At 46.5% G+C, this 230,686-nt stretch carries 184 protein-coding genes, 6 rRNA genes, 3 pseudogenes and 3 riboswitches (1 of these 196 only partly in view); of the genes and pseudogenes, 136 read left to right on the top strand and 57 right to left on the bottom strand.

Translation table 11 applies throughout. From position 1 onward, the window contains the following. The 5 genes from QF049_RS19880 to QF049_RS19860 all read right to left on the bottom strand — a co-directional run. Window positions 1-20: the start of a GerAB/ArcD/ProY family transporter gene (locus tag QF049_RS19880; RefSeq protein WP_307539988.1), read on the bottom strand. It extends 1,090 nt beyond the left edge of the window; only the first 20 of its 1,110 coding nucleotides appear in the window; it begins with the start codon at window positions 18-20; the stop codon falls past the left edge of the window. Between the two features lie 19 nt (window positions 21-39). Continuing rightward, entirely contained in the window at window positions 40-276 is a 237-nt protein-coding gene (locus QF049_RS19875) for a hypothetical protein (protein ID WP_307539986.1), read from the bottom strand. 7 nt (window positions 277-283) lie between these two features. Beyond that, a complete protein-coding gene (locus QF049_RS19870) occupies window positions 284-1,486 on the bottom strand; it encodes a Ger(x)C family spore germination protein (protein ID WP_307539984.1) in 1,203 nt (400 codons plus the stop codon). Between the two features lie 20 nt (window positions 1,487-1,506). Then, the gene (locus tag QF049_RS19865) at window positions 1,507-3,021 is read right to left on the bottom strand and encodes a spore germination protein (protein WP_307543345.1); all 1,515 of its coding nucleotides are present in this window, start codon (window positions 3,019-3,021) and stop codon (window positions 1,507-1,509) included. Window positions 3,022-3,192: 171 nt separating this feature from the next. After that, complete coding sequence (locus tag QF049_RS19860) at window positions 3,193-3,837, bottom strand: DedA family protein (protein WP_145326427.1); 645 nt, start codon at window positions 3,835-3,837, stop codon at window positions 3,193-3,195. Window positions 3,838-4,077: 240 nt separating this feature from the next. On the opposite strand from QF049_RS19860, the gene QF049_RS19855 reads away from it, so the two are divergent. The 12 genes and pseudogenes from QF049_RS19855 to QF049_RS19800 all read left to right on the top strand — a co-directional run bounded on the left by QF049_RS19855 (window position 4,078) and on the right by QF049_RS19800 (window position 23,563). Beyond that, entirely contained in the window at window positions 4,078-5,379 is a 1,302-nt protein-coding gene (locus QF049_RS19855; protein ID WP_307539981.1) for a polysaccharide deacetylase family protein, read from the top strand. 118 nt (window positions 5,380-5,497) lie between these two features. Beyond that, window positions 5,498-6,472, top strand: coding sequence for an AAA family ATPase (locus tag QF049_RS19850; protein WP_307539979.1), 975 nt, complete (start codon window positions 5,498-5,500; stop codon window positions 6,470-6,472). Further along, window positions 6,469-7,734, top strand: coding sequence for a DUF58 domain-containing protein (locus QF049_RS19845; RefSeq protein ID WP_307539977.1), 1,266 nt, complete (start codon window positions 6,469-6,471; stop codon window positions 7,732-7,734). Before QF049_RS19850 ends, QF049_RS19845 begins: the two co-directional genes overlap by 4 nt. Further along, window positions 7,721-10,084, top strand: a complete 2,364-nt coding sequence (locus QF049_RS19840) for a transglutaminase-like domain-containing protein (protein ID WP_307539975.1) — start codon at window positions 7,721-7,723, stop codon at window positions 10,082-10,084. Before QF049_RS19845 ends, QF049_RS19840 begins: the two co-directional genes overlap by 14 nt. A 383-nt stretch (window positions 10,085-10,467) precedes the next feature. Continuing rightward, a complete protein-coding gene (guaA, locus tag QF049_RS19835) occupies window positions 10,468-12,006 on the top strand; it encodes a glutamine-hydrolyzing GMP synthase (protein ID WP_307539973.1) in 1,539 nt (512 codons plus the stop codon). Between the two features lie 241 nt (window positions 12,007-12,247). Next, complete coding sequence (locus QF049_RS19830; protein WP_307539971.1) at window positions 12,248-12,499, top strand: hypothetical protein; 252 nt, start codon at window positions 12,248-12,250, stop codon at window positions 12,497-12,499. 398 nt (window positions 12,500-12,897) lie between these two features. Continuing rightward, window positions 12,898-12,997, top strand: a riboswitch (purine riboswitch). Window positions 12,998-13,168: 171 nt separating this feature from the next. After that, window positions 13,169-14,545, top strand: a complete 1,377-nt coding sequence (locus QF049_RS19825) for an NCS2 family permease (protein WP_307539969.1) — start codon at window positions 13,169-13,171, stop codon at window positions 14,543-14,545. A gap of 768 nt (window positions 14,546-15,313) precedes the next feature. After that, window positions 15,314-16,867, top strand: a 16S ribosomal RNA gene (locus QF049_RS19820). A gap of 312 nt (window positions 16,868-17,179) precedes the next feature. Then, a 23S ribosomal RNA gene (locus QF049_RS19815) occupies window positions 17,180-20,107 on the top strand. A gap of 76 nt (window positions 20,108-20,183) precedes the next feature. Then, window positions 20,184-20,300 (top strand): 5S ribosomal RNA (gene rrf / locus QF049_RS19810). Together the 16S, 23S and 5S rRNA genes form the textbook arrangement of a ribosomal RNA operon. A gap of 396 nt (window positions 20,301-20,696) precedes the next feature. Next, window positions 20,697-22,194, top strand: a pseudogene (locus QF049_RS19805) (alpha/beta hydrolase family protein). 361 nt (window positions 22,195-22,555) lie between these two features. Next, window positions 22,556-23,563 carry a ketoacyl-ACP synthase III gene (locus QF049_RS19800; protein WP_307539967.1) on the top strand — a complete coding sequence of 336 codons (1,008 nt, stop codon included), beginning with the start codon at window positions 22,556-22,558 and terminating at the stop codon, window positions 23,561-23,563. A 176-nt stretch (window positions 23,564-23,739) separates the two neighbouring features. Here QF049_RS19800 and QF049_RS19795 read toward each other — a convergent pair whose 3' ends face one another. Next, complete coding sequence (locus QF049_RS19795) at window positions 23,740-25,674, bottom strand: amidase family protein (RefSeq protein WP_307539965.1); 1,935 nt, start codon at window positions 25,672-25,674, stop codon at window positions 23,740-23,742. A 372-nt stretch (window positions 25,675-26,046) separates the two neighbouring features. On the opposite strand from QF049_RS19795, the gene QF049_RS19790 reads away from it, so the two are divergent. The 23 genes from QF049_RS19790 (at window position 26,047) to QF049_RS19680 (ending at window position 53,094) form a co-directional block, all read left to right on the top strand. After that, complete coding sequence (locus tag QF049_RS19790; RefSeq protein WP_307539962.1) at window positions 26,047-28,176, top strand: DNA topoisomerase III; 2,130 nt, start codon at window positions 26,047-26,049, stop codon at window positions 28,174-28,176. A 161-nt stretch (window positions 28,177-28,337) separates the two neighbouring features. Then, entirely contained in the window at window positions 28,338-28,475 is a 138-nt protein-coding gene (locus QF049_RS19785; protein WP_167483854.1) for a hypothetical protein, read from the top strand. A gap of 126 nt (window positions 28,476-28,601) precedes the next feature. Continuing rightward, complete coding sequence (locus tag QF049_RS19780) at window positions 28,602-28,865, top strand: DUF1294 domain-containing protein (protein ID WP_017690702.1); 264 nt, start codon at window positions 28,602-28,604, stop codon at window positions 28,863-28,865. Window positions 28,866-29,034: 169 nt separating this feature from the next. After that, on the top strand, window positions 29,035-29,469 hold the full coding sequence (locus QF049_RS19775) for a universal stress protein (protein ID WP_047840488.1): 435 nt from the start codon (window positions 29,035-29,037) through the stop codon (window positions 29,467-29,469). A gap of 270 nt (window positions 29,470-29,739) precedes the next feature. Further along, window positions 29,740-29,841, top strand: a riboswitch (purine riboswitch). Window positions 29,842-30,034: 193 nt separating this feature from the next. Further along, on the top strand, window positions 30,035-30,520 hold the full coding sequence (gene purE, locus QF049_RS19770; protein ID WP_105602018.1) for a 5-(carboxyamino)imidazole ribonucleotide mutase: 486 nt from the start codon (window positions 30,035-30,037) through the stop codon (window positions 30,518-30,520). Then, complete coding sequence (purK, locus tag QF049_RS19765; RefSeq protein ID WP_307539958.1) at window positions 30,517-31,719, top strand: 5-(carboxyamino)imidazole ribonucleotide synthase; 1,203 nt, start codon at window positions 30,517-30,519, stop codon at window positions 31,717-31,719. Before purE ends, purK begins: the two co-directional genes overlap by 4 nt. Next, the gene (gene purB / locus QF049_RS19760; protein ID WP_047840491.1) at window positions 31,716-33,014 is read left to right on the top strand and encodes an adenylosuccinate lyase; all 1,299 of its coding nucleotides are present in this window, start codon (window positions 31,716-31,718) and stop codon (window positions 33,012-33,014) included. Before purK ends, purB begins: the two co-directional genes overlap by 4 nt. Before the next feature lie 236 nt (window positions 33,015-33,250). Next, window positions 33,251-34,123, top strand: coding sequence for a phosphoribosylaminoimidazolesuccinocarboxamide synthase (locus tag QF049_RS19755; RefSeq protein WP_307539955.1), 873 nt, complete (start codon window positions 33,251-33,253; stop codon window positions 34,121-34,123). 570 nt (window positions 34,124-34,693) lie between these two features. Continuing rightward, a complete protein-coding gene (gene purS / locus QF049_RS19750; RefSeq protein ID WP_017690695.1) occupies window positions 34,694-34,939 on the top strand; it encodes a phosphoribosylformylglycinamidine synthase subunit PurS in 246 nt (81 codons plus the stop codon). Between the two features lie 4 nt (window positions 34,940-34,943). Then, window positions 34,944-35,633 (top strand): phosphoribosylformylglycinamidine synthase subunit PurQ, encoded by a 690-nt coding sequence (gene purQ / locus QF049_RS19745; protein WP_307539953.1) that lies wholly within the window; start codon window positions 34,944-34,946, stop codon window positions 35,631-35,633. After that, window positions 35,611-37,854, top strand: a complete 2,244-nt coding sequence (gene purL / locus QF049_RS19740; protein ID WP_036668395.1) for a phosphoribosylformylglycinamidine synthase subunit PurL — start codon at window positions 35,611-35,613, stop codon at window positions 37,852-37,854. The genes purQ and purL overlap by 23 nt, the downstream gene beginning before the upstream one ends. Then, window positions 37,839-39,317 (top strand): amidophosphoribosyltransferase, encoded by a 1,479-nt coding sequence (purF, locus tag QF049_RS19735; protein WP_307539949.1) that lies wholly within the window; start codon window positions 37,839-37,841, stop codon window positions 39,315-39,317. Before purL ends, purF begins: the two co-directional genes overlap by 16 nt. 340 nt (window positions 39,318-39,657) lie before the next feature. Then, complete coding sequence (gene purM / locus QF049_RS19730; protein ID WP_307539947.1) at window positions 39,658-40,698, top strand: phosphoribosylformylglycinamidine cyclo-ligase; 1,041 nt, start codon at window positions 39,658-39,660, stop codon at window positions 40,696-40,698. Then, window positions 40,698-41,315 (top strand): phosphoribosylglycinamide formyltransferase, encoded by a 618-nt coding sequence (purN, locus tag QF049_RS19725; RefSeq protein WP_307539945.1) that lies wholly within the window; start codon window positions 40,698-40,700, stop codon window positions 41,313-41,315. Before purM ends, purN begins: the two co-directional genes overlap by 1 nt. 294 nt (window positions 41,316-41,609) lie before the next feature. Continuing rightward, window positions 41,610-43,157 (top strand): bifunctional phosphoribosylaminoimidazolecarboxamide formyltransferase/IMP cyclohydrolase, encoded by a 1,548-nt coding sequence (gene purH, locus QF049_RS19720; protein WP_307539943.1) that lies wholly within the window; start codon window positions 41,610-41,612, stop codon window positions 43,155-43,157. 128 nt (window positions 43,158-43,285) lie between these two features. Further along, window positions 43,286-44,551, top strand: a complete 1,266-nt coding sequence (purD, locus tag QF049_RS19715; protein ID WP_307539941.1) for a phosphoribosylamine--glycine ligase — start codon at window positions 43,286-43,288, stop codon at window positions 44,549-44,551. 718 nt (window positions 44,552-45,269) lie between these two features. Continuing rightward, entirely contained in the window at window positions 45,270-46,607 is a 1,338-nt protein-coding gene (locus tag QF049_RS19710; protein WP_307539939.1) for a hemolysin family protein, read from the top strand. A 242-nt stretch (window positions 46,608-46,849) separates the two neighbouring features. Continuing rightward, entirely contained in the window at window positions 46,850-47,932 is a 1,083-nt protein-coding gene (locus QF049_RS19705; protein WP_124118555.1) for a hemolysin family protein, read from the top strand. 254 nt (window positions 47,933-48,186) lie between these two features. After that, window positions 48,187-49,137, top strand: coding sequence for a ring-cleaving dioxygenase (locus QF049_RS19700; RefSeq protein WP_260632545.1), 951 nt, complete (start codon window positions 48,187-48,189; stop codon window positions 49,135-49,137). Between the two features lie 14 nt (window positions 49,138-49,151). Continuing rightward, the gene (locus QF049_RS19695) at window positions 49,152-49,757 is read left to right on the top strand and encodes an alpha/beta hydrolase (protein ID WP_124118641.1); all 606 of its coding nucleotides are present in this window, start codon (window positions 49,152-49,154) and stop codon (window positions 49,755-49,757) included. 196 nt (window positions 49,758-49,953) lie between these two features. Next, window positions 49,954-50,946: an alpha/beta hydrolase gene (locus QF049_RS19690; protein ID WP_307539937.1), complete on the top strand. Its 993-nt coding sequence runs from the start codon at window positions 49,954-49,956 to the stop codon at window positions 50,944-50,946. A 253-nt stretch (window positions 50,947-51,199) separates the two neighbouring features. Next, on the top strand, window positions 51,200-52,492 hold the full coding sequence (gene ilvA / locus QF049_RS19685) for a threonine ammonia-lyase IlvA (protein WP_091019795.1): 1,293 nt from the start codon (window positions 51,200-51,202) through the stop codon (window positions 52,490-52,492). Then, the gene (locus QF049_RS19680) at window positions 52,492-53,094 is read left to right on the top strand and encodes a GNAT family N-acetyltransferase (protein ID WP_307539933.1); all 603 of its coding nucleotides are present in this window, start codon (window positions 52,492-52,494) and stop codon (window positions 53,092-53,094) included. The genes ilvA and QF049_RS19680 overlap by 1 nt, the downstream gene beginning before the upstream one ends. 149 nt (window positions 53,095-53,243) lie before the next feature. Here QF049_RS19680 and QF049_RS19675 read toward each other — a convergent pair whose 3' ends face one another. After that, window positions 53,244-54,212 carry a hypothetical protein gene (locus QF049_RS19675; RefSeq protein ID WP_307539931.1) on the bottom strand — a complete coding sequence of 323 codons (969 nt, stop codon included), beginning with the start codon at window positions 54,210-54,212 and terminating at the stop codon, window positions 53,244-53,246. A 316-nt stretch (window positions 54,213-54,528) separates the two neighbouring features. Here QF049_RS19675 and QF049_RS19670 point away from each other — a divergent pair, with 316 nt between their 5' ends. Continuing rightward, entirely contained in the window at window positions 54,529-57,690 is a 3,162-nt protein-coding gene (locus tag QF049_RS19670) for a copper amine oxidase N-terminal domain-containing protein (RefSeq protein ID WP_307539929.1), read from the top strand. A 287-nt stretch (window positions 57,691-57,977) separates the two neighbouring features. Further along, the gene (locus tag QF049_RS19665) at window positions 57,978-58,883 is read left to right on the top strand and encodes an AraC family transcriptional regulator (RefSeq protein ID WP_307539928.1); all 906 of its coding nucleotides are present in this window, start codon (window positions 57,978-57,980) and stop codon (window positions 58,881-58,883) included. A 26-nt stretch (window positions 58,884-58,909) separates the two neighbouring features. Here QF049_RS19665 and QF049_RS19660 read toward each other — a convergent pair whose 3' ends face one another. Continuing rightward, window positions 58,910-59,722 carry a DUF1129 family protein gene (locus tag QF049_RS19660; protein ID WP_307539926.1) on the bottom strand — a complete coding sequence of 271 codons (813 nt, stop codon included), beginning with the start codon at window positions 59,720-59,722 and terminating at the stop codon, window positions 58,910-58,912. Between the two features lie 412 nt (window positions 59,723-60,134). On the opposite strand from QF049_RS19660, the gene QF049_RS19655 reads away from it, so the two are divergent. The 3 genes and pseudogenes from QF049_RS19655 (at window position 60,135) to QF049_RS19645 (ending at window position 62,343) form a co-directional block, all read left to right on the top strand. After that, window positions 60,135-60,368 carry a hypothetical protein gene (locus QF049_RS19655; protein ID WP_047840502.1) on the top strand — a complete coding sequence of 78 codons (234 nt, stop codon included), beginning with the start codon at window positions 60,135-60,137 and terminating at the stop codon, window positions 60,366-60,368. A gap of 254 nt (window positions 60,369-60,622) precedes the next feature. Next, window positions 60,623-61,453, top strand: coding sequence for an alpha/beta hydrolase (locus tag QF049_RS19650; RefSeq protein ID WP_307539924.1), 831 nt, complete (start codon window positions 60,623-60,625; stop codon window positions 61,451-61,453). Window positions 61,454-61,556: 103 nt separating this feature from the next. After that, window positions 61,557-62,343, top strand: a pseudogene (locus QF049_RS19645) (DODA-type extradiol aromatic ring-opening family dioxygenase). A 167-nt stretch (window positions 62,344-62,510) separates the two neighbouring features. Here QF049_RS19645 and QF049_RS19640 read toward each other — a convergent pair. Next, entirely contained in the window at window positions 62,511-62,723 is a 213-nt protein-coding gene (locus QF049_RS19640; protein WP_017690673.1) for a hypothetical protein, read from the bottom strand. 155 nt (window positions 62,724-62,878) lie between these two features. After that, the gene (locus QF049_RS19635) at window positions 62,879-63,421 is read right to left on the bottom strand and encodes a DoxX family protein (RefSeq protein WP_036606056.1); all 543 of its coding nucleotides are present in this window, start codon (window positions 63,419-63,421) and stop codon (window positions 62,879-62,881) included. A 338-nt stretch (window positions 63,422-63,759) separates the two neighbouring features. Between QF049_RS19635 and QF049_RS19630 the strand changes: the two genes are divergently transcribed. The 4 genes from QF049_RS19630 to corA all read left to right on the top strand — a co-directional run bounded on the left by QF049_RS19630 (window position 63,760) and on the right by corA (window position 68,038). After that, on the top strand, window positions 63,760-64,833 hold the full coding sequence (locus QF049_RS19630; protein ID WP_307539921.1) for a DUF3048 domain-containing protein: 1,074 nt from the start codon (window positions 63,760-63,762) through the stop codon (window positions 64,831-64,833). A gap of 316 nt (window positions 64,834-65,149) precedes the next feature. Then, on the top strand, window positions 65,150-65,767 hold the full coding sequence (locus QF049_RS19625; RefSeq protein ID WP_076215091.1) for a DUF47 domain-containing protein: 618 nt from the start codon (window positions 65,150-65,152) through the stop codon (window positions 65,765-65,767). A gap of 14 nt (window positions 65,768-65,781) precedes the next feature. Further along, a complete protein-coding gene (locus tag QF049_RS19620; RefSeq protein WP_124118567.1) occupies window positions 65,782-66,771 on the top strand; it encodes an inorganic phosphate transporter in 990 nt (329 codons plus the stop codon). 307 nt (window positions 66,772-67,078) lie between these two features. Then, complete coding sequence (gene corA / locus QF049_RS19615; RefSeq protein ID WP_036668386.1) at window positions 67,079-68,038, top strand: magnesium/cobalt transporter CorA; 960 nt, start codon at window positions 67,079-67,081, stop codon at window positions 68,036-68,038. A 125-nt stretch (window positions 68,039-68,163) separates the two neighbouring features. Here the strand turns inward: corA and QF049_RS19610 are convergent, their stop codons facing one another. From QF049_RS19610 to QF049_RS19595, 4 genes are all read right to left on the bottom strand, one after another. Beyond that, window positions 68,164-68,634, bottom strand: coding sequence for a MerR family transcriptional regulator (locus tag QF049_RS19610; protein WP_307539919.1), 471 nt, complete (start codon window positions 68,632-68,634; stop codon window positions 68,164-68,166). Further along, window positions 68,606-69,334: an SDR family oxidoreductase gene (locus QF049_RS19605; protein ID WP_307539917.1), complete on the bottom strand. Its 729-nt coding sequence runs from the start codon at window positions 69,332-69,334 to the stop codon at window positions 68,606-68,608. The genes QF049_RS19610 and QF049_RS19605 overlap by 29 nt, the downstream gene beginning before the upstream one ends. 245 nt (window positions 69,335-69,579) lie before the next feature. After that, entirely contained in the window at window positions 69,580-70,668 is a 1,089-nt protein-coding gene (locus QF049_RS19600; RefSeq protein ID WP_307539915.1) for a DNA alkylation repair protein, read from the bottom strand. Between the two features lie 133 nt (window positions 70,669-70,801). Continuing rightward, entirely contained in the window at window positions 70,802-71,437 is a 636-nt protein-coding gene (locus QF049_RS19595) for a tyrosine protein kinase (protein WP_307539913.1), read from the bottom strand. Between the two features lie 452 nt (window positions 71,438-71,889). Here QF049_RS19595 and QF049_RS19590 point away from each other — a divergent pair, with 452 nt between their 5' ends. Further along, entirely contained in the window at window positions 71,890-72,180 is a 291-nt protein-coding gene (locus tag QF049_RS19590; RefSeq protein ID WP_017690665.1) for a YerC/YecD family TrpR-related protein, read from the top strand. A 1-nt stretch (window position 72,181) separates the two neighbouring features. Beyond that, window positions 72,182-72,967, top strand: a complete 786-nt coding sequence (locus QF049_RS19585; RefSeq protein WP_307539911.1) for a sirohydrochlorin chelatase — start codon at window positions 72,182-72,184, stop codon at window positions 72,965-72,967. A 143-nt stretch (window positions 72,968-73,110) separates the two neighbouring features. Here QF049_RS19585 and QF049_RS19580 read toward each other — a convergent pair whose 3' ends face one another. Then, the gene (locus QF049_RS19580) at window positions 73,111-73,680 is read right to left on the bottom strand and encodes a TetR/AcrR family transcriptional regulator (protein ID WP_307539909.1); all 570 of its coding nucleotides are present in this window, start codon (window positions 73,678-73,680) and stop codon (window positions 73,111-73,113) included. 168 nt (window positions 73,681-73,848) lie between these two features. Between QF049_RS19580 and QF049_RS19575 the strand changes: the two genes are divergently transcribed. Together QF049_RS19575 and QF049_RS19570 are read left to right on the top strand one after the other, a co-directional pair. Further along, window positions 73,849-74,775 (top strand): ketopantoate reductase family protein, encoded by a 927-nt coding sequence (locus tag QF049_RS19575; protein WP_307539907.1) that lies wholly within the window; start codon window positions 73,849-73,851, stop codon window positions 74,773-74,775. Window positions 74,776-74,846: 71 nt separating this feature from the next. After that, entirely contained in the window at window positions 74,847-75,263 is a 417-nt protein-coding gene (locus QF049_RS19570) for a DUF4395 domain-containing protein (RefSeq protein ID WP_307539905.1), read from the top strand. A gap of 93 nt (window positions 75,264-75,356) precedes the next feature. Here QF049_RS19570 and QF049_RS19565 read toward each other — a convergent pair whose 3' ends face one another. After that, window positions 75,357-76,073, bottom strand: coding sequence for an NPP1 family protein (locus tag QF049_RS19565; RefSeq protein WP_307539903.1), 717 nt, complete (start codon window positions 76,071-76,073; stop codon window positions 75,357-75,359). A gap of 524 nt (window positions 76,074-76,597) precedes the next feature. On the opposite strand from QF049_RS19565, the gene QF049_RS19560 reads away from it, so the two are divergent. Continuing rightward, window positions 76,598-77,479, top strand: coding sequence for a diacylglycerol kinase (locus tag QF049_RS19560; RefSeq protein ID WP_017690659.1), 882 nt, complete (start codon window positions 76,598-76,600; stop codon window positions 77,477-77,479). Window positions 77,480-77,508: 29 nt separating this feature from the next. Then, window positions 77,509-79,314 (top strand): 23S rRNA (uracil(1939)-C(5))-methyltransferase RlmD, encoded by a 1,806-nt coding sequence (gene rlmD, locus QF049_RS19555; RefSeq protein ID WP_307539900.1) that lies wholly within the window; start codon window positions 77,509-77,511, stop codon window positions 79,312-79,314. 115 nt (window positions 79,315-79,429) lie between these two features. Here rlmD and QF049_RS19550 read toward each other — a convergent pair whose 3' ends face one another. Beyond that, window positions 79,430-80,365: a ketopantoate reductase family protein gene (locus tag QF049_RS19550; RefSeq protein ID WP_307539898.1), complete on the bottom strand. Its 936-nt coding sequence runs from the start codon at window positions 80,363-80,365 to the stop codon at window positions 79,430-79,432. Window positions 80,366-80,513: 148 nt separating this feature from the next. On the opposite strand from QF049_RS19550, the gene QF049_RS19545 reads away from it, so the two are divergent. Next, window positions 80,514-81,095, top strand: a complete 582-nt coding sequence (locus tag QF049_RS19545) for a TetR/AcrR family transcriptional regulator (RefSeq protein ID WP_307539896.1) — start codon at window positions 80,514-80,516, stop codon at window positions 81,093-81,095. Window positions 81,096-81,231: 136 nt separating this feature from the next. Here the strand turns inward: QF049_RS19545 and QF049_RS19540 are convergent, their stop codons facing one another. Beyond that, entirely contained in the window at window positions 81,232-83,010 is a 1,779-nt protein-coding gene (locus tag QF049_RS19540) for a leucine-rich repeat domain-containing protein (protein WP_307539893.1), read from the bottom strand. A 403-nt stretch (window positions 83,011-83,413) separates the two neighbouring features. On the opposite strand from QF049_RS19540, the gene QF049_RS19535 reads away from it, so the two are divergent. Continuing rightward, complete coding sequence (locus QF049_RS19535; RefSeq protein WP_307539891.1) at window positions 83,414-85,378, top strand: ABC1 kinase family protein; 1,965 nt, start codon at window positions 83,414-83,416, stop codon at window positions 85,376-85,378. A 162-nt stretch (window positions 85,379-85,540) separates the two neighbouring features. Here QF049_RS19535 and QF049_RS19530 read toward each other — a convergent pair whose 3' ends face one another. Further along, on the bottom strand, window positions 85,541-85,747 hold the full coding sequence (locus QF049_RS19530) for a DUF2536 family protein (RefSeq protein ID WP_105602092.1): 207 nt from the start codon (window positions 85,745-85,747) through the stop codon (window positions 85,541-85,543). A 392-nt stretch (window positions 85,748-86,139) separates the two neighbouring features. Here QF049_RS19530 and QF049_RS19525 point away from each other — a divergent pair, with 392 nt between their 5' ends. Further along, window positions 86,140-87,114 carry a tRNA dihydrouridine synthase gene (locus QF049_RS19525; protein WP_307539887.1) on the top strand — a complete coding sequence of 325 codons (975 nt, stop codon included), beginning with the start codon at window positions 86,140-86,142 and terminating at the stop codon, window positions 87,112-87,114. A 94-nt stretch (window positions 87,115-87,208) separates the two neighbouring features. Here QF049_RS19525 and QF049_RS19520 read toward each other — a convergent pair whose 3' ends face one another. Beyond that, on the bottom strand, window positions 87,209-88,264 hold the full coding sequence (locus QF049_RS19520) for an ankyrin repeat domain-containing protein (protein WP_307539885.1): 1,056 nt from the start codon (window positions 88,262-88,264) through the stop codon (window positions 87,209-87,211). A 254-nt stretch (window positions 88,265-88,518) separates the two neighbouring features. On the opposite strand from QF049_RS19520, the gene QF049_RS19515 reads away from it, so the two are divergent. Together QF049_RS19515 and QF049_RS19510 are read left to right on the top strand one after the other, a co-directional pair. Further along, window positions 88,519-89,088: an SF0329 family protein gene (locus QF049_RS19515; RefSeq protein WP_307539883.1), complete on the top strand. Its 570-nt coding sequence runs from the start codon at window positions 88,519-88,521 to the stop codon at window positions 89,086-89,088. Window positions 89,089-89,258: 170 nt separating this feature from the next. Then, window positions 89,259-90,425 (top strand): cobalamin-independent methionine synthase II family protein, encoded by a 1,167-nt coding sequence (locus QF049_RS19510; protein ID WP_307539881.1) that lies wholly within the window; start codon window positions 89,259-89,261, stop codon window positions 90,423-90,425. A 196-nt stretch (window positions 90,426-90,621) separates the two neighbouring features. On the opposite strand, the gene QF049_RS19505 is transcribed toward QF049_RS19510, so the two are convergent. Together QF049_RS19505 and QF049_RS19500 are read right to left on the bottom strand one after the other, a co-directional pair. Beyond that, complete coding sequence (locus QF049_RS19505; RefSeq protein WP_307539879.1) at window positions 90,622-91,200, bottom strand: GNAT family N-acetyltransferase; 579 nt, start codon at window positions 91,198-91,200, stop codon at window positions 90,622-90,624. 41 nt (window positions 91,201-91,241) lie between these two features. Then, window positions 91,242-92,003, bottom strand: a complete 762-nt coding sequence (locus QF049_RS19500) for a TVP38/TMEM64 family protein (protein ID WP_124118590.1) — start codon at window positions 92,001-92,003, stop codon at window positions 91,242-91,244. A 159-nt stretch (window positions 92,004-92,162) separates the two neighbouring features. On the opposite strand from QF049_RS19500, the gene QF049_RS19495 reads away from it, so the two are divergent. Then, window positions 92,163-92,855: a response regulator transcription factor gene (locus QF049_RS19495; RefSeq protein WP_307539876.1), complete on the top strand. Its 693-nt coding sequence runs from the start codon at window positions 92,163-92,165 to the stop codon at window positions 92,853-92,855. Then, window positions 92,848-94,191 (top strand): HAMP domain-containing sensor histidine kinase, encoded by a 1,344-nt coding sequence (locus QF049_RS19490; RefSeq protein ID WP_124118592.1) that lies wholly within the window; start codon window positions 92,848-92,850, stop codon window positions 94,189-94,191. The genes QF049_RS19495 and QF049_RS19490 overlap by 8 nt, the downstream gene beginning before the upstream one ends. 201 nt (window positions 94,192-94,392) lie before the next feature. Here QF049_RS19490 and QF049_RS19485 read toward each other — a convergent pair whose 3' ends face one another. Then, window positions 94,393-95,928 carry a carboxylesterase/lipase family protein gene (locus tag QF049_RS19485; protein WP_307539873.1) on the bottom strand — a complete coding sequence of 512 codons (1,536 nt, stop codon included), beginning with the start codon at window positions 95,926-95,928 and terminating at the stop codon, window positions 94,393-94,395. 81 nt (window positions 95,929-96,009) lie between these two features. On the opposite strand from QF049_RS19485, the gene QF049_RS19480 reads away from it, so the two are divergent. After that, window positions 96,010-96,819, top strand: a complete 810-nt coding sequence (locus QF049_RS19480; protein ID WP_307539871.1) for a helix-turn-helix domain-containing protein — start codon at window positions 96,010-96,012, stop codon at window positions 96,817-96,819. Window positions 96,820-97,025: 206 nt separating this feature from the next. Here the strand turns inward: QF049_RS19480 and QF049_RS19475 are convergent, their stop codons facing one another. Next, window positions 97,026-98,189: a glycoside hydrolase family 27 protein gene (locus QF049_RS19475; protein WP_307539869.1), complete on the bottom strand. Its 1,164-nt coding sequence runs from the start codon at window positions 98,187-98,189 to the stop codon at window positions 97,026-97,028. A 270-nt stretch (window positions 98,190-98,459) separates the two neighbouring features. Between QF049_RS19475 and QF049_RS19470 the strand changes: the two genes are divergently transcribed. Further along, window positions 98,460-99,275, top strand: a complete 816-nt coding sequence (locus QF049_RS19470) for an AAA family ATPase (protein WP_307539868.1) — start codon at window positions 98,460-98,462, stop codon at window positions 99,273-99,275. Between the two features lie 32 nt (window positions 99,276-99,307). Beyond that, window positions 99,308-100,015: a DNA alkylation repair protein gene (locus QF049_RS19465; protein WP_307539866.1), complete on the top strand. Its 708-nt coding sequence runs from the start codon at window positions 99,308-99,310 to the stop codon at window positions 100,013-100,015. A gap of 232 nt (window positions 100,016-100,247) precedes the next feature. On the opposite strand, the gene QF049_RS19460 is transcribed toward QF049_RS19465, so the two are convergent. Both QF049_RS19460 and QF049_RS19455 read right to left on the bottom strand, forming a co-directional pair. Then, window positions 100,248-100,787 (bottom strand): hypothetical protein, encoded by a 540-nt coding sequence (locus tag QF049_RS19460; RefSeq protein ID WP_307539864.1) that lies wholly within the window; start codon window positions 100,785-100,787, stop codon window positions 100,248-100,250. Window positions 100,788-100,957: 170 nt separating this feature from the next. Next, the gene (locus tag QF049_RS19455) at window positions 100,958-101,350 is read right to left on the bottom strand and encodes a hypothetical protein (RefSeq protein WP_307539861.1); all 393 of its coding nucleotides are present in this window, start codon (window positions 101,348-101,350) and stop codon (window positions 100,958-100,960) included. 327 nt (window positions 101,351-101,677) lie between these two features. Between QF049_RS19455 and QF049_RS19450 the strand changes: the two genes are divergently transcribed. Next, window positions 101,678-102,850 carry a DUF4317 domain-containing protein gene (locus QF049_RS19450; protein ID WP_307539860.1) on the top strand — a complete coding sequence of 391 codons (1,173 nt, stop codon included), beginning with the start codon at window positions 101,678-101,680 and terminating at the stop codon, window positions 102,848-102,850. A gap of 222 nt (window positions 102,851-103,072) precedes the next feature. Here QF049_RS19450 and QF049_RS19445 read toward each other — a convergent pair whose 3' ends face one another. Continuing rightward, the gene (locus QF049_RS19445; protein ID WP_307539857.1) at window positions 103,073-104,020 is read right to left on the bottom strand and encodes an AraC family transcriptional regulator; all 948 of its coding nucleotides are present in this window, start codon (window positions 104,018-104,020) and stop codon (window positions 103,073-103,075) included. 171 nt (window positions 104,021-104,191) lie between these two features. On the opposite strand from QF049_RS19445, the gene QF049_RS19440 reads away from it, so the two are divergent. The 9 genes from QF049_RS19440 (at window position 104,192) to QF049_RS19400 (ending at window position 117,499) form a co-directional block, all read left to right on the top strand. Continuing rightward, window positions 104,192-105,211, top strand: a complete 1,020-nt coding sequence (locus QF049_RS19440) for a glycoside hydrolase family 88/105 protein (protein ID WP_307539854.1) — start codon at window positions 104,192-104,194, stop codon at window positions 105,209-105,211. Between the two features lie 13 nt (window positions 105,212-105,224). Beyond that, complete coding sequence (gene gnpA / locus QF049_RS19435; RefSeq protein WP_307539852.1) at window positions 105,225-107,405, top strand: 1,3-beta-galactosyl-N-acetylhexosamine phosphorylase; 2,181 nt, start codon at window positions 105,225-105,227, stop codon at window positions 107,403-107,405. A gap of 225 nt (window positions 107,406-107,630) precedes the next feature. Continuing rightward, window positions 107,631-108,464: a GNAT family N-acetyltransferase gene (locus tag QF049_RS19430; RefSeq protein WP_307539850.1), complete on the top strand. Its 834-nt coding sequence runs from the start codon at window positions 107,631-107,633 to the stop codon at window positions 108,462-108,464. Between the two features lie 199 nt (window positions 108,465-108,663). Next, window positions 108,664-110,466: a cache domain-containing sensor histidine kinase gene (locus QF049_RS19425; RefSeq protein ID WP_307539848.1), complete on the top strand. Its 1,803-nt coding sequence runs from the start codon at window positions 108,664-108,666 to the stop codon at window positions 110,464-110,466. A gap of 11 nt (window positions 110,467-110,477) precedes the next feature. Beyond that, window positions 110,478-112,052, top strand: coding sequence for a response regulator transcription factor (locus QF049_RS19420; protein ID WP_307539846.1), 1,575 nt, complete (start codon window positions 110,478-110,480; stop codon window positions 112,050-112,052). Window positions 112,053-112,227: 175 nt separating this feature from the next. Further along, window positions 112,228-113,901 (top strand): extracellular solute-binding protein, encoded by a 1,674-nt coding sequence (locus tag QF049_RS19415; RefSeq protein WP_307539844.1) that lies wholly within the window; start codon window positions 112,228-112,230, stop codon window positions 113,899-113,901. Between the two features lie 134 nt (window positions 113,902-114,035). Further along, complete coding sequence (locus QF049_RS19410) at window positions 114,036-115,010, top strand: ABC transporter permease (RefSeq protein WP_036606005.1); 975 nt, start codon at window positions 114,036-114,038, stop codon at window positions 115,008-115,010. A gap of 15 nt (window positions 115,011-115,025) precedes the next feature. Then, entirely contained in the window at window positions 115,026-115,925 is a 900-nt protein-coding gene (locus QF049_RS19405) for a carbohydrate ABC transporter permease (protein WP_017690606.1), read from the top strand. After that, a complete protein-coding gene (locus QF049_RS19400) occupies window positions 115,922-117,499 on the top strand; it encodes a glycoside hydrolase family 43 protein (RefSeq protein WP_307539842.1) in 1,578 nt (525 codons plus the stop codon). The genes QF049_RS19405 and QF049_RS19400 overlap by 4 nt, the downstream gene beginning before the upstream one ends. Before the next feature lie 110 nt (window positions 117,500-117,609). Here the strand turns inward: QF049_RS19400 and QF049_RS19395 are convergent, their stop codons facing one another. After that, window positions 117,610-118,554, bottom strand: a complete 945-nt coding sequence (locus tag QF049_RS19395) for an alpha/beta hydrolase (RefSeq protein ID WP_307539840.1) — start codon at window positions 118,552-118,554, stop codon at window positions 117,610-117,612. Window positions 118,555-118,748: 194 nt separating this feature from the next. Here QF049_RS19395 and QF049_RS19390 point away from each other — a divergent pair, with 194 nt between their 5' ends. The 3 genes from QF049_RS19390 (at window position 118,749) to QF049_RS19380 (ending at window position 122,176) form a co-directional block, all read left to right on the top strand. Further along, a complete protein-coding gene (locus QF049_RS19390) occupies window positions 118,749-119,078 on the top strand; it encodes an ArsR/SmtB family transcription factor (RefSeq protein ID WP_017690603.1) in 330 nt (109 codons plus the stop codon). 166 nt (window positions 119,079-119,244) lie between these two features. After that, a complete protein-coding gene (locus tag QF049_RS19385) occupies window positions 119,245-121,020 on the top strand; it encodes a SulP family inorganic anion transporter (RefSeq protein ID WP_307539838.1) in 1,776 nt (591 codons plus the stop codon). 166 nt (window positions 121,021-121,186) lie between these two features. Then, window positions 121,187-122,176 (top strand): phosphotransferase, encoded by a 990-nt coding sequence (locus tag QF049_RS19380; RefSeq protein WP_307539836.1) that lies wholly within the window; start codon window positions 121,187-121,189, stop codon window positions 122,174-122,176. Window positions 122,177-122,288: 112 nt separating this feature from the next. On the opposite strand, the gene QF049_RS19375 is transcribed toward QF049_RS19380, so the two are convergent. Then, window positions 122,289-123,281 (bottom strand): DUF4003 family protein, encoded by a 993-nt coding sequence (locus QF049_RS19375; RefSeq protein ID WP_307539834.1) that lies wholly within the window; start codon window positions 123,279-123,281, stop codon window positions 122,289-122,291. A gap of 72 nt (window positions 123,282-123,353) precedes the next feature. Then, window positions 123,354-123,719 carry a DUF6713 family protein gene (locus QF049_RS19370; RefSeq protein WP_150364476.1) on the bottom strand — a complete coding sequence of 122 codons (366 nt, stop codon included), beginning with the start codon at window positions 123,717-123,719 and terminating at the stop codon, window positions 123,354-123,356. Between the two features lie 343 nt (window positions 123,720-124,062). Between QF049_RS19370 and QF049_RS19365 the strand changes: the two genes are divergently transcribed. Then, a complete protein-coding gene (locus QF049_RS19365; RefSeq protein ID WP_307539830.1) occupies window positions 124,063-125,442 on the top strand; it encodes an amino acid permease in 1,380 nt (459 codons plus the stop codon). Window positions 125,443-125,721: 279 nt separating this feature from the next. Further along, window positions 125,722-126,624 (top strand): SDR family oxidoreductase, encoded by a 903-nt coding sequence (locus QF049_RS19360; RefSeq protein ID WP_307539828.1) that lies wholly within the window; start codon window positions 125,722-125,724, stop codon window positions 126,622-126,624. Between the two features lie 125 nt (window positions 126,625-126,749). Here the strand turns inward: QF049_RS19360 and QF049_RS19355 are convergent, their stop codons facing one another. Then, complete coding sequence (locus tag QF049_RS19355) at window positions 126,750-129,269, bottom strand: transglutaminase domain-containing protein (RefSeq protein ID WP_307539826.1); 2,520 nt, start codon at window positions 129,267-129,269, stop codon at window positions 126,750-126,752. A 304-nt stretch (window positions 129,270-129,573) separates the two neighbouring features. On the opposite strand from QF049_RS19355, the gene QF049_RS19350 reads away from it, so the two are divergent. Then, on the top strand, window positions 129,574-129,993 hold the full coding sequence (locus QF049_RS19350; protein ID WP_307539824.1) for an ester cyclase: 420 nt from the start codon (window positions 129,574-129,576) through the stop codon (window positions 129,991-129,993). Between the two features lie 129 nt (window positions 129,994-130,122). Beyond that, window positions 130,123-132,501, top strand: coding sequence for a GH36-type glycosyl hydrolase domain-containing protein (locus tag QF049_RS19345; protein WP_307539822.1), 2,379 nt, complete (start codon window positions 130,123-130,125; stop codon window positions 132,499-132,501). Between the two features lie 113 nt (window positions 132,502-132,614). Here QF049_RS19345 and QF049_RS19340 read toward each other — a convergent pair whose 3' ends face one another. Then, complete coding sequence (locus tag QF049_RS19340; protein WP_307539820.1) at window positions 132,615-133,382, bottom strand: GNAT family N-acetyltransferase; 768 nt, start codon at window positions 133,380-133,382, stop codon at window positions 132,615-132,617. A 149-nt stretch (window positions 133,383-133,531) separates the two neighbouring features. Here QF049_RS19340 and QF049_RS19335 point away from each other — a divergent pair, with 149 nt between their 5' ends. The 5 genes from QF049_RS19335 (at window position 133,532) to QF049_RS19315 (ending at window position 138,578) form a co-directional block, all read left to right on the top strand. After that, window positions 133,532-134,194: a M48 family metallopeptidase gene (locus QF049_RS19335; protein WP_307539818.1), complete on the top strand. Its 663-nt coding sequence runs from the start codon at window positions 133,532-133,534 to the stop codon at window positions 134,192-134,194. Between the two features lie 253 nt (window positions 134,195-134,447). Continuing rightward, the gene (locus tag QF049_RS19330; RefSeq protein WP_307539816.1) at window positions 134,448-134,849 is read left to right on the top strand and encodes an iron chaperone; all 402 of its coding nucleotides are present in this window, start codon (window positions 134,448-134,450) and stop codon (window positions 134,847-134,849) included. Between the two features lie 203 nt (window positions 134,850-135,052). After that, the gene (locus QF049_RS19325; RefSeq protein WP_307539814.1) at window positions 135,053-136,636 is read left to right on the top strand and encodes a glycosyltransferase family 39 protein; all 1,584 of its coding nucleotides are present in this window, start codon (window positions 135,053-135,055) and stop codon (window positions 136,634-136,636) included. Window positions 136,637-136,640: 4 nt separating this feature from the next. After that, window positions 136,641-137,189, top strand: a complete 549-nt coding sequence (locus QF049_RS19320) for a hypothetical protein (protein ID WP_307539813.1) — start codon at window positions 136,641-136,643, stop codon at window positions 137,187-137,189. A 402-nt stretch (window positions 137,190-137,591) separates the two neighbouring features. After that, on the top strand, window positions 137,592-138,578 hold the full coding sequence (locus QF049_RS19315; protein ID WP_307539812.1) for a phosphotransferase enzyme family protein: 987 nt from the start codon (window positions 137,592-137,594) through the stop codon (window positions 138,576-138,578). A gap of 130 nt (window positions 138,579-138,708) precedes the next feature. Here QF049_RS19315 and QF049_RS19310 read toward each other — a convergent pair whose 3' ends face one another. Together QF049_RS19310 and QF049_RS19305 are read right to left on the bottom strand one after the other, a co-directional pair. Then, window positions 138,709-140,949: an S-layer homology domain-containing protein gene (locus QF049_RS19310; RefSeq protein WP_307539810.1), complete on the bottom strand. Its 2,241-nt coding sequence runs from the start codon at window positions 140,947-140,949 to the stop codon at window positions 138,709-138,711. A gap of 239 nt (window positions 140,950-141,188) precedes the next feature. Beyond that, on the bottom strand, window positions 141,189-141,755 hold the full coding sequence (locus tag QF049_RS19305) for a hypothetical protein (RefSeq protein ID WP_307539808.1): 567 nt from the start codon (window positions 141,753-141,755) through the stop codon (window positions 141,189-141,191). Between the two features lie 274 nt (window positions 141,756-142,029). Here QF049_RS19305 and QF049_RS19300 point away from each other — a divergent pair, with 274 nt between their 5' ends. From QF049_RS19300 to QF049_RS19270, 7 genes are all read left to right on the top strand, one after another. Next, window positions 142,030-142,602, top strand: a complete 573-nt coding sequence (locus tag QF049_RS19300; protein WP_307539805.1) for an RNA polymerase sigma factor — start codon at window positions 142,030-142,032, stop codon at window positions 142,600-142,602. Beyond that, on the top strand, window positions 142,577-143,425 hold the full coding sequence (locus QF049_RS19295; protein WP_307539803.1) for an ABC transporter permease subunit: 849 nt from the start codon (window positions 142,577-142,579) through the stop codon (window positions 143,423-143,425). Before QF049_RS19300 ends, QF049_RS19295 begins: the two co-directional genes overlap by 26 nt. Then, entirely contained in the window at window positions 143,418-144,281 is an 864-nt protein-coding gene (locus tag QF049_RS19290; RefSeq protein WP_307539801.1) for an ABC transporter ATP-binding protein, read from the top strand. The genes QF049_RS19295 and QF049_RS19290 overlap by 8 nt, the downstream gene beginning before the upstream one ends. Further along, entirely contained in the window at window positions 144,278-145,345 is a 1,068-nt protein-coding gene (locus QF049_RS19285; protein WP_307539799.1) for a hypothetical protein, read from the top strand. Before QF049_RS19290 ends, QF049_RS19285 begins: the two co-directional genes overlap by 4 nt. Before the next feature lie 219 nt (window positions 145,346-145,564). Further along, window positions 145,565-146,041, top strand: coding sequence for a GyrI-like domain-containing protein (locus tag QF049_RS19280; RefSeq protein WP_307539797.1), 477 nt, complete (start codon window positions 145,565-145,567; stop codon window positions 146,039-146,041). A 25-nt stretch (window positions 146,042-146,066) separates the two neighbouring features. Further along, entirely contained in the window at window positions 146,067-146,516 is a 450-nt protein-coding gene (locus QF049_RS19275; RefSeq protein ID WP_307539795.1) for a hypothetical protein, read from the top strand. After that, a complete protein-coding gene (locus QF049_RS19270; RefSeq protein WP_307539793.1) occupies window positions 146,513-146,953 on the top strand; it encodes a hypothetical protein in 441 nt (146 codons plus the stop codon). The genes QF049_RS19275 and QF049_RS19270 overlap by 4 nt, the downstream gene beginning before the upstream one ends. Window positions 146,954-147,054: 101 nt before the next feature. On the opposite strand, the gene QF049_RS19265 is transcribed toward QF049_RS19270, so the two are convergent. Further along, complete coding sequence (locus QF049_RS19265; protein WP_074093601.1) at window positions 147,055-147,459, bottom strand: CBS domain-containing protein; 405 nt, start codon at window positions 147,457-147,459, stop codon at window positions 147,055-147,057. 177 nt (window positions 147,460-147,636) lie between these two features. On the opposite strand from QF049_RS19265, the gene pbp4 reads away from it, so the two are divergent. Next, window positions 147,637-149,745, top strand: coding sequence for a penicillin-binding protein PBP4(5) (gene pbp4 / locus QF049_RS19260; RefSeq protein WP_307539791.1), 2,109 nt, complete (start codon window positions 147,637-147,639; stop codon window positions 149,743-149,745). Window positions 149,746-149,839: 94 nt separating this feature from the next. On the opposite strand, the gene QF049_RS19255 is transcribed toward pbp4, so the two are convergent. After that, window positions 149,840-150,328 (bottom strand): SRPBCC family protein, encoded by a 489-nt coding sequence (locus tag QF049_RS19255; RefSeq protein ID WP_307539788.1) that lies wholly within the window; start codon window positions 150,326-150,328, stop codon window positions 149,840-149,842. A 37-nt stretch (window positions 150,329-150,365) separates the two neighbouring features. Then, window positions 150,366-151,136, bottom strand: coding sequence for a class I SAM-dependent methyltransferase (locus QF049_RS19250; RefSeq protein ID WP_307539786.1), 771 nt, complete (start codon window positions 151,134-151,136; stop codon window positions 150,366-150,368). 278 nt (window positions 151,137-151,414) lie between these two features. Between QF049_RS19250 and QF049_RS19245 the strand changes: the two genes are divergently transcribed. The 7 genes from QF049_RS19245 (at window position 151,415) to QF049_RS19215 (ending at window position 156,971) form a co-directional block, all read left to right on the top strand. Further along, window positions 151,415-151,831, top strand: coding sequence for a VOC family protein (locus QF049_RS19245; RefSeq protein ID WP_307543340.1), 417 nt, complete (start codon window positions 151,415-151,417; stop codon window positions 151,829-151,831). A 165-nt stretch (window positions 151,832-151,996) separates the two neighbouring features. After that, window positions 151,997-152,158, top strand: a complete 162-nt coding sequence (locus QF049_RS19240) for a hypothetical protein (protein WP_307539784.1) — start codon at window positions 151,997-151,999, stop codon at window positions 152,156-152,158. A 38-nt stretch (window positions 152,159-152,196) separates the two neighbouring features. Next, on the top strand, window positions 152,197-152,373 hold the full coding sequence (locus QF049_RS19235; protein ID WP_190945045.1) for a hypothetical protein: 177 nt from the start codon (window positions 152,197-152,199) through the stop codon (window positions 152,371-152,373). A 335-nt stretch (window positions 152,374-152,708) separates the two neighbouring features. Continuing rightward, window positions 152,709-153,830: an FxLYD domain-containing protein gene (locus tag QF049_RS19230; protein WP_307539781.1), complete on the top strand. Its 1,122-nt coding sequence runs from the start codon at window positions 152,709-152,711 to the stop codon at window positions 153,828-153,830. 14 nt (window positions 153,831-153,844) lie between these two features. After that, window positions 153,845-154,993 carry a S1C family serine protease gene (locus tag QF049_RS19225; protein WP_307539779.1) on the top strand — a complete coding sequence of 383 codons (1,149 nt, stop codon included), beginning with the start codon at window positions 153,845-153,847 and terminating at the stop codon, window positions 154,991-154,993. 125 nt (window positions 154,994-155,118) lie between these two features. After that, entirely contained in the window at window positions 155,119-155,718 is a 600-nt protein-coding gene (locus tag QF049_RS19220) for a TetR/AcrR family transcriptional regulator (protein WP_307543338.1), read from the top strand. A 32-nt stretch (window positions 155,719-155,750) separates the two neighbouring features. Then, window positions 155,751-156,971: an MFS transporter gene (locus QF049_RS19215; protein ID WP_036605966.1), complete on the top strand. Its 1,221-nt coding sequence runs from the start codon at window positions 155,751-155,753 to the stop codon at window positions 156,969-156,971. 100 nt (window positions 156,972-157,071) lie between these two features. Here QF049_RS19215 and QF049_RS19210 read toward each other — a convergent pair whose 3' ends face one another. The 3 genes from QF049_RS19210 to licT all read right to left on the bottom strand — a co-directional run bounded on the left by QF049_RS19210 (window position 157,072) and on the right by licT (window position 161,460). Next, a complete protein-coding gene (locus QF049_RS19210; protein WP_307539777.1) occupies window positions 157,072-158,481 on the bottom strand; it encodes a glycoside hydrolase family 1 protein in 1,410 nt (469 codons plus the stop codon). Window positions 158,482-158,523: 42 nt separating this feature from the next. After that, window positions 158,524-160,416, bottom strand: a complete 1,893-nt coding sequence (locus QF049_RS19205) for a beta-glucoside-specific PTS transporter subunit IIABC (RefSeq protein WP_307539775.1) — start codon at window positions 160,414-160,416, stop codon at window positions 158,524-158,526. A gap of 183 nt (window positions 160,417-160,599) precedes the next feature. Beyond that, window positions 160,600-161,460: a BglG family transcription antiterminator LicT gene (gene licT / locus QF049_RS19200; RefSeq protein ID WP_307539772.1), complete on the bottom strand. Its 861-nt coding sequence runs from the start codon at window positions 161,458-161,460 to the stop codon at window positions 160,600-160,602. 312 nt (window positions 161,461-161,772) lie between these two features. Here licT and QF049_RS19195 point away from each other — a divergent pair, with 312 nt between their 5' ends. The 9 genes from QF049_RS19195 to QF049_RS19155 all read left to right on the top strand — a co-directional run bounded on the left by QF049_RS19195 (window position 161,773) and on the right by QF049_RS19155 (window position 171,756). Further along, window positions 161,773-161,940, top strand: a complete 168-nt coding sequence (locus tag QF049_RS19195) for a DUF3934 family protein (protein WP_074093608.1) — start codon at window positions 161,773-161,775, stop codon at window positions 161,938-161,940. A gap of 165 nt (window positions 161,941-162,105) precedes the next feature. Further along, window positions 162,106-162,537: a MarR family winged helix-turn-helix transcriptional regulator gene (locus QF049_RS19190; protein WP_307539769.1), complete on the top strand. Its 432-nt coding sequence runs from the start codon at window positions 162,106-162,108 to the stop codon at window positions 162,535-162,537. Between the two features lie 80 nt (window positions 162,538-162,617). After that, complete coding sequence (locus QF049_RS19185; RefSeq protein WP_307539767.1) at window positions 162,618-163,793, top strand: YhgE/Pip domain-containing protein; 1,176 nt, start codon at window positions 162,618-162,620, stop codon at window positions 163,791-163,793. A 702-nt stretch (window positions 163,794-164,495) separates the two neighbouring features. Then, window positions 164,496-166,048 (top strand): 16S ribosomal RNA (locus QF049_RS19180). Between the two features lie 313 nt (window positions 166,049-166,361). Beyond that, a 23S ribosomal RNA gene (locus QF049_RS19175) occupies window positions 166,362-169,289 on the top strand. A gap of 74 nt (window positions 169,290-169,363) precedes the next feature. Continuing rightward, window positions 169,364-169,480 (top strand): 5S ribosomal RNA (rrf, locus tag QF049_RS19170). A 188-nt stretch (window positions 169,481-169,668) separates the two neighbouring features. After that, window positions 169,669-170,292 carry a deoxynucleoside kinase gene (locus QF049_RS19165; protein WP_017690540.1) on the top strand — a complete coding sequence of 208 codons (624 nt, stop codon included), beginning with the start codon at window positions 169,669-169,671 and terminating at the stop codon, window positions 170,290-170,292. Beyond that, on the top strand, window positions 170,289-170,945 hold the full coding sequence (locus QF049_RS19160) for a deoxynucleoside kinase (RefSeq protein WP_192132572.1): 657 nt from the start codon (window positions 170,289-170,291) through the stop codon (window positions 170,943-170,945). The genes QF049_RS19165 and QF049_RS19160 overlap by 4 nt, the downstream gene beginning before the upstream one ends. A gap of 328 nt (window positions 170,946-171,273) precedes the next feature. Then, window positions 171,274-171,756 carry a hypothetical protein gene (locus QF049_RS19155; RefSeq protein WP_307539765.1) on the top strand — a complete coding sequence of 161 codons (483 nt, stop codon included), beginning with the start codon at window positions 171,274-171,276 and terminating at the stop codon, window positions 171,754-171,756. Between the two features lie 562 nt (window positions 171,757-172,318). Here the strand turns inward: QF049_RS19155 and QF049_RS19150 are convergent. The 7 genes from QF049_RS19150 to QF049_RS19120 form a co-directional block, all read right to left on the bottom strand. Next, on the bottom strand, window positions 172,319-173,062 hold the full coding sequence (locus QF049_RS19150) for a MerR family transcriptional regulator (protein ID WP_307539762.1): 744 nt from the start codon (window positions 173,060-173,062) through the stop codon (window positions 172,319-172,321). A 305-nt stretch (window positions 173,063-173,367) separates the two neighbouring features. After that, window positions 173,368-174,033, bottom strand: coding sequence for a thiamine phosphate synthase (gene thiE / locus QF049_RS19145; RefSeq protein WP_307539760.1), 666 nt, complete (start codon window positions 174,031-174,033; stop codon window positions 173,368-173,370). Beyond that, window positions 174,033-174,845 (bottom strand): bifunctional hydroxymethylpyrimidine kinase/phosphomethylpyrimidine kinase, encoded by an 813-nt coding sequence (gene thiD, locus QF049_RS19140; RefSeq protein WP_249913847.1) that lies wholly within the window; start codon window positions 174,843-174,845, stop codon window positions 174,033-174,035. Before thiD ends, thiE begins: the two co-directional genes overlap by 1 nt. Continuing rightward, entirely contained in the window at window positions 174,842-175,654 is an 813-nt protein-coding gene (gene thiM / locus QF049_RS19135) for a hydroxyethylthiazole kinase (protein ID WP_307539758.1), read from the bottom strand. Before thiM ends, thiD begins: the two co-directional genes overlap by 4 nt. 978 nt (window positions 175,655-176,632) lie before the next feature. Beyond that, window positions 176,633-177,706, bottom strand: a complete 1,074-nt coding sequence (locus QF049_RS19130) for an ABC transporter substrate-binding protein (protein WP_307539755.1) — start codon at window positions 177,704-177,706, stop codon at window positions 176,633-176,635. A 153-nt stretch (window positions 177,707-177,859) separates the two neighbouring features. Beyond that, window positions 177,860-178,672, bottom strand: coding sequence for an ABC transporter permease (locus QF049_RS19125; protein ID WP_373428271.1), 813 nt, complete (start codon window positions 178,670-178,672; stop codon window positions 177,860-177,862). Continuing rightward, a complete protein-coding gene (locus tag QF049_RS19120) occupies window positions 178,659-179,426 on the bottom strand; it encodes an ABC transporter ATP-binding protein (RefSeq protein ID WP_307539753.1) in 768 nt (255 codons plus the stop codon). The genes QF049_RS19125 and QF049_RS19120 overlap by 14 nt, the downstream gene beginning before the upstream one ends. Window positions 179,427-179,602: 176 nt before the next feature. Beyond that, window positions 179,603-179,705: riboswitch (TPP riboswitch) on the bottom strand. 149 nt (window positions 179,706-179,854) lie between these two features. Here QF049_RS19120 and QF049_RS19115 point away from each other — a divergent pair. From QF049_RS19115 to QF049_RS19045, 15 genes are all read left to right on the top strand, one after another. Then, window positions 179,855-180,010 carry a hypothetical protein gene (locus QF049_RS19115; RefSeq protein WP_307539751.1) on the top strand — a complete coding sequence of 52 codons (156 nt, stop codon included), beginning with the start codon at window positions 179,855-179,857 and terminating at the stop codon, window positions 180,008-180,010. 70 nt (window positions 180,011-180,080) lie between these two features. Continuing rightward, on the top strand, window positions 180,081-180,779 hold the full coding sequence (locus QF049_RS19110; RefSeq protein WP_307539749.1) for an aspartate/glutamate racemase family protein: 699 nt from the start codon (window positions 180,081-180,083) through the stop codon (window positions 180,777-180,779). Window positions 180,780-180,910: 131 nt separating this feature from the next. After that, window positions 180,911-181,786 (top strand): radical SAM/SPASM domain-containing protein, encoded by an 876-nt coding sequence (locus QF049_RS19105; RefSeq protein WP_307539747.1) that lies wholly within the window; start codon window positions 180,911-180,913, stop codon window positions 181,784-181,786. Window positions 181,787-182,135: 349 nt separating this feature from the next. Beyond that, window positions 182,136-182,804, top strand: a complete 669-nt coding sequence (locus tag QF049_RS19100) for a pectate lyase (protein WP_036606151.1) — start codon at window positions 182,136-182,138, stop codon at window positions 182,802-182,804. 512 nt (window positions 182,805-183,316) lie between these two features. Beyond that, window positions 183,317-183,910 (top strand): ECF transporter S component, encoded by a 594-nt coding sequence (locus QF049_RS19095; RefSeq protein ID WP_036672660.1) that lies wholly within the window; start codon window positions 183,317-183,319, stop codon window positions 183,908-183,910. Further along, window positions 183,911-185,482, top strand: coding sequence for an ABC transporter ATP-binding protein (locus QF049_RS19090; protein ID WP_307539744.1), 1,572 nt, complete (start codon window positions 183,911-183,913; stop codon window positions 185,480-185,482). After that, the gene (locus QF049_RS19085) at window positions 185,457-186,251 is read left to right on the top strand and encodes an energy-coupling factor transporter transmembrane component T family protein (protein ID WP_307539741.1); all 795 of its coding nucleotides are present in this window, start codon (window positions 185,457-185,459) and stop codon (window positions 186,249-186,251) included. The genes QF049_RS19090 and QF049_RS19085 overlap by 26 nt, the downstream gene beginning before the upstream one ends. Window positions 186,252-186,352: 101 nt before the next feature. Next, a complete protein-coding gene (locus QF049_RS19080) occupies window positions 186,353-188,656 on the top strand; it encodes an outer membrane protein assembly factor BamB family protein (protein WP_307539739.1) in 2,304 nt (767 codons plus the stop codon). A gap of 131 nt (window positions 188,657-188,787) precedes the next feature. Then, complete coding sequence (locus QF049_RS19075) at window positions 188,788-189,597, top strand: methionine ABC transporter ATP-binding protein (RefSeq protein ID WP_307539737.1); 810 nt, start codon at window positions 188,788-188,790, stop codon at window positions 189,595-189,597. Further along, the gene (locus tag QF049_RS19070; protein ID WP_307539735.1) at window positions 189,594-190,265 is read left to right on the top strand and encodes a methionine ABC transporter permease; all 672 of its coding nucleotides are present in this window, start codon (window positions 189,594-189,596) and stop codon (window positions 190,263-190,265) included. Before QF049_RS19075 ends, QF049_RS19070 begins: the two co-directional genes overlap by 4 nt. 64 nt (window positions 190,266-190,329) lie before the next feature. Next, window positions 190,330-191,169, top strand: a complete 840-nt coding sequence (locus QF049_RS19065) for a MetQ/NlpA family ABC transporter substrate-binding protein (RefSeq protein ID WP_474200047.1) — start codon at window positions 190,330-190,332, stop codon at window positions 191,167-191,169. A gap of 409 nt (window positions 191,170-191,578) precedes the next feature. After that, window positions 191,579-192,085, top strand: a complete 507-nt coding sequence (locus QF049_RS19060) for a PDC sensor domain-containing protein (RefSeq protein WP_307539732.1) — start codon at window positions 191,579-191,581, stop codon at window positions 192,083-192,085. A 1-nt stretch (window position 192,086) separates the two neighbouring features. After that, window positions 192,087-192,782 (top strand): methyl-accepting chemotaxis protein, encoded by a 696-nt coding sequence (locus QF049_RS19055; RefSeq protein WP_307539730.1) that lies wholly within the window; start codon window positions 192,087-192,089, stop codon window positions 192,780-192,782. Between the two features lie 71 nt (window positions 192,783-192,853). Beyond that, the gene (locus tag QF049_RS19050) at window positions 192,854-193,159 is read left to right on the top strand and encodes a PAS domain-containing protein (protein WP_307539728.1); all 306 of its coding nucleotides are present in this window, start codon (window positions 192,854-192,856) and stop codon (window positions 193,157-193,159) included. A 230-nt stretch (window positions 193,160-193,389) separates the two neighbouring features. Continuing rightward, entirely contained in the window at window positions 193,390-196,581 is a 3,192-nt protein-coding gene (locus QF049_RS19045; protein WP_307539725.1) for a hybrid sensor histidine kinase/response regulator, read from the top strand. Window positions 196,582-196,602: 21 nt separating this feature from the next. On the opposite strand, the gene QF049_RS19040 is transcribed toward QF049_RS19045, so the two are convergent. Both QF049_RS19040 and QF049_RS19035 read right to left on the bottom strand, forming a co-directional pair. Continuing rightward, the gene (locus QF049_RS19040) at window positions 196,603-197,277 is read right to left on the bottom strand and encodes a response regulator transcription factor (protein ID WP_307539723.1); all 675 of its coding nucleotides are present in this window, start codon (window positions 197,275-197,277) and stop codon (window positions 196,603-196,605) included. 133 nt (window positions 197,278-197,410) lie between these two features. Beyond that, window positions 197,411-198,274, bottom strand: a complete 864-nt coding sequence (locus QF049_RS19035; protein WP_307543333.1) for a helix-turn-helix transcriptional regulator — start codon at window positions 198,272-198,274, stop codon at window positions 197,411-197,413. Between the two features lie 138 nt (window positions 198,275-198,412). On the opposite strand from QF049_RS19035, the gene fabF reads away from it, so the two are divergent. After that, window positions 198,413-199,651, top strand: a complete 1,239-nt coding sequence (gene fabF, locus QF049_RS19030; protein ID WP_307539722.1) for a beta-ketoacyl-ACP synthase II — start codon at window positions 198,413-198,415, stop codon at window positions 199,649-199,651. A 123-nt stretch (window positions 199,652-199,774) separates the two neighbouring features. On the opposite strand, the gene QF049_RS19025 is transcribed toward fabF, so the two are convergent. Continuing rightward, entirely contained in the window at window positions 199,775-201,004 is a 1,230-nt protein-coding gene (locus tag QF049_RS19025; protein WP_133386829.1) for a nitrate/nitrite transporter, read from the bottom strand. A 424-nt stretch (window positions 201,005-201,428) separates the two neighbouring features. Between QF049_RS19025 and nirB the strand changes: the two genes are divergently transcribed. The 8 genes from nirB to QF049_RS18985 all read left to right on the top strand — a co-directional run bounded on the left by nirB (window position 201,429) and on the right by QF049_RS18985 (window position 218,261). Next, the gene (nirB, locus tag QF049_RS19020; RefSeq protein ID WP_307539721.1) at window positions 201,429-203,597 is read left to right on the top strand and encodes a nitrite reductase large subunit NirB; all 2,169 of its coding nucleotides are present in this window, start codon (window positions 201,429-201,431) and stop codon (window positions 203,595-203,597) included. A gap of 39 nt (window positions 203,598-203,636) precedes the next feature. Further along, window positions 203,637-205,769: an assimilatory nitrate reductase catalytic subunit NasC gene (gene nasC, locus QF049_RS19015; RefSeq protein ID WP_307539719.1), complete on the top strand. Its 2,133-nt coding sequence runs from the start codon at window positions 203,637-203,639 to the stop codon at window positions 205,767-205,769. Window positions 205,770-206,110: 341 nt separating this feature from the next. Beyond that, complete coding sequence (locus QF049_RS19010; RefSeq protein ID WP_307539717.1) at window positions 206,111-206,530, top strand: hypothetical protein; 420 nt, start codon at window positions 206,111-206,113, stop codon at window positions 206,528-206,530. 24 nt (window positions 206,531-206,554) lie between these two features. Continuing rightward, the gene (locus QF049_RS19005) at window positions 206,555-211,525 is read left to right on the top strand and encodes a DUF4132 domain-containing protein (RefSeq protein WP_307539715.1); all 4,971 of its coding nucleotides are present in this window, start codon (window positions 206,555-206,557) and stop codon (window positions 211,523-211,525) included. Window positions 211,526-212,187: 662 nt separating this feature from the next. After that, on the top strand, window positions 212,188-214,899 hold the full coding sequence (locus tag QF049_RS19000; protein ID WP_307539713.1) for a beta-glucosidase: 2,712 nt from the start codon (window positions 212,188-212,190) through the stop codon (window positions 214,897-214,899). 144 nt (window positions 214,900-215,043) lie between these two features. Then, window positions 215,044-216,609: a glycoside hydrolase family 30 protein gene (locus QF049_RS18995; protein WP_307543330.1), complete on the top strand. Its 1,566-nt coding sequence runs from the start codon at window positions 215,044-215,046 to the stop codon at window positions 216,607-216,609. Window positions 216,610-216,763: 154 nt separating this feature from the next. Beyond that, window positions 216,764-217,228 carry a GNAT family N-acetyltransferase gene (locus QF049_RS18990; protein ID WP_373428270.1) on the top strand — a complete coding sequence of 155 codons (465 nt, stop codon included), beginning with the start codon at window positions 216,764-216,766 and terminating at the stop codon, window positions 217,226-217,228. 46 nt (window positions 217,229-217,274) lie between these two features. After that, a complete protein-coding gene (locus tag QF049_RS18985; RefSeq protein WP_091015973.1) occupies window positions 217,275-218,261 on the top strand; it encodes a WXG100 family type VII secretion target in 987 nt (328 codons plus the stop codon). 266 nt (window positions 218,262-218,527) lie between these two features. On the opposite strand, the gene QF049_RS18980 is transcribed toward QF049_RS18985, so the two are convergent. The 5 genes from QF049_RS18980 to QF049_RS18960 form a co-directional block, all read right to left on the bottom strand. Next, entirely contained in the window at window positions 218,528-219,316 is a 789-nt protein-coding gene (locus tag QF049_RS18980) for a formate/nitrite transporter family protein (protein WP_017690511.1), read from the bottom strand. 123 nt (window positions 219,317-219,439) lie between these two features. After that, window positions 219,440-219,718 carry a hypothetical protein gene (locus tag QF049_RS18975; RefSeq protein ID WP_307539709.1) on the bottom strand — a complete coding sequence of 93 codons (279 nt, stop codon included), beginning with the start codon at window positions 219,716-219,718 and terminating at the stop codon, window positions 219,440-219,442. A 2-nt stretch (window positions 219,719-219,720) separates the two neighbouring features. After that, complete coding sequence (locus tag QF049_RS18970) at window positions 219,721-219,915, bottom strand: hypothetical protein (RefSeq protein ID WP_307539708.1); 195 nt, start codon at window positions 219,913-219,915, stop codon at window positions 219,721-219,723. 36 nt (window positions 219,916-219,951) lie between these two features. After that, window positions 219,952-220,170 (bottom strand): hypothetical protein, encoded by a 219-nt coding sequence (locus tag QF049_RS18965; RefSeq protein ID WP_307539707.1) that lies wholly within the window; start codon window positions 220,168-220,170, stop codon window positions 219,952-219,954. 393 nt (window positions 220,171-220,563) lie between these two features. Further along, window positions 220,564-221,553: a quinone oxidoreductase family protein gene (locus QF049_RS18960; protein WP_307539705.1), complete on the bottom strand. Its 990-nt coding sequence runs from the start codon at window positions 221,551-221,553 to the stop codon at window positions 220,564-220,566. A 181-nt stretch (window positions 221,554-221,734) separates the two neighbouring features. Between QF049_RS18960 and QF049_RS18955 the strand changes: the two genes are divergently transcribed. Genes QF049_RS18955 through QF049_RS18940 form a run of 4 tightly spaced genes read left to right on the top strand, consistent with a single transcriptional unit; the run spans window position 221,735 to window position 225,163 of the window. Beyond that, entirely contained in the window at window positions 221,735-222,595 is an 861-nt protein-coding gene (locus QF049_RS18955; protein ID WP_307539703.1) for a LysR family transcriptional regulator, read from the top strand. A 48-nt stretch (window positions 222,596-222,643) separates the two neighbouring features. Continuing rightward, entirely contained in the window at window positions 222,644-223,750 is a 1,107-nt protein-coding gene (locus tag QF049_RS18950; protein ID WP_373428269.1) for a threonine aldolase family protein, read from the top strand. 33 nt (window positions 223,751-223,783) lie between these two features. After that, the gene (locus QF049_RS18945; protein ID WP_307539700.1) at window positions 223,784-224,254 is read left to right on the top strand and encodes an SMI1/KNR4 family protein; all 471 of its coding nucleotides are present in this window, start codon (window positions 223,784-223,786) and stop codon (window positions 224,252-224,254) included. Between the two features lie 30 nt (window positions 224,255-224,284). Continuing rightward, window positions 224,285-225,163, top strand: coding sequence for a LysR substrate-binding domain-containing protein (locus QF049_RS18940; RefSeq protein WP_307539698.1), 879 nt, complete (start codon window positions 224,285-224,287; stop codon window positions 225,161-225,163). On the opposite strand, the pseudogene QF049_RS18935 reads toward QF049_RS18940, so the two are convergent. Then, window positions 225,160-226,153: pseudogene (locus QF049_RS18935) on the bottom strand (aldo/keto reductase family protein). The gene QF049_RS18940 and the pseudogene QF049_RS18935 overlap by 4 nt on opposite strands. A 105-nt stretch (window positions 226,154-226,258) precedes the next feature. Continuing rightward, window positions 226,259-227,293, bottom strand: coding sequence for a PocR ligand-binding domain-containing protein (locus tag QF049_RS18930; RefSeq protein WP_307539696.1), 1,035 nt, complete (start codon window positions 227,291-227,293; stop codon window positions 226,259-226,261). 305 nt (window positions 227,294-227,598) lie between these two features. Between QF049_RS18930 and QF049_RS18925 the strand changes: the two genes are divergently transcribed. Both QF049_RS18925 and dhaK read left to right on the top strand, forming a co-directional pair. Next, window positions 227,599-228,741, top strand: a complete 1,143-nt coding sequence (locus QF049_RS18925; protein WP_017690500.1) for a glycerol dehydrogenase — start codon at window positions 227,599-227,601, stop codon at window positions 228,739-228,741. Beyond that, a complete protein-coding gene (gene dhaK, locus QF049_RS18920) occupies window positions 228,741-230,510 on the top strand; it encodes a dihydroxyacetone kinase subunit DhaK (RefSeq protein WP_307539694.1) in 1,770 nt (589 codons plus the stop codon). The genes QF049_RS18925 and dhaK overlap by 1 nt, the downstream gene beginning before the upstream one ends. Window positions 230,511-230,686 lie beyond the last annotated feature (176 nt).

Raw genomic sequence — 230,686 nt, 5'->3', positions numbered from 1 at the left:
AGACGACCCTGTTCAAGCATAAAGTCCCTCTCCTTTTTCCTAAGTTCCGGTCAAGTGTGCCAAGAATTGATTTACAGGCTCATAGATCCACATGATGATATAGAGTGGACTTGGAAATTCCCATAAGTTTGCGGCGATAACGCTGAACACAGTTGCCGTGAGAAGCATCCCGCTGTACACGGCCGTTTCTTTCCACTCCTTGCGACGAATGAGACCAGGGAGATCGAACCACCCAATAATTCCCCCGATCACGATGACTATAAGTGTAATTAACATTTCTGTCTCACTCCTTCAATTCATTCTTGAACGAATCATCCAGTGTACCTACACGTTTAATCTGCACATTGGCTTCGTACCGAACATCCAGATTTTCGAAATATTTATCCCAATCCTTTTCCATATTTTTGAAAAGTTTGGGATCGGCATGATACACTTCCTGCCCAAATCCGAAAATATCCGTATGGTATTTTCGTCGTACCGAATTCACGGAATTTTGCATCAACTCCACAAGATACTCCTCACTGTCCTTTTCCAGTTCCCTGATCGTTTTCATCGAACCGATTTTGATGCCACATTCCACTGCACCGATAGAGGATACATTTTTGAGTTTGATGTTAATTACAGGTTGACCGCCAACGATTTTGGCTTTGCGTTTTGTAGTTGTACGAAGTGCCTTGAAAGTCACATTTCCGTCTTTCCGGCAAGGCAAATGGTTGACAGTGGATGCCACATTGTCTCGGATATAGTTATAACCTTTGGATTCATCCTCCGTTAGCCAGCCAATCAGCTTATCTTTTTTGAATAAACTCAGTCCTGTGGTATGCAGGCTGCTAGGGGACTTGATGGTCGCTATATTTTCATTATTTCCACTCTTATCCTGATTACCGACAACCTCTACCCCGGTTATAACAGGCTGAATACCGGGAGTTAACAAGTAATCCATTAATTGATCCCCGGTTACGGTCGTCGTTGGTGACCACGTTTTGTAGGATAAATCCAGAGAATTAAACAACTTTTCTGCTGGAATATTATCCAGCGGAGTAAGCACATCTAACACTTTGGAAGCTGTTGTGTTCCGTGCAACCATAACGTAATAGTCGGGCCGGGCGGTCGGTTCGCGCATTAGCGCTTCTACCACATCATAAATACCATCTTTACGTGCATATTCCTCTCCGAATATGAGTACTCGGACATGTGACATGAAGATGCGGCGAGGGCTTGTCTCGGTCAGCTTCTGAATGGCTTCAAACAGCGTATCTGCCGATGCCTGATATTGAGTTACAGGTGTTCCTTTGCCTCCTCCTGACTTGGAGGATACTTCATTTGGAACCACGACCTGTGCGCTCACCTTAACCTTGTCGCCATCCTTGTCCACACCGAGACCCAGCATGATGCCGAGTTCGTTTAATTCGTGGCGGTCCCAACATCCGGTAAGGAGAGGGAAAAGAACGGTAATGGATAAAATTAACCGTAAGCATTTGTTCATCACTTATTCTCCCTGCTGAATTAACGCTTTGTTTTTTGGTTGGACTGTCTGGTTTCGTTCGGTGTACCCGTAGACAGTGGACGGGTCTTCATCCGGGACCATGGAACACGGAAGAGGGTATCCTTCAGATCTTTCTGTATGAAAGGTGCGAAGGGGGACATATACGACACGCCGAAGGAACGCAAGCTGCAGAGGTGGGTTACGGTGATCAGCAGAACGATCAGAATTCCGTAGAGCCCAAAGGCCGCCGCCAGAACCATCAATACGAAACGAAGAATCCGAACGGAGATGGATAATCCATTCTCTGGAATAACATAGCTGGATATGGCCGTGATGGAAACGATAATGACCATGGCCGCGGACACAACTCCTGCATCTACCGCGGCTTGACCAATAACAAGCGTACCGACAATGGAAACAGCCTGACCGACTGTTTTTGGGATCCGTATGCCTGCTTCCCGCAAAATTTCATAGGTCAGTTCCATTAAAATGGCCTCAATAAACGCAGGGAAGGGGACGCCTTCCCGCTGAGCGGCCAGACTGATAAGCAGGTTGGTTGGCAGCATTTCCTGATGAAAGGTGGAGATGGCAATATAAAAGGACGGAGCGAGCAAAGCGATAAAAAAGGCCAGATAACGAATCAGGCGAATCAAGGTGCTGATGTCGGCCCGCTGATAATAATCCTCGGGAGACTGAAAGAAATGGACGAATAAAGCAGGAACAAGCAGTACAAAAGGAGTACCGTCAACAATGATGGCGACCCGGCCTTCCAGCAAGGCTGCCGACACCGTATCTGGACGTTCGCTGTTGTACACGGTAGGAAAGATCGTCCCCGTTTTGTCTTGCACGAGTTCCTCAATATATCCGCTTTCCAGAATGCTATCAATGTCGATCTTATCGAGCCTGCTTTGGAGTTCTTTCACTACTTCCGGATCAACCGTATGTTCCAGATACAACACCGCAACCCTTGTCTTGGTGACTCGTCCGATTTCCCTTTCTTCAATCCAGAGGTGAGGATCGCGAATTCGCTTTCGAATCAATGCCGTATTCGTACGCAAATTCTCATTAAAACCTTCCATGGGGCCACGCACAACGGTTTGTGAGATGGGTTCACCAACAGAGCGGTCTTCCCAGCCTGCTGCGCCAATTTTCAATCCTCGTACAGATCCTTCAAGCAGTAAGATAGCTGATCCCGACAGCAGGGCATTCAGCACTTCATCCATATCATCGACGACCAAGACATCACTTGCGATCAGAACATCATTTTGGAGGTAACTCAGATGTTCATCATCCGCTGAAAAATCAGGAAGATCACGTTTATGTAATAAGGATTCCATGATGGAGTGATTTAGAATTTGTACATCGACCATTCCATCAATGTACAGCATGACGGCAGGCCATTTATGCAAACATTGCAGTGGACGAATCATCAAGTCATTACTGTGTCCCATTACTTGCTTGCAGTACGTAGTATTTTCATTCAGATCTGGAGAGATTCTCTTCGGATCTTGATCGTCCTGTACCGATGCACTCATCATGTATCCTCCTTATACATCCTATATTTGCAAGTTAGTATGACCTGGATGAATTCGGATTATCACAAAAAGGAATGAAGCCTGCTCCTTCCGTATGGATAACGCAAAAAAAAGGAACCGCGATGACACGCAGCTCCTTACTTGAAATTATCGATAGACGTTCGTTTGAATTTACTTTTGTCTTTGTCGAACAGGGGCAGGCTTGGATACGGATCTTGCTGCCCATGCTTTGCGGTAACGGTAAAGCACAGCCACGATGAGTAACAGGCCGATTCCTCCCACGATATATGCTGCATATTGATGAGCCAGATGGAATACGGCATTCCACTGGGGGCCAAATATTTTGCCAATGCCCAGAAATAGCACGACCCAGAACAGCGCGCCTGAATAGGCGTAGAGAGCGAATTTGCGAAAGGGAACAGCAGCTATGCCCGCAAAATATCCGGTGAAATGCCTTACACCCGGAATGAAATAACCGATGAAGATTAAGGCATTACCATACTTGGCAAACCACTTTTGCGTTTTATCGAGTTTGTCCTGCTTCAGCAGAAACCATTTTCCGTATCGTGTTATAAAGGGCAGTCCTGCTTTGGCTCCAATAAAATAAGTGATTGTCATGCCAATCGTTGTTCCCAGAAAAGCCAGTATGGTGAGGATTCCAAAGTCGAGATGCCCCTTGTAGGAGAGAAACCCTGCGTAAGCCATCGTTGTTTCACCAGGAAAGGGAAGTGCGATGAATTCAAGCAACAAGCCAAAAAACAATACGCTGTATCCGTAGGACCCAAACAGATGTTGGATCTTCTCAAGCAATTCCAATAGATTTCACTCTCCTGAATACGGGGTGGGAGCATGAATACTCTCCAAGGTGTTTTAATGTGTTCTGCCTGTCCATTATGCTACCTAATCTGAAGCGAAGAATCAATCAGGCTAGATAGCAAATTGTGAAAAAATATTAAACAAAATCACGTCTTTTTTCAATGTATGCTCCATATAATTCTAACAAATCTGCTGAAGTCTATCAGCAAATTACTAGAGACGGTGGAGGTCGATTCGTAAATGGTACAGAGACCGGAATTCAGAATCAAGGAATTAGGGGGAAACTCTGCAACAACCATACATATGTTTTTATCTGGACAATGGTATGTCATTCTCGTGCGAATTGCGATATTGTTATGTTCATTTGCTGTATATGCAGGCACGGCTTATGCATCTTCTGCTTCCGGCTCAGGTGATCCAATCTCGGAAGATAAGAATACTCAAGACAAGGTAGTCTATCTGAGTTTTGACGATGGACCGGGTAACCATACCCGTGAAGTATTGGATATTTTGCGTAAGGAGAAGGTTTTGGCTACATTTTTTGTGCTGGGTGAGCAGGCAGAGCGTTATCCGGAGTTAATCCGGGGGCTTGTGGAGGATGGACATGCTTTGGGCAATCATACGTTTAATCATCAATACGAACAATTGTACAGTGATTTTAAAGTGTTCTGGAAACAGATCAAGCAGACAGAGGAAGTGCTGGAGCGTATAACCGGTTTCCGTCCGAATCTGGTGCGGGCACCAGGCGGTACCTACGGGCATTTTGACCAGAGTTATTTTGATTTGCTCCAACTGGGTGGATACACCGTCATGGACTGGAACGTCGACAGTGGGGATTCCAAGCGTAAAGGTGTTCCGGCCAAAGAGATCCTCAGCAATTCGACCAAAGTACCTGCGGGAGCACGTTCGGTCATTGTCCTGATGCATGACGGTGGTGCACATGCTGAAACGGTAAAAGCACTTCCGGGTATTATCAAATATTATCGTGATCATGGATATCGTTTTGACACCATAAAGAGTACAGATCAACCAGTTCAATTCCGTGTACATCCAGATGGTAAGTATAAGGCCCGCAAGGCGCCGGGAAAGGCCTGGATCGCAGAGCATGTAGAAGCGAACGCGACGTTATGGCTTGCAAACAAGAAGCTGAAGGTAGAGGTGGGATTGGCTGCGGCTACCTTGCAACCGGGTGAGTTCCGCATGGAGGGTCAGCGAATCATGGTGCCTTTGCGTACTTTTATGAAAAAATTCGGGGGCAGCACTCGCTGGGACTCTGAAACAAGGACAGCCATAGCAGTATGGAAAGAAAGAACGATTCATGCAGACAGTGTGAGCGGAACACTGACAACAATAGGGGCAATTGAAACGGGGGCAGTACAGAGTCATGGTGGAACCATCTGGGTTCCATTACGTGAGTTACTGGAGCAGATGGGATTGAGGGTGAATTCCTTAACCAGTAATGAAGCAGAGTGGACGGTAAAGGCGGGCGCTTCCAGATCCATTTCGGCAATGAATAACATATTTAAGTATAAAATGATCTGAAGAAAGTCATTCTTGCAGGACTATTCTCTCTACTTCCGGGCAACAATGAATCATAGATTACTATGGTTCAGGAATGCTGATGAACGGAAGGAGATCAGGAGAAATGTCTTATATCCGAATGGAACATGAACATGCTGTTGAATTGTTAAACAGGGTCATGAAGCGTGTTGAGAGTGTGATTATTGGCAAAAAAACAGAGATTCGTTATGTCCTCACTGCAATGCTCAGTGGAGGTCATGTGCTTCTGGAAGATGTGCCCGGTACGGGGAAAACGATGCTGGTTCGTGCTGTTGCTTCTGCGCTGGATTGCTCCATGGGCCGGATTCAATTCACGTCTGATGTCATGCCGGCAGATGTTACGGGTACCTCAATCTATAATCCACATACAGCTGAATTCAAGTTTCGGCCCGGACCTGTCATGTCCAACATCGTCCTGGCCGATGAAATAAATCGAGCTTCACCACGCACTCAGTCTGCCCTGCTGGAGGCAATGGAGGAACGACGTATTACGGTTGATGGCACAACCTACGCCTTGCCACGCCCGTTCTTTTTGCTGGCGACACAGAACCCGTTACAGTTTGAGGGTACGTACCGTCTGCCTGAAGCGCAGCTGGATCGATTTATCATGAGAATTGGACTGGGGTATCCCGATCCGGAACAGGAATTGGAATTGTTAACCCGCATGCAAAGTAGAGAAGCGCTTGATGAACTTCGCCCTGTCCTGCTTGCTGAAGAGGTCGTAGCCATGCAGCGTGAAGTCAAACAGGTACATGTTGATCCCGTCGTCAAACAGTATCTGGTGGCCGTAGCTGTAGCCTCTCGCAGCCTTCCGGCGGTCAGACTGGGCATCAGTCCGCGTGGAACACTGGCCTGGATGGCTGCGGCGCAGTCATTTGCCTATCTTCAAGGACGCAGTTATGTCATTCCGGATGATGTGAAAGAGGTAGCTGTTCCTGTCCTTTCCCACCGTATTCAATTGAAGGCCCAGAACAGAGCGGAGGTTTGGGGGCAAGTACAAGTCATTGAAGAAGCATTGTCATCGGTCCCGGTACCTGTACAAATGACATCACAGGGAAGGGGACGGAGGCAATGACTGCGCTGGGACAACGGATTGTGAGTGCTGTCTTGGTGGTGGCTTTTGCTTCCTTGTATCAGTGGCATGGGGGCAAAGCGGCGTTGTTTCTATCCGTTATAGCTTTCTTGATGTTCACAGGAGGTCTGCTTCTCCATTGGTTCAGACCACGGCGTATTCACATCCGTCGGAAAATACACGCGAACCGGATTCAGGCAGGCGAGCAGGTACGGGTTCTGGTGGAGCTGGAATTCAATTGCCGTATTCCATTGTTATGGATCGTTTTGTGTGAGAACACACCTGCAGGTGTTCATCGCAAATTGATTTTCCCGGGAACACGGCGACAATTTTCCTATCAATATGAATGTTCTGGGTTACGCAGAGGAGTCTACAGATGGGATACGGGCAGATTGTACTGGGGGGATATGTTTGGCTGGAATACCCTCTCCGCAGAGACCGCAGGAGGTACACCCCTGATTGTTGTTCCTCAAGCAACGGCTTGGGGGAAGGGTGATTCGATAGAATTCGCAGCGATGATCGAAGGGACTCTGTCGGAGCGAAGAAATAGCCAGGGAAACCGTAGCCCTGAGTTTCGTGAATATCAGCAGGGTGACCCACTGGGACGAGTTCATTGGAAAAGTACAGCCAAAACGGGAAAACTTCAGACCTTTCTGCCCGATACCACGGATCTTGCCTCACTGGGTATCCTTGTGTATGAGGGCGCGTCGGGGTATGACGTAAAACAACGGGAGAACATGGATGCACCTGCTTTTGAACGAGTGGTTCGTGCAGCTGCCCGCTGGATTCATACCGCTGAGCAGGATGACATTCCTTATCATCTGTGGATGGAAGGCGGCGATAAGAGCTATGATGAACAAGATCAATGGCAACATGGGCCGTTCCATGCAGATGATGAGAATCATGGACTGGACAAGCTAGCGGGAGCGCGAATATCCAAAGCACAATCAGGCTCTGTTTCGCTCCGAACGGAGATGCTGGATGGACTGGCAAGAGGGTCGCGAATTTTGGTTCTCACAGGCAAGATGGACCCGGTTCTGGCCGAATGGATCATAACTGCAATAGGGTCGGGTTATCGTGTAGAGGTGCAATTGACTGAAGCGAACCAGGACCAATTAGGATCAACGGATAGATTGATGAATGGATTGGGATATGACAGCTTAAGTTTGGAGAGGCTTCGTCACAGTGGGGTGCCGATCCACGCAGTTACAGACGTTGCGTTATCTTCATTGGGAAAGGTGGAGGTAACGGATGTGGGAGCGTAATGGTAACCAGCAACCCAATTCCACTATGGCCGACTTAGAGTCAACGGCCCGTACGAGAATGGAATTGGCCTATTCTGTACATCAAGCTGCGAACCAGAATTCTGTGACGGATATAAAGGATGAGGGATATGTTAGCGTACCTGTCCTGTACAAAATTTTTATTTCGGCCATTTTACTTATACTGTCTCTGGAGTGGATATATCCTGTTACATCATCAGATCAGCAGGGCAGTGAACGGTTCTTGTCCGTAATGGCGGGATTAACGGGAGCATTGTTGCTCGCGGGGTTAATTCGTACAGGATGGATCACCGGGGTACTGATCCGATTATTCATTGCACTCGCTGCTTTATGTTTGATGTACGGAGGAAGTGATCCTGCCCGTTGGGCGGTCGCTTATCCGGGAATATTTTCAGCGGATATGGACACTTTTATAAATAACTGGCGATTCCACTCGATTAGTACAGAAACGAGAGGGTTGTTCATGATGTGCGGCTGGAGCATGCTCATGGCTTCTGTGCAATCCCTCGTATTCTTACGTCGAAGCGTTATGCTGTTTGGCAGTGCAACACTGCTCTATTTGCTTTTGCTTGAATCTTTTGCGGGGCTGGATGTGTATGCTTCTGTAATACGGTCTGTCCTATGGACTTTTATTATTCAGGCTCTGCTCCAGCTATTACGTCTCAATGCAGGAGTCACTACTCCGAGTTATCGAGGCAGCCCCTATGGCCGCTGGAGTGCAGTAACTATCGTTGCTTCTGCAGGTATTGTGCTTTTCTCAGCGGTACCTGGCCAGTTTGCTTCCATTCCTCAACCGGAACGCATATCTCTGGAACAGATGGGTGAACGCATAGCTCGCTGGGCAGGTTATACACAGCACAGTAGTATCCCTGCTGCAACAGCGGTCACGGGATATAGTACAGCGGACGCGCCTATGGGAGCGCCGTTGGTGCCGGGGAATTCCATCTTTTTTATAGCAAAGAGTCCGGAAGTGACGTATTGGCGAGGGGAGACCCGTTCATATTATAACGGTAGTACTTGGAGTGACCCGGGTCAGAGCTTTGAAACGGCAAGTCCATCCGGAATGCTGCGTGCTGATGGTTGGGAGAATCCAACCTATTGGAGTCGCATTCGCCAAACTGTCACGATGCAGCGAGAGTGGAAAGGACCAAATCCACTCTTTACCGGGGGCATACCGGTCAACGTATCGTTCCAGGATAAGAACAAGGATAATCAGGAAAACATGTTTTCTTTGCTGTCTAATCGCGATTCGGCAACATTGTGGCTCGCAGGCTCCGGAAACGATAAGATGGTTAAACATTATTCGGCAGACGTCATGGTTCCTGTCGCAACAGCTGAACAGTTACGTCTGCTTGAGGAAACGAATAAAGGGAAAGATCCGGCAGCCATTCGGAGGACCTATCTGCAATTGCCTGCATCACTCCCCGGTCGAGTGCAGACGCTTGCCAAGGAAATCATTCAAGGCAGCGAGACCCGGTATGACGCTGTGCAAGCTGTAAAGACTTATCTGGCTGCTCATGCCGAGTATACGTTGGATACCCGTATGCCACCGCGAGGAACAGATTTTGTGGACGATTTTTTATTCGTCACCCGGCAAGGGTATTGCAATCATTTCTCCACAGCTATGATTGTGTTACTTCGTTCGGAAGGTATCCCCGCACGCTGGGTTAAAGGTTTTGGCCCCGGAGTTGCTGACCCAGATGTGCCCAGTCAGTATGTGATTTCACAGGGAGATGCACATTCCTGGGTAGAAGTGTATTTTCCGGGTGCAGGCTGGATGCCGTTTGAGGCCACGCCAGGCTTCACCATGGCGCAAGGCGCGGGCGAAAGTGTCGCAGCGCTCGCCGAACCACAGCCTGTTGCGGAGAATCCGCCGTATATGAGCGGCGGATTGGCTAACGCGGGCGCATGGCTGCTCGCCCGCGCACGGGCCATTGCCGCGGAGCCATTGCTCGCGGCAGCCCTTGTGGCAGCGGCCCTGCTGGGCGCCGCTGCTCTGGTCCGCATGCGGCGGCTACGCCCCGCGCTGCGGTTAGGGCTGCTGCTGGCGTGGCCGCGCAGCAGCTTTCCGGACCGCGAGCGGCTGCTGGGTGCCGCCGCTCCGGTCTGGGCCGCGCTCGCGCGCCGGTACGGCCCGCGGCCGCCTGGTATGACGCTGCGTGAATATGCAGCGTCACCAGCTTTGGCCGCAGGCGCGGACGGCGCGGACATCGCGCGGTTTGCAGCCGACTGGGAACGGCTGCTGTATGGGCCGGACCGTCCGCTGCGCGCGGACAGTCTGGACTTCCTGCGCCGGGCACTTCGTTTGGCCCGGCGGTTGCAGGCGTTGTAACACAAGGATGTTACAACGTTACACCAAAAAAGATGCGAAGCACCTGCGGAAACAATCGCTATCGCTCTCCAATAGAGCTTGGCGATTTGTGGGCAGATGAAGATCACCATTGGCTGACGCACTGTTTTTAAATGCAACGTTTGATTTATCGTTGCAAGCCATACAAAAGACGCCTTTCTCGCTATGCTGAGAACGAGGCGTCTTTCCACGATCAACCACTTGAACCAGCATCTTGCTGCCAAGCTTTTCTATTCGAAATTTCATATTTAGAGGCATTTGGTAATCCTGTTTTGATATGTCGAAAAAAGGAGTTTCGCCTTTCCTTGACGGTATGTTTTGTCGTTGCGTATAATTAGTTTCATTGAATTGAGGGAGGCACGGTTATGAATAAACAGAATGAAATTGTAGTTGTCCTTGACTTCGGGGGTCAATACAATCAGTTAATCGCCAGAAGAATCCGGGATCTTGGCGTATACAGCGAGCTTTTGCCGTATAACACACCGGCGGAAAAGATCGCAGAAATGGCACCAAAAGGAATCGTATTTTCGGGTGGCCCGTCCAGCGTATACGCTGAGAATGCTCCACACGTGGACCCAGGTGTCTATGACCTGGGCTTGCCAATCTTCGGGATCTGCTACGGAATGCAGCTTATGGCCCAACAGCTCGAAGGTAAAGTAGAACGTTCCGAGAAGCGAGAGTACGGTAAAGCAGACCTTGAGTTTGCCGCTGGATCTACACTGGCAAAAGGCATTGAAGGTGAACATACGGTATGGATGAGTCACGGTGACCACGTGGTTACACTTCCTCCGGGTTTCAAACTGGATGCAGGCACGGAAAGTGCGCCAATCGCTGCCATGAGTGACGATGAGCGTAAATTGTATGCTGTTCAGTTCCATCCGGAGGTACGTCACTCTGTTCGTGGTAACGACATGATTCGTAACTTCCTGTTCGAAATCTGTGGTTGCGAGGGCAACTGGACGATGGAGACATTCATCGATGACACCATCAAAGACATTCGTGAAAAAGTTGGCGACAGTAAAGTACTGTGTGCGCTCAGTGGCGGCGTGGATTCTTCTGTTGTAGCTGCATTACTTCACAAAGCAATTGGTGATCAACTGACATGTATGTTTATCGACCACGGTCTGCTGCGCAAAGGCGAAGCAGAAAGTGTAATGGAGACATTTGTCGGCAAATTCGACATGAAAGTTGTCAAAATTGATGCACAAGAGCGCTTCATGTCCAAACTGGCTGGCGTGGATGATCCAGAACAAAAACGTAAAATCATCGGTAACGAGTTTATTTACGTATTTGACGAAGAGTCCAAGCAGTTCGATGATTTTGCATTCCTTGCGCAAGGTACACTGTACACAGACATCGTGGAAAGTGGTACAGCGACTGCACAGACCATCAAATCTCACCACAACGTGGGCGGTCTGCCTGAGGATATGAACTTCAAACTGATTGAGCCACTGAGCACATTGTTCAAGGATGAAGTACGTAAAGTAGGTACCGAGTGTGGCCTGCCGGACGAAATTGTGCACCGTCAGCCTTTCCCAGGTCCGGGTCTCGCGATTCGTGTGCTTGGCGAAGTAACAGAGGACAAGCTCAAAATTGTTCGTGATTCGGATTACATTCTGCGTGAAGAAATTATCAAAGCTGGCCTTGATCGTGAGATCTGGCAATACTTCACAGCCCTGCCGAACATGAAGAGTGTAGGCGTAATGGGTGATGCGCGTACGTATTCCTACACTGTAGGTATTCGTGCCGTAACGTCCATCGACGGTATGACTGCTGACTGGGCACGTATCCCTTGGGATGTGCTGGAGAAAATCTCAGTACGGATCGTTAACGAAGTCGATAACGTAAACCGTATCGTCTATGACGTAACATCCAAACCACCTGCAACGATCGAGTGGGAGTAGGATATACAACTGTAACAATGGATTAAAAAAAGCTCCCTTTTATCTGCGTCCTATCGCAGATAGAAGGGAGTTTTTTATTGCAAATATTATGGTTAAAACTTTTATCAGGGGACTGTTCTCCTAGTAATAAACTCTCAAAATTAATCCCATTTTAAAGTTCACTTCATGATCCTTTCAGGTCCAGCCTGTACAATAAGTACATACTAAGAGCTATATGGCTACTGAAAGGAGAATTGAATGTATGCGTAAAACCGACTATATGAGCAAATGGAAGATGGGCATTGGAAGTGCGTTTCTGATGGTGATGCTGGCAGGATGCGGTTCAGGTATGCAAGACCTGGCTTCCGGTTCTGGGGACTTTCCATTTGTGAACTTAGAGGCAGCGGATGCTTCTTCCGATCAGACCAGAAACCAGGAGTTATCCTCTGACTCAACAACGAACGCAAATCAGGAACAACAAGAGATACAGGATACTCCGCAGACAGAGATATAATTAACATAGGACTGATCCGGCAAAAAAATGCTCTGGAACATGTCGCAAATTGCTCCATATACCTAATGAGTATATGCCTTCGGAATACGAGACATCGTTATTCCTAGATCGTCATTCACCTGATTGCTAAAACGCATCAGAAACATAAGCTAGCCTGATTAGAGCGTTTCTGCTCTTTGATCAGGTTAGCTTTTTATGTTATTCTGCGGAACTTTCAGCCTGAAAGAATGGACATATCCCATTGAGATTTCACCGAAAAAAGCGCATACAATTGGGTTGTAAACCGCTGAACTGGTTCAATCTGTTAAATAATACGAACGATATTATACAAGGGTGAGATTAATATTCGTTTTCATTGACAAAAACATACTGCCCTCCTAAAATAGTGATGGGAAACAAACAAATAGCGCATACTTATTCGTATAATCCTGGGGATTGGCCCGGGAGTCTCTACGAGATCACCCTAATGATCTGGCTACGAAGAGGAGAAGGCTAAGCACATGAATTCTACATGATTGCGGGGACATCACGCACATTAGAATTTTTTTTGTTCTTAGTAAAGGCATCATGCCACTCCTTGTCAGCTGAACCCTGGGTGAAGAATCTTCATCAGGGTCATTTGTCGTTTTTCAATATGGCTTCAACATCTCTAAGGGGGAGTTAGTAATTATGGATCGTTTCTTTAAATTAAAAGAAAACGGAACAAACGTTAGAACGGAGATTGTTGCGGGTCTCACTACGTTTATGACAATGGCTTACATTCTTTTTGTGAATACGTTGTTCTTGGGACAAGCCGGTGCGGGGATGTCGGATAATGCAGTATTCTTTGCAACAGCCGTCGGCGCCGGATTAATGACTATTATTATGGGATTGTTCGTAAATATTCCGATCGCGCTTGCACCAGGTATGGGATTGAATGCGTACTTCATGACTGTCGTTCTAAGTTCGAATGGGGCGATTACTTGGCAGGCTGCTCTCGGAGCGGTATTCCTTTCCGGTATTGTGTTTATTATTTTAACCGTGACAAAGATTCGGCAAATGCTGCTTGTTGCAGTGCCACAGTCGATCAAAATGGCCATTACGGTTGGTATCGGTCTCTTTATTACGATCATCGGTTTCAAACTTGCTAATCTAGTTGCGGTAACAGTTAATGTTGCACCAGACGCAGATCTGAGTCAGCCGATTCCAGGTAGCAGTTTTAACCTGTCATTGGGCAACTTTGTAACACATCACGATGCATTGCTGGCTCTGATTGGTTTGCTTCTTATTGCTATACTGATGGTTATGCGCGTTAAAGGTGCTCTGTTGATCGGGATCGTAGTAACAACGCTGATTGGTATTCCAATGGGAGTTACGAATTTGGGTGGTCTTTCAGGTGCAAGCTGGTTGCCTAATTTCAGTGATCTGGCGGTTGGACAGCTAGATTTGAAAGGTGCCATCAGTCTCGGATTGTTCGAGATCATCTTCATCTTCACCTTCGTTGAATTGTTCGACACGTTTGGTACCATGGTAGGTACTGCAACACGTATGGGGATTATGAAGGATAAGAAAAAAGGCGAGAAAACGATCGGTAAAGCGATGCTCGTCGATGCAGTTGGTGTCAGCGCAGGTGCTGCACTGGGTACAAGTACAATTACGGCATACGTTGAAAGTGCTTCAGGCGTTGAGGCGGGTGGACGTACAGGACTGACTTCGGTAACCACAGGTTTGCTGTTCATTTTGGCTCTGTTTATCGCTCCGCTTGCGCTGGTTGTTCCATCCGCTGCGACGGCTCCGGCATTGATCATCGTGGGTGTGCTTATGATGAGTCAAGTGCGTAGCATCGAGTGGGATAATTTCCTGCAAGCTTTCCCCGCGTTCCTTACCATTGTATTGATGCCTTTCACAGGTGGAATCGCAAACGGGATCTCCGCAGGTATCGTATCTTATGTGATTCTGGCGGTGTTTAGTAACTTGGTTACAGAGCGTAAAGTGAAAATTCACTGGCTTATGTGGATCTTGGCGCTCATTGTAGTTTGCCGATACGTATTTATTGGCGGGGAGTAAGCGTACATTAGGTTTAATGAAGAATACGGAGATAAGTTTGTTACCTTATATATGAAAGAAGCGGAAGCCGCGGGATTTAAACCCGGAGCTTTCGCTTTTTTTTGTTTTCTTTTCTTGAGTAAAATGAATCTCAGAAATGTTTTCCTTCTATATAGAAGGAATGAATATAATGATCTATGATTTGTTGGTTGTTTATCCAATGAAATCATCGGTTAATAAGTTTCTATAATGAGTCTGTACTGTATACAACATGTGTTTCTCTTTAATTGGATCAGGGATCATATGAAAAACTTTTTGCGTATGTAAGTTAATTACTCTGATTATTAAAGTTAGTGCGCAGATGTATCATTTGGCCGGCTATAAGGAGATACTTGTAAAAGGTCTACAGAGTACTCATTTATAAGAATTTATTGTTTATCGAAAAAAGACTTGCGTTCCATAACTGTACATGGTATATTATATTTCCGGCCAAAAAAACACGAGATACACGGTGCGGCAAGCAAATGAAATAAGCTTCGAAAGAAACTTAAAAAAAAGAGCTTGCAAAATGGGTTCGGACATGATATTATATAAGAGTTGCTGAAGAGAACGACATTCGGTAATGAAACAAGTTTGATCTTTGAAAACTGAACAACGAGTGAGTAAACATTCTGCTTGCAGAATGAACGCAAAAGTTTGAAACAAGCCTTTGGCTTGGATCGACTGGAGCACAAATGAGATTTTTAATCTCGTCAGATTCAAAATGAGCTTATCGCTCTTTTCAATACTTTATTGGAGAGTTTGATCCTGGCTCAGGACGAACGCTGGCGGCATGCCTAATACATGCAAGTCGAGCGGAGTTGATAGGAAGCTTGCTTCCTTGATACTTAGCGGCGGACGGGTGAGTAACACGTAGGCAACCTGCCCTCAAGTTTGGGACAACTACCGGAAACGGTAGCTAATACCGAATAATTGTTTCCTTCGCCTGAAGGAAACTGGAAAGACGGAGCAATCTGTCACTTGGGGATGGGCCTGCGGCGCATTAGCTAGTTGGTGGGGTAACGGCTCACCAAGGCGACGATGCGTAGCCGACCTGAGAGGGTGATCGGCCACACTGGGACTGAGACACGGCCCAGACTCCTACGGGAGGCAGCAGTAGGGAATCTTCCGCAATGGGCGAAAGCCTGACGGAGCAATGCCGCGTGAGTGATGAAGGTTTTCGGATCGTAAAGCTCTGTTGCCAGGGAAGAACGCTTGGGAGAGTAACTGCTCTCAAGGTGACGGTACCTGAGAAGAAAGCCCCGGCTAACTACGTGCCAGCAGCCGCGGTAATACGTAGGGGGCAAGCGTTGTCCGGAATTATTGGGCGTAAAGCGCGCGCAGGCGGTCATTTAAGTCTGGTGTTTAATCCCGGGGCTCAACCCCGGATCGCACTGGAAACTGGGTGACTTGAGTGCAGAAGAGGAGAGTGGAATTCCACGTGTAGCGGTGAAATGCGTAGATATGTGGAGGAACACCAGTGGCGAAGGCGACTCTCTGGGCTGTAACTGACGCTGAGGCGCGAAAGCGTGGGGAGCAAACAGGATTAGATACCCTGGTAGTCCACGCCGTAAACGATGAGTGCTAGGTGTTAGGGGTTTCGATACCCTTGGTGCCGAAGTTAACACATTAAGCACTCCGCCTGGGGAGTACGGTCGCAAGACTGAAACTCAAAGGAATTGACGGGGACCCGCCACAAGCAGTGGAGTATGTGGTTTAATTCGAAGCAACGCGAAGAACCTTACCAGGTCTTGACATCCCTCTGACCGGTACAGAGATGTATCTTTCCTTCGGGACAGAGGAGACAGGTGGTGCATGGTTGTCGTCAGCTCGTGTCGTGAGATGTTGGGTTAAGTCCCGCAACGAGCGCAACCCTTATATTTAGTTGCCAGCACTTCGGGTGGGCACTCTAGATAGACTGCCGGTGACAAACCGGAGGAAGGTGGGGATGACGTCAAATCATCATGCCCCTTATGACCTGGGCTACACACGTACTACAATGGCCGGTACAACGGGCTGCGAAATCGCGAGATGGAGCCAATCCCAACAAAGCCGGTCTCAGTTCGGATTGCAGGCTGCAACTCGCCTGCATGAAGTCGGAATTGCTAGTAATCGCGGATCAGCATGCCGCGGTGAATACGTTCCCGGGTCTTGTACACACCGCCCGTCACACCACGAGAGTTTATAACACCCGAAGTCGGTGGGGTAACCGCAAGGAGCCAGCCGCCGAAGGTGGGATAGATGATTGGGGTGAAGTCGTAACAAGGTAGCCGTATCGGAAGGTGCGGCTGGATCACCTCCTTTCTATGGAGAATCGTTTCCTGCAACGGAAACATTCAAATACGCAGCTTAGCTGCAAAACACTCACTCGTTGTTCGGTTTTGAGAGCTCAAACTCTCAAACAGCTTGCTTTTGCATGGAGCTTGTTCTTTGAAAACTAGATATCGAAACGAAACAAACGCGAATTAGAACATTCCTTTAAGCTGAACTTGTGCAAACAAGTCAAGTGTATAAAGGTAGTTAAATTGCTTTTGTGATGGTATCGGGTGAGAGCGACTTTTGGATTTGGACGCAGTCCAAACCAAGGGAAGCGAGCGACCGAAACCGGAACAAAATGGTTAAGCTACTAAGAGCACACGGAGGATGCCTAGGCGCTAGGAGCCGATGAAGGACGTGGCGAACAACGAAACTGCCTCGGGGAGCTGTAAGCAAGCTTTGATCCGGGGGTGTCCGAATGGGGAAACCCAGCTGGGGTAATTTCCAGTTACTCATAACTGAATACATAGGTTATGTAGAGGCATACCAGGGGAACTGAAACATCTAAGTACCCTGAGGAAGAGAAAACAATAGTGATTCCGTCAGTAGCGGCGAGCGAACGCGGAGAAGCCCAAACCAGAGAGCTTGCTCTTTGGGGTTGTGGGACGTCTCACATGGAGTTACAAAGGAACCGGTTAAGCGAAGAGGTCTGGAAAGGCCCGCCAAAGAAGGTAAAAGCCCTGTAGTTGAAAGTTGGTTCCCTCCGAGACGGATCCCGAGTAGTGCGGGGCACGTGAAACCCCGTATGAATCCGGCAGGACCATCTGCCAAGGCTAAATACTTCCTAGCGACCGATAGTGAAGCAGTACCGTGAGGGAAAGGTGAAAAGCACCCCGGAAGGGGAGTGAAATAGAACCTGAAACCGTGTGCTTACAAAAAGTCAGAGCCCGTTTTAGGGGTGATGGCGTGCCTTTTGTAGAATGAACCGGCGAGTTACGTTCCCGTGCAAGGTTAAGGTGAAGAGCCGGAGCCGCAGCGAAAGCGAGTCTGAATAGGGCGATGTAGTACGTGGACGTAGACCCGAAACCGGGTGATCTACCCCTGTCCAGGGTGAAGGTGCGGTAACACGCACTGGAGGCCCGAACCCACGCATGTTGAAAAATGCGGGGATGAGGTGGGGGTAGCGGAGAAATTCCAATCGAACTCGGAGATAGCTGGTTCTCCCCGAAATAGCTTTAGGGCTAGCCTCGGAAAACAGAGTCGTGGAGGTAGAGCACTGATTGGGTGCGGGGCCCGCAAGGGTTACCAAGCTCAGTCAAACTCCGAATGCCATAGACTTACTTCCGGGAGTCAGACAGTGAGTGCTAAGATCCATTGTCAAAAGGGAAACAGCCCAGACCATCAGCTAAGGTCCCCAAGTGTGTGTTAAGTGGGAAAGGATGTGGAGTTGCACAGACAACCAGGATGTTGGCTTAGAAGCAGCCACCATTGAAAGAGTGCGTAATAGCTCACTGGTCGAGTGACTCTGCGCCGAAAATGTAACGGGGCTAAACACACCACCGAAGCTATGGCTTGATGCTTTGCATCAGGGGTAGGGGAGCGTTGTATAAGGGTTGAAGGTGTACCGTAAGGAGCGCTGGACATTATACAAGTGAGAATGCCGGTATGAGTAACGAAAAGATCAGTGAGAATCTGATCCGCCGAAAGCCTAAGGGTTCCTGAGGAAGGCTCGTCCGCTCAGGGTAAGTCGGGACCTAAGGCGAGGCCGAAAGGCGTAGTCGAAGGACAACAGGTCGAAATTCCTGTACCACCGTAAGCCGTTATGAGCAATGGGGGGACGCAGTAGGGTAGTGACGCGGACTGATGGATGTCCGTCTAAGCAGTGAGGCTGATGTGTAGGCAAATCCGCACATCGTAAGGCTGAGCTGTGATGGGGAGCGAAAATTATAGTAGCGAAGGTCATGATCTCACACTGCCAAGAAAAGCCTCTAGCCAGGTGATGGTGCCCGTACCGCAAACCGACACAGGTAGGCGAGAAGAGTATTCTAAGGCGCGCGGAAGAACTCTCGTTAAGGAACTCGGCAAAATGACCCCGTAACTTCGGGAGAAGGGGTGCCCCGGTAGTGTGAATAGCACGAGGGGGCCGCAGTGAAAAGGCCCAAGCGACTGTTTAGCAAAAACACAGGTCTGTGCGAAGCCGTAAGGCGAAGTATACGGGCTGACGCCTGCCCGGTGCTGGAAGGTTAAGGGGAGTGGTTAGGGAGTAATCCCGAAGCTGTGAACCGAAGCCCCAGTAAACGGCGGCCGTAACTATAACGGTCCTAAGGTAGCGAAATTCCTTGTCAGGTAAATTCTGACCCGCACGAATGGCGTAACGACTTGGGCGCTGTCTCAACGAGAGATCCGGTGAAATTTTAATACCTGTGAAGATGCAGGTTACCCGCGACAAGACGGAAAGACCCCATGGAGCTTTACTGCAGCTTGATATTGAATTTGGGTACGATCTGTACAGGATAGGTGGGAGCCTTTGAAACGGGAGCGCAAGCTTCCGTGGAGGCAACGTTGGGATACCACCCTGATCGTATCTAGGTTCTAACCTGGTACCGTAATCCGGTGCGGGGACAGTGTCAGGTGGGCAGTTTGACTGGGGCGGTCGCCTCCTAAAGAGTAACGGAGGCGCCCAAAGGTTCCCTCAGAATGGTTGGAAATCATTCGAAGAGTGCAAAGGCATAAGGGAGCTTGACTGCGAGACCTACAAGTCGAGCAGGGACGAAAGTCGGGCTTAGTGATCCGGTGGTACCGCATGGAAGGGCCATCGCTCAACGGATAAAAGCTACCCTGGGGATAACAGGCTTATCTCCCCCAAGAGTCCACATCGACGGGGAGGTTTGGCACCTCGATGTCGGCTCATCGCATCCTGGGGCTGAAGTAGGTCCCAAGGGTTGGGCTGTTCGCCCATTAAAGCGGTACGCGAGCTGGGTTCAGAACGTCGTGAGACAGTTCGGTCCCTATCTGTCGTGGGCGTAGGAAATTTGAGAGGAGCTGTCCTTAGTACGAGAGGACCGGGATGGACGTACCGCTGGTGTACCAGTTGTTCCGCCAGGAGCACCGCTGGGTAGCTATGTACGGACGGGATAAACGCTGAAAGCATCTAAGCGTGAAGCCCCCCTCAAGATGAGATTTCCCAGTATGTAAGACCCCTTGAAGACGACGAGGTAGATAGGCTGGGGGTGGAAGTGCAGCAATGCATGGAGCTGACCAGTACTAATCGGTCGAGGGCTTATCCAAATATGCAAGTGATAATTCGCATGTTTCGTTTCGAATCTAGTTTTCAGAGAACGATCTCTGAAATGTAAGCTATGCGTTTGGTGGCGATGGCGGAGGGGTTCCACACGTACCCATCCCGAACACGACCGTTAAGCCCTCTAGCGCCGATGGTACTTGGACCGCAGGGTCCTGGGAGAGTAGGATGCCGCCAAGCAAAGAACCACTGCCGATGTTATTCGGTGGTGGTTTTTATTTTTGTCTAATTGGATCTATGAAATTAGGAACAGCTCAGATTTGATGGGCTGTTTTTTTATTACCCAATTCACCTCAGATACCCAGATGTGCACTTAACCAGCAACCTGGGTACATGAACAAACAAACAAACAAACAAACAAACAAACAAACAAACAAACAAACAAACAAACAAACTAATCTTGCCGAAAGGAGGAAGCCAGCACATAACATGCTGTTTTCTGCCCCATCGTAGGCAACCTACAACAATCTTACAAGAGTGTAAGGCGATTGTAATCTAGATCAATAGGTATCAATCTTGCTGCTCCTGTATATTAATCCTATCCATCGATGGGATTAATTTTTAGGGGGAGTTGTCGTGAGGCTTTTTGATATATTGTTGTTCTTTTCAAGTGTTTTTTTGTTGGCAATCCCATTTATTTTTCAATCAACGTATCAGGAGATCTGCTTTGCTCCTGACAAGCGGAGCAGGCTCCATTTTTTTAGTGATACATCTTCTTGTCGAAGGATACAGGGTTCAGCTTTTATTTTTATACGGATTTACGATCCTGATGCTTATGCTTTCAATTATAAATGTTTTCATAACGCAGAAAGCCGTACGGACTACCTCGCGAATCCGTAGAGTGCTGGGTCCCCTTTTAATTGTGATTGGGTTAATCGCAACAGCGTGCCTTAACTATGTGTTTCCCGTATTCGACCTTCCGGCGCCAACCGGCAAGTTGAAGGTAGGTACGCAAGTCTTCCATTTCGTCGACCCTAACCGAGAGGAGACATTTGGAAAAACCACGACGGGCAAGAGAGAATTGATGGTTCAGGTATGGTATCCGACTGAAGCCGGTACTGGGGAGTACGCTCCCTTTATCCCTGATACCCGGATTTTATCTTATATGGGGGAGAACTTTGGTCTTCCTGGGTTTACTTTCCAACACCTGAAGTATGTATCCAGTCATTCATATTCGGGGGGCGAAGTCTCTTCGGAACAGGCCTCATACCCGTTAATACTTGCAAATCCTGGAAACGTCTCTTCCAGGTTTCTCCACACGTCGCAAGCCGAAAATCTCGCGAGTCACGGATATATCGTGGCTGTGATCGACCACACCTACAATACATTTGCGACCAAGTTTCCGGACGGTCGAATCACGACCAGCACAACCGACAACTTATTCTCGCCCGATCATGATTACCAGACGGGAAGGGGAGTTCGAGACAAGTTGGGAAAAGTTTTAACCGAAGATGTGGTGTTTGTGCTGGACCAATTCGACCTCATTCAATCGGGGCAGATTCCAAGTCATCTAAAAGGGAGGATCGATCTCGGTCATGTCGGGGTGTTCGGTCATTCCATAGGCGGAGCGACGGCCTATGACGCTTCTTACGATCCGAGAATCACGGTTGGAATAGACTTAGATGGAGGGCTTTATCGACTGCGTGAAAGAGAAGGGCTGCGAAAGCCGTTTTTGTTCATCAACTCGGAAAGCTATTCCGAAAAATTAAAAAGGGTGATGGATAACCGGGTCTACACGGATGCAGAGCTTAACCTTATGGGCTCGACAAGAGAGTGGGAGGATCAAGTAACGGAAGATAAAAAGTTAGAGCTTGAACGGATGCGCGAAACGGTCGACGAAGGGGGACAAGTCCTCTATATCGATAATACGGAGCATTTGAATTTTGCCGATGTACAGTTCATTTCTCCGATTTTCAACATGCTGGGTATTACAGGAAAGATTGCGCCCGAAAGAGCGAACTCCGTTATCAATGCCTATATGCTGGATTTCTTCGATATGTATCTGAAAAATCAAGGCGGAAACTTAATGAAAGGACCGGATAGCCGCTTTCCGGAGGTGAAGTTCGTAAACTAGCTATTATAATTAGAGAACAGGCTGCCGATTCTGCGATAGCCTGTTCTCTATGTGATATTGTATTCGTTTCCTCAAGCGTGGCTGCCCAATATGCCAGGACACAACCACAGTCCGGCAGTCGGGCAAAAGTTAGTGTTGAACGCTCTTGAACGATGCTTCCATCCTTCCACGCAGATGTATCTTGTATTTTACTTGAAGGCAAGATTGATTCTGAGGTGTGGAGATGGCTCGGTTTTTATGCGGAGCAAGGAGAGTACATCTTTTATATTTCGCAAAGAATCGAGCTGTCTTCTCATAAATTAGTACCAAGTTCTAAGACTTAGTGCTATAATGGTAAAAAACAAGTGAGGTGACTACCGGTATGAATCATCAATCAAAGGCAACCATCACGGCAATGGGAACGTATGTACCGGATCGAATATTAACGAATGCTGATCTGGAGAAATTAGTCGAGACAAGTGACGAATGGATTGTGCAACGTACAGGCATGAGAGAACGGCGAATTGCAGCTGAAGATCAATTTGTATCTGACCTGGCTACGAAGGCTGTAGAAGATATGATACGTCGTTATGATGTAAGTGTAGAAGATGTGGATATGATCCTTGTCGCTACAAGTACACCTGAATATGCTTTCCCAAGTACGGCATCCAGAGTACAGGCTAATCTTAAGATCCCACACACGGGTGTACTGGATTTAAATGCTGCATGCGCAGGTTTTACCTACGGACTACAGCTAGCCGACAGTCTGGTGACCAGTGGAATGTACCGCAAAGTACTGGTTATTGGAGCAGAGACATTATCCAAAATTACGGATTACACAGACCGCACGACTTGTGTACTGTTTGGTGATGGAGCGGGGGCCTTCTTGGTGGAGAGATCATCGGGTGCTGAAGGTGACTTTATGGCAGCCATATCAGGTACACATGGAGAAGGCGGTGTACATCTCTATAAGACTGGCTTGTCTTCTGAGATGAATGGTGTGCCTTTGCAGGGTGAGGGATGCCTTGTTCAGAATGGGCGAGAGATTTATAAGTGGGCTGTACGGACGATCCCAGAGCAATTGGATAAGCTGATAACGAAAGCTGAATTAAGCCCTGACCAGATTGACTGGTTTGTCCCGCATAGTGCCAATATGAGAATGATTGAAGCTGTTTGCGAACGTGGTCTGGTTCCTTTGGAACGTACTCTAACCAGTGTAGAGTATCGTGGGAACACATCTGCTGCGTCCATTCCGCTTGCTTTACAGCTTGCAGTGGATGAAGGGAAATTGAAAGAAGGACAGAGTGTAGCTCTCTTTGGCTTTGGTGGTGGTCTGACGTACGCAGGTCTGGTGCTGAAATGGGGCGTGCTGGACAAGGTTCAGGAATGAGTAACATACGACGGTATGCAATACAAAAATAAATAGAGAAAATAAAAGAGACCACCCAAACTTCATGTAGTCATGAAGAGGGTGGTCTCTTTAGTGGGTTAACTCGTTTCAAAAAAAGTGATATGATTGCATCTATTTTTTTGTGTTAACCGGAATTGCTTAATCCCGTAAATATTTTACGGCGTAAGCTTAGGTGCATGGCGGTGATGTGTCCCTTGTTCGTAGCTGTACGCTAGCTTGATCAAGGTTCCTTCATCAAAAGCACGACCCAGGAATTCCATGCCTACAGGTAAACCATCGGTTGTGAAACCGGCAGGGACCGTGATCGCCGGGAAGCCGGAGAAAGGACTCAAACGGTTGTTACCACCGGAGTTTTGTCCTTCGCCAATAACACCAGCGGCTTGTGTGGACGTAGGATAGATGATTGCATCCAGATTATTATCTGCCATTACTTTCAGCAAGGATTCACGTGTAACTTGGGTACGTTTCAGTATGATGTCCTTATATTCGGTAGTCTCCAGGGTTTGGCGTGCATCCCTAGTCTTCATGGATTGTTCTTGGGACTTATCAAACTCTCCGGAAGCGATGATCTCGGACAGACTGTGATATGGAGCATCTGCACCCAATGATTCCAGATAGTCATTCAGCTGAAACTTGAATTCATATCCACTAAGGCTTGGGTATTTGTTGATCTCAGCTAAGTTCGGGATAGAGATTGGTACTGCGGTAGCGCCAAGTGACTTCAATTCTTCAACAGCTGTGTTGATTACGTCAGCAACGGCTTTTTCTTCAGCTTTGGTACTTGGGATGAGTTCTGTGGCCACACCGATGCGTGCACCTTTCAACCCGTTTACATCCAAGAAATCAGTGTAGCTGGAAGGGATTTTCCCAACCGCGTAAGCTGTAGCGACATCTTTTTTGTCATAGCCGGCTGTAGCATCCAGCATGATTGCGGCATCACTTACGGTACGAGCCATTGGTCCACCGACATCCTGTGTCAAAGCCAATGGAATAATGCCTTCACGGCTGGATAGTCCGATGGTTGGGCGGATACCCACGAGGCTGTTGAAGCTGGAAGGGATTCGGATCGAACCGCCAGTGTCTGTACCCATGCCGGCTGCGGCAAAGTTAGATGCAATGGCAGCGCCTGTTCCACCGCTTGAGCCACCTGGATAGTGATCCAAGGCGTAAGGGTTAAGTGTTTGTCCACCCAATGAGCTGGATGTCGTGATGCCAAATGCGAATTCATGTAGGTTTGTTTTGCCCAAAATAATGGCGCCAGCTGCTTTGAGTTTCTTCACTTGTTCAGCATCGTGAGCAGGAATGGAATCTTTCAGACAGATACAGCCTGCGGTTGTCGGCATGTCATTGGTATCGAAATTGTCTTTCACCAAAATCGGAACGCCATGCAGAGGTCCGCGGGCACCTTGAGCTGCACGTTCTTCATCCAATTGCTCCGCAATTTGAAGTGCATCCGGGTTCAGAGTTAATACGGCATTTATGCTTACACCTTGATCATCGTATTTTTCAATGCGGTCCAGATATTTCTGAACCAGTTCTTTGGATGTCAGTTTTCCTTGTGTCATTGCGGCCTGGAGATCCATAATGGTTGCTTCCTCCAAAACAAACGGTTTTATGTAGTTATAAATGCGGTCTTTCAGTATGGATAGGTCATTCTCGGTAAGTACAGCGTTTGGAAGGAAGAGGGAATCGGTATAACCTTTCATTAACCCTGTGGTATTTAATGCACCAACAGCACTTGCGAAAGTGGCTTCATCTGGGACATCTTTGAATGATTCGGTAGTCGAATCCAGCTTGAGCCATTGTTGCAGGGCGACCGCAGCATCTTTACGTTGTACGGTTGTGCCGGAGAGTTTATCCATGGTAAAAGGAACACCTGCAAGTGTCGCCGCTTCTTCCATGGCCTGAACAAATGCTGCCGGAGTAACAGGCGCTTTTCCTTTGGATACAGTAGCTACTATTGTTTTACTTGTAGGCGTTGCCGTTGCGGCTGATGCCGAAGGCACCGTTCCTCCCCATGTTGTGGCAACAACAGCTCCCGCCAGTAACAAAGCCCCACTTTTTTTCAATACAGATCCATGATAAGTCATGCATCCACGCTCCCTTCCTGTGTCTCATTGATGTGTGTTAGCAGCGATTCTGTTTCTATGCTTTTGACACATTGTATAGTTATGTTAGGTAATCTTACAAGGTTTATATTTATCCAAAAAAACGTATACATCAATACTTTACAGTGGTAATACTTATTCATGCTACTGTTTACATGTACTCAGAAAAACTATTACATATACTAATGTTAAGAAATATAACATAAATTTGTTATGTTGATTAAACATGAGGTTACAGGATACGAGTAGATTAGGAAGTAGAGATGACAGAGCATACCTTTAGTGTGAAATGATATAATGAAAAGATAGGAATAAAAGAGACATAACGTTCTACCAGAGAGGAAGAGATATGAATTGAAGACATTGGTACTCGCAGAAAAACCATCTGTAGCACGCGAAATAGCCAGAGTCATGGGTGCGCGTGATAAACATAAAAGTTATATGGAAGGCCCGAAATATATCGTTACTTGGGCGCTTGGGCATCTGGTTGGATTAGCTGAACCAGAGGATTACGACAAAAAGTATGCAACATGGAATCTGGAGGACCTGCCCATTCTGCCTGAGCGTACGAAACTGAAGGTACTTAAAGAGACCAACCACCAATATAAAGCAGTACAGCAGTTGATGAAGCGTCAGGATGTAGGTGAGCTGGTCATTGCGACGGATGCGGCCCGTGAGGGAGAATTGCTGGCCCGTTGGATCATGCAGATGGCGGGGTGGAAAAAACCTTTTAAACGCCTGTGGATTTCATCCCAGACTGATAAGGCGATCAAAGACGGATTTGCTTCGCTGAAGCCAGGTAGTCAGTTCGATCGTCTCTATGAATCTGCACGTTGCCGTGCGGAAGCCGACTGGATGATTGGACTTAACGTGACCCGTGCGCTAACCGTTCGTTTCAATGCACAGTTGTCTGCTGGACGGGTGCAAACTCCGACCTTGGGCATGATTATGGATAGAGAAAATGAAATTAATAGTTTCCGCTCGCAGGAGTATGAGACGTTAACGGCAGATTTGGGCGATTTTCAGGCTGTGTGGCGGGCAGCAGGGGGAGATTCACGCATTTTCAACCCTCAAGAAACGCAAGAATTGAAGAAGCGGGTAGACGGGCGCAAGGGCACGATTGCCCAGGTGAAGAAAAGTGAGAAAGTAGAGCCACATCCACTGGCATATGACCTGACGGAACTGCAACGGGATGCCAACCGGAAATATGGTTTCTCTGCAAAGCAAACATCAAATGTCCTGCAACGTCTGTATGAACAGCACAAACTCGTGACGTACCCACGTACGGACAGCCGGTACCTGACTTCCGATATGACAGCTACATTGAAGGAACGGCTGGACAGTATAGCCATTGGACCTTATGCGTCTTTGGCACGTCCTTTGCTGCGCAAAAATCTGAATATCACCAAACGTATTGTGGATGACAGCAAAGTTACGGATCACCATGCGATTATCCCTACGGAGCAAACGGTGCTTCTGAATCAATTGAATCCAGAGGAACGCAAACTGTACGATCTGATTGTGCGTCGTTTTATCAGCCTGTTCTATCCGGCAGCGAAGTACGATTCGGTTGCGATCACGGTTCAGGTGGGGAATGACTCCTTCCATGTTAAAGGTACAACGGTGAAAGAAAGTGGATGGCGTGAAGTATACGGCGGCGATTACAGCGATGATGACGATGACCGGGCTGATGATGCAGCAGACCATGAGCGTGCGCTTTTGCCAGATGTGCAGCAAGGACAGTCCGTGACGGTTCAGCGTTGTCATATTAAAAGTGGCCGGACGATGCCGCCCAAACGGTATACCGAAGCTGCTTTGCTTTCCCAGATGGAAAAGCATGGACTCGGTACTCCGGCTACACGTGCGGATATTATAGAGAAGCTTGTCAGTTCCGATACAATAGATCGTCAAGGCAACAGCATGCACCCGACTGACAAAGGAAAACAGTTGATTGAACTGGCTGCTCCGCAGCTTCGTACACCGGATCTGACTGCTCGCTGGGAGGCTGAGTTGGAACGAATTGCACGTGGGCAAGGGAAACCAGGACCGTTCCTGGATAGTATTCGTTCAATGGCGAAAGAGCTGGTGTCTACGGTAAAAGGCAGCAAAGCAGAGTACAAGCCGCATAATGTGTCCAATAGCCATTGCCCGGACTGTAACGCACGGTTGTTGGAGAAGAAAGGCAAGCGAGGCAAGTTTCTGGTATGTCCTACCGAGGACTGTGGATATCGTCGTTCGGCAGAGAAAAGATTGTCCAATCGTCGTTGTGCGCAGTGCCACAAAAAGATGGAAATCAAAGAAGGCAAGGCGGGGTTATACGTACAATGTCTACCTTGTGGTATTACAGAAACGTTGGATAAGGACAAACAGCATGTGAACAAACGCGATCAGCAAAAGCTGGTAAAACAATATGCGAAACAGGAGTCCATTGGGTCTAACCTTGGAGATTTGCTGAAGGCGGCTATGGAGAAAAAGGGAAAGTAACACGCTTGAGGTAGTTGAGGTCGTACCTCGTGCATTAGAACCATGTGAATGATTTACTTATTTACTCCAAATAAACTGATTGAGACTTTTCTATTCATACTTGTAAAGTCGTATAAGATCCTCCGTTTTCAGGCAACGTAAGCCAAGGAGGTGATACCTATATGCCGCATAACAAACCAGAGAAAATCCATAACCAGCAAAACAAAGACAGTATTCGGGAAGAGAGTATCGCTGTGCGCCCGGACAAAGCAGCCAAAAGAGTACCAAGCCTGAACGGTATTCCAAAACAGGAGTCTTAGGTCAGAGCGAAGTTAGCGTTATTACACAAATTTCCGGTTCCCTACCCGGTGCGTTGAACATGTCTCTGATGAGGACTATAATGGAGACAGGGAGATGTCCCGGGACAGGGGGATCGCTAGAATTATATGCAAACCGGACTTATATTGTGGTTTTTATTTATTAATGTAGTTGGTTATCTGGTGATGTCGGATGATAAGAGGCGTGCACAACAGCGTCGTGACCGTACACCCGAACGGACGTTATTCTTATTAGCATTTATAGGCGGTGCTTTGGGAGTCTGGATCGCGATGTATCGGAAAAGGCATAAGACTAAACATCCCAGCTTCACCATTGGCATTCCGTTGTTGTTATTCTTGAATGCGGTAATCTATGGTTACTTTATCCAATGAACACAGGCGTAACCGTTCATACTGTGGTTTCATATGTAAATTCATTCGTATAAATGGTTCATTGTGGCTCTGGAACGTTTAAGGAGTTATATGGTTTTGTTAGTTTATTACATGTCAGACCGAAGCTTGCTTCGCGTGCTCTACATATAAAGGAAGGGACGGGATTCACATGTTATTTTCCAAAATATTAGTGGCTTATGATGGTTCCAAAGCTTCAAATAAAGCACTTGATCGTGCGATTGAGCTAGCGAAAGTGTCCCCAAATGCAGTACTGGATGTCATTCATGCTTTTGATTTCCCGCGTGTATTCATAGGTGAGGGGTTGGCTCCACTGCCACCTTCACTTAATAATGACTACTACAATCTGGCTGTGCAGACAACAGATGAAGCGAAAGAACGAATTCAGGCTGCGGGTGTAACGGCCAATGTGGATCTGATTCAAGGAGCGGCAGCGGAAGTATTGCTTGATTTTGCCAAAGAAAATGATTCTGATATCATTATTATTGGTAGCCGCGGACTGGGTGGTATTCGGGAATTTGTCCTGGGTAGTGTTAGTCACAATGTGGTGCAGCATGCTCAGGTTCCAGTACTGATCGTAAAATAATGGATGAAGTGTGTACGCACTGAAAAACAGGAAGCCGGTTGTCTTCGAGAGATTGAAGAGGAGCCGGCTTTCTTTTATGGGATGAAATGGATGGTTAAGCGAATTTAAAGAAGCAATTCCCGAACATTATATTTGTCAATATGTTAAATGTTCGTCTTTAAGTTGACATTAGCTGTAGGGGATTGTTAGAATGTTAGATGTGTCGATCAGGTAAGAATAAGGTCGAGTAGGAACGAAATGTGTAATAAGAGATTACAAAAATGAACGAAGATAGTTTGATAGATATTTGCTCGTATAACGCCGGGAATAGGGCCCGGAAGTATCTACCCGGGAACCGTAAATTTCCGGACTACGAGGAGATACGGCTGAGAGTCGCATGCAACCAGATGCGGACAGCAAGCCCCCTTTTGGCATGCCCAAATGAGGGATACGTATTTCTTGGAGTCCGGTGTCCGGAGAAAATGTGATGTTTTCGCGGGTAGCGGATTTTTTCATTTCACACGTTAAATGAATTCATTAATACCAGATGTAATCAAAAAAGCTCAGACGGGAGTTGGATGTATTCATGTCACTGCAAGTCGCTGTAATTATGGGCAGCAAGTCGGATTGGGAAACGATGAAACATGCGTGCGAGGTGCTAGACGAGCTGGAGATTGGGTATGAGAAAAAGGTGGTCTCCGCCCATCGTACACCGGATTTGATGTTTGAATACGCAGAGCAAGCAATTGATCGGGGGTTCAAGGTGATCATTGCAGGCGCAGGCGGGGCAGCACATCTGCCCGGTATGGTCGCTTCCAAAACGATGCTTCCAGTCATTGGCGTACCGGTTCAATCCAAAGCATTGAACGGTCTCGATTCCTTGTTGTCCATTGTTCAGATGCCTGGTGGTATTCCCGTCGCAACTGTAGCGATTGGCAAGGCAGGGGCAACGAATGCCGGATTGCTGGCAGCTCAGATGATCGGTGCTTTTGACCCGGATGTCCAACGTCGCTCTGAAGCTCGCAGAGAACGCATCAAACAAGAAGTACTCGAAAGCAGTGAAGAACTATGAGTAGTACAGGGAACCAATCCGGTATAGCAGGAGAGCTGAAAAATGTCCTGCTACCCGGGAAAACAACCATTGGCATTCTTGGAGGCGGACAGCTGGGACGTATGATTACGCTCGCAGGAACGGCAATGGGGTATCGATTCGTTACTCTTGATCCCGCTGCGGATGCACCTTGTGGTCAAGTTGCTCGTCAGATTGAAGCTGATTATGACGATGCCAAAGCTGCACTTGAACTGGCTCGGCAATGCGATGTTATTACGTATGAATTCGAAAATGTGGATGCAGAAGTCGCTGGGCTGCTCGAACGTGAGTCTTACGTTCCGCAAGGAAGTGCGTTACTATACACCACACAACATCGGTTGCGTGAAAAACGTGCGATCGAAGCCGCTGGAGTAAGAGTCGCGCCTTATCGTGAGATCACAAGTGTGGATACGATGCTAGCTGCTGTTAGCGAACTTGGCGTGCCATGTGTACTGAAGACGGTTACTGGAGGCTACGATGGCAAAGGCCAGCGTGTAATTCGGGAAGCGAGTGAGGCTGTTGCGGCATACGAAGAACTTACGGCTACTGGTGCGGAACTGGTGTTGGAACAATTCATTAAGTTCGAATGCGAGATTTCGGTCGTTGTAGCGCGTAGTACAAATGGGGAGATCAAAACGTTCCCGCCAGCGGAGAACATTCATGTGAATAACATTTTGCATGCTTCAATTGTACCGGCTAGAGTTGCCGCAGATATCCAGATTGAAGCTCAAAAGCTGGCAGCAGCGGTAGCAGAATCGATGAAGGCTGTTGGGCTGCTGGCTGTGGAACTGTTTGTAGCGGCGGATGGAAGACTGTACGTCAACGAACTGGCACCAAGACCGCATAATTCCGGTCACTATACGATGGAAGCTTGTGCGACTTCTCAGTTCGAACAACATATCCGTGCGATCTGCGGATTACCACTCGGGGACACCTCGTTATTGAGTCCGGTTGTTATGGTCAATGTGCTTGGAGAACATCTGGAAGGCATTATCGCCAGAACAGGGCAACCTGATGCAGAAGCGATAGAGCTCGGTGTGATTCCCAAGCTTCACATATATGGTAAAACCGAAGCAAAAACAGGACGTAAGATGGGGCATGTGAATCTGCTTTGTCAGGATGTTGAAGAAGGATTGCAATGGATTGAACAAACTAACCTCTGGAGGAATACAAATTCATGATTGAACGTTATAGCAGACCCGAAATGAGAGCCATCTGGACCGAAGAGAACAAATTCCAATCGTGGCTGGAAGTTGAAATTTGTGCATGTGAGGCGTGGGCCGAACTGGGTGTTATCCCTAAGGAAGAAGCAGCATTGCTTCGTCAGAACGCATCTTTTGACATCGATCGCATCTATGAGATTGAACAGGAAACACGTCATGATGTTATCGCATTTACACGTACGGTATCTGAAAGTCTGGGTGCGGAGCGGAAATGGGTGCACTACGGACTGACTTCCACAGATGTCGTGGATACGGCTCTGGGTTATGTACTGCGTCAAGCGAATGAGATTCTGGAAAAGGATATCGTGAATTTCATTGAAATTCTTCGTGAAAAAGCACTGGCTTATCAGCACACACCAATGATGGGACGTACACACGGGGTGCATGCGGAGCCAACAACATTTGGTCTGAAAATGGCGTTGTGGCATGAAGAGATGAAACGGAACCTGGAGCGTTTCCGTCATGCAGCAGACAATGTACAATACGGCAAAATCTCAGGCGCAGTAGGAACATACGCGAACATCGATCCGTTTGTTGAAGAGTTTGTCTGCGAGAAGCTGGGCACAAAGCCAGCGCCGATCTCGACTCAAACATTGCAACGTGACCGTCACGCAGAATATATGGCTACACTGGCGTTGATCGCCACGTCCTTGGACAAGTTCGCAACAGAGGTACGTGCACTGCAGAAGAGTGAATTCCGTGAAGTGGAAGAAGCTTTTGCTAAAGGTCAAAAAGGATCTTCCGCGATGCCGCACAAGCGTAACCCGATCGGTAGTGAAAACATCTCTGGCTTGTCTCGCGTCATTCGCGGACATATGGTATCAGCATACGAGAACGTAACGCTCTGGCATGAACGCGACATCTCACATTCTTCCGTAGAACGTATCATTCTGCCGGATGCAACGATGCTGCTGAACTACATGCTTAACCGTTTTGGCAACATCGTGAAGAACCTGACGGTATTCCCTGAAAATATGAAACGTAACATGGAGCGCACCTACGGGGTACCATTCTCCGGTCGTATCATGACAAAACTGATCGACAAAGGTTTCAGCCGCGAGCAAGCGTACGATACCGTTCAACCACGTGCGATGCAAGCATGGGAAGAACAACGTCAGTTCCAGGATATCGTGAAATCCACACCGGAGATCACTGAAGTGCTGAACGAAGAGGAAATCGCAGATGCGTTCAACCCGTCATGGCACCTGAAGCACGTAGACACCATCTTCAAAAAACTCGGTTTGAACGACTAATATATAACTCCTATAAGGCTATAGCGCAGAATGATGGTTTTGCAGGGAACGCAGAGGACAGAAATAAGCTGAAGAAGCAAAGCGGTCGCCTTTATCCCCGGATTTTCACTTTGCAAAAGTGGAATCAAAAAAATCTGGGGATAACAGCGATCGGAAGATTGTTCTGTCATCGGAGTGGAGTCCGCACCATCAGGATTCTGATCTTAGCCTTACATCTCCTGAAAGAAGGTGAGCCCATGGCACTGTCCACTGCGGCAGATCTCGTTAAAGCACCTCTGTTATATAAAGGAAAAGTACGTGAATTGTACGATCTGGGTGAACATTTTCTGATCGTGGTTACCGACCGAATCTCGGCATTTGATTATGTGCTGGACCCGGCAGTTCCCGAGAAAGGAAACGTACTGAACAAACTCAGCAGTTTCTGGTTTGAACTGACAGGTAGCATGATGGAGAATCACGTGGTTCATACCGATGTGAATAAACTGGGTGATCTCATCACAGATCCAGAATTGCTCAAAGACCGAATCATGGTAACCCGCAAAGCAGAGCGCATTGATATTGAATGTGTCGTGCGTGGATACATCACTGGTGGTGGATGGAGACAATACGAGACGAGCGGTGAAGTGAATGGCATTAAACTGCCTGAAGGACTGCGCAAGAACGCCAAACTCGAAGTTCCCATTTTCACCCCGGCAGCCAAAAATGATGTTGGTCACGATGAGGACATCCCAATGGATCGCATGAAAGAACTGGTGGGAGACGGACTTGCAATGGAGCTTCAGGAAAAAAGCTTGCGCTTGTACGAATTCGCTCGTGATTACTGTGATCAACGAGGCATCATTCTGGCAGACTGCAAATTCGAGTTCGGCATCGTGGACGGCAAGGTCATCCTGATAGACGAAATCTTCACTCCAGATGCATCACGCTTCTGGGCCAAAGAGAATTATGAACTCGACATCGAGATCGACAGCATGGATAAAGAGCCAGTGCGCACCTACCTTGCCGGAACCGATTGGGACAAAAACAGTAAACCTGATCCACTCCCACAAGAGGTAGTTGAAGCAACAACCGCAAGATACGTCGATATTTATAATCGTTTAACGAAATAATAACGTTTGAGTGAGCTAACGTTTGAGCGCGGGCTACGGGAAAGTTTGGCTTTCGATCGCTGTTGCCCCCGGAATGTTTTGATTGAGTCCTTTTTTCAAAAGGAGACATTCCGGTTGCAAAGGCGAGCGCTTCGCTTCTCTAGCTCAAATCTTTCCCTCCGCCAGTGTTCAAACTGGTGGGTGAGGCAATTAAGAGCGGTGGCTTCCCGCAAGTAGGGAAGCATGAAAATATTACGAGAATTAAATTCATTGGTTACTAAAGTAACTTAAAGACCATTAATTGTTTTCACGTAATGGTCAGTCTCGACCATTACACACCGTGCAACGTAAAAGGTTTAGGCCTTTAAAAAACGTCGCATGGACTAGCGGAGGGGCGGAATTGTTCTTAAAGGAGCGATAGCGTTCGCCTTTGTCCCAGGGTTTTGACCGCACAGCGGTTCAAAACAATCAAAAAACCTGGGGACAACAAGCGACCGGAAAGAACAATCCTCCCCGGAGCAAGCTCCAACCCCCATTTTTAACAGCATAAAGCATTTATCCCGTTCATTACTGAGGAGGAACATAAGGATCATGATCAAAGCAACCGTATATGTCACTATTAAGCAAAGCGTACTCGACCCGCAAGGCGTAGCTGTTCAAGGAGCCCTGCATTCCATGGGATTCAACGAAGTGGAAAGTGTACGGATCGGTAAAGTCATGGAACTCAACCTGGATACAACAGATCGTGCGGAAGCGGAGAAACGATTGAAAGTCATGTGTGAAAAGCTGCTGGCCAACACCGTTGTTGAAGATTACCGCTACGAATTGGAGGGTTAATCTCATGAAATTTGCAGTTCTTGTGTTCCCTGGCTCCAACTGCGACATCGACTGTTACAAGGCAGTGGAAGATGCGATTGGACAAGAGGTTGATTATGTATGGCACACGGCTACAGATCTATCGGCTTATGATTGTATTTTAGTTCCGGGTGGTTTCTCTTATGGTGACTACTTGCGTTGCGGAGCAATTTCCCGCTTTGCACCGGTAATGAACGAGGTAGCGAAAGCTGCTGAACAAGGTAAATATATTTTGGGTATTTGCAACGGATTCCAGATCCTGACGGAAGCGGGATTGCTTCCAGGTGCATTGATTCGTAACACTTCCCTGAAATTCCGTTGTCACGATACGGTATTGAAAGTGGCGAACGCAGATACACCATTTACACGTGACTATGCACCCGGCGAAGATATTATCATCCCGATTGCTCACGGTGAAGGCAACTATTATTGCGACGAGGAGACGCTCGCGAGTCTGCAAGCGAACAACCAGATCGTATTTACGTACGGGACCAACCCGAACGGTTCCCTGGGTGATATTGCAGGAGTCTGTAACGAGGCTGGAAACGTGGTCGGCATGATGCCGCATCCAGAGCGTGCAGTGGATTCACTGTTTGGTTCGGAAGACGGCAAACGTATGTTTACATCTATTTTGAAAGCATGGAGGGATCGGCATGACGCAGCAGCTATCCGCTAAGGAACCAACAGCAGAACAGGTCGCAGAACATAAACTTTACGCACAAATGGGCGTATCTGACAGCGAGTATGAGCTGATCTGTGAGTTCATGGGGCGCAAGCCAAACTACACGGAAATTGGTGTGTTCAGTGTAATGTGGTCTGAGCATTGTGCTTATAAAAACTCCAAGCCATTGCTGCGCCGTTTCCCAACCACTGGACCACGTGTCCTGATGGGACCTGGTGAAGGTGCCGGTATCGTGGATATCGGTGATAACCAGGCCGTTGTATTCAAAATTGAAAGCCATAACCATCCTTCCGCGGTTGAGCCTTATCAAGGTGCGGCAACAGGTGTGGGCGGCATTATCCGTGATATTTTCTCCATGGGTGCAAGACCGGTAGCAATACTGAACTCCCTGCGTTTCGGTAAGCTGGAGAGTGATCGCGTTAAATATTTGTTCGAACATGTGGTAGCGGGTATTGCTGGATACGGTAACTGTATCGGTATTCCTACCGTTGGTGGCGAAGTGATGTTTGATGAGAGCTATGAAGGAAATCCGCTGGTTAACGCCATGTGTGTGGGTCTGATTGATCATGACAAGATCCAGCGCGGTGTAGCTAAAGGTGTAGGTAACCCAGTCTATTATGTTGGGCCACCGACAGGCCGCGATGGTATTCATGGAGCAACCTTTGCATCGGTTGAACTGACGGAAGAATCCGAGTCCCAACGGACAGCGGTTCAGGTCGGTGACCCGTTTATGGAGAAACTGGTGATGGAATCTTGTCTGGAATTGATCGACACGGGCATCGTGCTCGGAATTCAGGATATGGGTGCTGCGGGTCTGACATGTTCGAGTGCAGAGATGGCAAGTAAAGCGGGTAACGGTCTGGAACTGTATCTGGATCAGGTACCACAGCGTGAAGAAGGCATGACCCCTTACGAGATGATGTTGTCTGAGTCCCAGGAACGGATGTTGTTTGTTGTTGAGCCGAAGGATGAGGCGCAGGCGATGGAAATCTTTGAACGTTGGGGCGTAATCTGTGCCAAAGTTGGTAAAGTAACGGATGACGGCCGTCTGAAATTGATCCACCACGGCGAAGTGGTCGGAGATATGCCGGTAACGGCTTTGGTTGACGAATGTCCAGTCTATGACAAACCTTCTTCTGTACCTGCCTACTACGAGCAAAGTGCTTCCATCGACACGCTTCGTTACGACGAAGTGTCGGATCTCGGCGGAGCGCTGAAACAAGTGCTGGCTTCACCAACAGTAGCAAGTAAAAAATGGATTTATGATCAATATGACTACATGGTGCGTACAAGCACTGCTGTTCGTCCAGGTTCGGATGCGGCTGTAGTTACGATACGTGGCACACGCAAAGGTCTCGCAATGACAACGGACTGTAATGGACGTTATGTGTACCTTGATCCTGAAGTTGGTGGACGGATTGCCGTAAGTGAAGCAGCGCGTAACATTGTATGTTCCGGTGCTGAGCCGCTGGCGATTACGGACAACCTGAACTTTGGTAACCCGGAGAAGCCGGATATTTTCTGGCAAATGGAGAAAGCGGTAGACGGTATGGCGGAAGCTTGTCGTGTGCTGGATACGCCGGTAATCGGTGGTAACGTAAGTCTGTATAACGAAAACGCCAAAGGCTCCATCTATCCAACGCCAGTGGTCGGTATGGTAGGGCTCGTTCATGATACGGATCATATCACGACACAAGCATTCAAATCCGAAGGTGATGTGATCATCCTCCTCGGTGAAACAAAAGCTGAACTGGGCGGCAGCGAGCTGCAATACGCGGTTCATGGTCAAACGGAAGGTCGTCCGCCAGAACTGAACTTGCAGACGGAAAAAGCGTTGCTCAGCACGGTGCTTGAAGCTATACAATCCGGTCTTGTTCGCTCGGCACATGACTTGTCTGAAGGCGGCTTGGCTGTAGCACTCGCAGAGTCTTGTATTAGCGGTAACGTAGGAGCACAGGTGAATGTGGAGACTGCACTGCGTGCAGATCACGCCCTGTTCAGTGAGAGTCAATCCCGTATCTTGTTGTCGGCTACGCCAGAGCAAGCGGGTAAACTTGAAGCATTTGTACGTGAGCGCGGTGTACCTGTAGCTGTGATTGGACGTGTAGAAGGAAGTAACCTGACGATTGAACTGAACGGAACATCAGCCGTGAGCGAACCTGTAGGAGGTTTGGCTCAGGTCTGGGAGGATGCGATTCCATGTCTCATGAACTGACGACAGGACCGTTGTGGACAGGCGATTATTATAATGAAGGGTCCGGCAAGGAAGGACTCGACAAATTGAAGGAAGAATGCGGCGTGTTCGGGGTGTACAGACACCCTGATGCGGCTTCGCTCTCCTATTATGGACTGCATGCGCTCCAACATCGGGGAGAAGAAAGTGCAGGCATGTGTGTGAGTGATGGCAGCCAGTTTAACTATCATCGCGGCATGGGTCTGGTGAAAGAAGTGTTCACCAAAGACCTGATGCAGACGTTAACCGGCGATATTTCCATTGGACATGTCCGGTATTCAACAAGCGGTGACAGTAAACTGACGAACGCACAGCCATTGGTATTCAAATACCGTGATGGCGATCTGGCGGTAGCGACTAACGGTAACATTGTAAATGCACCAACGATCCGGCGTGAGCTGGAGCAGAGTGGTTCCATCTTCCAAACAACAAGTGATACCGAGGTCATTGCGCATCTGATTGCACGATCCTCCAAAGGACTTGTCGAAGCTGCAAAAGAGGCGTTCCAGCGCATTGTTGGCGGTTATGCGTTTCTGATCATGACCAATGACAAGCTGCTCGTAGCTTCCGATCCACACGGACTTCGTCCGCTCACGATGGGTAAGCTCGGTGATGCATATCTGTTTGCTTCCGAGACGTGTGCACTGGAAACAATCGGCGCAGAGTTAATTCGTGATATTGAACCCGGTGAACTGCTTGTGCTGGATGCAGATGGACTGCATGAAGATCGCTTCGATCATCACAAACACCGCAAGGCATTATGTGCGATGGAATATATATATTTTGCTCGTCCGGATAGTGATATGAATGGTGCGAACCAACATGCTGCCCGTAAACGGATGGGAAGCCGCATGGCAATTGAGTCGTTTGTAGATGCGGACTTGGTTACGGGGGTACCAGATTCCAGTATCTCGGCGGCCATTGGTTATGCGGAGCAAACGGGTATTCCGTATGAGATGGGTATGATCAAGAACAAATACACCGGACGTACGTTTATCCAGCCAAGCCAGGAATTGCGGGAGCAGGGCGTGAAGATGAAGCTGAGCGCTGTGCGTCGTGTTGTGGAAGGCAAACGTGTGGTTATGATTGACGACTCCATCGTACGTGGAACAACCTCCCGGCGGATCGTGAACATGCTGCGTGACGCTGGAGCTACTGAGGTCCATGTGCGCATTACATCACCACCTTTCAAAAACCCGTGTTTCTACGGTATTGATACACCGGACAGCCGCGAATTGATCGCCTCACAGCTGTCGGTGGAAGAAATCTGTCGTGAAATTAATGCGGACTCCCTGGAGTTCCTCAGTCCGGATGGACTGATTGCATCGATTCAGGGAGATAATCAGGATGATCCTAAGGGCGGGCTTTGCCTCGCATGTTTTGATCATGATTACCCAACCCGCCTCGATTTCAACGGCGAGGAAAAATTCGGCTGCAGCTGTTAGCTGTTATGTGGGGAGACCAACGTATCTCGCCGCCCCGGGCCTAGCCCGAGCCCTCAGCCCCGCCTTGCGGAGCAATAGGGGCCCAGGCAGCCAGGCGAAGCAGCTGCCCAGCGGGCTTGCCCCGCAGCGTAGCTGAGCGGGGTTCGCCGACCGATGGCTTGCAGCTAACGGAATCGGCGAACAATCCCGCGAGATCACGCACGAATCAACCATAGCAAGATCACACCAGCCACCTCTGCACCGCTTTTTTGGCGGGTGTCCAGAGGGCCTGCCAAGGTCCTATGGGGTCCTCCCGGGCGGGAGGATTTAGGTGGGGCGAAAAAAAAGGAGATGATTCCACTTGTCTGAAGCATATAAAAAGGCCGGCGTCGATATCGCGGCAGGTAATGAAGCGGTTGAACGGATGAAAAAACACGTGAAGCGTACCTTCCGTCCGGAAGTGATGACAGATCTGGGTGGATTCGGTGCTCTGTTCGGTTTGAACAAAGATAAATACGATGAGCCTGTGCTTGTATCCGGTACGGATGGTGTAGGCACCAAGCTGAAAATTGCATTTGCCATGGACCGTCACGATACCATCGGAATCGACGCGGTAGCGATGTGTGTGAACGACATTGTGGTACAGGGTGCAGAACCACTCTTCTTCCTTGACTATCTGGCATGTGACAAAGTCATTCCGGAGAAGATCGAAGCTATTGTTGCGGGAATCGCTGAAGGCTGTCATCAATCTGGTTGTGCGCTGATCGGTGGCGAGACGGCGGAGATGCCGGGCATGTACAGTGAAGGCGAATACGATATTGCTGGATTCACTGTGGGTATCGTGGACAAAGCAAAGATTATCAACGGCACAACCATTGCTCCTGGCGACACAGTGATTGGCCTGGCTTCCAGCGGTGTGCATAGTAACGGATTCTCGCTGGTACGCAGACTTTTGTTGGAAGATGCGGGTCTTGATCTGCATGATGAAGTAGCGGAACTGGGCGGTAAGCTGGGTGATTCCCTGCTGGAACCTACAAAGATCTATGTTAAACCTCTGTTGTCCCTGCTCGAAAAGGTAAAAGTAAAGGGTATGGCACACATTACAGGTGGTGGCTTCATCGAGAATATCCCACGTATGTTGCCGAGCAACGTGAATGTGGATATTGACTACGGCTCTTGGCCGATCCTGCCGATCTTCAACCTGTTACAGGAAAAGGGTGCTGTCTCGAACCGTGACATGTTCACCACCTTTAACATGGGTGTTGGGCTTGTACTGGTCGTTAATGAAGCAGACGCAGCGGAAGCTCTGCAACAACTGCAAGCATCTGGTGAAGAAGCGTACATCATTGGCCGTGTTACTGAAGGAGATGCGCGAGTAACCTTCACGGGAGCTGATGTTTAATGGCGAACTACCGCATAGCTGTATTTGCCTCGGGTGAAGGGACTAACTTTCAGTCATTGGTCGATGCAGTACGGAACGGTGGGCTGAATGCATCCGTAGATCTGCTCGTGTGTGATAAACCGTCTGCACGTGTTGTGCAGCGGGCACAGGATGCAGGCGTGGATTGTCATCTGTTTACTCCGAAAAATTATGCTTCCCGTGAAGCTTATGAGGCAGAGATCGTGGAAGTACTTGAATCCAAGAAGATCGACTTGGTCGTTCTTGCGGGATATATGAGATTGCTGACTTCAGTTGTGGTGGATCGTTACGCTGGGCGGTTGATTAACATTCATCCGTCCTTGCTGCCGGCATTTGCAGGCAAGGATGCGATTGGACAGGCACTTGAGTATGGCGTGAAAGTGACGGGTGTGACAGTACATTTTGTGGACGGAGGCATGGATACTGGACCGATTATTGCCCAGCATCCGGTTCCCATTTTGCCAGAGGATACGCCTGAGTCAATCAGCCGTTCCATTCATGCGGCCGAACAGCAGTTATACCCTGAAGTGGTTTCCTGGTTCGCGCAAGGTCTGGTTCAATTAGACGGACGTCGCGTGACTGTTAACAAACCGGTTTGATATAAGTTGAAATTTTTTTACACATTAACGGAGAGGACAGAAAAAACCTGAAAAAGCGAAGCGTTCGCCTTTATTACTGGATTTTTACCATTGAGAAATTGTTCAAAAAATCTTGGAATAACAGCGATCGGAAGATTATTCTGGACTCGTAGTGTTTTAGTGTGAAAATCCATTTATCAACTATATAACAGAAGTCGAATATTGGTACGCATTTTGTGATATTTCTCGGGAAATAAATCGGCTGTGTTTCGTCAGGAAACGCGAAGCCATGGGACATTAAAGGAGGAGCATATTGTGAGTATCAAAAGAGCGCTGGTCAGCGTATGGGATAAAACAGGCATCGTGGACTTTTGCCGCGAGCTGTCGCAAATGGGTGTGGAGATTATTTCGACAGGAGGTACAAGCAGCCTGTTGTCGAAGGAAGGCGTACCTGTCATCGGAATTTCGGATGTGACCGGGTTCCCGGAAATCATGGACGGACGTGTCAAAACATTGCATCCGGCAGTTCATGGAGGTTTGCTGGCTGTTCGTGACAGCGAAGAGCATAAGCGCCAGATGGAAGAGAACGGACTGGATTATATCGACCTCGTTGTCGTGAACCTGTACCCCTTCCAAGATACTATCGCTAAACCCGATGTGACGTACGAAGACGCGATCGAGAACATCGATATTGGTGGTCCTACCATGCTTCGTTCTGCTGCCAAAAACCATGCTTTTGTTAGTGTCGTTGTTGACACAGCAGATTACGGCAAGGTGCTTGAAGAAGTTCGCAGCAATGGAGATACCACTCTCGAAACACGCAAACGGCTTGCGGCAAAAGTGTTCCGCCATACAGCGGCTTACGATGCAGTTATTTCTGACTATCTCACCAACCTGAACGGTGATCCGTTGCCAGAGCGTCTGACGGTTACTTACGAAAAACTCCAGGATTTGCGTTACGGTGAAAATCCACACCAGCAGGCGGCATTCTACCGCAAACCGCTGGCTGCTCAAGATACGTTGACAACAGCCGAGCAATTGCATGGCAAAGAGTTGTCTTACAATAACATCAACGATGCGAACGCAGCATTGCAGATTGTCAAAGAGTTTGAAGAACCGGCTGTTGTCGCGGTTAAACATATGAACCCATGTGGCGTGGGTATTGGCGCAAGTATTTATGAAGCTTACAGCAAGGCATATGCTGCAGATCCAACGTCTATCTTTGGTGGCATTGTGGCAGCGAACCGCATTATCGACAGCGATACAGCAGCTAAATTGAGCGAGATTTTCCTGGAAATCGTACTTGCTCCTGACTTTACACAAGAGGCTCTCGATATTCTGACGAAGAAGAAAAACATTCGTTTGCTCAAAACAGGTGAGTTGAATGCTGCTCGTAAACGGGAGAGCCAATTCGTGGTTACGTCCATCGACGGCGGCATGATCGTGCAACAGTCCGATGTTCACTCCATTGAAGCGAGCGAGCTGAACGTGGTAACGGATCGTGCGCCATCGGAAGAAGAACTGAAACAGCTGTTGTTTGGCTGGAAAGTAGTTAAACACGTGAAATCCAACGCGATTGTACTTGCTGCGAATGACATGACGGTAGGAGTGGGCGCTGGACAAATGAATCGTGTGGGTGCAGCCAAAATTGCGATTGAGCAAGCAGGCGAGCAAGCAAAAGGTGCTATTCTGGCATCTGATGCGTTCTTCCCAATGGGTGATACGCTGGAACTGGCAGCAAAAGCTGGAATTACAGCTGTGATTCAACCTGGTGGTTCGATCAAAGACGAAGAATCCATCAAAGTAGCCAATGAATACGGAATTGCCATGGTCTTCACAGGCGTTCGTCACTTCAAACACTAGAACGAAAAAGGTTTAATAAGGGGTGTCGCCAGTCATACTTATGACTTATGGTACACCCCCTCTTTTTTAGGTTTTTCAACACGCATTAGCGTAACAAATTCAGTTATGCACGGAGGGGAACAGAGCAAATGGATATTCTGGTAGTAGGCGGCGGTGGCCGGGAACATGCAATCATCTGGGCGCTGGCGAAGAGTCCAAAGGTAGACAAGATTCACTGTGCACCGGGAAATGCAGGTATTGCTCAGCTCGCTGAGTGTCATGCCATTGCGGTAAATGAATTCGATAAACTAACGGCTCTTGCTGTAGAGCTTAAAGTGGGATTAGTGGTTATTGGTCCGGATGATCCGCTGGCAGATGGGATCGTGGATGCATTTGATTCGACACGTATTCCGGTATTCGGACCTCGTCGCAATGCAGCAGAGATCGAAGGAAGTAAAACGTTCATGAAGGACCTGCTGCACAAGTACAACATTCCAACCGCAGCCTATGAGAAATTCGACAACTACGAACAGGCTCAAGCATACCTGAATGAGCAAGCGATTCCGGTTGTCATCAAGGCAGATGGACTGGCAGCGGGCAAAGGTGTGACGGTAGCTTATTCCCGTGATGAGGCTGATCAGGCTCTGCGCAGCATCATGGTGGAGAAGGTATTTGGTGAAGCGGGAGCCAAAGTCATCATCGAGGAATTCCTCGCAGGGCAGGAAATGTCCATTCTGGCTTTTGTCGATGGAGAGACGGTTCGTCCGATGGCCGCAGCACAGGATCACAAACCTGTATTCGACAATGACCAGGGGCCAAACACAGGCGGTATGGGTACATACTCACCATTGCTACATATCCCTGCATCCATTATTGAAGAAGCCGTGGAGACGATCATCAAACCAACGGCCAAGGCAATGGTATCCGAGGGGCGTCCATTCCAAGGCGTATTGTTTGCCGGGTTGATGATTTCACCAGATGGTAAACCCAAAACGATTGAGTTCAATGCACGGTTTGGTGATCCGGAAACACAGGTTGTATTGCCACGTCTGAAGAGTGACTTGTTCGATATCTTCTGGGCAACCGTTCATGGCAAGCTGGCTGATATTGAGATTGAATGGAGCGATGAAGCCGCAGTATGTGTGGTACTTGCTTCAGGAGGTTATCCGGGTCCCTATGCCAAAGGTGTAATCATTGAAGGTTTGGATCAAGTGCAAGATGCCGTGGTATTCCACGCAGGTACAGCGCGTAGTGAAGCAGGAGAGTGGGTCACTAATGGTGGACGGATTCTGGGCGTAGTTGGCCTTGGTGCGGATATCGCCGAAGCTAGAAACAAAGCCTATGAACAGGCGGAGCGTATCCATTTTGATGGTAAACATCAGCGGTCGGATATTGCTGCCAAAGCACTGGTATAGAATGAATATAAGAGCCCGTAAAGATGTATACCGGAAAGGTATTTGCATCTTGCGGGCTCTTTGTTACGTATATAGATGTATCTTGTGCAAATGGCCGGACTTGTCCATACGGGAAAGAATCTGGGTAAGATGCAAAACGGGATTAAATCAGGGAGATCAGGCATGTTTAGTGCCCTAAAGTAAGGGGTAGTATTTTTATAAATTGGACTATACTAAACATGTGAAGATTATCACATTACGAGGTAATATCCATCATATTATATAAAGTACGTAACATACATAGAGACTAATTTGTGAACATTATACTGTAAGCTTGTGGCAAACCATAACGTGCAACTGGATGGTTGAGCGGGAAACATGGTATACTTTTCGGAAACAGGAATGAGTACGAGGGGAGGTGGATATCTATTGGGTAGGCGATATTGTAAATTGTCCAAATGGCGAATCTAGGTGGAGTTAAGCGAGGAACAATTGACAGCATGAGGGGTAACCCGATTTGAATGGAGAAGTTTCTGCAAGTCATTGACTTCATCTTGAATTCCTGTTTTGTAATTTTACAAGGTCAAACGTAAGACTTATACAAAAATTATCATTGAAATCGATTTTATATAAGGCAGACGTCGTGTTGAAAGACTAACAGCTGATGAATGGTTAACACAGTTAACGGATCACGCTGTAACTATCTCTGGAGGTGAATCCCTGAGAACCGGGGAAATCATTGGACATAATTACCATATTGAATATCGTTTTACTTATTATCTTGATTGCATTGACTGCATTTTTCGTAGCATCGGAGTTCGCTGTAGTCAAAATTCGTACATCAAGAGTGGAACAACTGGTTGCCGAAGGCAATAAAAAGGCTGTACTCGCCAAAAAAGTTGTCTCGGACCTGGATTATTATCTGTCAGCCTGTCAGCTCGGTATCACGGTCACTGCTCTAGGACTGGGAGCGCTCGGAAAACCGACGGTTGAGAGATTGTTATACCCCGTATTCAATTATTTAGACGTACCTGCTTCGATCTCATCAATTGCTTCCTATGCGATTGCCTTTATCCTCGTCACGTTTTTGCATGTGGTTGTTGGTGAGATGGCACCCAAAACATTGGCGATTCAGTTTTCGGAAAAACTGACGTTATTACTCTCGCCGCCTCTATATTGGTTTGGTAAAATCATGTACCCATTCATCTGGGCGCTTAATGGAACCTCACGTGTTCTTCTGAGAGGATTCGGTGTAAAGCCTGCCAAACATGATCAAGCCTACTCGGAGGACGAGATCAAAATCATCATGAACCAGAGTTATGAAGGTGACGAGAACAACAAGACCAAGCTTTCATATCTGGAAAATGTATTTGTGTTCGACGAACGTGATGCCAAAGACATCATGGTACCACGTACGGAACTGGTGACGTTAGATCAGGATATGACCTATGACGATATTATTCCTATATTGGATGAACATAACTATTCACGTTACCCTGTCATCGAGGATGGGGACAAGGACCGCATCATCGGCGTTGTAAATGTGAAAAAGATTTTGCCTGACATGGTAGCCGCAAGATCATATCAACTAAGCGAGTTCGTTCGTGAGATCCCATTCGTTTCCGAAGTTACAAGTATCCAGGATGCGATGATTAAAATGCAGCAGGAACGTGTACACATGGCTGTGGTCGTGGATGAATACGGCGGTACTTCGGGAATTATTACGATGGAGGATATCCTGGAGGAGCTGGTCGGTGAGATTCGTGATGAATTCGATGCCGATGAGGTGGCCGATATCCAGGAGACCGGAGAGAATCAATATCTCATTAATGGTCGGGTACTTTTGGATGAAGTGGAGCGGCAGTTCGGGCTTAGCTTTGAAGGAAACGAAGAGATGGATACCGTGGCCGGATGGATTCAGTACCAGAAGGGTGTAGGTGTGGAAAAAGGCGATACAGTAGAACACGGCGAATATGTCTGGACCGTTGTGGATACCGAAAATTATCACATCAAACAAGTTCTTCTGGAGCGGGTAAACGGCGCGCAGGTTGAGGAAGCTACAAGCGATTTGTCGTGATTTTAGCCGAGAATCTTGTGAAACTTCAAATATTTTTGACAACGTAGCAGTGTAGGGGACGGAATCGATTCTGAAGAAGCGCAGCGTTCGCGTTTGCAAACCAATTTTAAACTACTGAAAACAACAATCAGGAAAATTTGGAGGCAATGGGGATCGGAAGAACGAGCCGTCACCGGAACGTCACTCGTGCAACCTTATTTTAAATTTTAATGGAGGTGAATCCCTCAACCTGAGGGAAATCATTGGACGGAATAATAGCCTTGAATTTATTTTTAGTAGCCGTATTTATAGGTCTGACAGCCTTTTTTGTTGGAGCCGAATTTGCAATTCTTAAAGTACGGATGTCCCGAATCGATCAATTGATCTCGGAAGGGAACAAAAAGGCAGTACTGGCCAAAAAAGTGGCGCACAACCTGGATTATTATCTGTCTGCATGTCAATTGGGGATTACCATCACAGCGCTGGTATTGGGAGCCTTGGGTGAACCTACCGTTGAGAAAATGCTGCATCCGCTCTTTGAGCGAATGGAAGTACCAGCGGCATTGTCTACCGTGCTTTCCTATGGTATCGCTCTGGCAATCATTACGTTCCTGCACGTGGTTATTGGTGAATTGGCACCGAAAACACTGGCGATTCAGTTTGCAGAGAGAATGACGCTGTTGTTGGCCCCACCACTGTACTGGTTCGGTAAAATCATGAATCCGTTCATCTATGCGCTGAATGGAGCTGCTCGTCTGTTGCTTGGCATATTTGGTGTAAAACCTGCCGGCCATGATACCGTTCACTCCGAAGAAGAGCTGAAGCTGATTATGGCACAGAGTTATGAGAGTGGCGAGATCAACCAGACGGAGCTGGACTATCTCAAAAACATTTTTGCTTTTGATGAGCGTTTGCTTCAGGAGATTATGATTCCACGAGATAAAATTGTTACTCTGAATAAGGAAATGCCGCTTGATCAGATCATTGAAACGCTGAATCGACACGAATACACGCGATACCCTGTTATTGCAAATGGGGATCAGGCGCATTTTGTGGGCTTTATTAACACAAAAGAAATGCTGACGAGTGTAGCTGCGGGTAGAGATTTCAATATGGAGACATTTGTTCACAATACGCCGAGTTTCTCCGAGCGTTCTCCAATCAAGGATGTACTGATCCAGATGCAGCAAAGCCGTGTACACATTGCAACCGTGAAAAACGAGGCAGGTGCTACGGTAGGTATGGTTACGATGGAGGATATCCTTGAAGAGATTGTCGGAGATATCAAGGATGAATACGAGCATAAAGATTTGGTGAATCCACCAAAAAGAATGAAACTGGTTTAATAAGCAGTAATACAAATGTAATACAGTAATACGAAACAAACTAATCAATAGTTATAACGCTAAGCAGGTTCCCGGAATGATCGGGGCCTGCTTTTTGTATTAAATCTTAATTTTAAAATAAAAGCTTGCATATTGAGGTCCAATGGATTAATATAAATTTAAAGAATCTTAATTTAAAGATAAATAACAAAAAGCAATAAATAAAAGAAGCAAAAAAAACCTATGATACAACTAAAACCAAGGGAGTGGAGATTATGTTCAGAACTACAGGAATTCATCACATTACAGCTTTTGTAGACGATGCACAGAAAAACGTTGATTTTTACGCAGGTGTGTTGGCGCTCAGACTGGTGAAAAAAACAATTAACTTTGATGCACCGGACGTGTATCACTTGTATTACGGGAATGAGCAGGGTGCACCGGGCACAATCATTACCTTTTTCCCACAGCAAAATTCAAGAAGAGGTGTCATTGGGTCAGGTCAGACTGGAGTTACCGTATATGCGGTTCCTGTAGGAAGCCTGCCTTTCTGGAAAGAACGTCTTGCTTCCTTCGATATTCCATATGAAAATAAAACCAGATTTGGTGAGCAGTACATTCGTTTCTTCGACAAAGGCGGTCTTTTGCTTGAACTGGTTGAGCGTGAAGGCGGTCAGCCAAGCAACTGGAGTTTCAACGGTGTGACACCGGAGCATGCCATCAAAGGATTTGGCGGAGCTGTATTGTTCAGCCACGTTCCTGAAAAAACCATGGACGTCCTGGTGAGCAAACTGGGTCTCGAGCAAGTCGGTGAAGAGAACGGACTCCTTCGTCTTCAGGCAAGTGGCGATATCGGTCAGATCATCGATATTCAGTCCACAGGTATCCAACGCGGGATTGGCGGAGCCGGAACGGTTCACCATATTGCATGGCGTGCCAAAGATTACGTGGAACATGAACAAATTCAGCAGGATCTTGAACAATCCGGATATCATCCAACGCCAGTCATTGACCGTCAATACTTCAACGCTGTGTATTTCCGGGAGCCGGGTGGTATACTGTTCGAACTGGCTACGGATCCTCCAGGATTTGCACGGGATGAACCAGCAGAGAGCATGGGTGAGAAACTGATGTTGCCTGAATGGTATGAACCACAGCGTGAGCAGATTGAACAATTGTTGCCACGAATTGAAGTACGTGAATGGAAAGGAGAGTCCAAATCATGACCACAACCAATACAATGAAACATATCTATAAAGCAGGTGCTCAGCCGGATGCTCCAACAATCCTGTTGCTTCACGGCACAGGCGGAACCGAGAACGATCTGATCGGTCTGGCGGAGATGATCGCACCAGGAGCTGGCATACTTGGGGTGCGGGGTAATGTATCGGAGAACGGGATGCCCCGTTTCTTCCGCCGTCTAGCCGAAGGCATTTTTGACGAAGAAGATCTGATTGCTCGTACGGCAGAGCTGGGATCTTTTGTAGATGCAGCTGCGGTGGAATACGGTTTTGATCGGTCCAACGTGTATGCACTGGGTTACTCTAACGGTGCCAACATTGCGGCAAGCTTGATCTTCCATCAAGCAGATGTATTCAAAGGTGCAATTCTGCATCACCCGATGGTACCGCTGCGCGGACTGGAACTGCCGGATCTGAAAGGTCTGCCTGTGTTCATTGGTGCGGGCGAGAACGATCCGATTGTACCAAGACGTGAAACCGAGGAACTTGCTTCGCTGCTCAGCGGTGCAGGTGCCGATGTAAACACGTATTGGGAGCGCCAGGGTCATCAGTTGACTCGTACCGAGGCAGAAGCTGCGGCAACTTGGTTTAAGACACAGGCGTAAGGTAGAGATAGCTCTAAACCGAATATTCGTTCATCCTTGCATTGAGCGATTGTGCAATATTGCAGGAGCTGCGTACGAAGCAACAAGAAGGTGTATATGAGGGCCAGCCGCATATTGGCTGGCACAGTTACCCGATCCAATCATGGATCGGGTTTTCTTTTTGCAGAAGATGTGTACTGTAACTTGATGAAGCAACATGGTTGTCGTAAAGGATGGATTATTCTATAATGAAGTAATTGATAATCATTTTCAATTAGATTCGGTGAAAGATGACTATGCACGTAATCAGGAGGGGAATATGAATCCTAACCCTAGCTCACATACGTTTGGTTCAAGTGCGTTTGTTCAGACCCGCGATGGTCGCAAACTACATTATATGTCCAGGGGAACAGGAGAACTGACGGTAGTGTTTGAATCCGGTATGGGCGCCTCCAGATCGAACTGGGGACTGGTTGCACCAGCCATTGCTGAGCATGCACGTGCTGTCGTGTATGACAGGGCAGGGGCGGGACGAAGTGATGTCGACTCGGCTCCCCGCAGCCTTGAACGCATTGCAGGGGATCTTGGAGAACTGCTTACAGCGCTGGGCCAGGGCCCATTCATTCTGGTTGGACATAGCTGGGGCGGTCCGATTGTACGGGCTGCGGCAGCTGCACATCTATCTCGATTACGTGGCATTATTCTGGTAGATCCATCAGACGAGCATTGCGAAATGTATTTTTCCAAGCTTACTAAAAAGAGCTTTGCCATCAATGGTTTCATTATTCCAATCATGGCGCGTACAGGCTTGTATAAGTTGCTTGGTAGCAAAGCTGGAAGCATTCAGCCTGACGATGTGGCGGCGGATCATCTCAAAGAGGATTTCACTGTACGCGCAGCCAGCACGATGCTTGCGGAGGGCAGAACATTTCTGAATGACATGGCAGCGCTGCTGGAACATCCTCCGGCTCTGGGTAATCTGGAAGTTAGCGTGATCTCGGGTACGAAACCGGGCAAGGGAGAGGGAAAAATCAGACCTGCCCTCATCACGGCGCATCGCCAGACGGTGAGCCAGCTATCCAATGCGAGATGGATTGGGGCCGATCAATCGGGACATATGGTTATATATACAGACCCTCAGGTCATTATCGATGAGATTGTACGAATGATAAATGATGTATGCTCAAGCGCAAGAACAGAACAAAAGTGATACAATACAAAGAAAAGCAGTGCGCGACATTGCTAGATAAGTTGAATTAATGATTTACACGATAACGGAGAGGACAGAAAGAACCTGAAAAAGCGAAGCGTGCGCCTTTATCACCGGATTTTCCCCTTTAGAAAAGGGAATCGAAAAATCTGGGGATAACAGCGATTGGAGGGTTGTTCTGTCATCGTAGTGTCAGTGTAAATAAACTTTAGTTCAACTTATATAGACCATAAAAGCGGAGTGTGGAGACAACATGAAACCAGTTGAACAAGAACCAACGGGAACCACAAGTCCCGGTCGTGCCAGTGTTGGCATGGAAGATATCGTGCGCGCACATCATGTGCTGCGTGAGGTCATAGTAAGAACGCCGTTGCAGCGGGACGCTGTATTGTCGGCCAAATATAACTGTAATGTGTATCTGAAAAGAGAAGACCTTCAAGTGGTGCGCTCGTTCAAAATTCGGGGTGCCTATAATATGATTCGCAGTCTGACACCAGCCGAGATGGAGAAGGGTATTGTCTGTGCAAGTGCGGGCAACCACGCTCAGGGTGTTGCTTTTAGCTGTAATGCGCTCGGAATTAACGGAAAAATCTTCATGCCAAGTACAACGCCGAACCAGAAGGTGAAGCAGGTGCGTCGCTTTGGTGGAAACAACGTTGAAGTGGTGCTGATCGGAGATACGTATGACGATGCTTATGCAGAAGCAATGCGTGCATGTGACGAACAGGGCATGACGTTTATCCATCCTTTTGATCAACCGAAGATTATTGCAGGTAATGGTACGGTAGCGATGGAAATCATGGAAAGTCTTGATGAGAATGCTGACTATGTGTTCGTTACGATTGGTGGCGGAGGGTTGGCAGCCGGCGTGGGAACCTACATGAAGACCGTAAGTCCGGAGACACGCATCATTGGAGTTGAGCCACTTGGGGCAGCTTCCATGAGTGAGGCGATGTTCCGCAAACAGGTTGTGACGTTGGATGATATAGATAAATTCGTGGATGGTGCAGCGGTGAAACGGGTTGGTGATCTCACCTTTGATATCTGCAACAGTATACTTGATGACATTGTGAAAGTGCCGGAAGGCAAAGCCTGCACAACTATTCTGGAGCTATATAATGAAAATGCGATTGTTGTCGAGCCTGCCGGTTCCTTGGCTGTTGCGGCGCTTGAACAGTATCGTGAGCAAATCGTGGGCAAGACGGTGGTCTGTGTTATTAGTGGCGGGAACAACGATATCGACCGGATGCAGGAGATCAAGGAACGTTCCCTGATCTATGAAGGGCTGAAGTATTATTTCATGGTTAATTTCCCGCAGCGTGCAGGAGCTTTACGTGAATTCCTGGAGGAAGTTCTCGGGAAGAATGATGATATCACCCGGTTTGAATATACGAAAAAGCATGATAAGGAAAATGGCCCTGCCCTGGTGGGCATTGAGCTTATGTACAAGGAAGATTACCAACCACTCATTGAGCGTATGAACCGCAAAGGTATCGCCTATACCGAGCTGAACAAAAATCTAAATCTGTTCAACATGTTAATCTGATGAAACATTCCAGTATGCAGTCAGATCACCAAGAAACATCTCCTCTGATCAGACCTGCGCGCATAGAAGATGCAGATCAGGTCATTCCGTTACTGTATCAGGCGATAGGAGACATTGCATACGCACTTGCGGGTGAGGCGGATCATGAGAAGGCGATGCAGATTTTACAGGAGTTCTATGTACAGGAAAACAACCGGATTAGCTATCTTAATGTGACAGTGATGGAGCAGGATGGGCTGATCGCGGGGATTCTGGTGGCCTATGATGGCGGTGAAGCTGATCGTCTGGACCAGCCGATTCTGGATCGACCTGGACGAAGCCGGGAAGAGAAGTATGCATTGGTTAAAGAAACCCGTCCGGGGGAGTATTATCTGGATACTCTTTCGGTAAGTGAAGCTTATCAGGGGCAGGGCATCGGCCGGTCACTGATGGCTGCTTTTGAGCAGCAGGGCAGAGATCTGGGTCACTCGCAGGTATCCCTGATTGTAGAACGAGACAACGGCCGTGCGCTAATGCTGTACGAACGGCAGGGATATGTCAAAGACGATGTGATTGTCATCGCAGGACATGAGTATAATCATATGGTCAAACCGATTCAATAGTGCAGGGAGCTGACGGTTTAGTCAGTTTTGATGATAGAAGCATGAAGAAAACCGCCACAGTAGCGAATCCTGTGGCGGTTTTTGTTGTGGTTATCTGTTGGGATTTAGCCTGAATTTTGCCCGGATATTAACTCTGGGAACGGATTAACTCAATAGTTTGCATAGTCGCTTACCGGCACATTCTGCTCCAGCCATTTCTCCACCGCAGCTGTTTTCTCATACTTCGATTCCTTAACCACGTCCATAAAGGCATCCAGCTTGGTGAGGAATTCACTATCGACGGATGTAAGACGTTGCAAGACGCCATTGTAGCCTCTTTGGGCGTTCGCAACCATTTTGTTCGTGTCATAATCAAACAGCGGTGTATTGTTCAGCCCATAAAAGGTATACAGGGTATAACTGTTTAACAGATTCTGCACCTGCTTGGCCCGATTTGATTTTGGATGCAGCTCCAGGAATCTTTCCTGGCTCAGTGCTCGAAGGAGAATTTCCTGATAGCCAATGACCAGAGCACCGTCATCCGCAGGCATGTTTTTCGTTTCCTTTGTCATGATACTGATGTAGCTTGAGATATCTTCTTTAATTTCAGAGTTATATTTCACGAATGCCGCATAATTCATTATGGGATAGAGGGAGCCTTCGAGCATGACGAGGCGGTAGCCGCTGTCACGGGCTTCTTTTAACAGTGCACGCAGATCAGAGTCCTGGGTACGCTCCATGAGTTTGGTGAAGCTATCATTCAACTTGTAGGCCTTGATCATCTTGTCCTGAACGTTAGGAACGAGCAGACGGTCTGTCATGGCGCTTAGCGCCTTCAGGCGAGCATTCTCTAATTGAAGCACCATCAGGGTGGCGTGATGCTTTGTTACTTTTTTGATATGAGATTCGAGATAAGTATCCGCGGCAGGCAAGCCGTTCTTTTTGTAGAGCATGGACTGAAATGTTTTATATATCGTTGTTGAACTGGCAGTTGTGACTTTGGAATCTGTACTGGAAGAAGCGGCAGAAGTAACTCCGGATAACGCAACGACAGCCGATTGGAGCAGCATGAGGACGGCGGTTGCTGTAATGAAGGTACGCATGCCTTTACGTTTGGCAGATTGGAACGATGATGTCATAGATATGAACCTCCCATAGTTGAGAAAATGATAGGTGTTGTTCACTAGTCACTATACCTTAACGCAATTGGGGCAGGATGTGGTTGCGGAATGGTGACAAATTCTTCTGTTATTTTTAACTTTTGGAGGGTGGAAGATAGAGGGAGATTTCTGAGAGAATATTTTTTGTACAACTGGAAACTTTTGAGCTGATCGGAACGTCTTAGTTGTGCACAGGTAAATACAGGAATGAATGAAATGAACAACGAATCTATTTCGATGTTAACTACATGCGAGAATGGGGATATGGGATATGAGGAAAGCGGGAGGAAAACAAGTGAAGAAGGTAATGTCAGCGCTGGCTGTATCGGCCATGCTGATGTCCGCACTTCCAACGTCGGTTATGGATGCAGCTGCGAGGATCAGCATATATATTAATGATGCAGAGTTATCATCTGCTCAGGCACCTGTCATGAAAGGTGGACGGGTACTCGTTCCGCTTCGGTCGATTTTTGAAGGATTGGATGCGAAGGTACAGTACACGAACAGAACCAAAACGATTGTTGCAACTCGCGACGATCAGGAAGTTACTTTGAAACTCGGTTCCAAAACGGCATACATCAACGGGGAAGCGATCTCGCTGGATGTACCTGCAAACACGATTAAGGGCAATACGATGGTTCCAATTCGTTTTGTCAGTGAAGCTTTTGGAGAGAAAGTATTCTGGAACTCGCGCAATCAACGTGTAGATATCAAGACAACGGCAACACCTCCAGTGGATGAGACACAATATGCTGCATGGAACATCTATGGATCGGTATCTGGAAGTAACGGGGATGGTCGGGACCTGACCGTGAGCTTCACACGTCCAACTTCGGAGAAGGCGGTATCTGCTTACCGGATTATGCTGGTGAAAACTCGCGATGTGAATAGCTTTACAGAATCGGCAGCATCTGCCGTACCTTCTGCAAACTATACATCTGTAACACCGAATGGCAGCAACCCGAAACTGACGCTTAATGCACAGACGCGTGACGTGAACGGGGATTTGCTCAATAGCAATGAAACGTATCGCCTGTATGTACTGACTGTTGGTAACAGCACCAATAATTATAAAAATGCATTGAACTGGTCTTCTCAAGCATTGAAGCTCAATAATGTGAAATCCACAGTACAAGCGGTTACAAGTCTGCGTGCTGCAGATATTAGTGACTATGGCGATGGCCGCGATCTGGAGATTAACTTCACGCAGCCGAGCACAACATCGAACATTACGTATTATCGTGCTTTTGTTGTTAAAGCGAAGGACTCTTCTGCGTTCAATCTGGCTGCAGCGAACAAAGTGTCCAGTGCAAACTCCACGATCATATACAAAGGAAACAGTACCGCAGTCAAAAGCAAGCTGACTTCTTCGACACGGGATACGTCCGGCGAAATGATCAAAAGCGGTACAGCGTATGTCGTCTACATCCTGTCGGTAAGCACAAATACTACGACAGACAGCAAGCTGTCCGCAGCATCATCTTCACTTACGCTGTCCGTGAACACAGCAACCTCTCCAGTAATTACGCAGGTGAAGGATAACTCGGATTATGGAGATGGTCGTGATATTCAGGTGAGTTTCAACCGTTCATCGGATGAGTCCAAGGTGGCGAATTATCGCGTCTTCGTGGTGCGCAACTCGGTTGCCAGCAGCTTCAATCTGACAACGGCAAGCAATCTGTCCTCCAGTCTGTACTATACGGTGAACAAAACAGGCAACAACATTACAACGACATTGCCTTCATCCATGAAGGATACAAGTGGTTATAACGTAACGAATCTGCAAGATTATCGTATCTACGTGATGGCGGTGGGCAATCAGCAAAATGGATACACCAATGCGCTGTCAGCATCCTCCACTGTGCTGAGACTTACAACGAACGGTAACGCTGGAGTCATTAGCAACCTTGCTGTTGCGGATATTGGTGACTACGGTGATGGCCGTGATCTGCGGGTTTCTTTCAACAAAGCTGCGGATGAATCCAGAATCTCTGCCTACCGAGTCTATGTAGTGCGTTCCGCTAATGTGGGCACCTTCACGCTGAGCGCAGCTAATGCGTCGAACAACTATACACAGGTGAACAAAACGGGTGGTAACCTGTCCGTTACGCTTCCGAACTATGCGGTAGATACCAATGGTTATACCATTACCAATAACGTTGCTTATCGGGTATTCGTGCTGTCGGTGAATAACAACGGAAACTCCAGTCAGAATGCGTTGTCTGGTTACTCTTCCCAAATTACGCTGACACAGAATGCGGCTATAACAGCTCCGAGCAATGTGGGTGCAACGGATATTGGTGATAACGGAGATGGCCGTGATTTGCGTGTGACGTTCAATAAATCCGCAGATGAGACAAATGTAAATCATTATCGGGTGTTTGTGGTGAAAAATGCGAATGCAGGCAGCTTCAATCTGAACGCAGCCAATACGGTGAATAGCTCCAATTATACGTATGTAAGTAGAACTGGAAGTAACCAGACGATTACTTTATCTAATGGTTCGAGAACAGCAGATGGTGACTCGATTCGTAACGATGTAGGCTATCGAGTTTACGTTATGGCTGTCAATAACAATGCTTCTCTGACTAATGCATTATCGTCAGCCTCAGGAACAATTACATTGACTTCGAATGCTGCTGTAGCAGCCGCAAGCAATGTGAAAGTAAACGTCAAAGATCAAGGGCAGTCTGGAACGCCTTCGGATGTAACAATAACCTTCAATAAGGCAACTAACGAGACGAATATCTCCAATTATCGTATCTTGATTGTGCCTGCTAGCCAAGTGAGTGGATTCAATACAAGTTCTGCTCTTGGAATTAATTCTTTTATTGAAATCAACAAAAACAATGCAAGCAGTCCGGTAGTACTAAATGGTGGACATCGAGATATTAATGGTAGTGTCCTGGTTCCTGGACAGAAATATAGAGTGTTTGTCTTGTCCGTTTCGGACAGTACGTCACGTGCTTCCAATCTGTCTTCTGCTTCCGATGAGTTTAATATCTTTGCACAAGCAGCTGCGGTTCAAACTGCCACTATAACAGGTCTTCAAAATACAAGTACTGTGACTGAGGCAAGTTATAAGCTTACCTTTACTAAACCATCTTCTGAAACTGGCATTTCTGCATACCGACTCTTTATTGTTAAAGGAACAGATAGCTTGGATGTTACTACAGCAAGCTCTAGCACTAGCTACCAAATTGGAAATCCTGCAGCCGTTGAAGTTACTTTAACGAAAACAGCTATAGATTCAACTGGGGTCAATCTGGTGGAAGGAAGCGAGTACAAGGTGTATATTCTTTCAGTTGCTGCAAATACAACGACGAATAAACATACACTTTCAGGCCCATCGAATACATTCAAGCTTGAAAAAGCTCAGTCAACACCAACACAGGAACCGACGCCTTCTACCAATCCGCCAGCCTCAAGTGAGGGGCAAACACCTCCACAGGGCTGAATGTAAAAATTTACACTGAAACAAACTTGAACACTCTTTCCATTCGGAAAGGGTGTTTTCATTATGTCTGGACAACGATCGTCTGGCGTGAATTTCAAACTCGCTTTTTGAAAATCTTGTCGTCAAAAAGGTTCCTAAGACCATTGTTACATCGGAAACAAATAATGGATAATAAAGGAAAGTTATCTATATAGATCGAGCTAAACATTTACACGAAACGGAGTGGCCAGTGTAAATATCTTTAGTTCACCTTATGAAGGAGCCTATGAGCCGAAAGGAATGATGGAATGCTTACATTTCGTTTGACGGGCCTGCCGGATTCCCGGTTGCCGCTGTACCTGTATTGTGTGGGCACGCAGGAAGAGAAGGTTCTGCATAGACCGGATGGATTTCCGGTGTATCAGTTGTTTTTGTCACACGGTGGTGAAGGGCAGTTCAAGATAACGGGAAAAGGGACATGGACGATGGGAGCAGGGCAGTTATTCATCGTGGAACCCGAGGTTGCGCATGAGTATGTGCCTCATTCCAAATCCAAAGGAGAACTTGGTTATATCGGTATTGGCGGTGCATCGGCTGGATCAGTACTTCAATGCGCGGATTTGCTTCAGAACGAGCCGTACCATATCTCCGGTTTTGAAATCATCTGGTCACGCATGACGGATTTCTGGCATGCGCTGGATCAAGGAGCAACGGAGATGTGGAACACATCAGCCCTCATCTACCAGCTCATTTTGGATATAGCACAATCGAAAATTCCATCTAATGTCTATATTGGGGGTGCTGGATCATTGATGGCACAGGACGGCACTGTAACACGTTCTAATCGGGAGTCCGATGCAAGCAAGGATGCACTCGTCCGAGCGGTAGCATTGATGCATACTCACTATCAGGACGATCTGTTATTGAAGCATGTTGCTGACGCAGTGGGTTATTCGGTGCAGCATCTCAACCGATTATTTCACCAGCATTATGGCGTGACAGGGCATCAGTATATGCAACGATTACGTTTGCAGAAGGCTTCGGAATGGCTGGACAAGCATCCACGAGCAAGTGTACGAGAGGCGGCAGAGACCGTAGGCATGGAAGTGAACTATTTTATCCGGATGTTCAAGCGGGAGTTTGGAGAGACACCGGGCAAAGGAATCAAACATCGGAATCAGCTCCAAATGGAAAAAGACCTCACGAATTCGTGAAGCCCCTTAATCAATTATATAACGTGTTATGCTGTTTTCTTTTGTCCAAATAGAGGCCTTAACGTTGCAAGCCCCACAACTCCGATCACTGCACTCACCCACGGAGCCAGTGCAAATACCGGAAGTTTATCACGCAGTGGATAGCCTACAAACAGCACAAGGACCACGATGACGATGTAGATGATGATTCCCTTAAGGTTAACCTTAGGTACGGTGTTCTTGTCCGCTCCTTCATCGTCCGGTCGCTCAGCAAGACGGCGAAGCATCTCCACCAATGCAATACCGCCAACTGCCGCAACAATCAAAGAGAACAGACTGATGTGTTGGAATGGCTCCGTATCTCCGCCAGTCCAACCCACGAACAATCCCACACATCCTTGAATCAACATGACAAAAGACAAAGCAGCCCAAGCGATCATGGCATACCACGTTGGTGTCCGTTTCACAGGCTCTGGATTCTCAGTTGGCTGTGATTCTACAACGTTTGCTTTCTTTTTAGCTGAAACAGATGGACTATTATCACGGGTTGGACTGGATTTACCCATCTCAACGGCAGCCGTCTTCTCCGGTGCTGTATTTGTAATCCCGAGCTGTGCATGGATGTCTTGTTCCAGATCAGGTCCGTATAACTCGCGAGCGGGTTTGTTATCCCGCTGAGCCTGTACGATTGCTTTTCCTGCGGAGAGTATCCACTCTTCCTGTGTTCTCTCGTCCGCTGGCGCATGACGTGCAATTGTGCTGATCTCGTCATACAGTTTCACATGTTCAGGTGTCATTCGACTCATCTCGGTTATTTGCCGATTCTGTATTTCTTTAAGCTTCTTATAGGAAATCCCCAATGATTGCTCCCCCTGTCTACACACGTTCTGATCTTCCAATTGACTGAAGACCCTGACGGTATTTTAGTATACGGGAAGGGCTCTCGTTTCGCAAAGTCATTCCTTATAAAAAAGCTGCTCATGGTGGACCCATATCCATACACAGGCCAGTATAACACAGGTGCATAACAGCACCAGTTTACCGTGATGTTGAATCCATTCCAGTAGATGTTCCATGAATTCATTCCTTTCGGCAGAAGGATTCCGAGGCATATGCTGCCTATGTTTTTTCGTTTATTTTCCCCCGTTCATGTGAAAAAATACCCTCACGCCTCACAGATCTAACGATTGTGTGAAGGATGCATAAAGAGCAGCCGATTCCATCACAATAGTAGCATTTCCAACAGAAATCCAAGATTGGAGTGTGCTTGTTATGGATAAACAAACAGAATTGACCCGGAAGCTGCTACTGAACAGCAACTCCCGTGGAGTCGTGGACGAGGTTGTATCCTTTGAAGAGAACCTGGAGGATACGGAGTATGCAGAAGAACTGACAGATGGCAATTTGAAGGGAAGAAGTTTCTGGGACAATAGTGATTCAGGTCATGAGCATGAGTGGAATGGACGGGTGGAGACCCACGAGATGTTCCGTAGAAGCTACGAATAACGATCCTGCAACACTTGGTTTGAATTCCAAATGATATCCGGGCCAGCTGTCATCAGCGTGGCTCATTTTTTTGTGCTTATTATCCGATAGAATGTAGATTGGTAGTCGACGTAGAAAGGGTTCTTACTTACGTTGACTTGCAGGGTACGGGATGATAATATATGAATAACATCTTAATACACACTAAACTTATCGGATTATATATATTTAATAAATGGAAGTTAACAGGCTAAGCGTGGAAAGGGGAAATCGGTATGGAACGTCAGATCAGTATCCGTCATGGACAGGAAGAATTAACAGCCACGATTCATTATCCGGTCGTGAAAGATATCAAGGAGGAGAAGAGTCAGCAGCGAGTCCCTCTGGTGGTCATCTGCCACGGCTTCGTTGGTAGCCGGATCGGCGTGGATCGTTTGTTTGTAAAGACTGCACGGGAGCTGGCTGAAGACGGTTATCTGGTCCTGCGTTTCGATTATATCGGTTGCGGAGAGAGCAGTGGGGAGTATGGAGCGGAGGGACTGGAGTCCATGGTGCTACAGACCCGCTCGGTGCTGGATTACGCGGTGAATTGCAGTGATGTAGATCCTACACGCGTTACGCTGATTGGTCATAGTCTGGGTGGTGCCGTTGCATTGCTAACTGCTGTACGTGACAAACGTGTCAAAAACCTGGTTATGTGGTCCTCCGTGGGTTATCCATTCAATGATATCGTGAAGATTACGGGACGGGACGTATACGATGAAGGCGTGAAACTGGGCGCGGCTGATTATCTTGGATACAAATTCACACCGACGTTCTTCGAGTCTCTTGCTGAACAACAGCCATTCCAGGAAGCAGTTAAGTTTAGCGGAGATGTACTCGTCGTGCATGGCACGTCAGATGAGATTATTCCTGTAGACTACGCATTCCTGTATCAAAAGGTATTCTGGATGCGCCAAGAGGGCCGCTGTGATAAGGAGATCATCTTCCAGGGCGATCACACCTTCTCTTCAGGTAAAGAGCGGGAACAGCTAATTACGCGTACCAGAGAGTGGCTGGGCGAACGTCAGAAGATCGAGCAGGATTGGCAGCACTGGATGATATAAGTGGCAGGATTACAACTGTTTGGGGATGTCAGCTTGGAAAAGCGCCTTCTTAAGGGTAAAATAGAGGAGTAAGCATTCTATCCGTGTCTGGAGGTTGGCAGCAATGACATTACCCGCACTTTTCATTGCGCATGGTTCTCCCGCTCTGGCGGTGGAGAGCAATGACTACACTCACTTCTTGAACCAGCTTGGAGACAGGCTGCCGGCTCCGAAAGCCATTGTTGTATTTACGGCGCATTGGGATTGTCCTGAACCGTCCGTGACGATGGATGATACACATCAGACCTTGCATGATTTTTACGGATTCTCCTTCTACGATGTATACGATGGAATACCCTGCATCTGGGCAGCCAGATTTAGCGAACGAGATTTGTGCTTTGTTCACCCGCAGCAATCTGGCACATCAGCCGATTCGAGGCCGAGGGCTGGATCATGGCGTATGGGTACCGTTGCTCCATATGTATCCCGAGGCTAACATTCCTGTGATTGCTGTATCTGTAGACTCGCTGCGTACGCCGCAGGAACAGTATGATATTGGCCGAATGCTGGAACAGCTGCGTCATGATGATGTCTTAATCATTGGCAGCGGTGGAACGGTTCACAATTTACGATTGCTGGGCAATACGGATGAACCGCAAGAGTGGGCGGTGGAGTTTGATAACTGGATCGGGGAGCGTTTGCAGCAGTGGAACACAAGAGAACTGTTTCAATATGAGAAAAAAGCCCCTCATGCACGCACGGCAGTTCCGTCGTATGGTACAGAACACCTTGCACCTTTGTTCTACGCCATGGGTACAGCGGATATGTCCCGATCAGCGAAGCGTCTATTCCAGTCTTACCCTTATGGAACGCTCAGTTTGAACTGCTGGCAGTTTGGAGACGGCGTGTAACTTGGAACAGACAACAGCCTGATTATGTTGTTTGAAGCCAGTTGGGTACGGATAACGTGTGTTAATGTATACAATTACAATATATAAACAAAAGAAGGTTCCTGTACACCCTTAATGGGCTATAGGAACCTTCTTTTAACACAAGGACTTATTCATGCAATAGATCTTTATTTGCGGATTTCGAACAATTCACAGTCTGTACGCGAATGATAAGCGAGCTCACTGACACTGGATTGTACCACTACGGTGTTGCTGTCAAAACGGATAATGATGCCACCGGAGTCAATCTGGTGATTATCTTTAAAAACTCGAACCTTATACTTCATATTCATGGCTTCCTGGAAGTCCGCATCGGTCTCGAGACGTCGCTGGGTCGGCATATCGTGTACTCCTTTGAAGTTCAACTTTATTTCATCATAATACGATTTTCTGTGGATGGGCAAGTCAGTCAGGCATTCGGGCTGATTTTTGAAAAGTAAAAGCCCTGCTCTCCAGGGGGATTGGGAGCAGGGCCGAGAATTCTATGAATGATTGCTTAAGCTGTTTTTTGAGTAGGGCTAATCGTTGGTGTGTCTTTAGGAAGATTTCCTTTGTTGTTACGAGTGAACAATCCGCGAAGGTAAGGCAGTACCCAGTGATCCAGACCGATTTTACCTGCATTTGCACCAGCAACAACAAGGAAGATTTCCATTACAACCAGTTGAGCATTCGTGCTTACTGTTCCCGAGAAGAGGAACGCGAAGTTCATGACCATAGCCATCAGTGCTGCTAGTGTAGTGAAGCAACCGAGGATGAGACCCAAACCTACAAGGAATTCACCCAATGGGATAACGAAGTCGAAGAGTCCTGCGTTTGGTACTGCGAATTTCTCAAGGAACGTTGCCCACCAAGCTTGGACAGCCGGGTGATCACCTGTTGCTTTTTCTACCGCACCGGCCAAGAACCCGCCAGCTTGGAATCCGCCAGTCAATTTGCTCCATCCGTGAGTCATCCAATCATAACCGATATACACCCGAAGTACTGTCAAAATCCACATTGCTACTTTGTTTTCTCTAAGCCATTGGTTTGTGCTGAACATATGAACCACTCCTTCATGGAATTTAGTGTGTGTTGTTTTTGTTTTTTCTAAGTGATCACCTTTGATGTCTTTATTGTATAGTTCAAAAGTTGTTTTGTTTGTGATTAAAATCACAATCTAGTTCAAATTTTAAGTAAGGTTTGAGAAGTTCACATTTAGGACATATTTTTCTCGCAAATCACTGTTTCAAATGTGAATTTCAAGCTGTATCAAGGCCTTCTAGGCGCAGACAAATCGGATGGGGTGTGATTAAATGGAAAGATATACGTGAAATGGTTGCCTACATGAGACATATATCACAACTTAGAACCAGGCCATATCGTTCAGGAGGTCCTATATTGAAGCTTTTTAAATGGAACAAAGCAGCATCGGCTGCATCTCTGTTTATTCTCTCATTAAGTCTTGTTGCCTGCCAAAACCAGGAGGTGACCCAGATGCCAGTTCAGCCAGAACCCACACCTGTACCTGTACAAGAAGAACCCGTGGAGGAATCCAACAAGTCTCTCTATACAGCACCTCTGACGGGTCTGCCTGTAGATGAAGCGATTACGCGTCGACCACTCGCCGTAATGATTAATAATGCACCAGCAGCTCGGCCCCAATCGGGTCTAAGTTCAGCTGATATCATTCTTGAAGTTCTCGCTGAGGGAGGCATTACCCGTTTCATAGCCATCTTCCAGAGTGAAGGCGGTGCGGAGACGGTTGGACCCGTTCGCAGTATACGTCCATATCTGATTGAGCTCGGCGAGAGTTATGATGGGGTACTTGTTCACGCCGGAGGCAGTCCGGAGGCGTATTCCATTTTGCAAAGGCAGCAGAAACAGCATATGGATGAAATCTCGAATGGTGGACCTTACTTCTGGCGTTCCTCGGATCGTAAAGCCCCACATAATCTGTATACTTCAGCGGACAAGCTGAGAGAAGGGTCAAATATCAAGGGTTATAGCCATGATTTCAAGTCTCCCGTATACATCTATAACGAAGAAGGCGCAACATCTGCAGGAGAGGCAGTGAAGCAATTCGATATCCATTATTTATTGGATAGTTACCGGGTGACGTATGATTATGATGAAGTTAGCGGACGATATATGAGAATGGTGAATGGCAAGGCAGATCAGGATCTGGATAATGGAACTCAACTTGGTGCAGCGAACATCATTGTGGCAGGTGCAGATCACAAGGTACTCGATAGTGTAGGTCGATTGTCCGTTAATTTGGAACAAGGCGGGGAAGCCATGTTGTTTCAGAAGGGCAAGATGATTCGTGGGGAGTGGGTGAAGAAGCAGGGGGATATTATACGGTTTGTTCAGGGTGGCAGTGAAGTTGCTCTTGTGCCGGGTAAAACCTTTATCAGCATTGTTCCCAATCAACCGGAATTTTCCAGTCATGTGAAGCTCGCTGTGCAGCAATAAAAGGATGTAATGAAAGAAAACAATGAAACATGTATCCATTTGTCGTCGAAAAGGCATTATATTTGTCCTTAGCGTGAAAAGTAGAATCGTGTCGATTTTGAATTTTGATGTCGAATTGTAAACGCAGTGTAAAATCTTGACTTGAATTTACCATTATTCCAAATAATTAAGATTCATTTCAGATTAATGTGATAAGAATATAAAAAAGGATCACACCTTTTGTACAAACCATGAAACAAATATGATAAGATATCAAAGGTTGTCATTTCATGTTTCATCGGTTATCGGCAATTTTTCTCGTAAAGGGGATAGAGCTATGAAGCTTAAGAAGAAGAAGGATATATTTTTTGAGACACTGGAGAATATGGCAGATACGGTTGTTCAAGCGGCAGATTATTTCTCCCAGCATGTTTCCAACCTTCAGGATGTGACTCTTTTTGCCAATGAAATGAAGAAGTACGAGTCGAAATGTGATGATTACGTGCATACGATCATTACAGAACTCAACAAAACATTTATCACGCCGATCGAACGCGATGATATTATGGAGCTGACAACAACACTTGATGACGTATTGGACGGACTCGAAGCAACGGCTTCCCGTTTCTATATGTACCAACTGACGGATCCGGACGAATTTATCGTTCAGTTCTCTGAAATTTTGCGCCAATCGGCTTACGAAATTCAGAAGGCGATCCATCTGCTGTCACAGAAAAAATTGCTGGCCATCCGTGAATACACCATTCGTTTGAATGATCTGGAAAACCAGGGCGACGAAGTGCTGCGCATGTGTATCAAACATCTCTTCGCTACCGTGTCTGATCCGATTGAACTGATCAAGCGTAAGGAAATTTACGAGCGTCTTGAGACAACAACGGATGCTTGTGAAGACGTGGCGAATGTGCTCGAATCCATCATTATGCGTAATTCTTAAGGAGCCAGAGAATAATGGAAACAACGATTTGGGTATTAGGTATAGTCGTCTTCCTTGCACTGGCGTTTGACTTCATCAACGGTTTTCACGACACGGCGAATGCCATTGCCACTTCGGTATCAACACGGGCACTAACGCCACGTCGCGCGATCCTTTTGGCAGCGGTGATGAACTTTGTCGGTGCGATGATGTTTACAGGCGTTGCGAAGACGATTGGGGGGAGTGTGACCGACCCCACCACGCTGGATAACGGGATCGAGGTCGTCATAGTCACCTTGATCGCAGCGATTATCTGGAACCTGGTTACATGGTGGTTTGGTATTCCGTCTTCCTCATCACATGCACTTATTGGAGCCCTTGCAGGTGCCGTGCTTGTTGGCGCAGGAGCTGACAAAGTGAAGTGGAGCGGATTCATTGATATCGTTGGAGGTTTGCTATTATCACCTCTGATCGCATTTGCCATTGGTTATGTGGTCATGACGATTCTCAAATACATTTTTGCCAAACGCAGTCCGCATAACGTGAATAAAGGTTTCCGTACGGTACAGATTTTCACGGCTGCACTGCAAGCATTCACACATGGTACGAATGATGCACAGAAAGCGATGGGTATTATTACATTTGCTTTGGTTGCAGCAGGTGTACAAGATCATCTGGAAGTGCCGCTGTGGGTTAAAATCTCAGCAGCAACCGCGATGGCTCTGGGTACATCCATTGGTGGTTGGAAAATCATCAAAACGATGGGGACCAAAATCTTTAAAATTGAACCGATTAACGGATTTGCCGCGGATCTGTCAGCTGCTTCCGTTATTTTCACGGCAACGTTGCTTCACCTTCCAGTTAGTACAACGCACGCAATCACATCAGCTATTCTGGGTGTAGGTTCCGCGAAACGTTTCTCTGCTGTGAAATGGGGACTTGCTGGACGTATCATTATTACGTGGTTCATTACGATTCCAATTACTGCGGGACTGGCAGGATTGTTGTACTGGATTATTTTCTAAATAGAGAAGTTATCCCGAACGAATTCGGGGTTACCAGACACTCTGTTCATAACTGTGTGAATATCGGGATATGTGGACAATTATACAACCAAAATCAAGAGACGCCTGTGCATGAACGTGTGGACAGGCTGGATATGTGGATAGCCATCCGTGGAATGATAAACCAAAAGAAGATATTCCTGTGGATACAGGGAACTGTGGATAGGGAAATGAGAGAAGCCAACAGGGTTGGCTTTTTTTGTTGTCGAGTTTGAAGGTACCTGTGTACAATAACGTAAAGATACAGGACAAGGACGTGGTCTAATTTATGATTCGTACACTCGCCATTACACGAGAACATCAAGTCTCCGTTAACGTACCACTTACACAGCTGGATCTGAACGATTACGCCTGGGTATGGGCCGATTTTAACCAGCCAACGGAAGAGGAAAGCCGTTTGCTGGATACATATTTTCATTTTCATCCATTAGCCATAGAGGACTGTCTGCATGTATTGCAACGGCCCAAGCTCGATTATTATGATAATCTGCAGTTTCTTGTGCTGCATGCACTGAACCCGTCCACACTGGAAGCCGAGGAGGTTGACTTGTTTCTTGGATCAAACTTCCTAGTGTCTTTTCATCATGGCGTATTGGAGGAAGTGGATGAAGCGTGGGAACGCTTGTTACACCATGCACATGAACGAACCATTTGGGCGCGAGGTCCGGTGGCAGCAGCCTATACGGTGATGGACAAGTTGGTCGATCATTATTTTCCGTCTTTATTTGCGATTGAGGATGAACTGGCTGAACTGGAGAACCGGGGTGGACAAGAATCGGTTGAAGACTTGATGAACCAGGTGTTTGATCTGCGGACTCGATTGTTGAAGCTTAGAAGAACCGTAGTACCGATGCGGGATCTGCTCTATCGGGTGGTGAACTCCCAGCATGTGCAGCGAACAGGCGAACATACGGCTTATTTTACCGATATCTATGACCATTTATTGAAGCTGACGGATATGATTGAAGCCGATCGGGAGATGACGGCCGACCTGCGGGACAGTTATATTTCCCTGAACTCCAACCGGATGAATCAGATTATGAAGACACTCACGGTGATTACGACTGTATTTATGCCGCTCACACTGATCGCGGGTATTTATGGCATGAACTTTGCCTATATGCCTGAGCTTCAGTGGAAATTTGGGTATGGTGCGGTGCTGCTGTTAATGTTTGTGCTTGGCGGGAGTATGGTGGCCTGGTTTGTGAAGCGCGGTTGGTTTAAGTAGGGCAAATGGTGTCTGTTATCAAAATGTATATAATGTAATAAGCGATGATCTTTTTGGCACATGTGGATGCACAAAAAAAGATCATCGCTTATGGTCTCCAAAATTCCAGCAGGCTGCTGGATGTTCTAGAATTTAGCGTCACAGTGAGGGTCATCAAGATCGGGATGTTCTGAAATCTCCCGGTAATGCTGGAGCTTATACGTTATAATGTCTGAGGTTTCATGCAGTCTCGATATCTCCTGCTGAATTTTACGCTGATGCTCTTCAAGGATGGAGTATCTCGTAGACAGAGTTTCAGGTCCCTGTTCAGATAACTCTCGATAGTGCTTCATTTGTTCTATGGTCATCCCGGTGGCCTTGAGCCTTGTCAAAAAAATAATGCCAAGGATATGATCCTTGCTATATTGTCGATGCCCGTTTGCTTTTCTCTCTGCATAAGGTAGTAGGCCTATTTTTTCATAATATCGGATGGTATCTTCAGTTAAACTGGTTAGATTGGCTGCTTCCCGGATGGAAGTAACGATGTCTGGAATGTTCTGCATGAGATCAGACTCCTTAGTATTGGAATTACCAAGGTAGTTCTCCACCGTTTCCATGGAATCCTCCTGAGGGCCCATTTTCATCCAGGACAGCTAACTTAACAACTATAGCAGCTGCTTGCTTCACGGTGCCTAATCCTGTGAAGCCGTTCAGGTCGGTTGCTGTAAAGCCGGGATCAGCAGAATTGATCTTGAGCGGTGTGTTTCTGAATTCTTTGGCAAGCGTAACGGTGAACATGTTAACGGCTGCTTTACTGCTGTTGTAAGCGAGTAGGTTAAATTGGGCATGTTCGTGCGTGGGATCGCTATTATATGCAAGTGAGCCGAGGCCACTTGTCAGGTTGACGATTCGGCCTGCAGAGGATTGCTGTAATAAAGGCAGCATCGCCTGAGTAACGGAGATCATACCGAAGAAATTGGTGTCGTAGGTTTTCCGAATGTCCTCCAGAGAGATCTGACTGGGCGGAGTGGCCCCTCCAGCAGAGATTCCTGCATTATTAATCAACACGTCCAGGGAGCCAAACTTTTGCTTAATCTGACTGACAGCTGCCTCAATGGTAGCTTGGCGGGTTACATCAAGCATGATTGAATGAGCCTCGATATTTTTGTTAACCAGAAGTTGAGCTGCTTCCTCGCCTTTTAGTTCATTTCTCGCTCCCAGGAGAATGACATATCCCATTTTTCCTAACTGCAGAGCGGTTTCAAATCCGATTCCTTTGTTGGCCCCGGTAATTAGAGCGTACCTTTTCGTTTGCATCTGTTATTCCTCTTTTCATGAGTAATGTATAAGCATGTGGTGGTGATCTCCGAATGGTACAACTTGGAGTGTGCTCCAAGTCAACAGGGGAATTTAGAAGAAGCAGATCGGGACGGGAGCGCACAAATAACCGAATACCCGTCTGTATCAGACTTTTGCATTCGGTTAAATATGTTTTTAATGATATCCACATGTGAATAAGTTTTCGCTGAAACGAGCTGTGTATAACTTACGACGTTTTCCTGTTACTCCATTTCAAGAACAAAAGAAGTTGTAGCTGCTTCTTTGCCATTCACAACAATCGTTAACGTATGCAGTCCAGCATAATATTTTCTCGTTGTGATGATTTTGAACGATTGTTTAGTGGCTACCTTGGTTCTGCCTGTTGGGTACATTTTATCGGAGCATTTGAATCGTTTAGGGGCCTGTTTGCCGTTTGCCTTCATATAACCCATCTCATATTCAATTCGCAGCATCTGTGACTCGCCGCTCTCATTAACGACATCAAACGAAAAATGAAGATCCTCGCCAATGCTAATCGTATCCTGGACAAGCTGAAGCTGCTCAATGTGAATCGAATCCTGCTCGTTATAACCCAAAAGACTTAGTGCTTTGCTATGTCCTTTCTTTAGCAATGACCTGCTGGCATGCCGGACAATCCAGTCTGTGTGTACATGTTGTCCGTACCAGGTCGTGGCCAGATCCATAACCAGTTCAGGGTGGTCCTTGGAGATGTCATTCAGATGATTCGCGACACTTTTGCGAACATAGAGGGACTCGTCCTGTTTCAATGCATGCAGAATCGGAAGTACAGGTGTTGGATCAGTGATAAAGTTCTGGAGTTTGGCACCCCATGGCAAACGTGGCCGGCTGCCCTCACTGGCAAGTCTGCGGATATGCTCGTTGTTGCTCTCTGCCCACGCCATCATATGTTTCATCGTTTGGATTGGATAATGTTCAATAAACGGGCGTACCGCGAACTCCGAGCTGGAATAAGGTGTGAAGAGGGCCAGATACTTCATGGATAACTCGTAATCCTCTGGGTCAAGTCCGTTCACTTCGATAAAATCCGGTACAAATAGATATTCAACGCCTCGCATCATTGGTGCGGCTTGTTCGATAATATGTAATGCTTCCTCATAATTGTCCGGCAGTACCTGGGTCAAAGCCAGTGTGATTCTGCGAATGCGCGCTTTGAATTCCAACTGTTCCCAGCCTTCAGCGAAAACCAATTCATGAAATTGCTGTGTATCCAGCTTAGGGTAGAATTGGCGCAACTGTTCGCCGGTCCGATCGATTAATGCGGGAGTGTATTTGTCTTTGATAAGTTCCATGGTCTGCCTCCTTTAGTTACTATCCAGTATACCTCAAATTACAGAAATAAGAACGTAAGTTCCTAAAATTTATTTATATAAGGATGAACGGTGTTAAGGCACCCGCCTTCTGTAAGGGGGTGCCTGAATTTTCTTAACCTTTGCGACTTTTGGGACGGCGCTTCGTGGAATTGGATTTGCGGCGGACTGGAGTTGTATTGCGGCGACGTGGAACCGTTGTTGTTTTGTTCCGACGTTTACTTTTGCGTTTCCGGGGCGGCGTATATTCTTCATAGTCCGCATCAGCTGCGCTTTTATTCGTTTTTCCTTTTCCAAAAGGCAGAATGCCCATAACGAGTTTCATCATCGGAGCCATCTGCTGGATGCCACCAACGACCTTCTGCATTTTGCCTATTCCACTCATGATTCCATCAATTCCGCCGAAGCGGTCGATCATTCCTTTTAACTCACCGATGTTGGCTAACGAAAAGCCGGTACTGCCAGTAGCAGGCGCCGTTACCGGAGCTGGGGGAACAACCTGAGCTGCACCTCCATAAAAGTTCCCGCCAGCCACACCCTGCCCATAGGGTACGACTGCAGAAGCTTCGACTTCACCAAAGCCCGGGTAGTGTGGTTCTACGCCAGGATACATCGGTTGAATTTGAGTTTCATTTAAAGACCGCGGAACCACACCGGGCGGCATATAGGCAGAAGTATGTGCCTGCCGATGAGCATGAGAAGACGGACGCTGCCCTGGTGCTGGCTGGCGGTGATAATAATGCTGTGGCATGAACGATCACGTTCCTTCTATTGGATTTCGGAATTGCGTTCCATGAGTTGCATGACAGATGTACATCATAGACCCTTGTGGAACTCCCTTTTGTTATACTGTATGTCATTCGCGGAGAGACGGCGTAGGCGGGTATCCCGGAAAACGGGATATTTGCGGATTTGGGCGCATGCAAGATGGCAGGTTCACGAAGAGTGAAATGCAGTTTAGACACAAAATTGTAACATTTAGGAGGATTGAAATCCTACATAAGCAATCGGATATATACAGGTGAAAACTGGGAAATAACGCGGTAATTTCGCCCGATGTACGCGAGGGGAGGACAATAGTACCATTTGTAAGCGGTAACATGTATTTTTATTCTGTAGTGCGTGAAATCGGTAACGCTTGAAATACCAACTCAGGGTGAGTACAATGTAGGTACACAGTAACCGCTAGGGGATGATGATGAAATGCAGCTGAAAAAGCTAAATGATAAAAGCATTGAACAACTATTCGAGGCTATTTTGACGCTAAAAGATATTGAAGAGTGTTATGTTTTCTTTGATGACCTCTGCACAGTTAACGAGATCCAATCCATGTCCCAGCGGCTGGAAGTGGCTCGTATGTTGGGTAAAGGCAATACGTATAACCAGATTGAAGCAGAGACAGGTGCGAGTACAGCTACAATTTCACGTGTGAAACGCTGCCTGAATTACGGCAATGATGGTTATAAAATGACGCTGGAACGCCTGGGACGCTAACATGAAGAAGCCGGGTGTACTCATCATCAGTCACGGTTCACAGGAGCAGACCTGGGTGGAATCCGTCGATGACGCGATCTCCCGGTTGAATCTGCCTATTCCATTACCGGTTGAAGCCGGTTTTCTTGAACTTGTGGAAGGACGCCTGATCCAGGACGGTATCGACCGACTGGAAGCACAAGGCGTAACCGATATTCTGGTCGTACCTCTATTTGTTTCGTCCGGGAGTACACATGTGGATGAAATTGAATATGCCATTGGTGCAAAGGAAACACCTGATCGCGAAACGGATCTGGAACCGTTCGATGTGAAGGCTCGGGTTCACTTCGGTTATCCAGTGGATAACGATCCGGATATTGCCGTGATGGTGTGGGACAAGGTCCGATTACTGTCGCAGCAACCGGAGAAGGAAACGATCCTGCTTGTAGGCCATGGGAGTATTCATGATGGTTTTCGTGAGCGTTGGGAAGCTGGAATTTCTTCCCTTGCAGAGCTTGTACAGGAAGTTAGTGGTGTAGCCCATACGGATTATGCATTGCTGAATCCGGAGAGTGTGTACGACAAAGTGAAGTACTGGAGCGAAGAGCGGGGGAACCGAGTCATTGTGGCGCCGCTGTTTTTGAGTGCCGGTTATTTCACGAGGAACGTTATCCCGGATCGGCTGCAGGAGCTGGACTATGTGTACAGCGGTGAGACACTATTGCCACATCCATTGCTTGGGCAGTGGCTGGAGCGCCAGATCCAGATTTTGCTGGAGAGATGTAATGAGGTTAAAGCTTCTTCATGAAGTGATCGCTTTGGCATAGGTATGTGATCACATCGCTCGCAGTAATGTCGCATCAAGTGATTGAACTCCATAGCTTCATAAACATTAAACCACGTCGAAGGACGTGGTTTTTGTTTGTTGTAGATCACTTGAAAGAGATTGGGCTATCCATTAATGGGTGCGTGCAATTGCAGATGTAGCTCCAGTAAACTTATTAATTGGTCAACGATCTCCTCGGCCGGATAAGGCATGGAATTCATAATCCACCACTCCAGGAGGCCCACAGCAGCGGAAGCAAGAAACTGTATGGTAATCTCTTTTTTCATACCCTCCTGGATGCCACAGGCATCCATCTGTCCCTCCACTCCCTGGACCAACAATCCCATCAACTTACTACGGAATGCCGGAATACCTTTTTTGGTTAGAAGTGTGGTATAGGTAGTGGCATGCTGTTCCAGATAACGGAAAGTTCTGAGCAGCGCATCCTTGGCCGTAACGGGTGTTGTAGTAGAGCTTTCGATCATACAGGCATCCAACAACTGCTGCAAATAGGTCTCAATGCATTGATCCAACAGGTCGAACTTGTCAGCGTAATGCAAATAGATGGTTCCTCGGTTTACATTAGCCCGATCAGCAATATCGTTTATCGTAATTTGCTCGAAATCCTGTTCCTCCAATAACCCCACAAAAGCTTCGATTATCGCCTTTCGTGTCTTGAGTACTCGTCTGTCCATGGCCCCTCCTATGGTGGTTTTCAACAATAAGGAATCATTCGTTGATTATTCAACAAAAACGGATATTTTAACGATTGAAGCACAGTAGATGCTTTGTTACTCTTATTTTATCAACAAATGTTGATAAAACAACGATTATTGATAAAATATGAAATAGAGGGATAACCAATGAAGATATTAGTGTATGGTGCGGGTGTTTTGGGCAGTCAACTGGCGCACGTTCTGGTGCGCGGTGGCAATGATGTCACTCTTCTGGCTAGAGGGAAGCGAGCGGAAGAGCTGGAGAAGGATGGAGTCGTCATCCGGCATATGTTTCAATTCAAAACGACAGTTGATCCGGTTCGGGTAACCAGAACGTTGGAAGTGGATGACCAATATGATCTTATTTTTGTTGTCATGAAATATAATGATTTTCCTTCTGTGTTACCTATTCTGGCAGACAATCAGAGCAGCAATATTGTGATTGTGGGAAACAACGCAGATGCACGAAGCATGCAAAACTTTTTGGAGGAAAACAGCAAGGTGGCAAAACAGGTCGCGTTTGGATTCCAGGTGAGTGGAGGGAAGCGTGAAAAGGACCGCATGTTATCGATCGGTGGAGGTGGCGGACAAATGGTGATTGGCAGTCTGGACGGTGATATCAACTTTAAACCTTTGCTGGATCAAGCTTTCCAACATGTGAAATACAAGTTGAATGTTTTGAGCGATATTGATGCCTGGCTGAAAAGCCATATCATCCCCATTCTGATGCTTAATGCGGTGAGTTTTAATGAGGAGCGTGAGTTGATCAAGTTGGACGGGAACAGAAAGCAAATCCAACATATGATTGGGGCGATGGATGAAGGCTTTAGCGTTCTTGAAGCTATGGGCATAACGATTATACCGGAGATTCAGGCTAAAATGATTCGCAAGCATCAACGGATGTTGTACCTTCTGTTGAAGATCTATAGTGTGCTTCCAATTCATAAGCTGATTGCGGGTTCTTTTGGAGAGATTGAGGCGTTAAATAATGCATTTACCGATTGGAAAAAGACAACAGGCACCCCGACTCCCCATTGGGACGTGCTGAAAAGAGATTTTACTATCCTTAGATGAAGTGTTGCTCATTCCCTGCATACCGACTACAATAAAACCAACTAATAAAATGGGGATAAGGAGATATACATATGCGGAAAGTGCCCATGCGTTATGTGAAAGCAAATCAGGTCGGTATTGTATTGTTTGTTTTACTCTCGTTTGTGTTTAATCCAATTGTAGTTCTGGGAGCGCTGTGGAGCATTCAGGTGGTTGGTCTGGCTTCCAGTGGCAAGCTTAATCTGTTTGTGCAAATTGGGAAAGCTGTGTTGACTGGTAAAGGTACAGAGACGCAGGCGGTGGAGCTTCAGCGATTCAACAATATTCTGGCCGTACTCTTCCTGTCTCTGGCACTCATCTCGTTCTCGCTTGGCTGGGTAGGCGCAGGTTATGTATTCTCCGTTATGCTTCTCGCGGCTGCAAGCGCGGCGCTGCTGGGTTATTGTGTAGGCTGCACCGTCTATTTCTGGTATAAACAGCTGCGTGCAGGGCGAAAAATCGGATTTTGAGGTTGGCTAAAGAAGTGATACAGTATCCGGGATACTACGATAACTTCATAAAGAAATCCCTTCAAGTGAACTGTTCACTTGAAGGGGATTTTGTTATCTAAACCAGGCTTTGTTTAAATTGTTGGTAAAATTGTTATCGTTGAAGGGCACATTGGCGCTACCGAAGTTTGTCGTGTTGAGTGCATTTCGTGCCGCAGAAGTCAGATCGTCCCATCCGATTAAAGGCTGAGTTCCGCCAACAGCGTTAGTAACGCCAAGCTCATGGTTAAGTGGCCAGGTACTATTATATGAAATCAACGGATGATTACCTTGTGTATTGGTATTGCTCGGTGTGACGTTGGTGAACTGTCCGTGACCGGAATAGGCGATGGAGAGGATTTGGGGATTGGCCGCTGCCGGGTTAGCTACCCACACGACGATTCCTTCCCAATCGTGACGATGGCCGAGTCCGGAAGAAGGGGAGTCTTTGGGGAAATACCACGAATACATGATGGCCCACACCCCATTGTGCCATGCGGAGCGGGAGTAGATCTGCCCTGTACTTGAGCTACAGTTCCCATTCGATGACCCGGACGTATTCAAGCCAGCGCTGGTATTGCCCTGTTGATCCACTGCGGGGAAAGGTACACAACCATGATAGACTTTCAGAAAAGGCTGATAACGCTTGGCTGCTTGTTGCATTACGGTGACTGGTGAGATTTCCTGAAATCCGACAACCTGATCATGGTTAATTTCTGCTGCTTCAACAACGGTGACCCAAGGAATACATGCCATAAGCAAAACCAGAAGCATTAACACGATTTTTTTCATTCATAATTCTCCTTTAAGGGGATGATGTGGTGTTAAGTTGAGGGTGCACTAAGACTATATTGGAAAAAGGTTTATATTATTTATCTTTTCATCTTAAGATTTGTAAATTTGTAGCATATCCATGTCATAATCAGATGAAGGTACCGAAACCGAAGACTAATTCCTGCCCAAGCGGGCAGAATGGTTGATTAATGAGACTATTTTACATAAAAGGTAGTGGGGAAGATTCAGGATCGGTGCGTGAGGTTTATTGGATAATGGATGGATTAGTGGGTACCTATATGAAAAAATATACTTATGGATTACAGGCTAGGACATCTTTACATTTGATGATATGATAGGAGTTAAAGGCTTTGGAATGAGACGGAATTCCTGATGCATAGATATAGGTAAGACGAAAGATTAGAGCAGAATGAACGGAAGTTCATCATTGTGTAAAAAATATGTCCTGTTATGGACGGATGCAAGGTAAGATTATGAGGTCGTATAGACTCATGGATAATGTGGAATAGGTGGCGTATGAGATGAAAAAAGCTCGCTTAATATATAATCCGACCTCAGGCCGGGAAGAAATGAAGAAACGTCTGGCTGATATTTTGCAGCGTTTGGATCAAGGTGGTATTGAAGCTTCATGTCATGCAACAACGGGCGAAGGTGATGCAACCCGCGAAGCTGAACTCGCGATTGAACGCGGCTATGACATGATTATTGCTGCTGGCGGCGATGGTACATTGTACGAAGTGATCAACGGTATGGCCGAGCGGGAGAACCGTCCTCCGCTGGGTGTGTTTCCTTTGGGAACAACGAATGATTTTGCGCGTGCTCTCGGCATTCCGAGACAGTGGGAAGATTACGTGGATCTGGTCATTAACCAGCAGCTTCGTCCGCTCGATCTGGGCAAAGCGAATGATAAATATTTTATCAACATCGCCGGTGGCGGATCATTAACTGAACTGACCTATGAAGTACCGAGTCGTCTGAAAACGATGATTGGGCAACTGGCCTATTATATGAAGGGTATTGAGAAAATGGCGAGCCTGTCTCCTCAGGAACTTATCATTCGCGCCGACGGTCAGGAAGAGATTCATGATGAATTCATGTTATTCCTCATCGCTAATACCAATTCGGTCGGGGGCTTCGAGAAGTTGGCTCCGGGTGCAACCATTGATGATGGTCTGTTCGATGTGATCGGTGTCCGCAAATGTAATCTGGCTGATATGATCCGCCTTGTAACGCTGGCGCTGCGTGGGGAGCATCTGAACGACAAGAAAGTGGTTCATTTCCAGACAAGTCATATGGAAGTTACGTCGCCAGGTTATGTGCAACTGAATCTCGATGGAGAGTTGGGCGGCACATTGCCAGCAACATTTACGAATTTGCGTCATCATCTGATGTTGTATCGTTAAAATATTAAAAAGAAAGAAGTGAATGTACGTTGTCTAATACGAACCGCAGCGGTCGTGGAAAAAACCGCCGGAATTCGGCTGCCTCCCAGGGGCAAGGGAACGCTTCAGCGTCCCGTCAGCCAAGTCAATCATCTCGTCCATCACCACGTCAGCAAGGAAAAGAGGTGCGGCCACAAGGCGCATCTCTTTCTGCCGTTCGTCCGAAGGGACGTGCGCGTGAATCTGCCCCAATTGAGGGACTGCCTGTCAGCAAAAATGAAGAGACCGTCATCGACATCATTGGCATGAACCATGACGGTGAGGGCGTAGGTCGTGCGAATGGATACACGCTCTTTGTGCAGGGTGCGCTTCCAGGTGAAACCGTACGTGTTCGCGTGATGAAAACCAAGAAGCAGTATGGCTACGCCAAGTTACTGGAGATCGTGAATGCCAGCCCGGATCGTGTATCCGCGCCTTGCCCGATCTACGATCAGTGCGGCGGCTGCCAGATCCAGCATATGAGTTATGCCGGACAGCTTGCGTGGAAACGCCAGTTGGTCGTAGATAATTTGCAACGGATTGGCAAATTGAACGTGATGGTGGAGGATGCAGAGACGTTGGCATCCAACGCGCAGAATGATAAAGAGGGCGCCGAACAGCGTGTGCATGATGACGCTTCAGTTGGTGATGCGAAGCTGGAGGAACGGTTGGAACATGATGCGAATCAGACAACTGAACCGGGACAAGCATCTTCTGAAGCACAAATGATCGGTAGCAATCGTATTCGACTTCGCCTTGAAGGTGTCATGAACGAAGAAGATACGGAGCAGGGCATTCGTGTACTGCCTACGATGGGTATGGACGAGCCATGGCGCTATCGGAATAAGGCACAGGTGCCAATTGGTGTGACCGAGGGTGGTCTGGTAGGAGGATTTTACGCCAAAGGAAGCCATCGGATCATCGATATGGAGAGCTGTCTTATTCAGCATGAGCATAACGACGAAGTGGTTGCGAAGGTGAAGGAGATCGGCAGTCATTTTGGAATCAGTGCCTATAACGAAGAGACAGGTCGCGGCTTGCTGCGTCATGTGGTCGTGAAGAAGGCGTTCCGTACAGGTGAGATGATGCTCGTACTGGTCACCAATGGTCGAGATATTCCTTACAAAGACGAATGGATCGGCAGTATCCGTGAAGCGATTCCGCATGTCGCAAGCATCTGCCAGAACGTGAACAAGAAGCAGACCAACGTTATCTTTGGCGATGAGACCCGCGTCCTGTGGGGCCGTGATGTAATCTATGATTATATCGGTGATGTGCAGTTTGCGATCTCAGCGCGTTCGTTCTATCAGGTGAATCCGGTGCAGACGGAAGTGCTATATGGGAAGACGGTAGAGTATGCCGGACTGAGCGGTAAAGAAACTGTCATTGATGCCTATTGCGGCATCGGGACGATCTCTCTTTTCCTCGCACAACATGCGGATCAGGTGTACGGGGTAGAGATCGTGCCTGAAGCGATTGAAGATGCTCGCAGCAATGCGCTCTTGAACGAGATGAAAAACGTGAAATTCGAAGTTGGCGCATCCGAGGACGTTATTCCGCGCTGGAAAGAACAAGGTATCGAAGCAGACGTAATTGTTGTCGATCCACCGCGTAAGGGCTGCGATCCACGTTTGCTGGAGACGATCCTGGAGATGAAGCCAGAGCGCGTGGTGTATGTGAGCTGTAATCCGAGTACGCTGGCACGTGATCTTCGTGTGCTGGAGGATGGCGGATATCGAACGGTTGAGGTAACGCCAGTGGATATGTTCCCGCATACAGTACATGTGGAGAGTGTAGCGATGTTGGTTAGGGTGTAGTGTTTTGAAGCTACATTTACCTGTTTTAATATAGCTAATTTGCCCGAGGCTTCTAAAGCTCGGGCTATAATTGTTTTAACCGAAGTCATTCATTCAGCGAAAGGCATTCAGTTTATCAGTTTTTAATAGCTTTGTGTTGTTCAGTGTTTTCTAATGCCACAGTAAGACGTGGTAAAGGTATGCCTAACTTTTTTGCTTCTCTCACAACTTCAAGTACCGCAAAACCGGCTTTACTATTGTTGTATTCAATGAAAAGTCGTGGTAAGCTGCCCTTTGCAAAAATAACCTTGTTAAACAGCGTGCCGAGAAGTGCTGGTGGAATCTTGGTCAACAGTAGAGTGATCGCGTCCATTTTTGCGCCTCTTGCTTTAAGTATAGGGGTCATTTCCCGCATACTCTTACCGACATTTGCGAATGAGTCACTATGATTCAAGACGGCTGGGAAACTTCCTCGTTTTAACACCTCGGTCTCCATCGCCGCATTCATGGCAAAATGATTCCATAGCCAGCTTTGCATATCTTTTGTCCAATTGATTTTAAAATGGGCGCTTTCAAATAGTTCTTTGACCTTGTTGTTTATCTGTTCCGTGCCTACCCGTGGTTTTTCCAGAAATATCGTTTTTAAAAAGCCGCCCCTAAGCTTATTGTCCTCAATGCCGCCTCCTGCTCCTGGGAACCCAAAGACAACATTGTTCATAGACAAGGGCAAGATCGATGATTTTAAATCCTGCCAAATATTATTGAATATTAGGATAGGGGTGTTACCCGCGGTAGTCGATAGTAATTGTGCTGCTTCGGGAAGTTGCTTCGTGTTGACACTTGCAATAATGAGATCGTAATTTGGGCTTATCTCCTCATGCAGTTTGATTTTCCAGCTTTCTTGGATTAACTGTTTCCCTCTTCGTGCGTCCCACATTTCAAGCGCTATATGACTTCCGAGGGTTTCTTTTCTCCCTTTTCTAACGTAAAACTCAACGGTATGCCCTGCCTTTTCAAAAGCCCAAGCATACTGGGTCGATATGACACCTCTACCAAAGAATAAAATTCTCATATTACCTCCTGAAAAAAAAATTCAATCCTTGTTGATGATCCAACAACGTGTTGTATAATGTTATTGTATTGATTCACTTTACGATCATCAACCATCAGATTTTTAATATCTGTCGTATAATTGATCGAACAGCAGACGGAGGCAAATAATGAAAAAGCAACCTGAAATTACGGACAAAACAAGGCAGACATTTATAAATGTATTCTGTGATTTATATAGTCGAAAACCCATCGAAAAAATATCCATACAAGAGATCGCTAACCAATCAGGATATAATCGGAGTACATTTTATCAATACTTTACAGATATCTATGAGTTGTTGGACTGCGTTGAAGAGCGTGTTTTAAAATCCATTAACGAGGAAATGGCAGGCAGAGAGTTTTCTACACATACGTTCCAGGATGCACTTCAATGCTTGGAAAATGCAGAGGACATTTCAGTTCTGAAGGCCCTTTTGGGAGACTATGGTTCTGTTCATTTTGTGGAACGTTTGAAAAGAGAAATTCCCTTTGAGCGATTGATTGTGGATTTTCCAACAGATGATGTCTTGGCACCATATATCATTGAGTTTTACATTTCGACATTAATATCTATGTTTCGTCTTTGGATACGCAACGACAAAGATCTATCGTCAGAAGAATTGGTCAAGCTGATCGATAGCCTATTTGCAAAGGGGATAACACCGTATCATATCTTTGGCACGGTCAATCCGCAACGCTCTGGAGTGTAGCGATGATGGTTAGAAAGCTAAAGATAAACAAAAAGGGGTCGGGAATTTATATATTCTCGAACCCCTTTTTTGTCTTTGTTTCAATACCATCCATTAACTGTAGTAGTCTAAAACTCGCCACCATCCCAAGCAATCATTAATACACATGCACACCCGTACCAACCACGGATTTGTTTTGTACGGGATTACCGGATAGATATACCTTTTGCAGATTAGGCAGCTGGCTTAGGCTCTCGATATTGGAAATGGCATTGTTCTCGAGATGAAGCTCTTCTATGGCCTGCCAGTTACTCATAAATTCGAGAGAAGCCAGATTGTTATCTTGCAGAGTAAAGGAACGTAGAGCCGACATGTTGGCAAAGTAAGGCATCATCTGGTCAACTTCAGTAACAGAGGTATTGTTTATGCTGAAATATGGCTGCTCTAAGGTCAAATGTTCAAGCACGCTGTTCTCCGCGGCCGTTTTTTGTTCAAAGTTCAGCCTGCACTCGGAGCACATCAGAGATTTGACCTGCTTTAAACGAAATAAAGCATCGCTCTCCTTATATAGTGAAGAGTCGTAAATGTTCAGAGTCTCTAGACGAGGCAAGCCGTCCAGGGCACCAAGATGGGTTATTTCATCGATCTCCCAGAGCGAGAGTTGCTCCAGTTTTGGGAATTTCCCCAGCGCAGCCAAGTTCAATTCCCCGCTTCCGCCACGGAGCGTCAGACTGGTTGTAGCCGGGGCCTTTAGCCCAGTGAGAAAGGAGCTTGGAATTTCCACTCGCCCCACATTAGGCAATGTCAGCGCTTCTGCTTTCTCGTAGTAACCGGACAACGTTAATTCCCGCAGAGAGGGCAGACTGTTTATGACCTTTACCGAACTAAGCTGACTTAGAGAAGCCAGACGTAGTGTAGTAATGGAGGCCTTGTCGGCCAAGGGCTCCAGGCTTGAGAAGTTTACGTTTTCGAGATCAAGTGTTTGTAGAACAGGCATATTTTGTACAAAGTCGATGGACTTTACATTCGTTAAAAAGGATAGCTGAAGCTCCTGAAGCTGGGTCAAGGCGTACAGCGGCTGCAGGTCTGTGGTTTCACTGTAATGTATGGATAAGGATGACAGCCCGGTCATGGAGGACAACCATCCCAGTTCATCGACAAAGGTGAGCGACAGAGACTTGAGCGGCAGCTTGTTCAACAGAAAGAAATCCGTTACGGATTCATCCACATAGGTAATGGATAACGAGCTCAGATTAGGAAACTCCAGCAGCATGGCCAATTCCTGATTGCTGCGAAGCTGAGTGGAAAGCTCCGTAATTTTAGTCTTGTCTCCAAAGTAGCCCGAAAATGTACTGAAGGATTCGTTAAAAGCGCCTCCATAACTTTTTAATCCGGACATATGGGCCAAAGTGGTTTGATCCGTCTGGGAGATTTCATAGGTATTCGTCAGGTCCAATGCCGTCAGTCCCGTAAAGGCTTCAAAATCTCGCTGATTGATCTCCTGGCCATTCAGTTTCTTGTCCTGAGTAACATAAGTGATTTTCTCGGCCTGTTCATCGCTGAAGGGATCGGAGAGGCTATATGTAAACGTCCACTGATCATTCTCCGAATGCTCTACGGTTAAATAGCGAATACGAGCCAATTCCTCCTCTGTTGGCAAGGCAGACCCTTTATCGAAGATATCTCGCAAAAAGGAAAGAAGAACCTCGCTTTCGGGCATCTTTCGTACAGGCAGATTGGCTTCTGTTTTTGAATAGGTGGAGCTGTTGCTATAATAAAAATATGTACCGATGGCGCCTGTTATGACAAGCAGCAGGACCAATAACAGCCTTAGGGGGATGGAGACGGAGACGGACGGCTTCGGCGTCGCCTCAGGAACTGTCCCGTGGTAATGATTAATGGTCTGGTCTACGTAATAGACATGATTTTGCTTCAATAAAAGCTCTGTTTCACAATAGGGACACTTTAAAACTTCATCCTCCTTGTATTCAATTCTTCCATTGCAATTGGGACAGTTTAACGGGATAAACGCCACGAATGTCCTCTCCTTCATTTCATTATGATGTTCATAAGATCATGCTGAACGGTGATCTGACTTCATTATACCTTGTGAATTTACGTTTGATGAGAGAAAGAAGTTTCACATAGCGAAGGAGTAGGGAATCCAGCTCCTTTTTAATCTTCTTTAAGTAGGGCAGAGGGGAGGCATTAGACATCATCAAGCGAACTGCTGCCTTTACCGGGACGGTTTATTTATGTTTATTGAACGCGAGGGTGAGTATGTTATATTGAGGAGGGAAAAATCAAACGATACCATTACATAACAGGTGGGATGTAAGATGTTCTTTTTCATTACATTGCTCGTGTGCTTTGTTGTATTCATGTTGCTGACTTCGTTCTTCAACAGAAAACATAAAGTTCTAATCTCGTTAGTCAGTTCGCTGGTAGTGAGTACGCTGCTTCAGGCTCTGGAGCAATTTTACCTAAGCGGTATTTTAGTGGCGTCGTTTTTGGTTTATTTTATAATCGGAAATATCAGCACTTTAAAAAGCAATCAGCTTAGGCTAATCTTGGCGGTATTATTCAGTACGTCCATAGTAACACTGGTGCTCTCGTTTACATACTTCAATCAAACCACAGCTCCACCAGATGCCGAGATTCTTAGAGTTATGTTTATGTACTACCCTTTATTAGTTGTGTTTATTGCGTGTTATATCTACATGCTCCTAAGCCTGTTCAATTTTAAAATGTTGCAAGCCGCCAATCCGTTCCTCTATATCTGGAATAAGGTTCGTGCTTTCAGACGGATGATGCGTTTGTTCTGGATTATTTCACGTAAAGGTTTGACTCATTTGATTCAGCAGGATCATGCCAAGTTACCCTTTGCGATTGCTGAGGTTCTGGATAACATGGGCGGCGTGTTTGTTAAGTTTGCTCAAGTGTTATCGACCAAAAAGGACATGCTGCCTGCGAACTATATTCAAGCGTTCTCCAGTCTGCATGATCAGGTTAAACCGCTGAGCCAAGATGAACTGAAAACAATCATTGACACTAGAATCGGAAATATGGATGAAACCTATGAATCCTTTGGGATGGAGCCGATTGCTGCGGCTTCGATCGGACAGGTTCATCTGGCAAAGCTAAAGTTAACGGGCGAGAAGGTTGTTGTTAAAATTCTAAGACCTGACGTGAAGCAGAAGATGACAGTGGATTTGGATATTTTGATCCAGTTTGTCACATGGCTGTCCGAACGCTCTATCAAAATCAAGAGACTTGGGTTAATCCAGTTGGCCGAAGGATTCAAACAGAATTTGCTTGAAGAAACCGATTTTGATATCGAGGCCTTAAATACGAATCTGTTGCGAAAAGCCTTCCAGGAACATGATATTCAGATCCGTGTTCCTAAAATCTACGCCGAGTTCTCAACGAAACAGATGCTCACCATGGAATATATCGAAGGAACCAGCTTCACAAAAGCGGTGACAAACGACGTGTCGGTGAGGGTGATGCACGCATTTTTGGATCAAATTCTGATGATTGGTATCTTTCATGCGGACCCCCATCCTGGCAACCTCATGCTTACTTCTGATGGAGAAGTTGCTTTGATCGACTTTGGTTCAGTGGGATATCTAACGGATGAGGAACGAGAAGGCATGTTAAGCTTCCTGATGGGTTACAGCACTAAAGATACGAAAGAGATGGCGCATGGCTTAACGCGAGTCTGTAAGGAAGGAGATTTACTGGATCAAAAGCTGATTGAACAACGCCTTAACCGTTTGTTAGCAGAAGCATCTTTCTCACCAGACCCGACAAGTGTCATGATGAAACGTATGATGACCCTGATCACGGATATGGGGATGTCCTTAAAACCGACCATTGCTGGTGCATTCAGAGCTATCATTACGCTGGATGGTACGTTGTCATCTGTAGATGATACCTACTCTTTATCTGCAGCAAGCCAGTCCTACGCCAGCCATATGGATAAAGGGCAGATGGTTAAGGAGCGCATAAGCAAGGTCAAGGACCAGATTACGGACTACATTCCTAGATTATTGGAGCTGCCTATTCTAAAGGAAAATAAAATTACGATTGCTCGTGAGCAAAATCATTCAATGAATGATGTTATAGGCACGTTAACTGTGGGAATTTTTACGGTAATCTGTATGGTTGTTATGCTCGCAAGTTTTGTAGTTCAGAGCGAAGTCATGCGATTTCTACTTGGTCCATTATCCATATCAGGCTTTGGTGTAGGGATGACCATTTTGAGCGTATCTGTAATTAAACATTTGAAGCCTAAGGTGTAGTGTATAGATAGATCAGGATGGATGAAACAATCGTTTACTTTTTTAAGAGCAGGTTGCAGGGTGAACTGGTTAGTTACATCTTGCTTTGGCTGGCAAGTTATCTTCTGGATAACCTGCCGATTATCTTTTTCCGCAATCGCATATTCTCATATCCTTATTCCATCAATCTACGGCAAAATGCACGACTGCACTATATAACATTTTGGTGCGAATAGGATCAAATGTTACTTGATGTTGGACTTGCTTCACACGCAGCATCAGCGCTTTATTGATTTCAATTCGTTCTTCAATCACTCGCGCCAGTTCATGAAAGTCATAAGCCTGCAAGCATTCGACTTTATCTTTAATTATATCCAGTGAGATTTCCATATTTAAGTCATGCCTCCTCCATCCAAATGACGATCTGCAGGTTAAATACCTGCCGAGCTTCATTTTAGAGGAGCTTTTCCAGTTCGGCAAGAGCAATCGGGCTGAAAATCTAATAAAGACGTGATAAAATCGGGAAAGGGCAATTTCGAGATCATCGAACTTTCAATAATTTGAAGATCCAATGGAAGTAATAACAGATACTGTTGTTTGAACAAAGTTACATTTGCATGGTATAAGTGAAGAAGAAGCTAGGACACCATAATGTGAATTGCAACGAAACTGCGAATGATCATGTAAATGATAGGCAAGCAGATGCATGAGTTAAGTAATTTACTGTTTTTACTATTAATGAGGACAAAGACTGTCCTGGAATGTATAGAGGAGCTTTTGAGATGACAAAGGAAAACTTTTGGCGTGAATTGCCACGACCATTTTTTATACTGGCACCCATGGAAGATGTGACGGATGTTGTGTTTCGGCATGTCGTAGGTGAAGCGGGAAGACCGGATGTGTTTTTTACGGAGTTTGCGAATACAGAGAGTTATTGTCACCCGGAGGGGCACCATAGTGTGCGAGGGCGTCTGACTTTTACAGCGGACGAACAGCCGATTGTGGCTCATATCTGGGGAGATAAACCGGAATTCTTTCGTGAGATGAGTATCGGTATGGCGAAAGAAGGATTTAAAGGCATCGATATCAATATGGGTTGTCCGGTAGCGAATGTAGCCGAGAATGGAAAAGGAAGCGGATTGATCTGCCGGCCAGCCCTTGCGGCGGAGATTATTCAGGCGGCGAAAGCCGGGGGGCTGCCGGTCAGTGTGAAAACACGTCTTGGATTTACTGAGGTCGATGAATGGCGCGACTGGTTAACTCATATTTTGCAGCAAGACATCGTGAATCTGTCCATTCACTTGCGGACGAGAGAAGAAATGAGCAAAGTAGACGCTCACTGGGAACTGATTCCGGAGATTAAAAAACTTCGTGATGAGATAGCTCCTAATACATTGCTGACGATTAATGGGGATATTCCTGACCGTGAAACAGGCCTGAGACTCGTGGAGCAATATGGTGTGGATGGTATTATGATTGGACGCGGTATCTTCCAGAATCCATTTGCTTTTGAGAAGGAGCCGAAGGAACACAGCAGCACGGAATTGCTTGATTTGCTACGACTGCATCTGGATCTCCATGATCAATATTCCGAGCTTGAACCACGTTCGTTCAGCCCGCTGGCCCGTTTTTTCAAAATCTATGTTCGTGGCTTCCGCGGTGCTAGTGAGCTGAGAAACAGCTTGATGAACGCCAAAACCACTTCTAAAGTTCGCGAATTGCTCGATGAGTTTGAAAGTAATGAACAGGTGGAGTAAAGTAAGACGTAATCATGGATACGGAGTATGATTCAGGTAGATTTAATAGAAAAAAGAAGCGGTAACTTTTCCGCTTCTTTTTTTGCTTTGCTGTTTAACGCGTATACTCTGGCTTCTCTATTGCGACTGGCTGAGGATTGGCAAGCACCCATAATACCGCCAACTCGGATAATCTGGCAGGCGCATCAAAATCGTATCCATTGCGAAGCCTGCTGACCAAGTCGGCTGCCTCTTGGAGCAGTGCGGGGGCGAGTGGCGCACCAGTGCCCAGGTAATGAATCAGTGCATCCAGCATCTTGCGATACTCCGCATCCCAGTTTCCTCCGCCATTATCCAATACTTCATGGGATACACGCCCTGTGATGCGGATAACCTCTCCCTGCACCGTTTGAGCGTGGCCTTGGGCCGGAATGAGATATTCCCACAGCTCTTGGTGCTGTTTGGTCCAAGTGGTTGCCTTTACCTGAATGGGGGTATTCCCATCGTGCATGATCCGATTCACTACCGGCTCGACATCAAATAACTTGTATAGTTTAATCAGTGCGTCTGAAACTTCATCGACCTTGTCCTTATTGAACTTCTCACGGACGAATTCAAAATCCTTACCGATCCGCTTCACCGATTCTTTCATATCCGGGGTGACCGATGCTCCGGCAACCAGCAGAATTGCAGCAATCTCTGCCAGATTGACTATATCGCTATTCTGGCAATTGACTAAGCCCTTGGCTAATGGCGTATTTCCCTGTTTATTTTCTACGTTAATCGTAGCGCCTTGGTTTACCAACTCTTGAACCACTTTGGTTCTATACCCATTGACCGCTGCATGTAATGGTGTTTCATTTTGGTAATCCACAGCGTCCAGATCCGCACCTAATTCAAGGAACAGGGGTACATTTCCTGACCAGTGTGAGGCATGGGCATGTAAAGGCGTGCGTTGATATTTGTCGCGTGCATTAATATCTGCCCCTTGCGCTACCAGCCAGCGGACCAATTCATCCGATATTTGACGAAAGCTGAGGGTCGCACCTTTATTGTATCCCCCACGGGCATCCCATTCGCATTGCTCGAAAACCTCTTTTACGGTAGCGATATCATTATCTTTAACGAGTTTTTCCATATGAGCAGGTAAGGTTGCTTTCTTCGTAGCCATTACACTCTTCCTCTCTTTTGTGAATAACAACGTATGTTCCAATGGTAGGCTATGACGATTTAATAGTAAGTAGACAATTTTCTGCAATTTTATCACATAGGGGAATTTAAAACCAATAACTGGGTTTCTTCCATCGTCAATTTGTTGTGCTATGTTATAATTTAGGTGAATGTTGATACTGGAGACGGATTGAAAAAAATATTTGAAATGATCGCCGCAATTCATGCGGTAGGCTTTTGATAATAGGAGGATTTATGTCCTGGAGCAAATTGAAGCAACAACTGGAGAGTTTTCTTAGTCCCGCGTTAGTTGGAAGGGTGGAGTACCGTGCTACCAGCTATCGCTATTCACCTGACAAATCAGGCAATTGTTATATTACTGTAGATAAAAAGAATGTACTCAACATGAGCGATACTACAACCCCAATCCGATGGTATCAGACAGAGCAGGAGATCAAGAGCGACCCGGAGATCGTGATTCCTGTGAGCGATGAAGAGATTGAAGCTATTCGAAAAGATTCCAAAGGAACCGTTCCCGACGATCGTCTTAAAGTCATGGCAAGAAGTAGAAAAATCTCCGTACATGCCAAAGAACTGTTGTTGGCTCAGACCGCACTTAGTAAATCGAATTTTACCGTTGCAGCTACGACGTATTTATCCACTTCTATAGAGGATAATCTGGAGAGCAAGGATATCTTGTTTAATATTCTGGCTTTAATGGACAGAAGAGTTGGCAAAAAGCGAATTCTGAACATGTCTGAGCAGGTCAAATTAAAGCATCCTGCCGTTCAGTATTTTTATGAACTGCGTCGTCGTACGGTGTGAAATTGAATAACATTCACGGATAGAGGTACACTGTGTCGGTGACGGTTTCACTGAAATCTGCCTGACAAGTGGATATAGCTTTTAACTATAACCAGTTATGGTTTTTAAGTATCCCTTCTAACTGCCCTCAGCGTGATATGATCATTGTATACAACGAGGGGGTTTTTTACATGACTGATAAGTTCCAGATCGTAGGAAGTTTATTGCGGCCGGATGAGCTGCTGAAATATAAAACGCAAATTGAACATAATGATGATATCCAATATCCGTTCTATGAAAACTACGAAGGATATGAAAAGTGTGAAACGGAGGCAATCAAACAAGTTGTCGCAAAGGAAATCGAACATAACTTGTCCGTGGTTACTGATGGCGAATTTTCCAAATCGATGTGGCATCTGGACTTTGTATGGGGATTTGGCGGAGTGAAGCGTTACATCGCGGATCACGGCTATTTTTTCAGAGATGTGGACGGAACTTCGAAATATGAAACACGCAAAGATATTGGACTACGCATTACTGATAAATTGAGCGGAAAGAATCATCATTTCATTCAGTTGTTCCAACAACTGCAAGACACGGCTGGCGAGCAACAAACGAAACTTTGTGTACCATCGCCTTCCCATATCTTCGGTGAGCTTTCCTGGTCAGATAACATTGGAGGTACGGATTCTGTATATCAGAACAAACAGGAGCTCAAAGAGGGTCTTGTGATCGCGTATAAGGAATTCGTGGAAGAATTCGCTACAGTGGGCGGCAAAATTCTGCAATTCGATGATTGCTTGTGGGAACTGTTTGCAGACGACAACCCGAACTCTCCGTTTACAGGGGAGCATATTAACCAAGATGAAGTATCAGGTCTCGCAACTGAATTTATTGATATTAACAATACCGTGATTGACTTTGGTCACAGTCTTGGCTTGAAAATGTGGACACATAACTGCCGTGGCAATTATGATTCCCGCAACATGGGCGGTGGATCATATGTGAAAATCGCTAATCTGTTCCTGAAGCAATTGAAGTATGACCGTTTCTTCCTGGAGTGGGATGATGATCGTGCGGGTTCAATTGAAGCTCTGGAAGTGTTCAAGGACAGACCTGAAACGGAAATTGTACTGGGTCTGTTGTCATCCAAAACGAGTACACTCGATGATGAAGCACGTGTTGTCCGTTTGCTGGACGAAGCATCCAAAATCATCGATAAGGATCGGCTGCTGTTGTCTCACCAATGCGGCTTTGCATCTTGTGATGGCGGTAACGAATTAAGCGAAGCTCAGCAATGGGTGAAGATTGATCAAGGGCAGAAGATTGCAAAGCAATATTGGGGCAGCACCGTCTAGAATTCAAGCTGAATATATTGTGACCTTATAAACACATTGCTCGATCAATAGTGTTCTGTGCGATAATGAAACGGCGACTTTTCCTCTGGAATCTATCCAGGGAGAAGCCGCCGTATTTGTGTGGAACGTACGCATGGGTACGTTCTCATGTCTATAACTTTTTTAAACTAATGATGAGGCATAGGTATGTCTTTCTTTATTTCTGCGATTCACGTTGTGCCAGCCATTCCTTTTTCAACAAAGCATATTGATACGTATTTTCGTATTTCGGTGTGCCGTCCTCATTTTTGACAAATGAAATGAACTCCAAAAAAAGACCTTCCCGGCGCATGCCCAGCTTCTCACACAGTTTCTGAGAACGGAAGTTATCATCCTCGACATAGGCGTACAGTCGTCGTATTCCCTGTTCCATAAAGAGATTTTCGATGAAAGCATTGGCGCTCTCAGTGGCGTATCCTTTCCCTTCATATCTGCCATTAAAATTCCAACCAATACTATACGTATCTGAATTCGAATCCTTATCCGTATCGGAATCCCGATCTTCCCTCATACCAAACAGCTCACCGATCAGCTCGTTACTGTCTTTCAGACAGACCGCGATGTGGGAATCGTCACTGCTTCTTTTTGCGACCTCTGTCTCCGCGTCTTCCAATGTTAAAATTCGTTGATCCATAAAACAATTCACTCTGGGATTTGCCGTGTATTCCAATAGTCCGGCTACGTCCGTTACGGTGAAATTTCGCAGGATTAATCGATTGGTTTCAAGTGTTTGCATAAGATATACCTCCGGTTTTCATATCAATAGATTGGCTATGTTCATGTTGTATCTCTTTTTATTTTACGAGACTCCCTATTCGTACTATAACTGGGTATAGCCTTGGGTTTGGCTTTGGTACTGTCTGACCGGGAGAACAATCCCACCAATTTCTCCCTATAGATATAACCGAGTACAAACCCGATTACAGCGATAACAGAAATAATAATGGCGATTGTGTATTGTTGCATATGAATTGTGGACCCTACAACGGTAGATGCGATGATCCACGGCAGACGACCAACGATAAGGATCGTGAAGAACCTAAACGAACTAATCGATGTAAGTGCGGCGACAAATACAAGCATGTCTTTGGGCAAGCCGGGAATTACAAAAAAGATAAATAAAAAAGCGGAGAACTTCTTCTCATCATGAATTAAAGACATCCACTTATTATTTTTCTTTTGCATTAGTCGTGAAATATAGGCGCGACCGATATAACGGGTGAAATAAAAGGCGATCGCTGAGCCTATAATCAAGCCTATTGTAGTATACAAGGACCCAATTGTAACCCCATAGATATAACCGCCTGCAATCTGTACCACTTCTCCTGGAATAGGTGCAACCACGATCTGAAGAATCTGGAATAAAATAAACATGACCGGACCCCAATGGCCTGTTGAATGAATATACGCTCTGAAATTGTCCATGGAAGACATGATTTTAATAATGGCAGGAGAATAATACACCAGTAAACCAATGGACAACATGATGAACAGACCCAACAATATGTTAATCATTACTTTTTTCGAAGTTTGTGGCATTCCTGACGACCCCTTTGTGTAATAACTTCTACATATTTACAGTATAAGACGAAATTATTAAGAGATACCTACATAACTTCTGAAGAATTCTTAAGTCGATTGTATTTGCTGGTAGTCGCTAATAGCGCATATTATACTGAAATTAGACGGAGGGATCAGATGAGCAAGAAAATTCTAATTGCTGATGATAACAGTGAAATTCGTGAAATTGTAAGGATTTTGTTAGAGAGTGAGAATTATGAAGTGATTGAAGCGATAGATGGTCAAGATGCGATTGATAAAGTGAACGAAGAGACGGATCTCATTATTTTGGATATGATGATGCCCAATAAATCGGGGCTGAAGGCGTGTCTGGAGATTCGTGAAAAAACAAGCGCACCGATCCTGTTTCTCACAGCGAAAACGCAGGATTCTGACAAACAATTGGCCTTTTCCTCAGGCAGTGATGACTTTTTGTCCAAACCCTTTTCCTATACAGAACTTGTTTCGCGGGTGAAGGCTTTACTGCGGAGATATTATATATATCGGGGCAAGGAGAAGACCGAAGAAAAGGACCAAATTATCATTAAGGATCTTACCGTCCATCAGGATTCAAAAGCCGTGTTTGTTGGGGAGAAGGAGATTGCTCTAACTGAAATTGAATACCAGATCTTGCTGCTGTTGGCTAAGAAGCGACGAAAGGTATTCTCGGCAGAAAATATATATGAGAGTGTTTGGGGGCAACCCTATTTTTATACGTGTAATAACACGGTCATGGTTCATATTCGTAACTTGAGAGGCAAACTGGAGGATGACCCGCAGAACCCTAAATATGTGAAGACCGTTTGGGGGAAGGGGTACAAAATTGAATAGATTATTAATCGGAAAAAAGCTGAAGATTAAACTGGTTCTGGCGGTTGTCATTTCTTTGGTCATTTCCATAAGTGCACTCGTTATTTTACAAGTTGTTGGCGAGACTGTATTGGATAGTTATTTAAGCAAATCCACTTTTGTAGAGAACAGGCAGCAAGATGCGCTTGATCGATTCGAAGCATTTGTGGATAACCAGAACGTGTCAACCCGTGATCATGAGCAATTGTCTGCTTGGATAAGACATGAGCGCTACTTAAATCTGTATATTTTTGCAAAAGACAAATTGATATTTTCCTCCAACACGGAGATTGATCCTGCCATTAATGAAGAACTGTTAACTCAATTCGTGCCATCAAAAATACCCATCACCACCATCCATTTTGCGGATCAGGATGCCCAGATATACTTGGTTAGCTTTTATGAGTATCAATACTACAACCTCATTCTGATTATTGGTGTTTTCATAGCGGCCATTGTGTTCCTTGTTTCCTTTCTACTGATGATTAATAAGAAAACATCTTATATTGGCGTGCTTGAACAAGAGATCAAAATACTCGAAGGTGGAAATTTGGATTATTCGATTACGATATCGGGAAAGGATGAACTGTCATCTCTGGCCCAGAGTATTGATGAGATGAGGAAATCATTTGTGGAGCGGCTGGGCAGCGAGGAGAGGGTCAGGATGGCCAACCGTGAATTGATCACGGCGATTTCCCATGATTTGCGAACACCACTCACGATTCTATTAGGATATATGGATATCATAGAGCTCAACAAATATAAGACACATGAGGATCTGTTGCAGTATATTCATAATAGCCGGGAGAAGGCCTATCAGATCAAAGTGCTGTCGGACAAACTATTCGAATATTTTACGGTATCCTCTGCCGCTGAAGAAGAGGAAGTAGAGTTTGAAATGTATGAGGGCAGAGCGCTTATCGATCAACTCATAGATGAGCAATTAGTGGTTTTGGACGATATAGATGTGCAGGTTCAGACAGATGCACATCATGAGGAGTTTTTGCTGGAAATCAATCTGGTCGCCATGCGTCGCGTAATGGATAACATATTTTCAAATATTCGAAAATACGCCGATCCAGTGCATCCCGTTCATATCCAGATTTCTTTGAAGCAACAATGGGTCATTCTTGAGGTAGAGAATAAGATTAAACGTGTTGGCAAAAAGAATGATAGCAACGAAATCGGGCTCGTTAGTTGTCAGAAAATGATTCAGCAGCACAACGGGACGTTGACGGTGTCGCAGGAAGAAGATATCTTTTCACTACAGATTACGCTACCTGTCATCTTCAACAAACCAACTCAGACTCATATATAACGGATCTCTTGAAATGATACTGATTGTCTTCCGTGGGATTTCTCTGGCTGTCTGATTTTGTTGTTACCTTAGACTGCTGTAGTGGAGAAGCTTGCTAATGGGCATGGGCGAATGAACATCGCTCTACCATTCACACTATACAAAAAGAGCCATGCGACAGCATGGCTCTTACATATATCGTGAGAGGGCAAGCCTCATGTTTTAAACAACAGGTTCATTCTGTTTCTTGAAATATTGTTCAATTAGAAACGCGAGCATCGGTCCGGGCTCAGCCTTCTGTAATTGAGCCTGATCGCCAAATTCCATGAGATACGGCTGTTCCGTAGTACAAGGAGTCCAATGAGGCATCAGCTTTCCGGTGGAGTCCGAACCGTTTGGATCACCTGTAGCAATAAAATTGGATAAATAATTACACATCTGGCGAGCCAGATCATAATGCTTGCCTGTGAAAGGACGCCAGCATTTGGCGAGTGTTTCGAAGAAGAACCACAGATCGACGGAGTGAAACGTGCCTGGCTGGTCCCAGCCCGGAATCTCGGCGTCGAAGTTATAATAGTAGAGAGGCGTTTCAGACGGATGACCGCTGTTCGCGCGGATAGCGAGCAGAATGGCATGTTGGATCATGCGTACCGATGCTTGTTGCAAAGCATGTTCGATTTGGCCGGTATCAGCCTCACATAGCTGTAAAAAGGGAGGAGCATCCTCGCCAAACAACTCCACAGCCATCTGCTTCAGTTCTTCCAGATTGGCTGCGGCGGGACGGGTCCAAAATTCGGAAGATGTATGCCCCAGCATGACGGGTATCGCCTCGCGCTCCTGCTGAACAAAACGAGTAAACGGATCGCCTGCGCAGAATTGTTCGTCGATGACGGTTCCCCAGAAGCTTTTGTATTCGAGAGCTTTGTCACGGAGATATTCAGCATCCAGTTGTCTCGCCTCAGCCAAGGAAGACACGCCAAGGAAGCCGAAAAATTCAACCCCTGCTTGCTCTGCATCCCTTAGTGTGGAACGGACAGAAGGCACGCGGACCTTCGGGTACAACTCGGTAGCTATACCGCTCATGATGACGGCTCGCTGGAACAAGCCTTTATTTTGCGGAGAGGTCATCTGGCTGAGTACACTTCCTCCGCCTGCCGACTGTCCGCCGATGGTGATCTGGTCTGGATCACCGCCAAAGGCGGCAATGTTGCGTTTGACCCACTGGGTACCTGCTTGCTGATCGAGATGACCGAAGTTGGCGGGTGCATGGGGGGATTCGGCACTAATCTCAGGATGGCACAGGAAGCCAAAGGCATTCAGCCGATAATTAATCGTCACAACGACAATACCTCTACGAGCGATTCGCTCGCCATCAAACTCCATTTCGGCCGTATGGCCGACTTGCAGGCCTCCGCCAAAATACCAGACAAAAACAGGCAGCTTCTCGTCCGTGTGCTTGGCTGGTGTCCAGACATTCAGATACAGACAATCCTCGTCCATGGGCAGGTCGGGATCAACGGCCCATTCGCGAGTATAGATATTGTTATCATCAATGACTGTTGGGGCTTGCATGGAGATGGGGGCAAAATCAAAAGCTTGCAGTACACCTTCCCAGTTCGACTGCGGCTGCGGAGCTCGCCAGCGGTTCTCACCTACAGGAGGTGCGGCAAAAGGAATTCCCTTGAAGCTGGTAATCCGCGGGTCCGCCGCGGGCAGTCCTTGCACTTGTCCATGTTCTACCGTAACCATTCTAAGCATACAACATTCTCCTCTCTGGATTTAGCATGTAAGCGTTACCGTACATCTGACCAACGTGGCATTAGAAAGGGGGAATCAAGGTTGAATCCGATTTGGCATGAGAGCAGTAGAGCCAGTAATTTGTATTTTATCAGCGGTGGTCACAAGCCGGCCAACGCTCACCAATGGGGGCCAGGTGTGCGTGACGTTTACGCACTGCACTATATTATCCGTGGCCAAGGGACGCTGGAGACGGGGGGCCGCGTTTTTCGGTTAGTTACGGGTGAAAGCTTTATCATATTTCCGCAAAAGGAGATTTATTATTATCCAGACCCGCAAGATCCCTGGGAGTACGTCTGGGTGGAGTTTAGCGGTGAGGATGCCGGGCGGTTGCTGGGGCTGACGCAGTTCTCAGAGGTACAACCCGTGGTGTCGATCTCACCGGAGACACTGCAGCCTTTTTTCCACCTTGCCTGGAACGCGGGTGCATCATCCTATGAATTACTGCGGGCTGATGCACGTTTGCGTCTGCTGCTCTCCTATTATATGGAACATTATCCGAAGGAGCCGCAGGTGGACGCCAAGGATTATGTCTGGCTGGCGAGAAAGTACATCGAGCAGAACTACTGGAAGCCAACATTGACCGTCACGGAGATCGTAAAGGCAGTCAATCTGGAGCGCAGTTATTTGTTTCGTCTGTTTAAGGCAGCAACCGGCAAGTCTGTTCTGGAGTATATTACATCCTGTCGAATCGAGCGCGCCTGTGAACTGCTGAAAACGTCGGGCCTGCCGATTCAATCGGTGGCCTATTCTGTCGGATACAATGATCCGTTATATTTTTCCAAAGTATTCAAGAAAGCAACTTCACACACGCCAACAGCGTACATGACGCTCCACCGGACGAAGGTATAACGTTAACGGAATAGGGCGCAGTTCCCGGACTCTCGGAAATAATGGATCAGCTTCTCAATAGGCTCGCGTCCACAGTTCAACTTCACTCCTATACAATCGATGCACAGAAATTGTTGGGCAGAGCGCGAGATCAATTTGAGGTAGATGCCCACATCGTCTGAAGAGAGCGGGACCTGACAGGAGGTGCACAGGCGATGTTGAGCCATTTATTTCACCAGTTTGGCACGCACAACTAAACAATCATGTGCTGCGACAACGGGAGCGAAGCGTTCACGGAATACGCCAATCTCTTTATGTTCCCAGCAGTCATACAGGGACAGGGCATAACCGGCAGCGTAAGGCAGACCCATATCCCAAAATTGCAAAGACAATTCCCGCTGGCTGTCACTCAGGTTGAAGAAACCAATAGCTAGATCTCCATCTGTGAGAACCTTCACCAGCATAAATACATCGTCTGTGTGAAACCATTGCGGCTCTGGTTTAATGCGGTAAGCTCCGCGCGCTTCTACATCCTGATTGATAGCGATCAGGTCAGGATTCAGGAGAATATCCTTTGTGATCTGGTTGGGCTTGCGCACGTCGCATCCGATCATTAATGGGGAACCCATCATGGACCAGAGGGAGAAGTGGGTTTTATATTCGATGTCATTGCATCCGCCGATGCTGCCAATATAATCATTGTTGCTTCCACCGTACATACCAACGATTAGCATATCCATGTCATTATGGCAGAAGGAGCCGGTGTAGCTTTGTTTTCCCAATTGGGACAGGGCAAGTTCCTTCACTGAATCCCAATTGTCGCGGATATCCCCGGTAGAGCGGTACATATGAGCGCCCGATTCCCGAATCCAATCGTATACATCGTCTGCCCCCCAGTTGCAGGCGGAGAACAGGATATCGCGTCCGCAGTTTTTGAGCGCAAGGCTCATCCGTTTGTACAGCAGCTCTCCTGAGATATGGCGCGGCTTGAAGCAGTAATCATACTTCAAATAATCAACGCCCCATTCGGCAAAAAGGGCAGCATCCTGGAATTCATGCTCAAAGCTGCCTGGATACCCGGCACATGTATGCGTACCCACGCATGAATACATGCCGAACTTTAGTCCTTTGTTATGGATATAATCAGAAAGCGCTCTCATTCCACTCGGGAATTTCTCCGGGTCCGCCACCAGATTACCGCTCGCATCACGTTCCTTCAGGCTCCAGCAATCATCAATGACAATATACTCGTAACCAGCGGCCAGATAACCTTCCGATACAAATACATCAGCGACATCCCGAATTAATTGTTCGTTAATATCCCACGTAAAGGTATTCCACGAATTCCAGCCCAGGGCAGGGGCAAAGCCTAACACTTGATTGTTGCTCATGCTCTCGCATCCTTCCTCATTTCGGTTTGGTTAACAACACTAAACTGAACATAAACGATGAGCGACGTATCCTGCCATAGCTTAACGTTGCTTGGACATGGACATATGTTGCTCCGCTTGTGCTGGGGGAATTAGCTCTTCCAATCAGGCTCTCGGCAGGTATTTAGAAGTTGCCAGTAGAAGCATAAGAAAGGAAAAATGTCTGTCTGCGAAGAAGTTATATCTATCTTTTCAGGGATCTGTGCGAAACAATGGATAAGGAGTGAGTCAATGATTTATCTAAGCAATTTCAAGTTGTCTTCGCAAATTTCCGGCAACCCCAATATATATCCAGATCATGTATTCAAACATATCTCAGGAGAAGTCCTTATTTTTGATCGAGTCACTGTGCTCTATGGCAGCAACGGCTCTGGCAAATCCACCCTGCTGAACGTGATCGCCAACAAGTTGGGAATCACAGGTTCTGAACGAATGACAACGTATGGAAATAGCGCCTATGTGCAGCGTTTTCTGGATAAGAGCAGTTATGAGCTTGGGCTTGACGAACAGGAGCATGTCATCCGTCAACTGCCAGAAGGGAGCCGATACATCAAGTCAGAGGACATTTTATATGAGATCAAGAAAATTCAGCAAGCAAATGTACTCCGCGAAGGACTGTTGTATGAACAGACTCAGCAAGGAATGAGCAAGGCCGAGACAGAAGAGTTAGCGCATTCCTATGCATTCAAGAAAAAGCTGGATAACATTCAGTTTTCTCAGGAAAAATACTCCAATGGAGAAACCTCCATGCAGTTTTTCGAAGAGTACCTGCTTCCGGGCCAATTGTATTTATTGGATGAACCGGAAACATCGCTTTCTCCTGTTAACCAAATCAGGCTGGCGGAGCAAATCAATGAGTTGGCACGATATTTTGACAGTCAATTTATCATTTCGACGCACTCGCCCTTTGTTCTGGGGACGCTCCATGCTAAAATTTACAATCTCGACAGGACGATTTTGCAAACAGCAGAGTGGTTTGAACTGGACAATGTACGGTTTTTCTACCATTTTTTTGACAAACATAAGCGTCTGTTCGATCAGGAATGAAATTAATTAAATAGGATTTGGAGTGTTGTGAAATGAATCGAGATGAAGTGATGCAAGAGTTAGAGGCGCTGGGCAAAGAACGAACGAAAAAAATCTACATTTCCAACGGTGCGCATGAACCGCTATTTGGCGTGGCAACCGGGGCGATGAAACCAATGGCGAAGCGGATCAAAAAGGATCAACCTTTGGCAGAGCAACTATATGCAACGGGGAATTATGATGCGATGTACTTTGCTGGCGTGATTGCCGATCCTCAAGCGATGACAGAAGCTGATTTTGACCGTTGGATTGACGCTGCTTATTTTTACATGATCTCTGACTTCATCGTTGCCGTCACGCTGGCGGAGACGGATATTGCTCAAGAAGTTTCGGATAAGTGGATCGCCAGCGGAGATGAATTGAAAATGTCAGCAGGATGGAGCTGTTACTGTTGGTTGCTCGGCAGTCGAAAGGATGCTGAGTTTTCGGAGAATAAATTGATGGAGATGCTGGAACAGGTGAAAAACACCATTCACGAATCTCCGGAACGAACGAAATATTCGATGAACAACTTCCTGTATACCGTTGCAACATCCTATCAACCGTTGCACGATCAGGCAGTGGAGACAGCCCAGGCTGTGGGACCTGTCGAAGTGAACAAGGACATGCCCAAGAGCAAGCTGCTGAATGCCTCTGAGAATATCCAAAAGGCTGTGGAAAAAGGGCGGACGGGCTTCAAGCGTAAATATGTAAGGTGTTAGCCAAGAGGAGCGTCGATACATTATTTAGAATATAAGAGTACCTGTTACGGATACCACGGTTGAGTCAGGACTCTTATAGCTACCAAAAGCATATATGATCAAATAGACCGCTACCTATATTGGAGGACGGTCTACTTGTGTTTATTAGGCGGCAGAATTAAAGACCAATGAACCAAAGGTGAGCATAAGTATAGTTGCTTTAGTTAATTTCAGAGAGGTATACTCTCTATTACTATTCTTTAATTCTGATGATAGGGTCTTGGTCGTGAAAAGCGATACATACTGCGAGTGAACTTTCATCAGAGAGTACCTGATAAGCTTTCGCATATGATATTACTGTTCTTGCTATTAAGTAAATGGTTGAACCGACTGCGGTCTCATTAATGTCGAATCCATCTATCTCGTAAATATTAGCAAATTCCTTTAAGCGTGGACCTTGCAAATCCTCATTCCAATTGCTCGCCCAATCATCATCGTTATCTTCTAATGCACTGTATTCCTTACAAATGAAAAATGTACTATCCCAGTTATTATCCAAATCGTATTCAAAGTAGATTGCAGGGGCTTTTTGTTTTTGAGCCATTTTTATTGATTGTTTAAGGCACAACTTTAAATCATTCACATATTCATTTAAGCTTAATTGTTTAATCAATTTAGCTCGGTCAGATCCAGCTAACGTAGAACAAATATTGAAATATTTCTCTTCAATTTCTTCAAGGTTTTTTCTTCTTAGATCTACTTGTAATTCATTTAAATGATCGAAAATGTCCATAGTCTTGCCTCCTATACAGCGCTATTTTCCATCATTGAGGGCTTTATACAATTGTTCTTCGTAAGCTCTCACACTATCGCTATCCATCTCTTCTACACCAGTAAATACATTTTTTGTGTTGTGATAAAAAGCAAGACTGAAGTCTCTGATGACTTGAACATCGTGATGTTCTAACACAATCGATTGAAACTATATTCAGCATTTGAGTCATCTTTTAGATAATTGAAACTCATAAATTCTTGAAGGACATGATACTTAAATTCTTCGAGTTCTTCAGTAGTAGGATTGTATTCCCGAGCAAGATTTTCTGTTGCTTCGGCTTTTATTGTAGGTGATTGATCGCTTCTAGCTAGTTCGATAACCGTTGTCTGCCAACCTATTGCTGCTTGCTCCGTCTGTTCGACGGAACCAGATGTAGATGCTTTATCTGTTATCACATCTGTATTCTCAATCTGTGATACTACTGTACTGACTTGTTTAGTTTCCTCTGTTTTTGTCACAGTGCACGCACTTAATAGAGCGGGCAAAACAAGAACGGATAAAACTAGTATTGATTTCTTCACAATATTTCCTCCATTGGTATGTAATCTTAGTTAGTCTACCAGACTGAAGGTTATGTTACTATGTTCAGTGAAATCGTATTCAAAAATGGATCGTGATAAAGAGGGAAATAACATAGATTGATTCTCATTGGTCGTCATGATTATATGATATAATTTTTCACTGAGAGTGCAGAAATGGAGAGCAAGAACGGCTTGATCCAGCTACTTCATTTCTGCGACCATTTGTGACCTACTGCTCAGGTGAAAACTTCCAAGGGAGCACTGATTTTTAGGATATAGAGCTGCACGCAGATAAAATTATTTATTATGGGAGTTGTCTAACGAATCATGAATAAAAAAGAAGTCGCGCATATACGCAAGCAGTTTAAACTCGATCACGATCTACTGAATATTTACGATATTCTCAACGTGTATATTACGAAGGAAACCAATGAGGTCTATCACTGGGAGCGTCACCCGTTCGAACTGGTGGACAGAGAGAAGCAGGAGCTGTACATGGGCAATTTCAAAAAATTGCTGACAGGTGACTTGGATCAGAAGTTATTTGAGTTGAAGTTCCAGGAAGCGGCGGAGGACCCGGCACAGGTGCTGCTTCACCAGGCTCTGGTAACAGGTGATCCGGATGAATGGCAGGATCTGATGCTGCTGCTCGTGGATCGAATGTTGGTGGATACAAAGTTTGAGCGGGACATGGTAGCTACGTTTGTGCGTGGACAGTATTATCTGCCGACCAAGGCTAGAAACGAAGCCACGGAAGAGAGTGAGAAGAATGAGGTGTTCGCCCATCCGTTCATTCTGTGCAGCGTAAATTCCACGGAGAAGCAGCGGAAAACACTCTTGTTTGATTACGTGGAGAGAGAATTCAAATACAACATTATTGTCGATCCGATTATCAAATTAAGCACGCCAGAGCAAGGATTCCTGTACCCTAGCGTAACGGACAACTACTCCGATGTGAATCGTGTTCTATATTGTACAGGGAAATCCAATTTCCCGGATCCGCATTTTGTTGAAAATGTACTGAATGGAGAAAGATCCGTTACCGCACTGGAAGAACGGGCGATCTTCGAAGATATCGTGAAGGAAGTGGCCGGTGAACAGCTTGATTCAGCCACCATTGCACATGTATATGAGGAGATTAACCGAGTCATTGAAATTAACGAAGAGTCCCATGAGGAAGAACCTCCGAAGCTGGATTATAAAGATCTGGAACGTGTACTGACCGCAAGCGGTATAGAGGATCTGACAACGGAGAAAGTAGAACGTGCCTTCGAAACGATCGTTGACAACAAGAATTATGAGATGAAGGCGACCAGTGTTATGCCGAAGTTCACGTCCAAGTCCATTAAGATTGAAACCAAGGTTGCTACAATTTCAGTTAGTCCGCAAGACCTGAGATATGTGAAACAGGTGAACTACCAAGGCAGACGTTGCATCATGATTGAAGTGGACGAAGATGTTGTGATTGAAGGGTTTACGCTCACTACGGAGACGCTTTAGACGATTTGTGATAAATAAATAAGTATCAGTATAAGGGTCGCGTGGAACGGCCATCTATTTTTAAAAAAAGCCCAAGCCTAAGGTGGATTGCCCCCTTAGAATAGACATTGGAAAACCCCCTGGGTTTAACCGATGAAATTCTAGGGGGTGCAATCCATCACGACTTTCGGGCTTTTTTGTACCTTTTTTTATGAGTAGGGTTATGACCCATTGCACGTAAATTCATACCCACCCCGTGAATTCCAATATCGACGCTTTTGCAGACTGGGCTTCTGTTTGAGCCCCTTTGCGCCAGGCTTTAGGTGATTCTCCCATCAGTTTGGCGAAGCAGCGGTTAAAGCTGGAGATGGATCGGAAGCCAACTTGCTCGGAGATTGATAGAATGGACGCCTCGGTGCTTTTTAATCGTTTGCATGCCTCTTCAATCCGGGTACTGTTCAGAAAATCAAGCGGTGTGGTTCCCATAATTTCATGGAACTTGCGGCGAAAATGCGTTGTACTCAGATGACACAGATCAGCGAGATAATCGATGGTCACGGGCATCATGTAATTTTTGGTGATAAACTCCAGCACGGGTGAGATGACCAAGTCCCCTTGGAGGTCTCGTTCCCGTTCCTGATCCTGAGATGACAAGCGCTCGCTGCTCGCATGAATTCGAAGCAGTTCGATATATAGAGACATCAACAAGCCGTACGCGCTCTCCCGATAATAGGGAGACTGCTGCTTTATCTCTTCTACCACTGATGTTGCGAGTGTGTGGATTTTGGGATACTGTTCCTTATTCAGAATGCAATTCTTTCCCTGAATCGCCCATAGATTCGGTTCAATGTGAGTTTGTGCTGTTTTGAGCGAATGGCGGAAGAGTTCTTCCGGTGAAAAAAAGATATAAGCCCACAGGCTGGCGTTATTAGGTGAACTGTACGTGGTGTGCGGAAGATAGCGGGGAATGAACGTGACATCGCCTGCCCGAAAAGGCACAGATTCTCCTTTAATCTCCATGATTCCTCCATCGGAATAACAGATGCCAATCTCCATGTGGTTATGGAAATGAAGATGCTCACTCTTGATATCGGATATTCTCCAGCGGTCTCCACTGAGTAACAGGACAGGAAAATCAATGGGCAGGCTATAGTGACGATATTCAATGACAGGTTTCTTCGGTTTGGGCATTTTCGAGGACTCCTATGTATAAATGATTGAAATTGCACAGTTTTGTTGTGAATATGCTTAGATTGAGACTATTTTACTGCGTACAATGGAATAAGTAAAGCGTTTACAAAAATGGACGGACACCTCTCAGGACGCACTTGGGGGCGTGTGCGCAGCGAGAGGGGAATAACAATGCTTCAAGTGAAATATGACCGGGAACAGATTCTAAACGTGATCGAGAACGTTACCAAGAAAACACTGGATATGGATCTGACATGGGATTGGCCTGGCGGGGTGGCTTATTATGGTGTATCCAGAGCCTATCAAACGACAGGCAACCAAGAGATTCTGGACAGGCTGGTGAAATGGGCAGACGAATATATCGAGCTGGGTCTGCCAAGTTGGACGGTAAATACATGTGCCATGGGCCATGTGCTCATCACTTTATATGAAGAAACCGGAGATCAGAAATATTGGGATATTGTCCTCAGCAAGGTCGATTATCTCCAGAATCATGCGCTTCGCTTTGGAGACAATGTGCTTCAGCATACGGTATCCGTTTCCAATGATTTTCCGGAACAGGCTTGGGCGGATACCTTGTTTATGGCGGCATTTTTCCTGCTCCGTGTAGGTAGCAAATTAAAAGAAGAAGCCATGATTCAGGATGCGCTGAATCAGTACTACTGGCATATCAAATACCTTCAAGATCCGAGCAGCAGTCTGTGGTATCACGGTTATAACAATATCAACAAGGACCATATGTCCGGATTTTACTGGGGAAGAGCGAACGCTTGGGGAGCCTATACAATGTCTCAAGTGAAACCGCAACTGAAAGACTGGTATCTGTATCCGCAGTGTATGGATGTAGAGTGTGCACTTCGCGATCAGTTGGCGGCTCTCAAGCTGGTGCAGACCGAGAATGGCTTGTGGCGTACGGTTTTGGATGACGAAGAATCGTATGAAGAGGTGTCAGCTTCCGCGGGTATTGCAGCAGCCATGATCAATAACGGCAATCCACTGCATACCAAATACGTGCAAAAGGCACTGGAAGGTATCCTGAACAACATAAGCGAAGATGGACGCGTGCTTGGTGTATCTGGCGGTACGGCGGTGATGAAGGATCGGGATGGCTATCGCAATATTCCAAAAGACTGGATTCAGGGCTGGGGTCAGGGCCTGGCACTCGCTTTTCTGTCCGATATGTTGAGATAGGGAGGGAACCACATTGTTCAAACCAACCAAAGGCTCCTTTACACTACCGGGAGAATCCGGTTATGAGGCACTGACGCTGGAACTTGCCGATCGCTGGGGTGCCGATGTGATCCGTGACAGTGACGGTACAAAGTTGTCCGATGAGATTATCAATGCCGGATACGGCATCTATTCAACCATTTGCACTATTCGGGATCATAATGAGTGGGCATCCCGTAATCTGGATAAACTGCAGCAATGTTTTCTCATTACGAATCCTAAGGTCGCTGTGCAAGATTATGTATCCATCTATCTGATGGAGGACTTCTTCGCTGAACAATTCAGGGTGAATGATTCCAAAGAAGCGTTTAAATATTGGCAAGTTTATGATCGAACGACTGGGGAAGAGGTACCTAGAGGACAATGGAATTATGAAAGGGAATCTGGCAATGTTGTCATTACCGGTGTTGCTCCTTGGCATAAATACACGGTGAGTTTCATGGTCTATCGGATCTGGGAAGAAATCTCCATGTACAATCATACGACGAATAATTGGGATAAAGAGCATCTGATGCAGATTGACCCGATCTATACGGAGACACAAACCTATCTGCTGGATTGGATGGAAAAGTGGTGCCAGGAACACCCGGAAACAACCGTTGTACGTTTTACGTCCCTATTTTATAACTTCGCCTGGATCTGGGGCAGTGATGAGCGGAACCGCCATCTGTTCTCGGATTGGGGTTCATACGATTTCACGGTAAGTTCGAGAGCACTGGATCTGTTTGCTCAGAAATTTGGGTATTCACTCTCAGCCGAGGACTTTGTAAATGGCGGTAAATATCAGGTCACTCATATGCCTGCGGATCAGCGCAAACTGGACTGGATGGCATTTATCAATGATTTTGTCATTGAATTCGGCAAGAAATTAATTGATATTGTGCACAAACATAACAAGCTGGCGTATGTCTTCTATGATGACAGCTGGGTGGGAATGGAGCCGTACAATGATCGCTTTGAGGAGTTTGGATTCGACGGCATGATCAAATGTGTGTTCTCCGGTTATGAGGCTAGAATGTGCTCAGGCGTTAAGGCTGATACCCATGAGATTCGCTTGCATCCCTACTTGTTCCCAGTTGGCTTAGGCGGGCTTCCTACCTTTAAGGAGGGAGGAGACCCTACCCTGGATGCGAAGAAATATTGGATTAATATCCGGCGTGCGCTGCTGCGTGAGTCGATTGACCGGATTGGATTGGGTGGATATTTGCATCTGGTTGAGCCTTACCCGGACTTTGTGGATTATATCGAGAAGATTGCCCATGAATTCAGGGAAATGAAAGAGCTGCATCAGGCTGGAAAGCCTTATCAGATCAAGACAAAGGTAGCCGTGCTGCATAGCTGGGGCAAGTTAAGATCGTGGACCTTGTCCGGTCATTTTCATGAAACACATATGCATGATCTGATTCATGTGAATGAGGCATTAGCCGGGTTGCCTGTTGACGTGCAGTTTATTGATTTTGATGATATTTGTCAGGGCGCGTTGAAGGATGTAGATGTCGTCATCAATGCCGGCTCTGCAGGTTCAGCATGGAGCGGTGGAGAGCATTGGAGTGACCACAAGTCTGTGGACTTATTGACCCAATGGGTGTATGAGGGTGGTACCTTTATTGGCATTAACCAGCCTTCGGCAATGGACGGGTACGACAGCTATTTTAGAATGGCGCATGTGCTTGGAGTGGATGAGGATACAGGCGCCAGAGTTGTCCATGGAAAATGGTCGTATGAGGTTAATGATGAGTATGGTTTGGTGCCTGAGGGAGCCAGCATACTTCCGAAAAAGAACATTTATCTTACTGATGGATCAGCAGCTGTAGTGAGTGAAACGGATGGTCGAATCACACTGTCCACACATGCTTTTGGAAAAGGAAAAGGGATCTATTTACCTTCCTTCGAATTCAGCTGGGAAAATACAAGACTACTTCTGAATTTGATTCGATTTGCGGGCAATGAATTCCATGAAACAAAGTACATCACGGATAACTTGTACACCGAGTGCGCCTACTACCCTGAGAGCAACATATTGGTTGTGATCAATAATAGCGATCAGGTTCAGTCCACGACGATCAGTACAGAGCATGGAAAACAGACCATGGAATTGGACCCGTATGATACGGTGATCACCAAAATTGGTTTAACAAAATCGGTATCCCCATAGCATGATGACTCGATAGACCGTATCCCTTAACTAGGGAGCGGTCTATTTTAGTTATTAGGGCGTGTCTGAAAACTCCGAAGGAAGAAGATTTTATAGTACGGATATTACTGTATAGTGTTAACACTATTTAGTAGAATATTTAAATAAGGATAGGGATCATGAGCCCTAATATATTATTGTTTTCATCTTTTGAAAGGAGAGAATGCCCTAATGTACAGTTATAAAATGTTGGACAAGATAAGCATGGAAACACTTCACGAGGCGTTTGTGGATGCGTTCTCCGACTACCAGGTTAAAATGGATTTGCCTTTTTGGAAGTTTCAACAGATGCTCCAACGAAGGGGTTATCACCCCGAAATATCTATGGGAGCCTTTAAGGATGAGAGAATGGTCGGATTTGTTATCAATGGACTTCGAAGCTGGAATGGAAAGACAACTGCATATGACCTTGGTACAGGCGTTGTAAAAGATTGCAGACGGCAGGGCATTACAAGCGATCTGCTCTTAAATATTCAAAAGCTGTTAAAAGAAAAAAATGTAGAGCAATATTTGCTGGAAGTCATCCAATCCAACGAATCTGCAGTTCAGCTGTACAGTAAACAAAACTTCAAAATTCAAAGGGAAGTTTCATGTTTCCAGTTGCAAAAAGATAAATTCATACCGCAAACGACCTGCACGGTGGAATGTGTCGAGAGAATCGATTTGGAGCAGTTTAAGGAATTTTGGGATGTGGAGCCCTCCTGGCAAAATTCAATTGATTCCATCTACGCTGTACCGGAGGCTTTTATCTATGTCGTTGCACGTCAGGGTCACAGCATTGTTGGCTATGGCATTATAGATAAAAAAACAGGTGATGTTCCACAGCTTGCAGTGAACCAAAATTACCGGGGCAAAGGTATTGCAAGCAGCATCCTGACAGAGATGGTCCAACGCACAGAATCTCCTAGAATCAGTGTCCTCAATGTGGAGTCTCATCTGAAACCGATGCAAGATTTCCTCCTGGTCAAATCAGGTTTTGCATATCATGTGGGCCAGTACGAAATGCTCTTGAAATTATAACGTGATCGCCGTTTCGACTTAGAATCAGATCGGGTTCATACGAAAATATGTGGGGAGTTAGTGTCTGTCCTGTTGGGCCAGTTGAACGGGAGGTTGATTAAAGGCTTCCCGGAAATCCTGGATTACAGTATCCAACCCATCCTGTACTCGTTATAATAATGTTGATATATGACATGGTTAGAGGAGACAAAGACATAACATGAGCCGAAAGACATACTGTAAGCGTATTCAGTTTCTGGATGATTGGAGTCTCAAAACCAAGTTGTACATATTGTTCATTTTTTGTGTGCTGGTCCCGGTCCTGGTCACAAATACCGTGTTTTACCTAAGCATCAAAGGTAACATTGAAGAGAAGGAGCATAGCCGATTTAATGAAATGCAGCAAAGGATCAAGTTCAACCTGCGGAACAGTATAGACAATAGCTTGTATGTGTCCAATTTTCTCTATACCGATGGAACGCTGAACCGGTTCATGGAGTTCAAGTATCGCGATCAGGAAGACTATTACTCTGCCTACTATGATATGCTTAGCAACAACAATCTGGTCAGGTACTACTACAGCTACCAGCAGGTGAATCAAATTACGTTTTATGTTGGCAATGATACCTTCGTCAATGGAGGAAACTTCATTAAGCTGGATGATGAGGTGAAGAAAAGTGATTGGTATCAAGCGCTGATGAACACAAGCGACCATATCATGATCTATTCGTATTTTGACAAACAGCAGGCGGAGATGTCGCAAAGTCAGGGAGGACGCAAAGTAAGCATTATTCGTAAGCTGGATTACTTTGGAGAGCAGCAGGTTGAAAAGGTGTTAAAGGTTGATCTGGACTACGCTTTCATCAACAAATCGCTTAAAAACGAGGGGGCAAATGGGAAGGTGTATGTCGTTTCGGATGGCAGGGTCATTTTCTCGAACGATTCAAAAATGAACCAGACGCGCAAGCCATTTAATCTGATTGCGAACAGTCCAATTGACCCTGTTCAATCCATGCAATCGATTCCCGTCGTATCCGAGGATTGGCAGATTGTCGTCAGCACGGAGAAATTGGACGTTCTGTCGGAGATTGTTAATTCCAAGCTTAATTTAACTTTGCTGATCATTCTTAATCTGTTGGTGCCCACACTGCTGATCTGGTTGATATCCAGATCACTGGTCATCAGAGTTGATCGGATAGCGAAGCACCTGGATCAAGTGAAGCATGAGAAATTTGAGGTGATATCGGGACCTGTGGGCAAGGACGAGATCGGTAGCCTGACCCATAGTTATAACATGATGGTCATCAAGATCAAGAACTTGATTGAGATTGTGTTTAAGGGTCAAGTGGAGCGGCAAGCCCTTGAGCTCTCCAAGAAGCAGGCGGAGCTGAAAGCCCTTCAGAGTCAGGTGAATCCCCATTTCATGTTCAACACGCTTGAAACGATCCGTATGAGGAGTTTGATCAAGGATGAACTTGAAACCTCCGATGTCATTCATAGACTGGCACTGCTGTTACGTCAGACGATCAATTGGGGCGACGATCTGATTACAATTGCAGAGGAAATCAATTTTGTGGAGAGTTATCTGAGTATCCAGCAGTATCGCTTTGGCGAAAAGCTGCAATTTGCAATCCAGATCACAGACGAATCCATTGCTGCCATGATGATACCCAAACTAACCGTTCTCACCTTTGTGGAGAATGCTTGTATCCATGGCATTGAGGGGACGTCGAATGATGGGGTCGTGGAGGTATTATTCGAAATTCGAAGTAATGAACTGTACATTTCCATTCGAGATACCGGAGTTGGTATGGATCAGGACAAGCTGGCCTCGCTCCGCAAAATGATGCAAGACCCGAGTATGGATCGGATGAGCGAGCTTAGCAGCATTGGTATGATGAATGCATATATTCGGCTGCGGATGTATTTTGATGATTTCGTTCAGGTGCACATATTCAGTGAAAAGGGGAAGGGAACAACGATTGGCATTCAAATTCCTCTTATGCAGGCATCCCAAGAATAAGGAGCGAGGATATGATCAACGTGCTGATTGTGGACGATGAGCCATTTATTCGCCAAGGACTTCAATTGTTAATTGATTGGGAGTCTTACGGATTTCAGATTTGCGGTCAGGCTTCCAATGGCATGCAGGCATTGGAGTGCATACGCGCTATGCAGCCCGATCTGGTGATTTCCGACATTAAGATGCCGGAAATGGACGGATTACAGCTTGCCAAAACCCTGTACGAGCAATATAGCGGTGACATCAAGCTGATTCTTCTAAGTGGATTCTATGAGTTCGGATATGCCAAGCAGGCTATTAAATATCAGGTGGATGACTACATTCTCAAGCCTATTGTGAAGACCGAATTGGTTCAGGTGCTTGAGGAGTTCAAGGTCGCATTTAATGCGCGGACGGAAGAGAAGCGATATCAGCAAAAAAAAGATCGGATTATTATGGCTCAGCATATGCAGTCAATCTTGCTTGGGGTGGCTGAGGAGGATGCTGTTACGAGTCTGCAGCCCCACTATCAAGATGCCGGCATACTGCGTTGCATCCTGATTGAAACGGAAGCTGGTCCAGAACAGGGAACGGATTGGTGCGCTCGGGTTGAGGCATGGGTGGGTAAACCTTTTCCGGGACAAATTTTGAAGCCGTTCACAGGTGATAAAAATGCGGTTCTGCTCATTGTTACGGACCTGATGGTGAACCGTGCGGCAGTGACCTTGGAGCAATATTTAACCCGATTACATGCCGATCTGAGCCATGATCAAGAGACGGCTGTTGCTTGTTATGTCGGGAAGGAAGTACATGAGTTGGAGGCGCTGCACGAGTCTTATCAATCCTGCGGCATAATGAAAAGCTTACGTTTCTTCACCACTTGCAGGCCCATTTATTACTTCGAACTTATGGATACGACCTTATTTGTTAACCGGCCGGGACAGTTCGAAAAACAATTGTTTGATGGGCTAGTCAAGTCTATTGAGGAACAGCAAACGGATGAGTTATACAGTCATGTAAAGGCCATTTTTCAATTTTTTCTGGATGAACGAATCGAGCCTGGTATTGTCCGCATCCACTTGCATTATTTGGCATACACATTGCTGGATCTCGTGAATAACGATACGCTTACTCCAGATTCCGGGCTGATGGAATCGACTTTTCTGAAGGTGAACTACGCGATGTTATCCATGGAGGAAAACATTGAACATTTATGCGAATTCTCGCTCATGTGCGCAGAGAAACTGAAGGAGCAGCAAAAGTCAAATGCGATGGGAGTATTAGCCAAAATTGAGGCCTTCATTCACGAGCATTACAGAGAAAATATCAGCCTGAAATTGCTCGGGGAGCAGTTTTACATGAATAGTGCATATCTGGGTCAGATTTTCAAAAAGCATTTCTCGATCAGCTTCAGTGATTATTTGAATCAATTGCGTATTGAGGAAGCCGCCCGGCTGTTGCGCAGAACAGATCAGAGAGTATACGAAATCGCAACAATGGTGGGATATCGGGATTCCGATTACTTTATTAGCCGGTTCGAGAAACTCATGGGGGAGACTCCTGCACAATATCGTAAAAGTGCCCATGCTGCGTACTCTCTTGATTAACATCCTGCACTCCTTGACGGAGCGGCGGGATATTTTTTTTCGCAGATGCTGGAATTAGTGGGATTCCAACTATAGTTTATCCCGTTGAGAGGGGCATGGAAGCATGATAATTTTAAATCAGCCTTTGGAAAGCGCTTTCCGAAAAGCTTCTGTCAATATAATCGATGGAGGGGTCATGATGAAAAAGGATGTTAGAAAAAGAATCATGTATAGTGCTCTGCTCGCTTTAATACTGGTCATCGCACTCACTGGATGTACACCGGGATCGTCCTCGAAAGGGGAAAAGACAGCAGATGGAAGGGAATTGAAACAATTTTCTGCATTTTTTGCCGTACCGGGAAAAATTGCGCCTGACGATAATCGGGTGTTAAAGGCTATTGAGGAGAAAACAGGCGTACGAGTCACGATGGACTGGCTTACGGGCCAAACAGCCAAAGAGCGAATTGGAGTACTCATTGCAGGCGGCGAATATCCCGATTTTATCGATGGGAGTGATGGTACTCAGCAATTGGTAGCAGCAGGGGCGTTAGTACCACTGGAGGATTACATCGATAAATATCCAAACATCAAAAATTACCTGGGCGAAGACTGGAAGAAGATGAAAAATACGACGGATGGACATATCTACTTCATTCCTCAATTCGGCAATATACAAGAAAAGTCAATGAAAGTATCCCATGACGGAGAAGCATTCTGGATTCAGAAGGCCGTACTGGAGTGGGATAATTATCCGTCAATCAAAACGCTTGACCAATACTTTGACTTGATTGAACGGTATAAAGCAGCTCACCCGACTGTTGATGGTCAGCCCACAATTGGATTTGAAATTATCTCCTATGACTGGCGTTATTTCGCACTGGAGAACCCTCCGCTCTTCATGGCTGGTTATCCTAACGAAGGCGCAGTCATCGTTGATAAAGAAACACTGACGGCCAAAAACTATAATACCATTCCGGAAGCGAAGGCATATTTCAAGAAAATTAATGAGGTATATCATCAAGGCCTCGTCGATAACGAAACCTTTACAGCAAACTATGACCAATATATCTCCAAAATTTCAACCGGACGTGTGCTGGGCATGGTGGATCAAGGATGGCAGTTCCTTGACGCCGAGGCATCACTCGTGAAGCAAAAATTGTATGACAAAACCTATGTACCGTTGTCCATTACACTTTCCGAGGATGTTAAAGGGCGTTATCAGAACAATCCAATCCTTAACGTGAATGGTGGCCTGGCCATTACAAAGAGCTGTGAGGATATCGAGGGAGCACTTCAATATATTAATGATTTGCTGGACCCTGAGATGGAGGTATTGAGAACCTGGGGGCAGGAAGGCGTGGATTACCAAGTCGATGACAAAGGCGTGTTCTCCAGGAATGAAGAGCAACGTGCGAATTCCAAAGATCCGGACTGGGTGCTGGCAAACACGGGAAGCCCGTTGGTCTATTTCCCGCATCATGAAGGCATGACCGCTGACGGGAAGAATGCCCTTGACCCTAAGGAGCAGCCGGAAGAGTACCTTGCCACATTGAATGACATCGACAAAAAAGTGCTGAAGGCTTATGGATATACGAAGTTTACTGACTTCCTTGAGCCTGCGGAGGAAAATGAACCGTGGTTCCCGATCTATACCTATAATTTCGAACCAAATAAACCGGAGACCATCGCCAGACAGAAAATGGACGATGTAAAACGCAAATGGCTGCCAAAAGTGATTATGACTTCACCAGCCGAATTTGATAAGGCTTGGGAAGAATATCAAGCCACGCTCAAGGAAAGCGCAGATATTAAAGCGTATGAAGATGCGCTGACGGAAGAAGTCCGCAGACGTATGGAACTGTGGGGATAAGGCCTGTCACACAGAAAGGCTATGGGGAACCCCGTAGCCTTTCTTACACGCTAGATTGGGAGATTGGATAGGAATGGAATCGATTCACCCAGACTGGGTGATATAGATAAACTCGTAAGCAAGGAGAGAAAAACATGGCCAAAAAGGAGCTGCAGCCTTCGTTAAAAACCAGCCATATCCCAGCGGGAACAAGCTGGATCGGGTACAACCTGTCCAGAATGAAAAGTCAGCGACAATTAATGTGGATGTCATTTCCGTTTATTGCGTTTATCGCTATTTTTGCGTATGGACCATTATGGGGCTGGTTGATGGCGTTTCAGAATTATAGACCGGGCATTGGTTTTATGGAGCAGGATTGGGTGGGGGTGGATCATTTTCGAACGTTATTCACGGACCCTACATTTTTACGTGTCATTCGCAATACGCTGGCGATGAGCCTGATCAGTCTGTTTCTGGGATTTGTCGGCTCGATTGGTCTGGCGCTGTTATTGAATGAACTGCGAATGGTATTGTTCAAACGCGTGGTACAGACGGTTTCCTATCTTCCACATTTCCTGTCGTGGATCATCGTAACAGGTATTGTTGCGAATGTATTATCAACGGAAACAGGAATAGTGAATGTGCTGTTGACGAAATTGGGCCTGATTGATGCACCGATCAATTTTTTTGCCGAACCCAAATACTTCTGGGGAATTGTAGGTCTGTCCAGCATGTGGAAGGAAATTGGATGGGGCACGATTATTTATCTGGCGGCCATGGCGTCGATTAATCCAAGCTTGTACGAGGCAGCTTCCATCGACGGAGCCGGACGGTTTCGTAAAATGTTTAATGTCACACTTCCAAGCATCAAACCAACGATTATTATCCTGCTTATCATCAACGTTGGTAACGTACTGAACGCGGGTTTTGAGATTCAATACTTGCTGGGGAACGGACTTGTGCAGGATGTATCCGAGACGATTGACATTTTTGTTTTGAAATACGGGATTAATCTCGGCAACTACTCACTTGCCACCGCAGCAGGCATTTTCAAAAGTGTGGTCAGTCTGGTGCTCATATTTATCGCCAACGGGATTGCCAAGTCTCTTGGTGAAGAGCGATTGATATGATAAGGGGGCAGAGCTGTGAAACGATTTAGCAGAAAACGAAGCTTGGGTGACTCTATTTTTTCCATCACCAATGGCATATTTATGTTGCTTGTCATGGTTGTTACGTTATATCCTTTTTTAAACACCATTGCCGTATCTTTCAATAACGGGCTGGATACGATCCGCGGGGGGATCTATCTCTGGCCGAGGGAATGGACGCTGCAAAATTACGTCTCCGTATTCCAAAACCCGAATCTGACACAAGCCGCATTTGTTTCGGTCGCCAGAACTGTGGTGGGAACGGTTGTACAGCTGTTCTGTACAGCCATGCTGGCCTATGTGCTGAGCCGCAAGGAGTATATGTTCAACAAATTGGTCACAACGCTGTTTGTCATGACGATGTATTTCAGCGGCGGCTTAATTCCGGGATACATGCTGATCAAACAAGTGGGGCTGCTGAACAGCTTCTGGGTATACATTATTCCCGGGTTGATCGGGGTGTTCAACATGATCGTCATTCGTACCTACATTCAGGGACTGTCCGAGGGATTGATTGAATCCGCGAAGATGGATGGAGCCGGAGATTTTCGGATTTTCATGCGTATCGTGCTACCCTTATCCAAGCCGGTTCTGGCTACAGTTGCACTGTTTATTGCTGTAGGTCAGTGGAACTCCTGGTTTGACTCCATGTTGTACACGGCGGGAAATCGGAATTTGACCACCTTGCAGTATGAGCTGATGAAATTGTTATCCTCTGCGACCTCACAGGGGGGAACCGTCAACGTGGATTCATTCAAAAATGTAACCAACATGGTGACGCCTGTGTCCATTCGGGCAGCCATCACGGTTGTGACGGCAATGCCGATCGTTTTACTGTATCCGTTCTTGCAAAAATACTTTGTGACTGGACTAACCATTGGAGGGGTAAAAGAATGAAAAATGCAAATCAAAGCGAACAATGCACGTTTAACAATCCGATTATGCCCGGGTTTTATCCAGATCCATCTGTATGCCGGGTGGGTGAAGATTTTTATCTGGTGACATCAACATTTGCCTATTTTCCTGGCGTTCCGATCTTTCAGAGCCGTGATCTTGTAAATTGGAAACAGATTGGAAATGTGCTGGACCGCCCTTCACAGTTGAATCTTCAGGGAGCAGGCCATTCACAGGGGATATTCGCTCCAACGCTTCGGTATCATGAAGGCACCTTCTATATGATTACAACCAATGTATCACATGGCGGCAATTTTGTTGTAACCGCTACCGACCCGGCTGGGCCATGGTCTGATCCTTATTTTATTGAAGGCGCAGAAGGCATAGACCCTACGATTTTCTTCGATGGCGGCAAAGCGTATTACCTTGGTACACGTCCTTGCTCTGAGGGAGTTCGTTATAATGGCAATTGGGAAGTTTGGCTGAGAGAGCTTGATCTGGGCAGTATGAAGCTGGTGGGAGACAGTTACGTTCTGTGGCGCGGGGCGATGGTAGATGTCATCTGGCCGGAAGGCCCGCATCTGTATAAGATCGATGAATATTACTATTTATTGATTGCAGAGGGAGGCACAGGGCCAAACCATGCGGTGACCATTGCTCGTAGTAAAAGTTTGACCGAAGGATACGTCGGGAATCCGAATAATCCAATCATTACACATCGCCATTTGGGTAAACGTTACCCTGTTGTTAATGTCGGACATGCCGACTTGGTGCAGGCTGAGAACGGTCAATGGTTCATGGTCATGCTTGCTTCGCGTCCATATGGAGGGAGCTATAGCAACCTGGGGCGGGAGACGTTCCTTGCTTCTGTTGTTTGGGAGGACGGATGGCCTGTTGTCAATGAGGGCCGCGGGATCCTGGAGGAGCAGGGTACGTTGGATTTGAAGCCTGTTCCGGTAGAACCGCAACTGCGTTTTGACCATTTTGACAGCGATTGTCTGGGTTTGCAATGGATGTTCCTGCGCAATCCTCAGGAGGATCTCTATTCATTAACCGAACGAAAAGGATACTTGCGGCTGAAGCTGAAACCGCAAACATTGAAGGAAAAAGAAAATTCCAGCTTTGTTTGTCTGCGTCAAAGGCATATGGATTATGTCGCAGCTACAGCGATGGAATTTGTGCCTGGAAATGAAAACGAAACGGCTGGTCTTGTCGTCATTCAGAACGATCTGTATCACGTACGGATTGAGCGTGCTCTGGCGGAGAAACAGCAGGTGCTGCGTGTGCTGACCTGTATAGATGGTCAGGATACCCACATTGCGCAAATCGCACTGGAGGGTGATGTATCGCAGGTATATATCAAACTGGCCGCAACAGGTCAGCAACTAAACTTCTATTACAGCACAGATGGAAGTCAGTATCATCTGGTGGCGGAACAGGTGGATACAAGCAGCTTGAGCACCGAAGTAGCCGGCGGCTTTGTTGGCTGTTGTATCGGAATGTTTAGCAGTAGCAACGGTACTTCTTCCGATCAGGTAGCAGACTTTGACTGGTTTGAATATGGTTCATATAAATAATATTTAGATGACAGAATAACAGCAAGAAAGCTCAATCCGGTGGCGGTAGTCCAGGGATTGAGCTTTTTTTTCGTTCTTTTTGCCAAAGGGTTATGGGGAGGCGTTACAGTCTATTGTCCAGCTTCATGTGCTGAGCTTTTTATGATGTTAACTATTTTACGCTGAGCATCCCTGGCTTCCGGAATCGGATAGAGGACAAAGACATGGTTCATTTTGGGGTAAACGTATGTTTGATGATCGATTCTTTGATCCGTCAGCTGTTTGTCGAGCTTCATATTATCAGGAAACAAGCCCTCGTGAGTCCCGATAAAGATACTGATTTTGCCCAAACCGGCGAAATCTCCGTAGATTGGACTGATTAACGGATCGTTCAACGGTTTGTCAGCTGCCCAGATCCGCCGGATGACATCATACCCTTCCACAGCGAGCATAGGGTCGCGGGTCTCGTAATCAAATATGACCGGATTGTCCAGCACCATATCCACACAAGGTGAGAACAAGATGATATCTTTGGGCTGCGGGAGATCATACATCTTCAGAAAATGGGCCAAGGCTAGGGATATGTTCCCGCCTGCGGAATCCCCCATAATGGTGAATTGTGCCGGGTCGTCCACAGAGGCGAGCAGATCCCGGTATAGATTGAGCAGTTTCGGATACGTGTGCTGATAGTTAAAATGCGGAACCTTTGGATAGATGGGAGCAACAACTTTGGCATTCAGAGCCTGAGCCATGCGGTCCATGAATTTCCAGTGTAAAGACAGCGGCTGGTGTGTATGCGCCCCGCCATGAATGTAGAGAATGACCCTCTGTTCACGGGAATGCTGATCGTTTAATGTGAATACCTGCATGTCTTCAAGGGAGCGCTCTTTGATGGAAGATGACAGTTTTGTTTTACCCAAGGTATAAGGTTTAATGTTTTCCAAGCCCATAAGATCCAGGTGTTTGCGAGTAAGCTCGCGTGTTGAAAAAAATTTCTTGGTATCTAACGTTCCGATATATTTCTCAAATAGAAAGCTCGTCAACGAGCGTTTGTGATTATGGATATACATGTTCATTGAGGAATCACCCTTCCTGATAGAGATCAGATATACGATCTGTGGAGACTATAAGTTAAGTATAAAGGTTGAAGTGTACTTCAAGGTCAATCTTAATTTTTCCATCAAACCGTTTACGGTTAGAGTAAAGCATGGTACCCGTTCTATGTTATGATATTTGCATCTTCAAAAGTTCGATTGAAGGGGCATAGCGTATGAATCAGAGCATACAACAGTTTAAAGCAGATTTTTTCAAAGCGTTGGCACACCCGATGCGGATTCAGATTCTGGAACTGCTGAGTGAAGGAGCCAAAAACGTGAATGAACTGCAAAGCATTCTGGGGTCGGAAGGCTCTGCCGTTTCACAGCAACTGGCTGTATTGCGCAGCAAAAACGTGGTCCACGGGATAAAAGAAGGGACAACCGTCACCTATTCGCTGCGTGATCCGCTGATTAAGGACCTGTTGGCAGTCACCAAACAGATTTTTGACAATCATCTGGTTGATGCCATTTCCATGCTGGAAGATATTCGTAAAGAGTCCTGACACAATAAACAAGAGCAACTGGGTGTAATCACCGGAGGTTCTTGTTTTTTTGTGTTAGGTTCCTGCTGGGATTGTGCTTAATCCGATTGACAGGACGTATGCAGGGGAGTAGTCTTTTAAATATATTCAAATATTCAAATATATGAAGAAAAGAAGGTTTTTGTGCATGAAATGGATGGGGAGATATGCAGGGTACAATGCTGTCGCTTTTCGCAAGGATCTGTTATCGGGACTGATTGTAGGTATCATTGCGATTCCACTCGGTATGGCTTTTGCCATCGCTTCCGGGGTCAAACCGGAGTATGGATTGTATACCACAGTAATCGCAGGGATTCTCATTTCCTTGCTGGGTGGGTCCAAGTTCCAGATTGGCGGGCCAACGGGGGCATTTATTCCGATCCTCTTTGCCATTGTGATGCAGTATGGATATGAGAATCTGCTGATCGCCGGAATGATGGCAGGATTGATGCTTGTACTAATGGGTGTATTCAAGCTTGGGGCATTAATCAAGTTTATTCCAAGGCCGGTGACGATCGGTTTTACGGCGGGCATCGCCGTCATTATTTTTAGCGGACAAATTACGAACTTTCTGGGGCTTCGAGGCATCGAGAAACACGAGGATTTCTGGTCCAATATGAAAGAAATCGGGATGCATATCTCGACGATTAATATATACAGCGTGCTTACAGCTGGAATCTGTCTGGCTGTTCTTCTGCTTGTGCCCAAGTTTGCACCAAAGGTGCCTGCATCACTGGTGGGGCTGGTTCTTTCGACGGTAGTCGCGGCGTTCTTTTTTGAAGGGCAGGTGGCTACAATTGGTTCGTCCTTTGGCGCCATACCTAACTCCTTGCCTCAGTTTCATATGCCTGAGATCACTTGGGAGCGTATCATGAACTTGCTGCAACCCGCTTTTGTCATTGCCATGCTGGGTGGAATTGAATCGCTGCTGTCAGCTGTTGTTGCCGATGGCATGACCGGAAGCCGGCATAACAGCAATCGAGAGTTGATTGGGCAGGGGATTGCTAATATGGTGACGCCGTTGTTTGGTGGTATTCCTGCAACAGGAGCGATTGCACGTACAGCAACAAATATCAAATCCGGCGCAGTATCGCCATGGTCTGGCGTGATTCACGGTGTAGTGGTTTTGCTGGTACTTGTTCTCTTTGCGCCATACGCATCCCACATTCCTCTTGCCAGTATGGCTCCCGTTCTCATGCTGGTTGCCTGGAATATGAGTGAACGAAGATCCTTCGTGCATGTCATGAAAACCAAAACGAGTGATTCACTCGTTCTGCTCATTACCTTTTTGCTTACGGTATTTACAAGTTTAACAACGGCTGTAGAGGTTGGGTTAATTCTGGCGGTCCTTTTATTTGTTAAACGCATGAGTGAGATGTTGAAGGTTGCCAAAGTACTGCCCGATCCCGATCATAAACATGAGAAAGTCATGGCCCACATGGTTCGGGAAGGACATGACTGTCCGCAAATAAGCCTGTATACAATTGAAGGGCCACTGTTTTTCGGCGCAGCGGATATGTTCGAGAAGTCGGTCATGGATTCAATTCATCGGCGACCGGGCATTTTGCTGTTGCGCATGGGCAAGGTACCTTTTATGGATACAACAGGCGAGGCTAACCTGGCGAGTTTAATCAAGCATTTTGAACGGTCGGGCGGAATTGTATTGTTATCGGGCATACAAGAGCAGCCGCTTGAGATGTTGAAACGAACGGGTCTGTTAGAGCGTTTAAATCCTGCCCATCGGTTTGAACATACTGGGGAAGCCATTAATTATGCGTTACAGCATTTAAACGAGGAGAAGTGTAAGGGGTGCAAACATTTTGCCTTTCGTGAATGTGCTGTATTGTCGAGCGCTGGAACCGATCCAGAGCGTAATAGCCTGCTGAAATCTGGGAAGCGGGTCAATGCAAGCAGTTCTGTATAATCCACTCAAGAGAAAGGAAACTTGGAATTCCAAAGATGATGCACCAGTTTGAAATATATATTCTGGAAAATTAACGAAAAATAGACTATGTTATAGGTTGATAGGTGAATACGGTTACATCGTTCATCAGATGAGAAATAATCATATAAACTGAAGGAGTATACATATGTCCATTCAACCGACTGCTTTACGTTCAGTGCTTAACCCCAGGTATCTGGAGTCTGCATTGAGCAATCAGTATGACATTGGAACATGGGAAGAATGTTTGTTTTGGCTTAGAGGATTGAATGATACCTACCGGGTTCGCACGTCCAGTGGCATGTATATTCTCCGGATCTACCGCACTGAAATTACGGAGGCAGATGTTCAGTATGAGCTTTCGTTATTGTCTCAACTGAAGAACGTTCTAGGTTCTGCGGAACATACCGACATTGGAGAATACATCGAGAAGAAAGATCATACGGGATATACGGTGTTGGAGGCTGCGGAAGGCAAGCGGGTTGCTGTGATGTTTCGGTATATTGAGGGTACGGAGAACAACCTGGAGGATGAGGAGTCTTGTTACGCCTTTGGTCAATCTGCCGCTGAATTGCATGAAGCTATGGATCAGGTGAACATGGAGCTGCCACGATATGAGCTGGATCTAAAGTTACTTATTGACGAACCCCTTGAGCGAATTATCCACTATATCGGTGAGAACAATGAAGCAGCAGCATTTCTCCATACGTTTGCCACAACGTTAAAAGAACGCATCGTTGCCACTTCCAGACAAGACCTGGACTTTGGTCTGTGCCATGGCGATATGCATGGGAATAACAATGTATTTCAACAGGAACATCAGTTCATCCATTATGACTTCGAGTGGGCAGCCAAAGGCTGGCGTGCCTATGATTTAGCTCAAGTGAAAGTTCGAAAAAGACAGTCTGATGAGCGAAAAGCAGCATTATGGGATGCGCTAATGGCAGGGTATCGTTCAGTCAGAAGCTTCTCTGCCGAAGATGAGCAGGCGGTTGATCTCTTTATTGTTGCTCGCCGATTCTGGGTGATGGGTCTGGATGTTGCTTTTATCGAGAGTGATACGGGTGCGCTGGACTATGGTTCGGATTGGCTGGATAGTTTCGTGGAAGAATTCCGGGATACGGGGATTATATCCTAGCAAATGATGAATATTATTTAGGTGTAGGTTTGATTGTTTTAAGACCCTTCCGAGTCAACTTGAACTCGGGAGGGTCTTTTTCATCTTATATTGAAGGTAACAGGGGCACTTATTAGTTGGATGATGATGAAGAAGCGGCAGCAGCCGATGCTGCGGCAGCTGCGGCCATGGCTGCCTGCTGGGCAATAATAATGTTTGTGATGCTGGTTGAGATGGTTGTGGTTAGAACACCGTTGCGCAGATCCTCTACATGTTGTATGGCTACCAGAGCAGACGAGAACAGGAGCAACTCCTGTTTGTCGATTGACCAGGCACCGAAGCCTTTTTGAGTCCGTAACCAGTCATTTGTTTCCGCGATTTCATTCACTAATGAGTCTCTGTCCGAAGGCAGTAGAGAAAGTATCCCAAGAGAGGGTAATGTGTACGTTTTATCCATTCGGAGATCCCTTTTGCGAAAAGCTTCATTTAAGGCAATCACTCGAGCCCCTGCATCCGGGACATCTTCTCCAAGAACCAGGACCTGTGTTAACGCCTGCACACTGTTTCTGGAAGAGAACTCCGGTTTTAATTCCCCATAAAGTTGTTCCATACGTGCCACACCGGTATCTACGTCGAGATCGGAAAGGGCTAACATGGCAGCGAAAATGTAGTCATCCTGTCCAGTGAGGAAACGATGCTCTGCTTTCATGCCGTCATAAAATGATTTGGCCCGCTCCACCGTAGGTTGAAACTGGTCAGGTGATGTCTGAGTAGCGATCTGATAGGCGGCAATAACCAGATAATCAGAGTTGCGGAATTTGATCTCTTTCATCAAATCATAGACATGCAGGGTATCTGCCAGCTTTGTGTCCTCATTCGTTGTAAGGGAGAGCATGGCAGCAATGCTAATGGCCGAATTACCTCTGAATGCAGAGAAGAGTTTTGTGTTTTGCTTAATCAACTCATGGCTTTGACGAATAGCTTCCCCATCTGCTGTTTTATTCTCCGCTGCATAGAGCAGGGCAGCCAGACGGTGCATCATCGCATGTTGCCATTTGAACGACTTCTTGATGATCTGGGTGTTGGAAACAAATAATTCAACTCGTTCTGCATGATGCTGCTGCATAAGCACACCTCCATATTCACTGTTATTCTACAATACCCTTCCAGCTTCCTTCATTCCGTCGGTGTAAACAGATTAGATGATTAGGAATATCAAATGAATTAAAGCGATTATTCCCATAGGGTAGATCAATGATCTGGAGAACCCGTTTTTAAATTCATTTCGAGGATGCTTTTCGAAAAAGAAGTGTAATACGGTATGTATGATGAAAAAGATATCCAGCACCCAAAATGTAATGGTCTGATACGAGCTAAAAAGCAGAGAGAGGATGATGGTGTACATCGGCAAGTGAATCCATGTGAAATACATGTAGGCTTTATCATCTTTCATATCTTTTAATACCATAAACAATTTCCACTCGGACCGCCTGATCGCATCCATTTCATGAAGCAGGAATAGAGACAGGTTAAACAAAAATAAAACCAGTAAAAAGTCAGGCATGTAAAGTCTCCTATTATTCAATTTTATAAAAGCAGGTCAATAGCGAACAAGTCACTTACGGTATAGCGGCCCAAATATACAATACGTGAGTTGTCCTTTGGGGGTTCCAGTAGCCTCCCTGTGGAGTCATGTATAAGAAAGTCTCTGTCACTTTGCTTACACAACGCTACAGTGAATTGTTTATTGAACTGTCTGCCATATTCATTAAGCGGTTATCCTATACCTATATGTGTAGTGAATCCGTTTCCTCACATTCCTTGTTGTATTTCTGCGGCACATCTCGTACAATTTGGTGAAGTAATTCTGCATTGCGTTAATGTGAATGTGAAAAGGGGAGAATCGTTTGGAATCAAAGCAACTATCTAGAGGGCTAAAGCCCCGCCATGTAGAGCTGATTGCACTCGGAGGTACAATCGGCGTTGGTTTGTTCATGGGATCGGCAAGTACGATCAAATGGGCAGGTCCATCCGTGCTGCTGGCTTATTTATTGGCTGGTATCGTTATCTTTTTTGTCATGCGCATTATGGGGGAAATGTTGATTCAGGAGCCGGTCACGGGTTCGTTTGCAACATTTGCTCACAAATATATTAGTCCGCTTGCCGGATTTCTGACAGCCTGGAGCTATTGGTTCCTGTGGGTTACGGTAGGTATGGCGGAAGTTACGGCGATTGGCATCTATGTCGGGTATTGGTTCCCGGATATTCCGCAGTGGCTGCCGGCACTTGCTGGGGTGCTGATCATTGCGGCAGCGAATCTGGCGGCGGTGAAGTTCTATGGGGAATTTGAATTCTGGTTTGCGATGATTAAGGTGACCGCTATTGTAGCCATGATTGTGATCGGAACCGGGCTCATCTTCTTCGGCTGGGGGAACGGAGGACAGCCAATCGGGCTGTCGAATCTGTTTAGCCATGGCGGATTCTTCCCTGGAGGCATCAAAGGTTTCCTATTTGCACTGTGTATCGTAACGGCTGCGTATCAGGGGGTGGAGATGGTTGGCATTACAGCAGGCGAAGCGGAGAATCCGAAATACACCTTGCGTAAAGCGATCAAAAATATCGTGTGGCGTATTCTTATTTTCTACGTCGGAGCTATATTTGTTATCGTAACCCTGTACCCTTGGAACGAGGTAGGCGAGACGGGTAGCCCGTTTGTGCTCACCTTTGCCAAAGTTGGTATTGTTGCTGCAGCGGGGATCATTAACTTTGTGGTACTCACGGCGGCCATGTCTGGATGCAACAGCGGGATCTACAGTGCAGGACGGATGTTATACACACTGGCTGAGAATGGGCAGGCACCTGCCTTTTTCAAAAAGCTGTCCAAAGGCGGGGTTCCCCGCAACAGTATCGTCATCACAATCTCCTTGCTGCTGATTGGGGTTGTGCTGAACTACCTGATGCCGGATTCCAAATTGTTCCTGTACATCTACAGTGCAAGTGTTCTTCCGGGTATGGTTCCATGGTTCGCGCTGGCGTTCAGCCAGTTCCGATTCAGAAAGCGTTGGGACAACGAGATGGCAGATCATAACTTCAAGTCCAAATGGTTCCCGATCAGCAATTACATTATCATCGTGTATCTTATCCTCGTCATCATCGGTATGGCGTTTAACCCGGATACTCGCTTGCCTCTGGTTGTTGGAGCTACGTTCATGGCCATCGTGGTGGCTGGTTATTTCGCATTTGGCATCGGAAAAAGACAACGGATAGATGGCGGCGAAGATCGCTAGTCTAATATTCAAAAATCAACTTATATCGTAATATCATACATGCATTCCTTGAAACGATTGGAGAACCTGAGGGTGATTCGGCGTCATTCAAGGAGTGCATTTTTTTTCTTAAAATGGTATGGGGTTAGGGGAGATTCAATACTAGAAGACTGTCAGGGAATTCGGGCGGGCTTAGTTTAAATAACGCCCAACTCGGTTACAAAGGAAAGAGTGCAACATTTAAGAAAACAACTTCTGTGATCGTATTGATCAATATAAATAACCAAGGAGGAATTGAACATGGCTAATCAAGACCAGCACACCATGCAAGATCCAACGACACAATATCCGAAGGCTACACCGGAGTGGAAACAGCAACAGGATGAGCCGGGGCTCCAGCGTGAGATGACCCCTGTTCCCGATGCGGGTGAGAAAAGTTATAAAGGCAGCGGACGTTTAACGGGACGCAAAGCAGTTGTGACCGGGGCTGACAGCGGAATTGGCCGGGCGGCAGCGATTGCGTTTGCCCGTGAAGGTGCAGATGTCGTTCTGGCCTATCTGCCGGAAGAGGAAGCAGATGCGCAGGAAGTTGTGAAGCTGATTGAGGAAGCCGGTCGCAAAGCGATCACGATGCCTGGTGACCTGAAGGATGAGAAATACTGTGAAGAACTCATTGAATCTGCGGTAAAAGAGCTTGGCGGGATTGATATCCTAGCTAACGTGGCAGGTAAACAGCAGTTTGTAGAGCAGATTGCGGATCTGACTACCGAGCAATTCGATGCAACGTTCAAAACAAATGTTTATTCCATGTTCTGGCTCTGCAAAGCAGCTGTGAAACACATGAAACCGGGCAGCTCCATTATCAACACATCATCCATTCAGGCGTACAAACCTTCGCCAATCCTGCTGGATTATGCGACAACGAAGGCAGCCATTAACACGTTCAGCAAAGCGCTGGCGCAACAGGTGGGTAGCAAAGGGATTCGTGTCAATGTTGTTGCACCAGGCCCGGTATGGACACCACTTCAGGTCGTGGGTGGACAACCAGTCGAGAAGCTGGCTGATTTCGGCTCCAATACACCGCTTGGTCGGGCAGGACAACCTGCCGAGATGGCTCCGTCATTTGTGTTCCTGGCAAGCCAGGAATCCAGCTATGTGAGCGGCGAGACATTGAATGCGAATGGTGGTACGGTTAGTCCGTAAACGTTGAATATAAAAGGCCTATGGATCATGACCAGCGATTATAGGCCAGTTAAACAAAGAACACCATTCCCTGTGCAGGTGAATGGTGTTCTTTGTTGTTATGTTATTTTTTTAAAATTATAAAGTTACTTCTGCTCTGGTTTCGGGTCCAGAATGGCATAACTGCCAAGCGTGGCCAATTGTGCTGTATTCAGAAGGGCTCCATCCACTGCAGCGAGGGCTTCGCCGGCAGCTGTCATCAGCTCATCAGAGTCAACAGGTGAGGCAAAACGGAGAATAACCCGGTTCTCTCCTTTTTTAAGTTCACTCTCAGCTTTGGTTTTGTACTCATTAATGGACGCGACTTCGAGGTCATTCTGCACATAATAATCATTGGCATCGCTCTCGCCATTAAACATCGCGAGCTCGGAATCAAGCCAATAATCTTGATCCGCTATCGTTTTCTGACTTGCAGCAGTCTCATCGTTAGCATTGTACAGGAAGTATGGGATGCCGGAGTTCGTCAGGTTGTTGGTGGCATCGACATGGAACCATTCGTTTCCGATTTTGACCTTGTTCCATGCATGTGGAACACCACTGGAAGAGCCCGTTACAACGATGCTTTCCAGTCCCGAGAGATCGGAGAGTAGTTTGTAAACGGAAGCATAGCTGGCACATACCCCGACACCTTTGACCAGAATGCCGTATGTGGTAAACGAGTCATTGAACTGCGGATCGACATTTTTGAAGTTGTTCTGCTCCGCATTTTCCAGCGCTGCATCATCATACTTCGCGTTATCGTTCAGATAATCGTAGATGGCTTTTCGTTTCTCGTCTTCGTTCATACCATCTTTAATGATAGAAGCCACGACTTCGTTCGCCTTGACAATAATCTCATCCTGTTTCTTTTGAATACCACTAGCCGATTCATTGTAATGGATGGAAAGGGTAAGCGTACCATAGTTGTATTCAAAACCTTCCACACCAAGAATCAATGGATTCTGGTACATCACTTTCAGAACAACATCTGAGAGTGTCGTGAAATTTTGAGCTTCGGGGAAAGCTTTTAACGAAATTTTATCTTGTGCCGCAATCATGTTTTTGGCTAAAACTTCTTCCAATGCGGAATCTGCATTGATCATTGCATCGCCTGTAGCAGGCTGAGGCACGGTTTCCTGATTACCTTGTTCTACATTTTGCTGTGTATTGGACTTCTGTTCATCTACCAGATTGTCTTCTTCAACTTCGGGAGCTGGAGCAGGTGTTTCATTGGAAGTTTCTTCAGAAGCCATATCTGAAGAATTATCAGAAGTATCATTAGAAGCCTCGGTGGATACCGGATCAGTTGCATCTTCTGACGTTCCAGTATCGGTTGCGGACTCTGTAGTTATAGATTCCACCGCCGGTTCTTCTTTTTCCGTTGCAGACGCAGGTGCATCATGATTGTTGATGATCGTTGGCACATCAGGCGCAGGGACGTAAGCTGTGTCATTCTTTGGTTCCACCAGTCCGTTGCTGGAATCGGCTACGGTTTGCTGAGCAAGTCTGTCCAGGTCTGCTTGAGTCACATTTTCTACGCGCACGTAACTTTTCAGAGCTGTTCCTTTAATATGAAAAGGAATATTCGTTTCATTGAACTCTGAAATCTCTACGCTTTTGGTATCATAAACAATGGTTTCACGGGCTAGAGATCCGTCATTGTACTCAACTGTTGTCTTCTGAGGAAGTACATCTATATTCTTTAATTTCTCCCTATACAATTGTTCTTTCAGAGATGTTGGTAACTGGGAAGCAAGCGGAGCTGTAGGGACACCTCTGCTAAAATTGGATTCTTTGCCCCCACCGATTGCAGTGACGTAATATTCTCCTCGTATACCATGGTTCTGAGTGGTAGTTATCATTTCATTATAAGTGCCTAGCCCGCCTTTTCCATCTCTCAAAAAATCATTGAAAGACGTCTCTGTTGTTACCGCAATATCTAAAGGTAGACTATTACTGAAAGCATCCTCTGCGCCAGTTAGAGGTACATTTGTATCAAAGTTGGTTAGGTCAGAACGTTTATAAATTTTATATTCGGTGGCACCTTCAACCTTGTCCCAGACCAACTTGAACCGTCTGTCTTTGTCAATTTCGTATCTTAAGTTGGGTACAGGTAACTCTGACTTCACTGTAAATGGAATAATGATGGGTTGATCAAGCAGTGTTAGCTTCTCAGCATCCGGATCATAATTCAGGCGAATGTAATAGATTGGGGCACCACCCCAAGAACTTTGATCCTTGTTCATCATGGAATCTGAACTTAAAACACCCCACCCAAGAGGTTTAATGGAAACACTATTGTCGTTTGTTTCTGGAATGGCATATACATCGCTTGCTTTGAGTGCTTTAATATCGGTATGTACACTAATAATGTCACTAGCTGACAGGTTACTTTTACGTAAATCTGCTTTAAACTTGAACGTAAATTCTTCATCCTGAGCTACATTGTACATCGGCATGATCGCTTGTTCCGATTCGGAGCCGTACTTCTGCTTCAAACTTAAAATAGTAGAACCTTCTACGACTTCTGTAGGATTATTCTCGGACGGACTGCTTTCCTGTTCATTACTCTGGCATCCAGCCAGTAACAGGGTGAGCGCAAACATAATGAAAAATAGACGTTTCATGATACACCGCTTTCTTGTTTTTCTGAGTTGCTCTAAATGCTACGTTTCTACACACCGAAAGATTATCAGATTTGGTTAAAACCCATACTCGAACCTCTTAACATCTAAACCTCCTATTAATTTCCTAATATCCTTTGCTAGTTTATGGTCATATTGACGCATTGTCAAGGTGAGAGGATAGGTTTTAAGTCCTGTATAACAATAGAACAGATGTAATTCCGTAGCTTGCGTTCCGTGTTAGAATACAAGAATTACTACATATTTATATATAAGCGGAACAATTGAATAGACTGGAGGGGCTCAGATGACAGCAGAACAGATTGTGAGAACCTTTTTTGAAGAGGTCCGATCAGGCAGAAATCCTGATTATGCAAGCAGGCTGATGGCGGAACAGGTACTGGCTCATCAAGTGATATCCGAAGATGAGGTCACGGTCACCCGAACACCTTCTGATTATGCAGATCATGTGCGAGAAATGATCGAAGCTTACGGGGAATTTTCACTCGAAATTCAAGAGATGCTGACGCAAGGTGATAAAGTCTATGTGCGCTGGAGACAAACAGGTACCCATATTGGCGAAGTGGACGGATACAGTCCAACCAACCTTCCGGTGATTGAAATTGCGAGTGCGGTATACCGAGTGGAAAACGAACGAATTGCAGAGTATTGGATACAGATCGACAGGTTGGGCATCGAGAAACAATTGGAACGTAATCAGAGCTGAGTTTCTCAGCTCTTTTTTAGTTTTCAGTTCTTCGAAAGCGTTCCCGTGTTATAATGAACAAAGTTGTATACAAGTTACCTAAAACGTTTTCTGTCTTTTAACTCCATAATCTGAAAGTGAGGTTCAGTGATGATTAAAGCAACGGAAGATAATCAGTATGTTGAACTAACCAGCCCGACAAGTTTACCGAAGGCATCCGGATTCCTTTGGAATGAAAAGATGATGATTCATGTGAATTGCCGGGGGTACGCGGTGGCCCAATTCATGCAGCCCGAACCTGCCAAATACTCGTATGCGCCCAACCTGGAAGCCAAGACGTTTATGCAACCGGAGCAGCCGTACTATGCCCACCATCCGGGACGGTTTATCTACATTAAAGATGAAGTAAGTGGCGAAATTTTCTCCGCCCCGTATGAACCAGTTCGCAAGCAGGCGGATAGCTATACGTTCGCTGTAGGCAAACACGATATTCACTGGAAAGTAATTCAGGACGACATTTGCATCGAGATGTCCCTGCGTCTGCCGAAGGAAGATGTCATGGAGCTGTGGCGTGTGAAGGTAACCAATCTGTCTTCGAGAAAACGCAAGCTGAGTATCTACCCGTATTATACGGTCGGTTATATGTCCTGGATGAACCAGTCCGGTTCATATGTGGAAGATTTGCAGGGCATTGTCTGCTCGGCGATTACGCCGTATCAGAAATATCAGGACTACAGCAAAATCAAAAACTATAGTGACAAAACCTATCTGCTTGCAGAACATCAACCGATCGCATGGGAAGTGAATCATGAGACTTTTGAAGGCGAAGGTGGACTTCATAATCCTTCCGCCCTTCAGTCGGAGACACTCGCTGGCGGAGATGCGCGTTATGAGACACCTGTGGCTGTATTGCAATACAGAGTAGATCTGGAAGCTGGTGCTGAGCAGGCCTACCGATTTATCTTTGGCCCGGCTCATGATGAGGCAGAGATTGAAGGCATTCGTCAGCATTATTTTGTGAAGCAGAATGAGGCAGGACAGGATGGTTTCACCGCAGCCGAGCAGGAGTATGCTGAGTATATTGCGGAAGGGCAAGGAAACATCCAGATCGAGACACCGGACAGCTGGCTGGATAATGTCGTGAATCACTGGCTACCTCGTCAGATGTATTATCACGGGAAAACAAACCGTCTATCGACCGATCCACAGACCCGGAATTATCTGCAGGATAATATGGGGATGAGTTACATTCAACCGCAGGTTGCGCGGGCTGCGTTCCTGACTGCATTGTCACAACAGCATATTAGCGGCGCCATGCCGGACGGAATTATTTTGCACCCCGACGCAGAATTGAAATATATTAACCAGATTCCTCATACCGATCACTGTATCTGGCTTCCGGTCTGTATGAAGACTTATCTGGATGAAACAAATGACTATAGCATTCTGGAGGAACAGGTTCCTTTTACAGACAGTGAACAGAAGGTTTCCGTACTGGAACATATGAATCTCGCGATGCGCTGGTTGATCCACGAGCGGGATGCGCGTGGGTTGAACTATATCAATCAGGGTGACTGGTGTGATCCGATGAACATGGTGGGATACAAAGGCAAAGGCGTATCCGGCTGGCTGACCATTGCAACGGCTTATGCATTTAATGTTTGGGCAGATCTTGCTGAACAGGCAGGGCATGCCGAGGTTGCAGCGGAATTCCGTCAGGAAGCCAATCAGACCAATGCGGTAGCGAATGAGTATCTGTGGGATGGGGACTGGTATGCGCGCGGCATTACGGATGATAACGTAGTGTTTGGTGTAAGCAAGGACGTGGAAGGACGCATCTATATTAATCCTCAGAGCTGGGCACTTATGAGCGGTGCTGCGGATCAGGAGAAACAGGAGAAGTTAATCCGTGCCGTAGAGGAGCAATTGGAGACGCCATATGGTATTGAGAAGCTCGCGCCGTCTTTCACAGCGATGCGGGAAGATGTAGGCCGTGTTACGCAGAAACATCCGGGAAGTGCGGAGAATGGTGCCGTGTACAATCACGCGGCGGCGTTCTATATTTACGCGTTGTACCTGGTGGGCGAGAAGGAGAAGGCGTATCGTTTGCTGCGTAAAATGATTCCGGGTCCTGATGGCGGGGATATTCTCCAGCGGGGTCAGCTACCCGTATTTATCCCGAATTATTATCGCGGAGCTTATCGTCAATTCCCACGTACAGCTGGGCGCTCCAGTCATCTGTTCAACACCGGCACAGTACCTTGGGTGTATCGCTGCCTGATCGACGGATTGTTTGGACTGCAAGGTCACGCGCAAGGACTTCAAGTGCGTCCGCAGTTGCCAGAAGATTGGAACGAGGCATCGGTTACGCGGTTGTTCCGCGGAGCTGAGCTGCATGTAAACATGAAGAAGGATGCAACTGTCCAGGCGATTGAAGTGCATGTTGACGGTCAACGAATTGCAGGCGACATCATCAAGAATATACAAGCCGGCATGAAATATGAGGTGTTGGTGAAGCTGCCTTTGTAGAAAGCGTAGAGAGTAACTGTTGTATGGTGTGGTGAGTTTTGGACAATTACGAAGTCGAATGAAAAACTGCCTTTCCTCTAATAGGAGGAGGGCAGTTTGTGCTTTCAGCTTGATCAGGACTCGTTCCATTCTTTGACTCTGTACCAGTAGCTATATATTTCCGAATAACCAAGCTTGGCGTAGAGCTTTAACGCAGGTACATTATTCGCAACCACTTGCAGGTAACTGGAGGTAGCACCTTGTTTTTTTGCCCAATGCAATAAATGCAGGATCATCTGTTCAGCAAGTCCCCGATTCCGGAAGTTAGCGTCTGTTATGATGTCATACAATCCAATATAGCCACGTTCGATTACACCAAATCCACAAGCGACGACCTGCCCGTCAATCAACAGCGAGATGAAACCTACCTTTGTCCGGATATTGTCCAACATAAGTTTCGTCGTTTCCCGTTGCAGATCATTCACCTTGTTCAGTCGGCAAAAGTGATCCAGCCACGCTGTGGTCAACTGTTCGTCGATCTGTACAGCTTGGTGCACAGGTTCTTTGATCTCTTCCAGACTCCGAGTCTGGATACGGGTCAGATCGACAACGCCATACCCTTTTTCTTGCAAAAGCTGGTCGAGATGATCCGGCTGAATAAACGGTGTGATTTTGAATATGGTATTTAACTGATTGGAAGCATATATGCGCTCACATTCCTCAATCTTTTCATGCACATCCAGAGTGGAGTAGTGGATCGGTTGAATGGAGTTGGCACGTTTGGTATATCCTTTGGCAAAACGTAGTACCCAGCCGTCATACAGTAAGGTGGACAAGGGTTGCCAGTGGTTAAGCGATATTTCTTCAATGGTTTTGTATTCTGAATCTATGGTATGCGTCATATCCAACCTCCGACTTTATGATTAAATAATAATACATAATAATGTATAAAAATACAACGCGGATAGATATATCGCCAAACAGTATGCATTATAGTCGGAGATGGTATACAATTTTGGTTGAAAGAATAACTTCAGAAGCGGAGCGCGTTATGTTAACTATAGAATTAAATAATCACAGTATTAACTGTCATATCGAATATGGCAAACGCAAGAAAGTTTCCATCACGATGGACTTGCCTTATATGGTAACGATCAAAGCACCCAATGGTACCAGTGAAGACATGATCCGGCAACTTGTGGAGCAGCATGGAGATGTAATTTTGAAGAAATCCGTTCTGATGCAGCGGGCGCTCGATGGTCCTCAAGCCAAGGAATACGAAGACGAAGGCAAAGGGAAGTTTTTGCTTTTTGGCAAGGAACACGCATTACATGAATTAATTCCTGTAGAGGGACTTACAGAAGAAGAGCTGCGAGCGAATCTGAAGAAGTTTTATTTTGCCGAGTGTAAACGCATGATTGGGGAGCGCATTGGACGTTATCAGCAGGAGTTGAAAGTGAAGCCAAAGTCGATAGAGATTGTAGATTCCCCCACCAAATGGGGCAGTTGCAGCTGGGATAAAAAGCTTACGTTCAATTATCGCCTGGCGATGGCACCACTGGAAGTGATCGATTATGTCATCATTCATGAACTTTGCCATATTCACCACATGAATCATGATCGCTCCTTCTGGCGGCGTATTGGCAGCATCATGCCGGATTACAAAACTAAAGAAGATTACCTGATGCGAAATGGACGGGCCATGACGTTGTAATTTCAGGCTTAAGCTTTCACTTGGATACGATAGTTTCCTCATTATCATTCGTGAAATCAGCGAGAGTCCCACTGTTGCAGTGAGTGCTTCGCGGATTTTTGTTGTGTCTATCGATACAGTACTTTCAAGTGATGGGATTAACATTTCAAATTGCATGAAAATAGCTGTCCCGCTCGTCCATTTGAAGTACAATATAAGCAAATATGCCCGTACCACGAATTCATTGCTATATCCGTGGTGGAAGGAGTCCAAAATGGCTGAAAGTAACCATTATTCGGTGCTGGTAGATGAATATATCTCGGAGTTTGCACCCGATGTACAGGTGAGATTACAGGCGTTAAGACAGATTATTCGCGAGTCGGCTCCAAACGCCGAAGAGAAGATCAGCTACAAGATGCCCACGTATGCGCAGCATGGGAATCTGGTTCATTTTGCTGCATACCAGCATCATATCGGGTTTTATCCTGCTCCAAGTGGAATTCTGGCTTTCAAGGAGGAGCTCTCCAAGTATAAAGGCGCCAAGGGATCTGTGCAGTTTCCGCTGGATCAGCCATTGCCGGAGGATCTGATTCGCCGGATTGTGGAGTTTCGGGTGAAAGAAAATGTGGAAATCGCGCTGGAAAAGAAACGCAAAATTAAAAAGGCCGAGAATTGATCTTCAACAATTAGCTAATACCTTACCCTGTACTTCTCAAAAAATGGACCTATAGACCGTTACCTTATCGAAGGGACGGCCTTTTTCTGTTTGTATACACATACTGATCTGCACCGATTGCAAGCGTTACTTCCTTTCAGCGATTTTTCAGCCAGAGCCATTATAATACTCACGGAATCCTGTAATCGAAAAGGAGTTTTCGCATGTCTAAGGTGCTGCATAAGTCGTTTTATCTCATTTTGCTCGTGTTTGTTGCGGTGTTTATTGCCTCGTCCTTGTTGGTTCGGGCACAGTACAACTACGCCTTGTATGGGGACAATCCCATTTTGGGCATGCAGCAGTGGAGTGTTTTTCTCCCGGTCATTCTTTTACTTCTTGGTTCAGGTGTCGGGTTATATGTTCTGTGTCTGAAACTGAACAAATACAGCCCGAAGGTTGTTATTCCGATTGTGCTGTTATGTTCTCTGGTCATTCAGGTCATCATCATTTTTGTATTTCCGAGAGTGCCCACCGATGATTCACAGACCGTTCTTTCACTCGCCATGAACATGCTGTACGACCAAGACTACTCGTCGTTTGAAACGGGTGGTTATCTGCACATGTTCCCGTTTAACTACTCGATCGTGCTGTACCTGAAGACATTGCTGTACCTGTTCCCGGACAACTATCTGGTCATCAAACTATTTAATATTTTGTTTTCAACATTAACGACGTTCATGATTTATCTTATCTACAAACAAGTGAACGACAGATCCACGGAACGTGATTACGGTGTGTTGATCTTTGCAGCGACGTACCTGCCTTCCCTGTTCCTGAACAACCTGATCTATAACGATGTGATTGCCACAGCATTTCTGACATCATGCCTATACTACTTAATTCGTTTTGTACGTGAAAAGTCTTGGAAAACAATCGTCATTGCCGCCGTTTTTCTCGCGATGGGCAACTACTTCCGAAGCATCGGCGTAATCGTGCTAATCGCTGCCATTATGTATATCCTGTTGAATATGCGGAGCATCGGAATGAAGAAAGTCATCATTTCCATCGGTGTGCTAGGTATGTTGTTTAATGTACCAACCTGGACTCAGAATGCGGTTCTTCAATCCTCCGGTGCAGTGAGCGAACCTGTTGGAGAGAATGCAGCACCGGTCTACATGTGGCTGAATATGGGGATTAATCTGGAGCGTTTTGGCTTCTGGGACAATATGGAGAGTTATCAGATCTATCAGAGGCAGGCCAACTACAATAAGGTTGAAGGCGCAGATTTGTTCAAACAAGAGATTGGCAACAAGCTGTCTGAAGCAAGTGCGAGTGAATTGGTGCAGATGTATTACAAAAAGATTATATGGACCTGGACCGAGGGGACATACCAGATGGACCGCTACGGAATCGGCAATGAAAGTTCCATCGGTGCCGGAAGAGGAAGGGGAGGTGGAATCGCAGGCTCCTATAGTTATAACAATGCGATAACAGAACTGTTGCAAGGGGATTCGGCTTATCGGACGGGTTTACTCTGGATCGTATATGTGATGAATTTCCTGATGTACTGTTTTATTTTCATCCGGTTGGTCGGTGGAATTCGTCGTAAACGGTATGATGAAGTTTCATTGATCCTGGTCATTCTCGGATTCATCGGTTTTTATATTCTGTGGGAGATTAAGTCCAGATACATCTACCCTGTATATCCAATGTTGGTTGTGCTGTCCTATATGGGGTTCAAAGATACGTATGACTTCATATTCCATCGTAAAGGTACCTTGGAGAGATATTCCCTGAGAAAAAGGTGATCATATGCGAAAAAATAAATATTTCACATCGGTTACAATACTCCTTTTGCTGGGGTGCTCGGTTATGTTTACGGCCTGCGATGTGATAACCGCCCAGAGTATTACCAAGACCAGTTCTGTGCAAGGCATGAACGGTGGCACTATGCCGAATGGTGGTGGCCTGGGAATGAATGTAGGAACACCGAGAGGTGGAAGGGGCACCCCGGGCATGAATGATCAAACAGGCAGTCCTGGAATGACGCAAGGGATGATGAATGCCGACATTACGGGTAGAGTCATCTCCGTGAATGGAAACACAGTTACGCTGGCGTTACTTGAGGTGCAGGCCAACTCATCCCCAAGCATGGAATGGAAGGATACTGGAATGGAGATGAAATTGAATATAGGTGATGATGTTGCTATCACTGAAGGCATGGGAACGCCGCGCTCGGGCAATTCCAGCCCACGTGCGAATTCGTCCATTCAAGTGTCTGATCTTCAAAAAGAAAACATCGTGATGGTGTGGTATAAGGACAACACCGAGACGGTTGAACGGGTGATGGTTGTCCAGTAAAAAATGATGGGAGTATCGTCATTTGTAATTGCTTACATTTGGCTTATCGGCTATTATGGTAACAACTGGTTTTTTGAAGGGAGTGAGCGTCATGAAACGACGGTCTAAGATGGTATGTTCTATTACTACAATGAAGGTAAGCATAAACTGAATAATTCCGGCAGATCATCCAGATATAGTGTGGGACACATCCAGTTTCCCAGTCGATCTGAGATCTGCTGATATATAGGGATATAACTGCTCATTTTTTCTGGCGTATGTGAGGTTTATTTGCTTGTGCAAATTTCTCATACACTCAGAATCTTTAAAAGCCGCAGGCATAGCCTGCGGCTTTTTGCGCGCAAAAATAGACATTCGTTGCCTAGAAGCAATGCCCATGAAACGACCAAAGGAGAAATGCCCATGTTAAATTTAAAATATTTATTTCAAAATAATGATCTTGCCGAGATGATTCTAAAGAATTGGAGTTATGATCCTGAGTCGCTGGACATGTTTCAGTATTATCGTATATCCTCCAATGCCGTGTATCCGTTCAGAGATCAGGGGGAAGTGAGATTACTTCGATTTGCTCCGGTAGAGGAAAAAAATCAAGTCAACCTTAGCGCGGAATTGGAGTTCCTCCGTTATCTTCGAACGAATCAGTATGGAGCCATGGAGGTGGTACCTTCTCATTCAGGAACAGAACTTGTAGAAGCTCATACGCCATGGGGAACGTACTATGCTTCCGTATTCAAGCGAGTCCCCGGATCACAGTTAGGAAGTATTGATTTGAATGACTCCATCCTGTACAGCTATGGTCAGGCGTTGGGTGAGCTGCATCATTTATCACGTACATTCATGCCTGAGCAGAAGGAGAAACGCTGGACCTATACGGATGTTTTGGATTGGATGCAGGAGATCCTGAAGGGTTTTCCTGGTGAAAGGGCTGCTCTGAACGAGGTGGAGTTTCTCCGAACATATTTTGCGACTTGGCCGATGACCCAGCAAAATTTCGGACTCATCCACTACGATTTTGAATTGGATAATGTCTTCTATGATGAAGGTAGCCAGTCTTGTTATGCCATTGATTTTGATGACTCGATGTATCACTGGTACGCAATGGACGTGGAACAGAGTCTGGATAGTTTACGTGAGGAGATCGAGCCTGAACAATGGGAGCAGAAGAAGCAATTGTTCCTGAACGGGTATTGGTCCAAGGCGGGAGAACGTTATGATCTGGGGAGTATGTTCCCCGCTTGTCGCCGTTTTGCCAACTTGTACGGTTATGTGCGTATGCTTCGATCTGTTGCAGAGCAGTGGTCACATGAGCCGGAGTGGATGAGCGGACTAAGAGCGAGGTTAGAGAGGATAATGACAGAAAAGGCAGAGCAATTCGGTCATCCGATTTAATTTCTAATGCAGCCAGACGCTTCTTCAATTCCATAAAAATATGTCATGTTCACACCAAAAATAATATGTTTCGAGAAAAAACAAACCAGCTGGGAATTCAATGTAGAATTCCTAAGCTGGTTTTTACATGTTACTCGGTATAATCACTTATCGCAGTACGCCCTGCTTCTACACTGATCCAGTAGGAATAATCTTCGCGCACGTCCACATAGAGGTTAAGTTCCTTCGCATCAAGGTTACTTACCGTTAGTTTAAAATTGCCATAGGCATCTGTTGTAACCTGCTGCGTCTGGATGTGCTCTACAGCAGGCGAAGGACCATGGATTTTGATCGGCATCGTCTGGTTGGCATACGCCGGGAACGTGCCTTGAAGGACCAGCGTGTGATCGGCAGAATATACTGCTTTCATGGTCTGATCCGGTAGTCCGCCGTTCTTTTCATTCTCGGTAGCTTCAGTGGCATTCTTCGGTCTGCTCCATAGTTCGAAGCCTTTTTCCTTCAGGTTCTGGAGGAAAACAACGGCCTCTGCCCGGGTCAAGGATTCTTGTCCCGCATAACCTTGCACCGTAGCTGCAGTTTTGCCTGAAGAGTATCCCATGTCCAGCAGATACCGGATGGCATCTTCATCCTGGGTATAATTTTTACCGCCAAGACCTGATACGATTACGGCTACTTCTGTTCGGTTTAAGGCATGATTGCGCATCTTCGGATTCTGTTTGCTGGCATCCAGATTCAGATTCAACGCGGAAGCAGAGGTATAATAACGATCACTCCAGATGTTTCCTTTGACAGCTTGTCCCTCCACAGCATCGATGCTCTGAATGACATGAGAATTCGCATACAGCTTGAACAACATAGAGAGGAATTCGGCTTCACTTACCTGATTATTGGGTTTGAACGTGCCATCCTCGTATCCACTGACCATCTCCTGTTGAACGGCCCATTGAATGGCATCCTTTGCCCAATGTGTGCGGATATCACTTAATTGGGGGATTCCCGTTACCGTAACAGAGACAACCACTTCTTTCCCTTCAAAACGAATCCGAATTTCGGCTTTACCGGTCTGAAGTCCAATGATTTTACCATCCTTGATGGCAATGCGATCTGACGTGGTGGTGAAGGAAACGTTAGACTGTGGAGCATAGGATGTTCCGTTATCATTCACGGCAGTGATTGAAGGCAGATCAATCTGTTCTCCTGCTCGGACTTTCAGGTTTGGTTGTCCTGGCGTTATACGGGTAAGTGTTGTATCTTGAACACCGTCCACATGGAAGAAATGTGTGGAGTATGAGATTTCCGCTGCTGTACCGTTCTTCTTTTGCAGACCGGTAATTCGAATGTTGAACGTATCGCCGTTTTTTAACAATTGCACATCGTCGGGACGGAAGATGATGGCGTAGCCATATCCATATCCACCTGTCTCTACATTGAAATAGGCTTGATTAAACCATTGTTTATCCGCAGGGTCCACGTTGTAATAACCGGTTGGAAAGCCAGTGTTCTGGTTCTTGGCATTAAAGGTCCATGTACGTTGATCGGAAGTTCGAGTCATCTCGACCTGTACCTCAGACAGTGATGGCTTCGCGAATACATCTGTATTCAGTTGAACAGACCAGGCCTGTGTACTGCCAAAGGCTTCGATTGGAAAAGCTCCCTGATTCGGGAACAGGCTGTAGTTGAACGAAGTTCCCCCCGTTCTGCTTTTATCAAATACCTGCATGGCACTATAGTACTGATCATATGTCTTGCCTGCTTCACTACGAGTGGCAAGTCCAAATCCGATTCGTTGCAGTTGTGGGCTCAAGATCCAGCGCCGGTGACCGAGTCGATCAATATTGGAGGCATCTGAATCATTCATGTAGGCCTGAATGCTTTTTGTCAGGACGTTATTCTTGGCACTGCTGGTAACGTAAAGATTGGAGCTGCTGGCAGATTTTGAACCGATGTCAAAGAAATCCTTTGGCATATCTCCTGGCTGCTCTGGATAATGGGATAGGTAACCACCTGTGGAGACCACAACAGCCCCATGCTGGGCTTGACGATTCAATGTCGGGTCAAGCACAAGATCGCCCTGTAGCCCCGTGATAAAACGATAAAAGTTGGCTGCGTTCAGCCCTTGTTCCAGATAGGCGTCACTTACCACACCAGCAGAGTAGGGAGCACTTGTCGAAGGTGTCTTTGTATACAGGGGAGATGTATCATTGCCATTCATCCACTGATTCCACTTTTGGACAATTTCCTGCTGACTTCGCTCTGGCAGCAAACTATCGATCTGTTCCGCATGTGCCGCTTGAGCACCCCATAACAGAAACAGCAGCCCTGCCAAGGGCAGGGTGAACAGTGAATGCATTTTATTTTTCCGGTAAACCATGTTTCCAACCCCTCTCATATCTGAACGTACGAAGAACATCTGCATGTTCAGCATTATGCTATATTCATCGACATTACAGCTGGTTTTGCTTAGAGCCAGGCATGGGAGCAATAAGGCCGAGCGTGCGAAGGAGGGTGTTTGAATGAGCAGAATTGGTGGTTCATTTGTTGAAAAAAGAGCACAGGCCAGCCCCACTGATACGGGACAGCCTATGCTCTTTCTACATATGTATCTGCTTTTTAGTCGAGACTCAGGTCGAAATCAGGCTCACACATATAATCTAATGGGTACAGATCATCTCGTGCCGAGATTAATGCACGGAAATGCAGATCCCTGATACCGTGCTCAGTCGCACTTTCATCTGAGCGATTGGAGACAAGTTCAGCTACCACAAAAACGTCTTCTGCGAGGTTACATTTAAAAAGAACATTTTTCGGATGAATGACTTCCTCCAGGTAACTGTACGTCATCACGTGAAATGTTTGTCCGCGCCAGTTTGTCTTGATCACTTTATAAGACTGTGTTCGCACCAGATCCAAATAACGCTCCAGCTGGGACGTATGTTCAAATTGCGTAATATAACCTTTTTTATCTACATCAATCGTAAACTCGACATCATAGCTCACATGCATTTCATCTTTATAAGTTCCGTTCATGACCTTCATGGCGTCAAAGTGTGATCCGAATTCCTGATCTTCCACATAGGGAATGGTAACGAGTTCGGGGTCAACATAATCTGTGATCTTGCTATTCATGGATGGTGCGCTGTAATACTTCGATGGCTGAAGATCAATCGATCCAATCATGCTTCCAGGAAAACCGGGGCTGCAAGTTATTCGCATAGTCATCTCCTTAGTTGTTGGTCAGTAGTTAGACGAACGAGTAAGAATAAAGTTGCACCAGAATAAGGAAACTAAGGATGAATCCAGTAGTTAGCATGCCTTAGAAAATTTGGATTTGAGCCAATTTATTAATACTTCTTTTTTGAAATCTTGTTATATTCAGAAAAATATACTTCTATGTTTTTGATCTTTTACTATCCAAATTTCGTTAATTGTTTATAGAGGGGGTGAGGGAGCGTTGAATGATGAAGAGCTTATTCAAGAGATTCGCAAAGGTAGCCGTGCTGCCATGGAAGTACTGGTGAAACGGCATTATCAGTCGATATTTGCTTATGTTTACCGAAAAACTGGAGAGTACCATACTGCTTATGATCTCACTCAAGAGGTATTTGTAAAAATGATGAATTCCTTGAACAAGTATCAGAACACAGGTAAATTCAGTCACTGGTTACTGAAGATTGCAGTGAACCATTGTAGAGATTATTATCGTGGGCGGGAGTTCAAGCAGCAACAAAGAGAGAGTGAATTAACTGAGGATGCGTTCCCTGCCAGTGAACAACAGAATGTTTGGAATATTTTTCATAAGCGATATCAGAACGAGCAAGTCAGGCGGGCAGTATTAAGTTTGCCTGATCACCAGCGAGATGCAGTCATTCTAAACTATTACAATGGATTAAAGATCAGGGAAGTTGCTGAAATTACGGGAACCAATGAATCGACCGTAAAGTCTCGCATTCGATTGGGGATAACGAAATTAAAGGAGATTATTGTGGGAGGTGAACGGGATGAAAAAAAGAGGAAACGGGGATGAATCGAATCCTGTGGCGGAGTTGGAAATAGAAGACTACAACGAAATAGCTTCATATCTGGATGAGTATCCGGTCGAATTTCCATCCGAGATGGAGATTGACAAGACAATTAGAATACTGGATACATATATGCCAGATCACATGAATGCTCACCTGAAACAAAAATCATCTGGGAATTCAGTCAAGGAATTATTCCATTTAGTTTATGGTGAGGTTGCTGTCTTCCACAAATCTTACTGGTTAGTCTGTTTAATGCTCTTGTTGTTCGGCTATTGGCTAGGTACCCACAGTACGACAGACCCTTACATGAGTGTACTCTTTATAGTTCCTGTTCCATTTGTACTTGGTTTGCTAGAAGTTTTCAAAGGTCGAGATCAAGGATTAATGGAAATTGAATTGACCTGCAAAATTACGGCACAGCAACTGATGCTTACCCGGCTAATCGTAGTGCTCACTGGGAATATGGCGTTTGTTTTTTTACTTAATTTACTTATATCAAGCGAAACAGGTGTTTCCTTGTCATGGAGTGCTACCGGCCTTGCGTATACACAGCTTATGATCGCAGCAGGTACAAGTCTATGGCTCGCGATGCGTGTCAGAGGCGGGACAGCCGTCAGTATCTTTCTAATTGTATGGTTCGCACTGGTTTGGCTTGTACTAAGTAATCCCGAATTGAAGACTCTACTTCAATCGATTCAGCCCGCAGTAGTTATAGCGATGGCTCTATGCGGAGTTCTACTATTACTCAGTCAGATCTATGAGATGGCAAGGAAATATACATTAAAGACAGAAAGAGGTTACTCCTTTGATACTGACCATGGATAACGTATCCAAGAAATACAGGAACAAGTTGGCGGTAAAAGAAGTCTCACTTGAACTATCCAGTGGTGGTGTTTACGGCCTCCTTGGACCGAATGGAGCAGGGAAGACAACATTGCTTCGCATGATTGTAGACATTTCCAAGCCCACGTCTGGACAAATTTTGTTGAACGGGCGGCCTATCCAAAACATGGGAGACCGTTATCGAAGTTTGTTGGGCTACATGCCGCAACGATTTGGATTTTATAACCGATTTAGTGCTTATAAATTTCTCATGTATATGTGCTCTTTGAAAGGGATTGGTATTGATCAAGCTTCAGCCCGTGTGCAGGAAACGTTAGTGATGGTGGGCCTTGAAAATCAAGCACAACATAAAATCCGCACATTCTCCGAAGGAATGAAGCAGCGATTGGGAATTGCCCAAGCTTTGCTGAATGATCCACAAATTTTGATTCTTGACGAACCGACAGCTGGATTGGACCCCAAAGAGCGCATTCGATTTCGTAACATTATCGGTGAGTTAGGAAGAGATCGTATTGTAATGTTATCTACGCATATCATTTCTGATTTGGAGTTTTCATGTAAGGAGATGATCCTGATGAATGAAGGGCAGCTCATCGCCCATAATACTCCGGAAGAGATTATGAACCGGATGAAAAATAACGTATGGAAAGCGAAATTAGATCCGCAACAACTTGCTGATCTTACCTCTCATTTCAGAGTGAGTGGTTTGTCTTATGAGTCTGATGGAATCGTAGCCAGAATACTGGCCAAAGAACAGCCTGTGCCGCAAGCCGTACCAGAACCACCTCGGCTTGAAGATGTATATATGCACTATTTTGGAGAGGAGACGAAGTCTTGATTCGCTTAACTCAATTCGAGTTTTATAAAATTATAACGCGTAAAAGTATTGGCATAGCAATGTCTATTTTAATTGTTTTTCTAGTCGTATACTCATTTTGGAGGCATCCTGGGATAATGGATGGTTCCGCCTTTTACAAACCTTATGAAGGTCCTATTACATCAGAGAAGGTAAAAGTCGCACATAATCAATATGATTCCATTTGGGATAGTACCAAAGGTAGATACCAATATGGTGCATTTTACGATATTGTGTTTTTTTCTCCAGAGACGATTAAGAACAGCACACGATATGATGATCGTGGCACCATCATGGAGCGAACAGTGAATGTATCCGAAATTTATTATAATAAACCTTGGGGTTACCTACTGGAATACATTGATCAATTCGGTGTAGTTTTTATGATGATTATGATTCTGCTAGGGTTGGCTCCAGTATTTACCGAAGAATATGTACTAGGTACAGCATCATTATTGCGTAGCAGTAAAAGAGGAAAAAGCAAGCTTGTATCAGCAAAATGCATTGCTTCCATATTGTACGTTGTAATGTGTGCCGTTTTATTTACTGGTGTAAACTTGGTTTTATATTGGTTAAGGTTTGGTAATCTGGCTGGGGCGGATACTTCCATACAGAGCGTGGGTATGTATGTTTACAGCTTTGATTATGAGTTCTCACCGTATACTTTTACTGCTTTTCAATATTATTTAGTTCAATTGTTTACTCATATAGCAGGTAGCTTGGTCTTTGCATCTATTGTTTTACTTGTATCGGTCCTCAGTTCTACATCCTTTATAGCTATAATTACGAATACTGTGATAGTAGGTCTGCCATACTTGGCCTTTGACGTATTAAATTTGAATTCCGGGTCATTAAAATGGGTCGAAAAATTTTCGATAAGTACCATGATACGGGTAACAGGGCTTTATCAAACACCAATAAACTATTCCTTATTCGGACTGAATATGTCTTATTTAACGTTATATATAGTTGTGATGGTTTTCATTACTGTTTCGACTATACTTGCCACATATCGTATATTCCACAGCCGGGAAGTGTTTTCTTGAGTGTAGCTATGAGTAATTCCTTTTTTGAGAAATATGGGTTCGCAGTCACTGCGGGCTTTTTTATATGCAGGAGTACTGGCACTATTTCCAATCTACTTACTCTTTTGATACAGTAACTGTAGGACATATCGGAGGTATATATCATATATGGAACAATGTTTTCATGAATGGGTCATGGAGAACCGTGCCCCATATCGCTCTCGGAGAGGAGTCCATCGAATGAATGTGAATGAACATGTGATTGAACAACAGTCCCTTACCTTTGTGGGCATCAAACGAACGTTCTCTTGTGTGGATGGAGAGAATTTAAGAGGAATTCCTAAGATGTGGCAGGATGCATTGGCAGACGGAATTGAGGAACGTTTAAACGGGTTCAATAACGGAGCCATTCCCGGATTGGTAGGCATCTGTGTAGATCAGCGAGAGCTGCATGAAAATCAAATGGAGTATTGGATTGCTACCTCTCACTCAGGTGAAGTGCCTGAAGGTTTGGTGTCCATCGAACTTCCCGCGTCCCGTTGGGTTGTATTTGAGGCCGATGAATTAAAGCCGGAAGCAATACAACGGTTGTGGCACCATATTATGACAGAGTGGTTTCCTTCCACTTCATATCAGCATGCAGGGATTCCGGAACTTGAAGTATATAGAGGTCACGGCACACCTCCCCAAGTCTGGATACCTGTAAAATCTGTGTGAGCAAGATTGAATTAGGAGGCCGACGATGTTATCCAACAAAGTGATTGATCATTGCCAGGAGCAAGGCTGGTGGCATGAAGATGTTCCAGCGGCATACGAAGAAGCATTACGGAAGCTTGAGATTGATCTTCATTCGGATTTTGCACAATTTTATTTACATGCAGAGGATGGGCCAACATTTTACAGCAGGCATCAGGAGTTGTATCAGATCTGCTGGTTTATGGAGAACACCGTATATATGGAAGACATGAATGTAGCACAGCTTACACTGGGACTTCCCGAGGCATATATTCCAATGGACAGTTTTGAAGGTGAAGGTGGATTTTTCTACAATCGTCAGACGGGAGAAGTGGTGCTGGTGGAACTGGGGGAGTCCATCGAACGGTTTCTTAATGGCGAGAGTAAACCGCAGTGGGCTGATTTCAATGCTTTTCTGGAATGGTATTTCGTCCTGGAGGAGGAGACGGTGCAATGAAAGAGCTGACACCGGAACATGCCGAACTGGAGCGACAGATTATTGAAACCGTAGAAGCCGGTAATGTACTGGACGAGACGCAGCAGCATGAACAAGCCCTCATCTATTATGATCAGGCATGGGGCATGTTGCCGGAGCCAAAGATGGAATGGGAGATTGCAAGCTGGATCGCTTACTGTCATGCGAATGCACATATTGATCTGAAGCAGTATGGACTGGCGAAGCCGTGGGCTGAGATATCGTTAAGTACGCGGAGTTCGGATAGAAGTACGAGTCCATTGATCGATCTCGGCATGATCTGCATGAGACTTGAACAGCATGACGAGGCGTATTCGTATCTGCATCAGGCGTATGAGTTCGGCAGAGAGCGTGCATTTCAGGGAATCCCGAGGGACGTGTTGAGTTATTACAACGAAGAGCGGGCTAAGCGCAAGTAGAGGTAATTCCAACGATACCGTGCAACGAAAAGGGTACCCCGGTTTGGCCAAACATGACCACAGGAGTACCCTTTCAATTATTACGGGATGTTTGACTTCATCTAATCCGAAATGTTACGCGTATAGTATTCAATAATATCCTTACGACGGATAATACCGAGGAAGACACGATCGACATCCACCACAGGCACAAAATTTTGGTCTGCTGCAAGTGTCAGCATATCCTCCATTTCAGCCTCAATGAATACACATTCATTATATACCCGATTGTTAATCTCATGGACTTGAACCTGATCCATCGTATCAAAAGTCAATCCGGGTGTATTTCGCATTTTCCATAACAAATCGCCTTCGGACAGGGTAGCAACATATTTTCCATCCTGGTCAATCACGGGAATGGCGGTGTAGTGGTGCGATTCCAATTGCTCAATAGCATCTTTCATGGAAGCGGTAGACTTGATATAGGCCACTTCGGCTTTGGGGAGTAAAAAATAGCTGATTTCCATCATCGGGCTCCTTTTCAGCCTTTTGCATAGCAAAAAAGCTTTAGTATGTAATCTCACTATCCTTATTTAAACATATTATGTGAGCTTTCGGCTATTTTTAATGATAAATTCGTCAGATTTGTTTCATTGTTTAAATGGCGCTGGAAATCTATAGTGTATATTAGAGGTGATGTAACCATGAAATCCAAACGTAAATTAATGTACGGACTGCTACCCATCTTGTTTGCAGGTGGAATCGGAATGTATCTATACATGCAGAATAACAAAGAAGCAGAAGCCAAGCCCCAGATTACCGTGAATCAGTACATAGAGCATCTGCAAAAAAAAGAATTTGACCAGTTGTACACCTTGATGACACCTGCTTCGCTGCAAGAGTCGGGCATGAACAAGGAACAATTTGTTGAGAAATACAATGCGATCTATTCGGGTATGGAAGTATCCACCGTCATGGCGGAGGTTAAACCTGTGGATGTTGCCGAAACGGCGGCCGATGACAGTAAGACCGATGCGGAGAAACAAAACCCGGATACATATGAGGTGGATTATAACCTGCAGCTGACAACCTTTTTGGGGGAAGTTAGTGAGACGCATACATTGAAACTGGTACGGCAGGAGCTTGAAGATGGAAGCAAAAATTGGAAAATTAACTGGCAGCCCTCGCTGATCCTGAATGACATGATTAAGGGCAGTAAGGTACGCGTGAGGACACTGTTCCCTGAGCGTGGAGACATTGTGGATCGTGATGGCTTGCCACTGGCTACCAAGGGCACGATGAACGAGTGGGGCATTGTACCTGGGAAACTTGGTGATAACCCGGACCAGATGATAACCCGAATCGCAAGTCATTATCAGGTTTCGGAAGATGCCATTCACAAGGCGCTTGCACAGACATGGGTGAAGCCGGAGTACTTTGTCCCGATTGGTTCAACGGAGGAGTTTGACGTACCAGAATCTTTAAGCGGGGTTACGATGCAAAGCAAGGAAATCCGCTATTATCCACTCGGCAATGCGGCTGCGCACCTGATTGGATACGTGCGCAAAGCCACCAAGGAAGATCTGGATAAGGATACAGAAGGCTATTATCGCGCAGAGGATTGGATTGGCAAAGCGGGTTTGGAGCAGTCCATGGAGAAACAGCTGCGTGGTGAACGTGGTGGATTGATTGAAATTACGGATGAATCCGGCAACTCCCGTTCTGAGCTTATTCGCAAGGATGCTGTAGATGGACAGAATGTTCAGCTGACGATTAGCTCCAAACAGCAAAAGAAATTATATCAGACTTTATCCAGTGGTGGAGACGCTGGTGCAATGGTTCTGATGAATCCGACGGACGGCAACCTGCTGGCGTTGGTCAGTGCGCCTTCCTATAACCCGAACAAAATGGTCACAGGACTTACTCAGGCAGAGTGGGATGCTTATTCGGCGAATGAGAAGCTTCCTTTTATCAACAGAGTCACTACCCGATACGCACCAGGATCAACCTTCAAAGCGATTACAGCCGCAGCGGGACTGATGGAGAAGGTGACTACAGCGGACAAAACACATGATATCTCTGGCTTACAATGGCGTAAAGACGATAGTTGGGGCGGTTATTATGTCAAGCGTGTGAAGAGTTTATCTCCAGTAGATATGGTCGATGCACTAGTGTACTCGGACAATATTTACTTTGCCATGGAAGCGATCGAGATGGGCAGCGCCAAGTTTATTGATGGGATCCAGAAGTTTGGTTTTGGCGATAACTTTGGACTGGATGAACTGTATCTGAAGCCAAGCCAATATGCCAATGAAGCACATCTGGATCTGTCTTCCGAGGTATTACTCGCTGATACGTCCTACGGGCAAGGGGAGATGTTAATGTCCCCGATACATCTGGCATCGTCATTTACACCTTTTATTAATGAAGGGAAGCTGGTGAAACCTGTTCTAATCGAGGGAAAAGAAAGCACTGACCCTGAGGTAATCATTACTCCGGAAGCCGCAAATACGGTTAAGGATGCTTTGGGAGAAGTTGTTTCCCGGCAGGGAGGTACGGCCCACACCTTGAATTCAATTCCTGGAGGACTCGCGGGCAAGACGGGAACAGCGGAGCTGAAAGCGAAGAAGGGAGAGAAGGGTCAAGAAAATGGATTTTTCGTAGTATTTGATACCGACTCTCCGACCTTCCTGTTATCCGCTGTGATTGAAGAGGTGAACGGTCGGGGAGGCAGCCACTATGTCGTGGATAAGTTGAAGCCTTTCTTGGAGAAGCTCGAGATGCCAGACGGGGAAAACATTGCAGAAGAATAAAGTGTGTGAAGAACGTAGAGAGAAGTTATAAATAAAAAAACACCGGTAACGGTGTTTTTTTATTTGCAGTTATACCAAGGGTATACGAAATGGATTATATCTTTGTTAAGTATTCGGTTAATTGATTGAGTGTTCCGGTAAACCCCGCTTGTACCATCTCTTTTGCAGCCTCGAAAGTTTGAAGTTCTTCCTCCGTTGGAGATGCGGGAGCAACAGTCAGTGTAATGGCTGTTTCCCCTTCCTCTTCGCTGAACGTTAGAGTATTTAGAGTGTTCATCGGCCAACTTTGGTCAAAGGGTGCACGTACAATGTGACCTTTCTCGTCAGAAAAGAAACTGGTGTATATAATTTTCTCTGATGCAATAATCTCACTGTATACGAATTTGACCCACATGGTGTCACCGTCAGCAGGTTTCTGGCTGTAATGAAAGACACCGCCCGGACGAAAATCTGATTCAGCAACATTTAACGACCAACCTTTTGGGCCCCACCAGTTCTGCAGATGTTCTGAGTCGGTAAATGCTTTAAACACAAGTTCGCGTGTAGCATTGAAACGATAAGAGATTTCAACTGGACTAGACATTGTGTTTCCTCCAATAGTTTTAGGATAAGGTTAGCCATTATTTTCTTGCAGTGATCATGAAGCGTGCCGAGTTGGTACGAATTCCTTTCTCGTGGTGATGTTCATTCACAAACTGCTGGAATCGCTCAAAGTCCGTTTCTACCTTTCCGAAATCAGGAATAATGGGGGCATGGGTTAGGAGAAACATCAAGTCTTCGGGTGTAGCGTAATGCTCCACCACATTATATTCACGGACCTGAATGTCATGGAAACCTGCTATTTGAAGTTCATGCTTGTATCGTTCCATCAATGTGCCGGGTTGAATGCCAAGGCTCTGTCCACGTCCAAAAGCTTCTGAAAGGTTAGATTTATCATGTTCGCTGACCTGCTGGGTTAGAAATATCCCACCCTGAGCAAGAACCCTAAATACTTCTGAAGCAGAGAATCCGGAGTGTCTGGAAGATACCACATTAAAGAAGTAATCTGGAAAATACAGTTTTTCTGCGTCCATATGAAGAAAGCGTACATTGGAATGAGTTCCCGCGGAATGAGCTTCCGCAGCCAGAATATTCTGTTGTGCAGTTTCAATCATTCCTTGAGCGAGATCAATTCCCACCAATAACAAGGCTTCTTCTGCAATGGATAGAACAGCTTCTCCACCGCCTGTTCCAATATCGAGTAACAGATCGGACGATCGTGTATGGCGAACAACTTCCTCATAGAAGTTCCATCCGATGTTCTCCGAGACAACGTTCATGGAGCTGAAGTTCCAGCCATTCGTCCGGCCTACGCGTTCATAAAAGTCAGCGTAATCTATTTTGTTTTTCATTTTCATACTCCTCCAATGTGATTTGTTTGAACAGGACAAGAGAGTTGTACCGAATCGTTCTATTGTAAATTTGTCGAATGGGATCAAATGGACAGACGTGTCCCTTGATAGCTGGTACGCGTTTTGACCCAGCCCGACAACTATGTACTTCGAACAATACGGAGCAACATCCGTGTCACCTCACAAGTTGGAATGTCTTCATTATATTCAATTGACAGCGTATTCGCGAGGTGTTATTTTGAGGTGGAATGTATTCTATGAGTTCGAGGTGATCGATGGTGGCTATTCGTGCTAAGCAGATTTTTGTTAATTTACCTGTTCAAGATTTGAAGAAATCCGTTGAGTTTTTTACCAAGATGGGCTTTGAGTTTGACGCCAATTTTACGGACGAGTCTGCTACTTGTATGATCATCGGGGAAAATATTTACGCCATGCTTCTGGTGGAGGAACGTTTCCAATCCTTCATCTCGAAAAAAATCTCCAATGCTGCCGATACAACCGAAGTCATCGTTGCCCTGTCTGTAGATAGCCGAGAGCAGGTAGATGTAATTGTACAAGCTGCCCTCGATGCAGGCGCGAAACCATACAACGAACCGCAGGATCATGGATTCATGTATGGATGGAGTTTTCAAGATCTGGATGATCACCTTTGGGAAGTCTCCTATATGGACCTAAGTGCTTTCCCTTCAGCGTGACAAAATGAAAATAAGTAGAACCTTCCTAGTGTAATAGGAAGGTTTTTTTGCATCCATTTATTACCGGAAGTATGCATTCACACATCCCCATGTACATGGACATGAATAGGATAACCCGAGCTTGTTAAAAACGATCACAGGGAGATGACCATGACTCGTTCAAACGTGAAAAGTTATCGCTATCGTGTTGGAAAAAAGCAATATATCGTAATCCAGATTCACCAAACGGCGAAGGGTTATGCCGACTCAGGGAATGTACTTGCAAGTAATGCAGTTAACGTGCAGATCATGAAACAGAAAGGTCGCCGTTCTTCTCGCAAACGTTAGTCTGGCAGCAGAAAAGAGAAGTGGGGAGGGGATGAATGATGAGTACACGTAAAAAGAAAGCAAAACAGGTTAACCGGGTGGACGTGGACAAAAGCCGTTTGAAATTCCAGGCACGACAGTCAGCCAAAGCTTCGGTTGGACAGGGCGGTAATGCATTTGCGATCAATGCCAACGAACTGGGCAACATCCGGGTGCGCGCAGGACAGCAGGGCTGAACAGGAGGAGATACCGCGTGTCGGTATCTCCTTTATGCTTTATGGAAACACGCACCGAATTTATCCGGATAACATATGGTGTATTTTACCTTTTTGCTATATGATAAGTGTCGATTCATGTTGACGTTTTGTATCGAAAGATGCCATAAGCTCATGTACTAGAAAGTTAGAAGGTAAGTATACATACGTTTCTTTTTGATGGAGGGATTAGGATGTATTGTCACATATGTGGGACCAAAAGTAGTCCTGGGGATAGTAAGTGCAGAACGTGTAACACAAAACTGAAAGATGCAAGCTCCACAGAGGAACAGATCTGGGCGGAAACAGCCGTGGGTTTGGAAAAAAGAACAGAGGAATCAGCCAAATTATTATCCCGGCAGCAACAGCCTGCACCGAGACAGGGCAACACCAGTCAAGGCCGCGCATTTAGTTGGATCATTCCACTGCTACTGGCAGCCGTGATGGGGGCTTTACTAACGTTCTACTATAAGCAGGAGATGGGTATTAATGCGGAGGTGAATTCTCTGCATCAACAGGCGGAACAAGCGGCCCTGGGAGGTAAATACAAAGAAGCACTGCAGTTGCTAGACACCGCTCTAGTGAAACGACCAAACTATAATGCACTTGTACAGGATCGCCAAATTACGGCGAAAGCGTTCAATCTGATGAATCAGTTGAATGAGGCTGCCACAAGTCTGAAAACAGGAAAACTCTCAGAAGGAGACAAATCCATTCAGGCAGTAGCGAAAGCACTGAAAGAGCGAGAAGAGCTCGTTTTCACCAAAGTACGTGCCACATTAAGTAATAGAAAGATTACGCTGGCTGTATTGAAGGTGAAAAAAGAAATCGATAGTTTGACGACAGTAGAGGCGCTGGCTGAGAAGCTGGATACGATATCGAATCTGAAGGGTGAGGAAGCCGAAGCAGTAGAGAAGCAAATTGTTGATAAGCTGGCAGGGATTAGCTACAAGCAGGCTGAGCAGCAAGTCAAGACAAAGGATTTTACAGCGGCATTGCAAACGGTCGATCAAGGGCTGTCTTATGCGCCGGAGGATGACAAACTGACAGCGTATCGTGATCGGGTGCTGAGTGAGAAGAAGAGTTTCGAGAAAGCGGAAGCCGAACGGATTCAACTTGCCGAACAACAGGCAGCAGAAGAAGATCTGAAGAATCGAACGTCGGCAGTGAGCATTGTGAATGTCGAAGCAACGCTTGATATGTATGGTGACCTGTATATTAGCGGTTCAATCATTAACAATGCAACTCGGCCGATCTCTTCCGTCACCGTCATGGTCGATATTTATGGTACAGACGGTACTTATTTGGGCCAAACCTATGTGGATGTGTATCCAAGCTGGATTGAAGTGGGTGAAGAAGGATTTTTTGAGACGTATTACTATGGTGTATACCAAGAAGCAGAAGTATCTGTTGTGAATGCAACGTGGTATCTGGAATAGGAGGACAGGTTGGAATGGGCAAACGAATATGGAGCACCATTATATCCAGTGCAATCATTATAGGAGTCGGAGCAGGAGGCGTGTTCTGGATTCCCAGTTATACAGCAGATCAGTTGCAGGCTGAGCCCAGATTGGCTGTTGTTAATGCGAAGGAAACAGAAACCGCAGCATCCAAACCGTCCTCCAAGACAGTCGTGAAGAAAACACGTAAACAGATTATTGAAGAGAGTCAGAAGAAAGTGGTTACGATCGAGAGCAGCAGCGGACTAGGCTCCGGTTTTCTATATAATGATCAGGGAGATGTTGTAACCAATGCTCATGTGGTAGAAGGTTCGAAGGAAGTGACGATACGTACCCTGAATCATGAGGAATATAAAGGAACAGTAATCGGAATCGGGGAAGAAACAGATATTGCTGTCGTTCGAGTACCTGATCTGAAAAAGGTGAAACCGCTGGCTATCGCCAAATCTAAAGCCGAGACTGGAGATGAAATCCTAGCTCTGGGGAGCCCGCTCGGTTTCGAGAACACGGTAACTACAGGCATTATCAGCGGTGTTGGACGCAGCTTCGAAATTGCGCCTTACATTTACAGCAATCTGTATCAGATCTCGGCGCCGATTACCCATGGCAACAGTGGCGGACCACTAATTAACGCAGAGACGGGCGAAGTACTTGGTATTAACTCAGCCGTTGTGGAGCAGGAGGGCGGAATTGGGTTCAGTATCCCTATCACCAGCGTGCTGAAGCAGGTGCAAGCCTGGTCCAAGAAGCCATCCAGCACATCGGCGGTTCAGACGGCTGGTGGTAATGGATCGGGATCGATCTCAGCTTCTGCAAAAGCAGAAGGGGTGGTGACCGAGTTTTACAACAATCTGAATCTAAGTGACTATGTTACAGCTTATGCTTTGCTCGGCAGTGAATGGCAGAGCGGCACAAGTTATGCCAAATTTCGTGAGGGTTACCTCAATACCAGTTATGTGACTATTGGAGAGGTCTCTTCTATAGACAAGGGCAATGATGGGATGGAAGTGACAGCAGTGATTACAGCCGATGAACGCAGGGACGGCGAATATGTAACGACGAAGTATAGGGTTACATATCAGGTTGCTTCTGAGAATGGTCAATTGAAAATATTGCATGGTAAAGGTAAGAAAATAACATAAAATAAATCATCAAAGGAGAGTTGGCTGATGTGCCACTCTCCTTTTTGATTGCTTATATTCGATGCATCTGTTAAAATACAGAACGAATGTTCAGTATGCATGGGACGGAGTGAAATGGAATGAATATGAATAAAAAGCAACTTCAAACCGAGCAGACCAAGAAGAAACTTGCGGATGCTTCCAAAGCCCTTTTTGTACAAAAAGGCTATAAAGCAACGTCCATTGAGGATATTGTAGCTGCGACGGGCAGCAGCAAAGGCAATATATATTACCATTTTAAAAGTAAGGAAGGTCTGTTCCTCTATCTAATCGATGAGTGGGATCGGGAGTGGGAAGAGAATTGGGCGGCCAAAGAACATCTCTATCACACCTCCACGGAGAAGATTTATGGTTTAGCGGAACAATTAGTTCTGGACGATATGAATCACCCCCTGACGAAGGCGGCTGATGAGTTCTTCACAGGAGAAAAGAAAGAAAATGATATTGAGGAGCGGATCTCCTTAATGTTTGAGCGGCATCTACAATTCAACAAACAAATGATAGAACAAGGGATTGAGAGCGGTGAGTTCAAAGCAGACAAAGTAGATCATCTCGCACTGATATTGGAAAGTACCATTATTGGTCTTAGTCAGATGTCACGGGGGATGGAGCCTGATCAGGCTCTTGCGTTATACCGCCAGGCCGCCAGTGTATTCTTACATGGGATTGCAAAGGATAAAGCTTAAGCAACATTTTGACAACTACGGAGGATGGAATCATGGCATTATTAACACGGAACAGGGGCGCACTGCTGCTGTTAATGTTTAACATTTTTCTTGTTTTTACGGGTATTGGTCTGGTTGTGCCGATTATGCCTGCGTATATGGATCTTCTCCATATCACTGGATTCACAGTTGGATTGCTGGTCGCGGCATTCTCCTTCACACAGTTTCTGTTCTCCCCGCTTGCGGGTCGTTGGTCGGATACGTGGGGACGTAAAAAAATTATCGTTGGCGGTATGCTAATCTTTGCCGTATCGGAGTTTATGTTTGGTGCGGTTAATGCACCGGTTCTGCTCTTCGCAGCCCGGATGCTTGGTGGTATTGGTGCGGCGATGATCTTCCCGGCCGTTATGGCTTACACCGCAGATATTACAACAGAGGAAGAACGCGGCAAAGGTATGGGATTGATTAATGCAGCGATTACAACCGGATTTATTATCGGTCCGGGAATTGGTGGGTATATTGCGGACTTTGGCATTCGAATTCCGTTCTACGCCGCTGGGGTTGCCGGTTTGCTGGCATCCATCATTACATTGATTATTTTGCCGGAATCTGCACGAAGCACAGGAGAACAAAGTAAACCTATCCCTGGCTTAACGAAGGTCAAAGCTCCGGGTATGGTATCCCAATTGCTGAATTCATACCGTGAACCGTACTTTTTCAGCTTGATTATTGTATTTGTTATGGCATTTGGTCTGGCGAACTACGAGACGGTATTTTCACTGTTTGTGGATCATAAGTTTGGCTTCACGACCAAAGACATTGCATTTATCATTACATTTGGTTCCATCGCGGGTGCGGTTGTGCAAGTATCCCTGATCGGTTGGTTGCTCAATCGGTTTGGTGAAAAGATGGTCATTTCAGTCTGTCTGTTATTTGTAGCCGTATTTGTACTATTGACCTTGTTTGTAAGTACGTACTGGATGATTCTTGTCGTAACGTTTATCGTCTTTCTGGGTATGGACATTTTGCGTCCGGCGATCAGTACACAGATGTCCAAACTGGCACAAGAACAACAGGGCTTTGTGGCCGGATTGAACTCGGCGTATACCAGTTTGGGGAATATCGCAGGCCCGATCGTAGCTGGAGCATTGTTCGATGTGAATATTAACTATCCTTATGTTTCTGCAGCAGCGGTTTTGGCGATCTGTTTCCTGTTATCCCTACGGGTACTTAGAGGTGCCAAAGCGGTAAAACAACCGAAGGCTGAAATGTAATTTTATAATTGGAAATGAAGTACATTAACACAAAAAAACAGTCGATCACACCTAACGTGTGGTCGACTGTTTTTTATTATGATATTAAAGGATTACGGTATTAACGAATTTCTCCATTCGTTTCAATCAGTTTTTGATACCAGTGGAAACTCTGTTTGCGGATACGTCTCAATTCCTTGATATCGAATTCCTCACGATCCACATAGATGAATCCATAACGTTTGCTTGATCCTTGATGTGTGCTAACCAGATCAATCGCAGACCAAGGGCAGAAGCCAAATACGTCCACGCCGTCCGTAATCGCCAGTTGAATCTGCTCGATATGTTTATTGAAGAATTCAATACGATATGGATCGTTAACCACGTCGCCTTTCTCCAGCTTATCAAAGGCACCCAGACCGTTTTCCGTAACAATCAATGGCAGATGATAACGGGAGTAGATCTGGCGAAGGGTAGAGCGGAAGCCCACCGGATCAATTTCCCAGCCAAACTCTGTTTTTTGCAGATTGGGATTCACAGATCCTCTGTATGCCCCTGGCTCACCTACGATTTCATGCTGATCTCCTGTATGAGAGAAGTCATTGCCATCGTTGAGACTTTCACCAACCGTTTGGGAAGTATAGTAGTTAAACGCAATAAAGTCAGGGTTTCCTTGAGCCAGGATGTCCATATCTCCGTCTTCAATGACAGGCGTATATCCTTTCTCTTCGAGATAACTCCAGGCAATATGATTATAACGTCCATATACAGCCATATCGAGATAGAGCCAGTTACGAATGGCAGCATAGTTATCAGCCGCGAGTGTGTCTTCTGGTTTGGAGCTCGCCGGGTAAATTACACCGATATTAGGGGCTGGGCCAATTTTGGCTTCAGGCAGCATTTCATGACATAGCACCATGGCTTTAGCTTGAGCAACCAGCATGTGGTGATTTTGCTGATACAGTGTTTTTTGCGGATCAACAAGTGTTGTATCCAGTGTACCCAGAGAGCCGGGATGCAGGATCAGCATATTTTGTTCGTTAATGGTCAACCAATATTTGACCCGATCTCCGTAGTTCTCATAAAGGGTCTTGGCATATTGTTCAAACGCATCAATCGTTGCACGGTTGGACCAGCCACCTTTTTCTTCAAGCGCATAAGGAAGATCGAAGTGATACATGGTCACAATGGGCTCAATACCGTATTTAATTAATTCATTAATGAGGGAATCGTAAAAGGCGAGCCCTTTCGGATTCACTTCACCTGCTCCTTGCGGATAGATGCGTGTCCATGCGATGGAGAAGCGATAGGCTTTGAAGCCCATTTCAGCCAGCAACGCCACATCTTCTTTGTACATATGATAGTGATCACTGGTTACCTTGAAGTCGGTTACGCCTTCCACATGATTGCCCATGTCGATGACAGAAGGGCCTTTGCCATCTTCATTCCAGGCTCCCTCAATCTGATAGGCAGAGGTTGAACCTCCCCAGAAGAAATCTTTAGGAAATGGTTTCAGTTGAGTATGTTTCATGGTTAGTTCCTCCTAAGTTGAATTCATATAATATAAGTTGGATCAGACAACGAGAGTCAAAAGGACATCGTTTTTCTGTACATGCTCTTGAGTTGTTTCGAATACATCCACTTCTTGCTGCGTTAGGGTAACAATAACAGGTGTTACGGTTTCATATCCGGCTTCCTTGATCTTATCGATGTCAAACTGGATCAACAGATCGCCCTGTCTGACGATATCCCCTTCCTGAACGACAGGAGAGAAGTGTTTTCCTTTTAGCGCTACTGTGTTGATGCCAATATGAATCAGAATCTCCGTACCTGCATTGGTTGTTAATCCAATGGCATGTCCTGTTGGGAAGAGGGAAGTGACAACGCCATCTACGGGAGCGACAACTTCGCCAATCTCAGGCACAATCGCCAAACCTTTGCCCATAGCACCAGTCGAGAAGGCTGGGTCATTAATGGTGCTCAGTGCTACGGCTTTACCTGTAAGTGGGCTATAAATTTGTTCTTTCTTGATCTCCGTTGTTTTGGTCTCAGGTATGACAGGAAGCTCTACCGGCGTACTTTCAGCCGATGTGCTGGAGACAGATTCGTTTGTCTCGGAAACTGTGGTTTTGCTTTCATAACCAAACATCACCGTTAATACCGCTGCTACCGCAAAGGAGCAGGCAATCGCAATTACGTAGACAACCGTTGGTGTATAGACGGGAATGGCAAATATATTGTGGAACACATAAGCAGTCATTTTAACACCAAAGTGACCATTAATGGCACCGCCGATCGCACCTGCGATGACTACGATAGGAATTACACGTTTATAACGCAAGATCAGACCGTATACGATTGGTTCAGTTACTCCTGCAAGTAAACCGGTAAGGCTGGTCGAGCCAGCAAGGGTTCGCAGGGTTTTATTCTTTTTGGCTTTCAGGAAAATACCGAAGGCTACACCGATTTGTGCAAATACAGCTGCAGCAGCCATGGCTTCAATCGGATCGCCGCCAACCCCGATATTCTGTATCGTGATTGGAGTGAAGCCCCAGTGGAGTCCAAAGACAACCATGAAGGTCATGAATCCACCGAGTACAATCCCTGATAATATACCGCTGACACCAATGAGCCAAGTTACGCCGGAGGAGATCCAGTCACCTACCGTGGTGCCGAATGGTCCAAAGGCCATTGCGGACAGCGGAACCATAATCATCAAAGCAATCATCGGTACAAGGAACAATTGCAGGTCTTTCAAAATGATTTTTTTGAGTAACTTATCAAGAACAGCATAAATACTAATCGATATGAAGATTGGGAATACGCTGGCTGAATAATTCATCATCACAACCGGTATACCCAGGAACGATACATCTGAGCCCTTATCCATCAGCCCGGTGAAGCTCGGTTCCATCAGAGCGGCACCAATTACGCCAGCTACATAAGGATTGGCTTTCAGCTTCATACCCAGTGTGATGCCAAGGAAGATGGGCAAGAAATAAAATACAGCGTTGCCGGCAGCGGATAAAATCAAGTATGTGTCACTTGTATCCGACATCCATCCGAGCATGGTCAGGACAGTCAGCAAAGCTTTTAGCATACCTGATCCTGCCATAGCCGGGATTAACGGCGAGAAACTTCCGGATATAATTTCAAAAACTTTGGATAACAGCGAGGTTTTTTCCCCTGTGGACTCAGCCGATGAGGAGGAATCTCCTCCAAAATCCCGGTTTTTCATAATCTCCGCATATACATGAGCCACGTTACTACCGATGACAACCTGGAACTGGCCGCCGCTTTCGACAACGGTAATAATACCATCGTGTTTTTCCAGCGTTTCGCGTTCGGCCTTTTTCGAATCTTTCAGGTCAAATCTCAGCCGGGTCGCACAGTGGACAAGACCATTGATATTGGCTTCTCCGCCGACGAGACGAACGATATCATCCCCCATTTTTTTATGATCCATGTTCATTCTCCTTTGTTGTTAAGATTGCCTGAAAACAAAAAATACCTAAACGAATGGCTATGATCATCGGAAAGATGACCTGTTGCCAATCATTTAGGTATCGCCTGCTTGAGCAGTAACAATCCTTGTCGTTAAGTTGTGAGACCTACTATATATGACGCCGTAATCGTTTGCAAGCTTTTTTTATTCCGCGTCAAGCAACTCTTTACGAGAAGTGACACGTTGAATATGGATCGTCAAATACACCTTTTCATCAATGGACATGGCACTTTCAAACCTTTCTTCAAGGTACTGATTGATTAATTGGGTGCATTCAAATGCCTTGCTATATTTGTCCTTCACCTGCTCATACAGAAAGTTGTCTCCTGAAGCAAATTGCTCCTGTTCATTACTCAACATTCTCTGCACAAAATATTGAAGATGGGTAATAAACCGGGAATAATTAAATGAATTTTCATCCAGGGCGATGTGGTAATGGTTGGTCACAATGTTGAAGATATCATCAATAACTTCAGTGATTTCAACGGTTTGTTTCATGCCTTGAGCATCTTGACGAGCGTTTACAAAATGCATTGCAATAAAGCTGGCCTCATGTTCATCCATCTGGATGCCGAATTGTTCCTGGATCAGCTCCACAGCGTTCATGCCAATCCCAAACTCCTTCCTGTAAAACTTCTTGATCTGCCACAAAAGGGAATTCTTCAGCCCGACGGATTTACGGTACCGGGTAATGGCAAACTGAATATGATCGATCAATGATATATAGATATTATCACTAAAAATATCGCCCATTTCCTTTTTGGCATGGCCCACAATTTCGTCTGCTAACTTCAAATATTCAACCGATGTTTCCCCAATCAGATCAATGAGTTTTTGCGGTATTTTATCTGATTTCAGCACAAAGGTTTTTTCGATTTTATCCTCATCCACGGGCTGCCCGTTTTTCTTTTTGAAGCCAAGACCGTTGCCAATGACAACAAATTCGTGACCAACCTGGTTCTCAGCCCGGATGACATTGTTGTTAAAAATCTGACGGATGATCATATATGTGTTTCACCTCAATTGGTCGTAATAATAACAAAAAACCCAAACTAAGGCTTAATAGACAGCCTTGGTTTGGGTATCGCCTGCTTACCAGTAACAATCCCGAAGAAGACGCAGCTTCCTCTTTCAATTATGTCCACTATACCGCTTTCATAACAGAATAACAATACAATGATTTCTGGAAATGGACGTAAAGACGTGGATTTTTGGTATAATAAGAAATGCTGGAAGTGAATTAGATGGGCTGGGTTGCATAATAAGTTACCGAGGACGGTCATTTTTAAGCATATACAGGATTATTGGAGTGATAACATGAGCAATGCAAAAGGAAAAGGCGGCACCGGCCGTGGTACGGGTAAAAAAGGCTGGAACCGTTGGCAAGCCGCTGCAAACCGGGCAAAAAGTGCCCCGAAGCCTTATAAAAGTAAAGGTACAAAGAAGAAGGATGATACCGAAACTTCAAGTGGCAAGCCCGAGTAAGTATGGTTTGACGATGCCAGAGGAGAGAGCTGCCTGACTAACGGGTGGGTCTCTTTTTGCTTGAAAAGATAAAAAATTAAATTGACAGTATTGTAAATATGGTAATAATATAGAGCTTACGCAAATTAGATGGTAGTGCTACTATATAGAGAAAGGAGCAACAGCATGCCTGTTAATATGGTTGAAAATCCACTTGGACTGATTCTGTCACGGACGTATCTGGCATACAAAAAAACAACAACCAGAAATCTGAGCGAACAGGATATTACTCCGGAACAATTTGCAGTTCTGAATGAATTGAGCAAGGCTGGAAGCCATATATCACAGAAAAAACTGGCCGAATTAACAGTGCGGGACCAGACAACTGTAGGCAAAATTATAGACAAGTTGATTCGCAAAGGTCTGGTGACAAGAGAAGAAGATCCACAGGACCGCAGAGCGGTTTTGCTTTGTTTGACGGCGGAAGGACTGGAAATGAATGACGTTCTTACACCAAAGGCAAAACAGCAAGAGCAAGAGGCACTCGCCGAATGTTCCCCTGAAGAGCTTGAAGCATTCATGAATGTGATGAATCGTATCTATGAGAAGATGAAATAAATTTTTTTGACCAAATATGTGCATGTGCATATATATGTAGTGCAATTATTTTAATTTTAACTAACGGGAGTCGTGAACGAATGAGAAGCTTCAAAGATTTTCTTAAAGTGCCACAGACAAAAATAGGGTTGGTTTTTGCATTGATTGTTCCGCTGTTATTTGTTGTGATCTGGATGACGGGTTATCATCAAGCCACGGAGAGAGTGGATCAACTTCAAGTTGCTCTCGTGAACGAAGACGGGACACAGGGAACAGAGGTGCAGAAGCAGATTGAAACGCTCGCGCCTTTCCATGTCAATGTTCTGGGATCTGCCGAGGAAGCTGAGCAACAGATGAATGCAGGTAACTATGCGATGGTTATTGTTATTCCGGAAGGATTCACTGACCAGATTGAAGGAGGTACAGAGGCGAGTTTGTCCTTTTATATCAATCAGGGAAATGCGGATGTAGCCAAATCCATTGTGGAACATGCCGCGACCGGAATGACTGCACAAATGGGTCAAGGGATTCTGGAATCCAAGGTTCAAGTGACACTCAATAATGATAGTATAAACAGCGATGAACTGAGTGCAGCTATTGGACAAGCGATGGCGAAGATGAATGAAGGGCCTGTGAAGGCTGAAATTAATAAAACGAACAGCGTGAGTGATTTTGCAACATCGATGCTGCCCATGATTCTGGGTTTTATCACCTACATTGCTTCGATGACCATGAACATTCAGTTCAATATTACGTCGAATATCATGAAGCGTACCCATTCCAAATGGGAAATCTTCTGGGGACGGCAATTGCTGTTATTGTGTATAGCTGTGATTGTTCCCCTAATTGTGGATACAGTAGCTCTTCAGTTCACGGATGTTGCGAGCTCCTTCGGCGCTTTGTATCTGTATCATGTGCTGGTGAGTCTGGCTTGTATCTGTTTTACACAAATGAGTTTTGCCCTGTTTGGCAATGCAGGACCTCTATTTAATGTAGCGATGGTTCCGCTCCAGTTGATGACAGCAGGAAATATCATTTCAGCCGAGATGCTGGCGCCATTCTACCGTTATATCGGAAACTTTCTGCCCGCTTCCAATGGAGTACAGGGATTTATGCGTTTGATCTATAGTGGAGAAGCAGTGGGGGGATACATGGTTCATCTTCTGTTGATCTCGATTATTACGTGGGGAATTACGTTGCTGCGAGTTGGCATGCAAAAAGCAGGTAATGGACAAATGACGATGACGCCTCCAGCATCAGCACAGGCACAACATTAAGAGTTTCCTTCTATATAATGTAATAACACACAAGAAAGTGGTTCACGTATAGTTATATGCGTGCATCACTTTTTTTGTGTATCTTCTATAATAGTTCTACTTATACTCGTGGTAACTTACAGTACCCCCAGTAATTTTACATGACCTTGATAAAAGGACAACCTAAATTGAGCATATTAATGAAGCTAAAATATATGAGAGGAGATGTAGGCTAATACGTTTAAAATCAATTAGACATGTATGGCGATGTATGAATGGAAAAAATGTCGTTTAAGCTATAATAAACTTTACACTGGGATAGAGGAGAGTAACACAGTAAAGTTAGTTGGTTTGTAGTAAATGAATTATATTAAATTAAGTATTGTAATTAATATTTATACGTGATATATTATTAGTCCGGCCAAGAAAACACGGTTTAACACTGGTGCGGCAAGCGAATGAAATAAGCTTCGAAAGAAACTTAAAAAAAAGAGCTTGCAAAGTTGGTTCGGACATGATATTATATAAGAGTTGCTGAAGAGAACGATATTCGGTAACAAAACAAGTTTGATCTTTGAAAACTGAACAACGAGTGAGTAAACATTCTGCTTGCAGAATGAACGCGAAAGTTTGAAACAAGCCTTGGCTTGGATCGACTGGAGCACAAAATGAGATTTTTAATCTCGTCAGATTCAAAATGAGCTTATCGCTCTTTTCAATACTTTATTGGAGAGTTTGATCCTGGCTCAGGACGAACGCTGGCGGCATGCCTAATACATGCAAGTCGAGCGGAGTTGATAGGAAGCTTGCTTCCTTGATACTTAGCGGCGGACGGGTGAGTAACACGTAGGCAACCTGCCCTCAAGTTTGGGACAACTACCGGAAACGGTAGCTAATACCGAATAATTGTTTTCTTCGCCTGAAGAGAACTGGAAAGACGGAGCAATCTGTCACTTGGGGATGGGCCTGCGGCGCATTAGCTAGTTGGTGGGGTAACGGCTCACCAAGGCGACGATGCGTAGCCGACCTGAGAGGGTGATCGGCCACACTGGGACTGAGACACGGCCCAGACTCCTACGGGAGGCAGCAGTAGGGAATCTTCCGCAATGGGCGAAAGCCTGACGGAGCAATGCCGCGTGAGTGATGAAGGTTTTCGGATCGTAAAGCTCTGTTGCCAGGGAAGAACGCTTGGGAGAGTAACTGCTCTCAAGGTGACGGTACCTGAGAAGAAAGCCCCGGCTAACTACGTGCCAGCAGCCGCGGTAATACGTAGGGGGCAAGCGTTGTCCGGAATTATTGGGCGTAAAGCGCGCGCAGGCGGTCATTTAAGTCTGGTGTTTAATCCCGGGGCTCAACCCCGGATCGCACTGGAAACTGGGTGACTTGAGTGCAGAAGAGGAGAGTGGAATTCCACGTGTAGCGGTGAAATGCGTAGATATGTGGAGGAACACCAGTGGCGAAGGCGACTCTCTGGGCTGTAACTGACGCTGAGGCGCGAAAGCGTGGGGAGCAAACAGGATTAGATACCCTGGTAGTCCACGCCGTAAACGATGAGTGCTAGGTGTTAGGGGTTTCGATACCCTTGGTGCCGAAGTTAACACATTAAGCACTCCGCCTGGGGAGTACGGTCGCAAGACTGAAACTCAAAGGAATTGACGGGGACCCGCACAAGCAGTGGAGTATGTGGTTTAATTCGAAGCAACGCGAAGAACCTTACCAGGTCTTGACATCCCTCTGATCGGTACAGAGATGTATCTTTCCTTCGGGACAGAGGAGACAGGTGGTGCATGGTTGTCGTCAGCTCGTGTCGTGAGATGTTGGGTTAAGTCCCGCAACGAGCGCAACCCTTATATTTAGTTGCCAGCACTTCGGGTGGGCACTCTAGATAGACTGCCGGTGACAAACCGGAGGAAGGTGGGGATGACGTCAAATCATCATGCCCCTTATGACCTGGGCTACACACGTACTACAATGGCCGGTACAACGGGCTGCGAAATCGCGAGATGGAGCCAATCCCAACAAAGCCGGTCTCAGTTCGGATTGCAGGCTGCAACTCGCCTGCATGAAGTCGGAATTGCTAGTAATCGCGGATCAGCATGCCGCGGTGAATACGTTCCCGGGTCTTGTACACACCGCCCGTCACACCACGAGAGTTTATAACACCCGAAGTCGGTGGGGTAACCGCAAGGAGCCAGCCGCCGAAGGTGGGATAGATGATTGGGGTGAAGTCGTAACAAGGTAGCCGTATCGGAAGGTGCGGCTGGATCACCTCCTTTCTATGGAGAATCGTTTCCTGCAACGGAAACATTCAAATATAAAATCTAGCCAGGTCGGCTAGTTACTCACTCGTTGCTCAGTTTTGAGAGCTCAAACTCTCAAAACAGCTTGCTTTTGCATGGAGCTTGTTCTTTGAAAACTAGATATCGAAACGAAACAAACGCGAATTAGAACATTCCTTTTTAGCTGAACTTGTGTACAACAAGTTTAAATAAAAACGGTAGATTGCACGTACGATGGTATCGAATGGGAGCGACTTTTGGCTTTGCGCAAGCAAAACAAGGGAAGCGAGCAGTCGAAACCGGAGCACGAGGTTAAGCTACTAAGAGCACACGGAGGATGCCTAGGCGCTAGGAGCCGATGAAGGACGTGGCGAACAACGAAACTGCCTCGGGGAGCTGTAAGCAAGCTTTGATCCGGGGGTGTCCGAATGGGGAAACCCAGCTGGGGTAATTTCCAGTTACTCACAACTGAATACATAGGTTGTGTAGAGGCATACCAGGGGAACTGAAACATCTAAGTACCCTGAGGAAGAGAAAACAATAGTGATTCCGTCAGTAGCGGCGAGCGAACGCGGAGAAGCCCAAACCAGAGAGCTTGCTCTTTGGGGTTGTGGGACGTCTCACATGGAGTTACAAAGGAACCGGTTAAGCGAAGAGGTCTGGAAAGGCCCGCCAAAGAAGGTAAAAGCCCTGTAGTTGAAAGTTGGTTCCCTCCGAGACGGATCCCGAGTAGTGCGGGGCACGTGAAACCCCGTATGAATCCGGCAGGACCATCTGCCAAGGCTAAATACTTCCTAGCGACCGATAGTGAAGCAGTACCGTGAGGGAAAGGTGAAAAGCACCCCGGAAGGGGAGTGAAATAGAACCTGAAACCGTGTGCTTACAAAAAGTCAGAGCCCGTTTTAGGGGTGATGGCGTGCCTTTTGTAGAATGAACCGGCGAGTTACGTTCCCGTGCAAGGTTAAGGTGAAGAGCCGGAGCCGCAGCGAAAGCGAGTCTGAATAGGGCGATTGAGTACGTGGACGTAGACCCGAAACCGGGTGATCTACCCCTGTCCAGGGTGAAGGTGCGGTAACACGCACTGGAGGCCCGAACCCACGCATGTTGAAAAATGCGGGGATGAGGTGGGGGTAGCGGAGAAATTCCAATCGAACTCGGAGATAGCTGGTTCTCCCCGAAATAGCTTTAGGGCTAGCCTCGGAAAACAGAGTCGTGGAGGTAGAGCACTGATTGGGTGCGGGGCCCGCAAGGGTTACCAAGCTCAGTCAAACTCCGAATGCCATAGACTTACTTCCGGGAGTCAGACAGTGAGTGCTAAGATCCATTGTCAAAAGGGAAACAGCCCAGACCATCAGCTAAGGTCCCCAAGTGTGTGTTAAGTGGGAAAGGATGTGGAGTTGCACAGACAACCAGGATGTTGGCTTAGAAGCAGCCACCATTGAAAGAGTGCGTAATAGCTCACTGGTCGAGTGACTCTGCGCCGAAAATGTAACGGGGCTAAACACACCACCGAAGCTATGGCTTGATGCTTTGCATCAGGGGTAGGGGAGCGTTGTATAAGGGTTGAAGGTGTACCGTAAGGAGCGCTGGACATTATACAAGTGAGAATGCCGGTATGAGTAACGAAAAGATCAGTGAGAATCTGATCCGCCGAAAGCCTAAGGGTTCCTGAGGAAGGCTCGTCCGCTCAGGGTAAGTCGGGACCTAAGGCGAGGCCGAAAGGCGTAGTCGAAGGACAACAGGTTGAAATTCCTGTACCACCGTAAGCCGTTATGAGCAATGGGGGGACGCAGTAGGGTAGTGACGCGGACTGATGGATGTCCGTCTAAGCAGTGAGGCTGATGTGTAGGCAAATCCGCACATTGTAAGGCTGAGCTGTGATGGGGAGCGAAAATTATAGTAGCGAAGGTCATGATCTCACACTGCCAAGAAAAGCCTCTAGCCAGGTGATGGTGCCCGTACCGCAAACCGACACAGGTAGGCGAGAAGAGTATTCTAAGGCGCGCGGAAGAACTCTCGTTAAGGAACTCGGCAAAATGACCCCGTAACTTCGGGAGAAGGGGTGCCCCGGTAGTGTGAATAGCACGAGGGGGCCGCAGTGAAAAGGCCCAAGCGACTGTTTAGCAAAAACACAGGTCTGTGCGAAGCCGTAAGGCGAAGTATACGGGCTGACGCCTGCCCGGTGCTGGAAGGTTAAGGGGAGTGGTTAGGGAGTAATCCCGAAGCTGTGAACCGAAGCCCCAGTAAACGGCGGCCGTAACTATAACGGTCCTAAGGTAGCGAAATTCCTTGTCAGGTAAATTCTGACCCGCACGAATGGCGTAACGACTTGGGCGCTGTCTCAACGAGAGATCCGGTGAAATTTTAATACCTGTGAAGATGCAGGTTACCCGCGACAAGACGGAAAGACCCCATGGAGCTTTACTGCAGCTTGATATTGAATTTGGGTACGATCTGTACAGGATAGGTGGGAGCCTTTGAAACGGGAGCGCCAGCTTGCGTGGAGGCAACGTTGGGATACCACCCTGATCGTATCTAGGTTCTAACCTGGTACCGTAATCCGGTGCGGGGACAGTGTCAGGTGGGCAGTTTGACTGGGGCGGTCGCCTCCTAAAGAGTAACGGAGGCGCCCAAAGGTTCCCTCAGAATGGTTGGAAATCATTCGAAGAGTGCAAAGGCATAAGGGAGCTTGACTGCGAGACCTACAAGTCGAGCAGGGACGAAAGTCGGGCTTAGTGATCCGGTGGTACCGCATGGAAGGGCCATCGCTCAACGGATAAAAGCTACCCTGGGGATAACAGGCTTATCTCCCCCAAGAGTCCACATCGACGGGGAGGTTTGGCACCTCGATGTCGGCTCATCGCATCCTGGGGCTGAAGTAGGTCCCAAGGGTTGGGCTGTTCGCCCATTAAAGCGGTACGCGAGCTGGGTTCAGAACGTCGTGAGACAGTTCGGTCCCTATCTGTCGTGGGCGTAGGAAATTTGAGAGGAGCTGTCCTTAGTACGAGAGGACCGGGATGGACGTACCGCTGGTGTACCAGTTGTTCCGCCAGGAGCACCGCTGGGTAGCTATGTACGGACGGGATAAACGCTGAAAGCATCTAAGCGTGAAGCCCCCCTCAAGATGAGATTTCCCAGTATGTAAGACCCCTTGAAGACGACGAGGTAGATAGGCTGGGGGTGGAAGTGCAGCAATGCATGGAGCTGACCAGTACTAATCGGTCGAGGGCTTATCCAATAGCAAGTTGTAATTCGCATGTTTCGTTTCGAATCTAGTTTTCAGAGAACGATCTCTGAAATGTAAGCTATGCGTTTGGTGGCGATGGCGGAGGGGTTCCACACGTACCCATCCCGAACACGACCGTTAAGCCCTCTAGCGCCGATGGTACTTGGACCGCAGGGTCCTGGGAGAGTAGGACGCCGCCAAGCAATAGGAAGACACACTTGAATGATTTCGAGTGTGTCTTTTTTGTGTTTTAATGTAATTCATAATTTCCGATTTGACTTGTTATATACATAAAATACTGGCGTTCCAATCCTTAAAGCTGTGATACAATAGGTGAGGTCTATATAGAAAACGGAAACACGCATAAGTACGAGGAGGAAAAGTGAACACGATGAAATCAGCCCCGTTTATTGCCGTGGAAGGTCCGATCGGAGCGGGGAAAACAACGCTGGCAACGATGCTTTCCCATGAATTGAATCTTCCGTTAGTTAAAGAAATCGTAGAAGAGAATCCATTTCTGGCTTCCTTTTATCAGGATATCGACGAGTGGAGTTTCCAATTGGAAATGTTTTTTCTGTGTAATCGGTTTAAACAACTGGAAGACACGGGCGCTCATTATGTAGAGCAGAATACCCCAGTCATTTCAGACTATCATATCTATAAAAATATGATTTTTGCCGATCGTACCTTAAAGGGAACGAAACGGGATAAGTATCGTCAAATCTATCATCTGTTAACAGATGATCTGCCAAAGCCCAATCTGGTGCTCTATATTGAAGCTGAACTCGATACGTTGATGTACCGCATTAACAAGCGTGGACGCTCATTTGAGCAGGATATGGACCCGGCATATATGGAACAACTGATCGCTGATTACAAAACAGGCATGGACTATCTGGCGAATAGCTCAAATCCACCAGTAATCATTAAGGTCAATGCAGAGCAACTCGATTTTGTGGAACATCCTGAGCACTTCAGGCAGATTGTTAATCAGGTAAAGGAGTATATCATATGAATAACTATGGCATTCCATCGAATGCATTAATTACGGTAGCAGGTACGGTTGGGGTGGGTAAATCCACGTTAACGGCTGCGCTTGCACAGCGTTTGAATTTCAAGACTTCTTTGGAGCAAGTGGATCATAATCCATATTTGGAGAAGTTCTATCATGACTTTGAGCGTTGGAGCTTCCATCTGCAGATTTATTTCCTGGCAGAGCGCTTCAAGGAACAGAAGAAGATTTTTGAACTAGGTGGGGGATTCGTTCAGGATCGTTCCATCTATGAAGATACGGGCATTTTTGCACAAATGCATGCAGATCAAGGAACCATGTCTGCTACAGATTTCGAGACATACAGCAGTTTGTTTGAAGCGATGGTAATGACACCGTATTTCCCACATCCAGACGTGCTGATCTATCTGGAAGGCAGTCTGCCTTCGATTTTAAACCGAATTACGGAACGCGGACGTGAGATGGAGATTCAGACGGATCGTTCGTACTGGGAGCACATGCACGAGCGCTATTCCGTGTGGATTGATCAGTTTACGGCTTGCCCTGTGCTACGTCTGAACATTGATGAGTATGATGTGCATGATCCGGCATCGGTGGATGCCATTTTGGCACAGATTGCAGCTGTCATTCAGCCTTCCAAGGAAGTACAAAGGTAAGATAGAGAGAGCTTTTCAATGTAGTTTTCTCGGTTATATTGGTTATATCTATGATACAGATATGGACAACATCCCTTCTACGGCAATTATGCTGTTGGAGGGATGTTTTTTTATGTGCCAAGGGAATGATTATGAGATGTTTGTGGATAAAACTAAAATGATATATTCGAGCGAATAAGGAAATGGATGCTTAATATATCTTTTCTATTATATAAATACATGGTCACCAAAAGTAGAAAAATGTTGAATAATAGGTCTTTTTGTGGTTTCATAGGAAAGGTGAATTCTGGAAAAGAAGCATATGCATGACTCAGGAGGGAAAGACAACGTGGAAGAGAAACAAGGAGTTAAAATCGGTATGCCGATCATTGGTGGTTTAATTGCAGCCATTCTGGGAGGCATCGTATGGGCAGCTATTGCTGCAATGACCGAGTATGAGGTAGGATTAATTGCGATTTTGATTGGAGCACTCACAGGCTACGCGGTTGTGTTGTTCTCCAATAAACGAATTGCGACAGTACATAAGATTATTGCCGTACTGTTTGCGCTCGTAGGCATTTTGTTGGGGAAATATCTGACGGTGGTTTATTTTACTTCTGAACTGTTTGGTGATGTAAGCGTGATGGAACTCGTGTTTGATAGCGAGATGATCAGTGCGTTTGTGGAAACCTTCCAGGAGTATTTCAGTCAACCGATTGATTTGTTATTCATCGTGCTTGCGATTGTATCTGCATGGCAGATTCCTGGCCGGATGGCGAGAACTAGTCTAGCTACGGATGCATCTTCATCGGATCACGCGCCAAGAGCTTAATCGGATAGACGGTGGACGCTGGTAGCAAAATGAAGAACGTTTGACAGAAGAAACTTAATATCATCTTCCTAAGCATCTGGGGAAACGGTTATATCGAAGGACTGGGAGCAGAAGAAAAACGTAGTAAAGAGCATCTACACTAAAAGATATTTATAAAGTACTCAGAGTGAGCAGCAGTTAGGCATGTTCACATTGCGGCTGAGTTACTTGCATATACAAAAGGGACGATACGCCTTAGGGCGTACGTCCCTTTTGTGATCTACCAGTTAGGAGGTGGGATATGGCTCATAACTGTTGCAACAACTCGGATCGATTTAAATTACTTACCACTTAACCCTAGTATATATCCAACATGTTCATAAGGTTAATTACAAGAAAGATGTGGTCACCCCAGAAGGTAGGTCCAAATATCCCAAGGGTCATTTACTGCGAATAAAGCTGATGACGAGAATATTTTACCTTTACAGGACAGGGGTGTAACTTCCAGACTATCGTTTACAGTGCACATCTGAAGGCATATGAGAGTTGAATAATACTGTATGTGGTTGAAGACAGGTCTATATTATTTGTTTTGGTCAGCAAATACAGCCATGGCATCTCTCATAAATACTGCCAATCCATCGCCAAACTGATCAATATTACGTGTGAAACGTTCATCGTCCACGTACATCTGACCAAGTCCTCTGAAGGCTTCAGGTGAGTAGCTTCCCATTTGATTTAGCCAAGTGTACCACTCTTGGATGCCGGCCTGTGCCTCCACAGATGCTGGTTCTGTGTGACGAAGTGAAGCCAGACGTTTGTAGATTTCGTTCATTTGTTCGGATAGAGCCTTCTGATCTGTGGTTGATTTACTGTGCAGCGTCTGATTGGCGTGATCGACGGCATGGTCTCCCCAACGTTCCCGCGCTTCTTGTTCATACGGATTCTGGCTAAAATCAAATCCTTCGAATTGTTCTTTGGCTGTCATTTTAATTTCTCCTCTCACGTGTAAAACCGTTCTATCAATGGTAGCAATCATCTGGTCCAAGCGTTGGCGCTTCTCCAGCAGTATAAGTCGATGCATTTTAAGTGCTTCTTCCGGATTGAAGGAGGGGTTGGTTATAATGTTTTTGATCTCCTTCAGAGAGAAGTCGAGTTCCTTGAAAAACAGTATCTGCTGCAACCGTTCCAGGTTGGCATCTGAATATAATCGATATCCGGCAGAAGTCACTTCGTCCGGGGTTAATAGTCCGATCTCATCATAATGATGCAGTGTGCGCACACTGATCGAGGCAAGTTCGGCAACTTCTTTTACCTTCATGGCCATGTGTGAAACCTCCTTACAACATCGATTCTACAGTGTCACGTTACGTGAGAGTCAACCGTTGAAAATGAAAAAACAAGATGCGAGCATGGAGGCTGCATCTTGATCATGGATTGGTGAATAGATGTGACTGAATTATTGTATCATTCAGTCACTGTAGGGGAGCGGATGCGCTTCTAAGTCGAAGACATAGACTGCCGCGCCGCAGGGGGGGAGGCTCCACTGTTATGGAGAGGAGCGTGAGCAGTTGTGTGCTGCACCATGTATTCGGTGCAGCCCCCGGGGCTGGCAGTGCAGGGAGAGCAGGGCTACGCCTGCATCCCGCGCACTGCCGCAGCGAACTGCACAGCCGCTGCGCGCACATCGGCCGCGCCCGCGATGGCGGAGATGACGGCTACGCCGTCGGCTCCAGCCGCCATCACGGCGGCCGTGGTATCGGGCGTAATGCCGCCGATACCCACAATCGGAACTGCGATGCCTGCGGCGCGCAGTTCCGCCACCCCTGCGGGGCCCAGCACAGCGTGGGCATCCGCTTTGGAGCGCGTCGGGTACATGGGCCCGACGCCAAGGTAGTCGGCGCCCGCCTGCACCGCACGGCGCGCCTCATCCACAGAGTGGGCGGATACGCCAAGCATCCGCCCATCTCCAATGCGGGCGCGTACTAGCGCCGCGTCCGCATCTTCCTGGCCGACATGCACGCCGTCGGCCTCCACCGCTACAGCCAGCTCCACATCATCGTTCACGATGAACGGGACCCCGTGCTGGCTGCACACCTCGCGAAGCCGCATCGCAAGCGTGATGCTAGCTTTGCCAACCAGGGCGCCAGTTCCCTTTTCACGGAACTGGAACAGCGTGATGCCGCCAGCAATGGCCTGGCGCAGCACTTCCACAGGGTTTTGCGTTGTATTAACGCTGCCCATCACCAAATACACCTGCATCGCGCGGCGTACCGCTTCTACATCCCAAGGGCGCATCACTGCTCACCCCGTTGTCTGCGCTGATACGCAAAATGATTTGTCGGCCCATGCCCGGCCCCAATCCCCAGCTCATCTTCGATGGCTGCCTGAATGAATGCTCGCGCGGTCGTAACGGCAGCCAGAACAGGTGAACCCTTGGCTAACTCTGCGGTAATGGCCGCAGAGTACGTGCATCCTGTTCCGTGTGTATGACGTGTTACCACACGAACATTCTCCAGGTAATGAAAAGACTGCCCATCGTAGAGCACATCCACGATCATGCCACTTCCTTCATCATGACCACCTTTGACCAAAGCATACGTTGAGCCCATCTGTACAATCCGTCTTGCGGCTTCTTCTCGCTGACTCAGATTCGTGATAGACATCTCGGTAAGCAATTCCGCTTCAGGAATATTAGGTGTTGTGATCAGGGCATGGGGCAACAGCTCCGTAACCAGCGCTTGTACAGCTTCCTGCTGGAGCAGAGGGGCACCGCCTTTGGCGACCATCACGGGGTCGATGACCAGATTAGACCAACGGTAATGCTGCCATTTCTCAGCAACTAGCCGAATAATCTCAGCACTATATAACATGCCGGTCTTCGTTGCGGTTGGTTGAAAGTCTTCGCCGGTCGAGTCCAATTGCTGGGCAATGCCATCGTAAGGGATGGGAAAAACGCCCTGCACACCTGTGGTATTTTGGGCAGCAATAGCGGTGATAACGGTCATGCCGTATACGCCAAGCTCCTGGAACGTTTTCAGATCGGCCTGAATTCCTGCTCCGCCCCCGTTATCAGAACCTGCAATGGTTAGCGCTTGAGCAATGCTCATATTGCACCTCCACGGATCTGACGGATTTGTGCGCGTTCTGCCAAGAGGTCTGGTGTTACTTGTGCCAGTTGATTCAACAATTCAATCTGGAAGCTGCCTGGCCCCTGATGAGCTGTCCGCTCTGCCGCCAGTTCAGCCGCTACACCATAAAACGCGAGCGCTTCAACAACACTGCCTAGAAGATCGGCTCCTGATTCCGCTATGGCTGTAAAAGCACCAATCACCGAACTGAGCAGACAGCCAGCACCTGTGACCTGAGTGAGCAGGGCATGACCATTACTCGTAAGGAATGTGGATTGTCCATCAGTAATGATATCTTCTTTTCCGGTAATGACCACAACACAGCCAAGTTTATGAGCTGCCCGCTCCGTAATTCCAATCCGGTCACCTTCACCTGATCCTGCGTCCACACCTTTAATACTCCAGCTCTCACCGATGACATTGGCGACTTCCGCCACATTGCCGCGCAGCACCGTGAGGCGAAGCTCACGAACGAGCATCTGCACGGTTTCTGTACGATAGGTGGTCGCACCAGCTCCAACCGGATCAAGCACCACAGGCACGTGATGCGCATTAGCCGATTGGCCTGCCAGACGGATCGCCTGAACGACTTTGTCATCGAGTGTACCGATGTTGAGTACCACGGCTCCTGACATCTTGGCGACATCAGCGACCTCTTCATGAGCATAGGCCATAAAAGGGGACGCACCTAGTGCAAGCAGACCATTGGCTGTGAAGGGAGCCACGACAAGGTTGGTGATATTGTGTACCAGCGGATTTTGCGTACGAACACGTTCCAGATAAGACATATAATTTCCTCCTTGTTTTGAAGTAACCCCATCGGCGGAAGTCCGATATCTGGAGTCACTCAGCAGAATAATAGGATATGAGTCTCCTTGTTGAGTTGGGGCGCAGAGTGTAATGACAACGAGAGGCATTAAGCATAAAAGCAGAAACGTAAGATATAAATCAATTTCATAACTCACTAAAAATGGATTTTTGTACCTGAATATAGATGAATTGAATCATTTTGATTTATATCCAGCCTTGATTGAAACAGCTAAAGGTTGGATTCATATAAAAAGTAAATTGACAGAACCGCCGCAGTACAAAAACGCAACAATACAAAATACAGAAAGTGAACCCAGGGTATTTCCAAACTCAGGCAAGCGATATGGTGACGGACGTTAGCGTCCAACGAGTGTCTTGAAGCCAATACCAATACTAAGACCATGATCATTCTGGCAGCTCATCTGACGAATTGCTTGCGAATTAATGGTTTCTAAAGAACACAGGACGTCTTATTTTGCTGTCAGGTCCTCCTTTTGAAATGTAAGGAACATCAGACACGTTATTTCCCAGAATTCCTAACAAAAACGCTTTAAATAGCTGTTTATTCTGATATAGCGTGTCTCAGATTTCTTAGATTTCTGCAAACGCTCCAAATCCTTGAATAGAAAGCCACAGATTCGTTAGCGCTCGCTGCATGCTCTACTCCAAGCACATTAAGGAGCTAGCTCCCAGTAGGTTTGAAGATATGCGCTAATGTTCGTACCAAATACATATCAACAAGCTACCCAAACGCATATCAAGCTGCTCTGATGCACATCAAGCCACTTAGGCTTGTTAAAAATTCTGATCCTCAGATGCTTGCTTCAGGCCAATTCCATTTCGCAAAACTTCCTGCATCCGATCCTCACGTTTCTTGCTAACTTTGCTTTTGATCACATTGCTCTCATTCCCTTGCGTTCAGTCACTTTTCCTTTATTCACGTTGCTCTCCTTTATTTACTCTCCTTGCAGATTAATAAAAGCATCCTCGGCTTTCACCGATTCAGGAATCAAATCCTGTTCAACGAGCCATGCACGTACATTCTCCCAGGACGCCATTTCCTGCCGGCCAAACGGTTGGCCTTCTTCATTCATGAGTGGCAGTAGAATAGCCAGGCTTTTGGTTTCGATCTCCGGGTCAAGCGGAGACGTTTGATTCTCATGAGCGAGCAGAATATTCAAGGCTTCTTCTGGATGCTCAGTTACATATTTCTGTCCTTCCTGGATCGCTTTGACGAACCGGGTAAGTTGGTCTTTTTTTGCTTCAATGCCAGCTTCACTTGCGGTCAGGACCAATTCATAATAATCAGGCACACCATAGTCGACAGGGTTAATCGATTTCATGGCATGGCCTTCTTTCTCGAGAATCAATTGTTCATGGTTAATAAAACCACCCATAATTGCATCCGCCTGTCCGGAAGCCAGTGAAGGAATCAGATCGAATCCAACGTCAACCAGATTCATGTTATCGGGATTGCCGCCATCATGGCTAATCATTGTACGTACCATCGCTTCATACAGTGGAATCGAAGAATAACTGACAGTTTTACCGTCAAGATCTTTGGGTGAACTCACGTTGCCATTTGCTTCGGTTAACAGATGCACAAGTGGATGCCGAACAACAGCAGCAATGGATCGTACAGGAATGTTCTCGCCACGCGCGAGCAAGATTTGGGGCTGGTAGCTTAGAGCCAGATCAATTTTACCGGCAGCAACAAGTTTGAGTGAATCATTGGTATCCGCAGGCATCTGAATTTCGACATCCAGACCTTGGTCTGCGAAGTACCCTTTTTCCTGAGCCACATAGATGAAGGAGTGTACTGCATTCGGGTACCAGTCGAGCATGATGGACAGTTTATCTTTGGCGTCTGATGCTGGTTCGGTTGCAGACTTGTCTGTTTGTTGTGCATTGGTTGCAGAGTCTGTTGTTGGCGTGTTATTGCTGGTATTCGTGGTGCTGCATCCACTGACTATCAGCAAAAGGCTAATGAGCATGATGGGAAGCAGGGAGTATATACCTTTGTTAGTCATAAATGAAGTTCCTCATTTCATCGTTTGGGTTTGTAGAAAATGGACAGCAGCATGTTAACGGGCAACGTGATGACTGAAACATAATTGCTGATATGTGAAAAAAGTGTTTGGAAATCATACTTCCTATCATTAAATCGGGTTCACTCTCGAAGATTATCCAGTCTTTCTTTTGCCTCTATGCCACCGTGTGTTAAACCGTTTCTCCAGCCAGGCAATCAGTACAAACAAAACGATCCCCAGCAGGGATAACAGCACAATAGCTGCAAACATCGCATCCGTGTTCATGTTGCTGGACATGCGGCGGCTGAAGTATCCGAGCCCTTTGCTGCCACCGAGCCATTCGCCAATCGTTGCCCCAACCACGCAGTACACCACAGACATCTTTAGCCCCGAGAAAAAAGAGGGAAGTGCCAGTGGAATCTGGAGTTTGCAAAAAATATCCCACTTGCTGGCACCCATGGTGAGCAGCAGTTCACGCTGCTCTGGATCGCCTTGGCGAAGTCCATCGTAGGTGCTGACCACAATGGGAAAGAAGGCGATCAGGAACACCACGGCGACTTTGCTCCACAGCGTGTAGCCAAACCATAGGATGAAGACGGGGGACAGGGCAATCAGCGGGATCGTCTGACTGATTACGATGAAGGGATATAACGCTTTTTCAATCGACCGATTCATATGCATACCAGTTGCAAGTGCAATTCCGGCACCAATGGACAAGCCAAAACCAACAACAACCTCCATTAAGGTAGCAGGCAGATGTGTAGCCAGCAGGAGGTTGCGATGCTCATACAGGGAGCTGGCAATCGCCGTTGGGGCTGGAATGATGAAGGAGGGCACCCATTCCATACGCACAATCCACTCCCAGAAGACAAGCAGCAAGAGCAGGAGCCAAAGAAACAGACCATAACGGGCAAGCCAACGCCTTACGCTATCCTTCATGCAGTCTCCCAAGTTACCTTCTCGCATGCAATTGTTCCTCCAGTCGTCGTCTCATCTGAACGAGTGTCGGTTCGTAGATCATGTCCGAATGTCTTGGACGTGGCAAAGGTACCGTCAAATCCTGTAGCTGTTGGCCTTGGCGCCCCGGAGTTAACAGGATAATCCGATCACTGAGCAGCAGCGCCTCTTCAATGTCATGCGTTATGAACAACACGGTTTTGCCAAAGCCCTCCCACAGTTCCAACAACCAGCGATGCATCTCCCGTTTGGTTAAGGCATCGAGTGCGCCGAATGGTTCATCCAGCAGCATGAGTTGGCCACCTGTCAGCAAAGTACGAAGCAGCGCGACACGCTGGCGCATGCCACCCGACAGCTCGTCTGGGTAAGCATTCGCGTAGCCGGATAGGCCAAATCTGTCGAGCCCAGCCAGAATGTCCGCGCGAATTCTTCCCTTATCCTGCCGCTCTGGAGCAAGTTCAGCGGGGAGCATGCAATTCTCCATGACGGTTCGCCAGGATAACAGGAGGTCCTTTTGTGGCATGTAGGCCACCTGCCCCAGTCGCTTTCCTTCAGGGACCCAAGGAATTTCTATGGTTCCGTGGGTTGGCTCAAGCAGGCCTGCCAGCAGCTTGAAAAGGGTGCTTTTACCGGAGCCGCTGGAGCCGATGAGCGAGACGAATTCGCCGTTGGCTACACGCATCGACACATTGGAGAGCACGGGGGAATCCCTTTTTCCCGGGAAAGCGTAGCTCATGTTGTGAATGGTTATGTTATTATCCATCTCGTTCGGTTCCCCCTTGTTATTCCAAATTCAACTTCAAACTGCGGGATCTTTAATTACACCTTCTGATCTGCCCGCAGAACGCGAAAAAGACCCACCCATTTCCGGAGAAATGAGTGGGTCTGTAAGTTCAATTCACATTAAATTTCATCATCAACATGAAAAAATCCGCTTACTGAAAGGCCGCTCCACTTCCCTCCGCTGGTATGATCCAGATCAGGTTCAAAGGGTCCGAATCATTCGATTCGTCTCAGCCGTAAGGCTCCCCTAGTGCAATGTTCAAGATATGCAGTTGTGTGTTCAGCATATATCACATGCAAGTGGAATGTAAAGGGGGCGCTCGGAAAGAATGTGAGTACTGATCTTGGCTTTCCGCGGATTCATAATACGCTTCGTCCAAGACAATTACGACATGGGAGGGAATATGATTGAGTAAACCAAGCAGCCGTGAAAATGGTCCGGTCAGATTATTCGGATTGTACAGCCAGATCATTCGGGTAGAAGCAATAATCAATAATCCGTTGCCGGAATTGCTCCAGGTCCCTCTATTCCTCTTACTGGGGCAGGTTTATTTAATCAGATAGATACGGTACAATATCTATTAAATTTCTATATACTGCTTTCGGAATGTATTAAATGGAAGGGGGAGTGTATATGAAAACGATTGGTCTTATTGGTGGAATGAGCTGGGAGTCATCGTTAGAATATTATCGAATTATTAATGAAGAAGTGAAAAAAAAATTGGGAGGATTGCATTCAGCCAAATGCATTTTATATAGCGTGGATTTTGAAGAAATCGAGCGTTATCAAGCTGAAGGTGATTGGGAAAGTGCTGGTGAATTATTAGGGAATGCTGCTCAGTCTTTGGAAAAGGCAGGAGCAGAAATGATTGTAATTTGTACAAATACGATGCATAAAGTGATTAAACATATTGAAGAAAAAGTGCGTTTACCCATTGTACATATTGCTGATTCAACAGCAAATCAAATTCATAAGTCCAAAATAAGTACGGTTGGTTTACTTGGCACTAAATATACGATGGAACAAGACTTTTATAAAAAACGAATTGAATTTAATGGTATTAAGGTTTTGATACCGAATGAAGAGGATAGAAAAGTTATCAATAAAATAATATATGAGGAATTATGTTTAGGGAAAATTGAGCCCTTATCAAGGGATTATTATAAAAAGGTGATCCAAAGGCTAGTTGATGATGGAGCTGAGGGGATCATATTAGGTTGCACCGAAATTGGATTATTAGTAAAAGTAGAGGATTCAGAAGTTCCATTATTTGATACAACACGTATTCATGCGATTGAATCTGTTAATTTGGCACTAGCCAAATCATTTTGACACAACCAGATAAACCAGTTCTCTGATTTACCTCGGCTCATGAACCCGATATAATAGGGATGGCCCGTATAGGCCGGATCACAAAATGCAGGTGGGATTGTTCTCCCTCCTAGGCAGAATGGGGACCCGAGTTGAAAACGTTCAAAAAAGTATATATTGAGATCACGAGTATCTGCAATCTGGCTTGCAGCTTCTGTCCGCAGACGCAGCGTGCCAAAGGATTCATTGACCCTGAAGTCTTCAACAATATACTGGAACAAGTTAAACCACACACCAAACATATTTATCTACATGTCAAAGGCGAACCCTTGTTGCATCCCAAAATAGATCTGTTGCTCGATTCCGCACATGAGAAGGGACTCAAGGTTAACATTACAACGAATGGTACACTATTGCCCAAGACTCAGCATAAATTGCTTGGCAAACCGGCGCTGCGGCAGATGAATTTCTCCCTGCACAGCTTCGATGGGCATGAAGGTTCAACCGACCGTGACGGATACCTGAGCAACATTTTGTCCTTTGTACACGAGGCCGTTAAGCACAATGTCATCATCTCATTCCGACTGTGGAATCTGACGCAGGATAACTTCACAAATGCTCAGATGAATCGAAATCGGGAGACCCTTGAAGTACTGGAACGTGAATTCAATCTGGACTTCCGCATTGAGGAAAAAGTAGTTCCAGGCAGCGGGGTCAAAATTGCCCCGAATGTATACCTGAATCAGGACCATGAGTTCCAGTGGCCAAGTCTGGATGCACCTGAAGATGACGGCAAAGGCTTCTGCCATGCATTGCGTGGTCAGGCAGCTGTGCTTGTGGATGGAACGGTGGTTCCATGCTGTCTCGATGGCGAGGGTGTAATTAACCTGGGTAATGTGCACGAGAAGTCATTCTCGGAGATTATTGAGGGTGAGCGAGCGAACAATCTGGTATATGGCTTCTCCAGGCGGGAAGCTGTGGAAGAGTTGTGTCGAAAGTGCGGTTATCGTCAGAGATTCGGAGCCTGATATCTTATATCAGCAAGCCAGAAGCCATTCAAGATCACACATTTGGAGACAAATGTAGTGGTCTTTCTTTGTTATCGGGGATTAAAGTGAGGGGTACATACGTTACAAATGAGCATACCAGAGGTTGATATCAGCATATTGCTTGAGGGACCTGAAATGCAAAAAATGCCGATATGACAGGTATTGCGCGATGTCATAATATATCTGATCTAATGATTATTCTAGTTACCTTCCTTATTTGGTAGGATTAGGTTGTGGGTCGGACAGAGGTGCACCTCTGACGATCTTCCAGGACAAGCTCAGGCTTGTACAATACCAAATAACGAGAGAATAAGGGAGGAATAAAGTAATGAAAAAAATGTTGACGTTGTTGCTGTCCGCTGGTTTGGTTGCTTCTATATTTGGTGCCGTTCCGGCTGCGGCTGCACCTACCGTTGTAAATTCAACCATTGTGGTTCCAAAGGGCACGACCTATGACGGCCAAGGTAAAACATTTGTAGCCAATCCTTCCACACTGGGCGACGGATCTCAAGCAGAAAATCAGAAGCCAGTCTTCCGTCTGGAGGCAGGGGCCACGCTCAAAAACGTAAACATTGGATCACCAGCTGCTGATGGTGTTCACTGTTATGGAAACTGTAATATATCGAATGTAGTCTGGCAGGACGTGGGCGAGGATGCACTGACATTGAAGTCGGCTGGAACGGTTAACATTACCGGTGGGGCAGCGTATAAGGCTTATGATAAAGTGTTCCAGATGAATGCAGCCGGGACGATTAACATCAAAAATTTCCGTGCAGATGATATTGGCAAACTGGTTCGCCAAAACGGTGGAACTTCCTTTGCAGTTAACATGACGCTGGATAACTCCAACATTTCCAATGTGAAAGATTCGATTATGCGTACAGACAGCAGTACATCACAAGGGAAAATTACGAATACCCGTTATTCCAAAGTACCAACGTTGTTCAAGGGGTTTGCTTCAGGGAAAACGAGCCAGTCTGGGAACACGCAATATTAAGAACAGGGATACCTTGGAATACGGATTGAAGGCGTGTACGGATAAGGTAGCTATTTCACATCGTGAAGTATGTCCAAAAGGCATCCAGGGGGATGCCTTTTCCTATGCCAAATTTTGATTTTTATAGAGACCATTGCCACAAATACCCAACTGATGTACATTAGAAGCAATGAAATAAGTGAACCGGGAGCTCAATGAAGTTGGGCTGAGAGAGTGGCCTTGTGCCGCTGACCGTACATCTGATCTGGGTAATGCCAGCGTAGAGAACATGGAATTACAATATGTAAGGGTGAATTGTGGGAATGAACGTGGATGAACAACAGACCTCTTTGAACTTTGGTGGTGTATCTGCCAGGGGGGAGGGGAGCTGGTTGATATTCCGTCTTTGCGTCAACCATCCAATACATCATTGTGAGGATTGTACACTGTACGTAAGGCCTGCCCGGAACCGGGGAGGCTTTTTCGTTTATTTTGATAACCCCCACAGGGAACAAAGGAAGGACGTAGAGAACATGGCAACAACAGCAGGCAACAAGCGATTGAAACTAACGGATATTCTGGTAACCATCGTGATCGCAGTAGTGTTTGGGGTGATTTACAAGATATGGGGACCTACATATGACTTGATGAAACCATTTGGTGTTCATGCGGAGCAGATGATCTACGGCATGTGGTTTATGGCGGGCACGTTTGCTTTTGTTATCATTCGTAAACCAGGCGTGGCTATTCTTGCCGAAGTTGCGGCTTCAACGGTAAGTGCTTTTCTGGGCAGTGAATGGGGCATGTCCACACTTGTATACGGTCTGTTGCAAGGATTGGGAGCCGAGATATTCTTCGCAGCATTCCTGTATCGCAAAACCAATCTGTTTGTCACCTGTCTTGCAGCCATAGGAGCCGCAGCGGCTTCGCTTTTGCTGGATTATCAGTACGGGTATATTGATTCACTCTCGGCCTGGAATTATACGTTATTTATCGGATTCCGCTTCATCGGAAGCATCTTGATTGCAGGAGTGTTTGCTTATTATCTCGCCAAAGCATTGGAACTGACCGGTGTAACACGCTCACTCAGACCAGTATCCAAACAAGATTATGAGGCGCTGGATTAGATGAGCGTAGAGGGGAATTCGCAAGCGGTAAGTGTGACAAATCTAAGATGCAAGTTCCCGGGAGAGAAAGCCTTGGTATTTCAAGGCTTGTCTCTTTCTGTGCGTCAAGGAGAGAAAGTGCTGTTGCTTGGCCCGAGTGGCTCCGGTAAATCGACGTTATTGCAAATTTTGAGCGGTCTGATACCACGTTCGGTTGAGATTCCGATGAAATGTGATGATATTCAGGTTCCCGCCAAAGCAGGAGTGGTCTTTCAAGATCCGGATACCCAGTTCTGTATGTCCTTTACGGATGAAGAAATCGCATTTGTGCTGGAAAACCGAAATATTCCGCGTGAAGAGATGCCTGCTCTGATTGAATATTATCTGAAACAAGTGGGGTTATCCTTTGAACAGAATCGTGTATTGATCCAGTCCATGTCTCAGGGGATGAAGCAGCGTCTCGCGATTGCTTCGATGCTTGCCATGGACCCGGAGGTATTGTTTTTGGATGAACCCACTGCACTGTTGGATGATGAGGGGACTTCCCAGGTGTGGGATACCGTCAGACGGATCGCCAGTGACAAAACGATCATCATCGTTGAACACAAAATTAACGAGATTGTGGATATGGTCGACCGAATTATTGTGTTATCACCTGAAGGAAAGATCGTGGCGGATGGGCCAGCACAGCAGGTATTTACGCATGAACGGGGCAAGCTGAAGGCTTATGGAATCTGGTATCCGGGTGTGTGGGATGAGCACGAGCAGGCAGCTAAGGAAGAAGAGAGAAGTGCTTCTGGAGAGCTTCAATTGTGTGTGGACCAAGGCATCTCAAGTTTGGAAGCACAGCAATCGTCTGGTTTATCCGATACACCGGGTATATCCCCCATATCTCACGTCTCATCCTTATCACCTGTATCATCCACCTATCAGCCTGCACTGGACTTGCAACAGTTCACCGGATGGCGTGGGAAAACACCTTTCATTCAGGTGGAGCAGGCCAAGGTATGGCATGGAGACTGGATTGGTATTGTCGGAGTTAATGGAGCTGGCAAGAGTTCATTGTTGTTATCTCTGATGAATATCTTGAAAACAACAGGTCATTATGAGGTGGAAGGTCAGCCTTCTGGCAAAACGGAGCAGCTTGCAGATCGAATCGCGTTTGTATTTCAGAACCCGGAGTTTCAATTTGTGACCAACACGGTCGCGGAAGAAGTGGAATTCTCATTGCTGGGGGGCAGGCTTACAACGGAAGAAAGACATGTCAGAACTGATCATATGTTGAATCAGTTTGGACTAATCGACCTCTCCGAGCGCCATCCCTACCAATTATCGATGGGGCAGAAACGACGCTTGAGCGTTGCCTCTGCACTGGTGAGAGAGCAGCGAATACTGCTGTTGGATGAACCTACTTTTGGACAGGATGCCCGCAATACGTTTGCCATGTTAGCACAGCTGGAGCAATTGCGGAGAGAGGGAACAGCCATTGTTATGGTTACCCATGATCGTGAAATTGTAAAAAGATATTGCACCCGAATCTGGACGGTGGATGAGGGGAGGTTATCTGATGCAACTGTCGTTTCCTCACCGTGAAACTTGGCTTCATAACGTCAATCCGGGATTAAAGATGATCATTCTGACGATGATGTTTGTCATCGTTATCCTCATTCACAATCTGAATGTAATGGCCAACGTTGCGGTGGCGATGATGCTATTACTGTGCTGGACAGGTCATCCGTGGTACAGATTTATACTGTATGCATCACCATTTATTCTGGTTTTTATCTCCACGTCTACAGGCATGATGATGTTTGGTAAGGGCGAGACCACATGGTATAAGTGGGGATTGATCCACATAACCGAAGAGAGTTTCTATCGCGGTCTACACTTGGGTTTTCGCTCGCTGACTATGGCCGCGGCTGGGTTACTCTTTGGTCTTACGACCAAGCCTGTGAGACTGTTTTATTCCCTGATGCAGCAGTGGCGGCTTCCCGCAAAATATGCCTATAGCTTTCTGGCCGCGATGCGCATGATCCCGATTTTGCTGGATGAATTCCAGACGCTCCGTTACGCTATTCGTATTCGTGGAACACGGCAACGCGGCTCTCGCTGGAATGTGTATGGTACACTCAAGCGTTACGCTATTCCGCTGCTGGCACAGAGTATTCGCCGTGCACAGCGAATGGCGGTGGCGATGGAAGCGAAAGGATTTACGGATGGCGCGAGCCGAACGTATTACATTCAGATGGGCTATTCGCGAGCTGATCTGTGGTTTGTATTTTATTATATGCTCACCTTAACAGCTGCTTATTACATCGGGGTTACCTTTCCTTATCATGCTACGATGGTGGATGTAAGGTAATATTGGGAGATAGATAGAAATATATTGAGGTAAACGGTAACTTTTTCCTTTTTACTGCGTCTCTATTGGAAATAACTTCTAATGGATGGGGATGAACGAGAGTGAAGACGGGTCCTGACTGGCAGAGAACGGGGTATAAATGGATTACCATGACTGGATTATCAGCTGTGCTGTTGACGGGCTGGATGCTGCTGGATTCCAAGATGGTTGTGCTTGGAGGACAAGCTTTGGTTACAACGCCACAAGCCTTGGGTGCAAGTTCTCAAGTCTTATCAACACAGTTGGCCTACAAACAAGGAGATATCGTTACACTCATGAATGACATACCTTTGTTCAAAAACAGAAGGGACGGCAGTGTGGCTGCTGACCAGCTGGGAATTGAATACTATACAACAAAAAACGAAAAGTATACGTTAGCCTCGGTTCGAGGCGAGTGGGTGCAGCTTAAGTCAACCGATCATGGAGACTTTTGGCTGCCAAGTTGGTATGCCCTGAAGGAGAGCAGAAGCATGACGGAATCAGCTCCCCAAAACTTCACGCTCCGATCAGGCAGTAAGCTGTATCTGGCTCCGGATAGTTCTACAACCTGGTCTTTTGAGAAAGCGCTAACAGATAAGGCTGTTATTGTTGCAAAGTGGAAAGGCTGGTATGGGGTCTCCATTGCTCCACGAGTCTGGAATAAAGAATCCTTCACGTATCGGCCAGGACTCTTCTGGGTCAAGGCACAGGCTATAGAACAGCGGATGAATGTGGAGGATGGTTGGTTCCAACAGGATACATCGCTGCCAACTTCGGTTATACGCCATCTGACAGATATTAAGCTGAACAAGGCAACCACCTCCAAACAAGTGGCTGGGTGGTTAGGCGAGCCGGATTGGAAAGAGCGTTCAAGCAATCTAAATTTCACGGGTTATTCAATGAGTATTGGACAGACCTGGAGATATGAGCGGGAAGATGCGCAATTTCTGGTCACATTCAACAAGAATGGCAGACTGGTCAGAACACGCTGGAATTTAGCACAGGATAATCAAAATGCTGTCGTTTCCGATTGGAACATCAGTCGGGCGGATGAATATGGGTTTACAACAAAAATCTATGGCACAACACTGCCAACGACAATCCCTTGGAAACCGGTATGGACCAACCAGGGGGATATTAACTACACTTTTTTACAAGCAGCCACGGATGATGTGCTCCTGATGAAAGGGGATGACGGTGGATTTAGCGGGGATTACTACGAAGGTTCCATATATGCTCTTGACCGACATTCCGGCCAGCAATTATGGGAGATCAACGGGGGCTTTGGAAGACAGCAGGCAGAGGTGGATGCAGAGCGCAAAAACGTTACAATCTACACCGATTATGACCCTGATAAGAAAAAATACGTGGATCGTATTCGTCATCTGAACTTGAAGAACGGAAAGGTCACGTGGACGTACACTCCTAAGCAAAATTTTAGACTAAATGGCATCACCGCTGCTAAGAACGTTGTGGTTGTAGATAACCCAGTTGTTGAGAGCTCAAGTAACAGTTGGTTAACGGTTCTGGACAGTGCAAACGGAAAAACATTGTGGACGCGAAAACTGGCTACGGGTTATGAATTGTTGAACAAGAGTGCAGATGACCCCTATGTGTTGTATTGGGAAAAGAATAAGCTGGTTGCAGCCGATCCGCAATCGGGCCGAATTGTATGGAGCTTGAAGGCCAAACGATCCACCATAGAACAATTTGTGAATGATCCATATTTTGATGGAATCGAACGTCGGGATCCCTTTGCAACCACGAATGCTGAAAGATGGCTATCACTAGACAATCAGTGGCTTCTGCTTGATCTGAACACGGGGAAAAAGCTTGCCCAATTTCCTGCTCGGGCAGGACAGAGATTTGAGGAGCTGAATGATGGCATGTTGTTGATCCGTGAGAACAAAAACGGCGATCATTACGGAGAATATGAAGATTTTACAACCACCCTGTATGATGCCAAGACAGGCAAAACACGCTGGACACTCAAGGGCAAGATTGAACGAGGACTGGTGGAAGAGGATCAGTTGTATGTGATTAAGAATGGCTATCCGGCGGCTGTGGATTATAAAACGGGGGAGACGCGCTGGAATGCCAAAGATGCGATTGCAACACTAAGGCATCCGACGAATCAGGGAAGTTATCTGGTCATTGATGATCAGTTGCTGCTGCCCATGGACGAAAATCTTCTCGTAATGAATAAAAATAATGGAGCATTGTTAGGTCGTGTACATGACGTTGTGATGGGAAGCCCGGAGCACCGGGACCGGGATGCGAAGAATGGAATGATTAACCGGATCGGTAATGAAGTGTATGTGGGTTCGTCCAACGGGCGTTTTCGTGTATATGAAGCCAGCCGCCTGCAGGAGGCAATCTCACCTTAAAAGCTTGTCTCGTAAGGGATGTTGATTTATTATAAATGAACAGGCTTGCTCGCGCTCCGGTTATCGGCTGTGCGGGCTTTCTTCATGTGTTCTTGAAGAACCATGCATGATCATTCACGGGAGGACTCTCCATGATCTCATTATATGGTGTAAGCAAACGTTATATCGAGCGCGGTTCCCGTGCAGATCAGGGATTCGAAGCATTAAGCTCGGTGTCCCTCGAAGTGGGACAAGGAGAAATACATGGCATCATCGGATCGAGTGGTGCAGGCAAATCCACGCTTCTGCGGATGCTCAACGGATTGGAGAAGCCGGATGATGGTGAGGTTGTTGTGAATGGGCAGCACTTGACCCAGATGAATGAACAGAGTCTGCGTCAGGCACGAAGATCCATTGGCATGATCTTTCAACACTTCAATCTTGTCAGTAACCGAACGGTGAGTGGCAATGTCTGCATGCCATTGGAGCTTGCGGGTATGCCCCGTGCGCAGCGAGTTGAACGTGGACTTGAGGTGCTGCGGTTTGTTGGACTGGAAGACAAAGCGGGTCAATATCCTGCTCAGCTTAGCGGAGGACAGAAGCAGCGTGTGGCGATTGCGCGAGCGCTGGCCAGTCGTCCGGATGTGCTGCTCTGTGATGAACCGACCTCTTCGCTTGATCCACAGACCACGAATGGTATCCTGGATGTGCTGCGACATATCAATGAAACGCTGGGCGTGACCATTGTTGTAGTAACGCATGAGATGGAAGTGGCTCGCAGACTATGTCACAGGATATCCGTCATGAAGGATGGGCGACTCGTTCGTACGTTGTCTAAAACGGAAGTGAGCAGTATCCCCGCTCCGCAGCCTGATCTGCTGACCTCCTTGCTTGCGGGTGACGAATATGGGATGGCAGGTTCGTCTTTGTTCCGTCAGGCAGAACAGGAGGACAAGTCATGAAGTTACCTGAGTCTGTGCTGAAGTATCAGCATGAGATATGGCAGGCGATCGGAGAGACTTTTGTCATGGTGGGCATCTCCATTGCGGCAGCTGTTCTGATCGGGTTACCTCTGGGTACTCTGCTATACTTATTCCGGAGAGGACAACGATATCAGAATCAAACGCTGTCCTTTGTACTCGGTAGTGTCGTCAACATCATTCGTTCGTTTCCATTCTTACTGCTGGTTGTATTCATGATTCCATTCACACGGATTGTTGCGGGAACGTCCATCGGTACGCTGGCGGCAACCGTGCCACTCTCGGTCATTGCGATTGCCTACTACGCCAGACTGGTGGAACAAGCGTTGCTGGATGTACCGAGGGGAGTGGTTGAAGCTGCTGCTTCCATGGGGGCATCGACGATGCAACTCGTGGTGAAATTCTTGTACGTGGAGGCACGATCTGGTCTTGTACTGGGACTCACGACAGCTACGATTAGCTTCATCTCTTACTCGACGGTGATGGGTATTGTAGGTGGCGGCGGGGTTGGTGATTTTGCCATTCGCTACGGTTATCAGCGCTTCGAAACGGAGATTATGGTATTTACGATCATCATTATGATTATCCTGGTACAGTTGATCCAATTCACAGGTAGCAGACTGTCCCACTGGCTGGATCGCAGATCCTGAACGGTAGGACCGTGTATTATTACGAATAACCAATACAGATTATACGATGAGGGGTAGACATGAAATGAAAGTAAAAATGATGCTTATGTTGCTTGCAGTAATGCTGGTTGTAGCTGCTTGTGGCAAAAAAGAAGAAACACCTGCGGCTGAAGGAACAAAGGAAGACACACAAGCTGCACAAGAAGTTACGTTGAAAGTAGCTACGTTGATTCCACCGATGACAGATGTGCTGGATATTGTTAAACCGCTTTTGAAGGAAGATGGCGTCAACTTGGAAGTTGTTGTGTTATCAGATAACGTTCAACCAAATACGGCACTCGCGAATAAGGAAGTGGATGCAAATTTCTTCCAACATGTGCCTTACATGACCCAGTATAATGAAGCGAACAATGCCAATCTGGTGGCTGTACAGCCTATCTATAATGCCATCTATGGCGGCTACTCCAAAAAGTACAAAACGATTGAGGAATTGCCAGAAGGTGCAACGATTGCAATTGCAAACGATCCTTCCAACATTGGTCGCTCTCTTGTGATGCTGGAGCAGAACGGATTGATTAAGCTGAAAGAGGGCGTAGGTTTTAACGCCACACAGGCAGACATCACCGAGAATACAAAGAACTTCAAGTTTGAGGAAGTGGACTTGTTGATGCTGGCTCGCATGATGGATGATGCTGATTTGGTAGCCATGACACCGGCATATGCCAGTCCGCTCGGTCTTACACCGAAAAAGGATGCATTGTTAACCGAGAAGGATGATTCCCATTTTGCGATCACCATGGTTGCCCGTGAGGATAATAAGGACTCCGAAGCGATCCAGAAACTGGCTAAACGTATGGCAGGTCCAGAGGTCAAAGCCTTCTTCGAAGAGAAATATGCAGATATTGCGATCCCGGCATTTGAATAGAGAATACGTTGGTCCAATGTAAATAACCTTTAGATCTGAGCGATAACGCTTGGATCTTTTTTTTGTCATCTGCATGCTTATTAATAAGTATTTAGAAAGTTAACAATTTGGTCATATCCCCGGAACACTTTATTTAATAGTTTTTTCGTATAATTTGGTTGAAAATAGTTCTTTAGGATTATAAATGAAGAGATTTGTTCGAGTTTTTTAGTGTAAAAGTGTTTTTTACAAGAAGTGAGACCTAGTTTTTAAATAGATGGTTTACAATCTATGAGAGCTTTACAAGAGCTAAATAAGTTGTATGAATCATTCAGCGATTGTCATCGGAGTGGCAAGTGTAAATAATCACTAGTTCAACTTATAAGTAGATCAAGTAAAACTAAAATTAATCTGGAAGAGGTAGAGAAATTTGTCCCAAAAAAATAGCAAATCGACCTGGTTCAACAAGATGCATAAGAACTTTAAGACCAAGCTGGTGGTGTCCTTTATTGCTTTCCTGGCCATTCCTTCGTTAAGTATTGGAGTTTTATCGTATAACAGTGCAAAAGATGAAGTGGAGAAGCAAATTTTACATAGTGCGATGGAAAATGTGAACCTTGCCAGTGCAACGATAGATCTTTCAGTCAATACCAAGCGGAATCACATTGAATATTATGCGAATACACTTGCAGAGCAATTACGTCAAGATGATGCAGAGGTTCGGGTTGTGAACGAATTGAAGGGGTACGCTGCACAGAACAAAGACATCATCACCATAGGTGTAGGCACAGAGGCAGGAGTGTATCTGATGTCCTCTGATGCAGAGATGCCCAAGGATTACGATCCCCGAGTAAGACCATGGTATACCGAAGCAATGGGAAATCCAGAGCAGGTCATTGTTACAGACCCTTATATTTCTGCCGAGACATGTCGCTGATTTGGCGAAACATACAACCGTACAAGCAGAAGAAGGCGGCAACACCGTCAAGCAGACGGTGAGTCAGATGCAATCGATTCAAGAGACGGTAGAACAGACAAACCAATTGATTCAGGCGTTATATGAACGATCACACCAAATTTCAGCGATCACGGAGTTAATCGGAAATATAGCCAAACAGACAAACCTGCTCGCGCTGAACGCATCCATTGAAGCTGCTCGTGCAGGTACACATGGCAATGGATTCGCTGTTGTAGCAGCAGAGGTTCGCAAGTTGGCAGAGCAATCCGGGCAGTCCGTCAATGAAATCACCGTGCTGACTACGGCGGTACAGGAAGATATGGCTGCTTCCGTTCGCATGATGGAGAAGGTGACTTCAGAGGTTGGAGAGGGCATGGACATCTCTACAGAAGCGATTCGGAAGTTTGAACGTATTCTGGATAGCATGCGGGAAACGACACCTCAGATTGAAGAGATTGCTGCCACGTCGCAAGAGATCACAGCAGGTGTACAGGAAGTATCTGCTGTATCCAATGAGTTGGCAGGCATTGCGTCAGGCAACGCCGCAACTTCCGAAGAAGTGGCCGCTTCCTCAGAGGAGCAACTGGCAGCGATGGAGCAGATTTCTTCATCGGCTCGTGGCTTGTCTACCCTGGCTGAAGAGCTGCAGCGCCTGATTAGACAGTTTAAGTATTAAACGGGATCGTAGAAGAGAGTATCACACAGGGACAGCATCACATCATGTTTCATTAGAGGGAGTGGACAACCATGCAACTGGAACTCAAAGCCTTCTTACTGCTAACGGATGCGGTCATGATTACAGATGAGGAGGGTGTGATTCTGGATGTGAATTCCGTTTATGTAACCAAAACAGGATTCTCACGGGAGGGCACCATAGGCCAGCCTGCCCGATTGCTAATGGATACCCACTGGAGAGGAAATCAGACCTGGTCCGGCGTAGCCAAACTGATGAAGGCCGATCAGGAAGTGTGGGAAGCCCAAGTTACGATTACATCGGTTCATTTGGATGATTCTCTTTTTTATATCAGCATATTTAATGATGAATTTTCATGAAAAAAAATCGTTGTTTGGTGATAAGGGTATGTTAGCTGAAAGTAGTAATTATTTTCAAAAAAATGGTCAATATCGTCAATTGAATAAGGGAGTCCGGCATACTATGATTTGTGTACTGGGGAACTGCGACCATGAATCTGACAACATTCATTGAATGCATGAAATCCTGAAGTCGTAATGTGGACGGTGACCATTTGCTACGCGATCTTGTATTAAATTTCACGCTAATTTTGATCTTTGTTTTCCTAATTCATCACTATCTGAACCATACAAATGCTACCCGTTCAACATCCATCACGACTCGGATCATTATTGGTATTACGCTGAGCATGTTGGGCACGGCGCTCTATTATTTCTCTATTGTGCTTGAGGATGGTACATTGTTGAATTTCCGGGCCAGTGTGTATCTGCTTGCTGCTTATTTTGGTGGGAGTGGATCTGCTTTCGTTACTTTTGCATTCATGTGGATTTTTCGGATTAATATGGGGCGTAATCCCTTGTTGGAGAACTGGCAGTATGCGTTGACAGAGTTGTTATTTGTTGTAGCCATATGTCTGATCTTTAAGTATATCAGGGGATTTATGCAGAAGTGGTTATACGGAGCGTTGCTGCTGATTACTGTGTATGAACTTTCTGTACTAAAGACCTATTCTCCTTCTCTGTTAATGATGGGGCAGATTCTCTTTTTTCAATGTATCTGCCTGCTGTCCGTTATATTATTCCTGTATTATCTGAACCAAAATCATCGATATAGGAGATTGGTCATTCAGAGGGATCAGGAAATGCTGGAGATGCTTCGTATGCAGCCGGGTTTTACTTTTAAAATCCGAAAACAGAACGGAAAATTCGAGTATCTTGTGCTTGAGGGAGAGATGCTCTCCCAACTGGGCTTGGATATGAGTAGTCTGAAGCAAGATTACAAACTGGGCACATTGGATATTTTACCTCAGGAAAAGGTAGAGTTTCTGCGAAAGCAGTTTAACCGGGCATGGGAAGGGGAATCTTTTTTTTACGAGATTGAGCATGAAGGTTACTATTCGCTGGTGAAAGTTCGCCCTCTGCGAGAAGAGGGTGTGGTGAAATATGTCGTGGGATATGGACTCGATATCACGGAACACAGAGCAGTTAAACGAAGGATTCAAGAAAGTGAAGAGCGATATCGAACACTTGAGCGAGTGTCAGCAGACTGGTTTGTCGGTTTGGATAACAACAGATGTATTGTGTCGGTTAATCAGAAATTTCTGGATGTTCTCGGTCTCGGCAGGCAGGAAGTGATTGGGCGTCAGATTGAAGAATTGTTGTTCATTGAGCAGCTGGAGAACTGGTTGTTCGTTTTCCAAAAAGCCTTACATCACAATATAGCACAGGATACGGAACTGAGTTTCATTATTGGAGAAGGTCATGAGCAGCATGTTCGGGTTCACCTATACCCTGTTAGAGTATTAAACTCGAGTGAGAAAATTAAGGCAGTCATTCATGACATTTCGGATCACTATAGACGTGTTAAGGCTGACAAAGCAAGCCAGGCGAAGAGTGAGTTTCTCGCATTCATGAGCCATGAGATTCGTACCCCACTGAGCGGTATTATCAACTTTTCGTTGTTGCTTCAACGAACAGATCTATCTCCACAACAAAAGGATTATTTGAGTAAAATCAATGCGTCCTCTCAAACCTTGCTTGCCCTCGTAAATGATATTCTTGATTTTTCAAAAATAGAGGCAGGCAAGCTGATGTTGGAGAAGGTCTCTTTTTCACCAGAGGAAGTGATCAAACGTGTGGCAGATCAGATCGGCGTGGCTATTGGGCACAAAGATATCGAAGTGATCTTTACAACCGATCCCGATCTGCCATTAACGGTAATTGGTGATCCGTTCCGACTTGAACAGGTGTTATTGAATCTGCTCAGTAATGCGATTAAATTTACGGAGCATGGATATGTAACGTTGCAGGCAGAGGTTCTTTCATTGGAGGCGGAGCGAGTTCATGTCCGTTTTGAGGTAGAGGACACGGGAATCGGAATGTCACCCGAACAATTGGAACGACTCTTTGTCCCGTTTACTCAAGCGGAACCCTCGACGTATCGAACATATGGTGGCTCTGGTCTTGGGCTGATCATCTGTTACCTTCTGGTCACCTCTTTGGGAGGAAGCTTGCGGGTGGATAGTGTGCTGGGAGAGTACAGTCTGTTTTCATTCGACTTGATATTTGAACTTGCAGATTCGGAAGAAGAAGAGAGTTTTTCCCTGCAGACACACCCTCTCCTATATGGTGCGAATGATGTGGTTATCATTGAAGATGATGAACGGATGGGCGCAAATCTGAAGCAGCTGCTCTATTCATTCGGGATGAATCCGACGCTGTATACTTCCATGAACCATATGATGGAGAGTGTTTGGTATACTCCTGAAGCCGAAGGGACAAGTTCGATGTTGATCATGTTGGATATGGATGCAGAGGAGACCGTCAACGGATCGTCATGGGACAGTTTCATGAAGCGATTGAATCGAACCAAATTTCAAATGGTGGGTTATACCCATGCTTTTAGTGAAAATGCCCTGTGGAGTGAGGAGAGATCCTTTCGCCCCGATCTCATGATGATCAAACCGATTACACGTCTGGGATTGTTCGAAGTCTTACTTGCACTTCAGGGTGAAGGGCCATTGGAGAAAAAGCGGATGATAGAAGGCGATGAATCTTATTTGCTTAAATCCAAAGGGCACATTCTGATCGCTGAAGATCATGAAATCAATCAACTGGTCATTCGGGCCATGCTGGAACATACCGGATTCAAGGTGACGCTGGCAGATAATGGCACAGAGGTTTTGAAGAAATTGAATGAACAAACATGGGAACTGATTCTGATGGATCTCTATATGCCAGATATGAATGGAATTGATGCAGCGCGACACATTCGCAAGATGAGGAAATATGATCGTACACCCATTATTGCGCTTACAGCGAATAGTTTAAAAAGCGACCATGAATTATATCTTGAAGCAGGCATGAATGCCATCCTGACTAAGCCCATACATGAACAACAGCTCGCGGACATTTTGGAAATATGGATTGATCTAAAAGGCATAAGGGAGATCAATGGAATTGATGCAGATAAGGCGATCAGACAGATGGACGGCAAGCCACATATTCTGCAATATGCGCTCACGAAATTCAGAATGGAGTATGGCTCGTTTCAGCAAAAACTGGCGATTCAACTTCAACAACAGCAGATTGCTGATGTAATTCGTAGTGTTCATTCTCTTCGAGGCGTAGCTGCGAATCTGCATGCGGTGGACCTGATGTGTGCGGTTCTCCAATTGGGATCGCTCCTGTCCCGTCCGTTATTCAAAGATGAGGAACTGCGTTCGGTATTGGAGAAGGTACAACAGGAAATTGATAAAATTACCGAGTCCCTGCCATGGTGATCGGAATGAAGCTGTGTTGTTTTAAGGTGTGAACTTATATCCTACCCCCCAGATGGTTTGAATGTATTGGGGGTTTTTTGGATTGTCCTCAATTTTTTTGCGAAGCTTGGTAATGTGCACATCGATGGTGCGATCATTAATGTAGGCATCAATACCACGAATGGCTTCAATCAGGGCATACCGACTGTAGACTTTGCCAGGATTGAGGATAAACAGCTTCATGATCTCAAATTCGGAAAATGTCATTTCCACGCGCTGGTTATTCAACAGAACGGTTCTTCGGGCCAGATCGAGAGATATTCCGGTTTCCTGTTCAGTGACAACAGAGCTGTTCAATATGGAGTAGCGGCGCAATACGGCCTCAATACGTGCCTTCAGCTCCTGCATGCTGAAAGGCTTACATACATAGTCATCAGCCCCATCTGTTAATGATCGAATCCGCTCAGAAACCTCAGTTAACGAAGAGATGACAATGATGGGGATTGCCGTATGTTGGCGCATGAGAGAACAAGGATTCTTATTACCCGAATCAGGGAGCATCAAGTCAAGAAGCAGGATATCAGGCCGCGCTTGAAGCTGTAGAAGACCATCTCTTGCGTTATCGACACGTATAACATCATACCCTTCACCTTGCAAATACAAGGATAATGTATCGCCTAACATGTTGTCGTCCTCTATGATAAGCACTTTCGTCATGATATTCCTTTCTGAACCCCCTTCTTGTAGAAGGACTAAGATCCATGAATTACTTCATATACCTGATATTTAAAACATGCACATGAGGATGTCAAGACTCTAACATGACTCCAAGAAGGCGAGAGACTCCGATTTAATGCTTGCCAAGATGTGGATCAGCTTCACGCTCGATCAGGCGCATCAGTTTGCGCTCGGTAGCGCTCTCTGGCGCAGGGGTGTAGACACTGCAACGCAGATCGGAACTACCCTGAACCTGCAACGAAGTCAGATCAAACAACATTTTGCCTGCTTTGGAATGCCTGAATTCGATTAAAACGTCCGGGGCACTGCTGACGCTGCTTTGTTTCCAAAGGGTATGAAAATCGGGATGTCTGTTCATCATGTCATCCAGAAATAAATTATACCATTCATCATCAACGTACTGGCCATAGTAAGCACGAAAAATCGCCAGAAATCCGCTCACAAAATCCTCCCAGTTCACCGCGAGCCTGCGAAACTCCTTTCGATCAAATAACAGACTGATCATATTCCGCTGTTCGGGGGCAATCTGTTCAAAATCCATAAAAAAATGCCGAGCTGCATCATTCCAGCCGACTATGTAACAACGCCGATCCGAGATCACGGTAGGACAGTGATGAAGTTCTTGCAGAATTTTCTGCAAGGAAGGGTGAAGTTGAACCGGTTCTTCTTCCAGTGTGGGCAGCTCCGAGTGATGCTCCATGGCGAGCGAAAACAGATACTTTCGTTCATCTGCAGTAAGCCTCAGTGCTGAAGCAATGTTATCCAACACGGAATGGGATACCTGAATATCCCGACCTTGTTCAAGCCAGGTATACCATGTTGTACTCACTCCTGCCAGTTGGGAAACCTCTTCTCTCCTCAGCCCAGGCGTTCTTCTCCGACTTCCAGTGGGTAAACCGACCGATTCGGGAGAAATTTTGGAACGCTGTGTTTTCAGAAAAGTGGACAATGCCTGTAACCTGACATCGTAGTTCAATCCATCACCTTCAATCCTCGTTATCATGGTAGTCATTATACTATTATAATTGACAACTTGTAATAGGATATTCAAAAGTGCACTATTAGTGGCAGAGCGTAAGAGTAAGGTAGACAACAGCGCTGAAGGAGGATGGACATGGAAAGAGTCGTGATTACAGGTATGGGAGTCATCTCTCCTTTGGGAAATGATGTACATACATTCTGGAATGGATTAATTGAGGGTAGATCAGGTGTATCACCTATAGAACATTTTGATACAGCTTCGTACAAAACCAGAATCGCTGGTGTGGTCCGTGATTTTGATGGTGAAGAGCGTTTTGGACGCAAGGAAGCAAGGCGTATGGATCGATTCGTTCAATTTGCTGTTGCTGCTGCGGATCAGGCTGTATCGCAATCGGGTCTTGTGATGGATGAACTGGACCGTGAACGGGTAGGTGTATATATTGGTTCAGGCATAGGCGGAATCCAGACATTGATGGAACAAGGCAAGGTCCTGTCAGATCGGGGACCTGCGCGAGTCAGCCCAACACTGGTACCTATGATGATATCCAATATGGCGGCAGCTATGGTCAGTATGAGGTTTGGTTGCTGGGGACCGACATTATCGCCAGTAACAGCTTGTTCCATTGGAAATACAGCCATTGGAGAGGCTTTTCGGTTAATTCGTCATGGCGGAGCCGATGTCATTATTGCTGGCGGGACAGAAGCGGCTGTAACCGAGGTGTCGCTGGCAAGCTTTGGTAATGCGACAGCATTATCAACAAGAAATGAAGCCTTTCAAACAGCAAGTCGTCCATTTGACGCAGGGAGAGACGGTTTTGTCATGGCGGAGGGTGCTGGAATTCTGGTTGTGGAATCACTGTCTCATGCACTGGGGAGAGGGGCAAATATTCTTGCCGAAGTGATTGGATATGGTGCCAGTTCAGATGCGTATCATATGGTAGCTACCCACCCGGAAGGACGGGGTGCATATCTGGCGATGAAAGCATCACTGAAAGAGGCTCAGATTGGACCTGAGGACATTGATGTGATTAACGCTCATGCCACCAGTACGGAGGCAGGTGATCTGTCTGAGACAAGAGCGATTAAGCAACTTTTCGGGACAGGTGCCTATGATATTCCGGTCACAGCGAATAAGTCCATGACGGGACATATGCTTGGTGCAGCAGGCGGTGCGGAGGCGATCTCACTTATTCAAAGTCTGCGGCATGGCATCATTCCTCCAACCATCAATCAGGAAGAGAGGGACCCTGAATGTGATCTGGATTATGTACCAAACGAGGCAAGAAAAGCGGAGTTGCGGATTGGGATGTCTAATTCCTTTGGCTTCGGCGGTCATAATGCGGTTATTGTTCTTCAAAAATATTCATCTTAAGTAGAAAGACAGCCGTAACCAAAGGAACAGCGCTGCCTGATGGGGCAACGCTGTTTCTTTGGTTACTTATGGATCACTCGTAAACACTGTACCTTGGTTAACGGCCAAGAGTGGTTGTACGCCTCAGGAAGAGAGGGATGTCGAATCGGCCATGCCTTTATTACCTCGGCTCAGCCAGCTTACACGCCAGCGGGATTGCATGAAGAGAACAAGGAACAGGGAAGCTGCTGCAATCAGGCTAAGAATGACAAAACCTGGCGTGTAGGATTGATAGCTACTGTACAGTTGGCCGAGAATCAGCGGCAGTGCATACCCGCCCAATCCGCCAGCGGCACCTACAATACCTGTCATCAGGCCAATCTCATTACCGAAGCGTTGGGGAACCAGTTGGAACACCGAACCATTTCCGGCTCCCAGACACATCATACCGAGGAACAACATGACTACCACAACAGGAAGTGGTGGCATGAAGGATACACCGATCAACATGATACAGGCTCCTGTGTACAGGAAAGTTAGCATGCGGGTTCCGCCAATTTTGTCCGCCAAGTACCCCCCAACAGGTCGGAAGAAACTGCCTGCGATTACACAGAAGGTGGTAATGTCAGCGGCACGAACAGGAGAGAGCCCATACTGGGTGTTGAAGAAGATGGTGAGATAGTTACATAATCCAACGAAGCCGCCAAAGGTCACACAATAGAAGGCACAGAATACCCAAGCATCTTTTTGTTTAAGCAGACTTCCGTATTGGGACAATTTCTTGGGTTCAGGCCGGTTAGGGCTATTTTTGGCAAAGATAGAAAAGAGGATGAATACAATAGCGATCGGTATAATAGCAAGTCCGAACACAACTTCCCAGCTGCCAAAATGCGTAGCCAAGCGATTGGCAAACAACGTTGCGAGTACGGTTCCGCTGTTACCCGCCCCGGCAATACCCATCGCCAGACCCTGATGCTCTTTGCCATACCATTGGCCTGCCAGAGGTAGCGCAGCAGCAAAGGAGGCGCCTGCGACACCGAGCAAGAGTGCCACCACGTACAGTTGGCTTAAAGAGTCGACCCATAACCAGCCGAGTAATAAAGGAACTAAGGTGACAAGCATCCCGATCTGTGCGGTCAGTTTCGGACCAATATAATCAGACATGAAGCCAAGCACAAGGCGCAGGATGGAGCCGCCGAGAATAGGCAATGCGACCAGATTGGCCTTTTCCAGCGGAGTCATCGGATAATCCAATGCAATGACAACTGCGAGTGGACCCAGCATCCCCCATATCATAAAACTGATGTCAAAATACATAAACGCCCCGAAAAGGGTGGGCTTATGCCCGCTTTTCCAAAAACTTTTGCTCTCCATCATTCATCATCGCTCCTCATCCAATTGAGATCTTCGTGATTTGTCTATGTGCTTGTTAAGGCAGAAAAAGGCCGCAATTCGTCCAGATATGAACGATTTGCGGCCCCGTTGCCGACAGGCGGTACACGTCATTGTGTTCCCGCATCTGAGTTGATCACAGCACTGTGATTTTGATTCAAATTATAATCAAGAGAAAATGTATATGTCAACAAAAATTACATGTGATTTTAGATAATTCGTTTTTTAATCGTTATTCGCATTTTTGTGTTAATTTAGTTGACATTAGATTCAGATTCCCTTAATCTGAATCTAATATGAATCTACACAAAGGCGTGTGGATTCCGGAGGCAACGGTGCCCTTTTCCGAATCATGGAGAAGGGATTTTTCTGTTTATTTTCAGGTGAGATAGATAGGGGGCAGCCCATGAGTAGAAGCAAACTGGTGATTATCGGGAATGGCATGGCTGGAATGAAGTGTGTCGAAGAGATTATCGCACTGGAGCCTGATACGTATGAGATTGTAATCTACGGTAATGAACCGCGTCCCAACTACAATCGGATCATGTTATCGAAAGTATTGCAGGGTGAGCATTCGTTACAGGATATCATTATCAATGATTGGAGCTGGTATGCCGAGCATCAAATCCGGCTATGCGCAGGTGAAACGGTGCACCGCATTGATACCCGTGGAAAATATATAGAGACTGAATCCGGATTAAAAGAAACCTATGATGTCCTGATTCTGGCGACAGGGTCTTCACCTTTTATCCCACCGATTCCGGGGATTGATAAAGAGAGGGTCATGTCCTTCCGAACGATTGATGATTGTACGCGCATGTCTGATTATTCCAAAACATATCGCAAGGCCGCAGTCATTGGTGGCGGATTGCTTGGGCTGGAGGCTGCGCGCGGGTTGCTGCATCTGGGAATGGAAGCTGTGGTGGTCCATAACGCACATTATATTATGAACCGACAGTTGGATGAGAAGGCTGCCGCGATGCTTCAACAGGAGCTTGAAGACCAGGGTATGTCCTTTCTTTTGTCCAAAAATACGCAGAAAATTACCGGACGATCGCAGGCGCAGGGACTGCTGTTCACAGATGGTTCCAAGCTTGAAGCTCAGGTTGTCATTGTCGCTGTAGGAATTCGGCCAAATGTGGATCTCGCCAGACGAAGTGGAATCGCTACGAATCGGGCAATCATGGTAGATGACTATATGCGCACCAGTGTACCGGATATATATGCAGTTGGGGAATGTGCCGAACATCGGGGAATCAGTTATGGTCTGGTGGCTCCTTTATACGAACAGGGGAAGGTGCTCGCACGTACGCTCTGTGGACAGGAAACGCCTGAATACAAAGGATCTATTCCCTACTCACAGTTGAAGGTATCAGGGGTTGATGTTTTCTCGGCCGGCGAGATCAGTGGGGAAGGTATGCAGACCGCAATTCAACATCTGGATGGCATTCAAGGCACATATAAAAAAGTGCTGATGCAGGCTGGCAAAGTGCGTGGAGCCATTTTATTTGGAGATACAACCGAAGGAACGGCATTGCTTGGACTTGTGCAACGAGGTGCAGAGGTGGCGGAATTGGCTCCGCGTGAAGGCGCCCCAGACCCTGCTGAGATGGCTGCTGCGGCATTATCGGCTCAGGAGACTGTCTGTGCCTGCAACAATGTGACCAAGGCTGCGATAATGAAGGCCATTCAGGAACAGGGTCTGGAAACGGCAGATCAGGTGAAGGAGCAGACCAAGGCGTCAGGTTCATGCGGTGGCTGTCGCCCGATGGTGGCTGCTCTGTTGAAACATACGCATAACCTGAAAAATAACGGGGGTACTGGAGTGGAAGCCACACCAGATAAACCTGCTCCAATGCCTGTGTGCAGTTGTACGGCGCTTGGGCATGCAGAACTGAAGGAAATGCTGGATGACTTTGTTGATCAGGAGACAGACCTAACCTCTATCTTGAAACAACTGGGATGGGGGTCGGAGCATGGCTGCGCGGTATGTCGTCCAGTGATCCACTATTACTTGCAGTTATCCGGTGGAATGATAGTTGCACGAGAGATCGAAGGGCACTCAGAGGTTCAGGTACGCTGGGATGATCAGATCCCGCTTTCATCCTATGCAAGAGATGCTAGGGGGTTGGCTGCACAGCTTCGTGCGAGTTGGATCGGCGCTGTGATGCCGTCGCCGGTGAATATGGGAGTCGCACCAGGGCCCGGTTCGTTGGTGAGCGCACTGGTGCAGGATATTGGCTTGCTGGCTTCACCAGCTGGGTGGGAAATCTATGCAGGCGGTCATGCAGAACATCCGGTCAAACAAGGTGGCTTGCTCGGGGTGGCTGAAACAGAGGTGCAAGCGGCCACACTCGCATCAGCCTGCCTTCAATGGTATCGCCAAACCGCTTGGTATGATGAGCCGTTATGGGCATGGACGGAACGTTTGGGATTCATGTCGATTCGGGAAACGCTGCTGGATGACCAACTACAGAAGGAACTTGTTGCGATTCATCATCATGAGCGAGATGTGGCTTCAGCATCCCCGATGAAGCAATTTCTTGAATCTCCCGCGGTGCAGGGCACCGTCTGAAATGGATCAGTATTACAGCTGAAAGGCAGGGATGGGAAAATGGAATTATCGATAACTTCGGAAATGGCGGTATCCAAGCTGTATGTAAAAGAAACACAGTGTCCATATTGCAGTGTGCAATGCAAGATGACAGTTGAAGAGTTGGTTGCACCTGTTGCAGGCCAGAGCCGAGCGGAATATACGGTCCAAGGCGTTCCGAATGAAGCCTCTCAGGGCAGGTTGTGTGTGAAGGGTATGAATGCTCATCAACATGCGCTCAGTGGTCAACGATTAATGCATCCGCTCATTCGTCGCAATGGCGAGCTTGAATCCTGTTCCTGGGAGGAGGCCATTCAGACCATCGCAGAGCGGTTTCAGGACTTGAAAGATTCATACGGAGCAGATACGGTCGGAGTCTACGGAGGCGGATCTTTGACAAATGAAACAGCCTATCTGCTCGGCAAGTTCGCCAGAGTTGCATTGGGGACAAAATATATCGACTATAATGGACGGTTCTGCATGTCAGCTGCGGCTTCAGCTGGCAGTAAAGTGTTCGGGATGGATCGTGGATTGACGTTCCGTCTGTCCGATATTCCCAAGGCGGGCTGCATTGTACTCGCAGGTACCAATATTGCAGAATGCCAACCAACCCTGTTGCCCTACTTCAATAAGGCGAAGGAGAACGGGGCCTTCATTATCGTTATTGATCCACGCAAGACGGCAACCGCTGCCATTGCCGACCTTCATTTGCAGGTGAAACCTGGCATGGATGCTCTGCTGGCAGATACCATGTTGAAAATAATGACGGATGCCGGATTGGTGGACCCTCATTTTATAGGCGAACGAACGTATGGCTACGAGCAATTGATACAAGGGTTGGCTGATCTGCAACTCGAACAGGCGGCACAAGCATGCGGGGTTGATCTGGCGTTGATTCGTCAGGCGGCGATGGCATACGGTGAGGCAGAGACAGGCATGATCATGACAGCGCGTGGTGTGGAACAGCAGACGGATGGGCATATGGCTGTCAGACACTTTCTCAACCTGGTGTTAGCGACTGGCAAAATTGGCCGAGAAGGCTGTGGATATGGTGCTATCACCGGTCAGGGAAATGGGCAGGGCGGACGGGAGCATGGGCAGAAGGCTGACCAGCTGCCGGGCTATCGATCGATTGAAAATGAAGCCGATCGTGCCTATGTGGCATCCGTCTGGGGTGTGGACCCTGCAAGTCTGCCTGGTAAAGGGGTCTCGGCCTACGAGATGATGGAGAAGGTCCATGATCAGGAGATTCGGGCGTTGCTTGTAATGGGCTCCAACCCAGTCGTGTCCAACCCCAATGTGCGTTTGGTGGAAGAAGGTCTGCGCAAGCTGGACTTTCTGATCGTGGCAGATATGTTCCTGTCGGAGACAGCACGCATGGCTGATCTGGTTCTCCCGGTTACATCTTATATGGAGAATGAAGGTACACTGACCAATCTGGAGGGGCGTGTTCTGCTCCGTGAACAGGGGCGGCCTGCGCCGGGAGAAACGCTCGATGATTGGGATATATTATGCCGGATTGCCGCGCAATTGGGTAAAGCTTCTTATTTTGAATATGACACTGCTGAGGATATCTTTAATGAGCTTCGGGTGGCGAGTCGTGGCGGGGTGGCTGATTACTATGGCATTACCTATGAGCGTTTGCGTAACGAGAAAGGGGTATACTGGCCGTGTTCTGCCCTGGAGGATCAGGGAGAAGGACTGCTGTTCGGTGAACGATTCGCTCACCCGGACGGCAAAGCGGCATTCACATTTGAATCCAGCCCGGGCTGGAATGATATATCTTCGGAGTTCCCCTTAATTCTCACCAATGGGCGTGTGTTACCTCATTATCTTACAGGGGTGCAGACACATCGAAGTCCGGCACTGGCAGCTCGTGAATTGGAGAACTTTGTTGAACTTCACCCGGCTACCGCTGCCCGTTATCGTATTCACGATGGAGAGTGGGTAGAGATTCAATCGACGTACGGAAGCTTCACGGTTCGTTCGCGCATCAAAGATTCGATTCGGCAGGATACCTTGTTCGTGCCGATGCATTGGGGCGGCATTCAGAATGTGAATCGGGCCACCAGACCAGAGCTAGATCCGTTCTGCCGGATGCCTGGGTTCAAGACAGCAGCTGTAACCATTCGACCGTTGCGATTGGTCAGATGATTCATGCAGGTTTCAGTTTTTAAAGGTTCTCAGGTGTCATAAGCTGTTCTAATAGTAGCTTAGCGGCTGCGCAGTCATATTTATATGAGACTGTGCGGTTTTTTTTGCGTATATGTACGCAAGTAGGCCATAGTTCCGTGGTTCCACGTAAACATGAGGATTGGCTCATGAATATAGATTGAATTTTAGTTATGATGTTCATTAGGGGTACATATGTACGTATTTTTGGTTTTATTTTGAGATAGGTCGTCATTTCGAGTTTAGGTTATTACGCATCGTGGTATAGATATCGGGGCTTATGGAAGTTTCTTCAAATAGGGCAGGACAGAGGGGGCATGACAGTGAACGTATGGATAACGGTAAAAAGTCTGGGTAAGCGCAAGCCGGTACTTGCCAAGCAAGCTGCCGAACTTCCGGAAACAACTCATACGTTAAGGCAGCTCATTGAGAACATGGTGGCTCTGCAAGTAAAAGCGCTTCAGGACAAGAAACAACAGGCTGAATTGCTCGCCTACCTGATGCCGGATGATATTGAGGCGCAGGGAGCGGCGGGAAAAGTCGGGTTTGGCGCAGTATACAATGAGGGTGTTCCTGATCTGAATGTTGCGATGGAGACAGCTATAACCGCCTATGAGGATGGATTGTATAAAGTATTTCTCAACGATGAAGAATTGCAGGAACTGGATGAGTCACTTGTTGTAAAAGACGGAGATAACGTGGTATTTATTCGTTTTACAATGCTTGCCGGACGTCTGTGGTAGAGAGCGATGAAGGAGGAGAACAGGATGAATCAGGAAGAGCAAGTACAGGTGTATATCGATGGATTGCAGGAAAGAGCCAAGTCGTTAACAGGGGTACAGCTTGAGCTGGCAGGCTATGTTGTGGAGATCGCCGGGTCTACGTATTTGCGTGGAGATGAAAAGATGTTTTTGAATACTGATAAGTTGCTTGGAAGGTTGGCTGCAGAAACGCAGAAACCATTATTCCAGCCACTATTGGATGTGCTCCAGCATCTGGCGAGCGAGTCATTGGTTGCACGATTCCATTATATCGCAGAGCGTGCGACTCGTTTCCCATACAGTAACAACTATGAACGCCGGCCTTTCCGCACATCCGATCCTGAACAGCATGTAGCACAGGTCATTCGCAAACTGATGGGATTGTTCCGTATGGAAATGAAGAATTTCTCCCTGAATGAATATGTGTCACTTCGTGAGTACAAGTTGGATTATCTGCATGAGATCCGTTGGGTTCTGGCGGATTGTATCGCTTATGAACTGGATCATCAGGGCGAAGATATGAAGCAGGCGCTGCACGATATTATATATGGTGACAATCAGAATGCATTGTTAACCCATGAAATGATCAAAGGCATATTCATGAGCGATCAGGCGGATGCCTATCAGATGGTGGGTGAGCTGCTTGTTGCAGCAAGGTTGCAGGAAGGACTGCGCCAAAGCATTGTGGAGCGGATGGATGAAGGGACACTGGAAGCCTATATTTACATATTAAAAATCATTATCGACAACAACCTGATTCGTTTCAGTTCCGTGGTAAGAGCGCTTGCCGTATGGACGGGGATCGGCATAGAAGCAGCTAACCAGCGTGTTGCCGCACAGTTGATTGAACAGGCCTATCAGGCGCTTGTGCAACCAGAAGTACGCGAGGCCTGGCAGCAGGAAGCAAATGCTAACAAACTCTTTATCAGTCTGTGGGCGACAGCGGTCATTGAAGAGAATGAATTGAAGAGCAAGATAATCGAGATTATGGATCAAGGTCAGTTATATCAGAAGATTGTTGCCCAATATGTACTGGCTAACAGCCAGAACAGGGAGCTTCGATTGGACATTGCACGTCGTTATCTGGAGGCGCAAGATACCGAGTTGATGCACTGGATTGTGACCAACTATGATGCGATGTATATGTACAACTGGAGTTTCGAGAATGGAGAGAATCAGCGTAGCGTCTACGTGTGGCCATTGCCTACTCTTGGAGATAAGGCCTTGCGGCGTCAGGACTTTGATCGGTTCAAACAGATGCTGGCTGCCATTCCAAAAGGCGGGTCAGGTGGACCATCAGGTGTACTTGAGTATGTTCACTACCGGATTGATACGGATGATGTAGTCAAGAAAATGTTATATTTGGCTGCATATGATATGGACCCGGAATGGATCGGGGAGGTCATCGCAATCAAGGACCGATTGAGCCCGGAACTGCGCGGAGAACTGCTGTCCCAGTTTGTTCAGCATCCTGATAATGAGTTACAAAGACAGTTTGTGTTTGAGAGTTTGTCTGATAAAAGCATCAGTAATCGGGAGAGTGCACTCGCCAAAGCGAAGCTGCTCACGTTGACGGTTGATGAGATGAAACAGATGGAGGCGTTGATGAAGCTCAAAACAGGCTCACTTCGTCAGAAGGTCATCCATGTATTGTTACTGCAACCCGTGGACCAATTGGCGGTCTCGCTGAAGCGACTTTTGCAGGCCAAGAGTGAACTGCAGCGCTTGGGTGCGCTCGAATTATTGACCGAGATTGCGGCAGATCCAGAGCGGATAGATCAGCAGGAGCAATTGCAGCCATTGGCGCAGCTGATTGAGACACCCACTGCCAAGGAACAGAAACTGCTGGATAAGCTGACCGATCAGGGGAGTCGTTACACAGCCTCTAATGGATTTGGTTTATTTGATCCGAAGCGACGTGAGCCATTGCTGGATGAAAAGCGTGATCTCAAGGGCCATAATCCGAAGGATATCTTTACACTCTCTCTGGATAAGACCAGACCATTTCTGGAGGGACTTAGTGAATTAGTGCATGAACACAGGGATTATGAGTACCAGGTGGAATACTACGCTGGCTACAAAGACACATTGTTAATCGGAGCGAGTCTTCGCTCCAAGGTTCCGTATGGAGAGCGGAATGAAATGAAGCAAATGGAACAGTTTCCGCTTCATGACGTATGGGAGAACTACATTCAACATGCCGGGTTTAGCAGTGTAGAACTGATGCAGTTGTATATGGGTATACAGCTCCGGGATTTCAATGGCAAATTGAGCGACCATTACAGTTACTTCCATGATCAGTATGGCTATGAAGAACTGCAAAAGATTCCGTTACTGGAAGGCTGGCGCAAGACGTTTGCTGAACAGACCTATCCTCTGGATGATATCGAAAAGCTGCAGCAGATGCTGGATTCGTTAACGTATAAGGATCAGGTAGTGGCGCTGATATCGGCGGCATTTCTGGATAGCGATCCGATCGACACGTTTGAAATAGCTGAGAAAACCTGGGCCTCCATCATCGCGAGTATGCCTGCTGATCGACTCGAGAAAGAGTCAGGCATGCTTCATATTCTGACTGGACCTTGGAATTATGTAGTTCGTGGCAAAATCCATGACGACAACAGCTTCAAACGTTTCTTCCAGACAGCTTACCAGTTCACCAGTCTTGTAGAGAGTAGTCAACCGCTGTCTTTACTGTCACTTGAAGATTTCCTGCGTGCGTACCAGTTGAACCTGATTGATGATCAAGAGATATATCGACAGGTGCTGATCGGTGGGAATCGTCTGATGTTTATTCGGGACTTAACATCCACTCGTACAGAAATGATCGCGAGTGATCCGAAGCTGATTCACTTACGGGATACGGTCGTTAATCGGATTCTGGAGATTGAGCTGACCCGGGGAGAACTCTCTACAGAAGTAAGCACACTTGCCATGAAACTGGATCGAATTGAAGGCATGGAACACTGGGTACATCTGGTTTCTGCGATGGATCAGGATACATTTGTCCGTGGATATATCTATAGCTATGGAGACAACACAACACGTAAAGAGACGTTTAGCTATCTAATTCAGAATTGTCATCCACGGGATGGAGAAGATGAGAAGCGTCTTGGGGAATTGCTCCAGAAGTATCCGGTGAATGAGAAAAAATTGCTGGAAGCAGCCATGTACGCCCCGCAGTGGATGGAGATTGTTGCGAAACATCTGGGATGGGAAGGTCTTCGCAGTGCAGCCTGGTACTTCCATGCTCATATTAATGAACGATTTACTGCGGAGAAAGAAACCATCGTGGCCCACTATTCTCCAATCTCACCACAGGACTTTAATGAAGGTGCGTTTGATATCGCTTGGTTTGAAGAAGCCTATGCTGCTGTCGGGGAGGAACGGTTCAATCTGTTATACGATTGTGCCAAGTACATTTCCGGGGGAGCTAATCACCGCAGATCCCAATTGTTCGCAGATGCTGCACTGGGCAAGCTTCGTCTGGACGACATGCGTGATTCCGTGTCAGATAAGCGAAACAAAGATCATTTGTTAACCTACAGCCTGATCCCATTCGCGGCTAATCGGGAACAGGATCTGCGTGAGCGATACGACTTCATTCAGAAGTTTCTGATGCAGAGCAAACAATTCGGTGCACAACGTCGTGCCAGTGAAGGTGTGGCATCACAGATTGCACTGGGCAATCTTGCTCGTAATGCAGGTTATGCCGATGTTACGCGGCTGATGTGGGACATGGAAGCACGTAAGTTGGATGAGATGAAATCCTTCTTTGAACCTCATGCATTGGATGCTGACACGACAGCACAATTGGTTATTGATGAGGAAGGCCAACCCGAGATGGTTATCGTTAGCAAAGGCAAGACACTCAAATCTGTACCAGCTCGGTTCAAAAAAGATGGATATATCGCTGAACTGAAAGAGCTCAAATCGGATCTGGTGGATCAGTATCGCCGGGCACGGCAGGAGCTAGAACGTTCGATGACTGCTGGAACGTCCTTTACACGTGAGGAAATTGCCAGTCTGATGCAAAATCCGGTTATACATCCGCTGGTAAGAACACTTGTATTCCAGTCAGGTGACAAGACGGGACGATTCGATGTAGCATCCAATGGTTTGGTTGCTCCAGGGCCGGAGGGTACGAACCATACACTAGCGGAACAGGATCAACTGTTGATTGCTCATCCGCTTCATCTGTATCAGAGCGGAAGCTGGAGTGAATTCCAGCGGGATCTGTTCACCCGTCAGGAGCGTCAGCCGTTCAAGCAGGTATTCCGTGAGCTATATCTTCCTAACGAGGACGAATTGGCTAATGGTACGGTGTCTCGTCGATACGCCGGGTATCAGATTCAACCGAAAAAAGCAGTAGCTCTGCTTAAAGGACGCCAATGGACTGTCAGTTATGAGGAAGGTCTGCAGAAGGTAAGTTACGAGCACAATCTGATTGCGAATCTTTATGCCATGGCAGATTGGTTCTCACCAGCAGATACGGAGGCACCTACCTTGGAGACGGTGCAGTTCTACGATCGTAAGAGCTACAAACCTGTAGCGCTGCAAGATGTACCGCTAACGTTCTTCTCGGAAGTTATGCGTGATATCGATCTGGTGGTCAGCGTTGCACATGTGGGAGGCGTAGATCCGGAAGCCAGCCTGACAACAATCGAGATGCGTCACGTTATTGTGAACGAGTCTTTGCGTCTGCTGAAGATCGACAATGTACGTTTGGACGGGAATTACGCAAGAATTGATGGTGAATTGGGTGAGTATGCTGTTCATCTGGGGAGTGGTAATGTGTTCAAACAAGCCACAGGTGCACTTCATATCGTACCAGTGCACAGTCAGCATCGGGGTCGAATCTTCCTGCCATTCCTTGATGAAGATCCGAGAACGGCTGAGATTCTGTCCAAGGTGATGTTGCTTGCCGAAGATAAGAAGATCAAGGACCCGCAGATTCTTGCACAGTTACAGAACTAGAAGTGATTGAACAGAAGTGAGCCGCCCCTTTTGGGGCGTTTTTTTATTTGCTACTCCGATTTCAATGTAACTTCGAATCTCAATATAACGAGTGTAGAACAAGAATCATGGATGGGAAGTGGACAATATGGAGAAATTCCAACATAAAGGCAACTGAAGAACCTGTTAAAAGGGACCTCAGTTGCTTTTAAATTTTTGGATATTTCAATGGACCGGATTGGTTCCGGTTTCAATTAGACTTAGGACCCAGAGCGTGTTGGCATATTCCTTTATTTGATAATTAATTGCATTAATTGGTTGAATGGGAGTGGGTCGAACTGACTGTTTTTAAAAGTAAAGAATTTGTTCGAAAGTAGTTACGGAAATGTAAATAATTCGTTTTCTTGTTTTGTTATCTGAATTATTAATATGGTGATTCCAAAGAACTAGGCTTGTTCTAATCGGTCATTTACCAAATTTAAGGGGATGTAATTCATGTTCATGTCGGCTATCGTTAGGAAGCGAAATCTGCTGACTTGCTTGCAGGCTGCAGTTTCAGAAGCCATGTGCAGGACGACCTGAATGCTTGAAAGACGGGGATCAAGCCAGTTTGCATTCCCTTGTATACATGTATTCAATATGTGCACAAGAAAAATGATCAAGAGAGAAGGAGAACTTACAACATGAACAGAAGACTCAATCTGATTTTCCTCAAACGATGGTTTATGTTATTAATCATCGTGGCGGTTGCGGCTATGCCGCTGCACGCCTTCGCCGCGGAGGCGGATTCTGGGGCCAATCGGCCTTGGATGAACACATCTCTATCAGCGGAGGAACGTACCGAGCTGCTGCTCAAGGAGATGACGCTGGAGGAGAAAGTTGGATTCGTAACCGGTAAAGTAAATAACTATTATGGTTTCTATAATGATGGACTGGAGCGCCTCGGCATTCCGGCATTACAGATGGCAGATGGACCCGCAGGAGTACGTGTGGCAAACCCGGATGTACAGGACAAAAAGTCCACGGCATTGCCTGCACCCATCGCGCTTGCCGCTTCCTGGGATACCAATCTGGCCAAGAAATATGGCGATCTGATCGGTCAGGAAGCACATGATACAACACATAATGTAGTGCTCGGTCCTGGGCTGGATATTGCACGTACACCATGGGGTTCCCGGAACTTCGAATCTCTCGGGGAAGATCCTCTACTGGCTTCCGGCATGGGTGCAGCGTATGTGAACGGGATTCAAAGTAATCCGGTTATCGCTACAGCGAAGCACTACATCCTGAACAACCAGGAGACGGAACGTTTCACGACCAATGCAACAGCCAGTGAACGTGCGATTCAGGAAGTCTATGCACGTCCGTTCCAGGCGATGGTCGAAAAAGCGGATCTCGGTTCAGCCATGTGTTCATTTAACCAGGTGAACGGTACATATGCTTGTGAGAACAAGGAGATGCTGACCGATGTCCTTAAGGATCAGTTTGGCTTCGCAGGGTTCGTCATGAGTGACTACGGTGCAAACTTCAGCACAGCCAAATCCGCCAATGCGGGTCTGGATCTGGAGACACCGGGAGAGCCTTACGGCAAATGGGGAGACAAATTGCTGGAAGCCGTGAACAATGGCGAAGTCAGCGAGCAAACCATTGATGAGAAGGTTAGACGCATTTTGCTTCAAATGTTCGATAAAGGGCTGTTCGATAACCCTGTAACGAATACACAAATCAATGCCAAGAAAGACGGCAAACAGGCACGTGAAATTGCAGAAGAGAGCATGGTTCTTTTGCAAAACAACGATAATGTGCTGCCGCTGTCCAAGAAAAACGTGAAATCCATCGCTGTCATCGGTCCGGATGCAGATAACGCATCTGCTGCTGGTGGAGGTAGCAGTCTGGTTAATCCGACGTATACTGTAAGTCCGCTTCAAGGAATTCGTAACCGTGCCGGTAACGGTGTGGATGTAAAATATGCTGCCGGAACGGATCCTATCTCCGCAGGAGATGCATTTAATGGACCATCCGCCGTACCTTCTACTCTTTTATCACCAGCGGATGCTCAGGAGAGCGAAAGAGACTATGGTACAGATCGTGCGGAATACGGTCTGCGTGCTGAATACTGGACGAATACAGATATGGAGGGTCACCCTTCTCTGGTCCGTACGGACAATCAGGTCAACATGAATCTTGGATTCTACAACTATGAAGGTTTTAACGCACAATCTTCCAAGCTTCCAGTTACACCAACCAAATTCAATGCCAAAATGTCCGCTCGTTGGACAGGGGCAATCACAGCACCCCAAACGGGTGAATATAAGCTGTCCCTGACCAGTCTCGGTTCTGCGAAGCTGTATGTGGATGATAAGTTGCTCGTAGACAATCAAGGTGAAACATTGAGTACAACGAAGAAAGAAATCAAATTCAAAGAAGGCGAGTCCCACAATATTCGAATTGAGTATCGTACGGATTTCCCGGTACAGACTAATCATGATATGGGTGCACAGGTTCGTTTTGGCTGGGAAGCTCCAGAAGACGCTGTGGATATCAAAATGCAAAAAGCAGTTGAGCTGGCGAAAAAATCCGATGTAGCTGTCGTGGTAACTCGCACGTATGACAGTGAAGGTTACGTCGACCGTTCCGACCTGGAGCTGCCGAATAACCAGGAGCAGCTGATCCGCAAGGTAGCAGCAGCCAATCCAAAAACGATTGTGGTGCAAATGAGTGGTCGCGCTGTTGAAATGGATTCCTGGCAAAAAGAAGTGCCATCCATCGTTCAGGCTTGGTATGCAGGTCAGGAACAAGGTAATGCAGTGGCACGTGTGCTGTTTGGTGATGTGAATCCATCCGGTAAGTTGCCGGTGACGTTCCCATCAGATGATTCCCAGACCCCGGTATCCACTGCGGAACAATTCCCGGGTGTTAACGGGGTGGGCAACTATTCCGAGGGTATCTTTGTAGGGTATAAAGGATATGACAAAGAAGGCATGACACCGGCGTTTGCCTTTGGACACGGACTGTCGTATACCGAATTTAATTATCGTAATCTGCATGTGAAAAACACTGGCAAAGGTGATAAGGAAACCGTAGAAGTATCCCTGAATCTGCGTAATACGGGTAAAGTTTCCGGTGCAGAAGTTGTACAGGTCTATGTTGGCAATCTGCCAACTAAAGTTGAAACGCCAGAGAAGCAGCTTGCTGGTTGGGCGAAGGTAGATCTGAAGGCAGGCAAGCAGCAGCGGGTCAACATTCAACTGGATCGCAGCGCATTGTCCTACTGGGATGAAACATCCCATGAATGGGTAATGCCTAAGGGTAAAGTCCAAGTGTATGTTGGCAGTGCATCGGATGATATCCGTCTGACAGGCAGTGTGAATATCGGAAGCAAGTCCGGTAAATAAAGTTCAATCAGGGAGATTGGAAGGTGTTCTCCCAGTGAAGTTATTCGTGTCAAATGCAGTTTGTTCTAATTCATATAGATTAGGAAATTGAGTCGTGGCCTAGTGGCCGCGGCTTTTTCCACAATGGAAGGAGAGTGAAGCGTGATGAACATAGGCTGGCGAGAGCATCCCAAACGATGGATGATCCTGTTAATCGCTGTTTGTTGTATCGTTGGAGGAATTTCGCTTATCCTCAACCGAAATGAACAATCCATTCCTCCACCGGCTGTGGACAAGCAGAGAGCGGCCGAAGTCTGGCTAACCACGGGAGATCAGCAAAATCTGCTTACACCACAGAAGCCCATTCCAATTACAGATCACCATGATGCAGACCCAAGTTCTTCAGTTTCTTCAACGCAGGAGTCAGACATTTCTTCGTCAGCGTTCACCATACGGATCGACCCGGACAAGACGTATCAGACTATGGATGGATTTGGCGCAGCGATGACAGGTTCGTCGGCACATCTGATTAATCAGCTTCAAGATGAGAAGCAAGAGCAACTGCTGAAGGACCTGTTCTCGACGGAAGGGCTGAACATGGATATGGTACGTCATACGATTGGTGCCTCCGATTATTCGGTAGATGAATCAGGTGTGGCTTCAAGTTATACCTATGATGATATCGAGTCCGACACGGACTATGAGATGGAACACTTTTCGATCGAAAAGGATCAGGACGTTGTGAATATGCTGGAGCGTGTAGCTGATTTGAAACCAGATCTTAAAGTGCTGGGCACACCGTGGACGGCCCCGGCCTGGATGAAGTATGGGGAGAAGACCACTAACGGTTGGTATCTGGATTACAACGATCCCCAGGTGTATGAAGCGTACGCGAGATATTTTGTGAAATATATCAAAGCTTATCAGGCAAAGGGCATTCCCATCTATGGGATCACGTTGCAAAATGAACCGGAGTTCACCTCGGATAAATATCCGAGTATGAGTATGGGCGCCGAAGAACAAGCGATGTTCATACGGGATTATCTCGGCCCAGCGCTACAGGATGCAGAACTGGACACACGAATCATCGCGTATGATCATAACTGGGATCAGGCGGTTGAATATACCGGTAAGGTGCTTGGTGATGAGCAGGCCACTGCATATATCGATGGATCTGCTTTTCACTGTTATGCAGGTGATCCATCTGCCATGTCGGAAGTGCATGAGCGCTTCCCGGACAAAAATATCTATTTTACCGAATGCAGTGGTGGGGAGTGGAGTCCTGATTTTGGCGAGAATCTTATCTGGCAAATGTCCAATCTCATCATTGGTGCACCTCGCAACTGGGCGAAAAATGTGCTGCTCTGGAACATTGCACTTGATCCGCAAGGTGGACCCACGAACGGTGGCTGTGAGAACTGTCGTGGGGTTGTGACGATTGACCCGGAGCGTGATGAAATCACCAGAAATGTCGAGTATTATGCGTTAGGCCACATCAGCCGTTATGTGCGTCCGGGAGCTGTGAGAGTTGAATCCACGCAAGAACAGGGCAAGATCGAGAACGTAACCTTCCGCAATCCTGATGGAACGATGGCGCTGGTTGCAGCTAACACGGGTGAGGTAGAAGTTTCCTTTGATGTAGTCATGGGCGGAGATTCGTTTCAATATATACTGCCTTCCCAGTCGGCAGCAACCTTCCGTTGGAAGCCAAAAACGGGGGTAAAACGTTGACTCAAGATTGGAAATTATGGGTACAGATTGAATGATGGACATGGTAAAATAAACGTAGAGTTATTTCAAATATGATGTCTTAAACAAGTCCGATCCCAGGATCGGGCTTTTACATAACCTTTTACTTTTAATAGAAAAGGAGAATACGTTGGACATGTTAGTCGTTGCATATCGGGAACAGGATCATGACAAGTTGGTTGGAATCTGGGAGAGTGCTGTGCGGGCAACCCATACGTTTTTGGAAGAGCATCACATTCAGTTCTACAAAAAAGTGGTGAGTGATGTGTTGCAACAAAAACAAGTTGAGATTTGGGAAGTGCTCAATACGAAGCAACAACCCGTGGGTTTTATTGGTGTGGATGATAACTTTATCGAGATGTTGTTTGTAGATCCAAGCCAACACGGACAGGGTCTGGGACGTCTGCTAATAAACCATACCTTCGAAATCAAAGGCCGTCACCTCAAGGTGGATGTTAATGAGCAGAATACTGGGGCAGCCCGATTCTATGAAAAGATGGGATTTATACAGATGGGGCGGTCTGAATTGGATAGTTCCGGTAATCCGTTTCCACTGTTGCATCTGGAGATCAAACAGGAAGAGGCCGAGAGATTGTCGTAATGGATAGACCATGAGTTATAAATGACCAGGATGAGGAGTGTGCAGGATGACACAGATCAAGGTGACACCGGAACAACTGGAGACGGTCAGTGGGCAGTTCGCTCAGGCACATCAGCAATTATCGGGCTTCATGTCCACATTGGACGGCAAGATGAGTGTCATGCGCAGCAACTGGGATGGCATGGAGCGTGAGCGTTTTTATAACGATTATTCAACGGCTCAAGGCACGATGAAATCTGTTCTGGAACTGGTTCTGTCCATTCAGTCGGAGCTTAAGAAAATTGCCGAGCGTTTCCGCACGACAGATGAGGAGGCGGTGAGCCAGGCAATCATGACGGCGCTGACCGCAGCGCGGGCGCTATCAACCATGGGCAAAAATAAAGGCGATGATCTGGACAAAACGCCAGGTCCACCAAAGAACATGGATGAATGGGATGAGAAGGATGCCGAGAAATACCAGAACTATGAGGAAATGCTGAAGAAAGCCAAAGAGATGGGTGACGAAGAACTGGCGCAGCAGATTCAGGCCAGCATGAACATCATTCGGCTTCAGTATGAAGATGTAATCTATCAGACTGACCCCAACACTGGCAAGACGTTAAAAATAACCGAGGATTCCATCGTAGGTACGTATCAGGTGAAAAGCGACAAGGGCGAAACGACCACCATCAGTCTGGATAAACAGGGCAATGTGGTGGACTATACCAAAGATACGGAAAAGTATAAGTATTCAGAGCAGACGCACACCACCAGTCAAGGCGAGCATCTCTTTGGCAAAGCAGCACAAACGGCTACAGCCTACGGCATTGGTCTGCTGCTCACAAGCAAGACGGGCTCTGCCTTCACGGAACATGCGACAGGACTAGGTTCATCCTTCGTCGCGGACAAATTCCTGTTCTCCGTGCCGGAGGAAGGCGAGACACGTACGATGATCTACCGTACCAATAAGGAAACGGGCAAAATGGAAAATATGATCGTGGTCACGCGTGGCGACAACGATATTGAATATACTCCGTGGCGGGATTACTTCTAAGCCGCGGATGGAATTCGCAGGCGGGCAACGCAGGGCTACCTGATTGCGGCCTGCTTGCCGACCCGCGGGATGGGGGCCATGTGTGTTCATGTGACACATGGCTAAAAGCAAGGGGCAGGCGGCTTATCCGTGAGCCTGCCCATAGAGAAACACCCCGGCAACCTTCTCCCTGAGATGGGAAGGTTGCCGGGGTGTTTTGGATTCTCCTTACCGATTAGCCACGGTCAACGGACCGGGCTGTAAGGAGGGCTTTTTTTTGCCAGAGATTAATGTGTCTCTTCATCCAGAAACGGTTTGTTCACCGCATAATACATGAAGCCCATCAGCAGAACACCACCCACCAGATTACCCAAGGTTACGGGAACCAGGTTGTGAAGCACACCTTCAAATGAGATCGTCCCCGGGTGGTTAAGCACAAGTGCAATCGCGAACGTACACATATTGGCAATGCTGTGCTCGTATCCCGAGATGAAGAAGCAGAATACAAAAAGCATCATGGCAAACATTTTGGCTCCATTCTCCTTCATGAACATCGGGACAAAGAACGCCATACATACAAGCCAGTTACACAGGATTCCTCGGAAAAAAAGCTGCATGGTTGGAACTTCCATTTTGTGCTCCACCACGCTTAACAGAAAACCGTTCACCTGAGACGAGTCGAACAATCCGGTCAGATAGATTAACAAGGCAAACACAGCTGCGCCCATCAGGTTACCGCTATAACTCGCAATCCACAGCTTGATAACTTCGAACCAGCGCAGTTTTTTGCGCAGCGCCGCATACGTGTAATAAAACGTATTGCCCGTGAACAGGTCACCCCCGCCATAGGCGATCAGAATGATGGCCGCGCCAAACGTAATTGCCGCCATCGGATAGGTAAACGGGGACTGCTCCATATAAAAGAAGTTACCTGTCTTAAACGCCACGATGACGCCGAATCCGATAAACATACTGGCCAGCATGGAGCGTGCGAGGTACCTGATTAAACTTTGTTTGTAAATCTTGTGTTTCTTCAGAGCTAGTTGTTCCACGTTGCGTAAAGCTTCCGTTTCCATAATTATCCTCCAATAACATGGTGTCTTGCTTACCATTATAACGAAATTATGGAAACTGGGGAGGGTGAACTTGGTTTATTGATTATTACTTTGTTGTTTCGAATGCAGTACCCGTATTGCAGACTAGCCAAAATCAGGATCGGATTGAAGCGATTCTAACGCGGATGTTGCCCCATTAACTTGTTGATGTGCAACAAGAATAGCAAAGGCCGCTCCTCTGACTAATATGTAGGCATTTCCCTCCAGAAATTCCTGAGCCAATTGGATCTCGGCTTCTGTGATGGGCAGTAGAGCGAGGGTTTGCAAGACGTAATTCTGTACATCCTCATCTTCTTCCGAGTCACGAACAAGTTGCGCGGCAGCATGAAGGATTTCCCCCAGAAGAGCAGAGGAGCCTGCCATGCCTAAAGCTCGCCAGGCTTAGATACGGATGAGATGCTCTTCATGTGTATCCATGCCATGCCAATAGCGAGAACTTGCTGAGTAAGGTGATTATCGGTTAGTTCGATCAGATCACGAAGTGCCTGTGGTTTTTCTTCACCATTGATTTCGTTAAAATCAGGGTGTTCATTGTTGTTATTATGATTTAAATCAGACATGTCAGACATATCCTATTGTTCACCTCATGAAGAATATTAAGATTGGGGTGGAAGCAGGATGGGACGGGCAGCCAAGGCTTCTTCCACAATCTGTTCAGCCGTCAGGTCTCGCTCATCCCAGAAAATCAGATTACTGATCTCCGCATGTGGAACCTGCTGCTGTAGCTCCGTCAACATGTCATCCAACTCGGCTTCCGTTCCTTCAGAGTCCATCAGTTTGCGAACCAATTCGACCAAATGTAATCTATTGTCCATATCGATACCTCCTGAATGATTCATAGTGTGAACAAACTAGTCTTTCATGGGCTGATTCAATGGATCATACGTAATGAGCGCCGGAAAAAAATTGGGCTCAAGCATCAGACTAATACGTTGTTCGTCTTGATCAGTATAAGAAATGAAATAGTTCCCGAAACGAGACTCGTAGTTGAAGTCTTGGAATTGAAAGGAATGTTCGGGATACTTTATCTTCACATATAACGTAGTAACTCCTCGGGCTAAGGTTTCTTTTAACATAGGAATTTGGGCCACGATGATAATAGCAATAAGAACAATTAGTATACGTTTAGCGAGACGGGTCAGATGGATTCACCCCATTATTGTAAATCAATTTTCAACAATTCATGAAGGCCCATCTCAAAATGGATGTCACTCCATAAGGATAGCCAGATTACCAAATTGCTCGCCTTTTTCCATACGTTCGAATGCTTTTGCTACGTCTTGCAATGGATATACGCCATCAATTACAGGATGTATATCATGTTGCTCCACCCATTGCAGCATCTGGATAAACTCCTCACGGCTACCCATAGAGGTGCCGTTCAGACTGATCTGCGGGAAGAAGATGGAGCGAATGGGTACGGTCAGATCATCCCCCGAGCTTGCACCATACATCACGATACGTCCACCTGGTCTGATTATATCAAAATATTTTGGGAACATGGCTTGTCCGATGCTATCCAAGATGATGTCCACAGGTTCCATATCGTTCTTCATACACCAATCGGCATGACTATCCAGTGCATGGGTAGCACCCAAACGCAGAGCTTCATTTCTTTTGGCTTCACTTCTGGAGGTGACGGTCACCTTGGCACCAGCCGCAACCGCCATGAGCAGGGCATAGGTCGCTACACCACCACCAATACCGGGAATGAGGATATGTTCACCTTGTTTCAGTTCACCGCGAGTGAACAAAGCACGGTAGGCCGTCAACGCCGAAAGGGACAGCACGCCTGCTTCCTCCCAAGATAGGTGGGCTGGCTTAGGCAGGGCATTTTCAGCAGGTAACGTGATATATTGAGCCAGCGTTCCATCCGTAGGACCACCAACAATATCGGGCACAATGGGCACGTTACTTGCAACTTCCCATCCGAGTGTAGGATGGATAATGACTTCATCACCTATTGCGAACCCTCTTACACCTTCGCCAATCTCAACGATGATACCTGCTCCATCGGAACCGGGAATGAGCGGGGCTTCCTGACTGGTGCGTCCTGCCATGATAAAAAGATCACGATGATTGATTCCAGCGGATTGGAGTTGGATCCGCACTTCCCCGGTTGCTGGTACCCGAGATATTGACTCTGTATATTGAAGACCTGCAAGGCCGCTCTGGCCTGAATGTACGATAGCTTTCATGTTCAATATTCCTCCTGTCTGTGTAGCCAGATTTCACTACTGAGCCTCATTGTACAGACGGAGCAGATTCACGTAAAATGAACAAAAATGATTGTCAGTATCATTGAAAATAATAGATAAGCAATTTGCATGAATTAGATGATGAAGAATGCCGATATAACAACGAGCAGGTGATCAAGGTATGGATGCAGGTGATTTGAAAATATTTCAGGCGGTTGCCCGCGAAGGTAGTATCAGTAAAGCTGCACTCGCACTTAATTATGTACAATCCAATGTGACCACACGAATCAAACAGTTGGAGACACAGCTACAAGTACCGCTGTTTCATCGTTCCAATCGGGGGATGTCTCTTACACCAGCGGGCGAGAATCTGCTTGGGTATGCGGATAGAATTTTGCAATTATTATATGAAGCAGAGCAGGCCACACAAGTGGGTAACCCGCCGTCCGGCCTGCTTCGTCTGGGTGCCATTGAGACAGCAGCTTCCACTTTCCTCACGCCGCTCTTGGCTGAATACAGTTCATGCTACCCTGAGGTACACCATTCGCTTGTCACGGGTGGGACCCATGAGCTGAACCAGAAGGTCATTCAACATGAATTACATGGCGCTTTAATATATGGCCCAATCGATCATCCTGAGCTGAACTATATGAAGATGTATGACGAGGAATTGGTGCTGATCGCTGAACCTGGAGCGCATGAGATGTACACGTTATTGTCCAGGCCGATGTTGTTTTTTGAGATCGGATGCACTCATCGCACTCATGCGGAGTCCTTTTTGAAAGATCAGGGTATCCACACGCTTAACATCATGGAATATGGAACACTGGACACGATTCTGAATGGGGTATCTGCCGGGCTCGGTGTATCATTGCTGCCGCGGTCTTCAGTTACCAAAGCAGAATTAAGAGGCGAGATCTCAGTGATGTCTTTGCCAGATCCCTATTGCCGGTTGGAAGTAGGATTTGTGTATTCCCGTGGTGAACATATATCTAGTGCGCTGAGCGCTTTGGTTGAGATTATTACAGAACCAGAACTATAAGAGGTTGTTCAAAAAGTAAGCTTTTGAACAAGCATTATAAAGGAGTGAATGATTTTGGAGGATACTACGTTAACATTGGCTGATGCATTTAATCAGGTAGATTTTATTGTAGGCGGTCACGGCAGTCGCCAAGTGAAGGTACTTCAGAACGTACTGGACCAGATGGATGGGGAGCAATTTAGTGACCACTACGGCAACGGCCCCATCATTGAAGAATTTCAGCAACAGATGGCTGACATTCTCGGCAAGGAATCGGCGGTATTTTTCCCAAGCGGAACGATGGCCCAGCAGATTGCATTACGGATCTGGTGTGACCGCAAAGGTGTAAAACGAGTAGCTTACCACCCTCTGTGTCATCTGGAAATCCATGAGGAAGACGGATTGAAAGAGTTACACCAGATTGAATCGATTTTGCTGGCGGACAAGGATCGGTTGATTCGTTTGGAAGATGTACAAGCGCTTGATCAGGACATTGCCTGCCTGCTGTTGGAACTGCCACAACGCGAGATTGGCGGGCAATTGCCAGCGTATGAAGAACTGGAAGCGATCTCGGCCTATTGCCGTGAACGCGGGATTAAGCTGCATCTGGACGGGGCACGCCTGTTTGAGATTACTCCCTATTACGAGAAAACGCCTGCGGAGATTTGCAGTCTGTTTGATACGGTGTATGTGTCCTTTTACAAAGGGATCGGGGGCATTGCGGGGGCCATATTGGCCGGAGACACGGATGTGATGCAAGAGTCGAAAGTATGGAAACGGCGGCACGGCGGTGATCTGATCGGCTTGTATCCGTATATTCTAAGTTCCCAGTATTATTTCAATGAACGGATTGGCAAAATGGAGCTTTATTATGAGCAGGCTAAAGAACTGGCATCTCTATTGAATGCGTGTCACGGGATACATACATTGCCAGAAGTCCCGGTATCCAATATGTTCCATGTACATTTTGCGCTCGGTGCTGCCGAAGTTGAACCAATCCTTGTGCAAATGGCTCAGCGGTTTGGCATAGGAATGACTTCATATCTGAACAAGACAAGTGGGAACAGCTGTGCCTTTGAATTGTCCACCGGTGATCGTTATGAGAATATTCCCCAGGATAAGCTGCGTGCAGCACTGAAGTGGCTGGATCAACAGTTGCGTGCACAGGTGAGATAACAAGCGGATTCTAATGTAAAGGGGGGAGTTCAAGTGAAGTCGATTGAATTAGAACCGATTCGTGATCTTTTGGAGAAAGCTTACGATACAACTATGGGAGAAGGGGGCACGCCCGAAACGCAACAGAGCATTGAGGGTTTTGAGCAAAAGTATAACGTGCAACTACCCGCAGCGTACCGTGCACTTTTGCTTGAATTCGGGGCATGTAATTTCGGCGATCCTGCCTTGTATTCAGTAAAAGAACTGGATTGGGCATATCCCGAGTTTCTGGAAGTCTACCGTGAAGTTAAGAAAGAGTACCAGCTGTCGGATGATCTCAATCCGTTCCCGATTGGTGGATTTGGCGAAGGAAGTATGGCTATGTTGGATCAGACTTCGGGCAAGATCCTGATGTTGATCCATGATGCAGGAGATACGCCAATTCGAGAGATTGCAGTAGACTTTATTGATTTAATGACGCAGCTGACGGAGTCCGCGATCTGGGTACAGGAACAGATGAATTAACAGGGAAACGGAAGGAAGCGCAACAGACCTATGGATATTCGTAAGTTAAGATATTTTATCACCGTGGCGGAGGAACTTCATTTTCACCGTGCAGCGGAAAAATTAAACATGACGCAGCCACCCCTGAGCCAGCAGATTCAAAATCTGGAGGAAGAGCTTGGCGTAAAGTTATTGGAGCGCACGAGAAAAATGGTTCGTTTGACGCCAGCGGGTGCCGTCTTTCTGGAACAGGCCAGACTCATCATGGCCCAACTCGAACGATCCATTCAGCTTACGCAAAAGGCAGATCAGGGTATCATTGGGCATATATCCGTAGCTTTTGTGGATTCGGCTTCGGGGAGCATTATGGTGGATGTGCTCAGGAAATTTCGCGCTGCGTATCCTCAGATTGAATTGACGCTGCGTGAGATGACCTCATCCCAACAATTACAGGCATTGGAAGACGGTCAGATCCATATTGGATTTCTGCGGTATCAGGAAGATACTCGACATGTTTCCTTCCGCACCTGTCAGGAGGAAACGTTGCTCGCCGTACTGCCAGATCATCACCCGATGGCAGCCCTGACTCAAGTTTCGATTCGAGAACTGGCGGATGAAGATTTTATTTTATTCCCACGACATCTGGGCTCCCCATTTCATCGAATGGTTCTTGACTACTGTAGAACACATGGCGTAGACCCACGGATTACGCAGGAAGCAATCCAGATGTATACGATTGTGAATCTCGTTGCAGCGGGAATGGGCATTTCTATTGTTCCGTCATCGGTGGATGTGTTCCAGCGTAAGGGTGTAGTCTTTCTTCCATTACAAGAAAATCCGCCCTCCGTACCGTTGTACACGGCATGGCGGACGGATATGAATCAGGAAGTGGTATCCCGGTTTATGGACATTGTTGATGAATGTGTTTAACCCGTCTTGGCTGGATCACGCTCAATCCAAGGATTCAGTAATTCATCAATACGAGTCATGATCGCAGGGTCCAGTTTCACACCAGAAGCTTTTATTTACATTTTCCAATACCTGCTCCGGTCGGGATGCACCGATAATGACGGAACTGACATACGAGTGTTGAAGAACCCACGCCACAGCGAGTTGAGGAAGAGTTAGACCAATCTCTTTAGCGAGGGGAACAAGCTGTTGCACAGCGGTAAGAACATCTTCGCGTAACCACTGACCAGCCAGTTTATTGAAAAAGGGTGCGCCTGCCTCCCCAGCTGCACGTGATCCGGTGGGCAATGCTGCGTTAGGCACATATTTGCCTGATAGTATACCCTGAGCCAGAGGAGACCATGTAATCTGTCCAAGTCCTGGTTGGTCGCTTGCAGGTACTACTTCTTGCTCAATCACACGCCACAACATCGAATATTGGGGCTGACTTGCAATGAAGGGTACATAAAGTTCCTTCGCCAAAGCGGCTCCTCGTGCAATCTGATCCGCGTTCCATTCACTTACGCCAATGTAGTGGACCTTGCCCTGACGCACCAGATCGGAGAATGCCAGAAACGTCTCTTCCAGTGGAGTGTTGTAGTCATAACGGTGAGCGTAATAGACATCGATATAATCAGTCTGTAGCCGCCGTAATGAACCATTGCAGGCTTCCATGATGTGTTTACGTGAAAGTCCGCGGTCATTATGACCTGTGCCGGTTGGGTGACAGACTTTGGTGCACAGTTCAATTCTCTCTCTTCGTATATCCTTAAGTGCTTGTCCCAGTACGGTTTCTGCCTTGGTATTGGAGTACACGTCTGCGGTATCAAATGTGGTAATACCTGCCTCCAATGCCGTTCGCACACATGCTTCTGCTATTCCATCCTCGACTTGCGCTCCATGCGTAATCCAGTTGCCGAGTGAAATCTCACTGACGGTTAATCCACTGTTTCCTAATTTACGATATTCCATTCATGTCGCCTCCCTAAGTCATCTGGACTCCATTGTAACAATGGCAGATTAATAGGTGAAATATCTTTTAACCTCATCTTTGATACGAAAAAAGTATCAGTGAACCTACATTTTCTCCTGGAGGTATTTGCGATAGAGAGCAGGCGTAATTTCCTCGAACTTTTTGAATATTTTAATAAAATATCCCGATTCATTAAATCCCAGTTCATCACTGATCTGTGAGACAGGCATGTCGGTGACCTCCAGCAATTGCTTGGCCCACTTAATCTTGAGTTTTGCCAGGTAGGTTGTAAAGTTCTCACCCGTTTCCTTGGCAAACAATCTGCTGAAATAACTCGGACTCAGGTGGCATAGATCGGCCATTTGTTTGAGTGAAACTTGTTCACTTTTGTGACTGTGAATGTACTCAAAAGCAGGCTGGAGCACCGGACTGGAGCTTTCCGTGTCACTTGGGCTGTTCTTCAGATAGGCATCCGCAATCGCATTGGTCATCTCTTTTTTGATCGACTCAATATTTCGAATGGAGTAACCCGGCAGAATGGTGGAGAGGTTCAGAGACTCCTGATTGCCTGAAGCTTTCTCGAACATTTCAACTAACAGATTTTTGTTGAGCGCTTCTTCTACAATGTAGTTGCAGAGCAGGGATAACATGTTGGAGATTTTCACAATCTCTTCATAGGTCATCACAGGTAGCTGGGCGTAATCGTCCTTTAATTCCTCCAGCTTGGCTGCATGCATGGGTACGTTTTTGGACGTGACAATTTGCTCCAAGTCACTACCCTTTTCCGGGTCGGCGAGTTTCACTTGTCCTGCCATGACAGCGCCAATATATTTGCCATCAATCGTGATTGGAATCGCGATATCTATAATATTGAAATGGCATAAATACACATAAGGCTCGTTCAATCGAACGGCTTCCAGACCACCGCGTGAATCACATTTTTGACAGTAGGGGAGCAGCTCGGGGTCTTTGCGTACATTCTGGCAGAAAGCCTGACAGCTGCTGTGACTGGTTACAGGAATGCCTTTATAATCAACGGTGAGGATCGCCAGTTTGGTTACTGTTGCGAGAGAATCTTGTAGACGCTTCCATTTATTAAGGTCGAGAATTTTATTGATATGCAGATATTCTTTGATCATTGGTGCAACCTCCATAGGCTAACCTGATTCATAATTTAGGCCGTTAAAAGTTAGCAAGTTGTACATATTAAGATGTAATGATGACGGGTAATGTATAATTGGAGGTCAAAATTCAACCATCTCATGACAATAAGATACCATGATTGCGCTAAAAAGCAAAAAATTACGATTGTAAATTATAATAATTTGTTATCAAAGTCCACTGTAAACCTGCTGCTCATGCGTTATATTAAGGTCAATTGTAAGAAATTAAAATTTGATGTAATCACTACACTATTTCATATCCTTAGGAGGCATATATTATTATGAGAAAAGCATTTATCAGCCCAACCAAATATGTACAAGGCGAAGACGAGTTGTTGAACCTGGGGTATTTTGTTAAATCCTTCGGAGAATCTGCTTTGCTGATTGCACATCCGGATGATGTACAGCGTGTCAAAGCAAAGCTTGATGCAACAGCAGAGAAATTCAATATTACTTTTGTTGAAAGCGGTTTTAAAGGGGAATGTTCCCGTGAGGAAGTTGCTCGTCTGCAAGCGATCGCGAAGGAAAAAGGATGTGACTCTACCATCGGTCTTGGTGGCGGTAAAGCGATCGATGCTGCGAAATGTGTAGCTGAAGGCGAAGCACTGATTATCTGCCCAACGATTGCGGCAACAGACGCACCGACAAGTCACTCCGCTGTATTGTATACACCGGATGGTTCTTTCGATGACTATGCTTACTTCAAACAAAGCCCAAGTGTGGTACTCGTTGATACAACGGTAATTGCTAATGCACCAACACGTTTCCTCGTATCCGGTATGGGAGATGCGCTCTCTACATACTTTGAAGCAAGAGCAACAGCGAAATCCTATTCCCGTGTAAACGCAAGTCTGCCAATGGGTTCCCGCGAAGGATACACACCATCTGCAGTAGGTACAAATGCTGCACTTGCACTGGCAAAACTGTGTTATGAAATGCTGCTGACTGACGGTGCAAAAGCAAAAGTAGCGAGTGACAGCAACGTCGTGACACAAGCGCTGGAAAACATTGTTGAGACGAATATTTTGTTGTCTGGCCTTGGATTTGAAAGTGGCGGTCTGGCTGCAGCACATGCGATCCACAATGGTTTGACTGTTCTGGAGGGAACACATCATTTCTTCCACGGTGAAAAAGTATCCTTCGGTACGATTGCACAACTTGTACTCGAAAATGCACCAACCGAAGAGTTGCATGAAGTCATGGACTTCTGTCTTGAAGTGGGACTACCGATCAGCTTGGCGGATATCGGTGTAGACACGATTAGTCAGGAAGAGTTGTTGAAAGTTGCCGAGATCGCTTGTATTCCGGAAGAATCCATTCATGCCATGCCGTTCCCAATCACTGTTCCTGAAGTGGCTGCTGCCATAGCAGCGGCTGACCGCATGGGTCGTGAGTACAAAGCAGCTCGCCGGGAGGTAAAATAATGAAGAAAATTATTAACCAGGCCGAACATGTTGTTATGGAAATGTGCAACGGGATTGCGCTTGCACACCCGGAGCTTGAATTTCTGAAAAAATATAAAGTCATCAAACGCAGAGAGATCCAGGCTGATAAAGTCAGCCTGATCAGTGGCGGCGGCAGTGGACATGAACCGGCTCACGCAGGTTATGTGGGTAAAGGGATGCTGGATGCAGCCGTATGTGGAGATGTGTTCGCATCTCCTTCCCAAATCCAGGTATACCAAGCGATCAAGGCAACAGCCAGCAATAAGGGAACACTTCTGATCATCAAGAACTACAGCGGCGACATGATGAACTTCAAGAATGCAGCGCATCTGGCTGAAGAAGATGGCATCGACGTACAATATGTGCGTGTTGAGGATGACATCGCTGTACAAGACAGCTTGTATACGGTAGGACGCCGCGGCGTTGCCGGCACTGTACTGGTTCACAAGATTGCCGGAGCAGCAGCGGAAGAAGGCCGCAGTCTGGCAGATGTGAAATCCGTTGCCGAGAAAGCAGCTCAGAACGTGCGCAGTATTGGTTTTGGATTCACATCCTGTACCGTACCCGCCAAAGGCACGCCTACATTCGAAATTGCTGAAGATGAGATGGAATTCGGCGTAGGGATTCATGGTGAGCCAGGGATTCGCCGGGAGAAAATCGTATCGGCTGATGAATTGGCAGGACGTATGGTCGAAGCATTGCTCGCAGATATGAAGCTGGATAAGGATACATCCGCTGAGATTGCGGTGCTCGTGAATGGTTTTGGTGCAACGCCACTGCAAGAACTTTACCTGCTCAACAATTCCGTTCAGCGTGAGCTTGCTGGACATGCAGGTCTGAAGGTCGCTACTACGTTTGTAGGCAACTACATGACAAGCATCGATATGGCGGGTGCATCGGTTACGATCCTGAAACTGGATGATGAACTAAAAACGCTGTTGTTCAAGGAAAGTGATACACCTGCATTTAAAGTATCTGGCCCTCCAGTAGCACAAGTGGCGTATTCCGAAGCGCTGGAGGCTGTTGTGGGTGAAGACACTCCCGTATCTTACGAAGTGGAGACGGATGCATCAGCTGCGGTAATCAAAGGCAATCAATTTTCACTGGACAATGTCGTCTATCTGATCGATAAGATGGGTGAGATCATCATCAAGAACGAGGTACCGTTCTGTGAACTGGATTCCCATGCCGGTGATGGCGATTTCGGTATGAGTGTGGCAAAAGGCTTCCGCCAGTTGAAACGCGAATGGAATCACATCATTAACGAAGATAAAAAAGACATTGGATCGTTCCTGGATGCATGTTCCTTGGTCATCATGGAATATTGTGGCGGCGCATCCGGCCCGATCTGGGGTTCGGCATTCCGTGCAGCTGGCAAAGCTGTAGGGGATAAACAGCAATTAAACGTTGCTGAATTCGCTGAGATGATCCAGGCAGCCGTGCAAGGGATTCAGTCTACTGGAGAGCGTTCCTTCGGACGTGGCGCCGTTGTAGGTGATAAAACCTTGATCGATGCACTTGTTCCGTGTGCCGATTCCTGGACACAAAGTGCGGAGTCAGGCGATGACTTCAAAACAGCATTTGCCAAAGGTGCAGCAGCAGCCGTTGAAGGTGCGAAGAAAACCGAAGACATCGTGGCGCGTATGGGACGTGCAGGTGCCGTCGGCGATCGTAGTCTGGGCTACCCGGATGCAGGCGCGTATGCGCTGGGTGTTATTTTCACAGAATTATCTGAGTCTATGAAGTAAGATTGGTTTCAATCATCCAAAATTCAATATGATATGCAGTGATTGACACAGGTAACGGCGCCGGATGTCCGGCGTCTTTATGTGTGCCTTTTTTAGGCCATATTAAGTCAATTTTTACATGTTATCATTTACATCAATGAGTATATCTTATTTTTTCACGCATATGTTCATTTATT

It is taken from the genome of Paenibacillus sp. W4I10, assembly GCF_030816325.1.
Lineage (GTDB): Bacteria > Bacillota > Bacilli > Paenibacillales > Paenibacillaceae > Paenibacillus > Paenibacillus amylolyticus_B.
Note: the sequence above shows the minus strand (reverse complement) of the source record. Positions and strands in the feature narration are given on the sequence as shown.

Bases quoted from the DNA above. Each gene is read 5' to 3' on its own strand.
- QF049_RS19875 (WP_307539986.1), bottom strand. From the start codon at position 276: ATGTTAATTACACTTATAGTCATCGTGATCGGGGGAATTATTGGGTGG.
- QF049_RS19870 (WP_307539984.1), bottom strand. From the start codon at position 1,486: ATGAACAAATGCTTACGGTTAATTTTATCCATTACCGTTCTTTTCCCT.
- QF049_RS19865 (WP_307543345.1), bottom strand. From the start codon at position 3,021: ATGAGTGCATCGGTACAGGACGATCAAGATCCGAAGAGAATCTCTCCA.
- QF049_RS19855 (WP_307539981.1), top strand. From the start codon at position 4,078: ATGGTACAGAGACCGGAATTCAGAATCAAGGAATTAGGGGGAAACTCT.
- QF049_RS19850 (WP_307539979.1), top strand. From the start codon at position 5,498: ATGGAACATGAACATGCTGTTGAATTGTTAAACAGGGTCATGAAGCGT.
- QF049_RS19845 (WP_307539977.1), top strand. From the start codon at position 6,469: ATGACTGCGCTGGGACAACGGATTGTGAGTGCTGTCTTGGTGGTGGCT.
- QF049_RS19840 (WP_307539975.1), top strand. From the start codon at position 7,721: ATGTGGGAGCGTAATGGTAACCAGCAACCCAATTCCACTATGGCCGAC.
- guaA (WP_307539973.1), top strand. From the start codon at position 10,468: ATGAATAAACAGAATGAAATTGTAGTTGTCCTTGACTTCGGGGGTCAA.
- QF049_RS19830 (WP_307539971.1), top strand. From the start codon at position 12,248: ATGCGTAAAACCGACTATATGAGCAAATGGAAGATGGGCATTGGAAGT.
- QF049_RS19825 (WP_307539969.1), top strand. From the start codon at position 13,169: ATGGATCGTTTCTTTAAATTAAAAGAAAACGGAACAAACGTTAGAACG.
- QF049_RS19800 (WP_307539967.1), top strand. From the start codon at position 22,556: ATGAATCATCAATCAAAGGCAACCATCACGGCAATGGGAACGTATGTA.
- QF049_RS19795 (WP_307539965.1), bottom strand. From the start codon at position 25,674: ATGACTTATCATGGATCTGTATTGAAAAAAAGTGGGGCTTTGTTACTG.
- QF049_RS19785 (WP_167483854.1), top strand. From the start codon at position 28,338: ATGCCGCATAACAAACCAGAGAAAATCCATAACCAGCAAAACAAAGAC.
- QF049_RS19780 (WP_017690702.1), top strand. From the start codon at position 28,602: ATGCAAACCGGACTTATATTGTGGTTTTTATTTATTAATGTAGTTGGT.
- QF049_RS19775 (WP_047840488.1), top strand. From the start codon at position 29,035: ATGTTATTTTCCAAAATATTAGTGGCTTATGATGGTTCCAAAGCTTCA.
- purE (WP_105602018.1), top strand. From the start codon at position 30,035: ATGTCACTGCAAGTCGCTGTAATTATGGGCAGCAAGTCGGATTGGGAA.
- purK (WP_307539958.1), top strand. From the start codon at position 30,517: ATGAGTAGTACAGGGAACCAATCCGGTATAGCAGGAGAGCTGAAAAAT.
- purB (WP_047840491.1), top strand. From the start codon at position 31,716: ATGATTGAACGTTATAGCAGACCCGAAATGAGAGCCATCTGGACCGAA.
- QF049_RS19755 (WP_307539955.1), top strand. From the start codon at position 33,251: ATGGCACTGTCCACTGCGGCAGATCTCGTTAAAGCACCTCTGTTATAT.
- purS (WP_017690695.1), top strand. From the start codon at position 34,694: ATGATCAAAGCAACCGTATATGTCACTATTAAGCAAAGCGTACTCGAC.
- purQ (WP_307539953.1), top strand. From the start codon at position 34,944: ATGAAATTTGCAGTTCTTGTGTTCCCTGGCTCCAACTGCGACATCGAC.
- purL (WP_036668395.1), top strand. From the start codon at position 35,611: ATGACGCAGCAGCTATCCGCTAAGGAACCAACAGCAGAACAGGTCGCA.
- purF (WP_307539949.1), top strand. From the start codon at position 37,839: ATGTCTCATGAACTGACGACAGGACCGTTGTGGACAGGCGATTATTAT.
- purN (WP_307539945.1), top strand. From the start codon at position 40,698: ATGGCGAACTACCGCATAGCTGTATTTGCCTCGGGTGAAGGGACTAAC.
- purD (WP_307539941.1), top strand. From the start codon at position 43,286: ATGGATATTCTGGTAGTAGGCGGCGGTGGCCGGGAACATGCAATCATC.
- QF049_RS19700 (WP_260632545.1), top strand. From the start codon at position 48,187: ATGTTCAGAACTACAGGAATTCATCACATTACAGCTTTTGTAGACGAT.
- QF049_RS19695 (WP_124118641.1), top strand. From the start codon at position 49,152: ATGAAACATATCTATAAAGCAGGTGCTCAGCCGGATGCTCCAACAATC.
- QF049_RS19690 (WP_307539937.1), top strand. From the start codon at position 49,954: ATGGTTGTCGTAAAGGATGGATTATTCTATAATGAAGTAATTGATAAT.
- ilvA (WP_091019795.1), top strand. From the start codon at position 51,200: ATGAAACCAGTTGAACAAGAACCAACGGGAACCACAAGTCCCGGTCGT.
- QF049_RS19680 (WP_307539933.1), top strand. From the start codon at position 52,492: ATGAAACATTCCAGTATGCAGTCAGATCACCAAGAAACATCTCCTCTG.
- QF049_RS19675 (WP_307539931.1), bottom strand. From the start codon at position 54,212: ATGACATCATCGTTCCAATCTGCCAAACGTAAAGGCATGCGTACCTTC.
- QF049_RS19665 (WP_307539928.1), top strand. From the start codon at position 57,978: ATGCTTACATTTCGTTTGACGGGCCTGCCGGATTCCCGGTTGCCGCTG.
- QF049_RS19655 (WP_047840502.1), top strand. From the start codon at position 60,135: ATGGATAAACAAACAGAATTGACCCGGAAGCTGCTACTGAACAGCAAC.
- QF049_RS19650 (WP_307539924.1), top strand. From the start codon at position 60,623: ATGGAACGTCAGATCAGTATCCGTCATGGACAGGAAGAATTAACAGCC.
- QF049_RS19640 (WP_017690673.1), bottom strand. From the start codon at position 62,723: ATGCCGACCCAGCGACGTCTCGAGACCGATGCGGACTTCCAGGAAGCC.
- QF049_RS19635 (WP_036606056.1), bottom strand. From the start codon at position 63,421: ATGTTCAGCACAAACCAATGGCTTAGAGAAAACAAAGTAGCAATGTGG.
- QF049_RS19625 (WP_076215091.1), top strand. From the start codon at position 65,150: ATGAAGCTTAAGAAGAAGAAGGATATATTTTTTGAGACACTGGAGAAT.
- QF049_RS19620 (WP_124118567.1), top strand. From the start codon at position 65,782: ATGGAAACAACGATTTGGGTATTAGGTATAGTCGTCTTCCTTGCACTG.
- corA (WP_036668386.1), top strand. From the start codon at position 67,079: ATGATTCGTACACTCGCCATTACACGAGAACATCAAGTCTCCGTTAAC.
- QF049_RS19610 (WP_307539919.1), bottom strand. From the start codon at position 68,634: ATGGAAACGGTGGAGAACTACCTTGGTAATTCCAATACTAAGGAGTCT.
- QF049_RS19605 (WP_307539917.1), bottom strand. From the start codon at position 69,334: ATGCAAACGAAAAGGTACGCTCTAATTACCGGGGCCAACAAAGGAATC.
- QF049_RS19600 (WP_307539915.1), bottom strand. From the start codon at position 70,668: ATGGAACTTATCAAAGACAAATACACTCCCGCATTAATCGATCGGACC.
- QF049_RS19595 (WP_307539913.1), bottom strand. From the start codon at position 71,437: ATGCCACAGCATTATTATCACCGCCAGCCAGCACCAGGGCAGCGTCCG.
- QF049_RS19590 (WP_017690665.1), top strand. From the start codon at position 71,890: ATGCAGCTGAAAAAGCTAAATGATAAAAGCATTGAACAACTATTCGAG.
- QF049_RS19585 (WP_307539911.1), top strand. From the start codon at position 72,182: ATGAAGAAGCCGGGTGTACTCATCATCAGTCACGGTTCACAGGAGCAG.
- QF049_RS19580 (WP_307539909.1), bottom strand. From the start codon at position 73,680: ATGGACAGACGAGTACTCAAGACACGAAAGGCGATAATCGAAGCTTTT.
- QF049_RS19575 (WP_307539907.1), top strand. From the start codon at position 73,849: ATGAAGATATTAGTGTATGGTGCGGGTGTTTTGGGCAGTCAACTGGCG.
- QF049_RS19570 (WP_307539905.1), top strand. From the start codon at position 74,847: ATGCGGAAAGTGCCCATGCGTTATGTGAAAGCAAATCAGGTCGGTATT.
- QF049_RS19565 (WP_307539903.1), bottom strand. From the start codon at position 76,073: ATGAAAAAAATCGTGTTAATGCTTCTGGTTTTGCTTATGGCATGTATT.
- QF049_RS19560 (WP_017690659.1), top strand. From the start codon at position 76,598: ATGAAAAAAGCTCGCTTAATATATAATCCGACCTCAGGCCGGGAAGAA.
- QF049_RS19550 (WP_307539898.1), bottom strand. From the start codon at position 80,365: ATGAGAATTTTATTCTTTGGTAGAGGTGTCATATCGACCCAGTATGCT.
- QF049_RS19545 (WP_307539896.1), top strand. From the start codon at position 80,514: ATGAAAAAGCAACCTGAAATTACGGACAAAACAAGGCAGACATTTATA.
- QF049_RS19535 (WP_307539891.1), top strand. From the start codon at position 83,414: ATGTTCTTTTTCATTACATTGCTCGTGTGCTTTGTTGTATTCATGTTG.
- QF049_RS19530 (WP_105602092.1), bottom strand. From the start codon at position 85,747: ATGGAAATCTCACTGGATATAATTAAAGATAAAGTCGAATGCTTGCAG.
- QF049_RS19525 (WP_307539887.1), top strand. From the start codon at position 86,140: ATGACAAAGGAAAACTTTTGGCGTGAATTGCCACGACCATTTTTTATA.
- QF049_RS19520 (WP_307539885.1), bottom strand. From the start codon at position 88,264: ATGGCTACGAAGAAAGCAACCTTACCTGCTCATATGGAAAAACTCGTT.
- QF049_RS19515 (WP_307539883.1), top strand. From the start codon at position 88,519: ATGTCCTGGAGCAAATTGAAGCAACAACTGGAGAGTTTTCTTAGTCCC.
- QF049_RS19510 (WP_307539881.1), top strand. From the start codon at position 89,259: ATGACTGATAAGTTCCAGATCGTAGGAAGTTTATTGCGGCCGGATGAG.
- QF049_RS19505 (WP_307539879.1), bottom strand. From the start codon at position 91,200: ATGCAAACACTTGAAACCAATCGATTAATCCTGCGAAATTTCACCGTA.
- QF049_RS19500 (WP_124118590.1), bottom strand. From the start codon at position 92,003: ATGCCACAAACTTCGAAAAAAGTAATGATTAACATATTGTTGGGTCTG.
- QF049_RS19495 (WP_307539876.1), top strand. From the start codon at position 92,163: ATGAGCAAGAAAATTCTAATTGCTGATGATAACAGTGAAATTCGTGAA.
- QF049_RS19485 (WP_307539873.1), bottom strand. From the start codon at position 95,928: ATGCTTAGAATGGTTACGGTAGAACATGGACAAGTGCAAGGACTGCCC.
- QF049_RS19475 (WP_307539869.1), bottom strand. From the start codon at position 98,189: ATGAGCAACAATCAAGTGTTAGGCTTTGCCCCTGCCCTGGGCTGGAAT.
- QF049_RS19470 (WP_307539868.1), top strand. From the start codon at position 98,460: ATGATTTATCTAAGCAATTTCAAGTTGTCTTCGCAAATTTCCGGCAAC.
- QF049_RS19465 (WP_307539866.1), top strand. From the start codon at position 99,308: ATGAATCGAGATGAAGTGATGCAAGAGTTAGAGGCGCTGGGCAAAGAA.
- QF049_RS19460 (WP_307539864.1), bottom strand. From the start codon at position 100,787: ATGGACATTTTCGATCATTTAAATGAATTACAAGTAGATCTAAGAAGA.
- QF049_RS19450 (WP_307539860.1), top strand. From the start codon at position 101,678: ATGAATAAAAAAGAAGTCGCGCATATACGCAAGCAGTTTAAACTCGAT.
- QF049_RS19445 (WP_307539857.1), bottom strand. From the start codon at position 104,020: ATGCCCAAACCGAAGAAACCTGTCATTGAATATCGTCACTATAGCCTG.
- QF049_RS19440 (WP_307539854.1), top strand. From the start codon at position 104,192: ATGCTTCAAGTGAAATATGACCGGGAACAGATTCTAAACGTGATCGAG.
- QF049_RS19430 (WP_307539850.1), top strand. From the start codon at position 107,631: ATGTTGGACAAGATAAGCATGGAAACACTTCACGAGGCGTTTGTGGAT.
- QF049_RS19425 (WP_307539848.1), top strand. From the start codon at position 108,664: ATGAGCCGAAAGACATACTGTAAGCGTATTCAGTTTCTGGATGATTGG.
- QF049_RS19420 (WP_307539846.1), top strand. From the start codon at position 110,478: ATGATCAACGTGCTGATTGTGGACGATGAGCCATTTATTCGCCAAGGA.
- QF049_RS19415 (WP_307539844.1), top strand. From the start codon at position 112,228: ATGATGAAAAAGGATGTTAGAAAAAGAATCATGTATAGTGCTCTGCTC.
- QF049_RS19410 (WP_036606005.1), top strand. From the start codon at position 114,036: ATGGCCAAAAAGGAGCTGCAGCCTTCGTTAAAAACCAGCCATATCCCA.
- QF049_RS19400 (WP_307539842.1), top strand. From the start codon at position 115,922: ATGAAAAATGCAAATCAAAGCGAACAATGCACGTTTAACAATCCGATT.
- QF049_RS19395 (WP_307539840.1), bottom strand. From the start codon at position 118,554: ATGAACATGTATATCCATAATCACAAACGCTCGTTGACGAGCTTTCTA.
- QF049_RS19390 (WP_017690603.1), top strand. From the start codon at position 118,749: ATGAATCAGAGCATACAACAGTTTAAAGCAGATTTTTTCAAAGCGTTG.
- QF049_RS19385 (WP_307539838.1), top strand. From the start codon at position 119,245: ATGAAATGGATGGGGAGATATGCAGGGTACAATGCTGTCGCTTTTCGC.
- QF049_RS19380 (WP_307539836.1), top strand. From the start codon at position 121,187: ATGTCCATTCAACCGACTGCTTTACGTTCAGTGCTTAACCCCAGGTAT.
- QF049_RS19375 (WP_307539834.1), bottom strand. From the start codon at position 123,281: ATGCAGCAGCATCATGCAGAACGAGTTGAATTATTTGTTTCCAACACC.
- QF049_RS19370 (WP_150364476.1), bottom strand. From the start codon at position 123,719: ATGCCTGACTTTTTACTGGTTTTATTTTTGTTTAACCTGTCTCTATTC.
- QF049_RS19360 (WP_307539828.1), top strand. From the start codon at position 125,722: ATGGCTAATCAAGACCAGCACACCATGCAAGATCCAACGACACAATAT.
- QF049_RS19355 (WP_307539826.1), bottom strand. From the start codon at position 129,269: ATGAAACGTCTATTTTTCATTATGTTTGCGCTCACCCTGTTACTGGCT.
- QF049_RS19350 (WP_307539824.1), top strand. From the start codon at position 129,574: ATGACAGCAGAACAGATTGTGAGAACCTTTTTTGAAGAGGTCCGATCA.
- QF049_RS19345 (WP_307539822.1), top strand. From the start codon at position 130,123: ATGATTAAAGCAACGGAAGATAATCAGTATGTTGAACTAACCAGCCCG.
- QF049_RS19340 (WP_307539820.1), bottom strand. From the start codon at position 133,382: ATGACGCATACCATAGATTCAGAATACAAAACCATTGAAGAAATATCG.
- QF049_RS19335 (WP_307539818.1), top strand. From the start codon at position 133,532: ATGTTAACTATAGAATTAAATAATCACAGTATTAACTGTCATATCGAA.
- QF049_RS19330 (WP_307539816.1), top strand. From the start codon at position 134,448: ATGGCTGAAAGTAACCATTATTCGGTGCTGGTAGATGAATATATCTCG.
- QF049_RS19325 (WP_307539814.1), top strand. From the start codon at position 135,053: ATGTCTAAGGTGCTGCATAAGTCGTTTTATCTCATTTTGCTCGTGTTT.
- QF049_RS19320 (WP_307539813.1), top strand. From the start codon at position 136,641: ATGCGAAAAAATAAATATTTCACATCGGTTACAATACTCCTTTTGCTG.
- QF049_RS19315 (WP_307539812.1), top strand. From the start codon at position 137,592: ATGTTAAATTTAAAATATTTATTTCAAAATAATGATCTTGCCGAGATG.
- QF049_RS19310 (WP_307539810.1), bottom strand. From the start codon at position 140,949: ATGGTTTACCGGAAAAATAAAATGCATTCACTGTTCACCCTGCCCTTG.
- QF049_RS19305 (WP_307539808.1), bottom strand. From the start codon at position 141,755: ATGATTGGATCGATTGATCTTCAGCCATCGAAGTATTACAGCGCACCA.
- QF049_RS19295 (WP_307539803.1), top strand. From the start codon at position 142,577: ATGAAAAAAAGAGGAAACGGGGATGAATCGAATCCTGTGGCGGAGTTG.
- QF049_RS19290 (WP_307539801.1), top strand. From the start codon at position 143,418: ATGGATAACGTATCCAAGAAATACAGGAACAAGTTGGCGGTAAAAGAA.
- QF049_RS19280 (WP_307539797.1), top strand. From the start codon at position 145,565: ATGAATGTGAATGAACATGTGATTGAACAACAGTCCCTTACCTTTGTG.
- QF049_RS19275 (WP_307539795.1), top strand. From the start codon at position 146,067: ATGTTATCCAACAAAGTGATTGATCATTGCCAGGAGCAAGGCTGGTGG.
- QF049_RS19270 (WP_307539793.1), top strand. From the start codon at position 146,513: ATGAAAGAGCTGACACCGGAACATGCCGAACTGGAGCGACAGATTATT.
- QF049_RS19265 (WP_074093601.1), bottom strand. From the start codon at position 147,459: ATGGAAATCAGCTATTTTTTACTCCCCAAAGCCGAAGTGGCCTATATC.
- pbp4 (WP_307539791.1), top strand. From the start codon at position 147,637: ATGAAATCCAAACGTAAATTAATGTACGGACTGCTACCCATCTTGTTT.
- QF049_RS19255 (WP_307539788.1), bottom strand. From the start codon at position 150,328: ATGTCTAGTCCAGTTGAAATCTCTTATCGTTTCAATGCTACACGCGAA.
- QF049_RS19250 (WP_307539786.1), bottom strand. From the start codon at position 151,136: ATGAAAAACAAAATAGATTACGCTGACTTTTATGAACGCGTAGGCCGG.
- QF049_RS19235 (WP_190945045.1), top strand. From the start codon at position 152,197: ATGAGTACACGTAAAAAGAAAGCAAAACAGGTTAACCGGGTGGACGTG.
- QF049_RS19225 (WP_307539779.1), top strand. From the start codon at position 153,845: ATGGGCAAACGAATATGGAGCACCATTATATCCAGTGCAATCATTATA.
- QF049_RS19220 (WP_307543338.1), top strand. From the start codon at position 155,119: ATGAATAAAAAGCAACTTCAAACCGAGCAGACCAAGAAGAAACTTGCG.
- QF049_RS19215 (WP_036605966.1), top strand. From the start codon at position 155,751: ATGGCATTATTAACACGGAACAGGGGCGCACTGCTGCTGTTAATGTTT.
- QF049_RS19210 (WP_307539777.1), bottom strand. From the start codon at position 158,481: ATGAAACATACTCAACTGAAACCATTTCCTAAAGATTTCTTCTGGGGA.
- QF049_RS19205 (WP_307539775.1), bottom strand. From the start codon at position 160,416: ATGGATCATAAAAAAATGGGGGATGATATCGTTCGTCTCGTCGGCGGA.
- licT (WP_307539772.1), bottom strand. From the start codon at position 161,460: ATGATCATCCGTCAGATTTTTAACAACAATGTCATCCGGGCTGAGAAC.
- QF049_RS19195 (WP_074093608.1), top strand. From the start codon at position 161,773: ATGAGCAATGCAAAAGGAAAAGGCGGCACCGGCCGTGGTACGGGTAAA.
- QF049_RS19190 (WP_307539769.1), top strand. From the start codon at position 162,106: ATGCCTGTTAATATGGTTGAAAATCCACTTGGACTGATTCTGTCACGG.
- QF049_RS19185 (WP_307539767.1), top strand. From the start codon at position 162,618: ATGAGAAGCTTCAAAGATTTTCTTAAAGTGCCACAGACAAAAATAGGG.
- QF049_RS19165 (WP_017690540.1), top strand. From the start codon at position 169,669: ATGAAATCAGCCCCGTTTATTGCCGTGGAAGGTCCGATCGGAGCGGGG.
- QF049_RS19160 (WP_192132572.1), top strand. From the start codon at position 170,289: ATGAATAACTATGGCATTCCATCGAATGCATTAATTACGGTAGCAGGT.
- QF049_RS19150 (WP_307539762.1), bottom strand. From the start codon at position 173,062: ATGGCCATGAAGGTAAAAGAAGTTGCCGAACTTGCCTCGATCAGTGTG.
- thiE (WP_307539760.1), bottom strand. From the start codon at position 174,033: ATGCGCCCTTGGGATGTAGAAGCGGTACGCCGCGCGATGCAGGTGTAT.
- thiD (WP_249913847.1), bottom strand. From the start codon at position 174,845: ATGAGCATTGCTCAAGCGCTAACCATTGCAGGTTCTGATAACGGGGGC.
- thiM (WP_307539758.1), bottom strand. From the start codon at position 175,654: ATGTCTTATCTGGAACGTGTTCGTACGCAAAATCCGCTGGTACACAAT.
- QF049_RS19130 (WP_307539755.1), bottom strand. From the start codon at position 177,706: ATGACTAACAAAGGTATATACTCCCTGCTTCCCATCATGCTCATTAGC.
- QF049_RS19125 (WP_373428271.1), bottom strand. From the start codon at position 178,672: ATGCGAGAAGGTAACTTGGGAGACTGCATGAAGGATAGCGTAAGGCGT.
- QF049_RS19120 (WP_307539753.1), bottom strand. From the start codon at position 179,426: ATGGATAATAACATAACCATTCACAACATGAGCTACGCTTTCCCGGGA.
- QF049_RS19110 (WP_307539749.1), top strand. From the start codon at position 180,081: ATGAAAACGATTGGTCTTATTGGTGGAATGAGCTGGGAGTCATCGTTA.
- QF049_RS19100 (WP_036606151.1), top strand. From the start codon at position 182,136: ATGAAAAAAATGTTGACGTTGTTGCTGTCCGCTGGTTTGGTTGCTTCT.
- QF049_RS19095 (WP_036672660.1), top strand. From the start codon at position 183,317: ATGGCAACAACAGCAGGCAACAAGCGATTGAAACTAACGGATATTCTG.
- QF049_RS19090 (WP_307539744.1), top strand. From the start codon at position 183,911: ATGAGCGTAGAGGGGAATTCGCAAGCGGTAAGTGTGACAAATCTAAGA.
- QF049_RS19085 (WP_307539741.1), top strand. From the start codon at position 185,457: ATGCAACTGTCGTTTCCTCACCGTGAAACTTGGCTTCATAACGTCAAT.
- QF049_RS19075 (WP_307539737.1), top strand. From the start codon at position 188,788: ATGATCTCATTATATGGTGTAAGCAAACGTTATATCGAGCGCGGTTCC.
- QF049_RS19070 (WP_307539735.1), top strand. From the start codon at position 189,594: ATGAAGTTACCTGAGTCTGTGCTGAAGTATCAGCATGAGATATGGCAG.
- QF049_RS19065 (WP_474200047.1), top strand. From the start codon at position 190,330: ATGAAAGTAAAAATGATGCTTATGTTGCTTGCAGTAATGCTGGTTGTA.
- QF049_RS19050 (WP_307539728.1), top strand. From the start codon at position 192,854: ATGCAACTGGAACTCAAAGCCTTCTTACTGCTAACGGATGCGGTCATG.
- QF049_RS19040 (WP_307539723.1), bottom strand. From the start codon at position 197,277: ATGACGAAAGTGCTTATCATAGAGGACGACAACATGTTAGGCGATACA.
- fabF (WP_307539722.1), top strand. From the start codon at position 198,413: ATGGAAAGAGTCGTGATTACAGGTATGGGAGTCATCTCTCCTTTGGGA.
- QF049_RS19025 (WP_133386829.1), bottom strand. From the start codon at position 201,004: ATGGAGAGCAAAAGTTTTTGGAAAAGCGGGCATAAGCCCACCCTTTTC.
- nirB (WP_307539721.1), top strand. From the start codon at position 201,429: ATGAGTAGAAGCAAACTGGTGATTATCGGGAATGGCATGGCTGGAATG.
- nasC (WP_307539719.1), top strand. From the start codon at position 203,637: ATGGAATTATCGATAACTTCGGAAATGGCGGTATCCAAGCTGTATGTA.
- QF049_RS19005 (WP_307539715.1), top strand. From the start codon at position 206,555: ATGAATCAGGAAGAGCAAGTACAGGTGTATATCGATGGATTGCAGGAA.
- QF049_RS19000 (WP_307539713.1), top strand. From the start codon at position 212,188: ATGAACAGAAGACTCAATCTGATTTTCCTCAAACGATGGTTTATGTTA.
- QF049_RS18995 (WP_307543330.1), top strand. From the start codon at position 215,044: ATGAACATAGGCTGGCGAGAGCATCCCAAACGATGGATGATCCTGTTA.
- QF049_RS18990 (WP_373428270.1), top strand. From the start codon at position 216,764: ATGTTAGTCGTTGCATATCGGGAACAGGATCATGACAAGTTGGTTGGA.
- QF049_RS18985 (WP_091015973.1), top strand. From the start codon at position 217,275: ATGACACAGATCAAGGTGACACCGGAACAACTGGAGACGGTCAGTGGG.
- QF049_RS18980 (WP_017690511.1), bottom strand. From the start codon at position 219,316: ATGGAAACGGAAGCTTTACGCAACGTGGAACAACTAGCTCTGAAGAAA.
- QF049_RS18975 (WP_307539709.1), bottom strand. From the start codon at position 219,718: ATGGCAGGCTCCTCTGCTCTTCTGGGGGAAATCCTTCATGCTGCCGCG.
- QF049_RS18970 (WP_307539708.1), bottom strand. From the start codon at position 219,915: ATGTCTGATTTAAATCATAATAACAACAATGAACACCCTGATTTTAAC.
- QF049_RS18965 (WP_307539707.1), bottom strand. From the start codon at position 220,170: ATGGACAATAGATTACATTTGGTCGAATTGGTTCGCAAACTGATGGAC.
- QF049_RS18960 (WP_307539705.1), bottom strand. From the start codon at position 221,553: ATGAAAGCTATCGTACATTCAGGCCAGAGCGGCCTTGCAGGTCTTCAA.
- QF049_RS18955 (WP_307539703.1), top strand. From the start codon at position 221,735: ATGGATGCAGGTGATTTGAAAATATTTCAGGCGGTTGCCCGCGAAGGT.
- QF049_RS18950 (WP_373428269.1), top strand. From the start codon at position 222,644: ATGATTTTGGAGGATACTACGTTAACATTGGCTGATGCATTTAATCAG.
- QF049_RS18940 (WP_307539698.1), top strand. From the start codon at position 224,285: ATGGATATTCGTAAGTTAAGATATTTTATCACCGTGGCGGAGGAACTT.
- QF049_RS18930 (WP_307539696.1), bottom strand. From the start codon at position 227,293: ATGATCAAAGAATATCTGCATATCAATAAAATTCTCGACCTTAATAAA.
- QF049_RS18925 (WP_017690500.1), top strand. From the start codon at position 227,599: ATGAGAAAAGCATTTATCAGCCCAACCAAATATGTACAAGGCGAAGAC.
- dhaK (WP_307539694.1), top strand. From the start codon at position 228,741: ATGAAGAAAATTATTAACCAGGCCGAACATGTTGTTATGGAAATGTGC.